Here is a 230,686-nt window from a genome sequence, read left to right as displayed (position 1 = left end):
AAATCCTTGCTCACTATCTACTTTCGCTATTAAACCAGCTACAAATGGGCTTACTGGCAAAATTTCTTCTTTTCCTTCAATAAATACCTTAACCCAAGGATCAACTACGTACACTCTTGAGCTGCCTACACTTTTTCTCCATTTTATTACTTCTTCATCATTGGTATTTGATCCATCTGCTACTATTATTGCTCTTAGCTTTTCTGCTATAGGAATTAAAGCGCTAACCACTGGATTTCCAGCATCTCCAGATAATTGATGAGTAAACTGAGGTGCAATTAGTATTCTTGGCGCAACATGAACTATGCTTTCACTACTGAGGAATGCCTCTATCCCTTGATACTCTCCAGTCTCTTTATCAACACCGCCAATTATATTTTTCAGCGTCTCTTCTTCTTTTAATTTTGGATCGCTGTTTTCACTTTCTTCAACTCTAATTACTACTATTGTTGCACCAATTTGGGAAAATATTCCGTTTATTGCAGAAGGTAAACTGCCACTCTTTCCAAGCTTTGCTGCTTCCTTCAAGCTTCCTGCAATTAACACTGGTTTATTCAGTGGAAATTTTTGCCCATCTGCTTCAGGTGCGGTACCAATTACACCTATCACTGATGATTTAGCTGTACGTACTGTTTTTGCCCCTGAGGTTACCTCTATAACATTTACTCCGTGTAAAAATTCTTCAGCCATTTCTTTGTATCTTTTGTTTAAAATCGTTTAGTAAGTTCTCTAGCTCATTTTTACTTTTGGCTTCTTCAATTTTCCTCTTCGCCATGTCTTCCAACTCCTCGCATTTCACTATTGCTTTTACTGCTTTTTTCACTTTTTCCTCAATTATTCTTGCCATTTCAATAACCGTAATACCACGGACTTTTGCTAATGGTTCTATAATTTCTTTATCCTTTTCATCCTGGTCTGCTAGAATGCTTTTTGCGGCTTTCGCTTGAATCTCATAAGATTTAGCTTTTTGGTGAGAATGACCTGCATATTGGTGAGTATGATTATCATAATAGAAACGCATACTATCAAATGCACAAAGCTTCGCATTATCCAGTAACTCCTTTTGTATATCTTCTTTAGTACGCTGAGCAATTTCTCCTCCTTCTGTTAACTGATAACTCTTTTGCCAGTCGAAATTCTTTGGCGCTTCATACCAATCATTTCCAGTTGGCTTACTTTCAAGCGTTGTTGTTTCTACTTGTTTGTTATGTTCAAATCTAATATAAATTGGCATTGGTTTTCTCCGTTTTCTAGTATCAATTCCAAATTTTATGAGTGGCATCTAATCCTGGGCATTGCCACGCTCTTAGTGTTCTCTCTACATCTATTTCAAGTCCTGTAGTCAGAAAATTGCTGCGAAAGTTATATATTCCCCACTGAATAAATTGACCATAGATTGTGCTATACGTGTGCTCACTTGCAAAGAACTCAGGTGTCTCACCAACTCTTTCACCTTCTGAGTGAAGATTAGATGACGTATAAAGTAACACTGTAACGGTTTTTCCTGCTGGAATGATTATGTTACCTGATGCAATAAATTCAGGACTGCTAATTTCATGCTGGTAAATACGTGTCCAAGTAATTCTCGAAATCTCTGACTTCCTTGTATTAGTTTTATCAGGTGTACCTATAAATAATCCTGCTCCTCCATAATTAACTTCATCTTTATACCACATTGCAGATCCAACAAAGTTTAGAGTTTTACTTATATCTACATTGCTTGTGTTTTTTACGAATATTAGTCCCAATGCAGCATAAGGGTATTTCAGCATATTGAATTGCTCCGAAAATCCATCATACATGAATCTTGGGTATGATTCTCCATAGATAAATGTACCTTTGCTTCCCTCTAAAAAACTGAGTTGTCTTGGCCGATAAAAACTAACATAGCTTGTATCATATGTGTGAGTACCTGCTAGTAGTTGTAGCATATAGTCTGTTTTTGTTACATCACTACTCCACTGACCAAGCTCAGTTGTAAAAGTTCCGTGGCCAAAGTAATTATTTTTTCTACTTAGTACACCAAATAAAAAAGGTAATGCTCCAGGTTCAATCATATGACGATTTCTTACTTCTTTCATGATTGATGAGCCACTTGGTACATCATTAACAGTACGGAAGTTATTCACTAAACCTTTAAGACCATCTTTATGATCATTGCCAACACTGTTTATTGCTGCAATATTGGCATTCTTTCTCGTATCAAGTAGTGATATATGCGAATCTGATGATGCTTTTAAAGTGTTTAAGGAATTATTCCTAAGCTTGTTAATTTCATTGACAGACTCTGTTTTTGCTGCAGTTATGGACGATATTGAATTTTCCTTATTGGTATTTATGTCATTCAAATGTGATCTTGCAGCGTTTAGAAGTTCTTTCAACTTTCCATCTGTCATTTGCACAATTTCAGAAACCGAACTTTTATCGACTATTGATTCCAATGCTTTAGCAAGATATGCAAGTTGATCTGGTGTACTATTTGCTGCTAAATCCTTAAGCCTTCCTTGCAGTGCATCAATTATTTCTTTTACTTTAGTCATTTGCGCAATATCAGAAATAGCTTTTTTATCTGCTATCAATTCCAGCGATTTTGCAAGATATGCCAGTTGATCAGGTGTACTGTTTGCTGCTAAATCCTTTATCCTTTGGTATATTGCTTCTTTCATTCCCAAAAATTCAAAAAAGTTTCAAATCTAAATCGTTTAAAATTATTTTTTAGTTGATTATGCTCATCTTCTCTTTCGGTAATATCTTCATCTATTTTTTCTATAGCTCTTCGAATACGTACCACATCTTGAACTGCAATATTTTCTGGATGAGGCAGTGGATATCCTCGTTTGGCTTGGTCAACAGTCATTATGTGACAATCACTCTGAGATTTTTTACCTTAGGGCGATAGACAACCGTACCACTCAAAACTAATTTTACTCTAGTCTCACTAGCATTAAAATTTGATAGCACATGAGTTCTCTCTACCCAATTTTCCCCTATTGGTTTTCCTGATGTTAAATTTACTAATTGCCAATCCACATTTTTTTGCACATATGCTTTTACATCTGCAGTGCCAGGTATTAGCGCATCATATGTTATGGTGATCTTGGTGTTAGCTCCTGCTGTAATGCTTCTCGTTACATAATCTCCGGACTCTGAAAGATTACCTAGAACTAGCTGTAACCCAGGATATAGCACTGGACTTTTTTCTCGCCCTCCTTTTAGGCTTGCTTTTACCGTTAGCTCTCCTGATAATCTTTCACGCAGTGCGAGCGGCAAATTATCAGACAAAAAGTTCTCTTTTCCCTCTTCATTTGTTAAGATAAATTCCACATTGGTATCAAATGCTACTTTTTCGACGTTCATCAAAACAATTAAATCTGAAGTATTGTTTGCAGTAACTTTACCAAGATCAATAACGTGAGAATTTTCAGTAAACTTCGCTGCTAAAAGCCTAAAAGTTAGATCTAAATTTTGATGTGGTGTCCAAGTACTTGCGTTGCTAGATGAAAGTAATACTCCTACTTGATATGGCTGACTTGTTACCCAACGGCTATTTACTGCATCATATTTGCCAAGCTCTGCTATTTTTACTGCAGTATCTGCATCATCAGTGAGTAGAACTATTGCATACTCTTGTCCTGCATGGCAAAACACTGGTAACCAAGTAATACGTGTTGCTGTGCCATCTATCTTTATATCTTTTGGCTCAATATAGCTTTCAGCAATGACAGTCTGCGATGGCATTCCCACTGCTGTTTCTCTAATCTGCACAACAACACGTTTTTTGCCGCTATTTATAAACCATAAGTCTAGACCTCCTATGTGCCTACTCTCATTTAAAGTAAATGTTTGTGCTAAAGGATCAATTCTTCTTGCTGCAATAACTCTTCTTCTTTCTTCTATGGTAATTGTTTTTTTACCAGTATAAGTTGCTTCTCCATAGCTTCCTTTATCACCATAAAACTGTACTAATTTAGTACCTGCTGGAATATTTGCCGGTATCTTCACCTTTCCCTTTAATTTTCCTTGGTTGTTAGCTGTTAGCATATTTTTCACCTCTTATGCCATAGGCTGAATGACAACACCATCGAACTTTATCTCCTTAAGCTTTTCACTGGGCTCAAAACCTTCAATTTCAAAATTCTGTATTGCTTCTCTCATAAATTCAGTTTCGTATGAAGTACTTGACAGCAGCTCTGTCGTTTCTTTAACATTAAATACTCTTGTTACTGGACTTTTCCAATTTGTTTTTACCTCCGTCCAGTGATCAATATTTTTATTTAGAGTAATTTGCGCCGGAACTGGATCAAAAGCTTGATATGGATTGATCTTTTCTCCTTTGGTCTGTGAAAGCTGCTCCAGTACCGGTTCAAGTTCATACGGCAACAAATAAGTTTTTTCTCCTCCATCAATATCAGCAATAGTTACATCTATTGGTAAAATTAGTTCCTTGTTTACTATCGCTGCAGACTGCGAAATTCCTTGATCACGCATATCATCATCAAAGAATGAATCAACAAATACTCCTTTTTTGGTGGTAGGTTCTCTTGAATTTGCATCACTGCGTAGACGTTCCTGTGCAACCAGCGCATAAAGATCATTTATTCCTTTTTTCATTGCTTCAAGCTCATTCATCGGTACAGCATGAATAGCATTATTCACTATTTTTACCCCTTCTTTTTCTCCGTTTTTCCATGTTTGGTGAATGTGGCAGAGCAAAAGTTGTCCAGAAGGTGCTTGAGGCATCGATGGTCGCCAAGGGTGAGAAATTCCTTTTATTCTTCTTACCACCCCTTTGCTATCGATAGTAATTAAATCAAAGCGTGGCATCTTCCAGGTGTAATCAATCAGAACCAAGCTGTTATCAACTGCTCCCCTTACTTTACATCCCTCTTCACTTATATCTTCAGGGCTTACATGAGTGCGACAGCGGTAAGTTATTTGATAACTACTTCCAGGAGCTGGTTCTTTGCCAGGTAATGACCAATCAACGTTTCCTGCGTTTAATTTGTAATCTATACTATTTTCATAAATAACATTACCTTGTTTAATTTGAATAATTTCAAGTACTGCAGAATCAGGTATAGGATCAACAGCTCCAGAATATTGTAAGTTAAAAATATGATATAAAGAAGATAAGAGGGAAGATAGTCCTATCTTTATAAGAAAATAGGGCTATCACGGGCGTGTGCGACCGACCAACTATTGGTATTACAACCGTTCGGATCAAGGTACACTAGCCCATCTCTCGATATGTTTGAATAGTTGTGTGGGACATAAATATGCACCCGTTTACAATCTTAAATCAATTAAAACTATCGAGGTTATTATGATTACGTCTTATCAAAATTTTATTGGCATTGACATCGGAAAATTTAAAAATGTTGTTGCAGTTCACAAACAGAAGAGCGCTGTCGAATTTGACAATGATACTGCTGGTTGGCAACGAATGTTTCAAAAATTTTCAGATATCCTACCTAATTCTTTAGTGACTTTAGAAAATACAGGAAAATATGAGCTTGGTTTATCACATTTTCTTATTGACATGAATATTGCTGTACATCGAGCTAATACTCGCAAAGTAAAAAGCTTTGTCCTATCTCATGGAACTTTAGCAAAGTCTGATCAATCAGATGCAAGAGCCCTTGCTCAATATGGGTTTGAACGCTATAGTACTCTATCTCTATTTGTGCCTATGTCAAAAGAACAAACAACCTTAGCTGCACTTTGTCAACGTCGTGATGACATTACAAAAATGAGAGCTCAAGAGAAATGTAGGCTTGCAGCACCTGAAAACGACCATATAAAAGAAAGTTGTCAAAAAACCATTGAATTTTTCAACAGTCAGGTAAATGAACTCAACAATACTATACAAAAAATTATTGATGAGAATCTAGAGTTACAGAAGCGCCAAAAAATTCTTAGAACAGTTCCAGGAATAGGTCCAAAATTATCTCAAGATTTTCTATGTCTAATGCCGGAACTTGGCTACTTAGGTAGAGGAGAAGTTGCAAGTCTTGCTGGAGTTGCACCTCATCCAAAAGAAAGTGGAAAAACTATTGGTTACCGAAGAATAACAGGTGGTAGAAGCAACGTTCGTGAAAAGCTTTTTACAGCTGCAATGGCTGCTTCAAGGTCTAAGTCTGCGCTTGGTACCTTCTATTCCAAGCTTGTTGGTAAAGGTAAAAAGAAGATGGTGGCTATGACAGCTCTAATGCGTAAAATCATAGTGATTGCTAATGCGAGACTGAAAGAAGCAATGAGCCTACATACTATTTGAATCTACAGTGAATATGTGCGTCCACACAAATTTAAAGCACATATTCACTAACCACAAAATCTAAGCAGGAATTGCTGTGATGGCTGTTTGATATAAAATTCTTTTTCTATAATGAATAGGTTTTTAATTACCAAAATACCCCTCATGATTGAGTAGAATTGTAGAATTACAATAAAAAGTTGTAATAAAACAAAATTGAAGAAATTTTAAAAAACATAGTTGATGAACCGTGAGTAATGGTAATAGTTTTTTGAATAGTGATATCTACTTTTTTGATTTCACTTATTGGAAAATCATTAACTTTAAGTTCCATTACCCTTTGGCTATTTGGCTGAAAAGTATGTGGTTCTGATTCAACTGATTTTATATCTGGATCTTCATCAAAAGAAATGCGAATACTGTGAGGTAACTCAATCTCATAGCCATCAACATGAGCTTTGCCCTCATTAATCACGAATATTTCTTTTTTACCTTCTTTGTGGAGAAACATCACTTCTAGCCCATTTACGACGTAGGAACCATTTGCTTCTTTGTCATAACGAGCAAGAGCAGTAGTTACTATATTTGCTTGTGGTGGAGGTGAATGTTCTATTAATACTCCATTTTCAATGTTATAAATTGGGTAAAATTCCCCATTTGTAGAGTTAACAGTAACACTTTCTACTTGGTATCCCCAAATGGTGGAAACTTTAAGCCTTGCAGCTCCAATTTCCTGATAGTTTCTTGTACCAACAGCAGGATCACGAAGATTTTCATCCTCAAGCTCTGTAATGGTAGACTCTAGATAATAAACACCTATACGCACTGTGGTACTCAGTGGAATAATAAATTCTTCTTTTTCGACTTTTCTCACTGCTCCATGAAGATAGATTTTTCCTGATTCAAGCGTAACTTTACCAGTTTCTCTATCTATAATACAATTGCTTCCCGTTATAACATCACCATCACGAAATATTGCATCACCTATGCCTTTAAGCTTAGAAAGAGCATACTCCTGAGTCTCGTTTAATTCTGCAGATTGCAAACCTCTTCCAGCAAGAAACAAGCTTTTTTCGTATTCTTTGTCAGGATTAAAGTGGTTATAATAACTATTTAAGGTCATTTTGTTTCAAAAAGTTACAACGAATGAAAAAGTTTCCCGAGTTGCTGCAGTTCTAATAAGTGGTACTGTATGTTCTAAAACTAATAAGATTCCCGGATCTTCTATATCTTGTGGTTCAAAATACCTTTGTCCAGGAGGCAATTTTTCTTTTACCCTTGTACCAACCATAACTCCTAATTCCCGTATCACTTGATTTGCTGCGTCCGTGAAATCGAAAGTGAATTTGAGAAAAAGATTATTAGTTGGTACATTTGAGGGCCTAAATCTTCCAGAAGGAGTTATAAGTTCGCCGTTTTCATCACCTGTGCAGAATAGCACTTCATCTGCAGTACGTCTGCCAAGTTCATTCAAGAGCTTTATAGAATTTATAGATTCAGGTGGTGTGCTTTGAGTATATTCTACAGTAACTGCACTATTTGCCGTGATAGAGCTATTTTCCGTACGTTTTATTACACCAGTACTGCTATCAACTGTATAGTCTATACTTGGCTGATAAATTATTTGTCCTGTAAAAACCCTTACATCTTTAATAGTGTGGTGATCTAGAGCTATTTCACCCTCAACAAAAACTTTTTCTACCTGATGGCTACTTTCCCAATTTGAGTCACCACTGCCCCAAGCAAGGTGTAGAGATTGCTCTTTTATACTTGCTGCTATTGCTGCTCTTCCTGATTGTGTGAGTATTGACATTTTTTCCCCTCTTACTATATATATACCGGATTTCTCACATGTTTTTCCGGAAAAAATGAAAATTTTTTTGAAGTGCATTTTTATGCTTAAACATTCTTTTATCTTAAAAAACCAGAACTACTTTTTTCTTTCAAGAATATCGAAACAATGCTTTTTGATATATTGAAAATCAAAGCTCACAGACAGTTTCAAAAGATTCAGCATTTTATTGCTTCTTCTTTCAGCTTTACATTTTTTCCTATTGCATCTTTCATAGCGCTCTCAATGATCATAGCTTTTCTTCGTCGTATCTCAAAATGGAACCCAATCAGATTTAACGCTATTGTTTTGTTCTGGAGTAATAACAGTAGTAATCTTGTTTTTTTCTCCATATCGATCAGCTTCAATACCAACTTTTGCAGTAAACTCTAACCCATTAAAATCAGCTATAGAGTTGACTTTTCTAGCAATAACTGCTTTTTCTGAAGTGTCATGTGCATGAATATTTCGTGCTGACTCCAAAATACTTCTAAGCATAGAACGTCCAGATTCTGCCCAAACATCTTCTCCTTCAACGCCTGCTTTGCCACTTTTAATGCCAATTACTTGAAAAATCTTGCGTTTTGCATATGGACCTTCAGTGACAGTAAATTCAGCGTTTAAATAGATGCTACCAGTAGTGTAGCTTTTCGTGAACCAATTCTCATAACCTCCAGGCTTTATTGCCATTTTTACCTTGACTATTGTACCTTTCGGTATTAAACTGCTTTGCAGTTTTGCGTTATTAAAATCAGTTAAAAAATCTGCTAGCATATTGTCTCCTATAAATTAAGTAAAAATCAGTTACTCCATTGGTCTACAGCCTTCCAACGGCCATTTATCTTATCGACAAGCTTACTTGCCACACGTTCACCATTACGCAGTTCAAATACTATTTGACGGGTAGTGCTTTCCTCATCATGAGCAAACATTACCATCCCAGTACTGTAGAAACCTCTTAAAGATCCAGCTCCGCTCAAACCCTGAAATGGATCTTCTTCTAACATTTTTTTGGATAGTTTTTTTGTATGGTGGGTGAGTATTATGCCTGAATCTGGATTAATAATATTTCTCAATCTCTCAAGTGTTTTTTGCAAGAAGAATAACATAGCGCTATTGTCGTTTTCATTGCCATATTCACTTGAGTTAAAAATGTTACGAAGAGGATCAATCGCAATAATATCAGGTTTAAAACGCTCTTTGACAACATTTTTGATTTCATCTATTTCTTCACTGCTAAATGATAATTGCACTCTTGGCGTGATAATTAAGTTATTGGCAGCTATGTCCAAAAGCTCTTTATTCAGTTGAAGTTGTTGCAACCGTTCTTTCATATATTCATATTCAATTTCAGTTTGCATGTAGAAAATTTTCAAAGGTTTATTTGGTGTCATACCGAGAAATGATCTACCAGCAGCCATGTGGACGAGCCAAGAGATCAAAAAGTCACTCTTGCCAATTTTAGGTGGACCACCCAGTACTAACAAACCTCTTTTAGTTAGAATCCTTGGTGAGATTATATCCTCTGGTATTGGCGATTGATCACTTAAATATTCCTTTACGCTATAAAAAGGGACTTTTTGACCGATATTGAAAAAGCTTTGTTCCATATTACTCCTTTTAAAATTAAATTTAGGCAACAGAAGCCAAGGTTTTGGCTTTAATTTTCGCAAGTAATTTACCTAAATGCGGTTCTTCAACCATATTCAGGCAGCCACTGCGATCTTTAGCTGGATATCCCCAAGTATTAATAGTCTGACAGACAAATGAACGTTTCTCCGTTCCATCATCTTTCTTGATTCCAACCATACTGATTACTTCATCAACTATCCCAGGAATTTCACTGGCAGTTTTAGCCCCTTCACATTGAGGTAGCCAAGTTGGACGATTGCAGTCATCAAGATATTGACCTAATGTACCAACTATGATGATGTCTTTGTCTCTGATGTGTTGAAACTGATTGAGCCAAGCCATCATTTCTTGAGCAAGTAACCCATAGGCAGCTCTTTTATCTTCTCTTCCTGATCTATCTGAAAAAGCTTCAGGTTGCATCCTTGCCCATAATAGACATAAACGTGAAGCAACGGTTATGCTATCTACAAAAATGCATCGGTACTTAGAAAACTCAGAGGAAAAATCTTTGTACTTACTAGATACATGCTCATAGTGTCTTTGGCTGTATGCTTGATCAGATTTTAGCGCAGGATTAGGCCCACCAATAAGACAAGCAATATCTCTGGCTTCATTCCAAGTGCGAATCTCAGTTGAATCTCCTTTCCAATCCTGAACAGCTAGAAGTCCTGCTTCAAAATCAAGGCAAAGTGTTGTTGATTCATCGAGGGTTTTGAGCAGACTGGTTTTGCCGATCCCATAAGGTCCAAAGATTACTACCTTCACACCTGTGATCAGTTTTGCTCTTTCTTTGCTGTTTATTATTTTCATGCTTTTACCTTAATTTGCCACTATATATAAATTCACCAAATTTCAAAAAACTGTTCAATTTTTCTTATGCTTTTTTCTGCAAACAGGTGCAAATTTAGATCGCATTTTCTTGAGTATGTTATACAAAGTAGTCCGTGATATATTGTTCATATCTGCAACTTCAGCAATGCTGTGGTGTTTTAATTGTTCACATAAAACTTGCCACTTCTTTGGTAATTTTGAAATAATTTGCTCAACATCAATACGTAGTATCGCTTCATCTTCAAAACAGTAACTTTCCTGTTGCACATTATTTTCAAGTTTAGGAGTAGTACGTGAGTGTTTACGGACTAGATTATTAATACGATTTTTAACAACTTGCTTAGCAAAAGTTGAAAGACTGCCCTTAGTTTTATCATACTGATCTATGCATGAAAGAAACTCACAGAAGAGGTCTTGTTCTATGTCTTCAATATCTTGATCAGTAAGCGATTTATAATATTTTGCGTAAAATTTTATTAAATTAACAACTTTAGGATCAATACCTGAATAAGAGTTTCGAGATTTCATAAGATGTGTCCTTAAATGAAAGACTTAAGGATGAAACTTTCTTAGTAAATATTGTAGGACATGAAAAAAATACCTCAGACAATCGTGAGTTTTTTACCCTCTGAAAACCTGGAATCTTTTTTCAAACCTCAGACACTCAAAACTTTGATCAGACAATGCACCTACGAACTGAACAGTTTTTGTAAATCCGGTGAATATATAGAACAAGACTTTCAACTTACAGATAATTTCATGAGTGATTCATACAATGTTCAAGAACTTAAAGCACAACTTCTATTAAACTTAAGATCTTGTCTTTTGTACTTGCTACCTAACGGAACTTTTCACAAAAATGAGTTTCAAGTAGGTGATATATGGGGTAATAAAGGAAAAAGTTTAAGAGTAGAACTAAGTGGCAGTAGAGCCGGGTTATGGAATGATTTTGCAACTGGAGAAGGTGGTGACATTATCGACCTTTGGGCAGCTGTACATAGAAAGAATGCAAGGACAGAGTTTCCTGAGGTAATAGCTTCAATAAGTGAATGGCTCGGAAATAATAAAAAATACAGAGAGAAACAATATGTTGATGAAGACTTTGAGAAATTCATTACCCAAAGTTGGAATTATTATGATGAAAATGGTCAGGTGATTGTAAAAGTTTACCGTTCTGATCCTCCCGGAAAGAAAAAAGTATACAAGCCTTTTGATGTTAAGCGAGGCAGATATGGTTCACCAGGAATAAGGCCAATCTACAACATTCCAGGAATCTTAAAGTCTGATAAAATTGTTCTGGTGGAAGGGGAAAAATGTGCAGAAGTGCTGATAGAGAAAGGAATAACTGCAACAACAGCGATGTCTGGAGCAAATGCACCTATTGAGAAAACTGATTGGACTCCGCTAAAAGGTAAACACATTATTATATGGCCAGATAATGATGAAGCAGGTAAGAAATATGCTAAAAATGCTGAAAAAAAGCTTTTAGAAATCGGAGTTGAATCACTTGTTGTTCTTAATATTCCACAAAATAAAACAAAAGGCTGGGATGCTGCTGATTGTGTAGAGGAAGGAATAAATGTTAAAGAATTTTTAGCTTCAACTGCACTTACTACTAATACTCTAAGTACAAAAAGTTTGATTTCATTTTCTGCAAGGCAATACTTTAACGATAAATCACCGATGCCAGAAGATATAGTTGCTCCTCGAATTTTAACTCCAAGTGGACTTTTAGTGTTTGCTGGAGCACCTAAAGTAGGAAAAAGTGACTTTTTAATTTCTTGGCTAATTTACATGGCAGCAGGAGTTCAATTTCTTGATATGGTACCTAAAAGGCCTTTGAGGATCTTTTATCTTCAAACTGAAATTGGCTATCACTATATGCGTGAACGTCTACAGCAACTAAAAATCAATGAAGAACTGCTTGAGATTGCTTTGGATAACTTAGTCATTACACCTCAAACAAAGCTACTCTTAAATGATGATAGTATAGATGAAGTTCTTGGTGAAATAAAGAAATCATTTGGTTCAAATATCGTTGATGTTATAGCTATTGATCCACTACGTAACGTTTTTGATGCTGGCGAGAACAGTAGTGAAAATGATAACAATGCTATGCTATTTTTCCTGCAAGAAAGAGTTGAAAAATTGAGAGCGTTAGTTAATCCGAATGCAGGAGTCATTTTAGTACATCACACGAAGAAGATGCAAAAGAAATCATTAGAAGAAGATCCTTTTCAGAGTTTCAGTGGTGCTGGTTCGTTAAGAAGCTTTTATACTACAGGAATGATAATGTTTAAGCCAGATGAACGGCAAAGTAGTCGTCAACTGATGTTTGAATTACGTAATGGTCATGCTATTCCATCAAAATGTGTTGATAAAATCGATAACTGCTGGCAAATACTTGATTATGAGTCACAGAGACTGATACATAAAGATTATGGACAAAAATTAGATGCAGAGCGTTCTCGTAGATATGATATTATACTGCAATTAATTTACGACGAGGCGAGAAATAGAGGGAAAGTATATACAATCAATACATTCTGTGAGGTATTTGAAAATAAAGCAGGTCTTGGTAGTAAAAACTCCATTCGTGAACGCATTGATGTTCTTGCTGCAAAAGGTTACATTAAGTTTAACAGGAATGATAAAAATGCTGAAAGAAGTAAGTATGGGATACTTTGTGTTGAAGATATGGAAAAGAAAGTTACAAACCAACTAAATAAGGATATTACAGTATATGAGAAGATTTTACCAACCGATTATAAATCGCCAGAATATGGCAGTATTATGCCAGTTGAAGATTCAAACATTTGGCTTTACTATAATTAGATCTCTTCTATATCATTTACAGTAATAAGGTTACTTACGAAGTATATTGATTATCTCAGAGCCTGTCTTCAAACTAAGTAGAAAGGAGATAAGAAGTGTGTTATAAGATATATTTAAAATGTATCCAAGCGATATAAGTGACAAAGAATGGAAGATAATAGAGCCATATTTTGAACCTAAAAAGACCGTTAGAGCAAGAAAACATAATATTAGAACAATTATTAACGCAATCCGCTATGTGATGAGAACAGGATGTCAATGGAGACAACTACCTAAAGATTTTCCACCATGGAAAGCCTTGTATAGTTGTGATTCGCGCTTGAAAAAAAGTGGAATATGGCAAGAAATTCACGATTTTCTAGTTAAAAAAGTAAGAAAAATAATTGGTAAGAAAGAAACTCCATCGGTAGGAATAATTGACAGTCAATCAGTAAAAACTACTCAAAAAGGGGATTCAGAGGGTATGATGCTGGCAAAAAAATAAAGGGCAGGAAACGCCATATTATTGTAGACACTGCAGGTCTTGTAATTACTGCTGAAGTACACAGAGCAAGCATTCAAGATCGTGATGGTGCTCTAAATCTTTTTGCTCAAGCTAAGTGCAAATCTACGTAAGTTTTTTGCTGATCAAGGATATATGGGTAAATTACAAAACCGCTGTTTATTGGAAACTGGATGTTTGTTAACGATTACCAAGAAAGTAGTTGATACAGGATTTCAAGTTATTCCTAAGCGTTGGATTGTTGAAAGAACTTTTGCCTGAATTTTAGACGCATGAGCAAAGATTACGAGCATTCTCCTCTTACCTCAAAAAACAATATTTTCTTTAATATGATCACTATTATGCTTCACAAATTAGCCTATTCTTGAGTTTGAAGACAGGCTCTCAGACTCCAGAACTCTTCAGTCTTGGCAGAATCTGGTGCAGTTTATGAGATCTGGTACTTTCTGGTAGTAAAAAAATGCTAGATTTTCAATGGTTTAATGGTTGACAGATTTCTGAGCTGTAATCTGGTTTAGGTGGCAAAAAGCTTAGGAGTATTGAGGAGTTTTGACCAGTCTCCAGTTTCCAAAATTTCCTATTATTATATAATAATAATATAGTAGTATGACTTTAAAACATACTACTCTGTTCGGTTACTAACCAGTCTACAATAATAAGCTATGGATACGTATAAAGCTCTCTTTCAAAATTATCTGATAAAACAAATGAACCGTAATTGGATTTTAAAGCGATTCTACAACCTCAGGGTACAATTATACCACCAAGACCTAAGTTACTCACGTAGGGTAGCTTAAAACTCGATTATGAGGCATTTCTAAATTATTTCTTGCTTTAAAGTTTTACTTGTTATAAAAAAACCCTTATTGTACCCTATCACGCTTTTTATTCGTTGTAAAACATTTTTTTCAAAAAAGTGAAAAGTTTTTGTAATTTAGGTGAAACAAGAGCTGGTTTTGGAGGTCTTATTGAGATATAACGACTTTTATCTAAAATTCTTAAGTTGAGTCTTTAGGTAATCTCTATAAATAATTTGTAGATGAAGCTAAAGGAAAAAAGTTGCTGCCATAAACATAAGCTACAAAACCCTCTCAATAGTTCAAGATGGAGACAAAGATCTAAATTTATTTATTTACGTCTCCAGTTTTATCTAGTATAACGGAGACAAAGATTTATATTTCGTATTTTATGTCTCCATTATTTATTGGTAGGAAAACTGAGTTAAAGCAATTACTGGAGCTTACAGAAAAAAATACTGCATCTTTTGTAGTAGTCAAAGGAAGGCGTCGTATAGGAAAAAGTCGTTTAATTCAAGAGTTTGGTAAGTATTTTGAACAATATTACTCCTTTATAGGTTTGCCACCAGAAAAGCATACTACAATGTCCTACCAACTTAATGAATTTTCTAGACAAGTTGCTAGACAATTTAATACATCTTTTGCTAGGTATGATGACTGGAGCGATTTACTATGGGCAGTTGGTGAACGTCTACTATCAGGAAAAACATTATTGCTGTTTGATGAAATTTCTTGGATGGGCTCAAAAGATCCAACCTTTTTAGGCAAAATAAAAAATTTTTGGGATACGCAGCTAAAAAATAATAACAAGCTAATTTTCGTTGTTTGTGGATCAGCTTCATCATGGATCGAGAAAAATATACTTAGTAGTACTGGCTTCGTAGGAAGAATATCGTTAACTTTAACACTCGGAGAATTATCACTTTCTGATTGCAACGAATTTTGGCCAAAAAATATTTCAGCATATGAAAAGTTCAAGGTGCTTGCAGTAACTGGCGGAATTCCAAAGTATTTAGAGGAGGTAAATTTTAAACATAGCGCTGAAGAAAATATTAAAAGGCTTTGTTTTACAAAAGGTGGGTTTTTAGTTGAAGAATTTAATCAAATATTCTCAGATTTATTCATGCGAAAAACGGCTTTTTATAAGCAAATAGTCAGAGCTCTTTCTACTGGAGCTAAAGAACAAGAAGAAATTTGTGCTACTTTAAATATCGTAAGACATGGACGCATTTCTGAGTATCTACATGAGCTTGAGCTTGCTGGTTTTATTGCAAAAGATCATACTTGGAGTATAAAAACTGGTACTGATTCACGACTCAGGAGATACAGACTTCAAGATAATTATTTAAGGTTTTATTTAAAATATATTGAAAAAGATCTAGGGAAAATTAATCGTGACACCTATTCTATAGGGTTCTTACCAGAGTGGTATACAATTATTGGGCTTCAATTTGAAAATTTGGTGCTGAACAATAGAAAGAGTATACATAATATCTTAGGAATTGATGGAATAATAAGCGAGAATCCATTTTTTCAGAAGAGAACGCGTAATAGTGCAGGTTGTCAAATTGATTATATGATTCAAACGAAGTTTAACACTCTCTACATTTGCGAAATCAAATTTTCAAAAGATAAAATTGGTCATTCAATAATACAAGAGGTACAAAAGAAAATAGATACACTAAATCGTCCAAAAGGCTTTTCATGTCGTCCAGTCCTTATCCACGTTAATGATGTAAGTGATGATGTTATAGATAGTGGTTACTTTTCACACATAATTGATTTTGGAAAATTATTAAATTGTAAGTAATGGTTTTTCTGACTTAAAAATAGTGTCTTTTAGTTTTTATGTTTATTCTTAACTTATAGAGGTTGCCTATGACTGATACTTTAACTTTAAAAGAGGGAGATATTGAAACTACTGCTTTTGATAATAGCAATTTTACTAGAGTATTACACGATGGAGAATGGTGGTACGTAATAACAGAAGTAATAGCTTTTCTGACAGGTAGTAAGAACCCATCTGACTATCTAAAAAAGATAAAAAGCAGAGATATAGGGCTTTCTGAAGGATGGGGACACCCCCCTTGAAATTAAAAAATAAAGTTTTACATAGCCCATTTCAATTGTCTCCATTGTAGCACCATTCTTAAAAACGTTTTAGAGGGCTATTATAGCGTTATCTAGATAGGGGTTGTAAATCAAAAGCTCGTGTAATCTCCTCTCAACTCAAATAGCAAAGAAGCTGCTGTAAAAGATATAGCTGGTCTTCAAAGCTCTTTAATTCCTTAGCTGTCTTAAAATTATTTTAACTTTTTTTCAAAAAATCCCGGAAAAAGTAGTAAGAAATCCGGTATATATTAGTATAGGGGCATTGAGTGTAGATGTGCTTCAAACAGAAAAGTTGGAAAACAGAAAGCAAAAGAAATCTAGGCTTTTACGTAATTGAGAATTTATATTTTTTTAATAAGGCAAAAACTGTGTTTTAAAGCTAGATGTGACTTTAGGGAAAAAACTATCACTGCTCACCAAAGAACGTCTATAATAGCCTTTAAACTCAAATAAAAGCTATCCTTAGTAATTCTACTGTTATAAAACAAACCTGCAGACAAGTTTAACAAGGTTTTTATCCTTTGCAAAAAAAAGTGAACAGTTTTCGTAATTTTGGTGAATATATATAACAAGAAAACAACTTTCTGCAGTAGCACATAATTCTCGTTGTTGGCCTACAAAAACCTATGAATTTCTAGTGTATTTTGCAGAAACCAGACGATATTTTGGAGTAAGTGCTACTTGTAATTTTAATAATAGCAAATGTCAACCCTAACACTAGATCTAGGCAAACAAACAGGATGGTCTATTCTTCACAACGGAGTAATTCAAAGTGGAAGTGAGAGTTTTCATACTAGTCGGTTTAGTGGTGGTGGAATGCACTTCTTAAATTTTCGTAGCTGGCTAAATGAAATGAAGGAAAAATTTCCAAGTATTGAAACAGTTTATTTTGAGGAAGTTAGAAGACACTTAGGAACTGATGCTGCTCATTGCTACGGAGGTTTCTTGGCACATTTGTCTGCTTGGTGTGAAGAGAATCATATTCCCTATCAGAGCGTTCCTGTTAAGACTATAAAACGCTTTATCACAGGCAAAGGCAATGCAAGTAAGAGTGAAGTTATTGAAGCTGTAAAGGAAAAAGGTTTTTTACCTAGAGATGGTAATGAGGGGGATGCTTTGGCGTTAATGTTCTACGTTATGAATTTCAGTAAAGATTTTAATGTATTAAAAATACCATAAAAAGTGGGTCCTTTCGGCCATACTGGCGGGTTTGGTGGGTTCGACCCCAGGCCTTCTTTAGCGTCAGACATATTTTAAATATTAACTTTTTAACTATCAAGATATGAATTTAGCAATCCACTATTATCCTACTCAAAATCTCATCGAATATGAGCGTAATCCACGTAAAAATGACGATGTAGTAAATAGAATGTGTGCTTCAATCAGGGAATTCGGCTTTCGTATACCAATAGTTGCAAAAAGTGATGGTACTGTGGTTGATGGTCATTTAAGACTTAAAGCAGCAAGAAAACTTGGTATGGAAAGTATACCAGTGGTCTTAAGTGATAATTTAAATGAACCACAAACTAAAGCTTTTCGACTACTTGCTAATCAATCAGCTAACTGGGCAAAGTGGGATGATGATCTTTTGAGAGTGGAAATTCAAGAGCTAGAAGATTTGCAGTTTGACTTAAAAATGACAGGATTTGAATTAGAAAAAGTTCAACGGTTTCTCGATGATTTTGACGGTGAAAAAGAAGATCTTTCTGACTTAGCTATTGATGATAAAAAAGTAACAAAACCAGGTGATCTTTGGATTTTAGGAAATCATAGAATCTATTGTGGTGATAGCTCTGTAGTTGAATCATATAAAGCGCTGTTAGATGATAAAATGGCAGATATTACTGTGTGTGATCCTCCGTATAACGTAGCATATGGTAACAGTCAAGAGAGAGAAGACAAAAAGATATTAAACGATAATCAAGGTGAAAAGTACGAACTTTTTCTCTACTACATCTGTTCCAATATTTTAGCATATACGAAAGGTGCAATTTACATCTGCACATCATCATCAGAGTTTTCGACGTTGCAAAAAGCATTTGAGGAAGCAGGTGGTCGTTGGTCAACATTTATCATTTGGGCAAAGAATCACTTTACGCTAGGAAGATCAGATTATCAAAGACAATACGAAGCAATGCTTTATGGATGGAAAAGTGGCAATAAACGTGAGTGGTATGGAGGTAGAAATCAAAGTGACCTCTGGTTTTATGATAAGCCAACACATAATACACTACATCCAACGATGAAGCCAGTAGAGCTAATGGAGAGAGCGATAGTAAACAGCAGCAGATCTGGAGACATAGTACTTGATCCATTTAGCGGTTCTGGCAGCACACTGATTGCATGTGAGAGAACAGGAAGAATTTGTAGAACAATAGAGCTAGATTCAAAGTTTGTAGATGTAACGATAAAACGTTGGCAAGTGTATACAGGCAGGGAGGCAATTCTTTCTGGTGCTGGTAAAACTTTTCAAGAGATTCAAGAAGAAAAAAAGGAGCAAAAAAAGTGAAATTAATAACACAAACAGAATGGGCAAGAGAACAAGGATTTTCAAAGCAATATGTCTGTTATTTAGTAAAAAAAGGAATAGTTGAGTTGGAGAATGGTTTGATCAATAGAGAACAGGCAAATGAAGCGGTGGCAGCAATAAGAGATCCAAGTCAACCATTGAGAAGAAAAAACTATTCAGAAAACGGAGAAAAACTTTCCACAATGTTGCTAAAAACGCGAATAAAAAATGAAATGGAACGAGGTAAACTGCTTGAGGCGAAAGCTAAGGCTGAAATAGGAGAGCTTGTAGCAGTAGAGGAAGTGAAAAACGAAGCATTTAATGTAGCAAGAGTTGTACGTAATAATCTGCTTAATATTCCAAATAGAGTTTCAGCGCTGCTTGCATCACTGAGTGACACTGAAAAGATTCATATGGCGCTAACTGAAGAAATTACAAACTCGCTTGAAGAATTATCTAACACTAAATTTTAAATATAAAATGTCTGCTCACTTAAGTTTAGAATTAATAAAGTGCCTCATTAATCAACCTGGATTAGATGTTAATGTTAGAGGATTAAATGGCAAGACACCACTACATTGCGCTATAGAATTTGACGAATTAAGCATGGTGGATCTGCTACTTACGAAGAAGAACATTAATCCTTTTGTAGAAGATAATGACGGCAAAACATCTCTTGATTACGCTAAAGAAGGAAAAAAAGCAGAAATATTAAAAGCGCTAATTAATAATAAATACGGGTCAGAACAAGATAGCTTACTTCATTTAGCTGCAATGGTGGGTGAGGTAAATGCTGTAAGGTACCTAATAAATAGAGGCATCGATGTTAATTCGCGTAATGCAATATTTCATACACCATTACATTTGGCAGCTGGTATTGGACATGTAGAAGTTGTAAAGATTTTAGTCAGAGAAGGAAATGCTGAAATCGAGGTTTTTGATGCACGAAATCAGACACCGATGCACTATGCAGTTAACAACAAAAAATTAGAGATAGTAAAGTTATTACTGGAGCTAGGAGCAGATGTAAATAGCGCACGTGTAGGACAAAATTCAATGAAATTATCACCTATTCATATAGCTGTAAGTAATACTAATTACGATGAAAGAGATTTGTGTCTCGATATTCTCAAATGCTTAATAAAGGAGCCTAATGCTCAAGTAAATTTGCAAGACTACGAAAATAAAACGCCACTACATTACGCTGAAAGACTTAAAACAATAGAGGTTTTACTAACGCGAGAAGATATAGATCCTCTGGTAAAAGACGATAGTGGCAAGACACCATTTGATTACGCTAAACCTGAGATAAAGAAGGCTTTGATAAGTAATAAATACGGTTCTGAAAAGAATAGTCTACTCCATTTAGCTGCACAAAGAGGAGAAATTGAGCTTGTAGAGTCTATCTTAAAAGAAGAAATTGATATTGATATTTCAAATAATAAGAGTCTATCACCGATCTATCTTGCTGCGGAAAAAGGGCATTTACATGTAGTAAAGTTATTGCTGAAAAAAGGAGCAAATTATACACCTGTTTTACATTTAGCAATCAAATCAAACAATTTAGAGTTACTAAAAACTTTATTTAAAGAAAAGAGCATCAAATTACCAGATGAGATAGGCAGATCTGTACCAATTTATTATAGGTGTATGGAGCATAGAGATGCAAAAGTAAGAAAATACAATAGCAGTTGTGTTAAAAGTCAATAGAGAAATGAAAAATACTGAAAAATAATTTTTACTTGGTGGGCTATAAAGCCAAAGATGCTTTTAACATATTTTACGTAATTTCGGAGGATTTATTGATGCAGGCAGCCAAGGCACGACAAAATATATAAACCTACAAAGCTAAAGCTATTCCGCGGACTATAGCAACTACAAATTCAGCGGAAAAAACAAAATTAATAACTTTATCAGCCAAAATTTCCAGGAGAAAAACATGTCTTGTATAACTGAACCAAATAATCTTGGTGACCTCTTAAAATATGAGGCATCAAATCTATACTCACGTGACCAAATTACTGTTGCTAAGGGACAAAACCTAAAGCTTGAAGCAGTGGTTAGCAAAAAGACAGATGATGGGGGCTTTATAAGAGCTCTAAATCCGCTAGGCACAGATGGTACTCAAACAGCAATAGGTGTGATTATAAACGATGTAAATAGTAAAGATGCAGATATTAAAGCAGTAATCATTACTCGCGTAGCTTTACTTGCTGATCATGCAATTGTCTGGCCAGCAAATATAACTGAAGAGCAAGAAACAGCAGCAATAAAACAACTTGAAGAGAGGGGTATTATTGTCCGTAAAGGAATCTGAATTTTATATTAATTTTTAATAGGAGCTAAACATTATGCAAAATCCACTTTCAAATCCAGCATTCAATATGATAGCATTAACTGGAGCTATTAATATTTTACCAATTAGTTTTGGTCGAACTGAAAGTTTAAAACTTTTTCCGAGTAAATCAGTAAGGTTTCGCCATATTGCCATTGAAGAACAAAACGGTTTTTTAGCACTACTTCCAACTCAAGTTCCAGGAGCACCAGCAACTGTTGGAAAAATAAGTTGTAATATTTGATTTAAATTCTTTTAAAAAGTGTGGATGTGGATAAGTGCTTTCAGTCTGTGTAAGCGCACTTATCCACATCCACACTAATCTGCTAGTGTTGGATCTAAGCAGACTTAGGGCTGTATTCCTCAGTAAAAACCCTGTCATCTCTTACTAAAGAGTTAGCAAGTAAAAGTAACTTTCTCATAGCAGCAGTGGAAGCAACTTTATATGGTTTTTTATATTGATTATGTAACCTATCAAAAAAAGTTTTTATGAAAGAATTCCATTTCCGCGCACTAAGAATACACATATACAAGACTGTTCTAATTTGTGACCTACCGCCTTGAATGCACCTTTTTCCTTTATTAAAACCACTGTCTCGATTAAAAGGTGCAACTCCGGCAATGCTAGATATTTGCTTTCTTTGAAGAGTTCCTAATTCTGGCAGATAACAAATAATAGTAATAGCTGTGATTTTACTTACACCTGGTATACTAGTTATTGATATGTATTTTTTTTTAAGCTCTTGACTTTGTTCAATCAACTCAATCATCTCATCTTCTAAAACTTGAATTTGATTCTGTAATATGACAAGTAGCTCTTCCATTTGTTTGATTATGGATATATCAGTTACTTGATGAGCTTGAGTTTTTTGTATTTTTGCCATTTCTACTAGTTGATTTCTACGAGATAGCTTTTGCCTCAAGAAGTCAACATTACTAACTTTTAAAGGAGTAACGCGCATATCTGTATTATTAATATAACGTGAGATAATGCTGCAGTCTATTTTATCAGTTTTAGTAGCAATACCAAGGCTTTTTGCATAGTCTCTCACCCATCTAGGTTGAATTACATATACTTCGAAACCATGGCTTAGTAAAGTATAAGCACATAATTTTTCGTACCCACCAGTTGCTTCAAGTCCAACTTTGATTACATTATGTAAATGCAGAAAGTCGAGTATTTGATCAATAGCTTGAACGTTATTTTCAAATACTTTATAATGTCCAAGTGGATGAATGTGGATATCTAGTTTATTTTTGCTAACATCAATGCCAGCAATGATATTTGATAAATTCATAATTCCTCCATAGAATAACATGTAATACTGCATTTTCCACCCTTATATACGAGCCTAAAAGCTCAATCAGTTGTTCGGAACTTTTCAGTAAATAATCAGGGAAGAGAACCTTGCTAAATTACGGTCCTTTATGACCAAGGCGATCTACGGTTCCTCTTCTCTGCATGTTCTTAATATTACCACTTTGTAATATTTATGAACTTGTTTTTAACATATAAGTGCGATCTGTGTTTTTACCTCAGTAAGTGCAGTAGCAATAGCGGTATATATAGGGTTAACAGCAACAACAATAAGCAGTGCAATCATTTTTGCAACAACAACAGGGATATTTGCGATTATTATAGCACTAATGATAAGTGAGATGAGCAGAAGATATATAGAAAACAAATTTCAGAAAAAGATGTTTATGGAGATGGAGAAGTGTAGTTCTATTGTTGAGGAGTGTAGTTCTATTGTTAATGATGTCGAGATAGAACCAGTTATGAGTAGATGCATACAATGATATACGCCACATCTTTTTCTGAAGGTTTGAAACCAGATCCAGAGCTTAAGGTGTCAGAGTGGGCAAATGAGTATCGAGTTTTAGCAGCAACTGCAGCATCAGAGCCAGGAAAATGGAGAACAGAGAGAACACCATACCTTAAAGAAATCATGGATTCACTATCTCCGTCCTCGCCAGTAGAAAAAGTGGTATTCATGAAAGGAGCACAAATTGGAGGAACAGAGGCTGGAAATAACTGGATTGGCTATATTATCGATCAAACACCAGGGCCAATGCTAGTAGTACAGCCAACAGTTGAAATGGGAAAGCGTTGGTCAAAAGGAAGATTTGCGCCACTTATTGAAAGTACACCATGTTTAAAAAGTAAAGTAAAAGACCCAAGATCAAGAGATTCAGGAAATACTGTACAAAGTAAGGAATTTCCAGGTGGAATAGTAGTAATAACTGGAGCAAATAGCAGTGTAGGACTTCGCTCTATGCCAGTAAAATACCTCTTTCTTGATGAAATAGATGCATATCCAGGAGACTCAGGAGGAGAAGGAGATCCAGTACTGCTCAGCATAGCTCGTACCAATACATTTGCACGGCGAAAGATTTTTTTAGTATCAACACCAACGATTCATGGAATAAGCAGAATTGAGAAAGAATTTGAAGCAACAGATAAGAGATATTTTTTTGTTCCCTGTCCGCATTGTAATTACTATCAAGTTCTAAAATGGTCACAAATAAAGTGGGAGAACAATGATGCAAAAACAGCACATTATGTCTGCACTGAATGTAGTGGCAAAATAGAAAATCATCAAAAGACAGAAATGCTTGAACGTGGAGAATGGAGAGCTACAAATCAAACCTCAAGTAACAAAATAGCAGGTTTTCATCTATCAAGTCTTTATAGTCCTGTTGGCTGGTATAGTTGGAATCAAGCAGTAGAGGATTTTCTGCATAGTAAAGAAAGTGAGCAATTGTTAAAGGTTTGGATAAATACAACGCTTGGAGAAACTTGGGTAGATAAAGGAGAAGTACCAGATTGGAAGCAATTATTTAACAGGAGAGAATCTTATCAAATTGGCACAGTACCAAAGGGTGAAGTAGTTCTCACAGCAGGAGTAGATGTACAAAAAGATCGGTTAGAAGTAGAAGTTGTAGCATGGGGAAAAAGCCGCGAAAGTTGGTCAATAGACTACCGAGTATTTGAAGGTGATACTGGAAGAGTAGAAGTATGGGGAAAGCTTTCGGAGCTTCTAAGTCATCATTTTATCGGTGAAAATGGGCTTGAGTATATGATAAGTATGATGGCAGTAGATGCTGGATATGCAACACAAGAAGTATACAATTGGGTAAGAGGCCATCAAGGCTCTGGAAGAGTAATGGCAGTCAAAGGTGTAAATAAAGCACTAGTACCACTTAGCAGCCCAAGTAGAGTAGATATAACAGTTGGAGGGCAAAAGCTGAAAAGAGGAATAAAGCTCTGGCCAGCAGGAGTATCGATATTAAAGTCAGAGCTTTTTCAATTACTTAATGTTTTAAAAGAAGGTGAAGAAGCTCCAGCAGGATACTGTCATTTTCCTGAGTATGCACCTGAATATTTTAAGCAGCTAACAGCAGAGCAATTAGTCAGCAAAGTGGTAAAAGGATATACCAAACAAGAGTGGCAAAAGGTAAGAGAAAGAAATGAAGTACTAGATTGCCGAATTTATGCGAGAGCTGCATCTATTGCGCTTGGAATCGATCGATGGCCAGAGAGTAAATGGAATAGTTTGAGTGGGAAAATGGAAAGTAAAAAACCTAAAAAAGTAAGACAGAGTAAGTGGTTGAAAAATGTATAACGAAGAGTATTTGTTTCAAGTTGAACAAGCAATAAAGAAGCTGCAAAGCGGAGAGCGAGTAGTATCAATTGCATATGGTGACCATGTTGTGAGATATGCTGAAGTGCAAATAAACGATCTTTTAAACTTAAGACAAAGAATCAAGGCTGAGCTCAAGGTTGAAGGTCAAAAACCAAAAAGAAAGATTGTTATTTCAACGAATAAAGGAGTGGTATGAGAAGTTGCATGATAGAAAATGGATACCCAGATTTTCTAGAGCATTTGAGGTATATGATAGCTACCGCTACACCAGGTATGCTTATAAATGCAGTAATAGATTTGTCGCACTGGAATCAGGAGATAGATTTTAGATTAACAAAAGAAGATGGCATAGTAGGCATAATTCACAAAGCCACCCAGGGGGTAAAGTACGTAGATCCTGAATATACAAAAAGGAAAAAAGCCGCTGAAAAAGAGGAATTGCTTTGGGGTGCATACCATTTTGGTGTCGGGGAAAAAAGCGGCAAAGACCAAGCTGAGCATTTTCTCGAAACAATTGGTGATAGTTCAAATATATTGTTAGCCCTTGACATTGAGGAAAACAAAGATGGAAAAAGCATAATGCCAAAACAAGCAGAGGACTTTGTAAATAGGGTCTATTTAGTAACCGGACGTTTGCCGTTAATTTATGGAAGCCCTAGTTTTCTCAAGGATTTTGCCACCCCAACTTTAACAGAATGTCCACTATGGTTAGCAAAATGGGGAACAAAACTGACATTACCAATAGGATGGAGGAACTGGACTCTATGGCAATATACCGACGGTCAAACAGGAGCAAAGCCGCATGAAGTAGAAGGAATCGGAAAATGTGACAGAAACAAATTTAACGGAACTTTGAAAGAATTAAGAGAATTTTGGTTATCAGGATGTTAAAAACCTTCAAACAATTATTTGGCAAGCCAAAAATCAAAAGTTCTGCATGGGATGCAGCAGGCTCAGGAAGAAGGGTAATGTATTGGCAAGGAGAAGCAGGAAGCATAAATAATTTGCTTTCTCAAAGCCTTGAGCACTTGCGTAGCCGCTCTCGTGATATGGTAAGAAAAAATCCATATGCAGCAAATATTATTGATACAATAGTAAGTAACTCTATTGGAACAGGAATAAAACCACAATCAAAAGCAAGGAATGCAGAATTTCGAAAGAAAGTACAAGAATTATGGCTACGTTGGACAGACGAAGCAGATAGCTGTGGAATAAGTGATTTTTATGGATTACAAGCTCTAGTATGCAGAAGTATGATAGAGGGAGGAGAATGTTTTGTACGTTTAAGAACGAGAAGGCTGGAAGATAGATTTTCTGTGCCATTACAACTGCAAGTGCTTGAGTCTGAACATTTAGATAATAAAACAAATCAAACTTTAGGAAATGGTAATGTAATAAGAAGCGGGATTGAGTTTAATAGGCTTGGGCAAAGAGAAGCATATTATTTATTTAGAGAGCACCCAGGAGAAGGCTCATTTGGAGAGTCAGTTAGAGTACCGGCAAATGATGTTTTACATATTTATAGACCATTAAGACCTGGACAAATTAGAGGGGAGCCTTGGCTTTCTAACGTGCTTTTGAAGCTTTACGAACTTGACCAGTACGATGATGCAGAATTAGTACGAAAAAAGACTGCAGCAATGTTTGCAGGGTTTATTACGAGACTTGATCCAGAAGCAAATATTTTAGGAGAAGGTGAAAGTAATGAGCAAGGAGTAGCACTATCAGGTTTAGAGCCAGGAACTATGCAGCTTTTAGACCCAGGAGAAGACATAAAATTTTCAGAGCCGTCTGATGTTGGAGGAAGTTATGAAGCATTCATGAGACAGCAACTGAGGGCAATAGCAATAGGCACAGGGATAACATATGAGCAACTAACAGGAGATTTAACGGGTGTTAATTATTCATCAATCAGAGCAGGACTGATAGAGTTTCGTCGTAGATGCGCTATGCTGCAACACAACATTATGGTATTTCAATTTTGCAGACCAGTATGGAATAGATGGCTAGAGTTAGCAGTACTGTGTGGAGAACTCTGTATAGATGAAAAAGTGGCAAAAGCAGCGAAAGAAGAAGTAAAATGGATACCACAGGGATTTGATTGGGTGGATCCACTGAAAGACCAGCAAGCACAGCAAATGGCAGTAAGGAATGGATTTAAGAGTCGATCGGAAGTAGTATCAGAAATGGGTTACGATGTAGAAGAAATTGACCAAGAAATAGCAGAAGATCAAAAGCGTTCTGATTCTTTCAACCTTTTCTTTGATTCTGATGTCAGGACACAAACAAAATAAATCTCGTTTACTTTATGGAAATTTTACAAACCAACTGGCTATGTAGGCCGATGATGATAGAGCAAAAAAGCTTTGACCTGTTGTCGCTATATAACGGAAAACAACCTATCTTTAAAAACGTAAAACACTATGTAAAGAACAATATAGAAAAGACAGCAATAATACCAATACATGGAATTTTAACCAAAAAACCAGGAGCTTTTGATGATTTTCTAGGCATGACATCGTATGAGAAAATTCAAGAAGAAGTAGAAGAAGCATTATCAAACAAAGATATAGAAACTATTCTGCTTGATATAGATAGTTCAGGCGGAGAAGTAAACGGTTTATTCGACTTGGCTGATTTTATTTACGAATCAAGAGCAAAAAAGAGAATTGTGGCAATAGCAAATGATGATGCGTACTCTGCTGCATATGCTATAGCTTCAAGCGCTGAAAAGGTATTTGTGAGCAGAACTTCTGGTGTTGGCAGTATAGGAGTAATAGCAAGTCATATAGATCAAAGTAGGTTTGATGAAAAGCAAGGTATTAAGTACACCACAATCTTTGCTGGTAGTCGAAAGAATGATTTAAACCCACATGAGCCAATAACGTCTGAAAGTCTGGAAAGCTTACAAAAAGAAGTAGACCGACTATATGAAATGTTTGTGCAGCTAATAGCAAGAAATAGAGGTCTTTCAATTGAAAAGATTCGATCAACAGAAGCAGGTCTATATTTTGGTGAGAAAGCAGTGGAAATAGGTCTTGCAGATGGAGTTACAACATTTTTTGAATTTATTAACAAAGGAGAAAATACTATGAATAAACAAATTACAACTGACCTAGAAATTGATGACCTAGAAACTGATAATTTAACTAAGTATCGTACTGAAATTGTTGAATTAATACGTTTATGTAACTTATCACGAATGCCAGAGAAAATAGGAGAATTTATTGAGCAGGGTGTAAGTATTGAGCAAGCAAGGGAAGTTTTAATGGAATTACTTGCAGAGAGAACGAAGAAGACAGAGATACTGAGTGCAATACCACAGAATTTAGGAGAAGATTTGATGATGCAAGTAGCAAGAAGTCGTGCGCAATCAGGTATTTAAAATATTCGCAGTATAATAAAAGTAGAAAGTAAAGGAGAAAATTTTATGAATTGTATAACTGAAACAAATAATTTAGGAGATCTTCTAAAATATGAAGCATCAAATTTATATTCACGAGATCAAATAATTGTTGCCAAAGGACAGAATCTCAATCTTGGTGCAGTAGTTGCTAAAAAGACTGAAGATGGTTTTATTAGGGTCTTGAATCCAACAGCAACCGATGGCACACAAACCGCAATAGGTGTTATTGCAAGTGATGTAAACGCAAAGGAAAATGCTAAAGGAGTAATTATTGCTCGCGGTGCAATGCTAGCAGATCATGCAGTTGTATGGCCAGCAAATATAACTGAAGAGCAGAAAACTGCAGCAATAAAGCAACTTGAAGGACGAGGGATCATTATCCGCAAGGGAGCTTAAAAAAACTATTAAAAACACAAAAGGGGGAAAAATGCAAAATCCATTTACAAATACAGCATTTAGCATGACGGCACTAACAAATGCGATAAATATATTGCCGATAAATTATGGACGAGTTGAAAATTTAAATTTATTTCCAAGTAGGTCAGTAAGATTTAGACATATTACCATAGAAGAGCGAAACGGAGTATTAAGTTTACTACCAACACAAGTTCCAGGAGCACCAGCAACAGTAGGAAAACGCGGCAAAAGAAAGGTAAGAACATTTACGGTTCCGCATATTCCACATGATGATGTAGTGTTACCAGAGGAAGTACAGGGAATAAGGGCATTTGGATCAGAAAGTGAACTGAAAGCGCTGGCAGACGTAATAACTGACCATTTACAGCTAATGAGAAACAAACACGCAATAACATTAGAGCATTTACGAATGGGAGCGCTGAAGGGAATTATTCTTGATGCTGACGGGTCAGAATTACTAAATCTGTACAACGAATTTGAAATAACACCAAAAATAGTAAATTTTGCCCTTGGAACAGCAACAACAGATGTCAAGCGTAAGTGTCTGGAAGTACTCCGGCATATAGAAGATAATCTAAGTGGTGAATATATGACCGGAATTCATGCCTTGGTAAGTCCTGAGTTTTTTGATGCACTAACTTCTCATGCTAAAGTAAAAGAAGCATATGAGAGATGGCAAGAAGGAGCAGCGCTAAGGAACGATATGAGGTCAGGATTTACGTTTTGTGGAATTACATTTGAGGAATATAGAGGGCAAGCAACTGATCCTGAAGGAACCGTAAGAAGATTTATAGAAAGAGATACGGGACACTGTTTTCCACTAGGAACAGCAAGCACATTTACAACATATTTTGCACCAGCAGATTTTAATGAAACAGTAAATACTCTTGGACAGCCACTATATGCAAAACAAGAACCAAGGAGATTTGATAGAGGAACTGATTTACATACGCAGTCGAATCCATTGCCAATGTGCCACCGTCCGTCCGTTTTGGTAAAAATAGTAACAACATAGTAGAGCCCTCACGTAGAAAACTCTACTTATGGTTTTAATATGTGTTGAGTATGCTAAAAAAATATAAGGATGCAATATATTTTTAGAAGCCTTTAGAAGTGAATTTGAATGAATAGAAAATGGTATGCAGGAAAATGTAAAGAGGTTATTGAAAGATTGTCTTATCCATTTAGGGGAGATAGCTTTATATGAGTCAAAGGATAAGTCATATATGGTACAAGTATTAAAGCAACAGCCAGATAAATTATACGAGATTGGTGAAGGACAATTTGTGGAAGAAACTTTAGCGTTAGAAGTAAGTGCGTTTGATGTGTTAAGGCCAATAGTAGGAGATGTTTTTGTTATAGGTGACCGTAAATATAAAGTATATTCTCCACCGCTGCAAGATAATTCAGGAATGATATGGAAAATTCGAGCGTCAGGAGTATAAATGCGTACCGGTAGTATTATACAAAGTATAGATGCTGAAAGGAAAAAAGTGGAAAAAGCAATGGTGAGTGCATTAAACAAAACAGCAATATGGCTAAAATCAAAAGCAGCTAAGGAAATCAGTGAGGAAAAGAGAATAAACTTAGGTTTGATAAGAAAGAGATTAAGAATTTTTAAGGCGAAAACTAGCAGATTAGAAGTGTTAATTAGAGCAAATCTCTATGACATTAGAGCATCGACAATTGGCAAAATACAAAAAACAAGAAGAGGATCGAAAGTAGGAAAGCATGAGTTTATAGGAGGATTTGCAGCAGTTATGCCAAAAGGAAATAGCGGTATTTTTAAACGTGAAGGAAGAACAGCCCTGCCAATAAAGGAAATTAAGTTGCTACTAGAACCTGAGGCTTCAAGGATAATAGAGAATCTTGTTAATTATGAAGTTGAAAAGGTATTTGAAAAATTCTTCCACCGCGAATTAAGTTACATTACACCTATATGAATTGGCAAGATTTACATCAAGCAATCTGCACTAAGTTAAAAGAAGAAATATCAGCAATACAGACGTGTGAAATTTATCCAGCAATAAGAAAAGAATTAGTAGCGCCAGCGGTGTTTGTGGAACTAGCAAGTTTAGAACCAGGTAAAGATCCAGGTACTGAACAATTAGCTCTAAAAGCAAGATTTGAAGCTAGAATAGTAGTTGATAGCACAATAGAAAATGCTCCTCTCATTGTCAGATCATTAGCTGCTGAGGTTGCAAGAGTAGTGAACAAGAATACCTGGGAAAAGAATGTATCTCCGGCTGAATTTCTTTCTGCAGAGCCTGATGGATTTAGACCCGAATTAGATGCATATTTGGTGTGGATGGTTGATTGGAGTCATCAGCTTCATTTAGGTAAATCAGTATGGGAAGAAGGAAAAATTAAGCCACATACCATAAACGTAGGAAATATAAATGTTGGATCATAGTTTTGCGATTTCAGAGCTGAATAGGAAGCTAGCAAACATTGTACGAATAGGGCTTGTAAAAGAGGTAGATTATGACAAAGCAAAAGTAAGAGTAAAAATAGGAGAACTTTTAACAGATTATTTACCTTGGATAACGAGCAAAGCAGGAAAAGATAGAGATTGGTCTCCGCCAGATATCGATGAACAAGTAATGGTATTTTCTCCTCTTGGTGAACTATCATTAGGAGTAGTGTTAGCAGGAATATATCAGGAAAAATACCCTGCACCAGAGAATAAAAAAGAAATAAATAGTGTAAAATTTCAAGATGGGACAAGATTATTATATGATAAAGAGAAGCATAATTTAGAGATTGAAGTAGTAGACAAAATAACACTTAAGGCTGGGGGATCAAGTATAGAAATGACAAAAAGTGGAATAAAACTGAAAGCAGAAAGGATCGACTTAAATTGAACAAAGGAATAGTGAGGTTAGGAGACTACTGTGGAGAAGCTATACCACATTTCTGCATTAGCGGCAGTAACAATGTTTTTGTAAATGGTAAGCAAATTTGCAGGCAAGGAGATAGTTTTAGTGAAGGAAAAATATTAATAGAAGGATCTAAAACAGTATTTGCCAATGGGTTTGGTATAGGAAGAGTAGGAGATATAGTTTCATGTGGGTTTAAAGTAATTAGAGGGAGTTCTGATGTTTTTACAGAGCCAGTATGAAGGGAATGAGCAAAGAAACAGGTAAAGAACTAGAGGGTTTAGAACACTTAAAGCAATCAATAATTGATATACTGACCACTCCTATTAAGAGTAGAATAATGAGAAGAGATTATGGATCAAGATTATTTGAGTTAGTAGATAAGCCAATAAATAGGGATTTAACTTTGGAAATTTACGCAGCAACTGCAGAAGCTTTGGAAAAATGGGAAAAAAGATTTAAGTTAGAAAAAGTAAAAATAACAGAAGTGAAAGAAGGAAAAGTAACGCTTGACCTAGAAGGATTGTACTTACCAAGTGGAAAAAATATTCGCTTTGATGGAGTTGTGGTATAAAGATGGAGCAGCCTAACATTATTGAGCCACTGAACTTCGAAGAAATTCTGTCTCGGATGAGGGAAGAGTTGGTGAAGCGTGACGCAAGTTTTACAGCATTAGTTGAAAGTGATCCAGCGATAAAGATTCTGGAGGTAGCAGCATGGAGAGAACTTTTGCTCAGACAAAGGATAAACGAAGCTGTAAAGGGTAATTTACTTAAATTTGCGATAGGAGAAGATCTTGATAATTTGGCTGAATTTTATGGAGTAGAGAGAGAAAAAGAAGAAGATGACGAACGATTTAGAAAGAGGGTAAAAGCAAAAGTAAAAGGCTGGAGCACATGTGGGAGCAAGGAGTATTATAGGTATTATGCACTGTCAGCAGATAGTAGAGTAAAAGATGCACTAGTGGAATCACCTATACCAGGGAAAGTACAAATTTCAATCTTATCAACAAAATTATCCATAACTGGCATAGTGTCAGAAGAGCTACTAGAAATTGTAAAAAAGCAGGTTACTAGAGATGATATAAGGGTTTTAACCGATACAGTAACAGTGATAGGTTGCAATATTACGGAAGTAGATATCCACAGCAGAATGAGCATAAGTCCTTTAATATCAGAGGAAGAAATCAAGAAGCAGTTTATTGAGAAGTTTGAATTAGCAAAAAGATTAGGATGGAATGTAACAAGATCTTGGATAATAGCAAACCTATTTGTAGAGGGTGTAGAGAATGTAGAATTAATCGAGCCAAAAGAAGATGTTGTGGTGCTAGGTAATGAGTGTGCTGCTTTAAGAAACTTAGAGATTGAGTTGAATTAATGTTATTGCCACCAAATGCAACAAAACAGGAAAAAGCGCTAGTAGATGCAACGGATTATAAAGTTGATCCAAGTTGCATCAGAGGGTTTAAGTTTAGTCTTAAAGAAGAAACATTGCCGTGGTTGATTGAGGAATATGAATTGGGGGAGATACTACGCTGGGTAAAAGATAAAAGAAGAGCGATAGTAGAAGGAGTAAAGTTTCAAAGACTGAGAGGAACCCCAGAATCACTCAAAATAGCACTAAAATGGGCAAATATAGAAGATATTACAATTATCGAAGAACCACCTGGAAAACATTTTTTTGAGCTGCAAATTGGAATAAAGGATGTGCCAAATGACTTTTTTGTAGATGCAGTTGTAGAATTGGCAAAGCTGTCATTACCAGCAAGATCAAGGCTAATGAGGATTTTCAATGACCACTACAACATTGATAGGTTTATTTTAGATGAAAGCTTTTTTGGAAGTTTGTTATCGGATTACTCGGGGATAAAAATTGAAAAAGATGGACCAGTACTGTCATTCGGTAGAAAGAACACATTTGAGCTAAAAAGCTTAAATCCAAATTTTAAGTTTAGCACTTTTCGGATTCATTATGAGCAAGCATTTAGTAATGACATATATCGGTTGAATGTAGCAGTGCTTGGGGAAACAGAGCCTCACACAAAGGATTACAAAGGCATTTATGAAAGAAGTCATCAGTGGTATAACTTAAAAGCCCTGTATCCTCTAACTCAAAGCTTATTACCGTCGATTAAATTTGCAAAAGCGCAGATTGTACTGTCAGATAGCTGGAAATTAGGAGAAATAAATAGCTGTTTTCCGGTTGGTAGAATAGAAGAAGAAGGAAATAAATTTGTATTGGGAAACGATAAACTTTCAGGGCAACGTTGGAATTTAAAACACAAGCCAATTTTAGAAAGGTTTAGCGTTACTCACCACTACAAAATAGAAAATTATACAGATCAGAAGGTCAGAAAATATGTTTTAGCAGAACACAACATTTACTATAAAAACGACTTATATTCAGAGCAAAAAGACTCAATACACGAATTAGAAAAGCACATTTTAGTGTTTTACCCGGGAGTACTGAAATGGCACGAACATCGACATTTGCACAGAAGTTGGAAAAATAGTCAAGCAATATGTGTAATAAGTTAAATACTTATATTTAGATCCTCATATATTATATTAATAATAGTTTAAAGTGTATGAAATAAAAAGAAAAGGACTTGCTTTCTCATGCTAAAACGGACATGACTTGAATAGCAGCAGGTAAATATAAGAAATTTATCTAACGCTAGAAAAGCTAATTTTGTGAGGTATGAAATGAGTTTTAGCAAGAGTAAGTTTTTTAAAGAAGTATCAAGTAACGATATTAATAAAAGAAATGAAGAAGGAGAGACGATATTACACCAAGCAGTAGAAATCTCTGATTACAAAACAGTGAGGTTATTAATAAAAAAAGGGGCAGAGGTAAATGCAAGAGATAAGAATGGTTATACACCACTACACTGTGCAGTATTCGCAAAAAGTTTAGAAAATGTAAAAGTGCTGCTAAGAGAAGGAGCAGAAGTAAATGCTACTCAATATGTTACTGGATGTACGCCACTGCACTCTGCGTGCAAAATAGGAGGAGCAGGAGTTGAAATAATAAAAGAGCTGGTAAAGGCTGGAGCTGAAGTTAATCAACTGAATAAGTACGGTGCAACACCAATGTATTACATCTGGGAAAGTGAAAAGTATCGTCTATGTGATAGCAAAGAGAGTGAAAAGGCAAGTAAATTTTTGAGAGAAAAAGGAGGAGTAACAAAAAGTAGAGAACTGACGTGCTATGGAATAGAGGGGCTAGTGGGAGAAATAGCAGACATGTTGAATGGAAGCTACATGCCGGAGCTAAAAATAATAGAGATAGAAGAAATAAGAAAGAGAGACAAATCACTAATAAAGGAAGAATGTGAAAATTTAGCAAGCAAAATAATAAGCCAGATAAATGAAATGATAGATGAGGTGGTGAGAAGGAAAGCTTAAAAAAAAGGTCAAAGAAAAGGTGAGGTAAATTATGTTAAAGTTTGGCAAATTTAATAAGTCAGCAGAAGAATTATTAGAGAACTCACATGAAAATATTTATGCAAGAGACGAGAAGGAACTGCATTATGCGGTAGACGCAAAAACAGTGAAGTTATTAGTCGAAAAAGGAGCGAATGTGAATGCTAAAGATATAGAAGGACACACAGCACTGCACCTAGCGGTAACGGAGAAACGTCTAGAAATCGTGAGGGAATTGATAAAATCAGGAGCAGACGTAAATGCTGAGGAATATGGAAATAAATGCATACCTCTACACCTTGCGTGCATGGTAGGTGAAAAAGAAATAGTGGAGGAGCTAGTGAAAGCTGGAGGAGAAATAGAGCAAGCGGATAAATTTGGAATGACAGCGATGGATTATGCGAAAAATAGCAAAAAGATAACCGAGGTATTAAAGAAAGAAACAGACAGAATTGAGAAGCTATTTATGAAGGGCTAAAAATATGGAGAAAGAAATAGAAAAGAAAGTAATGAATTTAGAGAAAAAACCTTTGAATGAGCTGAGAAAAATATGGAAGAAGGTATTTGTGGAAGAAGCACCTAGATACTCAAAGAAATATCTGATACCAAGATTAGCTTATAGAATGCAGGAAAAAGCGTATGGAGAAATGTCAAGAAAGGGGACAAAAAGACTAGAGTATCTGGCAGATCGGCTAGAGAAGGGAAAAAGAATAAGTAGCGATAAATTACCAGTAGAAGGAACAGAATTAATACTAGAGAGAGGAGAAGAGACGCATGCGGTAATGGTGACAGATAAGGGTTTAATCTACCGAGAAGAATTTTTCACGTCATTGTCAGCAGTAGCAGGAAAAATAATGGGAATGAGCTACAATGGGCCGCTTCTATTTGGAATGAGAGATAAGGAGAAAGAATGCTGAAAGAGGTAAGATGTGCGATATATACAAGAAAATCAAATGAGGATGGTCTCGAGCAGAAGTTTAATAGCCTTGATGCCCAGCGAGTAGCATGTGAAAAGTATATAAAGAGCAAAGAAGGCTGGGTAGCATTGGCAAAAAAGTACGATGATGGAGGATATTCAGGAAAAAATTTAGAAAGACCAGCGATAAAGGAATTATTTGAAGATGTCAGAGGAGGAGAGATAGACTGTGTAGTAGTATATACACTAGATAGGTTATCAAGAGAAACAAAAGACAGCATAGAAGTAACGTCATTTTTTAGAAGGCACCGAGTAAATTTTGTAGCAGTAACACAGATATTTGACAATAATACGCCAATGGGAAAATTCGTACAGACAGTATTATCAGGAGCAGCACAACTAGAAAGAGAGATGATAGTAGAGAGAGTAAAAAATAAAATAGCAACATCAAAAGAACAAGGTTTATGGATGGGAGGAACTTTACCGCTTGGGTATGATGTAAAAGATAAGGAATTAATAATAAATGAAAAAGAAGCAAAAACAGTGCAGCATATATTTGAAAGATATTTGGAGCTGAAGTCAATGGCAGAGTTGGCAAGAGAGTTAAACAGGGAAGGATACCGAACAAAAGCAAAAACGGATATCTTTAAAAAAGCAACGGTGAGAAGAATAATAACAAATCCAATATATGTGGGAAAGATAAGACATTATGACAAACAGTATGAGGGAAAGCATGAAGCAATAATAGAAGAGGAAAAGTGGAAAAAAGCACAAGAATTGATAAGTAATCAACCGTATCGAGGAGTAAAATATGAGGAAGCGCTACTAAAGGGAATAATTAAATGTAAGAGCTGTGATGTAAATATGACGCTGACATACTCAAAAAAAGAGAATAAGAGATATCGATATTACGTATGCAACAATCATTTAAGGGGAAAGGGTTGTGAATCAGGAAGCCGAAATGTAATAGCAGGAGAAGTAGAAAAAGAAGTAATGAAGAGAGCAGAAGATTTATATGAAAAATGGGAAGAAAAAGCGGAAGAGTGGAAAAATTTAAGTTTTGGAAAGCAAAAAGAAGTAGTGAAAAAGTTAATAAAAGCAGTATTTGTGAGAGAAGATGGAATAGAGGTGCATTCTGAATCAGAGGAAAAATTTATACCAATAAAAAAGAAAGGGAACAAATGCACAGTAGTAGAACCAGAAGGAAAAACAAATAATGCGCTACTGAAAGCAGTGGTAAGAGCCTACCTGTGGAAACGGCAACTGGAGGAAGGAAAATACGAAAGTGTGAAAGAGCTGAGTGCCAAAATTAATATAGGTACAAGACGTATACAGCAAATTTTGAGGTTGAACTATTTAGCACCAAAGATTAAAGAAGACATAGTAAATGGGAGACAGCCAAGAGATTTGAAATTAGTTGATTTGAGAGAAATACCGATGCTGTGGAGTGAGCAAAGGGAGAAATTTTACGGCTCAGCGTCGTAACGTTTATAAAAACAACAATATGAAAAAACATCGAAAAAAGTATGTGCCAGAAAATTAAAAAAGGTTATTGCAAAAGGAGCTACTACAAAGGGCCACACAAAAAGATGTTGAAATTGATATAGAAGAGCAAATAAATGTTACAAAATCAATTATGTAGAAAATCAATATAAGTGATGAAGATTTTAGCATATTAGGTGCAACAATGGTAGAAAATGATCCAATTTTAGCTGCATATTTTAATAGTAGACCTGGAGTGTAAAAGGCAGCCCAGCCAATTGTATGTTCCATATCCTCATTTTGTAGCCAGCTTAAAAACAACATAAAAGAGTATTCTTAGAAGACATTGGTACGAACTCCTTAACCTATAAATTATAGTAGTTTATATTTAAATAATAATCTTCAACTTTTTTAGCAAATCAATCTACCTAGAAACTTCTCTCCTAGGATCAGAAGTCCTTCTTAACTCTTCACGTTCTGTCCATTTGTTTTTAGACTCGCTTATTACTTCAGGATGCATTAATTTTCCAGACCTTTCAAAATATCCCTGTTCAATAGCATAGTAGACATCATAATCACCAAGTGCACAATCCTCGCCTAATTCTTCTTCATGACCTTTGAATTTTTCCAATACTTCCTCTCTATTACTCACTTCTACTATAATTTTGCTTTTATCTTGTACGTCAGGATACAGTCTAACGTCTATATTTCCCAAACTGGTATAGAAAGTTAATACTATATCGCTGCCTTCTGTAAGATCTGTGTAATTCCTTATGCCATCTTGGGTTATAATTTCTACCTCACTTTTGCCAATTTTTATTACACTCCTTCCATATCCTTTTTCTCCTTGAGGTATTCCTAAATTCCTTGTTCTATCTGTGATTTTTGCAACATCTATTATACTATCCTCTGAGTATTCTAAGTAAGATACACTGTTATCGATTTTTCCATCACACAGTTGACCACTGGTAGCATCCCTTGCAACTCTAAAAAATTCTTCAGCATAATTAATGTACTCTACATGAGCCTTGATTACATTAGCTTTATGATCTTTAAACTCTCGTTCTATTGTATCAATGACTTTTAAACTATCTGAGTTTTTTAACTTTGCTCCTCTCGATATTAATGCACATACTATATCACTGGCAATTCCATAGCTTCCTTCTAACTTAGCAATTTTTTCTAGTACGTGATCTGCAAAGTAATAATCTTTGTCTTTAGCAAAATTTAATCTCATTCCAGAAGCTATAATCTCATTTACAACTTCCTGTAGTTCAATCATGCTTTTAGCTTTTACTACCTTACTCAAAAACTTATTTAGCTTAGCAAGTTGATTTGTTTGATACATCTCTGACAAGAGACTATCACATTTTTCACAATTATCTTGCTTATTACCTACAAAGTCAGTTGCTCCTGCTTTTAAGAGTAAAGCTTTTACATCAGGAAATTGACAAAACGGCCAAATTGAACTATCACCCTTAACATTTAAAACTATCTTTACATCTTGGTTATTTTTATGTTTATCTAAAAATTTTTTCAGATCTTCAACACCTGGACCATAAGGATTATCCCAATCTTCATCAGAATCTGTAGCTTTAACCATTTTACGTAGTTGGTCTCTTAACTTTTTTTGGTTGTCAGTTAAAAAACACTCCATAATATTGTTGCTATCAATTGCAATTTGCAGTGGGGTTTTTCCATTGTTATTTTTTATGTTTAAATCAGCTCCTTTGCTTATGAGTAAATCCATAACCTTTCTGCTATAATCATTACAATTAGCAGCATAATAGTGTAAAGGTGTATTACCTTTTTTATCTTGTATATTTGGATCAGTTTTTGCATCTAAGAGATACTTTAGACCTTCATACTCACTGGAATAAATAGCAGTATCATGCAAAAGTGTTTTACCTTTATTATCCTGCATATTTAAATCAGCACCAGCTTTGAGAAGAGGATGAATGGCTTCATCGTGTGCGACAAACACATTCAATACTGTTGTTCCTAGATGTCCTCTTTTTAGATTAAGAACGTACTTCAGGTCTTTATTTTTCTCGTTACTTTCTAAAAACTGCTTAAGATTTGAAAATGAGTCATAATTCCCCATATTAAAATCTTTTATAATACTATTGAGTAATTTTTGATTTAACTTTTTTTGACTCTCTTCCAGTTTTAAGTTAGGTGCATGAATAAGCCACTCATCTATTAAATCCTCTAAGTATTTTTTATCATCTATCAAACTTCTATCAGCCCAAAATAAATCTCGCTTAATGAATTCATAATAACTATCTACTGGTAATTCAGTTGCTTCTGTTTTTGGGCTACCTATTTCTGAACACTCTTGTCCAGCACTTAGGTCACACTTCAGTTTTTGCTCATCAGTGTGTTTGCTTTGTTCACTGATAGGTTCTGCAATATATTTTACTGGCCCTGTACCCATATTACCTGCTAGCTCTAGATATAGGATATATTATATAGAATGTGTAGTATGTGTCAAGCTAATTTCAACATAATCTTTTTACTACTCATATTTTTGTTAAGTTTTTATGGTGAGTACTGCTAGGTTAAAAGTTGTTTATTACTGGAAGTTTTAGCCAATTTTACTATAGATCAACAAAATTGAGAACACCAGCTATATTTAATATATAGGAATATGATGCTTTAAAGGAGTACGGAAACTGCTGAAGTTTTTACAGCAAACCTGTATAGAGCAACTTCAGCAGAATAAACAAATATATGCCAATATTAGTAGAGAACTATTTACAGGTCAACTAACTTTTTCAAAACATATTTTAGTGAAAGTACCATGCTAGTTAGTGTTATAAAAAATTCAATTGTTTACTCCTTCAAAAAAGGGCGTATCTTTGTGAGAACAAGCAGCTTAAAAATAAGGTTATAAAAATAGAAGTTTGAAATCTTTGCAATAAAGTTAGGCAAAATAGTTCGTATGTAGATGTGGGTGAAATGGGCTAATGTGGTTAGTTTTAGCGTATAATAAAATTACCGTATAAAAAAGTTCGTACGGTACACATGGTAGACCACGCGATTCCAAGAAAAAATCTTCTCACGCTAGCTGATTTTTGTTGCTGGAAATGGTTGCATCATTTAAATTTATTAATGTTATACACTACCAAATTAATAGTTGCTCATTTAAGAACCTCCTTCAACTTTACCCAACTCGACACATATACTTTTTGAAACATTGCTGCAAGTAGAAAAAAACAGGTTACCCACCTTAACTTCTTTAAATTTGCTCACAATCTTTACTTGATGCATAAGGTTTTTGTTACACTCCTTTCATCTACCGATTACCTCTACTTACCGCCTTTACCTTTGCTAAGGTCAGAAACACGACTAGCTTCAGGACCTTCTAAACTCGACTGTGGCAGGTCACCAAAATTACTGGAATCACTAACACCAAGCGATATAGGTGCTTCTACTAATCCATACCCTCCTCCTACTCTGTGATATCCTAATTCTAGATAAGTACGTAGTAATGGATCAATTTGTTCTCTATTTTGAATGTATGCTTGCAATTGCACATCTTGAAATCCCGGATCATTCCTGAATAATTGTGAAATGCCCACTCTTATGTTCTGAAAGTAATTTCTATCTCTGTTTGGGTGGCCTCTTCCAAGAAAATCGCGTATTATATTTATGATATTCTGCACTTGCCCAACAGGATTTTCGTTTAGAACTCGATTAATATCACTAGCATTTTCTAATGCCCATAAACCACAATTCCAACCATCTGTTTGCTGACTAACAGAAACATTATTAATCCTGATATTATTTCCTAAGTTATTTTGAATGATATCAGTAATACCACCTGGAACAGCAGTAGCAGTTGAATCAGCATAGTACCCAACATAGTTCCCATTTTGACGTTCAATCACTAGTGTAACCCAATGAGTATTATTTAAAGTAATGATTAAAGTTAAACGCTGTTGTTCTTCATTTTCCCTAAATTGATTTAATACTCTAACAATGTGCTCGTTACCGTCATTCCTTGCCAAATTAGCTACTTCAAAAGTGTGATTACCTTCAGTACGAAGCTGATATCGCAATCTTCCAGCGTGAGCTATATCAATTTGTTGAAGCCAGTAATCATAATGTTCATTTCTCGTCGCAAATTCTAGTGTAAGTAGATCATTTACTTCTATCCCTTGATTTCCAAGAATATCTCTTATTTGTCTTCTTATCTCTTGTGCTGTAGGAATGGAATTATCACCTCCCCTTATTCTTGACTTTAATGTTTCTATTACCTGTGCTCTAGTACCTTGCAAGTAACTAAATGGAACGTGCAGATTATCATCTATATCAAGCAAAAAAATAGAGTTCTGTCCTGGTTTTCTTTCCGTGTAAAAGCGCCTGAAATTTTCACGAGTCTGATCTGATAATAGACCCTCTGGTGGATTTTCATCAATAACACTTTCAGGTCCCACTAATCCTCTAGTACTGCGGTCAAGCCTATGTATATATAGTTCTTGTGGAATAGATATAAGATCTTCTACTCTCTGTGCACCTGCATTAAATACAGCAGAAGATAAAACCACCTCATTTCCAGGAGTAATAGGCAAATATCCCCTTTGCTTGTTCATAAGTTCTTTTATTCGATCTTTTGCGTTATTCTCCTTTTGTGCTACTTCTTCTGCATTATCAGCAAATCCTAATACATATACAATCGGGTGAGTATCTGGAGCATTCTCCGTAGATTGTCTTAATAATAAAAGGTCTAATCTCTGTTCTGTAATTCTTGTGAGCATTACCCTTTCTCCTTCTTCTTCCTGCCTCCTTTTCAAACTATATGTTTGACCAATTTTATACATAGCAAGCACTTTATCAGGATCGTCACTAGCATAAAATGTACCATGTAGTATAGAACGAAACTTATCCTCACTATTAACATTTATTGCATCCCTAAGTGGCATCAATGCTCCAGAGATCTCTTGAAATAATCCTCTATGCTGACCTACATTTTTCCAGCCATCATTCATAACCCTTTCTGAAATACCATGTACATTTTCAGCATTAGGTACTTGTACAAGATCACCATCAAGAAAATTATTTGCATTATTATTTTGGTAATCGTGATATAAACCAAGGTCATTTGGTTGATCAATATCTAGCTCAAATTGGTCATTAAGTGTGCATGAAACTTCCCATACATGAACATTATTTCCATTAATATTAAGATTTTCTAAATTGATTGCTCCTTGTTGTTGTGCATCGTGAGCTCTAATATGGAGTATAACTATATCAGAACCTTCAGCATGAAAGACCATAGTCAATGCGCGCTTTCTTAAATTGGGGTCACCATGTATAAATGTGTGCTTTATTATATGTACTTCATCTTCCTCTACACCTTCTAGTTGTAAAGGGTGTATATCAAAAGCACTACTTCCAAAAGTAAAACCAGTTATACAATCAAATACTCTGTTATAATTATCTGCATTTCTTGGTATTTCACCAGGAAGATGTTGAAGCAAGAAATCTCTAATATTCTCTCCAACCTCTTCATCTTCTATATACTCAAACAATCTTTGTACTAAAGGAAATCTATCCTGTTGAAGCCCTACTGTATCAACACTAAAAGGATCTAGATTTAAATTAAAATTTAATCCAACACAAACAGTATGCTCTGATGTGGTATGAATAGGTATAAATGAAGAATTGTGTAACCTTCCAGCGTAGCCTATGGCACAGTTTAATGCAACATCTGACGGTGTGTCAAATATAGCAAGATTAATAACAATAGGAATATTTTCTCTTTCTGCTTGATGACGTACAAGAAAAGCAACATGTGAGTTTCTAGGAGATAAGTCAAGATCGATGCCTATTGTGTAGCGATGACTAAAATTTGCTAAAAAACCTAATAAAAACCCGTGACTCTCAAATTTTTGACTGCGATTTTCAATATTATTTTCTAGCGCTTGTCTGCAATTATCATAGATGTCAGTGATGTATGGCAAAACTTCCCTGTGCATTCTACGTTCTACATTTTGTCTTTGGTTATTTGCTAGTATTCCCATAAAGTTGTCAATCCTTTGTTGACCTTGTGCTACCTGTGCAAACTTGACTGATCTATCAAGTTGTCTGAGCTGATTGTAATTGAGTTGTCTTCCTTTTATTTCCTGAATTGTCAATCCGTGATCTCCTAAGAGTTGTCTAAGAAGACTAATCTCAGATGCTGAATACTTGGCAAATTTATCTCTATCTCTAAAATCCTTTTCACGAATCACCTCGAATACTGTTGCAATTGCCTCTCCCTGACTCTTGCCCTTTCCATGCATGCATACTTTGTATTGCTCAAAATTTAAGTCTTCTTCCCTTAAATTTGGATTTTGCCGTCTAATCTCTCGCACTAGAGCATTTCTCTCCCTTGTACTGAACCTCAACCCATCACTATTAGGACGATCAGAAATACTGTAGCATCTGACAACTTGCTGTCCGTCACGATAAACAGCGACTTTTAGATTTCCTGTATTTCTATTTCTACCACCTGTATCAATACCATGATTATCAAAACGAAAATACACTCTCTCATTTTCATTTAAGATATTAGCATCATGTGCAGTAGAAAACATACTAAAAAAGAATACAGGAAGGAAACGACCTGCACTCACATGATACAAGAAAGATGGACATTGATCTAAAAAAGATTCAAATCCTTGTCTGAATCCTTCAAGATCTCCATCCACCAAACTCCTAATAAATCCATCACCATTACTCATACAAAATACCCCTTATTTACTACGACCAGAAACACCAAGAGTTCATAAGTGGATTACTTATTACCACTAAGCGTAAAGACGCTTTTTTTCTTATAAGAAGAAACACCACTTACACTAGGAGTTCCAAGCTCAGACTGTGGACCATCATCAACTGGCAAAGTTGTTCTCTTACTACCATGAGCTTTAGATCGTGACCGTAAATTATTCCAAGGACCATCACCTACAGGTGGTAAAATTGTTTTCTCTAACTCAGAGAATAATTCTTCCGCAAACAGACCGTAATCTACATTTACTCTTTTACCTTCTCTACCACATAATCTAAGACTTTTTATTATCCTTCCCTTAAAGAACTCAAATCTTTCAGGAAAGCTATTTTTAGCAAATAACATCATATCTAGTATTTCTTTTTTCTCTATTTCTTTTTCCTCATCAGACTTATAAATGTCTTCTCGTTTCCAGTTAATTATTAACCCTGCAAGCATGTCCTGTATAGGAACTATACAATTAGAAATATTAACAGAAATCTTTCTGTATTCAATAAAGCAGTCACATTTCCAAATCTTCATAATAAGAGATCTAGCTTGAACATTTGATTCAGGATTTTTCAACATTACATTTGAAAGTGAGTAAAGAAGGAGGTCATACTCATCCTGTGAGAGTATTTCCTTTGAATGATCACCTCGTGCTGAAGCTTCCTCATAACACCAGCACTGTACCAAATCATGAACCGTATCAAAAAAACATGACTCTATTAATTCAGCAAGAAGAGCATATACTCCCTTATCTTTCTGCAATAATTTCTGTAAAAGAGTATCTTTATCGACTATCTTATTTACACAAAAATCTAAAATAGGAGCATCTTTCTCAACAGATTGAACGCGGGACAGAGCAATAATAGCTTCTGTAAGTTTCTTTTCCTTATCTTCTTCTTTTAAATGATTATAAAAATACTCTACTCCTTCACTCCACTTAAGTTTTACAGCACTGTCAAAGCCTTCTACTGCATCATACTTCTTTAATTCCCCAGATTCTCTATCGATCCAGAAGTTGAACACATCACCTTTTCTCTTCATGCTATTTAATAGGGAGTTTCGTATGTATTTATCAGTTATAGGATTACCGCTACCATCAAGTGTGCCAGGAGGAAAACTGTTCTTGTAAAATTCAAATCTTTTTTGAAAGAATGGATGAATTTTATCCACTACACAGTAACTACAAGCCATCTCATATTTGCGAAGTGGATTATCTATTCCACCTATTTTCTCTTCAGTAAACCTTTGACCTAAAGCAGCATTATCCAACCTTACACCTGACCAGCAACCTTCATCTTGGAATACATTGTGCAAAAACTTCAACTTATCACCCTTAAAGTATTTTATGTGCTCCATAAAGTTATCTTGAAGGACTCCCACCCATCTCTTGATAGCTGACTTCCTCCCGGCAGCAACTGTTGGATCTGGATGTTTAATAGCTTCCTGTAATTTTTTGGACATCGTAGCCCGAAGCTCTTTCTGTGTTGGCATTAACCCCTCCTATTAAGTATTTATATAAAAAAGGCATTGTACAGACATTAGAATGGATTGCAATATTAAAATTACTAGAATAGAGGGTTTAATAAAAAAAACGTTATGGCTAAAACTTCTTTTCTTGAATTTTCTCAATATAATCAACAGAAAACCCTGTTATTTCAGCAATAACATCAATAGAAACACCCGCCTTGAGTGAATTTTTAGCCACAGCTATTTTAGCCTGTTTTTCGCCCTCTTCCCTGCTTTTTTCATGTCCGATTTGGATGGCTTCTTTATTTATGAGCTATATTAGCTGTGGTATTGTGTAGCAGATTATCCAACCTGGTGCTTCTCTACCTTTTTCCCACTTAGCAAACCTCATCTTTTCTTTTAGGTAATATTCTCTATAGGCTTCTATTGGATTACTACATTTATATCGATCAGGTAACGCTTGTGTAAAAATTTGTATATCAGCTGATTGAAAAATTAGCAAATCCTTATTATTATCACACCAATCTATAACTTCTTCGGATTTATGCGTTCTTTTGTATCGCAAGCTATACTCTATGCACAATTCTTTTCCATGCTTTATCAACCAATTAAAGTTTCCTTTTGAGTGTCTAGCCCATAGAGAACAAGGGTGGTTTTTGTGAGTAAGTTTATATGGAACTTCTATATTCTGGTCTGTGATGCTGACTAAAGGATTTGGCACTTTTAATGCTATTGAAAAAACATTACTTAATAACTGAGCAGTTTCTAATGGCATTTTTACTATATGCTTATCACATAACATTTGTGCCGCAATTGCTGGGTTTTCATCTAGTACAAAGATGTTCATCTAGACACCCAAAGATAGAATTAGCTTAAGTCTTTGACTTCGTTAACTGTAAGACCAGTAGTTTGAGCTATTATATCGATAGAAACCCCTGCTTTAAGTAGGTTTTTTGCGACTTCAATTTCCCTTTCTTTTCTGCCTTTTTCATGACCGATTTGGATGCCTTCTTCTCTGCCTTCTTCTCTGCCTTTTTCAGTAGCATCATCAAGTTTTTGAGCGAGGACAGCCTGTTCATCAAGAATACGTTTTATTTCCTGTTCATAGGCAATAAATTCTTTTTCTGACCAGTTAAATCTATTTAGCTCTTCATAGGCCTTTTTAATTATTACATCACTACCTATTATTTTTTCCAGCTCTTCTTCACTAGTCTCATCTGCATATCGAAAAAAATAAACCCATTTTTCAACTATATTTTCCAACTGATCTTCCTTATTCTTTGGAAATTTTGGCAACTCAATAAATATAAAATAGAAATCTTTTAGATCATGCTCATTAGTGTCTTCATCTCGAATAGTATGCTTTGATTTGTACTCAGATTTATTAGGAAACAGTACACAATCTGCTATAGCAATGAAGATAATTTCCTTAAGGTTATGATACTGGTCACCTTTATCAGCTTGCCTTGAGTAAGCTTTAGCAGCATAGTATTGAGCACGTTTTTCAAATCCTTTAGTTTTAGCGACCTGCATCTCGCAAATGTATTGAGCACCTGTAGAATCTCTACAGAGAACATCAACAATACTTTGCTTTTTAGCGGCGATATCAGGGTCTTGAATAGTACTTAAAAACTCTATATCATTTATTTCATTTTTACCAGTAAAGCCAAGAATATCATTGAGGAAGTGAATAAGGATATCTTTATTTTTTTCAGTACCGAAGATACGCTTAAACGATACATCATTTTTGGGATCAAGAAACTTAGAAAAAGCCATGAGACATTAACCTAAAAAGCATTAATAATTATACACAATTCTGAAGAAATGTTCAAGTTTTTTATTTTTTTAAGTTTTGAATGCGTTGATGAAAAAAAATGTCTCCCATAGATGGCTTTAGAATGCTACTACGCACCTTAGAGGTTGTTTGGGGTAGATCTTTTTATAACCCACTCATAAAGCGCCTAAAAACCCCGGCAAATGAATTCATGAGCTATAAAGAGCTTTAAAAACACTTATTTTTGGTGCAAGGGCCTAACAAAAGTGCGAACGTAAGCCTACCATTAGCTCTCACACCTTTCATAATAAAGAGCTTGAAGTCAACATTTTCATGGTAAATTTATGCTCACCTGTGTAATAATGTGTAGTTTATTTCTGTTAGCGGCATGGCAAAACGTACTACTATCTCCATAAGATACGAAATAGCGCAGAATGTAAGAAGCTGGATATTAAAGCGAAAATATACCCAAAAAGATTTAGCAAATAAAACAGGTATAGAATACTATACGCTGCTAAGGTATGTAAAAGGAAAATATGGCATTCCAACTGAAAAGTTAAAACGTATAGCAAAGGCATTGTCAGTTCCTATTAGTAATCTACTTCCTCCACCAAGAGAAGACAGTTGTTTTGATAAAGATAAGGCGCAAGAGACGTACGATTTCATGGGAAAATACATGAAAACAAAGGGGAGAGGACCGCGCAAGGCAATTAATGCATTAACCAAATTTATTCGAGCTCAAGAGGAAAGTGATGTAAAAGCAGCAAGAATAAGAATGGCAAAAAATATGCTCGAGTTAGAATTTGATGCTGATATTATCTACCAAGCAACAGGCTTATCAATAGATGAATATGATAACAAAGAGCTAGTTGTCTGTAAGCGTCACAAGGAAGGACAAGAGATGAAGAAATGGAGGATAATAAGGGAATATACTCAAGAGGAATTGGCAAAAGAGCTAGGTGTAGCAAGTTCACAAATACATAACTATGAACAAGGGAAGAGTACCTTTTTGAGCGAGGTGGCATGTAAAGCAGCAGAAATATTATCAGTAGATGCTGAAGATCTAATAACGGAAGAAGATTACTATGAAAGTGAAGACGAGGAAGTAGAAAATGAGCTATTAAGTTCGACGAGAGAATTCAAAAGAATTGATAATCAGGAATCAAGAGATGAACTGAACATACTAATAGAATTTTTATCCCAAAGAAGGCAAATTTACAAAGAAAAGATCGACAAAGCAGAGGGGATCAAAGTTGCAAATAATCTGCTTATATTGGGCATTCCCATCGATATTATCCCCGAGATAACTGGCTTAACTGTAGAGGAACTTGAAACCAAATAGGCATCCATAGCAAGAATTTCATATAGAGCTTATGGTTTCAAAAAAAGCTAACAATAACACAAAGTGTGCTACAAGGTATGAAATAGCACAAAAAGTAAGAAGCTGTAGGTTAAAGCGAGGATATACCCAAAAGGACCTAGCAAATAAAATCGGACTATTATTTGTGCCGAGGAAATGACGCAGTAGATACAAGAATTGATCGAGAAGGGTTTATTCTTCTCCCAAGATTAATTTATTAAATTTTTCCTCAGTTAAAATTTTAACACCTAGTTCTAAAGCTTTGTGATACTTTGACCCTGGATCTTTACCTACAACCACAAAATCCGTATTTTTGGACACACTAGAGCTAACTTTTACACCTAAAGATTCGGCTTTTGCTTGCGCTTCCTTTCTCTCCCTTGACAGCTTGCCAGTAAATACCCCTGCAACAATGTTGCAACAAACATAAAACTAAAAAAAATAATTTCCCGGCAGCTTCTACTCAAAGAACGAGGAGTTGTTTTCACTTATAGAACCAACGATCAACTGACCATCTGTTTCGATGAGTGATATATGAACATATTTATATATTTTCAAGGAAAGCTCATGGGAAAAAAGAAACTGACTGTTCGTGTTAGCTATAGTTATGAACCTAATCGGTTAGCAGAATTGTACTTATTAGATGCATATAAAAAACTAGCATTAAATAAACAAGTAAATGGGAGCCAAAAGGAGAAAATTTTTGAATGTAACAATAGAATCAATTTAAGGGGGAGCAATGATAACTGTTAGTCTGTACGCGAGAGTTTCTTCAGGAAAACAAGTGCAAGGAGATACAATAGCAAGCCAAATTACTGCTATAGAGAATAAGATTAGTGCTGATGGACATAAATTACTAAGTGAATATAAATTTATTGATAATGGTTATAGTGGCTCTGATATAATACGTCCTAGTTTAGAAAAATTAAGAGATCAAATAGCAGAAGGTAATATTAATAAGGTTTATATTCATTCTCCTGATCGTTTGGCTCGCAAATATGTACATCAAATGTTATTAGTTGATGAATTTAAGAAATTGGGTGTAGAAACAGTTTTCTTGAATTGTCAAATTGACGATAATCCAGAATCTCAATTACTATTACAAATACAGGGTATGATAGCAGAATATGAACGTGCAAAAATTATGGAACGAAGTCGTAGAGGCAAGATTCACGCAGCCAATAAAGGCAGTATAAATGTAATGAGTGGAGCTCCTTATGGCTATCGTTATATAAATAAGCATATAGGAGGAGGACAAGCCTTTTTTGAAATTAATGAAGAGGAAGCTGAAGTCATTCGTAAAATGTTTTTTTGGGTGGGAAGGGGAAGAGTAAGCATTGGAGAAGTATGTCATAGATTAAGAGCTATGTCCATCGTAACACGAACAGGAAAAAGGTATTGGGATAGGAGTGTAGTCTGTCGTCTATTACAAAATCCTGCTTATAAAGGACAAGCAGCATTCGGTAAAAAAAAGCTAGGAGTAAAATTAAAACACGTAAGACCACAGAAACGCTCTTGTGAGCAACCGAAAGACAATTATTCTACTTTTCGTACTGATAAAGAAAATTGGATTTATATTCCTGTACCTAATATTATAAACGAAGATTTATTTGATATAGTTCAAGAACAGCTAACTGAAAATAAAAGAATAGCTAGGAGAAGACGAATGGGAGCAAATTACTTGTTGCAAGGTTTAACAGTATGTCAGCTTTGTCATTATGGATATCATGGTATTAGCACTTGCTCTAGCGCTCGTCGAACATATTATCGTTGTACTGGTACGGAGCGAGGTCACTTTGGTGGCAATAAAATGTGTAATAATAGAATGATTCGTACAGATGTATTAGACGTGGCTGTATGGGAAGAGGTAAAATACCTATTGAAAAATCCTACTCGGATATTAGAAGAATACAAGCGTAGACTTTCAGAGATTAAAAAATCACCATTAGATCAAAAAAGTGACTTTCTTGAGAAAAAAGAAGATCAATTAAACTGTGGCATTGCAAGGCTTATTGATGGCTATACTCAAGGATACATCAATGAAGAAGAGTTTAAACCAAGAATTAAAGCAATGAAACAAACCTTACAAATGATCGGAGAGCAAAAGAAAAAGATATTTGATCAAAAAAGACTTGAACAAGACTTAACTCTAGTGGTGACTACTTTAGAAGAGTTTTCTTCTAGCGTTAACTCAAGTCTTGATAACGCAGATTGGCTAACTAGACGTGATATCATTAGAACATTAGTTAAGCGAATTGAGATTAACCATGAAGACGTGCATATCGTGTTTCGAGTAAAAGAGCTGCCAGACTCTTTCACACACAGTGGAAAAGCGGACCAAAGTTTATTGCAACATTGTTGCAGGAGTCAATGCTCCATCTCTTCCTGTCAACGGTCTTCCTTCTCGTATAGACAACAGGATATTTGTTTCTAATTCTTTATAATCTACCAAACCGGTAGTTCTGTTTACTACTTTCTGACTCATTGTCAAACCTCCATTTTTTTATATCAATTTATTACTTTTTTTTCGGTTTGACACAGTTTATTTAACACTCCCTAAGTAAAAAAAGTCGAATATGTAAAATAGGATCTGAGCGTATTCGCAAAGCTCTTTATATGCCAGCTATAGTAGCCAAGAATCATAATTCTCACTTTCAAAAGTTTTGCCAACGTTTAGAAAGTAGAGGAAAATGCCCAATGGTTATAATTGTTGCGCTGATGAGAAAACTAATGCATGTATTTTTTGGTATTCTTAAAAACAATCAACCATTCAATGGTGGTTTAGTTAAGTGACTCATTGACATGAGAAAGTTGCTTACCTTTTCTAACTCTTTGACCAGAGATAGTAGAGTTTTTACTGAGAAATGTAACAAATAGGTCAGCTTCCCTAAATTAGTGTAGCTGTGCGTTCGCACAAACTTAAAGCACAGCTACACTAATCAATGGAATTTAAATTCGGTTTAAAAAGTTTTTTAAAATTACTATTGACATGAAAGACAGTATCTGGAGAAGTTTTATGATCTTAATTTATAAAAACAATAGGAGAAAAACATTATGAGAACACCGAAAAAAATATGGAAAAGTATTGCTAAAAAATTCAAAAATAGCGCTGCCGCAAAAGAACAAGAGCCAAGTGTTTCTAGCAGCACAGAAAAGAGAAGAAGGCAAAAAATTTTAGAAGATATTCCTAGCATAAAAACGACCATAGAACAGCAAACCACACCTACAACCAAAACTACTACAGCTAAAGATGAAAATAGTAAGGAAGTGCGTGAAGTATGTAAATATGGTGTAACAAATAAAGATACTACTCACGTAATTGATAAAGCTACAGAAACTGACACAAAATTATGTAATATAAATAGTGAAGATCTTCAACCTATAAGTGAAAGCAGCGAAAAAGCGCAAATAGAAACTACTGTAGAGCCAACTTCCGAACCATGTTTTGATAGTAGATTTAGCAATTCTGTAGACGAAAAAAACAAACCGTTAACGCAACAAAGGCAAGCAATCCTGGCTGGTGTTGTTGGTGCGGTGTTATTGGTAAGTTGTGTTGCATCTTATCTACTGATTGAATATTCCAAAGTACACGTTATAGCGGTAGTTGGAGGGATTGTTGGGTTGGTTTGTATGGGTTTTGCGTTGTGTATAATGCTCTAAAGCCTGGCACAAAGCTAGAAAAAGTGGAAGACATAGAACAACTGGATCTACAGAATCTTAAAGCTAGTGGTATGATTGAAAGACCATAAATGTCAAGTAATTTTTCAAACAAGATAATTTCTTTAGAAAAACTCCTAAGCTATTAATTTAATATCACCATAGGGATCTCCACCCTATAAATGGCCTACTGTTTGACTTGAAGCTTCCTTCTTTTTCGGCGAGTCTAAACTACCAATCGGACTCACAAGAGTAGACGGAACGCCTGATTCTTTCACTACACAATCTGATTGTTTAATAGTTTCAGCTAACTCTATAGGTATACCACCGTTTCTTTCAAAACCTCCATCTTTTACAGCTTGTAGAACACTTTTCCCTCCTAAAAAGCAGCTTTCTCCTAAACTTAATTGATCTTTTAATTTATCAAACTTTCCCTGGCTCTTTTCATCGAGCTCTACTTTTATTCTATTACTACCTTCATCCCTAGAACTTAGATAAATACTAATCTTTCCTACCTCAGTAGTAAAAGACATCTCGACGCTGCCTTCTAAGACATCTGTGTAATTTCTTTTTCCTCCTACATTTTCAACTCTTATTATACTTTCTCCAATCTGTAAAATGCCACTTTCTATATTGAAATTTTCATTCACCTTACTATTTATAACCTTTGCAACTTCAACAATACTGTTTTGTGGCCACCTAAAAAAAACAAGATTGTTATCCGCTTCTACTGTTAGATCATCATCTTGAGCTTGTTCATTCTTGTTTACTAAACCTTTATATGCTATACTTTTTAGTTCTTTCTCAATTTTTCCGCATTCTGCAAAAATAGGTTCATCATTTCCCCACATAACTTCACTTACCATACTATGATCATAAAAATCAGACTCTATTTTTGCACCTGCTGATAATATCTTATTGACAATATTGAATAAAGGTTCTTCACCCTCTGTCCACTCATCTATTGCCTCTTCCTCTTCCTTATAATCTTTATACCGTGATCTAGTAGTAGGCGTTATACGCATAACACTATCAGCATTAGCAATATCAATTATTTTTTTGAACACAAAGTTCGCTACAGTGTACTCATAGCCATCACAGCGTAAATTTAGCTTTATTTTCTTTTTCAAATATTCATCTGTTAAATGTTCCATCAACTATGTTTTTTAAATTTTTTATTTGTATAATTTTGCAACTTTACCCAACCATATAGATAATAAAAACCCGTTTGTCATAGAAACAGAATTCTATATCAAACAGCTGCTGCAACAATTTCCGTTTAAGCTATTGTGAATAAGCACTTTAAGTTTGTGCGGACGTGCTTGTTCACAATATTCATTTCAATTACTGCTATGTAAATTTTAAATATTCAAATTAATTGCTTCTTTAAGCCTTGCGTTAGCAATTACTATAATTTTACGCATTAGAGCTGTTATAGCTACCATCTTCTTCTTACCACTTTCAACAAGCTTAGAATAAAAGGCACCAAGTACAGATTTGGACTTTGCAGCAGCCATGGCAGATGTAAAAAGTTTTGCACGAACATTGCTTCTACCACCTGTTATTCTTCGGTATCCAATAGTTTTACCACTTTCTTTTGGATAAGGTGCAACCCCAGCAAGGCTTGCAACTTCTCTCCTGCTTAAGTAACCAAGCTCTGGCATTAAACAGAGAAAATCTTGAGATAACTTTGGACCTATTCCAGGAACTGTTTTTAGGATTTTTTGACGTTGTTGTAACTCACGGCTTTCATCAATAATTTTTTGTATAGTATTATTGAGTTCATCTATTTGAATATTAAAGAATTCGATAGTTTTTTGACAACTTTCTTTTATATGGTCATTTTCAGGTGCTGCCAGTCTACATTTTTCCTGAGCTCTCATTTGCGTAATGTCATCACGACGTTGACAAAGTGCAACCAAGGTTGATTGATTTTCAAAAGTGGGTACAAATAGAGAGATAGTGCTGTGGCGTTCAAATCCATATTGAGCAAGAGCTCTTGCATCTGATTTATCAGACTTTGCTAAAGTTCCGTGAGACAAGATAAAGCTTTTTACTTTACGGGTATTAGCTCGATGTGTGGCAATATTTTTGTCAACAAGAAAATGTAATAAACCAAGCTCATACTTTCCTGTATTTTCTAAAGTTACTAAAGAATTAGGTAGGATATCTGAAAACTTTTGAAACAATTGTTGCCAGCCAGAAGTATTATTGTCAAATCCTACAGTATTCTTCTGTTCGTGAACTGCAACAACATTTTTAAATTTCCCGATATCAATGCCAATAAAATTTTGATAAGATGTAATCATTATAACCTCGATAGTTTAATTAATTTAAGATTGTAAACGGGTGCATATACATGTCCCACACAACTATTCAAACGTATCGAGAGATGGGCTAGTGTACCTTGATGGACACGGTTGTAATACCAATATTCTGCCGGTCGCACACGCCCGTGATAACCCTATCCCTATAGTGAGTAGGGTTATCTTTCCCTCTTATTTCCTTTATATCATATTTTTGACTTACAATATTCTCCAGGGTAACCTTTGTAGAATTTCTGTGTTCACCTTGGCGAGGCATTTCTACCTTTGCTCTTACTATATTTTCCATCTTTCTATAAAATTCATCAATCAAAACTTTTTCGCTTTCAGTTAACAGCTTTCCTAACCCCATTAAAACTGAGTTTGCTGAAATAAGAGAATTTTCAACAACAGTATTTTTATCTGCAATACCGGACTCATCCCAGTAATCAGAATCATCACTTTGTTCTTGACTTGACGATACTGTACCACTTTCAAGAGTTTGCCGATCAAAATGTTCTGCATACAGTTCTTCAGTAACTGACCCACTAGGTGATTCTTCTGTCTCACTTATTTTGAGATTTATTTTTGCATTAGAAACCTGCTCAGGTTCAAAAATACCTTCAGTCATACACCCCCTCGATAAAGATATTATGTATAATATACATAGCACGGATAAAAGCTAATGCAAGAATAATTTTTCTAACTTTAGTATTCTTGACTTCCACAAACTTCACTGACATTGATGTGCACACCTCTGATCCTGCTATGCTTCTGCTTGTTAATTAGCTATGCCTGCCAGATTAACGACATTACGATCTGCTGATTACTTCAATATCACTATCGTCAGAATGCAACGAGCTTAGTAACTGAACATGCCGGCACTGATTGCGCTTCACTTAACCTGCTACTTAGATCTGGCTGATCATTAGTTTGATTTGCAGGGCTAGTAGTTGCTTGCTGTGAATCTCTTGCAGCTCTAAATTCCATAAGCTGAGCTCTTATTTCTTCTATTTCTCTTGCCGTGTTTTGCCTTTCTTCTTTTAACTTTTCTATTTCTCTTGCCATATCTTGTCTTTCTTTTCTCAATCTCGTTATTTCGGTTTGGTGCATCTCTTCCATTTCTCTTAATCTATATGCTGTTATTTCAATTTGATATCTCTCTTCTAATTCTCTCACCCTATTTTGACTTTCTTCCATTTCTCTTAATCTTGTTGTTTCAGCTTCACGTCTTTCTTTCAGTTTAGCTAATGCTCCTGCACCATCATCACCAATACTGTTATTATATAAATTAAGTTTAGTAAGATTTGTAAGATTACCGTTAGCTAAGGCCTTTGCACCTTTTTTACCAATATTGTTAGACTGTAAGTTAAGTGAAGTAAGATTTGAAAGCTTACCTTTAGCTAAGGTCTCTGCACCTTTTTCACCTATACTATTACCCCTTAAACCAAGTGAAGTAAGATTTGCAAGATTACCGTTAGCTAAGGCCTTTGCACCTTTTTCACCAATATTGTTAGACTGTAAGTTAAGTGAAGTAAGATTTGTAAGATTACCGTTAGCTAAGGCTTTTGCACCTTTTTCACCAATATTGTTAGACTGTAAGTTAAGTGAAGTAAGATTTGAAAGCTTACCTTTAGCTAAGGTCTCTGCACCTTTTTCACCTATACTATTACCCCATAAATTAAGTGAAGTAAGATGTGAAAGATTCCCATTAGCTAAGACCTCTGCACCTTTTTCATCAATATCGCAAAACGGTAAAAAAAGTTTTGTAATGTGTATTTTACTTTGTAAAAAGCCTACCAATTCGCTTATATTTATTGTGGCGTTATATGATACTAAAGCGTCATCTTTGACATATTGAGAAAAGTTCATTTTACCCTCTATATTAATGCTATCATGTAACATACAAGCATACATAACAAATATACCTATACTAACGCTATCGTTAAGATATCCAAACTATAAGTCAACCACTTTTTCACAAAATATTTTAACAAAGATACCATGTCAATTAGTGTCATAACAAATTTGTTTATTTACTTTCCCCAAAAACACGAAAAGGTACGTATATTTGTGAGAACAATTCAAATAAAAGCGGCGTTGTGAAAATAGGCTAATTTTGAACTAAAACTGCAACGTTTTAGAATACCCAGTAGCAAATGCACCAAAAAGCACACTCTTAACAGCAGCACATGTACTTATATCAGAATTCTCTCGTTTCTCTTCACTAACTTTTTCACAAAACTTGCTAATACCATAACCCACCAGTGCGCCAATCACTGCAGCTACAAGCAACACTGCAATAACAGTAGCAACAGAGGTTAAAGCAGCAGCTCCTGCAAGGTATGCTATAGCTACTCCAATAATCATACCACACCCTATTTCTATAGCATAGGCTTTACTGCTTGTTGATTTGAATTTTGTTTGTGTACTACCACTTAAACCATTACATACAGATTGTACTCCTATTCGTTGTTCATCATTTTTCTCTTGTATTTGATTTCTAATATCATCTGAAGAAGCAATAGAGCTTTGTGTTAATGGTTGTGATCGATCGTTACTTTCTTCTTCTATTTGTATGCTTGTTGTTTTATTCGATTGCTCTGTAACCTGGTCATTGTCTACACTTTTACCTTGTACAAAATCTTGCATTGCCTTAACTTTACATAACTCATTGATGATAATTACATACTCGTCCACTTTTGGTATACTTCTATCATAATTGGGCAGGAATTCCTGGATACTTGCAGTAAATTCTTGATTGATTTTTGCTAAAACCTTTTGCTGTCCAAGTGAAATTTTCTTAGGTTCTTCGTAATGTACTCCACTCATCATAAAATCGTCTACCAAATTTTCTCCAAATTCTGGATGGCTTTGTTGCATCGCTACTTATGAAAGGCTAACTATAGCTAGGATTATAAGCAACCTATTGAAAATCTTGTTTTTTTGCAATCAATCTGATCAAATTTAAGAATAGTAATTTATTATTTATATTAATAAACTTAATTCTATTGAAAATAGCTAAAGCATTGAAATTCTTGAATTTTAGCCGGATTAGTGAGTGGTAGTGAAATTTCTTTTACTCAAATTTAGGTATTCACTGACCGTTCTTGTTATAAATACCAGAATAATAAGCTACTGATATTCTCCATCTTTTTTATCTTTAATCCATCATAGCTAGCGATGCAACAAAGCCATTCTGGATTGTCTTTAGCATATTGAATTAATTTGCCAGCTAAATTTTCTACAAATGGTGTAATATTCTCCTCAGTGATAGAGTTTTGTTGCTTTTCCAGTTTTCTCTCCTTTTCTAAATATTGATCGCACTGCTCCCTTAAGTTTAAATCAATTTGACTTACACTGTTAATAATGTGACTCCATGTACCTTGAATACAGGCATTAATGTTTTCACCAGTGTTTCTACTAATATATGTTGTTGCCGCCTCATATATTTCTTGTAGAAGAACAAATTCTTTCTGCTCTTTCCACGTTTCTTCTATGTTAAAGCCACTAATTTCCTCAAACAGTTTGTTTACTTTATCAGCATCCACATCATTTAATAACTTATGAAACTCTGCTCTATTAGTTATTTGCTTTTGAGAAACATTATCATTCCCAAGCTCTGATTTTATTCTAGATAACTTTTGTTGCACCAGCTCTGGATTCTGGTTCACAAGAGTAACGAGCAATTCTTTTCTTGCCATCAATGGAATAGTGAATCTATCAATTAGCAATTTAATATAACCTATAGATTCAGGTATGGTAACTTTTGCATTATCCCTCGTGTAATCATATTGTAGTTTTCCCCTAGACATTTCTTCAATATATTCACCTTCTTGATCTTTGCTTAAGTATTTTTGCTTCAACACTTCCTCGACTTTTTTAAAGGTTATTTCAATAAATTCTTTATCATCTGGTACAGCTGCATTTTTACGTAATACTTGTTCCATTACAAGTCTTTTTCCATCTTTGGTCAGGCCAAGTAACTTTACTTTCATCTGGTCGTTTTGATATTGCTTAAGTGGTTTAGGCACGTTTTCCATATAAGAAGTTGCAGCTTGTTTTAATTCATTCTCATTAGCATTTATAGATTTTACTAACTTTGCAGTGAAAAAACACGTTTCCTTATTTGCTGCTCTTGCATGGACAGACTGTCTATTTCGTAAAATACCCTGTAACTCAGCATCCCTTTCTAGTTCTGGTTCTTTTTCAGGAATTAAACCATGTTTAAATAAAAATTCTTGCATTTCAGGAGAGTGGGTATAGAAATGAGATAATGTATGCCCTTGTTCATCTTGTGAGTTGATCAAAAAATGGTATTTGTTAGGTTGTGTGAGGATATGCTTAACTATCTTGCCACTATTATCATGTTGGGCTACATTAAAAATCATCTTTTTTACGCCCTTTTTATATGTAACTTGATTGTGAGGACGTGGTTTCAACAGGAAATCACAAAAGATTCTATGTGATATTTCTTTCAAAGAATGAATTAATTTAACTCCGGAATTTTTAATTTCAGCTAGACTTTCTATACCTTCAATACCAATTTCAATTTCACCAAGGCGAAGTTTTTTAAGGTTCTTCAGGCATGAAGACTTAGTTAAAGCATTTAAACCTTTATCATCAATCCTGTTACCCGATAAATTAAGTGAAGTAAGATTTGTAAATTTAGCTAATTCTTTTACACCCCTAACACTAATAAGGCAAGATATTAGAGAAAGTGAAGTAAGATTTGCAAGTTTAGCTAATTCTTTTACACCTTTATCACTAACCTTGTCACTTGATAAATTAAGTGAAGTAAGATTTTTAAGTTGAGCTAATTCTCCTATATCTTTATAACCAATACCGCAATCCACTAGAGAAAGTGAAGTAAGATTTGCAAGTTTAGTTAATTCTTTTACACCTTTACTACCAATCTTGTTACCCGATAAGTTAAGTGAAGTAAGATTTTTAAGTTTAGTTAATTCTTTTACACCTTTATCATCAATCCTGTTACCCGATAAGTTAAGTGAAGTAAGATTTTTAAGTTGAGCTAATTCTTTTACACCTTCATAATCAATCTTGTTACTAGATAAATCAAGTGAAGTAAGATTTTTAAGTTGAGCTAGTTTTTTTACAGCCTTGGTACTAACAGTATATCTGTTATCAACATATCCAGACATTAGAGATGATGGTGTATAAAGCTCAAGTTTAGCTAATCCTCTTGTAACTCCATCACCAATCTTATTGCACAATAAATTAAGCGTTGTAGGCTCAGTTAATTCTTCTACAACTTCACTACCAACATTGCAATTCTTTAAAGAAAGCCTTATAATGTGCGTATTACTTTGTAAAAAGCTTAGCAATCTCCCTATGTCTACCGCAGTAGCGTCCTTTATTATTAAAGAATCATCTTTAACGTATCGATCAAAACTCATTTTACTCTGCTGTTTAATGCTATCATGCAAACATGATATCAGACATGATATCAGATATTTCAGTAACTTTCAACTATGTTAAAAAATTACGTAAAAGTTTATGAAAATGCTGCTTTCTATAGCGTCACCAAAAATTTTATTATTTACTTTCTTCAAAAAATATAAAAATAGTACGTACCTTTGTGAGAACAATTTAAACAAAAGCGGCGTTGCGAAAATAAAAACGCAAAATTGCTGCAACAAAGTTAGGCAAATCAGTTCGTACCTAAATGTGGCAAAAGTAGGCTAATGTGGCTGGTTTTGCGGTATAGTGGAATTATTATATAGAAAAGTTCGAACGTATTGTTTGGTAGACCAACCCATCCCAAAACAAACTCTTCTCTCACTAGCTGGTTTTGGACACTGGAAATGGCTATATCATTTAAGTTTTTAGTAATATATACTATCAGATTAGTACTTATGGCCTTTGAAGACTATTGTGATACAGAGATTTTAATAGCTGGTTCAAGTAATTTCTTGCACCAATCTAGACAAACGGTAATTTTGGATAATGCAACTTTTCATAAGTCTAAAAAGGTTGTTGAATTTGCCAAAAGTGTTGGTGCAGACATTCTGTATCTGCCTCCATACTCTCCGGATTTCAATAAAATTGAGCATCATTGGTTTGCTATAAAAAACAGAGCCAGGAAAAACATTCCTCTATTCACATCTTTTCGTCATGCTGTTGATTCTTCCTTCTTATGACCTTTTTGGACCATTATGAGAAGGGCTATACTAACTTAGTATCACTATTCAGTCTACTAACCTACAATTAGATCAAGCTCCTAACATCAAACCCTTTTTCCTTATACAGAGTGACGGCGTTGTAACTTTCTATGCGATATTGGTTGTATTTCACTTAACTCACTACTTGGATCTGGTTGATCATCATTGGCAGCTTGAATGTTTATTTCTTGTTGCTTACCAGAATGAGTGGACTGTAAGTTACTAGGTGCTTTTACTGATCCACCACTACCTCCTGCACCTATGTGATACCCTAATTGTAAATACTGACGTAGCAACTCATAAACTTGATTCCGGCTTTGATCAGGTACCTGCCTTTGCAGACCTTCAGGTTCCGGATTATCACTACGTAATACTTCTGAAATCTCTTCTCTCCTAGCTTGCAAGTCTACTTGAACATTTAGACAACCATTTACATTTCTATTTTCTACTAAAGCTTGATTGATAGCTCTTGCATTTTCTAATGCCCAGATACCACAATTATAATCATCTCCTTGTTGTTGAATGGAAACATCATGGATAACATTAATATTATGATTGTTTAAAGCTTCTCTAATATTTTCTGGAATATTATTACGATCTAAATCAGCACGATGTAGTGAATCAGCATAATACCCAACATAACTTCTATTTTGATGATCAATGACTAATGTAACCCAATGAGAATTACCTAGAGTAATAATTAAAGTTAATCTACGTTGTTCTGCACCGTCATTTTGTATACCTCGTATAAACTCATCTAATGTGTTATCTATGCGATCATGACCTGTGCCATCATGACCTCGAACTACTACTCCTACAGAAGTTACTGTAAATCTCTGGTTATTATCATTATTAAGATCATATTGTGGTGCAGCGCGAAGTATATCATTATCTTGAAGCCAGTAATCATAATGTCCATTTCTCGTCGCAAATTCTAGTGTAAGTAGATCATTTACTTCTATCCTTTGATTTCTAAGAATACCTCTTATTTGTCTTCTTATTCCTTGTGCTGTAGGAATGGCATTATCACCTTCTCTTGTTCTTGATCTTAGTATTTCCATTGCCTGTATTCTAGTACCTTGTAAGTAACTAAACGGAACATGTAGATTGTCGTCTATATCAAGCAAAAAAATCGAATTTTGTCCTGGTGCTTTTTCTTCGTAAAAACGCCTAAAGTTTTCACGAGTCTGATCTGATAATAGACCCTCTGGTGGATTTTCATCAATAATACTGCGAGGTTCTACTAGTCCTCTTGGTCTTGAGTCGCGACTACGACGATCAAATCTATGTACATAAAGTTGTTGAGTAGATATAAGATCTTCTGCTCTCTGTGTACCTCTGTTAAATATAACATAAGATAAAACCACCTCATTTCCAGAAGTAATAGGCAAATATCCTCTATGTTTGTCCATAAGTCTTGTTATTTGCTGTTTTGCATTACGTTGTTCTCGTGCTAATGCTCGTCCATTATCAGCAAATCCTAATACATATCCAATTGGGTGAGTGTCTGAATCATTTTCTGTAGGTTGCCTTAATAATAGGAGATCTAATCTATGCTCTGCAACTCTTGTATTTGCTCGCTCCACTATTTCTCCTACCATTCTTATATCGGAACTATATGTTTGACCTACCTTGTACCCAGCAATCACTTTATCAGGATTGTCACAAGTATAAAATACACCATGCAATATAGACTGAAACTTGTCCTCGCTATCTACATCTATTATTGCATTACCATTCATATTTTCTGGCATTAATACTCTGGAAATAGCCGTAAATAGTTCTCCGTGCTGAGCACCATCTTGCCAGTCATCATTCATAACTCCCTCTAAAATACCATGTACATTTTCAGCATTGGGAATTTCTACAAGCTGACCACCAAGCAAATTACCCCCATTCCCCAGTAGGTAATCTCCTGGTGTATTAAATCTAACTGCATTAGAATTTATTCCAGATCGATCATTAAGTGTGTATGTCACTACACCCACAGCAGCAATACTACCTTGTGGTAAAGGGATTGCCTCTAGTTGTATATCATTGCTGGCTCTAATATGAAGTATAACTACATCAGAATCTTGAGCATGCAAGACCATAGTTAAAACGCTTCTTCTTAAATTCTGATTATTGTATCTAAATATGTATTTTGTTACATATGCTTCATCATCTTCTTCTAGTCGTACAGGGTGTATATCAAAAGCACTACTCCCAAAAGCAAAACCAGTCATATAATCAAATCTCCTATCGCGATTACCTTCATCTGTTGGTATTTCGCGTGGAAGATGATGTAGTAAAAAATTTCTAGTTTCCTCTTGAATTTGTCTGTCTTGTCTATTTCGCACACGCTCAAATAATTTTTGTACAAAAGGAAGTCTATCCTGTTGAAGTCCTACTGTCTCAACACTAAAATGTTCTAAATTAAAATTTAATCCAACACAAACAGCATATCCTGATTCAGTATGAACAGGTATAAATGAAGAAGTATGTAATCTCTTAGCGTTACCTCTAGCGTGATTTAATGCAGTACCAGAAGGCGTCCTCCATCTAGTAACATTAATAACGATAGGAATGTTTTCTCTCTCTTCTTGACGATGTACAAGGAAAACAACACATAAATTTTCAGTAGACAAGTCAAGGTCAATATCTATCGTGTGGAGATGACTAAAATTTGCTAAAAACCCTAATAAAAATCCGTGACCCTCAAATTCTTGATTGCGATTTCGAATATCACTTTCTAGTCTGTCTGCGTAACGACGATAGATTCGAGTTATGTATGGCAAAATTTCTTCGTACATTCTATCTCTTACATCTTGTCTTTCGTTTCCTGCTATCATCTCTATAAAATTGTCAATTCCTTGTTGACCTGGTGCTACTTGTGCAAAAGTAATGATTCTATCAAGTCCTTGCCTTATTCTGGCGCGTCTAAGTCCTGCCGCAACTCTGTCATGTCTATCAAGTCTTCTTATTTCTCGTCTTAAGTGACGAATGTTCACTCTATGATCATGTAAAATTTCTCGTCTAATATAATTAACCTCAGATGCTGAATATTCGCCAAATTCACTTCTACCTTCATGATCTTCTTCACGAATCACTTCAAATACTGTTGAAATTCCCTCTCCCTGACCCTTGCCCTTTCCATGCATGCATACTTTGTATTGCTCAAAGCTTAGGTCTTCTTCCCTTAAATTTGGATTTTGCCGTCTAATCTCTCGCACTAGAGCATTTCTTTCCCTTGTACTGAACCTTAACCCATCACTATTAGGGACGTCAGAAATGCTGTAACATCTGACAACCTGCTGTCCGTCAAGATTACGAGTCAAAACAGCAACTTTTAGGTTTCCTGTATTTCTATTTCTACCTGTACGCGGATTAACACCATGATTATCAAAACGAAAATAGACTTTTTCATCTGCTCTTAAAATTCCAGCATCGTGCGCAGTGGCAAACATACTAAAAAAGAATACAGGAAGAAAACGACCTATCCCAACACAACCCACGAAAGATGGACATCGATCTAAAAAAGATTCAAATTCTGTTCTGAAACCTTCAAGATTTCCATCTACTAAACTTCTCACTAAAGACAGAAAATACCTCTCTATTTACTAAGACCAGAAAAACCACTTAAATTGATGAGTGGACTACTCATTACCACTCAGCATAAAGATGCTTCTTTTCTTATGAGAACCAGAAACACCACTCACACTAGGGGCTTCAAACTCGGACTTCGGGCCATCACTAGAACCATCATGTCTTATGGAAGAACGAGAAAAACTGGGATCTTCAGCTTCTACTATTACTCTGGAACCATCATTCCTAGCAGATAAGGGTTCTTTCTCTAACTTAGAAAACAATAACTTTTCTGCTAACTCGCCGTAGTCCATACCTTCCTTCTTTCCTTCTCTGCCACATAATCTAAGATTTTCTATCATGACTTCTTTAAAAAGTGAAAACTTTTCAGGAAAGGAATCTCGAGCAAATAAGATTATATTTTTTATTTCTTCTTTCTCTATTTCTTCTTTCCCATCAGGCTTACAAACATCTTCTCGTTTCCAATTGACTATTAATCCTGCAAGCATACCACTTATGTGAACTGTATAATTAGAAGTATTAACAGCAGCCTTTTTGTATTCACTCAGTCTATCACACTCCCAAATCTTCATAATAAGAGATCTTCCTTGAACACTTGACTCAGGATTTTTCAAAATTACATTTGAAATTGATGAAAGAAGAACTTCATATTCTCGCTGTGAGAATATCTTGTCCGAATGATCTCCTTGTTCCAAAAGTCCTCTATAACACCAGCACTGCACCAAATCATGAACTGTATCAAAAAAACATGAGTCTATTAATTCAGCAAGAAGAGCATACACTCCCTTATCTTTTCGTAGCAATCTTTGTAAAAGAACGCCTTTATCAGTTATGTTATTTACACAAAAATCTAAAATAGGAGCGTCTTTCTCAACAGATTTAGGACGAGAAAAAGCAATAATTGTTTCTGTAAGCTTCTTCGCCTTATCTTTTTCCTCCAACTGATTGTAAAAATACTCTACCCCTTCACTCCACTTGAGCTTTACAGCGCTGTCAAAACCCTCTACTGCATTACTAGGTTGTTTTAATTCTCCAGACTCTTTATCGATCCAGAAGTTAAATACATCACCATTTCTCTTCATGCTACCCAATAGGGATTTTCGTACGTATTCGTTAATTTCAGTTTCAGTTTTGCCTTTCAATGCACCAGAAGGAACCCTTTTTTTATAAGCTTTAAATCTTTCTTCAAAGAGCTGATGGATTTTATCTACCACACAGTAACTACAAGCCATCTCGTACCTGCGAAGTGGATTATCTATTCTTATACGAAGCGAATTATCTCTTTCATCTACTTTTTCTATTTTTTCTTCAGCAATCCTTTCACGCAAAAAAGTATTATTTAACCTTGTACCTGGCTTGTCTTTATCTAACTTTACCCAGCAACCTTCATCTTTGAATATGAGGCACAAAAACTCCAGCTTATCATCAAAGTATTTTATGTGCTCTACATAGGTCTCGACCCACCTTTTAATAGCTAACTTTCTTCCAGCCGCAATATCAGAATTTTCATGTTTTATCACATCTTGTAGTTTTTTAAGTACCGCAGCGTGACGCTCTGTTTGTATTGGCATTCGAACCTCCATATATCATGAAAACAACTTTACAATACTAAATTTGTAAATAGGTTGCAATACCTAATTACTCCAAAAAGACCTATTTTATATACAAATAGGCCTGGAGAAATATGTCTCGAATTATTGGGTATCTTCTGGAAATCTTGATTTGACAGCTGCCAATAAGTTTTTTTGGAGACCATAGGTGATGCACTTTTTGATATTGCGCTATTTATATTCCCAAGAATAAAGTCAGCAGATATGTTGTTTTCCAGAAGAATACTGGTACAATTAACCGGAGAAGTGCTGGTGGCTTTAACTAAGTGGGTTTTAACCTCGCTCTTAAGTTCTGTTCAGCAGTATCTGCTCTGTTACGTTAGTGTTAGGTAAGGTTATGGTTGTAAATACAAAATCCGATCAGCAGAGTGGTGAAGAAGATCTATATACTGTTTTGGGGTTTAAAGGAAAAGGAGATTTTCAAGACAAGATGAACAATATATTTAGTAATGATAATAAGGAACTTAAAAAACTACGGGACAAACTCTTTGGTGAATTAAAAAAGAAAATAATGACTGATGAAAAGAACAACCAGGCAGCTAAGAACGTTAATGATCAAATCAAAAAGTCTAAAACTACTGAAAGTAAATTAAGTAATTTACTGGAATTTAAAAAACAGCTAGAAGCTTTCCTGAAGGATCAAGATAATCGCGGTATTGTGTTGAATGAGATTGACTCTACAAGTGTTGCCCCAGTTGTTGAAGTTAATGGTATAAATCCAAAATGGAGTAAGATTAAAAAGTTAAAAAAAGCTCAACCTCTCACCTCTAACAGGCAAGACTTTGAAAACGCTCTACGGTACATAGAATCACAAGAAGAAGTTATGGGGATTACATTAGAGGAACTTATGGAATACAAGCAACACTCTGTTAAGATTTTTCTACTGAACCATGTTAATTCATGCAAGAATAAGAGTTCTCAATTGCGTCCTGGGGTAGAAGAAGCTATAGCAATACTATCAAGTAATGAGCTGAAGGCTTTTTATGATGAAGAAGTAAAGAAGAAGACGCTACAACCAATATTATCCTACGAAAAGTGTAAACAATTATATGACAAAATCAACTACAAAAAAAACGAATCTCATATTACAATTGAAAGAGGAGAACTTGTGGAGAATGTTAGAACAGTAATGGGAGTGAAGTGCTTTATGAGTGCAAGCAGTAGAGAAGATCAGAAAGATTATGCTGGTCTAACAGAGACTGCTGTGGACCAGAGACAAGATCCGAAAGCTTTCGGTAATAGTGAATTAATCGAAAATAGTGGCATATCTTCACCGAATAGCTCAATTAATGTTTTAAGTGATATGAACGTACTTTTTGGCTTTGATAGAAATTTGATTAATTCGAGTACTCCGATTAAACAGGTCAATCAATCTAATCCAACTCCCACGAGTGAAGACCTGATTAATGAAGCAGATCTTAGTGGCAAGATGAATTTAAGTGGTGCAAGTAGAATGGTTGAACCTATGAAACTAATTGTAGATAGGTTGGACAAAATGGAGAAAATGATAAAACAACAAAATTTTACGTCATTAAGTAGAGAGTTAACAGAGCTGAAGATGTCTTTGCAAGATTTTTTCAATGTCGTAGAAGAACTTATCAGTGAACGTGGCAAACAATTCCTACAAAATGAGCCCGGAGGCAATTTCGAAAATTCATCTGAGGGTTTTTTACAACAAATTTACAGACTTAAATTAAAATTGGAAATACAAGAAAAAATGAGTTGTTCTCTAGATCAAAGAAATCAGTTATTGATCGAAGAAAAACTCAAGCTTGTAGATCTTCTCAAAAGAAACAATTCAATAAATGATTCTCTACTCAAAGAAAGAGATGGGCTGTATCCCTATATAAAAGAAATAGAGGAGGATAAAAATAGGTTGATTGTAGAAAATAAACAATTCAAACAGAAAAACGATGAGTTAAACGAGTGTTACAAATACATTTTAAGAGCAACCGAAACAAAAAGTATTGCTGTACAAACAGAGGACATAAGCAAATCTGGAGAAATTACCCAATCAGATGGTAAGTATCCCGTAGGGGTAGAGATAGAACGACAAGAGTTGATGGAAGAGATAGATGTAATGAAGAAACAAATTGAGGAACTCCTGTCAGAAAGGATTATATTATTGAGCAGTGTAGAACGATTAAAGTCAGAGAATAAACGATTAGAGGACATTGGAAACTTGAGCACCTGGATCTCACATTTTTGCTCTGGAGAAAATGTGTATAATGAGCTTGCAGCTATTGAACAGAGGAAAAAGCTCGGTGAGTCAACCGAAACTGAAATGGAGTCCGAGGTTGGCCCTGAGGCCATGGCATCTACAAAGAACGGGGATCTAATTAATGTAACACAAGGTTATGGTAAAAAGGCTAGCAACCTATCTCAAGTTCCTGAAAAAAGTTCAGCAGTAAGATCTCAATTCTCAGCAGCAAGCACTCATGGTAGAAAGCAAATAATTTATGCCTCTGCTTCTCTTATATTATCTGGAGTATTTGCTGTTGGCACAAGTTTAACAATGTCTCATTTAGGAATATCTATTTCACTTGCTTTGACTGCATTAACTTTCCTTGCATTGGGATGTTATTGTTCATATAAGGCAAGTACAACGCTTAGGAATATTGAACTTGATCAAACTTTTAAAATGGCTGATCATGAAGCTGTTTTTATGGTTCCCAGCTTATAACTATGTGGAAAAATATATTGTTTTACTCACCCCAAGAAAAGAGATAAGGGGAAAGATAAAAAGGTCTATCAGTTCTCGGTGCGGCAGATTAATTTCTGACGGTGGTATAGAACATTGCTTATTTCTCTAGAGAATAGGGAATTGGTGAATAAATTCTAGGTGTAGAAGGAGATATAGATGAAGAAAAGACCAATTTTAGTAGAAAAATTAGCAGGGTTTCTTTGTAGATGATAGTAAGAACCCCAGTCATGGATCAGAAATATGGTGAGTATAACATCAAAAAGAAGCTAAAATCAGTAAGTTATACGATCGATAATCCATATATAACAGAGAGTAACAGCTTTGCTAAATTACCAATCGCAGGTTAAAAAGCGCTGAATATCAGTAGTTTACAAAACATCTGAAGTGAAAGTAATTTTATGTTATTACAATTAGTGCAGAAAACAGAATCTCAGGACTTTACATCAAGCTAATCCATAACTGGGGTATAAAGAACTATGAGTAAGTCTATATGGAACTCCTATATCCTTATCTATAACACTAACAAAAGGATTTCACACTTTTAATGCTGTTGAAAAAAACATTACTCAATAATTGAGCGGTCTCTAATGGCATTTTTACTATATGCTTATCACATAACATTTGTGCTGCATTCATAGGATTTTCTTCTAATACAAAGATATTTACTTAAGCATCCAGAGATAGTAGGACTTTAACTTCATCAGCAGTAAGACCGGTAGTTTCAGTTATGATATCAATACAAACCCCTGCTTTAAGTAGATTCTTTGCAACTGCTATTTTAGCTTGCTTTTCTCCCTCTTTTCTGCCTTTTTCATGTCCGATTTGGATGGCTTCTCTATTTATGAGCTGTATTAGCTATGGTATTACGTAGCAGATTATCCAATCCGGTGCTTTTCTGCCCTTTTCCCACTTGGCAAATCTCATCTTTTCATGTAGATAATATTCTCTATAAGCTTTTACAGGATTAGTACATTTATACCGATCAGGCAGTGCTTGTATAAAAGCTTGCATACTTGTTGATTGAAAAATGAGTAAATCCTTATTACTATCACACAAATTTATTACTTCCTCTGATTTATGTTTTCTTTTATATCGCCAAGTGTACTCTTTACATAATTCTTTTCCGTACCCTATCAACCAATAAAAGTTCCCTTTGGATTGTCTAGCCCATAAAGAGCAAGGATGGTTTTTGTGAGTAAGTTTATATGGAACTTCTATATTTTGGTTTGTGATACTGACAAAAGGGTTTGGTGCTTTTAATGCCATTGAAAAAACACTACTAAGTAATTGAGCAGTTTCTAATGGCATTTTTACTATATGCTTATCACATAACATTTGTGCCGCAATTACTGGGTTTTCATCTAGTATAAAGATGTTCATCTAGACGTCCAAAGAGCTTAAGTCTTTCACTTCGTCGGATGTAAGACCAGTAGTTTGAGCTATGATATCAATAGAAACTCCTGCTTTAAGTAGATTCTTTGCAACTGTCATCTTAGCTTGTTTTTCACCCTTCTCCACGCCAATTTGAATACCTTCCTCCTTGCCTTCAGCTCTGCCTTTTTCATGTCCGATTTGTATGCCTTCATGAAGTTTTTCTTCAAGGGTAGATAAATAATCATCGGTACGTTTCTTAGCTTGATCATAAGCGAGACGTTCTTCTTTACTCCAATTATATTGGTTTAACTCATCATAAGCCCTACCAATAATTACATCACTACCTATTATTTTTTTTAGATCCTCTTCGCTCGTTTCATCTGCGTGCTTAAAAAAATAGATCCACTTTTCAACAATATTTTCTAATTGATCTTCTTTTGTTTTATTAAACTTTGGTAGCTCTATAAAAGTGAAACTGAAGTCTTTGAGATCATGTTCAAAGGTCATCTTATCAAAAGTAACGTGATCAGACTTATAAGCCAGCTTATTAGGAAATAAGATGAAATCAGCAATAGCAATAAAGATAACCCCTTTAAGATCATGATACTGGTCACCTACATCAGCTTGACTTGAATAAGCTTTAGCAGCGTAGTATTGGGCACGTTTCTCAAAGCCTCTTGTTTTAGCGACTTGCATCTCAATTATTGTTTTTATCCCTGTAGAATCAACACAGAGAACATCAACAATGCTTTGCTTTTGAGAGGCAATGACAGGGTCTTGAATGGGACTGAGAAAGGAGACATCTTTAATCTTATTGTCATCGGTAAGGCCTAGTATATCATTAAGAAAGTGAATAAGAATATCTTTATTTTTTTCGGTACCAAAGATACGGCGAAAAGCAATATCATTGCGAGCATCAAGAAACTTCGAAAGAGCCATAACGAACTAACCTAAAAAGCATTAATAATTATACACAATTCTGAAGAAATATTCAACTAAAATGCAAACATAGAAGTTTTTGTATATCTTTTATTTGGTAGTATTAGCCTATATAATATCTATTTCTGTATGGCAAAGCATACTACTGTTTCCATAAGGTACCAAATAGCGCAAAAAGTAAGGAGCTGGAGATTAAAACAAAAATATACTCTGAAAAACTTAGCAGACAAGGCAGGCATAAACTATCATACACTGATAAGATACGAGCAAGGAACATGTGGCATTCCAACTGAAAGGCTAAAAGTGATAGCGGACGCATTATCAATTTCTATTAAAAATCTTTTTCCAAGACAAAAAGTACTAAAAGAAAATAGTTGTTTTGACAAAGCTAAGACCCGGGAAATGTATAATTTCATAGAAAAATACAAAAAAATGGGGGGAAACAAAGCAATTTATGCATTAGCCAAATCTGTTCGAGCTGAAGAAGAAAGTAATATAAAAGCAGCAAGAATAAGAATTGCAAGGAATCTAGTTAAGGCAGGGTTTGATACTGACATTATCTATCGAGCAACGGGCTTATCAATTGAAGAATATGCTGATAGGGAAAGTATCGGTTATACGAGCCAAAATGGAGGACAAGAGATCAAGAAGTGGAGAATAATAAGAGGATATACACAAGAAGAATTAGCAAAAAAGCTAGATGTAGGTCCCTCACAGATACATCACTATGAACAAGGTAACGTTACTCTTTTAAGTGAAAGGTTGTGGGAGATAGCAAGAGAATTGTCAGTAGATGCTGAAAATCTAATAAATGAATACAAAGAAAATGATTGCGAAGGAGAAAATGAATTATTAAGTTTGGCAAGAGAATATAGAAAAATTGATAATCAAGAATCACGAGATGAACTGAATATATGGGTAGAATTTTTATTGCAAAGAAAGCAAATTTACAAAGAAAAGATTTACAAAACAGAGGAAATGAAAGTTGCAAATAATTTACTTCAGTTAGGTTTTTCTACTGATGTTATTTCTAAAATAGTAACAACTTCTTTTACATAAAGGATTAATTTTCAATTAGATAAAATAAGCATCTGTTAATATCTTAATTTTTTGATGAAAAAATAAGTAAAAAAGATTGAAAAATTGATTTGACTTCATTCGAAAGCTATGGCTTTATGCCAATGCTGATAAAAAACAGCAGTAAATAATTAAAAACAATTTGTTATTAACGAGGAGTATATTTTATGAATAATAGTAAAAAACTTACAGAAGAAATAGAGAGAGTACTACAAAGCGGAGGAGGAAGTGCTCTATTTGATCGTGAAATAGTGGCAGTGCTTCTAGGAGCAGTTCATGACAGGAAGCAAGCACAAGATGTTACTAAAACTTTAATGGATAATTGCCCAGGAATAGGAGAAATTTTGGGACGAGAAATCGATGATCTGAAAATGATAGAAGGAATGACTGAACATGCAGCTGCAGCAATTGAATGTGTTAAAGAAGCTTATAAAAGAGCACTCAGAGAAGGATTAAAGAGAGGCCCTGTAATGGATAGCCAAGAAAAGCTGATAGAGTATGTAAGGGTAAACATAGGCTTTTCAGCAAAAGAAGCTGTCCTGATAATATACTTGGATAAACAGAACCGTCTGATAAGAGATGAAGTGTATTTTGGTACAATAGATGAAGTACACCTATCTGAAAGGAAAGTGGTAAAAAAGGCGTTATCAATGGAAGCAGCGTCAATAATATTAGCTCATAACCATCCAGGAGGGAGTTTAGAACCATCAGAAGATGATAAAGTAATGACTAGAGAATTAGTGTCAGCGTGTCAAGGAGTGGGAATTGAATTAGAAGATCACATTATTATGACAGACAAAGGATACTGCAGTTTTAAGGAAAGAGAGCTGTTATAAACCAAATTTTTCAGGTTTGGGAAGTTTACTGCTAGTGGCAAACAATACGAAATATGAATATAAGTGCTTTAAGAAAAGCGTATTTCTATAGCTGAGATTTGGAAAAAGACATAACAAAAGTTGTAAAGCATACAAGATCTTTGTATAACTTGCATGTTAAGTTATAATAAACGAATAAAAGCCCAAAAAGCTCTATTCTATTGTTATAAATAGTTGCAAATTATACAAGATCTTTCTAATATTTGTATATTAAGTTAATAGTAAAGCTATAAATTGCGCTATAGACTTAGATAATATGCTTAATATAGGAGGCTTATATGGCTAGTAAAAAAATTACAATGGTTCGAAAAGACCCAAATAAAAAGAATCGTAAGTTCAATATTAATCGCAAGTTATTGGGCAAAATATTTAGTGCTCTTGAGGGTATTGATATACAACCGTTTAACTTTGTGAGCAAAATTAATAACCAGAATCCTGGAGGTACAATGCCTTCCCCTAGTAGAGATGGTCGCGAAAACCAAATAAACTTCGAAGAAGGACTTGACCGTATTTATGGTACAAAACCAGCAAGTAATCAAGAAGATTATCCAGAAAATTTAAATCCATTTACCTCAGGCTTGCAAAAAATAAAGCTAAGTGCAAGGGAAAGTAAAGAGTTGAGCCGATTAAAAAGTGCAATTGTAACAGCAAAAAATCCAAGTGAGCTGAACAAAGTTGTAGATGAGACAATAGCTGCTGGAATGAGGATGAATGGGTGTGATGAGGGAGGCCGGAGCTTTGCTGAGTATGTGATATTAGGTATGCATTTTCACAAGTTCAAAAAAGGTGATCAGAAAAAGATAATGAGTAAATTAATGCTAAGAGGAGCAGAGTTTCATGACAATCTGTTGCAGAATAAACTGTTAGGTGAAATTTATAAAGAACTGCAACCGGAAGTGCAGCCACAGATAGATAAGCGACTTGAAGAACTAAGGAAAGTCGGTGAAAGTGCTGTTCAAAGAGGAGCCGTAATAGACGTGGAAATGGACAACAAAACATTTTTTATGGAATTCTCTGAAGATAGTAAAATAGAGGTTGCCAAGGTACTAGAAGGCACAAGAGATTTAGGTCTAGACAAAGGGTTAGGAAGTAACATTATAAAAATGGGCAATAGTGAAATTGAAGTCAGAACTGAGAAAGGAGGTGAGAGAAACTACATTGATGTATCAGAGAGTAGCTCAGTCGTGTTAGAATTTCCTACAAGTGTTGGCAAGCTAAATATTATATTGTACCATGATGTAAAAAACTGCTATCAAGTACAGGTAAGAGTGGGAAACCAAGAAATGTGGGCTGAACTACAAAAAAGAGGCGAAGTAATAGGAAAAGGTTGCCTCTTTGGGGGAACGACAGTCAAAGAAGCTGTAGAAAGAGGAAATTTCACAAGAAGTGGCATGTGGAGTAAAGAGCAGGCCAAAGAGGAGATAAGGGCGGATCACTCAAGTGAAACACTGTCGTGGGTAAATAGGGCATGTGGAGGTAGCCAAGAAGCATTTAGGAAACGTTAAACAAAGGACTTCCTTCTCAAATTGGACTGCATAAAAGCTTTATATAAATCGCAGTCCAAGCCGAGCTCTTCCAATAAACATAAGCTAAATTTAATCTTTTGACAAAGTAGCAAAAAGCCTATTAGCAGGGTATACATGTTTATTTCCGTAAAACCGTTGTGGCATGGCAAATATCTCTATAAGATACAAAATAGCGCAAAAAGTAAGAAGCTGGAGATTAAAAAGAAAATATACCATAAAAGACTTAGCAGGCAAAACAGGTATAAACTATCATACGCTGCGAAGATATGAACTAGGGGTATGTGGCATTCCAGATGAAGAGTTACAAACAATAGCAGACGCATTATCAGTTAGTTTGAGTGATCTACTTCCTAGACAAAAAGTACTCAAAGAAAATCGTTGTTGTGATAAGACTCAATGGATGTCCAATTTCATAGAAAAAACAAGGGGACGCAAGGCAATCTACGCATTAACCAAATCTATCCGAGCTGAGGAAGAAAGTGCTATAAAAGCAGCAAGAATAAGAATGGCAAAAAATATGCTCAAGTTAGAATTTGATGCTGATATTATCTACCGAGCAACAGGCTTATCAGTTGATGAATATGAAAATAAAGAAGAAAAAAGTTCTAAGCGTTCCAACAAAAGGGATGGAATGAAAAAGTGGAGGATAATACGGGGATATACTCAAGAGGAATTAGCGAAGGAGCTTGGTATAGGAGGTCCACAGATACATTACTATGAACAAGGAAGCACCATGTTCGGTGAGAGGTTATGGGAAATAGCAAGAAAATTATCAGTGAATGCTGAAGATCTGGTAACGGAAGAAAACTGTTGTGAAGACGAAGATACAGATAGTGAAGGAGAGCTATTAAGCTGGGCGAGAGAGTTAAAAAAAATTAACACTCAAGAATCACAAGATGAACTGGATATATGGGTAGAATTTTTATTGCAAAGAAAGCGAATTTACAAAGAAAAGATTGATAAAATAGAGGGAATCAAAGTAGCAAATAAGGGAATGTTCAAAAAAGTGTGTCAAGCCGCATTTTTAGTTCAACTCAATTTTCAATCTGTTGGGAAAGAAGATGTCAAGTTGAGACATAGTTAAAGCCCAATTAGGCAAAGCCATAATCCATTTCTGCTCTACCTTTTTTATAGCACAATATACCTGTTTATACAAGGCATTTGTACTAGTAAATGAACCCTTAGTTTTAGTAAATTTTCTGATTTGTCTATGCAACCCCTCAATTGGATTGGTGGTATAAATTAGCCTTCTAACAGGGCCAGAATACTTAAAATAACCAGACAAATTTTCCCAATTGTTTTGCCACGATTTTATGACCAAAGGATATTTTTCACCCCATTTTTCTTCCAGCTCAAGCAAATAATTTTCAGCGATTTCTTTACTTGAAGCACGATATATTTTTTTCAAATCATTCATGAAAATTTTCACATCTTTGCTGGATACATATTTCAATGAATTTCTTATCTGATGCACTATACATAGTTGTACTTCTGCTTTGGGAAATACACTATTTATAGCCGCAGGAAAACTTTTTAGACCATCAAACACATGCAATCAGAATATCCTCTACCCCTCTCTCTTTTAGGTCATTTAACACTCCTAACCAGAAGTTAGCTCCCTCACTTTCGGCTAAATAAAAGCCTAGTACTTCTTTTCTGCCATTTTGCTAATATATTATACATGCATTTACTTACGCAATGCCCGTCCTCCTTGACTTTGAAAAACATGCCATCCATGAATACTATTGGATATACAGATTGCAGTGGACGACTGCGCCATTCATTGATTAACGGCAGTAATTTGTCGGTGATATTGGATATTTCTGCTGCAGATATTTTGTGGTCATACATCTCCTCTACATGCGATGCTATGTCCCTATATCCCATGCCACTAGCGTATGTGCTTAAAACCTTTGCTTCAAGTTCCGGATGTAAGCTTGTTTGCCTTTTTTTCACTATTTGTGGTTCAAAACTTCCTTCTCTGTCTCTTGGCGTCAATAGTTCAAATGAACCTGCGCTTGTCTTCAAAGTCTTGCCATTCCTCCCGTTTCTACGATTGTTTTCTTCACTTCCAGCAGATAAATGATGTTCTATTTCACCCTCTAGACTAGCTTCAAGCAGCCTTTTTATAAATGGCGTTAATGCACCATCTCTTCCCATCAGTGGCCTACCTTCTCGTATAGACGACAGTATATTTGTTTCCAACTCTTTATAATCTACCAATCCGTTAGTTCTGTTTACTATTTTCTGACTCATTTTCAAACCTCCATTTTTTTATATCAATTTATTACTTTTTTTCGATTTGACACACTTTTTTGAACATTCCCGCAAATAATCTACTTATACTAGGTGTTTCTGCTGATGCTATTTCTTCAATAACTAGCTTGACTGTTGAGGAAATTGTGCAACTTACGCTCCCAACGGAATTAAAACTATGATAATTTATATAATATAGCTCTTCTTACAATAGTCCGAACGGGGGGTGAAAACATCTTTATAGCTGTTGTAAGCCAGGAGGCCAGCATTGTATTATTATGATCTGTTCGGAATATTATGAGAAAAGCTATATATTATGATATAGATGAAGATAGTTAATCTATTTAAGATTTCTCTGAAGTTTTGCTTGCGGCTTTTTCTTTTACCGGTTCAACCGATACATCTTGAATTTCTTCTTTCGGCTTTCCTGCTTCAGCTATAGCTTCTTCTTGAATTGCTACTTCTTTAGATTCTGCTGCTAATTTGCGTTGTTTGATAAATTTCTTTAACGTTTTGACTGCAATAAAATTAATACTGAAAACACATGCAGAAGTTATGGCTAAGGCTGGAAAAGGGGCCAAATTAAACATCGGCAAAATTGCCACAATCGTACCAGATGTCAGTAAAAATGCTAACTTCTTGCTTCCGATTATCTTGTTTTTCTTGGACTTTATGGGGTTTAATTTTTTTATTTTCCCTTTTAGCTTTTTGAAGCCTTTTTTGAACACGTTGCCTCTTTTTAGCTCTTTTTCTACGGGTTTCGTTTTTAAGCTTTTTATTTTTTCTTTTATTCCTTTTTTATCTTTTTTTGCTTTAAAGGTTACTTTCGAGTATAGGTTAGGTTTCACCACAATTTCAGAGAGCGGTTTTGGCTTATTATTTGAAATTTTAGCTTCTTGCCCCTCAGTGTGTTTTTTGGGGGAAACTATGTTTTTTAAACCTTTCTTTGCTTTGTGGTATAATTTCTTTAGTTTGCTTGGCATTTCAAAAATTTATCCATCAGTTCCTGATTATCCTCTATCATTACATTTGCCTCTTGCTGAAGAGATTTGATATTTTTTGATGTAATGTTATCCATGTCAGCCGACGCTAGCTTCAATTGCGATTGTATTCTTACGTATCTATTGCCTATTACTTGATTCATCTGATAATTTACGCAGTCCAGTCCAGAGGCAAACATCACATTTAACAAAGGTTTTATCCAGCCTATCTTTCCAAATCTCCTTGAATTGGCATACTCTATGCTTCTGTCTGTTCTTCCAGTACCTATCGATAACAGTAGAATATCATCATTTGGAAATAACCTCTTACCACTTGCATATGCACAAGCCGCTGGATTATTGGCAAATACCCCGCCATCCACTAATACCATTTCCTTTTGGTTGATTTTAAGATATTTAGGTGCAAAGTAAGTAGGTGCTGCAGTTGTAGATCGTAATGCATCTTTCAATTTGATAAAATTTCTATCTTCTCTCCAGCTTTTAAAGAAGAAGGGATAATTGTTCTTAATATCGTAGCTTGTAAGCATTAAATTATTTGTTGCATCTGCAAGAGTAGAATCACCAAAATATCTATTCAGAACGCATTCAATATTTTTGCATGAATACTGTGCACAATTTAGCCAGGAAAATATTGATCTTCTGAAAAATGAAGACTTAAAGATATGTGGCCCGTCTTTCTGATAGAGATCAACTAAGTCGAGAGCAGAGTATTGTTTATTACATAATCCGGCAACGATAATACCACCTGTAGAAGTTCCGACCATTAAGTCAAACATTTGAGAGATTGGCTTTTTTGTTCTATACTCTATTTCAGCTAGAACAATAGCAGGTATAATACCTCTTATGCCTCCACCGTCGACTGAAAGAATATATTTGGCCATGTTTAGATATTTATTGATTTTTTTAACTTGTTTGCTTTTATCAGGTTGTGTTTCTTGTCCAAGTACTACTGTATGTTTCACTCCTAGAGAAAATTGCACCAACCTAATAATTGATTCCGTGGATCATGCTAAAAAATCCGTGTTGGTTCAGGCATACCAATTTACCTCAAAGCCTATTGCTGAATCCTTAGTTCAAGCTAAAAAGCGTGGAGTTGATGTCATGGTTATTCTCGACGAATCGCAAGTTAGCTCAAAGTATAGTGTTATTAATGAACTGTTTCATCAAAAAATCCCAATATACATAGACTATAAACCTTGTATCTTGAAAAAAGCATCTAATGTTTTAAGCTTAAGCATTAGTTGGAGAAGGGAGGAACTCTGATATAAACCTTAGATATAAAATCTGTTTTGCAGATAAGAGCTCCCTCTCAAAAGTATAGGCTGGACGGCGTCTTAGAAAGACCTAAATGGTTCTAATTCTGTATTAACAAGGTTAGCCTTACTTTTCATTTTTAATGGTAACGTATGGGGTTATATATGATCAACAACTTTCTTGGCATAGATGTATCAAAAGATCGCTTTGATGTTTTTCTCTCATTTATAAGTAAAAAAGGAAAACGTGAAACTAGGAAAAGGAGCTTTAAGAACGATGATCATGGTTTTCAAGGTTTACTGAGCTTTCTACAAAAACATAATATAGAACAAGTAAAAGCCTGCATGGAAGCTACCGGTTGTTATAGTGAAGCTTTGGCTGAATTTCTACACAATACTGGACATTTTGTTAGTGTTGTAAATCCTTATTGCATAAAATCCTACGCAAGAAGTAAGCTTACACGGCAAAAAAATGATCAGACTGATGCAGAAATTATTGCTGATTGTTGCCAAAGACAGGAACCTACTCGTTGGATACCACCTTCTCCTGAACTGAAAAAATTAAAACATCTTTATCGTTGCTCGGTTGCGTTAAAAGATGAATTGATATTAGTAAATAACCACTTAGAAAAAAAAGAGAGACTGCCCAAAGAAGTTACAAATGCTTGGGAAGACCTTGCAATGAATATAGCTCAAAAAATAGAAACAATAAAAAACTCCGTACGTGAACTATTAAAGCAACACAAAGAGTTGTTGGAAAATTTTCAACTTCTACTGACTATTCCAGGCATAGGAGAGGAATCAGCAGTAGCTATTTTAGCTGAGGTTCCTGACATAGAAGTTTTTAGAAATGCCAGAGAATTGGCAGCATATGCAGGAGTTATACCGAGAAATATAACATCAGGTTCATCTGTATATGCCAAACCCAGATTAAGTAAATCCGGTTCACAACCATTACGTAAGGCACTTTTCTTTCCTGCCATAGTAGCTAAGAATCACAATCCTATTATTATGAGCTTTTGCCAGAGATTAAAGGAAAAGGGTAAGCATAATATGGCCATAGTTGGGTCTGCAATGCGTAAGTTACTTCATATTGTTTTTGGTATTTTAAGATCAAAAAAGGCTTTTGATCCTGACCATATCAAAAACTACAGGGCTAGGAGGTTAACTGAAGGTTTAGTACTTTAAAATCAAAAAATGCCTCCATTCTATCTTATGTAAAATGGCATCTTACACAAATTCATTGAATGTAATTGGTATGTTGATAAGTAAATTAGTTTTATATATACAAGACAGCAGAAATTTACTTATCAACATAACTATAATCTGTATCCGCTATACAGGATGTGAGTTGGAAGTATTTTTTAGTTTTACAATACAGCCTAGGCAATGAGACAATTTTTATAATTTTTTTGTTGACTGATAAGACGGCGTCTGCAATTTCACACAGTAAAATTATGATTATTGATGAGCAAAAAATCATAACTGGATCTTTCAATTTCTCTGACGCCGCGCAGAAAAAAAACGCTGAGAATCTACTGATTATAACAGGAGACCCTACATTAGTTGAGCAATACATCGAAAACTGGAAGGATCGTCAATCTCAATCTGATCCTTATACACCAAAAGTAGAAGAATAATTACTTTAAATCAGCTTTAAGTTCATCCAATTCCTCAGAAAGATTTTTTACCCTTTCCTCAAGTACTAATACTTTTTCCATTAAACCATATTCAATAAGTTTATCGTGAAATTGTACCCTTGAGTCTAGCTTGGATAACCACCATATGAATGCTACTGTTTGTATTAATAACGTGATAATTACTGTAATTGGGATTTTTTGATTTTGCATGTGAAGGTATTAATCTATTATGGATAGTTTTAGAAGTTTATATACAGATTATAGAAAACTTACAGCTTTAGTGATTACTTTTTGTTGATTCGTATCGGTCCTCTGCTTCTGCAAGTAGCTTAATGATTTCCCTGTAAGGTTTATCTTTATTGTGTCTTGATTCCACTACAGCCATATTTCTAGGTCTTCTTCCATCTTTAGCTGTAGCAGTGGGATCTGCACCTTTGTCTAATAAAAGCTTAACAACCTCTAAATGGCCTTTATCTGCAGCATGATGCAAGGCTGTCCATCCCATATATCCACCTGTGGCACTTATATCAGCTCCTTCCTCTACAAGAAACTTTACAACTTGCAGACACCCTGAACTAGATGAATAATGCAAAGCTCTCATCATAGGAATTTGTGTGTTAATATCTAATAGGTTTTTTACTGAAAATTCTGTAACTGCCAAACTGCAGTTCTTAGAGGCAATTTGTAGTATTGCTTTATAATTACCCACAGCTTTACTCTTTGTATAGCAGCATGTAATAACAACACATATAATTGTTATCATCAGCCATAGAAAATTTATCTTATTCTTTATGTTCTTACTTATTTTGTTCATGTCTAACATTTTTTTAGAATTAAATGACCATTTGCTTAAGTTTCACTTAAACAGCTTTGCTCACTGTTGCCTCTACTATAGTTTGATATCCTCTATTATTTAGAATATGTTCTGCCTTGCTAATTACCCATTCACCTTCAATTTCCTGACAAAATCCTGAAAGGCTGATCTTAGCTTCTGCAAATAATTCTGGATTACCAGGAACAGTTACATTTAAACTTGATGTACTACGTTTTAGTTGTTTTAACTTGGCTGCTGCTGCACTAATTGCTGATTCTGCGGTAGAGTAAAGCGTTTGCAAGGTATAACTTGGGCCCTCATTTCCCACTTTCTCTTCTATAGTTTCTCCCTTTTCATAACTATGCCATTTTGCAATAACAGATCCATATTTGTTACGCACATTAAAATTTACCTCCCAATTTATAATATCTTTAGGTGTAAGTACTGTTGTACCTAACATCTTTCCAGTCGCTGATCTTGCTTCTCCCTTCGGAATAAAAATTATATATCCTCCTGCTGGTTTTACTAGTGCATCATATTTTTTGCCTAATCCTTCCAAAAAACTCATGTCGCTTTCTTCTGCTTGGATGATATGTGGTATAAATATATTTTCAAATCTTTCAGCGACTTTACCTTCATACCCATGTTCTTGTGCTATTTCTTTAATCAAATCTCCCAAGGTAATGTCTTTCCATTCCTTTGATTTTCTTTCCTTTAATGATCCTCTTAAACTTGCAGCGTCACATTTTATTCTTAAAGTTTGTGGTGGACTTTGTATTGTAATTTGATTTGCCTTATATACCCCCATAGGTAATAAACCTGTTTCTTTATATCCTAGAAAAACCTGTAAATTACCCTTAAGTTCTAAAGCGCTAGAGCTATAATTAATACATATCTCAGCTTCGTCACTTGTAGTACCTGATCCATCAGTGACACGTAGTAATATTAAACTCTTTTTTAAAACCTCTGTTACTGGGTTATTTTTTGCTACTATATCAAAATCTGGTGTCATTCATCTAAAATGTTTATAACAGATTCTTTCGGTATTTTTTGAATTTTAGGAAGCTTAATTCTTAATCCAGCGGGCAAAAAACTTCCATCAACTATGTTTTTTAAATTTTTTATTTGTATAATTTTGCAACTTTACCCAACCATATAGATAATAAAAACCCGTTTGTCATAGAAACAGAATTCTATATCAAACAGCTGCTGCAACAATTTCCGTTTAAGCTATTGTGAATAAGCACTTTAAGTTTGTGCGGACGTGCTTGTTCACAATATTCATTTCAATTACTGCTATGTAAATTTTAAATATTCAAATTAATTGCTTCTTTAAGCCTTGCGTTAGCAATTACTATAATTTTACGCATTAGAGCTGTTATAGCTACCATCTTCTTCTTACCACTTTCAACAAGCTTAGAATAAAAGGCACCAAGTACAGATTTGGACTTTGCAGCAGCCATGGCAGATGTAAAAAGTTTTGCACGAACATTGCTTCTACCACCTGTTATTCTTCGGTATCCAATAGTTTTACCACTTTCTTTTGGATAAGGTGCAACCCCAGCAAGGCTTGCAACTTCTCTCCTGCTTAAGTAACCAAGCTCTGGCATTAAACAGAGAAAATCTTGAGATAACTTTGGACCTATTCCAGGAACTGTTTTTAGGATTTTTTGACGTTGTTGTAACTCACGGCTTTCATCAATAATTTTTTGTATAGTATTATTGAGTTCATCTATTTGAATATTAAAGAATTCGATAGTTTTTTGACAACTTTCTTTTATATGGTCATTTTCAGGTGCTGCCAGTCTACATTTTTCCTGAGCTCTCATTTGCGTAATGTCATCACGACGTTGACAAAGTGCAACCAAGGTTGATTGATTTTCAAAAGTGGGTACAAATAGAGAGATAGTGCTGTGGCGTTCAAATCCATATTGAGCAAGAGCTCTTGCATCTGATTTATCAGACTTTGCTAAAGTTCCGTGAGACAAGATAAAGCTTTTTACTTTACGGGTATTAGCTCGATGTGTGGCAATATTTTTGTCAACAAGAAAATGTAATAAACCAAGCTCATACTTTCCTGTATTTTCTAAAGTTACTAAAGAATTAGGTAGGATATCTGAAAACTTTTGAAACAATTGTTGCCAGCCAGAAGTATTATTGTCAAATCCTACAGTATTCTTCTGTTCGTGAACTGCAACAACATTTTTAAATTTCCCGATATCAATGCCAATAAAATTTTGATAAGATGTAATCATTATAACCTCGATAGTTTAATTAATTTAAGATTGTAAACGGGTGCATATACATGTCCCACACAACTATTCAAACGTATCGAGAGATGGGCTAGTGTACCTTGATGGACACGGTTGTAATACCAATATTCTGCCGGTCGCACACGCCCGTGATAACCCTATCCCTATAGTGAGTAGGGTTATCTTTCCCTCTTATTTCCTTTATATCATATTTTTGACTTACAATGTTCTGCAAGGCCTGGATTTTCAAGCAATACTTCCTCCACTGCTCCACTACTGTATCCATAATGTTTCCAGCAAATTTCATCTAATATTTCGTTTTCTTTAGTGTAATAATAAATCACTTGCTGTAACTTTTTAACTTCAAAATAAACTCAACTTTTCTTGGTTTTCCATCAGGAAAAAATAATATCTGTTTTTCTTCTACACTAATAATAACAAAATTCCCAAGTATATTTCCTGAATTATCAACCAGAACGTGTGGTTCTTGAGTATCACGTATATTTTTTAGCTGTTCTAAGCCATTACTCTGATAATGTGGATAAATCACTCCTGTCAGATCAATACATTCAATTCCTGAGCCAATGTTTTGTAGCAACGTTTTTTCAATACATTCAATTGTATACCACCTTTTTTCTTTACTGTATCTTAGGCTTATTGGTTCAAGCTTACATTTTCCAAGCAACATCAATGTAACTCTTCAACTATATCAAAAAGTGCCCCACGTGCTTGTTCTCTAAATCGTTCTATTACTGCATCAGCAACGCTGCGCACATCTTCAGATTTAATGTTGATATTAAACGTTTGATAGAATGCTTGGTTATATACTTTCGATTCACTATTTTCACATCTACTTTTCTTGAATGCTTTCTCAACTTCTTCTTGTTCTATAGCTCTTTTTTCTTCTATAACACCTTTAACTTTAAAACTCTCAAAATTGCCTTTACTATTTTCTGAAAATTGTTTAATAGCACTATTACTTGTCAATGGGTTTCCGTTACTGAAAATGCTATTTTTAGAAAGCTTATTAACAAAATTTCCATTATTTTCAAATTTTCTAATCGGGCTATTCTCAGCAAATATGCTACTAACTGTATTTCCCATCTATGAAAAAGCTTTTCCTATAGGTTCAATGAGTGATTTCCAAAAGCTAGAGAAAAAGTCTTTCACTTTTTGCCAGTTAGTTAGAACATAAGCTGCACCAGCAACAAGACTCGCTATTAAAAGTCCAATTGGGTTAGTCATTACAGCGAGTGTTATTGCTCTTAGTCCTGTTACTACTGCAGGAAAAACTATAGCTGATAAAAATGAAAATGTTGCCAATATCGTTGCTTTAAGACCAAAAATTGTACTTCCTAATAAAGTAATTCCGTAGCCTACTCCCACTACTAAGACTTTCAAACTTATCAAAGCTGCTAAAGTACTCATGATTGCCGTAGTTAAAGTTGGATATTTTTCTGCAAAAGAAGCTATACGCTCTGTTATTGCTTTCAAACTTCCAGCTACATAATTTAAAGTAGGCAACATTACTGACCCTAGATTCATACCAGCTTCAAATACTGCATTTTTAAGTAATTGTAATTTATTAGCTGTAGTATTTGCCCGATTGTTAAATTCGTCCTGCATTGAAGCGTTATATTTTTCTTTATCAGCTAAATGTTCAATAGCTTTCTTGTAAATGTCTAAGCTTCCTACTAAAAGAGCAATGTCATCTTGAAACCCAGCACCAAATAGATTCATAAGAATACCGGCACGCTCTTGATCGTCTATTCTTTTTAAAGTTTCAAGGAATTGCAATATTGCCTCTTGAGGATTTTTTTTAATAGTTTGTTCGAGCTCTTCTATACTTGTTCCCATCTCATCTAATGCATCGTGAAATTCAGGACTTTGCTCTCTTGCGGTCTGTAATTTACTAAGAAAGTTATTTATAGCAGTTGCTGCTTTTTCAGGTTGTTTACCTAAACTTATGAATGCACTTGCTAAGCTACTTGCTTGATCAATTTCTAAACCAAACTGTTTAGCATTACCACCAATTCTATTCAGTGTAAAAACCATTTCCTTAGCTTTGGCAGCAGTATTATCTGAAAGATGGTTTATTATGTTACCCACATTTTCCATTTTATCAACCCCAATTCCGTAGACATTAGAGATCTTTGCTATAGCGTTACCAGCTTCTTCTGCCGACATATCAAACGCTGTGGTCATTTTGGCAACTACTGTTGTAAACTTCATAAGATCATTTTTGTCAATACCAAGTTGACCACCACTTGCAGCTATTTGTGCTAACTCTGCTGCCGATAATGGTATAGTACGTGACATCTCCTTTAGTTTCTGCGCAAATTTGTCAACTTCTCTTGTTTCATCGTCAAACTTTACTACTTTTTTAATATCAGCCATAGCACTTTCAAAGTCAATCGCAACTTTAACTGGAGCTGCAAGCGTTAGCCCTAGCCCAATAGTCTCTATAATTTGTGACTTAAAATGTGCTTTGCTTGCTAAAAAACTTTGGTGACTACGTATTGCAGACCCAAGCTTACCATACTTACCTTTTAGCACTTCAATAGAAGAACCAAGTTTATATTGATCACTTACTAATGACTTAATATTTCTTCCACTTTTTCTTACTTCTTCATTAAATGAATGCAAAGCATCTCTCTTTTTTAAGTATGCTTCTTTTGCTTTTGTTGCAGAAAACTTAGCTTTATCAAACTCAGCTTTTAAAGTTTTGCTTGGTTTCTCTACCGCTTTCATTTGTTTAGCTAAAGATTTTACTTGATCTTCAAAGCCTTTCCATGACCTCTTGCTAGTCAAAACATCATGACCTAACTGCTTAAACTTTGATACTGATTTTAAAGATGAGTCAAGCTTTCTTATATTCTCACCAAGATGAGTAAGTTGACTGCTACTTCCTTTTATTACAGTACTGAAACTGCCATCTAAAACTGCTCCGATTTTTATAGATAATGTTGACATTGTACCTTCCTCGCTGCTTTATGCCATAAGATAAATTCATTAATCTCCATATCAAGTATTTGTTCAACCCCGCCTCCTACAACAGAGCTGAACATTAATACTTCTAATCTCAAGTTTTTTGGATAATCGGTGAAAAAAAATCCTTTAATACCTCTTGAATTTTCACATAATCAGCAATATCTAACTCTTCAATTGCTTCTTTTGCAACTGATGTCAAATTGGCAGTCAAAGTTACTTCTTTACTAAGGTCACTACCATTTAAGCGTTCAATTGCAAGATAGTCTCTAACTTTTGGACGTCTAACAGTAAGTTCTGAGACAGAAATTCCATCAACTGTTATTGGGTTATTAAGTGTTATAGCTTGCATGTTCCTCCTTAAAAAGTTAATTAAATAAAAGTCTATATCGGCTTTTACATAACTAATTTCTTTGTATGGTGCTATAAATAGGATTAGCTTTGATAAGAATCTTTTCTGTGTTCAATTGAAGTAATAACTACTGTATGTTCTGGTACATCTATATAATAAAGTATACGATAGGTACTCACCCGTAGACTACGTTGTCCACTTAAGTTATGCTTTAATGGCTTTCCAAGTCCAATTGGATCAACTGTTAGACGCTCCATTATTGCCTTCTTAATCATTAACTTTACTTTTGCTGGAAGAGCCGGAATGTCTTTCTTTATAACAGATTCTGAATAGTCTATATTGTAAGGCTTAATCCCAGAAGGCATCTTGATGTTTAACCCTCTTTTCTTTATAGCGTTCGTCAGCAATCTTAGATAATTCCATATCTTCAATTTCTTCTTCCATTAATTCAGTTAATAACTTTAAAACGGACTTGTCTTGAGATTGTGCTACACTAACAAGTAAACCAGTTAGCTGCTCTATGGAATTTGTATGAGCTTTAGAATCCATATTAACTATATACCTACAACTTCTTATATTTTAACATTTTTATGTAATTTTGTCAACCATATTAGATCCCTAGAATCGTTTGTAGCAAGGCCATTTGATCAACGCCATTTATCTTTCTAATCATATTTTCAGCATCGATCTCTATTAATTCATTACCACCTATAGTAAGTTTATAATAATGGGCAGCTACAGTACACTTCAGCGTTGCTTTCTCAGCAGGTTTCCAGTTGCCAAAGTCAAACTCTTTAAAAATGCCTCTTAAATTGATTATTACTGCTTCAATATCATTACCTTGCATTCCTCCACGGAGCGTTAAAGATACTGAGTTTCCATCTATCAAGCCAAAAAGTCTAAATAGTTCTGAATCATACTCAGCAAAAGTAAAGTCTGCTTCAAGCTTTTCCATGCCCATGTCAATATTTATTGGAATATCCATACCACCAGCTCTGTACTCTTCGGTTTTTATGGTAAGCTTCGGCAAGGTTATTTCATCTATTTTTCCTGCATAACCACGACCATCTACAAATACGTTAAAATTTCTCAGTATTTTCGGTAACACTTTGCTTTCTCCTAACTTATTACACTATTATTTACGAGATGAGATTTGAATGTTATTTGCTCAGCCGGATATGGTAGTGTAAATTCGAAATCAAAATATACTTTCCCGCTTGCAATATTTGTTGGTGTATTGAGCTCTGGAGTTGCATAACATTTTCCGCTAATAATCGCTCCTTGTACTTTTAAATTGGCCAAATAAGAATTCACCCCCTCAATCACATCATCTATATAAGTTTTGGTGATATTGCGATCAACTGCCCATAAATGAGCTCGAAGTAGACTATCATTGATTAAATCTGCAGTCCTTCTCACTGACAGAAAAGCCCATTTTGAGTCATTTGAACATGTTCTATTTCCCCAAAGCCTATAGCCGTTTTGATGAATTATCGTTGTTACTTCATTTTCATTTAAGTGGTTTGCTCTGCAATTTGCATAACCTAAGCTAAAATCAATAGGCCTGCTTGTGCCAACAATACCATTTATCTCTTTATTTGAAGGTGAATGCCAGAAGCCTTGTTTGCTGTCTATTTTAGCTATTAAACCTGCTACAAAAGAACTTGCTGGCAAGATTTCTTCTTTTCCTTCAATAAGTACCTTCACCCATGGATCAACTACGTAAATTCTTGAGCTGCCAACACTTTTACGCAACTTGATTGCTTCTTCATCATTGGTATTTGGACCATCTGCTACTATTATGCTTCTCAGCTTTTCTGCTATAGGAATTAATGCTGCAACCACTGCATCTTCTGGTAGTTGGTAAGTAAACTGAGGTGCAATTAATATTCTTGGGGCAACATGAACTATACTTTCACTACTGAGGAATGCCTCTATCCCTTGATACTCTCCAGTCTCTTTATCAACTCCTCCAATTATATTCTTCAGCGTCTCTTCTTCTTTTAATTTTGGATCGCTGTTTTCACTTTCTTCAACTCGAATAACTACTACTGTTGCACCGATTTGGGAAAATATTCCATTTACTGCAGAAGGTAAACTGCCACTCTTTCCGAGCTTTGCTGCTTCCTTTAAGCTTCCTGCAACTAACACTGGTTTATTTAGCGGAAATTTTTGCTCATCAGCTTCAGGTGCAGTACCGATTACACCTATCACTGATGATTTAGCTGTACGTACTGTCTTTGCTCCTGAGGTTACCTCAATAACATTTACTCCGTGTAAAAATTCTTCAGCCATTTCTTTGTATCTTTTGTTTAAAATCGTTTAGTAAGTTCTCTAGCTCATTTTTACTTTTGGCTTCTGCAATTTTCTTCTTGGTAATGTCTTCCAACTCTTCACATTTAATTATTTCTTTTACTGCTTTTTTTGCTTTTTCTTCAATTATTCTTGCCATTTCAATAACTGTAATACCACGGACTTTTGCTAATGGTTCTATAATTTCTGTATCCTTTTTACTTATAGACTCTGGTGCTGCTAGAATGCTTTTTGCGGCTTTTTCTTGTATTTGATACGATTTAGCTTTTTGGTGAGAATTTCCAGCGTATTCGTTAGTATAGTTATTAAAATAAAAACGAAGTGCAGAAAGCTTTGCATTATCCAGTAACTCCAACTCAATATCTTCTTGATTTCGCTGAGCAATTTTTCCTCCTTCTGTTAAACAATAACTTTTTTGCCAATCAAAATTCTTTGGCGCTTCATACCAATCATTTCCTGTTGGCTTGTTTTCAAGTATTGTTGTTTCAATCTGCTTGTGGTTTTCAAAACGTATATAAATAGTCACAAATTCCTCCTCATTGCCATATTTGATCAGTTCGTTCTAACCCTGGACATTGCCAACCCCTGAGCGTCCTTTCCACATCTACCTCAAGCCCTGTGGTGAGAAAATTGCTACGTATGTTATAAATCCCCCACTGAATAAATTGACCATAGTTGTGTACATAATTTGATGCAAGCATACCTTGACTAACTTGTGTTCTGGAATACAGGTAAGATGATGTGTAAAGTAATATTGCAACTGTTTTTCCTGCTGGAATCTCCACATTACCAGATCCAGCTAATTTGCTATCAGAACTCGTGTATTGGTAAACATTTTTCCATATTATTCTTGAAATTCTTGATTTATTAGAATTGGTATTATCTGGTGTTCCCACAAATAATCCTGCACCTCCATACTCCGTACTCGAATACGATGATCCAACAAATTCTATTGCTTTATTTATGTTCACATTGGTTGTATTTTTTACAAATACTACTCCAAGTGCAGCATATGGGTAATAGTATATCTCATCATAACTACCCGAAAAGCTTTTTGTGCATAACTCTCCGTAAATAAATGTTCCTTTACTTCCCTCTATAAAACTTAGTTGTCTTGGCCGATAAAAACTAACGTAATCTGTATTGTACATATGGCTACCTGCTAGTAGTTGTAACATATAGTCAGTTTTTGTTATATCACTACTCCACTTTCCAAGCTCTGTCGTAAAAGTTCCGTGGCCAAAATAATTATTTTTTCTGCCAAGTACACCAAATAAGAAAGGTAATGACCCTGGTTCAACCATGTTGCGCTTTCTTATTTCATTTATAAGAGACGCTTTTAACTGTTCATCCCGAGTTTTTACCTCATTTATCAGGGATGTTTTTAATTGGTTATCACGAGTTTCTATTTCCCCAATAATTGATGAGCCAGATGGTACATTATTAACAGCACGAAAATCTTCTACTAAACCTTTAAGACCATCTTTATGACTATTACTAATGCTATTTATTGCTGCAATATTGGCATTCTTTCTCGTATCAAGTAGCGATAAATTTGTTGTTCCTTTTTCATCAATTCTCTTTAATAACTGCTTCTCTGATTCAGAGATCACTGCTAAAGAACTAGCTTTTTTATTATCCAGATCAGTTAAGTGTTTTTTTGCACTATCAAGAAGTTCTTTTAGCTTACCATCTGTCATCTGTACAATTTCAGAAACTGCACTTTTGTCGATTATTGATTCCAATGCTTTAGCAAGATATGCTAATTGATCTGGTGTACTGTTTGCTGCTAAATCCTTAAGCCTCTTTTGTAGTGCATCAATTATCTCTTTTACCTCAGTCATCTGCACAATGTCAGCAATAGCTTTTTTATCTGCTATCAATTCCAGCGATTTTGCAAGATATGCCAGTTGATCAGGTGTGCTGTTTGCTGCTAAATCCTTTATCCTTTGGTATATTGCTTCTTTCATTTCCAAAAATTTAAAAAAGTCTCAAAATTAAACCGCTCAAAATTACTCTTAAGTTGATTATGCTCATCTTCTCTTTCGGTAATATCTTCATCTATTTTCTTAATTGTGGTACGGATACGAACAACATCTTGCACAGCAATGTTTTCTGGATGAGGCAAAGAGTATCCTCTACTTGTTTTATCATCTGACATTCTGCTAAGTGATAATGATTCGTAGATTTTTGACTTTTGGACGATAGACAACCGTTCCACTTAAAACCAATTTTATCCTTGTATCATTACCATTAAAATTTGATAGCACATGAGTTCTCTCTACCAAATTTTCTCCAATTGGTTTTCCTGATGTTAAATTTACTAATTGCCAATCCACGTTTTTTTGTACATATGCTTTAACATCTGCAGTGCCAGGTATCAGCGCATCATATGTTATGGTAATCTTAGTGTTAGCTCCTGCTGTAATGCTTCTTGTAACATAATCTCCGAACTCTGAAAGATTACCCAGAACTAGCTGTAACCCAGGATAGAGAACAGGACTTTTTTCTCGCCCTCCTTTTAGGCTTGCTTTTACCGTTAATTCCCCATTTATTCTTTCACGCAGCGCGAGCGGCAAATTATCAGACAAAAAGTTTTCTCTTCCCTCTTCATCTGTCAGAATAAATTCTACATTGGTATCAAATGCTACTTTTTCGACGTTCGTCAAAACAATTTAATCTGATACATTATTTACAGTAACTTTGCCCAGGTCAACAACATAAGAAACTTCACTAAATTTTGCAGCTAGTAGTCGAAACGTTAAATCTAAATTTTGATGTGGAGTCCAGGTGCTTGCATTGCTAGATGACAGTAATACTCCTACTTGATATGGTTGACTTGTTACCCAACGGCTATTTACTGCATCATACTTGCCAAGCTCTGCTATTTTTACTGCAGTATCTGCATCATCAGTAAGTAGTACTATCGCATACTCCTCTCCTGCATGGCAAAACACTGGTGACCACTCTATACGTGTTGCTGTGCCATCTATCTTTATATCTTTTGGCTCAATACAACTTTCAGCAATGACAGTCTGCGAGGGCATTCCCACTGCTGTTTCTCTAATCTGCACAACAACACGTTTTTTGCCGCTATTTGTGAACCATAAATCTAGACCCCCTATGTGTCTGCTCTCATTTAAAGTAAATGTTTGTGCTAAAGGATCAACTCTTCTTGCTGTGATAACTCTTCTTCTTTCCTCTATGGTAATTGTTTTTTTACCAGTATAAGTTGCTTCTCCATAACTTCCTTTATCCCCGTAAAATTGCACTAATTTAGTACCGGCTGGAATATTTGCTGGTACTTTCACCTTTCCCTTTAATTTTCCCTGATTGTTAGCTGTTAACATTTGGTTTTCCAGTTTTAAGTTATAGGTTGAATGTTTATTCCGTCAAATTTTATCTCTTTAAGCTTCTCACTTAGCTCAAAACCTTCAATTTCAAAATTCTGTACTGCTTCTCTCATAAATTCAGCTTCGTATGAAGTACTTGACAGCAGCTCTGTCGTTTCTTTAACATTAAATACTCTGGTTACTGGACTTTTCCAATTTGTTTTTACCTCCGTCCAGTGATCAATGTTTTTATTTAGAGTAATTTGTGCCGGGACTGGATCAAAAGCTTGATATGGATTGATCTTTTCTCCTTTAGTCTGTAAAAGCTGCTCCAGTACCGGTTCAAGTTTATAAGGCAAAAGATATCTTTCCCCACCTTTTTCAATATCTGCAACTTCTACATCTATTGGCAGAACTAGCTCTCTATTTACTATTGCTGCAGACTGCGAAATTCCTTGATCACGCATATCATCATCAAAGAATGGGTCAACAAATACTCCTTTTTTGGTGGTAGGTTCTCTTGAATTTGCATCACTGCGTAGACGTTCCTGTGCAACCAGCGCATAAAGATCATTTATTCCTTTTTTCATTGCTTCAAGCTCATTCATCGGTACAGCATGAATAGCATTATTCACTATTTTTACCCCTTCGCCTTTTTTCCACGTCTGATGAATGTAGCAGAGCAAAAGTTGTCCGCTAGGCGCTTTTGGCATCGATGGTTTCCAAGAGTGGGAAATTCCTTTTATTCTCCTTACCACTCCTTTGCTATCGATAGTAATTAAATCAAAGCGGGACATTTTCCAGGTGTAATCAATTAGAACCAGACTATTATCAACTGCTCCCCTTACTTTACATCCCTCTTCATTTATATCTTCAGGACTTATATGAGTGCGACAGCGGTAAGTTATTTGATAACTACTTCCAGGAGCTGGCTCTTTACCAGGTAATGACCAATCAACGTTTCCTGCGTTTAATTTGTAATCTATACTATTTTCATAAATAACATTGCCTTGTTTAACTTGAATAATCTCAAGTACTGCAGAGTCAGGTATCGGATCAATAGCTCCAGAGTATGAACCATGAGTAACAGTAATGGTTTTCTGAACAGTTATATCTACTTTTTTAATTTCACTTATTGGAAAATCATTAACCTTCAGTTCCATTACTCTTTGGCTATTTGGCTGAAAAGTATGTGGTTCTGATTCAACTGATTTTATATCCGGATCTTCATCAAAAGAAACACGAATACTGTGAGGAAGTTCAATCTCATAGCCATCAACATGAGCTTTGCCCTCATTAATCACAAATATTTTTTTTCCTCCTTCTCCCTCTTCCTTTTGCAGGAACATTACTTCAAGACCATTTACGACGTAGGAACCATTGGCTTCTTTGTCATAACGAGCAAGAGCAGTAGTTACTATATTTGCTTGTGGTGGCGGTGAATGTTCTATCAATACTCCATTTTCAATGTTATAAATTGGATAAAATTCGCCATTTACAGAAAAAGTGGAAGAAACACCTTCTGCTTGATAACCCCAAATGGTGGAAACTTTAAGTCTTGCAGCTCCTACTTCTTGATAATTACGTGTACCAACAGCAGGATCACGAAGATTTTCGTCCTCAAGTTCTGTAATCGTAGATTCTAGATAATAAACACCGATACGCACTGTGGTACTCAGTGGAATAACAAACTCTTTTGCTTCTACTTTTCTAACTGCTCCACGAAGATAGATTTTTCCTGACTCAAGTGTAACTTTACCAGTTTCCCCATCTATAATACAATTGCTTCCTGTTATAACATCGCCATCACGAAATATTGCATCGCCTATGCCTTTAAGCTTAGAGAGAGCATACTCCTGAGTCTCGTTTAATTCTGCAGACTGTAGACCTCTTCCTGCAAGAAACAAGCTTTTTTCGTATTCTTTGTCAGGATTAAAGCGGTTATAATAGGCGTTTAAAGTCATTTTATGCTAGAAAAATTCAAAAAGTTACAACAAATGAAAAAGTTTCCCGAGTTGCAGATGTTCTGATAAGTGGTACAGTATGTTCTAAAACTAATAAGATCCCTGGGTCTTCTATATCTTGTGGTTCAAAATATCTCTGTCCAGGAGGCAACTTTTCTTTTACCTTTGTACCAACCATAACTCCTAATTCCCGTATCACTTGATTTGCTGCGTCCGTGAAATCGAAAGTGAATTTGAGAAAAAGATTATTAGTTGGTACATTTGAGGGCCTAAACCTTCCAGAAGGAGTTATAAGTTCGCCGTTTTCATCACCTGTGCAGAATAGCACTTCATCTGCAGTACGTCTGCCAAGCTCATTGAGCAGTTTTTGAGATGTAATGGACTCTGGTGGTGTGTCTTGAATGTATTCTATAGTTACTGTACTATTCTCTACAATAGAGCTGTTTTTCGTACGTTTTATTATACCACTACTGCTCTCAACTATATAGTCAATACTGGATTGATACACTGTTTGTCCTGTAAAAACCCTTACATCTTTAATAGTGTGGTGATCTAGAGCTATTTCACCCTCAATAAAAACTTTTTCGACCTGATGGCTACTTTCCCAGCTCGTATCACCTGTTCCCCAAGCAAGGTGGATAGACTGCTCTTTTATACTTGCTGCTATTGCTGCTCTTCCTGATTGTGTGAGTATTGACATTTTTAATTAAGCCCCCTATATTATATATGTACGGTGAGTTCAAAATTCGTCCGCAAAAATCAAAATATTTTTTTATATCAGAAAAATTTTTTAGGAGAATAGCTCAGCTCCACAGCTAAACTTTCCAACGCCGCGAGCAAATGGTCCGCTAGGAATGTCAAGCCATTTATCTTCTTTTGAACCAGTAGCCATTCCCTTAACCAGCTTCCGTGTTTGTAACAGCTCTTGAACTATACGCTCCATTCTATCTCTTCCTATACTGTGAAACTCCTCAGGTAGTCTATGCCGCTGTTTATACACTCCTGTACTTCCTGTATGGGTAAATGGATGTCCAGAAATTGCTGCTCGTGTAATTGCAGTTATAAGATGCTGCTTTGAATCTTTTTCGTTCATATTTTTTATTCTTAATCTTTCAGTTATGTCCTCTAACAATCCTGTTTCTTCATTTCTTAAATAAGTGCGTAAAGTGCGATCAGCCAAACCGTTTGCTTTAACAATTGCTCCATAAAATAATGCGTTCTGTCTTACAGATTCTCCTATTGATTTAAAAATTGTCGGTTTAGCTGCATCTTCCACAGACCAAAAAGCGTATGAACACCTAACACCATTAACAAGAGCAGATGTACCTCTAATGGCATCACGTGCTTGCTCAACAGTCGATATAGGTTTTTCACTTTTTGGCTTTCTCATATGATGGGCAGTAATTATTGATGCTCCAGTGCTACCTGCTAAATCAGATAATAAAGACATCAAATAATCGCCTACGGCTGGGTCAGTATTTAAATCAGCATGCACAAATGATGCAAGTGGATCAAATACGATTAATTTTAAGTCTTTTATTTTATTAAGTTGTTTTGTTATAGATTCAAATTCAGGAGAAGTCTCTATAACTTTACCTGAAACACTCTTTATGATTGTAAGTGATCCACTAACATTTGGTAATGGTACAATAAAGAGCCTATCTTTATATTTTAATCTTTCGCATTGCGAATCAAGACGCTCTAAACGACGATGTATTTCACTCATATCATCTTCTGCTGAGAAAATTACCACAGATCCATGTTCAGTAACTAAAGGACCAAAACCACATGGCTGATCTTTTCTACTCGCAACTTTCAGTGCTAAATCAAGCAGAAGCATACCTTTGCCAGTATCTCCCATCGCAGCTAGAATAGATGTTACTCCTAAAGGAAATAACCCTTCAACAAGAAACTTTTGCTCTGGTACTGGACCTATAAAACGTTCTACGCTCCATTCTTGAATATTAAGCAATTGCTTAACGATGATTTTTTTCGAGTTATTTTCAATGAATTCAGGAATATTCATCTTTTCTTCTATACCATCAGCTGAATCCCATCCTTTTGGTTTATTGTCAGGTATTTCAAGAAGAGTAAGTGATAAAACACCAAGAAAAGTAAGCTTTTTCACAACTTTCTCAGCATATTGTTTACCTGGTTCATCATTGTCTGGCCAAATAATAACATGCTTACCCTTAAGTGGTGACCAGTCTGTTTTTTCTATTTGTGCATTTGCTCCTAACATTGCAGTTGTGGCAGTTATACCTTGCTCTATCAGAGCATCTGCACACTTTTCACCTTCAACTAAAATCACCTTATCAGATTTCATAATACCTGAAATATTATATAAAGGCCTGATCTGTGGTGGAGTAAAACTAGACCTTTTTACATCAAAAGGAAGATATCTTTTTCCTGAATCAGTGTTATAACGATAAACTGTAGCAATCACTTGATCACTTTCATCGTAATAGTTCCATGATGCCGTTGGTTGCCCCAGAGTGTTATTTTTTCCCGAATAACCAATCCACTTAGCAATATCTTCTATCGTATCAGTAAATTGATTTTTTCCAGTAACAGCAGCCCAAAGATCAAAAATATCTCCTCCTTCTCCGGTAGAAAAATCATGCCATAATCCGGCTTTACTGCCAGTTAACTCCACTATCATACTTTTTCCTTGATTGCCTTTTAGATCACCTACATAGAACTTATCACCACGAAAAGTTCCTCTTGGCAGTAAATAAGAAAGACATGACCTTATATTTGATAGGAGTTGAGTTCTTAACTGTTCTTTCTTCCCTAATAATTTATAATGTCCATTTCTTTGTGAACAATAAATATCCATACCTACCTGAAGAATTTTTATGTTCTAGCTATAACGTTAGCAGTTTTCCAACATCCATTAATCTTATTGATGAATTTTGTTGGTATAGATCTACCGTTTCTAAGTTCATATACTACTTGCAAGATATTTGTACGTTTATTGGGTTGAAATATTACTATTCCAGATGTATAAAAACTTCTTAAAGCGTTAGCACCAACGAGAGCTTGAAATGGATTCTTTTCCAATATAGAGGTAGGTACTTTTTTGGTGTGATTTGTGATGATTATTCCAGCCATAGGATTAATCTTGGAACGTAGTTTTTCTATTGCATGCCGCAGACCATAGTTAACGGAATTATAAGGAGAATCAATCACAACTAAATCAAACTTTTCCTCTACCATATTTTTTATTTTTTCTATACCTTCTTCATTTAAGGTCAAATTCATCTTGTTCGTCACAATTAAGTTTTCTGTTGCTAAATGAGGAAGTTTGTTGAGTTGTTGTATACGTTCTCTAATGTAATCATATTCCATTTCGTTTTGTAGATAGAATATTTTTAGCGGTCTTGTAGGCTTCATGCCAAGAAATGATCTTCCTGCTGCCAGATGTACTAATAGAGAAAGAAGAAAATGACTTTTGCCAATCTTTGGAGTACCACCTATGACCAAAAGACCACCTGGTGTCAAAATTCTTGGGCCTATTATATCTTGTGGCATTGGTGATTTGTCATTTAAGTAATGGTTTACAGAAAATGCTTTTTCTTCGTTTTGTTTTTCTTGTAATATGGAACTTCTTTCATCTTTACCGTTCAACCATGTTTCAGCAGAATCTATATTACCTTTAACTAAAGTCCAAAGGTCTATTATATTTCCTTTCTTTTCTTCGATCAGGTTGTACCAATTTCCTGCATTGACTCCTGCAACAATGTTGCAATAAACTTTGGTCCGCTTTTCCACTGTGTGTGAAAGAGTCTGGCAGCTCTTTTACTCGAAACACGATATGCACGTCTTCATGGTTAATCTCAATTCGCTTAACTAATGTTCTAATGATATCACGTCTAGTTAGCCAATCTGCGTTATCAAGACTTGAGTTAACGCTAGAAGAAAACTCTTCTAAAGTAGTCACCACTAGAGTTAAGTCTTGTTCAAGTCTTTTTTGATCAAATATCTTTTTCTTTTGCTCTCCGATCATTTGTAAGGTTTGTTTCATTGCTTTAATTCTTGGTTTAAACTCTTCTTCATTGATGTATCCTTGAGTATAGCCATCAATAAGCCTTGCAATGCCACAGTTTAATTGATCTTCTTTTTTCTCAAGAAAGTCACTTTTTTGATCTAATGGTGATTTTTTAATCTCTGAAAGTCTACGCTTGTATTCTTCTAATATCCGAGTAGGATTTTTCAATAGGTATTTTACCTCTTCCCATACAGCCACGTCTAATACATCTGTACGAATCATTCTATTATTACACATTTTATTGCCACCAAAGTGACCTCGCTCCGTACCAGTACAACGATAATATGTTCGACGAGCGCTAGAGCAAGTGCTAATACCATGATATCCATAATGACAAAGCTGACATACTGTTAAACCTTGCAACAAGTAATTTGCTCCCATTCGTCTTCTCCTAGCTATTCTTTTATTTTCAGTTAGCTGTTCTTGAACTATATCAAATAAATCTTCGTTTATAATATTAGGTACAGGAATATAAATCCAATTTTCTTTATCAGTACGAAAAGTAGAATAATTGTCTTTCGGTTGCTCACAAGAGCGTTTCTGTGGTCTTACGTGTTTTAATTTTACTCCTAGCTTTTTTTTACCGAATGCTGCTTGTCCTTTATAAGCAGGATTTTGTAATAGACGACAGACTACACTCCTATCCCAATACCTTTTTCCTGTTCGTGTTACGATGGACATAGCTCTTAATCTATGACATACTTCTCCAATGCTTACTCTTCCCCTTCCCACCCAAAAAAACATTTTACGAATGACTTCAGCTTCCTCTTCATTAATTTCAAAAAAGGCTTGTCCTCCTCCTATATGCTTATTTATATAACGATAGCCATAAGGAGCTCCACTCATTACATTTATACTGCCTTTATTGGCTGCGTGAATCTTGCCTCTACGACTTCGTTCCATAATTTTTGCACGTTCATATTCTGCTATCATACCCTGTATTTGTAATAGTAATTGAGATTCTGGATTATCGTCAATTTGACAATTCAAGAAAACTGTTTCTACACCCAATTTCTTAAATTCATCAACTAATAACATTTGATGTACATATTTGCGAGCCAAACGATCAGGAGAATGAATATAAACCTTATTAATATTACCTTCTGCTATTTGATCTCTTAATTTTTCTAAACTAGGACGTATTATATCAGAGCCACTATAACCATTATCAATAAATTTATATTCACTTAGTAATTTATGTCCATCAGCACTAATCTTATTCTCTATAGCAGTAATTTGGCTTGCTATTGTATCTCCTTGCACTTGTTTTCCTGAAGAAACTCTCGCGTACAGACTAACAGTTATCATTGCTCCCCCTTAAATTGATTCTATTGTTACATTCAAAAATTTTCTCCTTTTGGCTCCCATTTACTTGTTTATTTAATGCTAGTTTTTTATATGCATCTAATAAGTACAATTCTGCTAACCGATTAGGTTCATAACTATAGCTAACACGAACAGTCAGTTTCTTTTTTCCCATGAGCTTTCCTTGAAAATATATAAATATGTTCATATATCACTCATCGAAACAGATGGTCAGTTGATCGTTGGTTCTATAAGTGAAAACAACTCCTCGTTCTTTGAGTAGAAGCTGCCGGGAAATTATTTTTTTTAGTTTTATGTTTGTTGCAACATTGTTGCAGGGGTATTTTCTCCTTCCATTTCAACTATTATCTTATTTCCATTTCTACTTCCAATATAGAATTTATCTTGGTAAGATTTGCCTTCAGGTAACAAATAAGATAAACAATCTTTGATATTATTAATTAATAATGATTTTATTTTTAAAGCATTTTTAGATGAAAAATCCATAAAATTCTCCTTGTTTATTCCAAATTTGTTCAACATATTTTTTAGACGTTTAAAGTCAAGATTAGCCAGCTCACAAACAGTTTCAAAAGATCGTGAGCGAATCCATTGACAAGCCTCTTTTTTAAGTTTAGGGTTTTTTCCTGCTGCATCCTGAATAGCTCTAGTAATAACAGCAGCCCACAACTTTCCTTCGTCATACTTCAAAATGGCAACCAATCATCTTGAAAACTTTTTTGTAATTCTGGAGTAATAACTGTAGTAATCCTATTTCTATCTCCGTATGTATTATTAGTTTCAACGCCTACTTTCGCTGTAAACTCTAAATCGTTGAAATCAGCTATAGAGTTGATTTTTCTAGCAGTAACTGCTTTCTCTGAAGTGTCATTTGCATGAATATTTCTGGATGATTCCAAAATACTACGCAGCATAGAACGTCCAGATTCTCCCCAGATGTCTTCTTCACCTTCTGCTTTGCCATTTTTGATACCTATAATCTGAAAAATCTTGCGTTTTGCATATGGACCTTCAGTGACAGTAAATTCAGTGTTTAAATAGATGCTGCCAGTAGTGTAGTTTTTAGTGAACCAATTTTCATAACCTCCAGGCTTTATTGCCATTTTTACCTTGACTATTGTACCTTTCGGTATTAAACTGCTTTGCAGTTTTGCATTATTAAAATCAGTTAAAAAATCTTGTAGCATACGCTCTCCTATAAGTTGACTTTAAAGTGAAAGTTAGCTATTCCATTAGCTGCCAATGACCATTTATCTTATCGACAAGTTTGTTTGGCACGCGTTCACCATTGCGAAGCTCAAATACTATCTGGCGTGCACTGCTTTCTTCATCATGAGCAAACATCACCATACCAGTACTGTAAAATCCACGTAAAGATCCAGCACCACTTAGGCCTTGAAATGGATCTTCTTCGAGCATCTTTTTCGATAATTTTTTTGTATGATGAGTAAGTACAATACAAGCATCTGGATTGACAGCACTGCGTAGCTTTTCAAGAGTCTTTTGCAGAAAAAACAGCATAGCACTATTGTCATTTTCATTTCCATATTCACTGCTAAAGATGTTACGTAATGGATCTATGGCCAAAACATCAGGTTTAAAGCGTTCATTTACAATCTCCTTAATTTCACTTATTTCATCATGATTAAATGATAAGTGCACTTTTGGCGTAATGATTAAGTTGTTAGCAGCTACATTCAAAAGTTCATTATCAAGTTGTTGCAAACGTTCTTTCATATATTCATATTCAATTTCAGTTTGCATGTAGAAAATTTTTAAAGGTCTATTTGAAACCATACCAAGAAAAGAAACACCTGCAGCCATATGAACGAGCCATGAAATCAAAAAGTCACTTTTGCCGATTTTAGGTGGGCCACCCAGTACCAATAAGCCTCTTTTTGTTAAAATTCTTGGTGAGATTATATCCTCTGGTATTGGCGATCGATCGTTCAAGTATTCTTTCACACTGAAAAAAGGAATTTTTTGACCAATAGTTAAAAAGTTTTGTAGCATATAATAACCTCCTATATGTTGGGCGTAACAGGTTGAATTGCAAAAGCTTTAGTTTTAATTTTTGTAAGAAGTTTTCCTAGATGCGGTTCTTCAACCATATTAAGGCAACCACTTCGATCTTTAGCAGGATATCCCCAAGAATTAATCGTCTGACAGACAAATGAACGAACCTCTGTACCATCATCTTTCTTGATTCCAACCATGCTAATTACTTCATCAACAATGCCAGGAATTTCACTTGCAGTTTTAGCACCTTCACATTGAGGTAGCCAAGTCGAGCGATTGAAATCATCAAGGTATTGCCCAAGAGTTCCAACTATAATGATGTCTTTATTTGGAATATGTTGAAACTGATTGAGCCAAGCCATCATCTCTTGAGCAAGTAACCCGTAAGCAGCTCTCATATCTTGTTTTCCTGATCTTTCAGAAAAAGCTTCAGGTTGCATTTTTGCCCACAATAGACATAAACGCGAGGCTACTGTAATACTATCGATAAAAATACATCGATACTTGAGAAACTCTGAAGCAAGCTCTTTGTATTTACTGGATACATGCTCATAGTGTTTTTGGCTATATGCTGAGTCAGATTTTAACGCAGGATTAGGACCACCTATGAGACATGCAATATCTCTTGCCTCATTCCAAGTACGAATACTTACAGAATCCCCTTGCCAATCTTGAACAGCAAGTAAACCTGCCTCAAAATCAAGACAAAGTGTTGGTTCATTTATGGTCTTTAAGAGACTAGTTTTACCTATACCATAAGGACCAAAGATGACCATTTTTATACCTGTTTGAACTTTTAGCCGTTCATTGCTGTTCATTATTTTCATTTTTCTCCCAGTACCTAAATATATATGTACGATGACCTAGGCAATTCGTCCGCAATTTGCAAAAAAAAAATTTTGAGCAAATATAATCGAGAGCTTATAACTTCTCTAAAACTGAGAATTTATCGCGTATTCGTTCTAGTGTGCGATAGATAGTTGTCTTTGGTATTTTGGTTATTACAGAAACTTCAGTAATAGTAAATACCTTAAGTAATTGACATAAATTACTATCTTTTTCAGACAAAGTTGAAATTATATTATTTATATCAGTGCGAATTATCGCTTCGATTTCCGAGTTCCTATGATCTGGAATATCGTCGTTTATATCATCAAAAGTTATATTACGTTTTAGACACAACTGATTGCGTAACATATTGCGAGCACAATAATTAGCTAATCTAGCAACGAAAGTACTAAAACTACTTCTTTTCTCATCGTGCTGGTTCAGATATTGCCAAACCTGACAAAAAAGCTCTTGTTCTATATCTTCGAGACTTTCGTTAATAAAACAGCTTTTGGATTTAAGGCGCGAAGCTTGAAATCTCACATGTTTAACAATTGTAGAATCGATTCCTTGATAAGAATTCTTCATAAAAACTCCAAAAGTTTCATGAATAGAGATTTTTACCAAGACTTTGTATGACTAATTTATTATAAAAAAGTAGTAATAATTTTTTTATCTAAAAGAATAAAATCTTTAAAAATTAAAATAAGATTTAAACGTTTTGATACACTACTGAAGCTACTTTTTCATAGGTAAAAAACTACCAATTTCGTACCTAATTTCTGAGTTACTAATTAGTATTTCAGAAAGCAGTGATCGTTAAGTTATTGATAATATTGTCTTTTTTATGTTCTATTCCTAAAAGCCGTTTCTAAAGTTAAGTGGCTAAAATCGGCCAGTGAAGAGGATTTACGGATTACTGAAGTCTTATATATATTATATATATATTTAAATAAAGGTAAAATATAATATATGATAATATAATAATATAAATATTGACGTAATATAAATTATGTGAAATAGCTATTGAGATAAGTAAAAACTTAAATGGTAGGAAAAGGAATATGAAAATTTTTTTTAATTTTTTTTCAAAATTGCGGACGAATTTGCGAGTCATCGTACATATATATTATACAGGGCATTGAACTTTAATTACACAAAGGAGTTTTTGTACGTCGATTTTAACATTAGATCTTGGCAAACAAACGGGCTGGGCAATTCTAACAGATGGAGTAATTGAAAGTGGAAGCAAAAGCTTTCATGGTAGCCGTTTCAGTGGAGGTGGAATGTGTTTTTTAAGTTTTCACAATTGGCTTAATTCTTTGAAACATGAGTTCACTGCAGTGTATTTTGAGGAAGTAAGAAGACATCTAGGAACTGATGCAGCGCATTGCTACGGTGGTTTTCTTGCCGTTCTATCTGCTTGGTGTGAAGAGAACAATATTCCCTACCAAGGTGTTAATGTTAAAACTATAAAACGCTTTATAGCAGGCAAAGGTAATGCAAGTAAGAGTGAAGTTATTGAAGCGATACGTGAAAAAGGTTTTTCACCTAGAGATGATAATCAAGCAGATGCTTTGGCATTAATGTTCTACGTTATGAATCTTAGTAAAGATTTTAACACATTAAAAATACCGTAAAAGTGGGTCCTTTCGGCCATAATGGCGGGTTTGGTGGGTTCGACCTCAGGCCTTCTTTAGCGTCAGAGATATTTTAAATATTAACTTTTTAATTATCAAGGATTTAAATTATATGAATTTAGCAATCCACTATTATCCTACTCGAAATCTAGTCGAATATGAGCGTAATCCACGTAAAAATGACGATGTAGTCAACAGAATGTGTGCTTCTATTCGGGAATTTGGCTTTCGTATACCAATAGTTGCAAAAAGCGATGGAACTGTGGTTGATGGTCATTTAAGACTTAAAGCAGCAAGAAAACTTGGTATGGAAAGTATTCCAGTGGTCTTAAGTGATAATCTAAATGAACCACAAACCAAAGCTTTTCGATTACTGGCAAATCAATCAGCTAACTGGGCAAAGTGGGATAATGAGCTTTTGAAAGTAGAAATTCAAGAATTAGAAGATTTACAGTTTGATCTTAAAATGACTGGATTTGAGCTAGAAAAAGTTCAAAACTTTCTTGATGATTTAGATGGTGAAGAAGAAGATCTTTCTGACTTAGTTGTTGATGACAAAAAAGTAGAAATAACAAAACCAGGTGATCTTTGGATTTTAGGTGATCATCGAATCTATTGTGGTGATAGCTCTGTAGTTGAATCATATAAAGCGCTGTTAGATAAAATGGCAGATATTACTGTTTGTGATCCTCCATATAACGTTGACTATGGTAGCAGTCAAGACAAAAAGATATTAAACGATAATCAAGGTGAAAAGTACGAACTTTTTCTCTATGACATCTGTTCCCATATTTTAGCATATACGAAAGGAGCAATTTACATCTGCGTATCATCATCAGAGTTTTCAACGTTGCAAAAAGCATTTGAGGAAGCAGGAGGGAAATGGTCAACATTTATCATTTGGGCAAAGAATCACTTTACGCTAGGCAGATCTGATTATCAGAGACAATACGAAGCAATGCTCTACGGTTGGAAAAATGGCAATAAACGTGATTGGCATGGAGGTAGAAATCAAAGTGATCTATGGTTTTATGATAAGCCAATACATAACTCACTGCACCCAACAATGAAGCCAGTAGAGCTAATGGAGAAAGCAATAGTTAATAGCAGCAGACCTGGGGATACTGTACTTGATCCATTTAGCGGTTCTGGCAGCACACTGATTGCATGTAAGAGAACAGGAAGAATTTGTAGAACAATAGAGCTAGATTCAAAATTTGTAGATGTAACTATAAAACGTTGGCAAATATATACCGGAAGAGATGCCATTTTAGCCGGTACTGGCAAAACCTTTTCAGAGATTCAAGAAGAAAATTTGTAAAAAAGAAGCAAAAAAAGTGGAAAAGATCACACAAACGGAATGGGCAAGAGAGATAGGAGTATCAAAGCAATATGTCTGTTATTTAGTAAAGAAAGGAATAGTTGAGTTGGAGGATGGTTTGATCAGTAGAGAACAAGCAAATGAAGCGGTGGCAGCAATAAGAGATCCAAGTCAGCCACTTAGGAGGAAAAATCCAGAAAACGAAAATACAAATAACCTTTCTACAATGTTGCTAAAAACGCGAATAAAAAATGAGATGGAACGTGGTAAACTGCTTGAGGCAAAGGCAAAAGCTGAGATTGGTGAACTTGTGTCAGTAGAGGAGGTAAAAACCGAAGCATTTAATGTAGCAAGAGTTGTCCGTAATAATTTACTTAATATTCCAAATAGAGTTTCAGCACTACTTGCATCACTGAGTGACACTGAAAAGATTCATATGGCGCTAACTGAAGAGATTACAAACTCATTACAAGAATTATCTAATACTAAATTTCAAATATAAAAAAGATTTTGAATATAAAATGGCTGATAACTTAAGTTTGGAGTTAATAAAGTGTCTCATTAATCAACCTGGATTAGATGTTAATGTCAGAGGATTAAATGGAAAGACACCACTACATTGTGCTATAGAATTTGATGAATTAAGCATGGTAGATTTGTTACTCACGAAGAAGAATATTAATCCTTTTGTTGAGGACAATGAAGGCAAAACCTCCTTAGATTATGCCAAAGAAGGGAAAAAAGCAGAAATATTACAAGCGCTAATTAATAACAAATACGGATAAGAGGAAGATAGCTTACTGCACTTAGCTGCGATGATAGGTGAAGTTAATGCAGTTAGATATTTGATAAGAAAAGGTGTTGACGTTAATGTACGAAATGCTTTGCACCATACTCCATTACATCTAGCAGCAGGTATAGGACATGAGAATATTGTCAAAATTTTAGTGGAAGAAGGAAAAGCTGAAATCGAGGTTTTTGATGCACGAAATCAGACACCGATGCACTATGCAGTTAATAATAAAAAGTTGGAGATAGTAAAGTTACTGCTGAAGCTTGGAGCAGATGTAAATAGCGCGCGCATAGGACAAAACTCAATGAAATTGTCACCTGTTCATATAGCTGTAAGTAATACTAATTACGATGAAAGAGACTTATGTCTTGATATTCTCAAATGCTTAATAAAGGAGCCTAATGCTCAAGTCAATTTGCAAGACTACGAAAATAAAACACCACTACATTACGCTGAAAGACTTAAAACAATAGAAGTTTTACTAACGCGAGAAGATATAGACCCTCTGGTAAAAGACGATAGCGGCAAGACACCATTTGATTACGCTAAATCTGAGATAAAGAAGGCTTTGGTGAGTAATAAATACGGTTCTGAAAAGAATAGTCTACTCCATTTAGCTGCACAAAGAGGAGAAATTGAGATTGTAGATGCAATTTTAAAAGAAGAAATCAATATTGATATTGTAAATAATAAAGGTCTATCACCGATTTACCTTGCTGCGGAAAAAGGGCATTTACATGTAGTAAAGTTATTGCTGAAAAAAGGAGCAAATTATACACCTGTTTTGCACTTAGCAATCAAATCAAACAATTTAGAGTTACTTAAAGTTTTGTTTACTGAAAAAAATGGGTCTTTGCTCTGAAGAGATACCGTTGTTCATTTTCCAACCCTTCATAATAAATATATAGCACAGAGAGAAATAGCAGATAAAAGGACGAAAAAACATAATAATATTATCTGCATCTATACTACAGTCAGCGCAACAGCAGTAGCAGTATATATAGGGTTGATAACAACAACAATAAGCAGTGCAATCATTTTTGCAACAATAACAGGGATATTTGCGCTTGTTATAGCAATAATGATAAGTGAGGTGAGCAAAAGATATATAGAAAACGAATTTCAGAAAAAGGTGTTTATGGAATTGGAGGAGTGTGGAAGAATAAACTCTACTGTTAACAATATTGAGATAGAACCAATTATGAGTAGATGCAGACAATGATATACGCTAGAGCTTTTTCTGAAGGTTTAAGACCAGATTCGTCGCTTAAAGTATCAGAGTGGGCAAATGAGTATCGAGTTTTAGCAGCAACTGCAGCATCAGAGCCAGGTAAATGGAGAACGGAAAGAACTCCTTATTTAAAAGAAATCATGGATTCACTTTCTCCGTCCTCACCAACAGAAAAAGTAGTATTCATGAAAGGAGCGCAGATTGGGGGAACAGAAGCTGGTAACAATTGGATTGGCTACATCATAGATCAGACTCCTGGTCCAATGCTGGTAGTACAGCCAACAGTTGAAATGGGAAAACGTTGGTCAAAAGGAAGATTTGCGCCGTTAATAGAGAGTACGCCATGTTTAAAGAGTAAAGTAAAAGACCCAAGGTCAAGAGACTCAGGCAATACTTTACAAAGTAAGGAATTTCCAGGTGGAATAGTAGTAATAACCGGAGCAAATAGCAGTGTAGCACTGAGATCTATGCCAGTAAAATATCTCTTTCTTGATGAAATAGATGCCTACCCAGGAGATTCAGGAGGAGAAGGAGATCCAGTACTGCTTAGTATTGCTCGAACTAATACATTTGCACGGCGAAAGATTTTTTTAGTATCAACACCAACGATTCATGGAATAAGCAGAATTGAGAAAGAATTTGAAGCAACAGATAAGAGATATTTTTTTGTATCATGTCCGCATTGTAATTACTATCAAGTTCTAAAATGGGCACAAATAAAATGGGAGAATAACGACTCAAGAACAGCACATTATGTCTGCACTGAATGTAGCGGCAAAATAGAAAATCATCAAAAAACAGAGATGCTTGAGCATGGAGAATGGAGACCTACTAATAGAGTAAAAGGTGAGAAAAAAGGATTTCATCTTTCAAGTCTTTATAGCCCAGTTGGCTGGTATAGTTGGACTCAAGCAGTAGAAGATTTTCTGCATGCAAAAGAGAGTGAGCAATTACTGAAAGTTTGGATAAATACTACGCTTGGAGAAACTTGGGTAGACAAAGGAGAAGTACCAGACTGGAAGCAATTATTTAACAGGAGAGAATTTTTTCCCATAGGCACAGTACCAAAAGGCGAAGTAATCCTCACAGCAGGAGTAGATGTCCAAAAAGATCGTTTAGAAGTAGAAGTTGTCGCATGGGGAAAAAGCCGTGAAAATTGGTCAATAGACTACCAAGTATTTGAAGGAGATACAGGAGGTGGGGAAGTATGGGGAAAACTCTCCGAGCTCTTAAATCATCATTTTATCGGTGAAAATGGGCTTGAATATATGATAAGTATGATGGCAGTAGATGCTGGATATGCAACGCAAGAAGTATACAATTGGGTAAGAGGTCATCAGGGCTCTGGAAGAGTAATGGCAGTCAAAGGTGTAAACAAAGCGCTAGTACCACTTAGCAGCCCAAGTAGAGTAGATATAACAGTTGGTGGTCAAAAGCTGAAAAGAGGAATAAAGCTATGGCCAGTAGGAGTATCGATATTAAAGTCAGAGCTTTTTCAATTACTTAATATTTTAAAAGAAGAGGAAGGAAAAGCTCTACCTGGATATTGTCATTTTCCCGAGTATGCACCTGAATATTTTAAGCAGCTAACGGCAGAGCAATTAGTCAGCAAGGTAGTAAAAGGATACACCAAACAAGAGTGGCAAAAGGTAAGAGAAAGAAATGAAGTACTGGATTGCCGAATTTATGCGAGAGCAGCATCTATTGCACTTGGAATTGATCGTTGGCCAGAGAGTAAATGGAATAGTTTGAGTGGAAAAATGGAAAGCAAAAAGCCCAAAAAATTAAGACAGAGTAAATGGCTTAGTAGTCAAAATGTACAGTGAAGAATATTTAACTCAAGTTGAGAAAGCAATTCAAAAACTGCAAAGCGGAGAAAGAGTTGTCTCAATTGCATATGGTGATCATGTTGTGCGGTACGGGGAAGTTCAAATAAAGGATTTATTGAATTTAAGACAACGAATTAAGGCTGAGTTAAAAGTTGCAGGTATGAACCCAAAGAGGAAAATTGTTTTTTCAACGAGTAAAGGAATTTTATAAATGCTGCTCAAAACCTTCAAGCAATTGTTTAACAAACCAAAAATCAAAAGTTCTGCTTGGGATGCAGCAGGCTCAGGAAGAAGATTTTTTCACTTTCAACCAGAGTTAGGAAGTATAAACAATTTGCTGTCTCAAAACCTTGAAACTTTACGTAGTAGATCACGTGATATGGTGAGAAAAAATCCATATGCAGCAAATATAATTGATACGATAGTGAGTAATTCTATTGGAACAGGAATAAAGCCGCAATCAAAAGCAAGAGATGGAGAATTTCGAAAGAAGGTGCAAGAATTATGGCTAAGATGGACAGATGAAGCAGATAGTAACGGAGTAAGTGATTTTTATGGATTACAAGCTCTGGTATGTAGGAGTATGATAGAGGGAGGAGAATGTTTTGTACGCCTCCGAAATCGTAAACTCGAAGATGGATTTTCTGTACCATTACAACTGCAAGTACTAGAATCAGAGCATTTGGACAATAAAACAAATCTAACTTTAGCAAATGGTAACATAATTCGTAATGGTATTGAGTTTAACAGGCTTGGTCAAAGAGAAGCTTATTACTTATTTAAAGAACACCCTGGTGAAAATACCTTTGGAGAGTCAGTAAGAGTGCCAGCAAACGATGTTTTACATATTTATAGACCATTAAGACCTGGGCAAATTAGAGGAGAGCCATGGCTTTCGAGTATACTTCTGAAACTTTATGAGCTTGATCAATATGATGATGCAGAATTAGTACGAAAAAAGACTGCTGCGATGTTTGCGGGGTTTATTACAAGGCTCGACCCAGAAGCAAATATTTTAGGAGAAGGCGAAGCGAATGAGCAAGGAGTAGCACTATCAGGCCTAGAACCTGGAACTATGCAACTTTTAGACCCAGGTGAGGACATAAAATTTTCAGAACCATCAGATGTTGGAGGAAGCTATGAAGCATTCATGAGACAGCAACTGAGGGCAATAGCGATAGGCACAGGAATAACATACGAGCAGCTAACAGGAGATTTAACAGGTGTTAATTATTCATCCATTCGAGCAGGGCTGATAGAGTTTCGCAGAAGGTGTGCAATGTTACAGCATAACATGATAGTGTTCCAGTTTTGTAGACCTATTTGGAATAGATGGCTAGAATTAGCAGTACTTTCTGGAGAACTTCGTATAGATGAAAAAGTAGTAAAAGCAGCGAAAGAAGAAGTAAAATGGATACCACAGGGATTTGATTGGGTGGATCCTCTTAAAGATCAGCAAGCACAGCAAATGGCGGTAAGAAATGGCTTCAAGAGTCGCTCAGAAGTAGTTTCAGAAATGGGTTACGATGTAGAAGAAATTGACCAAGAAATAGCAGAAGATAATAAACGCGCCAATAGTCTCAATTTAATATTTGATTCTGATGTCGGGGGAAACAATGTTTCTAAGTAAACCATTAATGCTTGAACCAAAAAGTTTTGAACTACTATCGCTTTACAATCAAAAACATCCCATGTTTAAAAACATAAAGCACTCTATAAAAAGTAACGTAGAAAGAACTGCAATTATACCAATTCATGGAATTCTGACTAAAAAACCAGGAGCTTTTGACGATTTTCTGGGAATGACATCATATGAGAAAATTCAAGAAGAAATAGAAGAAGCATTATCAAACAAAGATATAGAAACTATTCTGCTTGATATAGATAGTCCAGGAGGAGAGGTAAACGGTGTATTTGATTTAGCTGACTTTATTTATGAATCAAGAGCAAAAAAGAGGATAATAGCGATAGCAAATGATGATGCATATTCTGCTGCGTACGCTATAGCCTCTAGCGCTGAAAAGGTATTTGTGAGCAGAACCTCAGGAGTAGGAAGCATAGGGGTAATTGCAAGTCATATAGATCAAAGTGGGTTTGACGAAAAACAGGGAGTAAAATATACAACAGTATTTGCAGGAAGTAGAAAAAATGATTTAAATCCACATGAGCCAATGACGTCTGAAAGTCTGGAAAGCTTACAAAAAGAAGTAGACCGACTATATGAAATGTTTGTGCAGCTAATAGCAAGGAACAGAGGTCTTTCAATTGAAAAGATTCGATCAACAGAGGCAGGGCTATATTTTGGGGAGAAAGCAGTAGAAATAGGCCTTGCAGACGGAATGACAATTCTTTCATCTATTAATAAAAACAGGAGTATTACTATGAATGAACAAACTACAACTGACCTAGAAACTGATAATTTAACTAATAAAATCAAGAATGACAGTTATCATGCTGAAGTTCTTGAATTAATACGTTTATGCAACTTATCACGAATGCCAGAGAAAATAGGAGAATTTATAGAGCAGAATGTTAGCAGCAAACAAGCACAAGAAATATTAATGTCGATACTTGCAGAACGAACAATGAAGACTGAAATTTTAAGCACATTACCACAGAATTCGTCAGAAGATTTAATGATGCAGGTAGCAAGAAGTCGTGCACAATCTGGCATTTAGAATATTCGTAGTATAACAAAAGTAGAAAATAAAGGAGAAAAGCAAAATGAGTACTATAACAGAACAAAATAACCTTGGGGATCTTCTGAAATACGAAGTTTCAAATCTATATTCAAGAGACCAAATAACAGTAGCTAAAGGTCAAAATCTTAAGCTTGGTGCAGTAGTTGCCAAAAAGACGGAAGATGGTTTTATTAGAGTACTTAATCCCACTGGAACAGACGGCACACAAACAGCAATAGGTGCAATAGTAAGTGATGTAAATGCAATAGAAAATACTAGAGCGGTAATTATTACTCGTGTTGCAATGTTAGCAGATCATGCAGTTGTGTGGCCAGCAAATATCACTGAAGAACAGAAAGCTGCAGCAATAAAGCAACTTGAAGGACGAGGGATCATTATCCGTAAAGCGGTGTAAAGCTATATTAAACAATAAAAAACACAAAGGGGGAAAATAAAAAATGCAAAATCCATTTACAAATACAGCATTTAGTATGACGGCACTAACAAATGCGATGAATATATTGCCGATAAATTATGGACGAGTTGAAAATCTAAATTTGTTTCCAAGTAGGTCAGTAAGATTTAGACATATTACCATAGAAGAACACAACGGAGTTTTAAGTCTATTGCCAACACAAGTTCCAGGAGCACCAGCAACAGTAGGAAAAAGAGGAAAAAGAAAGGTAAGAACATTTACGATTCCACATATTCCGCATGATGATGTAGTGTTACCAGAGGAAGTACAGGGAATAAGGGCATTTGGATCAGAAAGTGAACTGAAAGCGCTGGCAGATGTAATAACTGACCATTTACAGCTAATGAGAAACAAACACGCAATAACATTAGAGCATTTACGAATGGGAGCGCTGAAAGGAATAATTTTAGATGCTGACGGGTCAGAATTATTAAATCTGTACAACGAATTTGAAATTACACCAAAAGTAGTAAATTTTGCCCTTGGAACAGCAACAACAGATGTAAAACGTAAGTGTCTGGAAGTATTGCGGCATATAGAAGATAACCTAAGTGGTGAATATATGACAGGAGTACATGCCTTGGTAAGCCCTGAATTTTTTGATGCATTAACTTCGCATAGTAAAGTGAAAGAAGCATACGAGAGATGGCAAGAAGGAGCAGCGCTTCGAAATGATATGAGGTCAGGGTTTACGTTTTGTGGTATAACATTTGAGGAATATAGAGGGCAAGCAACTGACCCTGAAGGAACGGTTAGAAGATTTATTGAGAAAGATACAGGGCACTGTTTTCCACTAGGAACAGCAAGTACATTTACAACATATTTTGCACCAGCAGACTTTAATGAAACAGTAAATACTCTTGGACAGCCACTCTATGCAAAACAAGAGCCAAGGAGGTTTGATAGAGGAACTGATTTACATACACAGTCAAATCCTCTGCCAATGTGCCATCGTCCGGCAGTTTTGGTAAAAATTAGTTCTAGTTGATGAATATAGGGAGATTATTAGAAGATTGTTTTGAGCATTTAGGAGTGGAAGCCACATACTGTAATAAAAATAAGGAGGGTATTCGTAAAATAAAAGTGCTAATTAAACGTCCTGAGACTACGTACTCTTTAGGTGTAGATGGAGCATTAACTCAGCAAATTGCCTCAATAGAGATACGCAGTGAGGACGTTACTTCCTTTAGCATAGGTGATTATATCAAGATTGAAAAAAGATTCTATAAGATTTTTGAACCGCCGTTAAAAGATTCTTCAAGTGAAATATGGAAGATTCAAGCCGTAGGAGAAGGAAGTGTTTCATAATATAAATCAGGTAATAAGTGATATCAGAGGAAAAGAAGCTCAAATCAAATTAGTAGTAGCAAAAGCACTGAATAAAACAGCACTATGGCTAAAATCCCAAGCTGCTAAGGAAATTAGCGAAGAAAAGAGAATAAAATCGATGTTAGTGAGAAAAAGGCTACGAATCTTTAAAGCAAAGACAAGCAGGTTGAACGTATTAATTAGAGCGAATCTGTATGACGTCAGAACTTCATTAATTGGTAAAGTGAGACAAACAAGAAGAGGTACGAAAGTAGGAAAACATGAGTTTATTGGAGCGTTTACTGCAACAATGCCAAGAGATTATAAAGGAGCTTTTAAACGTGAAGGGAGAGCAGCATTACCGATAAAGGAAATAAAACTACCATTGGAACCTGAGGCTTCAAGGATAATAGGGAATCTTGTTAATTATGAGGTTGAGGAAGTGTTTGAAAAGTTCTTTGAACGTGATATTACAAGAAATATATGAATTTTAAAGATTTGCATAACGCAATCTGCACTACGCTGAAGAAAGAAATACCAGCAATTCAAACTTGTGAAATTTATCCATCGATAAGGAAAGAATTATTAGCGCCAGCGGTGTTTGTGGAACTAGCAAGTTTAGAACCAGGTAAAGATCCAGGTACTGAACAATTAGCTCTAAAAGCAAGATTTGAAGCTAGAATAGTAGTTGATAGCACAATAGAAAATGCTCCTCTCATTGTCAGATCATTAGCTGCTGAGGTTGCAAGAGTAGTGAACAAGAATACCTGGGAAAAGAATGTATCTCCGGCTGAATTTCTTTCTGCAGAGCCTGATGGATTTAGACCCGAATTAGATGCATATTTGGTGTGGATGGTTGATTGGAGTCATCAGCTTCATTTAGGTAAATCAGTATGGGAAGAAGGAAAAATTAAGCCACATACCATAAACGTAGGAAATATAAATGTTGGATCATAGTTTTGCGATTTCAGAGCTGAATAGGAAGCTAGCAAACATTGTACGAATAGGGCTTGTAAAAGAGGTAGATTATGACAAAGCAAAAGTAAGAGTAAAAATAGGAGAACTTTTAACAGATTATTTACCTTGGATAACGAGCAAAGCAGGAAAAGATAGAGATTGGTCTCCGCCAGATATTGATGGACAGGTTATGGTATTTTCTCCTCTTGGTGAACTATCATTAGGAGTGGTGTTAGCAGGAATATATCAGGAAAAATACCCTGCACCAGAGAATAAAAAAGAAATAAATAGTATAAAATTTCAAGATGGGACGAAGTTTACATATGATAAGGAAAAGCATCATTTAGAGATTGAAGTAGTAGACAAAATAACACTGAAAGCTGGGGGATCGAGAATAGAAATGACAAAAAGTGGAATAAAATTGAAGGCAGATAAAATAAACCTTAATTAAATGAATAAATCGGTTGTGCGAGTAGGAGATTATTGTGCAGAAGTAACACCGCATTTTTGCATTAGTGGGAGTAACAATGTTTTTGTAAATGGTAAGCCAATTTGCCGAAAAGGAGATAATTTTACAGAAAGTAGAGTATTAACTGAAGGATCAAAAACAGTGTTTGCAAATGGCTATAGTATAGGAAGAGTAGGAGATATAGTTTCATGTGGGTTTAAAGTAATAAAAGGCAGTGAAGACGTGTTTGCAGACTAAAAATGAAAGGAATGGATACTAAAACAGGAAAAGCGTTAGAAGGAATAGAGCACTTAAAGCAATCAATAATTGATATACTGACCACTCCTGTTAACAGTAGGATCATGAGAAGGGATTATGGGTCGAGATTATTTGAGTTAGTGGATAAGCCAATAAATAGAGATTTAACACTTGAGATATATGCAGCAACTGCAGAAGCTTTGGAAAAATGGGAAAAGAGGTTTAAGTTAGAAAAAGTAAAAGTTGAAGGAGTAAAAGAAGGGAGAGTAACATTGAATTTAGAAGGTGTCTATCTTTCAGAAGGTAAGTTCATAAATATTAATGGAGTAGTTGTTTAAAAATGCAGCAGCCAAATATTATCGAACCACTGAACTTTGAAGAGATTTTTTCTCGGATGAAGGAAGAGTTAGTGAAGCGTGATGCAAGCTTTACAGGATTGGTGGAAAGTGATCCAGCAATGAAGATATTAGAAGTAGCAGCATGGAGAGAACTTTTGCTCAGAGAAAGAATAAATGAAGCAGTAGAGAGTAATTTACTTAAATTTGCGACAGGAGAAGATCTTGATAACTTAGCTGAGTTTTATGGAGTGGAAAGACAAAAAGAAGAAGAGGATGAAAGATTTAGAAAGAGGGTAAAAGCAAAAATAGCAGGTTGGTCAACAGGAGGAAGTAAGGAATATTATAAATATCATGCACTGTCAGCAGATAGTAGAGTAAAAGATGCACTAGTAGAATCACCTATACCAGGAAAAGTACAAATTTCAATCTTATCAACAAAATTATCCACAACTGGCATAGTGTTAGAAGAGCTACTTGAAATTGTAAGAAAGCAAGTTACTAGAGATGATATAAGGGTTTTAACCGATACAGTAACAGTAATTGGTTGCAATATTACGGAAATAGATATTCACAGCAGAATGAGCATAAGTCCTGTAATATCGAAGGAGGAAATCAAGAAGCAGTTCATTAAGAAGTTTGAAGCAAATAGAAGGCTGGGATGGAATGTTACAAAATCATGGATAATAGCGAATCTATTTGTAGATGGTGTAGAAAATGTGGAATTGATCGAGCCAAGAGAGGATGTTGTGGTTCTGGGAAATGAATCTGCAAATTTGAAAAATTTAAAGATTGAGTTGAATTAATGTTATTGCCACCAAATGCAACAAAACAGGAAAAAGCGCTAGTAGATGCGATAGATTATAAGGTTGATCTGAGCTGTATCAGAGGATTTAAGTTTAGTCTTAAAGAAGAAATATTGCCGTGGATAATAGAAGAATATGGTTTAGAAGAGATACTGCGTTGGGTAAAAGATAGAAGAAAAGCCGTAGTAGAAGGAGTAAAATTTCAAAGACTGAGAGGAACTCCAGCATCACTAAAAATAGCATTAAAATGGGCAAATATAGAAGATATTACAATTATTGAAGAGCCACCCGGTAAACACTTTTTTGAGTTGCAAGTAGGGATAAAAGAGGTACAAAATGACTTCTTCGTAGATGCAGTAGTAGAGCTGGCAAAACTATCACTGCCTGTAAGATCCAGATTGATGAGGATTTTTAACGATTATTATAATGTGCAGAGATTTATATTGGATGAGAGTTTATTTGGAGATCTTCTGTCTGATTATTCAGGGGTAAAAATAGAAAAAGATGGACCAGTGTTATCATTTGGAAGAGTAAATTTTTTCAGGTCTAGTGGTCCAGTTATTAGGATTATAGAAAACTATCTACGCGATCATTATGAACGAGCTTTAAGCAATGATATATATCGCCTAGATGTAGCAATCCTTGGAGAAACCGAGCCTCACACAAAGAATTATAACGGTATTTATGAAAGAAATCATTTGTGGTACAATTTAAAAGCACTATATCCATTACCACAAAGTTTATTACCAGAAATAAAGTTTGCGAAAGCGCAAGTTATATTATCGGACAGTTGGAATTTAGGAGAAATAAACGCATGTTTTCCAGTTGGTAGTGTAGAGGAAAGAGGGAATAAATTTGTATTGGGAAATGATAAACTTTCAGGGCAATGTTGGAATGTAAAATATAAACCAATTTTAGAAAGGTTTAGTGTTACTCATAACTACAAAGTAGAAAATTATACTGATCAAAAGATTACAAAATATGTTTTAGCAGAACACAACGTTTACTATAAAAACGATTTAAATTCAGAGCAAAAAGACTCAATACACAAATTAGAAAATTACATTTTAGTATTTTACCCGGGAGTACTGAAATGGCACGAACATCGACATTTGCACAGAAGTTGGAAAAATAGTCAAGCAATATGTGTAATAAGTTAAATACTTATATTTAGATCCTCATATATTATATTAATAATAGTTTAAAGTGTATGAAATAAAAAGAAAAGGACTTGCTTTCTCATGCTAAAACGGACATGACTTGAATAGCAGCAGGTAAATATAAGAAATTTATCTAACGCTAGAAAAGCTAATTTTGTGAGGTATGAAATGAGTTTTAGCAAGAGTAAGTTTTTTAAAGAAGTATCAAGTAACGATATTAATAAAAGAAATGAAGAAGGAGAGACGATATTACACCAAGCAGTAGAAATCTCTGATTACAAAACAGTGAGGTTATTAATAAAAAAAGGGGCAGAGGTAAATGCAAGAGATAAGAATGGTTATACACCACTACACTGTGCAGTATTCGCAAAAAGTTTAGAAAATGTAAAAGTGCTGCTAAGAGAAGGAGCAGAAGTAAATGCTACTCAATATGTTACTGGATGTACGCCACTGCACTCTGCGTGCAAAATAGGAGGAGCAGGAGTTGAAATAATAAAAGAGCTGGTAAAGGCTGGAGCTGAAGTTAATCAACTGAATAAGTACGGTGCAACACCAATGTATTACATCTGGGAAAGTGAAAAGTATCGTCTATGTGATAGCAAAGAGAGTGAAAAGGCAAGTAAATTTTTGAGAGAAAAAGGAGGAGTAACAAAAAGTAGAGAACTGACGTGCTATGGAATAGAGGGGCTAGTGGGAGAAATAGCAGACATGTTGAATGGAAGCTACATGCCGGAGTTAAAAATAATAGAGATAGAAGAAATAAGGAAGAGAGACAAATCACTGATAAAGGAAGAATGTAAAAATTTAGCAAGCAAAATAATGAGCCAAGTGAACGAAATGATAGATGAGGTAGCGAAAAGGAAGGTTTAAAAGAGGGATTTAAATTTAAAGAAAAGGTGAGGTGGATTATGTTAAAGCTTGGCAAATTTAATAAGTCAGCAAAAGAATTATTAGAGAACTCATATGAAAATATTTATGAAAGAGACGAGAAGGAAAGAACAGCTCTACATTATGCAGTAGAGGTAAAAACAGTGGAGTTATTAGTCGAAAAAGGAGCGAATGTGAATGCTAAAGATGTAGAAGGATATACAGCACTGCACCTAGCGGTAACGGAAAAACGCCTAGAAACCGTGAGAGAGTTGATAAAGTCAGGAGCAGACGTAAATGCTGAAGAGTATGGCAGTAAATGCACACCGCTGCACCTTGCATGTATGGTAGGTGAAAAAGAAATAGTGGAGGAGCTAGTAAAAGCAGGGGCTGAAATAGAGCAAGCAGATAAATTTGGAATGACAGCAATGGATTATGCGAAAAATAGCAAAGAGATAACCGAGATATTGAAGAAAGAAACGGACAGAATTGAAAAGTTATTTGAACAAATAGAACCTTCTATGAGAGGCTGAAAATATGGAAAGAGAAACAGAAAAGAAAGTAATGAATTTAGAGAGAAAACCTTTAGGTGAGCTGAGAAAAACGTGGAAGAAGGTATTTGGGGAAGAGGCACCTAAACACTCAAAGAAATATCTGATACCTAGATTAGCGTATAGAATGCAGGAGGAAGCTTATGGAAAAATGTCAAGAAAAGGAGCAAAAAGACTAGAGTATCTAGCAGATCAACTAGAGAAGGGAAAAAGAATAAGTAGTGACAAACTTCCAGTAGCAGGAACAGAGCTAATATTAGAGAGAGGAGAAGAGATGCATGCGGTAATGGTAACAGATAAGGGTTTAATCTACAGAGAAGAATTTTTTACGTCATTGTCAGCAGTAGCCGGAAAAATAATGGGAATGAGTTACAACGGCCCTTTATTATTTGGAATGCGTGAAAAAAATGGAAGTTGAAAATGCTAAAAGAAGTAAGATGTGCAATATATACGAGAAAGTCAAATGAGGATGGACTAGAACAAAAGTTTAACAGTCTTGATGCGCAACGAGTAGCATGTGAAAAGTATATAAAGAGCAAAGAAGGCTGGGTAGCATTGGCAAAAAAGTACGATGATGGAGGATATTCAGGAAAAAATTTAGAAAGACCAGCGATAAAGGAATTATTTGAAGATGTCAGAGGAGGAGAGATAGACTGTGTAGTAGTATATACACTAGATAGGTTATCAAGAGAAACAAAAGACAGCATAGAAGTAACGTCATTTTTTAGAAGGCACCGAGTAAATTTTGTAGCAGTAACACAGATATTTGACAATAATACGCCAATGGGAAAATTCGTACAGACAGTATTATCAGGAGCAGCACAACTAGAAAGAGAGATGATAGTAGAGAGAGTAAAAAATAAAATAGCAACATCAAAAGAACAAGGTTTATGGATGGGAGGAACTTTACCGCTTGGGTATGATGTAAAAGATAAGGAATTAATAATAAATGAAAAAGAAGCAAAAACAGTGCAGCATATATTTGAAAGATATTTGGAGCTGAAGTCAATGGCAGAGTTGGCAAGAGAGTTAAACAGGGAAGGATACCGAACAAAAGCAAAAACGGATATCTTTAAAAAAGCAACGGTGAGAAGAATAATAACAAATCCAATATATGTGGGAAAGATAAGACATTATGACAAACAGTATGAGGGAAAGCATGAAGCAATAATAGAAGAGGAAAAGTGGAAAAAAGCACAAGAATTGATAAGTAATCAACCGTATCGAGGAGTAAAATATGAGGAAGCGCTACTAAAGGGAATAATTAAATGTAAGAGCTGTGATGTAAATATGACGCTGACATACTCAAAAAAAGAGAATAAGAGATATCGATATTACGTATGCAACAATCATTTAAGGGGAAAGGGTTGTGAATCAGGAAGCCGAAATGTAATAGCAGGAGAAGTAGAAAAAGAAGTAATGAAGAGAGCAGAAGATTTATATGAAAAATGGGAAGAAAAAGCGGAAGAGTGGAAAAATTTAAGTTTTGGAAAGCAAAAAGAAGTAGTGAAAAAGTTAATAAAAGCAGTATTTGTGAGAGAAGATGGAATAGAGGTGCATTCTGAATCAGAGGAAAAATTTATACCAATAAAAAAGAAAGGGAACAAATGCACAGTAGTAGAACCAGAAGGAAAAACAAATAATGCGCTACTGAAAGCAGTGGTAAGAGCCTACCTGTGGAAACGGCAACTGGAGGAAGGAAAATACGAAAGTGTGAAAGAGCTGAGTGCCAAAATTAATATAGGTACAAGACGTATACAGCAAATTTTGAGGTTGAACTATTTAGCACCAAAGATTAAAGAAGACATAGTAAATGGGAGACAGCCAAGAGATTTGAAATTAGTTGATTTGAGAGAAATACCGATGCTGTGGAGTGAGCAAAGGGAGAAATTTTACGGCTCAGCGTCGTAACGTTTATAAAAACAACAATATGAAAAAACATCGAAAAAAGTATGTGCCAGAAAATTAAAAAAGGTTATTGCAAAAGGAGCTACTACAAAGGGCCACACAAAAAGATGTTGAAATTGATATAGAAGAGCAAATAAATGTTACAAAATCAATTATGTAGAAAATCAATATAAGTGATGAAGATTTTAGCATATTAGGTGCAACAATGGTAGAAGATGTATCCAATTTTAGCTGCATATTTTAATAGTAGATTTAGAGGAAAATTCTTTAAACATCAAAAAAGGCAATACTCTAAACTTCAGCACACAACTCTAGGAAATAGTACATGTCGAGCAATCTATAGCCCCTTTTGAATCTGAGAGTGTACTTGAAAATCCATAAACATTAAGTAAACTTTTTAAATAAAATAGTTTCTTTTTCAACTTACTAAATAAACTTCTCCCATCATTGCTGTGTAACAAATCATATACAAAGCTATGGTCTACTTACAAGCAGTGCCTTCTGTTGATGAGATGCTTTTTCTATCTTTAACTCATCCATACTACAGCTTGGCAAGCTTGAATAGCATAAGGAATCTTTTTGTTCTTGCGTTTGTTTTGCCAAGGCCTTATTTCTATAAAGTAGGGGTTGAAAATGATCATGGCCTCCATTTACCATATGTAAGACACTATTGTGACTATAATCTATCTTACCTGCTTTTGATCCTGAGCTATCTATTAACTGATGCAAGAACGGATCTTGTTGCTTATCAATAGTGTGCAATGGGTTACTTTCTGCAACATGCAATTTCACACCATACTTATCACAAAGTATTCTGCCCTCGATATCGGAACGTCCCCAAAATTCATTCTTTCCAATGCTATTGATATATTGGTTACACGTAATTCCACGATTTACGAACTCACCTTCAACCTCATCAAAGTCATTGCCAATTTTACTTATAAACCACTCTGGAGGATTGTCTTGCGCAAATCTCTTACACTCATTCCTTAACTGCTCTACAGTAACTTTGATTCCCTTCTGTTGTTCCAGACTTTGCCTGAATGAATCAAAAAAACAGCTTCCATTATTGATTGCGTGCCCTAAATAGAAGTCATCAGGTATGTTTGATTTTTGCTCTTTATCACCTTGTTTTTCTGCCTTTTCAATAATTTCTTCCTCTAAACCAAAAATCTTATTCCAGTTGTATTTACCTTCTAACCCCAATTTTTTACTTTCCTTTTCTGCTGCTTTAGCTAAGTCTGTTTTAGAAATATCCCCTTTTTCTTCATAGAACCTAGATAAAATTTTAAAGATATCTATCAGGTAAGTTTTTACGTCAAAATTCTTCTCCTTTTTTACAATATTAGACTCAATATTGCGTAAATCTTGTAATAACTTATGCCTTCTAGCAATTTCCTCCATAGAATCCCTTCTTAACTCTTCACGTTCTGTCCATTTGTTTTTAGACTCGCTTATTACTTCAGGATGCATTAATTTTCCAGACCTTTCAAAATATCCCTGTTCAATAGCATAGTAGACATCATAATCACCAAGTGCACAATCCTCGCCTAATTCTTCTTCATGACCTTTGAATTTTTCCAATACTTCCTCTCTATTACTCACTTCTACTATAATTTTGCTTTTATCTTGTACGTCAGGATACAGTCTAACGTCTATATTTCCCAAACTGGTATAGAAAGTTAATACTATATCGCTGCCTTCTGTAAGATCTGTGTAATTCCTTATGCCATCTTGGGTTATAATTTCTACCTCACTTTTGCCAATTTTTATTACACTCCTTCCATATCCTTTTTCTCCTTGAGGTATTCCTAAATTCCTTGTTCTATCTGTGATTTTTGCAACATCTATTATACTATCCTCTGAGTATTCTAAGTAAGATACACTGTTATCGATTTTTCCATCACACAGTTGACCACTGGTAGCATCCCTTGCAACTCTAAAAAATTCTTCAGCATAATTAATGTACTCTACATGAGCCTTGATTACATTAGCTTTATGATCTTTAAACTCTCGTTCTATTGTATCAATGACTTTTAAACTATCTGAGTTTTTTAACTTTGCTCCTCTCGATATTAATGCACATACTATATCACTGGCAATTCCATAGCTTCCTTCTAACTTAGCAATTTTTTCTAGTACGTGATCTGCAAAGTAATAATCTTTGTCTTTAGCAAAATTTAATCTCATTCCAGAAGCTATAATCTCATTTACAACTTCCTGTAGTTCAATCATGCTTTTAGCTTTTACTACCTTACTCAAAAACTTATTTAGCTTAGCAAGTTGATTTGTTTGATACATCTCTGACAAGAGACTATCACATTTTTCACAATTATCTTGCTTATTACCTACAAAGTCAGTTGCTCCTGCTTTTAAGAGTAAAGCTTTTACATCAGGAAATTGACAAAACGGCCAAATTGAACTATCACCCTTAACATTTAAAACTATCTTTACATCTTGGTTATTTTTATGTTTATCTAAAAATTTTTTCAGATCTTCAACACCTGGACCATAAGGATTATCCCAATCTTCATCAGAATCTGTAGCTTTAACCATTTTACGTAGTTGGTCTCTTAACTTTTTTTGGTTGTCAGTTAAAAAACACTCCATAATATTGTTGCTATCAATTGCAATTTGCAGTGGGGTTTTTCCATTGTTATTTTTTATGTTTAAATCAGCTCCTTTGCTTATGAGTAAATCCATAACCTTTCTGCTATAATCATTACAATTAGCAGCATAATAGTGTAAAGGTGTATTACCTTTTTTATCTTGTATATTTGGATCAGTTTTTGCATCTAAGAGATACTTTAGACCTTCATACTCACTGGAATAAATAGCAGTATCATGCAAAAGTGTTTTACCTTTATTATCCTGCATATTTAAATCAGCACCAGCTTTGAGAAGAGGATGAATGGCTTCATCGTGTGCGACAAACACATTCAATACTGTTGTTCCTAGATGTCCTCTTTTTAGATTAAGAACGTACTTCAGGTCTTTATTTTTCTCGTTACTTTCTAAAAACTGCTTAAGATTTGAAAATGAGTCATAATTCCCCATATTAAAATCTTTTATAATACTATTGAGTAATTTTTGATTTAACTTTTTTTGACTCTCTTCCAGTTTTAAGTTAGGTGCATGAATAAGCCACTCATCTATTAAATCCTCTAAGTATTTTTTATCATCTATCAAACTTCTATCAGCCCAAAATAAATCTCGCTTAATGAATTCATAATAACTATCTACTGGTAATTCAGTTGCTTCTGTTTTTGGGCTACCTATTTCTGAACACTCTTGTCCAGCACTTAGGTCACACTTCAGTTTTTGCTCATCAGTGTGTTTGCTTTGTTCACTGATAGGTTCTGCAATATATTTTACTGGCCCTGTACCCATATTACCTGCTAGCTCTAGATATAGGATATATTATATAGAATGTGTAGTATGTGTCAAGCTAATTTCAACATAATCTTTTTACTACTCATATTTTTGTTAAGTTTTTATGGTGAGTACTGCTAGGTTAAAAGTTGTTTATTACTGGAAGTTTTAGCCAATTTTACTATAGATCAACAAAATTGAGAACACCAGCTATATTTAATATATAGGAATATGATGCTTTAAAGGAGTACAAAAACTGCTGAAGCTTATACAGTAACCTGCGGAGTCACTTCGGCAGAATAAACAAACATATGCTAGTATTAGTAGAGAATTATTTATAAGTCAACTAACTTTTTCAAAAAATACTTTAGTAAAAGTACCATGCTAGCTAGTGTTATAAGGGATTGAATTATTGACTCTTCCTAAGATTGCAAAAAAGGTCGTATATTTGTGAGAACAAGCAGCTTAAAAATAAGGTTATAAAAATAGAAGTTTGAAATCTTTGCAATAAAGTTAGGCAAAATAGTTCGTATGTAGATGTGGGTGAAATGGGCTAATGTGGTTAGTTTTAGCGTATAATAAAATTACCGTATAAAAAAGTTCGTACGGTACACATGGTAGACCAATACATTCCAAAACGAACGGTTCTCACCGGCAGCGATTTTGGTTGCTGGAAGTGGTTGTGTTTTTTAAGTTTTTAGCAATATTTATTCCTAGATTAATAACAGATTTATCTAAGAATGCAGAAGAATTAAGGTAAATTTATAGCAAAGATATAATAAAATAAACATAATCTTGCTTGTCAGCACTAGTTTCAACTTTAAAAACATAAGCCTAGTGACTCAATTAAAGCTTGCATTTCAAAAAACGTAAAACAAATTTATAGCTTATTAATGTGATGCTAATAGGCTGTTAATAGAATAAAATTATCGGATTATACTGACTGCTAATTTGTAGCTATTATTGCGATCTCTTGAATATTATATCTAATACTCTGGACTCATACATTGAGTCATAAAATTTAACTTGCTTATTTTTGAATACCGTCAATAATTAAGACAGTGATAATGGAAACAAGGAGTGTTTTTTATGTTAGGCAAAGAGCGTTCGAAACGATTACGAGATGCTAGAACTACCCCATCAGAACAAAGTAGTGATTCAAGGAGTTCAGCCAAGGAAAGTCCTGAAGCTGGTTCTAGCTCTGGAAAACGGAGGCGTTGTGTTGACGTAGTATCGAAGAGGCTGCACAATGAGGGAACTAAATTTGCTAAAAGTGTGATTGGTAGAGATGGAACACCTGAATTTGATCAGTTCTTAGATTTTTTAATTAGAGAAAAAAGACTAGAAGTTCTGAAAAGAAATGGAATAAACCCAGCTAATATGTCCAGTATTTTACATAGAGCACGAGCTAATGCTGCAAAAGCTTTTAAAGAGTTATATGATCTTTGGTTTGATGCAGAAGGAAATAAAACTCAATACTTAAAAACTCTAGAAGTAAACCGAATAAATCTATCTAGTATCTCCAGTATTTTAAGTAAGGCAGGAGCTAATGCTGTAAAAGCTTTTAAAGAATTATACGATCTTTGGTTTGATCAGAACGGAAAAAAAACACGATACTTAATAAAACTAGAAGAAAGTGGAGTAGATCTAGTTCGTATGTCTAGTATTTTGCATGGAGCAGGAGCTAATGCTACAAAAGCTTTTAAAGAATTATACGATCTTTGGTTTGATCAGAACGGAAAAAAAACACGATACTTAATAAAACTAGAAGAAAGTGGAGTAGATCTAGTTCGTATGTCTAGTATCTTAAGTGGAGTAGGAGCTAATGCTACAAAAGCTTTTAAAGAATTATATGACCTTTGGTTTGATACAGAAGGAAATAAAACTCAATATTTAAAAACTCTAGAAAAAGAAGGAGTAAATCTATCTAATGTATCAAGTATTTTAGGTAAAGCAGGAGCTAATGCTCCTAGAGCTTTTAAAGAATTATATGACCTTTGGTTTGATCAGAACGGAAAAAAAACACGATACTTAATAAAACTAGAAGAAAGTGGAGTAGATCTAGTTCGTATGTCTAGTATCTTAAGTGGAGTAGGAGCTAATGCTACAAAAGCTTTTAAAGAATTATATGACCTTTGGTTTGATGCAGAAGGAAATAAAACTCAATATTTAAAAACTCTAGAAGAAAACGGAATGAGTTTAGCTAATATGTCCAGTATTTTACATAGAGCACGAGCTAATGCTGCAAAAGCTTTTAAAGAATTATATGATCTTTGGTTTGATCAGAACGGAAAAAAGACACGATATTTAAAAACTCTAGGAAAAGAAGGAATAAATCTATCTAATATATCGAGTATTTTAGGTGGAGCGGGGGCTAATGCTGCAAAAGCTTTTAAAGAATTATATGATCTTTGGCTTGATGCAGAAGGAAATAAAACTCAATATTTAGAGCACTTTATTAAGAACAAAGATGGGGAAGAAGGTTTTACGCTACATAACTTATCTGGTATGTTAAGTAGAGCAGGAGTTAATGCTAAGGATGCTTTTAAAAAATTGCATGATCTGTGTTTTAATGAAAAAGGGGAAAGAACAGAACTTTTAGATGATTTCTATAGGGAAGGTTTTAAGCCAAGCAACTTATCCTGTATGTTATGTGGATCAGGGGTTCATACTTCTTCTAATTTAAAAAAGTTGCATAGTGTTTGTTTTAATGAGAAAAGGGAAAAAACAAAGCTTTTAGATGATTTCTATAAGGGAGGTTTTAGGCCATGTGATTTATGTAGTATAGTGAGTGGATCAGCTGATAGTCTTAAAAAATTTCATAATTTTTGTTTTATAGGAGAGACAAAAAAGTATTTATACCATTTTTTAAATAAAGAAGGGGGTTTTACAGCAAGTAATTTATCTGGGATATTACACGGAGCAAAATCTAATATTTGTTCTGCTTTAAAAAATTTTCATGATGTTTGTTTTGATGAGACAGGAAACGCAACACAGCTTTTAGATGATTTTTATAAGGAAGGTTTTAGGCCGAATTATTTATCAAATGTATTATCCATGGCAGGAAATAATGCCTCTTCTATTTTAAGAAATTTTCACACATCATGTTTTAAAGAAAATTATTTAAATCACTTCTTCGCCGAGAAAAAACTTTTTACGCCGAAAAATTTATCAAATAAGATATTATATGGAGTAGGGATTAATGTTTGTCACATTTTTGAAAAGTTACATGATCTTTGTTTTGATAAGGCAGGAAATAAAACAGAATATTTAAACAATCTTATCAAAGATAATCGGCGTGAGGTATTTAGTATACTATATGAAAAAGTTAGAGGAGTTCCTTTTACTCCCTTGGATGATATATCGCTTCAACAACAGAATATTAGTGGAATAGGGAAAAGCAAATAAGAAGATGTCAATGATCTTGCGCGGTAGACCATGCCATCCCAAGAAAAACACTTCTCACCGACTTTGATTTTGAACGCTGGAAGTGGTTATTTTACTTGAGATCTTAATAATATATTTTGCTAAATTAATACTAGTTTATTTTAGAATAATCACTAAGGTAGACTTATAAAAAACAGAATTAAAAAATGAACAAAAGATCGTATATTAAGACTATTAAGAGCCTTTTACTGAAAACCACTTTAGGTTAGAAAATTTTTCTAAAATAGTAATTGACAGAGTTTTAAAGGTAGAGCAATATTCCTAAAATATATTAAATCTTGTTAAGGGGTAAGTATGGATTACGAAGATGTACAAAAGATATTACTAACGTCTATTAAAGAAGATGATCCTCATAAAGGGCTTAAAGAGTTAGAGATTAAAAGATGGTGTATTGCATATCAGACATTGCTGAATAAATGGGGTAGAACAATAATACCACCCCTTTTTAAGAAAGTTTTAGAAGATGAAACTTGTTGGAAGATAGAAGATGCTTCAGGACAAATTAGACTCAATAGGTATACTTTCGGGGAAAAATTGTTAGCCTTGAAAACTTTGGATGGGCAAAGAAGTCTTATTAGACCCTTTGATCGCTACAAAATAGCCTGCTGGTGTTGTTTTGAGGACGAGATAAGAGCTATTTTTGAAGAATTTAAATTAACATTAGGTGGTAAACCAGTAGAGAGTTTAGTTAAGGGATGTGATAAAGGGGCTTTAATGATCTATTGGTCACATGCTATGAATAACCAAGAACATCAGTTAGAATTAAATAATGAGCATCCATACGTTTACGCTTTTAAATGTGCAATGCTGGAAAAGCATGTTGAAGCTTTGGAATTCTTCTGGAATAAGTTACAGTCAATTGGTTCTGTATCCCCAAAAAGGAAAGAAGATTTATTGATGGAGGTAGCATATAATAAAGGGCGTTTTTCCACTGACGATGTTGGTATGGTTGATTTCTGTCTACGTTACCTTCATGAAGATAAGTATCATGAGTTATTGAAAAGGGATTTTAAACAACATGGGTGTTATTATACTTTAAGTATATTAAGAAGAAACCATTCTTTCGAAAATGCTAGAAAGCTATTTGAACATTTAAAGCCAGAAGATTTATCTCCTGAAGCTTACAGTACATCAATGTTTTCAGCATTAAACTCGCTTGTTTCTGCACCAGATGATAATTGTGTTAAATCTGGCAGTGACATGCTCACCTCTATGTGGAATTGTCCTGGCTTTGAGTCTCATAGACAACACTTTTTGCATGAGTTAAGTGGACAGTACTCACCGTCCAGATATAGAGTTGGTTGTTTAATTGAAAGGAATATGGCTATTGAGATATTGTCAGAAATTATCAATTCACTTAGTCAAGAGCAAATACAATATATTATGGATAAAGATAAGTCAAGGTATGAGGTATTTGCCAAGGTTAGAAATAAGCAACTAGTTGGTGGAGGTGGTGATCAGTTGCCAAGTTCATCATTAGATGTAGAAACTATACAGCAGAAGGTAAGTGGTGTTAGAGGCGAAGTGTAGAGTTTCTCTTTTTAAAAATTCAGTTACTTAGACTTAAACGAAAGCATGCAAAGAGCTTAGTGAGGATAAAATTTGTAAAGGGTTAAAATCGGGGGCTAGTTATGGTTAATAACGATCAACAGCAAGAAAAACCACAAGATTTCGAGCTAATGGAGTTACTTTTTGGGAAAGTAGATTCTTCAACTTCTGATTCACTGGATAAATCTTTTGAAGCAAGATATCAGTCGTTGGTTGATCGAATACAATCTTATTTACATTCTAGTGAAAAGCCTGGCTTTTTTCCTCATCGATTTTTAGGTTCTTTTTCCAGTGTATTAGATACTAAACTTAATGACAAGTTAGGCATAAAGAAATTGCACTTTCGTTTTGAGGGGGCGAGAACTTTAAAAGTTGTAGCAGAAACAGAATCCAAAATACATGTTTTTATTTTCACTGAAGATATAGAAGCTCAACATTCTAAACAAACAAATACTAAGAATTTCGAATTCACCACAGGTGAGTGGAAGAATGTGATGGGTAGAGATTATACTAAATCAGATGCGCATAAGCTTCAAATTGATGTAATAAAAATTTTAAAAGATAAGTATGAGTTAGTAAAAAGCAGATCGAAGTCAGATAAAGATGTTAAATCGAAGAAGTTATATTTATACTTGAGGAATAACGTATTGAAGTGTAAAGCTAAGGATGTATATGGAAATACTCAAACGATACAAATTGGTCCTGATGAATTAAAAGGTAATAATGCATTTAAAAATAAATTTTTTGATGAAATCAAGCAGTTTTTAGATAAGTCAGGTAAAGATCTTAGTGATGATGTTAGAAAGGAGTTATCAAGAATCACGTCAGCAAAGGGATATACCTTAAAGAGTGATGGAGAAGATGAAAAAATAAACATTAAGGTAGAAAGTAAAAAGAAGATTGTAGATCAACCCATCGAGCCTACAGTAAAGTTTCAAGAAGTGACAAAAAAGTTAGATAAATCTGTCTATCTGGAAAGTTATATTGAAAAGCTTGCTAACCCAGATGCAGAAATAGATCAAGTTCAGGATAATCTTGAAAAAATTCTAACTTACATAAAAGAAGTTCATACCAATTTAGATTTACAGGGTAATGTTTATGGTATTAAAGCTCGCGAAGCTGCTCAACATGGCTTTGTAGCAGGAATATTCGATAATTTTCGATATCGTGATAATACCAAACTCTATTTGGAACAATTTGCTGGTGGAGGTTACGCTGATATTGTTTTGCTTGTTCGTGGGCCTAATCGTGCTATTGATTCAGTTCCAATTCTTATTGAACTCAAGGCTGGAACTGAAGGACAAGTTGATCCAAGTGATGCACTTGAGCAAGCTAAAGATTATATAAAAGGTTTTAGACCAAATAAGATGAGGATTTTAACCAATGCAGATAATGCCATTGCTGTTGGGTTAAATTTAGATGACGCGGAACCGTTTAAAACCGAAGTACAACCTATTAAACAACCACCAGCTCCTTTGATGGAGGAATTTATCGAACTAGTTGGCGAGTGGGATAATCAACAAATTTCTGAGGAAGATTTTAAGCAAGAAATAACGGATTTGTTATCAAGTGAATACCATACTTTTCCAGCAAATAAAGAAACAAAAGATCATTACTATTTCAGTCGAGACATATTAGGTCAATCAATTTTAATCAACAAGATTGGTCAAGATCAAAGTAACATTAAAAAATATATATACTCATATGGTGAGTACCCTCTGGATTGGTCTGGAGGAACGGAGTACACTTTGTCCAAAAGCCCGGTTATGACATTAATATTTGTTCAAGGTAATGAAGGGCAAGAAAACACAGCATTCATTTTTCATATACGAGAGTCCAATACAAAAGAATTCTATGCTGATAAAAAAATTCCAGTGCTGAACATACCTGAAATAGGAAGAGTAGGCAATGTTATAGAAATTAAAATGAGTCTCAAAAAATATGAAACAGGGTTATCTTTTGAAGACCTTTTTGAAATAGAACAGATAAGTAAATATGAATCAAGTGGTAATGATCAACAATTTACAGATGGCAAGTTTATTGAGATACCTAATTCTGATGAATTAAAGGCAAAATTTGATCAAGCAATCACTTCTCAACATGCTTCCGACGGTGAGGTTTCATTGCAAGCCTATAAAGTGTTGCTTACTGAAGTAGCAGATACGATTTACCCTATCAAAGATTTGATTACTAATGAAGCAAGATTACAAGCCATTCTTAATGGTTTATTTAGTAGTTACAGTGATTTAAAGCTACAGGAGACTTCTGCGAAGACTGTAATTATACCTGAATTTCAAGTAGGAGCAGGTGGTCGTGTCGATATGGTAATTCAAGGTATTGGTCCTTCACCTCAGGGTGCTAAAGAATACACTCCTATAGCACTGGAATTTAAGCTTATAGGTAAAAACTTAAATCAAGATCAGCTAAAACAGGAAGTTGATAAATTAACAAAAGAACAAAACATTAGATATGCTAAAGGTGCGGCACTGAAAGCAATTACAGATAGTGATAAAATGTTTTTCATGGGTGTAGTTGTTAATGTGAAGGCTAAGGATAAAAATTCTTTAATATTAACGAGTGATAAGTTTGTTCCTGCTCTAGTAGTTCATAGTTCTATTGACATAGCTAAGAGAAAACATTTAGAAGGAATACAAGAAGTAACCCAGAGACTCAAAGATATGGGTATACAAGAAGAGAACCTAAGTACATTAGAGTCTGCAACAGCAGAAAAGGATTATCATTACTGGCTTCAACAACACGATATAGCTGATATTGCAAGAATAGAATATGGCTATGGTACTGATGGGGCTAACACATTGTTTGAAGTAGTGGGATCACCGAAGCATATAGCTAATCAATTACAACAGTTTCAGAATAGCGTAGCAACAAGAGGTGAAAAACGGCCATTAACTTTAATTGTTAATTTAGATAATAATCACTGGGTTACGTTAGTCATTTCCCATCAAAATGGGCAATATAATGGATACTATGTAGACTCGTTGGGTATGATATTCCAGGTAATATTCGTCAAGTTCTAGAACGTGCTCGAATTACCGTTAATGACGTTTCTATTGCTCAACAAACAGATGGTCACAATTGCGGCTTATGGGCATTAGAAAATGCTCACTCCCTAAACCAAATGATAGCAAATGGCTATGATTCCGATTGGGTTAGAGATCTGTTACTATTTAATCGAAATGAAGCATATTTTCAAGAACAAAGAGAAAATATTTCAGATAGATTAAGTATAGATCCACAACGTATAGCTAACTTAGATGAAGCTATACTTGCTGAAACACAAGCAAATAGGAAGAAATTCAACCTAAACAGTTGTGTAAGGTCTGGTGGTAGAAGCAAAAGAAGTGTCAATCCTTGTTTATTTTCAAAGAGTGATGTAGAAAAGTTTAGTAAAGGAAAGGTAGATGAAAATAATGTAGACAAAACTATAATTGATAGTGAAAAGTTCCTAACTTATGTTAAAAATAGTCAAGATGAAGCAAAAAACGCTCAACTAGTAGAGTTTGTTGGAGATAAAAGTATTGAAGGTGATCGTAAGTATTTACTTGATAAGGTTGTTGGAGATCAAGGGTATGAACGCTATGTTCAGAATGAACGTGTTAAGAATTTGCATGGAGATATCTCACAGCAAGCTAGCAGTGCAACAAAAGGCTCAAAATTAAAAGGCAGGTTAATGAATGCTGCTGGTGGGATACAATTAATAAGAGGGATCCATGGTGCTATCGTATCTTGCAAGGAAGGGACAGCTACAGATTGTGGATTAAATCTAGGCGGAATAGGATGGTCTTTTGCATCTCAACCGATTGAAAATGTAATGGTTAAAATTACTCCAAAAGTTGTAGCATCAGCTGAAAAGGTTGTGGGAAAAATTATACCAGGTACTTTAGGTAAACAGACAAAATTTGCTATTCGAGTTGTGGGAGTAAAATTTGGAAGTACAATAGCAAGAGGTACAGCAGGAGCTGTAACTGGTGTCTTTGATATTGTTGATATAGGCATGTCAGTAAACAATCTTGTTGATTGTAAAAAAAGAGAGAATAGTGATAATCCATGTGGAGAGAAAGAAATAAGAGATAATATAGCAACTATATCTTTTTCCACTATATCGTTTGTGTCTGGTGTTGCTCTTACAGCACTTGGTATGCCTGGAATCGGCATTGCAGTTGGAGTTGCATTGATGGTAGCTTCCGGAGTTTATAGTGGTGTTAGCAATATCGTGGAGTACGAGAAAAAGTATGATACAACCCATGATGAAAATTGGCGTATTTTTTGGCATACATTTGCTTTTCAACCTGTACCACAAGATGTACAACATCTTGCAGCAAGAAAGGAAATGGTTAATAGTCTAGCTAAAGGAGTTTGGAAAGCTTTAAATAATGACCCTAGTAATGTTGTTGCTTATAGTATTGGTCTTGGAAAAATAAACGGTAATACTCTTCGTCCAGATTATGCAACGATTATGATGAATAGAACAAATGCCAATACAAAAAATCTTTCACGTGTTGTACCTGATTATATCAAAGGTGCTGACAGGATTTGTTTACCACAGATTACTAATCAAGATTATGAAAAAGGTATTAAAAGCTCAGTTAAGTCGGCTGTATACTACTGTGAAAATGCAATGATTATTGACCACGGTGGTAGAGTAAAGATGAAACAGAAAGACAAGACGATTGTTTACGATTTACAAAATGTGGACAGAGGTACCATTGCTGGAAGTAATGTGTGGAACAATAATTTTCTAATTTACTCAGGTACAGCAGGAATAACTGGTGGCAATAATGTAGCAAACAGATTTGTTCTTGTAAATAACCCTAGCTTTTCAGGTAAAATTATTGGTGGAAGCAACTCTACTAATATACTTGATTTAAGCCAGTTAACAAAAGAGAAAGTTATAGGAGTAAATGTTGACTATCGTTTTAAGCCTAGTGCATATGGAAGATTAAAGGTAAAAATAAATAGTCGTTTGTTGATTGATGATTATGTTAGTAATAACCTCTTTAATTACCATTATGTTGGAAGGAAGGACAAGGTAGATAAGATCTTGTGCATGGGTTATTCTGAACACTTTACAGGAACCGATGATCGTGACGTTATCATAGATAGTGGTGGTGGCTCTAACAACAATGAGAAAGATGTAGTTGAAAGTTGCAAAAAAGTAATTATTTCGCCGTATACTAGAGTCAAAGGTAGAAAAAGCAATTATACTTTTTACGTAAAAACTGCAGACTATAAGGGTAGGGGGTTATATTCAGAAATTGACGTAGATGGAACAGGAACTGTAAGTTTTCCTGAATTTGATTTATTAAGTGATTGTGATCAAATAACTTACTCTAAAAACAGTAATACTTTATCTTTGAAAATAAATTTTGGTCAAAATAATCAATTTACTCTCGATATAAAAAATTACGTTGAGCGAAGCAGTAATAAGCCTTACTTTGTACTAATAGATAAAAATGGTAGTAATATTGTTCCTAAGATTGAAAGATCAGATTCATCAACTATAAAAATCACCTCATTTGAATTACATTCAGAACATTCTCTAAAGGGTTTTAGAGCTGTAGAAAATCATTACAAGAAAATTCTAAATAATCATAAGGGTTATAAAGTCTTGAGCGTTGTTAGAGGTAAAACACAAAGTCAAAATAATAGTGTAGTTTCACACATGGTTTTTGGTTCTTCAGGAGATGATATAATTAACTTCGATCAAGGAACTATGTTTGCTAGGGGAGGAGGAGGAAGTGATGTGTATTTTATTAGCAATGATATAAATAGTAGAGAAGTAAAAATTGATAATAACTCAAGTGATAAAAAACTAGATACACTATTTATGTCGGCAGTTGAGAAAGATTTTTCAATCCAGCAATGTGATCTGTATTTAAAATACAATAATAGTAACATTCGAGTGAAAAACTACTTTCAAGATCCTAATTATAGGCATCTTATAATTATGAACAAAAAAGGAGAAACTTTTATCCCCAATATACAATCAATGTCTTGTTCTCCCTTTTCTTCGGGAAAGGATAAATTAGTTCCTTTTTTACAGGCTACACAAACTCAGAATATGTTTTTATTGCCTAAAGATTTTGAAGATGATCATGTAGTGATAGATTCCCGTCTTGAAGATATTGAGAAATATAAAGATAAGGATGATCTCTTATTAATAAGAGAAAGTGAAAATCCTTTTATCATTAGAATAGAAGGATTCTATACTGATCGAAGTAAATGGGAAAATATTTCTTATTCTTTATGGAATAATAATGACCTTTTCCTATCTTCTGGCTTATTAGAAAATGTTGATAATGTAGTGGAGTATAAGGATAAACTTAGAGGTGATTATGAAAGAATTGTAAAAGAATATATTGAAGACTTTAGTGATTCTACTAGTATCATTCAGCACAATCAAAAATTAGAAAAAAATATCTCTACTTCTGTAGGACAAGATGAGGAACGAATAGGAGTAATGGTACTAAAAAATATTACTCCGGATCAGGTTGAAGTTTCTAGTAGTGGTACAGATCTGATATTTCGTGATAAGAAGTCTAATCATACGATCAACATAAACAATTGGAATAATTCTGAATCTTATAGAATTTCCACATTGGAATTCGATCTGGGTTTAGAACCAATAACAATCCGTAAGTTAGATAGGTTTAGTTTGCCTGAGGTAAGAAAAATACAAGCTTTAATTGATAAAGCTTCAGAAAATTATCAAAATAGAAGTAAATATACCCCTAAAGTAGAAAATGACTTTAAATGTTTAATATCAGTTGACGATTTTGAAAGAGAAAATAGAGATCCAGTACATCAATGTCTTGGTTTTCCTTCACTGCAAGACCGGGTTAGCTTTACAGAAAGTTCCTGTAGTTTAGAACAAATTGAGGAATTAAAAAATAAAACGCCAAGTAGTAATCAGATTTTAACATTGCTTGAAAAGTTAGAAAACAACCTTTTGCTGAATGGCTATGATTCAAACATAATAGATCAGTGCAATAAGTGGATGATCACTTCAGGATTGGGAGTATTGAAACCTTTGGTAAGCACAGCAATTTATGAAGGTAAATGGGATGAAGTTAAAACTCTTCTTGATAAAACTGCTAGAAAAAGTAAAGCTGATGTTGAGTATAAAAACCAGTGTTCAAAGAACTGGACGACTTTGAATCATGCTGTTTATAACGGTAATGTGAAATTAAGCGAAAGTATATTTAAATCATTTTTAGAGAAGAAAGGTGACATTAATGCCTTAACTAGTTGTAACAATGATAATTGGGCACTTTTACACTATGCTGTTCATTACAGCAACTTTGATATGGTTAGTTTTCTTGTAGATAAAGGTGCTAACATTGAAATTAGAAGTAAGGAGGGTCAGACACCCCTGCATTTGGCTGTTGAAGAAGCCAAGCAAAATATAATTAATCTTCTTCTTGATAGAGGTGCTGATATCGAGGCTAAAAACAACGATGGTAGAACACCTCTGTACTTAGCTGCTTACAATAATGACTCAGGTGTAATTGAACTTCTTTGTAACAGGATCAAGACTAAAAGTAATGACGCATCTAAAATGATAAAACAGGTTGGATTTTTAAAGAAGGAAGTTGTTAACCAAGCAAATATTCCATCTAATGCAAAAAGATTGGTAGAGTCTTGTATAAGTAGTTTAAGAGATTCAATAAAAAGTGCAGCCAAAAAGGTGCTAAAGGAGGGTATACTGCATAGTCGTAGTGCTTCGACTATTGAACTCATAGATAAGGTTTATAATTTCGATGAAAGGTTGTTTAATGAAGCAATTAAGGAAGCTGTAAATGACACATACGCGGGTGTAGGTATAGAAGGAATATTAAGGTTTATACGCAGTCACCATTATATTGGTCAGTTTATTCCAGGTTATATAGCTGCGTTTGACAAAATACCAAAGAATGATGGTGCAATGTTCAAATTAGCTTACTCTATTAGAGAGACCATGAAAATGCCTAGGGTCAATTCAGAAGAGAAATCTGATCTTGAAAGGCTAAAAAATAAATTACCAGAATCAGTGAGAAATGCAGTATTTTCATCAGAAGTATGTATTAAAAATGTTGAGTATGGAAGGTACTTGTACTCACCTAATAATGATTGTATGTACCACTTAAACAATTGTGACAGGGATAGGCGGTATGTGTTCACTTGGCCTTCAAATGGAAATGGTGATCAATTTAAGTGGAAGGTTGAGCTCAATGGCGATAATGTGTATCTAAAGAATGTTGAGTATGGAAGGTACTTGTATTCACCTAATGATGATTGTATGTACCACTTAAACAATTGTGACAGGGATAGGCGGTATGTATTTACCTGGCCTTCAAAGCTAGGAAACAATGGCAAGTGGAAAGTTGAGCTTGATGGTGGTAATGTGTATCTAAAAAATGTTGAGTATGGAAGGTACTTGTACTCACCTAATAATGATTGTATGTACCACTTAAACAATTGTGACAGGGATAGGCGGTATGTGTTCACTTGGCCTTCAAATAGAAATAATGATCAATTTAAGTGGAAAATTGAAGATTGTGGATCTACTCGCAAGAGACGTAGCATACAAGAATTAAATGGTTATAATCAAACTGTAGTAGACTATCAGTCAATATTGACTGAAGAAAATAGTCAGCAAATAGCAAGTAGAATATCTGCTATAGTTGAAGATGTTGAAAGGCACACCTTTTTAAATCAGTCAAAAAATAAGTTAGATTTAGATATTTATTTAAATAATAGAGGGAGAAGCAATGCTGCGGATTCTATGAGGAGAGATGTATGTAGTGAACTCAATGCAAGTGGGAGAAGAAATATTGTTCTAAGCGGAAACGATGTATGTGCAATTACTTCAGGTTATGAAACACTTGATATTGAAAACTTCCCTATTCAAGAAGTAGTGATTAATGATGATGTCAATGGAAAGAAAAGTTTAAGAAGTACATTAGATTTACATCAGTTGGTGCAACAAGTAGATAGGGATTTGAGTATAAAACCGATACCAACAGTTATTAAAGACAAAAGTGATTTATTAATTAAGTTATCTATATCAGCTACCGGCTTGCAGCAAGATGTAGTAACAGTTAGGCTAAAAGATGCCCTTGTAAATAAGTGGTATAAAAAATTACAAATTATTCTTGATAATGCACCGATGGAAATAGATGATAGTTTAGGTTTAAAGTCTTCGTTCTTTATTTCTGATGAAAAAATTATTGTAGTAACACCTCAAGACATAGAAGAAAAGAATAAATTAGTAATATCTAAAAAAGCAGGGCAGTATACCTATCTTCATGATAAGTACGACTTGATAGTTACCAATGCCTTTAATGCTGATATAGAGGCAAGTGAGTTATGTATTATACGGTTTAAGGATTTCTATAAAGAATCTAAAATGAAAACATTAACTATAAAATTTACTGACAAAGAGATATTATTAAGTAACGAAATGGATAAAATAAATAATTCAGACAGTATTGATAAATTAAATAATGTGAGTTCTATTGTTAATTCACAAGAGAGTTCTATACATTCAGAGGTTCCAAACAGTGGAGACATAAATGCTCAAGGTAAACTTGACAGAACACTGTTGCATCTTGCTTCCGAGGCGGGTGAATTTGATAAGGTGAAACTTCTTCTTGATAGAGGTGCTAATATTGAAGTTCAAGATAAATTTGGGTACACACCAATATTTCTCGCTACTCAGTCAGGTAGGTGGAGTGTAGTAGAACTTCTTCTTAATAGAGGAGCTAATGTTGATGTTCAAGATAAGGAAGGTAAAACACTTTTACACTTTGCTACTCAAAAGGATAATTTGGACATGGTTGAGTTCCTTATTGATAGAAGTGCTAATATTGAAATTAAAGATAATATTGCTTGGACACCGATACTTTATGCTGCTCAGTTAGGTAAATGGGGTGCAGTAAAGCTTCTTATTGGTAACGGTGCTAAATTTAATAATGAAATAACGATTCAAGGAACGCCTTTACATTTTGCTGTGCAAGAGGGTAATTTAGATATGGTCAGATTTCTTCTTGATGAAGGTGTTGATACCGAATCTCAAGACAAAGATAATAAAAAGCCTTTGCATCTTGCTGTTGATGCGAACAGGTTGAGTGTAGTCAAACTCCTTCTTGATAGAGGTGCTAGTGTCAACGTTACGGACATGAATAGCCAAACGCCTTTAGGTTTAGCTACTAAAGGAAATATGATAGAAATTTTGAAGAAGGCGGAGTTGGATCAAGGGTTATTAATTAATGCAAGGGGTGGTAATCTTGATAAAGTAAAAGATCTTATCGCTCAAGGTGCAAATTTAGAGACTAAAGATAATACTCCTCTACATAATGCTTGTAATAATGATCGCTTAAAAGTAGTAGAATATCTTATAGAAAAAGGAGCTAGTTTAAAGGCTAAAAATAAAGATGGTAAAATACCTTTAGAGTTGGCTGAGCAAAAGGGTTACACAGATATAGTAGAAATTTTAAAACAAACACAATTAAATCTGGATAGAGAGTTATTGATTGCTGTAGAAAAAGAAGATCTTGGCAAAGTTAAAGACAATATCAGACGAGGTGCTAATGTTAATGCTCAAAGTAGGCTGGGTTGGGCCTCTGTGTTCTGGGCAATTCAAAAGAATAATTTAAATATAGTTAAACTTCTCGTAAATAACGGTGCTGATATTAATGCCAAAGATAATGAAAGTTGGATGCCTCTTCATTGGGCTGTTCAATTGGGTTCATTAGATGTAGTTAAGTATCTTGTTGAGAGAGGCGCTAATATTAATGCTTTAACTGCTGACGGTAGAACATCTTTAGAATTAGCTGCTCAAAAGAATCGCGTAAATGTAATAGAATTTTTGAAAAAAGCACAGTTAGATTTGGATAAAGAATTATTGACTGCAGTGCAAGATGGAGATCTCAATAAAGTTGAAGGCCTTGCAAATCAAGGTGCTGGATTGAATACTAAAGGTAGTAATGATTGGACACTTTTACACTTTGCTGTTTTTAGCAACAAGTTCGACATAGTTAAGTTTCTTCTTGATAAGAACGCTAATATTAAAGCTAAAGATGTGTATGGTAATACACCTTTACATGTGGCTGCTCAGTATGATAGTAAGCTTGAAATAGTTGAATTTCTTTTAGATAGAAATGCTAGTGGCATTAATGATGTAAATAATAACGGTTCAACACCTTTACATTTAGCTATACAAGGAAATAAACCAAGTACAGTCAAACTTCTTCTCAATAAAGGTGCTAATATTAACGCTAAAGACAAGGATGGTAAAACACCTTTGGATTTGGCTGTGCAAGAAGGTTATACAGATATAATACAAATAATAGAACAAGTACAGTCAGATTTAGATAAAGAATTGCTGACTGCAGTACAAAATGGCGATCTCAATAAAGTGAAGAGTCTTATTAGTCGAAATGCTAATGTTAATACTAGAGATAAGTACAGTTGGACACCACTACATTGGGCTGCATACAAAGGTCATTTAGAAGTTGCAGAGTTTTTGGTAAAGAAAGGCGCTGATATTAATGCTGCAGATAAAGGCCCTTATGGTAAAAAGTCTATACATGTTGCTGCTGAGAATAATAGTAAAGATATCATAGAGTTTTTTCTTAGCAAGGGAGTAAGTATTAATGATACTGATAAACAAGGTTACACACCACTGCACTATGCTGCATGGAGAGGACGTTTAGAGGTTGCAAAGTTTTTGATAAAAGAATACGCTGATTCAATATTTAAATACAATAATGGTAGCACTCTTCCATGTAATGCTTCTTTAGGTAATCATTTAGATATAATTAAATGTTCTATAGGTGAGAAAAATATTTTAGAAATCAGAGATAATAGTGGCAGAGTTCCCCTGCACTGTGCTGCTTCCAACGGTAAATTAGATATAGTAAAATATTTTATAGATGAAGAGAAAGTCGATGTTAATATAATAGATAATGGTTACTGGACACCACTACATTGGGCTTCTTGGGGTGGGTATCTAAATATAACAAAGTATCTTGTAGATAAAAGGGCTAATATTAATGCCAAAGACAAGGGTAGTAAAACACCGTTAAATGTTGCTATCGATCAAAAACATAATAATGTTGTAAAATATCTAGAACAAGCACAATTAGATTTGAATAAAGAATTGTTAATCGCAGCAAAAGGTGGTAATCTTAATAAAGTTATAGATCTGATAAGCAAGGGAGCTAATGTTAATGTTAAAGATAACAATGATGATACTCCTCTGCACCTTGCTGTTGGTTATTTAGATGTAGTAAAATACCTTATAAGTAAGGGAGCCAACATTAATGCTAAGTGCAAGGCTGGTAAAACACCGCTAGATATTGCTGCCTATCAAAAACTTAGTGATGTTGTAGAATATTTGAAGCAAACGCAATTAGACTTAGATAAAAAATTGTTGATCGCAGCAAAAGGTGGTGATCTTAATAAGGCTATAGATCTGATAAGCAAGGGAGCTAACGTTAATGATACTGATACACAAGGTCATACACCACTGCACTGGGCTTCTTGGAGTAGTCATTTGGATGTAGTAGAGTACCTTATAGTTAAGGGGGCCAACATTAATGCTAAATGTAATGCTGATGGAACACCGCTAGATATTGCTAGAAGCGAAGGACACAATGATATTGTGGAATATTTAAAAGAAAAACTCAAGGAAGAAAGAGAAAAACCTGTGCAACGCAGACGTCGTCATCACCATGGAGATCATGCTCGTCATCATATTTCAAGAAAACCACTTGCTATAAATCAACCTGAGATAGCAGCAAGTAGTGGCACAAGACCATCTTCATGGATAAATGTATTTGGTTGGATAAGAAGCTCTGTGAGTGGGTTATTAGGTTCTAGAGCTGCTTTACCTGAGAAAACATTCACTCAAAGTTCAATCTCACAAATTAGTCCACCAATCGATGTAAATGGTACAATAATGTTACTTGATTTATTAATTAGAAAAGTTACAGGTCAAAAGTATATTTCTACAGTAGGTCAGTCTATATCCCCACTAGAAGCACAGGGCTATGCATTAAATATTACAAAGGAATTTGAGAAAGTAGTAGAGCAAGCTGGATTAAAAAGTGGTGTATCAATGCATCGATTGAATATTGATTTTGTGGGAATGCACAAAGAGATTACTGGAAAAATCATGGGTGGTAAATTCAATGAAATTTCAGGGATTTTAAAATCGTATGTAGAGAAAGCATGTCCTGATGAAGAAGCTGGTAAATTAAATCCGAAGAAATTTGACAAGTTTATAGCTCAATTTAATAAGGGTCTGCTAAATCAATCAATAGAGCAGATATTACACAACAGAGATGGTAGATTAGAAGTTGATGATGCAAAGCAAATGAGTTTAGAGCCTCAAAGTTATTTAAGTAATGCTTCAGTTCAAGGCCATTTGACTAGGAATAAGGTTAAATTAATTTCTTAATCTCATCTAAAGAAAGGCCCGTAGTTTGTGATACAACGTCAATAGAGATGCCAGCTTTAAGTAAATTTTTTGCAACTTCAATTTTACCTTCAATTTTACCTTTTTGATGGCCGATTTGGATACCTTCTTGTCTACCTTCATGTTTAGCATCATCGAGTTTTTGTTCCAAGATAGCAGCTTCTTTCTGTAAATCCATGACCCTTTCTTCATAAGCTACGAGATCTTTCTCATTCCAATGAAACTTGTCTAATTCATCATATGCTAGCTTTATTATCGGTGACTTTTCTGCTATTTTCCTTAAATCTTCATCAGTTGTTTCTTCTGCATATTTGAAGAAAAATAGCCAACGATCTACTACATTTTCTAGCTGTTCTTCTCTACTCTTAGGAAACTTTGGTAACTCAATGAAAATAAATTGAAAATCTTTTAAGTCATGCTCGTTAGTTTTTTCATCTCTTATGGTATGGCTAGATATATAATCAGGCTTATCAGGAAATAAATTACAATTGGAAATAGCAATAAAGAAAACCTTCTTTAAATCAATGTACTTACCACCTTTATCAGCCTGCCTTGAGTAAGCCTTAGCAGCATATAATTGAGCACGTTTTTCAAAGCCTTTATCACGAGCGAGTTGCATCTCAATCACGTATCTGGCCCCAGTGGAATCTCTGCACAGAACATCAACAATACTCTGCTTATCAGAGGCAATTTCAGGGTCCATAATGGTGCTGAGGAACTCAACATCTTGAATAGCATTGACTCCAGTAAAGCCTAAGATATCATTCAAAAAGTGAATAAGGATATTCTTATTTTTTTCAGTACCGAATATTTTTTTAAATGTTAAGTCTAATTTTGGATCGAGAAACTTCGAAAGAGCCATAGCGCGAGTACCTAAAAAGCATTAATAATTATACACAATTGTGAAGAAATATTCAACGTTTTTATGCCAAAGTCTATTAAAGTTAGCTAAATTTCAAGAGTTGGTAAAAAACTACCTTCATAGATGACCCTAGTACGCACCTTGGACGTCCTTTTATAGATCTTTTTATCAACTCTTCTATAAGGTACATTAAAAGGCCAACAAATGGATTCGTGATTTAGCAGCCTCAAAGATACCTATTTAAAGTGTGAACTTCTTAGCTTGTCACAGCATAGAAGTTTAATATACTACTCTTCAATAAAGATAACAATATGCTAGCAAAACTTCTATATAAAATTTCTAAAATGGCAGGTTACGAAAAAGAATGACCGCTAGCGACCTTGAATCTTTAGATTACAAACTAGGACAGAAAGTAAGAAGTTGTAGGTTAGCAAAAGGATATACTCAAAAAGATTTAGCGGGAAAAATCGGAACAACATATCAGGTAATACTGCAATATGAAAAAGGAACACGCAGAATTTCAATTAAGAAGTTATATGAATTAGCAGAAGCATTATCAACAACTGCTAGAGATCTAGCTTGCGGACAAGAAGTATCAAATAAGCAAAGGTATGAGGGAGAAGAGATAGTAAATCTAGTAAGAAGACATAAAGAGATTAAGGATCAAGAATTACGCGAAACGTTTTATTTATTAACTAAATTCATCTGTATTAGTGAGGAAGAGAGTGGAAAGGCAGTAAAAGTAGAGGTGGCAAAGGGTTTAGTTAAGGAAGGAGTTTCTGCTCATGTTATCTCTCAAACGACCAGTTTATCTATTGATGAATATGATAATGATGAGAAAAAAATTTCCATTCCGTATAAAGTAGGTCAAAGAATAAAAGAATGGAGGTTGAGAAGAGGATACACTCAGGAAGATTTAGCAAGTAAAGTGGGTATAATAAATCAAAGAATATATGAATATGAACAAGGACGAGCTGCTGTTTCACTTGAAATGTTAGATGAAATAGCAAAGGTACTACTAATTAATATTACAGATCTGCTTCCAGAAACAACAGAAAATGAGAATAGTGAAGCAGAGCTATCAAGGTTAATAGAAGAATACAAAAAGATTAAAAGCCAAGAACTACGTTATGTACTAATAAAGTCTCTGCTTGAAATCATACAAGTTTGCAAAGAGAAAGTAAAGAAAATAGAAAAGATAAAAATTGCAAAGAACTTAGTTAAGGAAGGAATTTCTATCAATATTATTTTAAAAACAGTGGGCATCTCTTTAGACGAAATTCAACAAATTTAAAATAAAAAAATCAGTATCTATTAATATCTTTACTTTTTGATGAAAAAATAAGTAAAAAAGATTGAAAAATTGATTTGACTTCACTCGAAAGCTATGGCTCTATGCCAATGCTGACAAAAAAACAGCAGTAAATATATAAAAACATTTTGTTATTAGTGAAGGGTAATTTTTATGAATAATAAGAAAGATCGTAGAGAAGAAATAGAATTCAGAGCATTAGAAAGCAACGGTAAAGCACTACTTGATCGTGAAGTAATAGAAACGTTTCTAAGTGCAGTGCATGACAGGGAAGAAGCTCGAATTATTGCTAGAAAGCTAATAGATAGTTTTGGAATAGGAGGAGTTTTAGGCCAGGAAATAGATGACTTGAAAACTATAGAAGGGATAACTGACTCTACAGTAGCAGTAATTTTATGCCTAAAGGAAGCTGCAAAGAGAGTACCAAGAGAAGAGTTAAAGAAAGGACCTGTAATGGATAACTTGGAAACCATAGTAAAATATTTAAGGGTGAGTATTGGCTATTCAGAGGAGGAAAAGATGAAAATAATATATTTTGATCAAAAGTGCCGTTTAAAGGGGGAAGAAGTGTTTACTGGTACAGTAGATAAGGTACCTTTTTACATAAGAGAAGTAACAAGAAAGGCATTAATAAGAAAAGCGACGTCAATAATAATATCGCATAACCACCCAGAAGGAAGGTTAAAGCCATCTGATGAGGATGAAGCTGTAACTAAAGACTTGGCTAAAGCTTGTCAGACTATAGGGATTAGGTTACTGGATCATATTATCATCACAAGTGTTGGGTATTTTAGCTTTAAAGAGCAAGGACTGTTATAAAGGAGATGTTTGAAGATTTTCATGAGCTGTTTAACTACTTGAATGAAGAAAGTATTTGTAAATGCATTAATTATTGCTTATAATTAATGAAAAAGTATATATTAAGTTAATAATAAAGTAATAAAGTCGGTTGTAGACTTAGTAAAGTATATTTAATAGCGGAGGCTAATATGGTTAATAAAATAATTGTACCTTTTGATGATCAAGAAGGAGGTGTTTACGAATTAAATGTTGATCTTGATAGATTATCAAAGGGTGAAATATCAAATGCGATTATAGGAATTGGTCGTACTAAGGAGCAATCCACCTTTGTAGGCAAAATTAATAAGGCTAAAAAACCTGGAGAAGTGCCCTCCTCTAATAGAGACGTTCAAATCAACTATGGAAAAGGGCTTGATTATATATATGGTACAAAACCTTTAAACGATCAAGCAGAATATTTAAATCCATTTACTTCAGCTTTGAAAAAAATAAAGCCAAGTGCAAGCGAAAGTGAAAAGTTAAGCTGGTTTAAGAGTTCTGTAGTAGAGGCAAAAAGCGTAAATGAATTGCATAAAGCCATAGACCAAGTATTAGCATCTGGAGAAAGGCTAAATGCATGTAATGATGGGGAATGGAGCTTTGCTGAGTATGTAATATTGGGTACACATTTTCATAAATTTGATAAGGCTGATCGTAAAAAGCTAATACGTAAACTAATGCTAAACGGTGCAGAGTTTCATGATACTTTATTGGAGAATAAATTGATAGGTGAAATCTATAATGAGCTACAACCAGAAGTTCAGCCACAGATAGATGAGAGACTAGAAGAACTAGAGAAAGCTGGAGAAAGTGCTGTGCAAGAAGGAGAATTAATAGATGTTGAAATAGATAATACAACATCGTATATAGAATTTTCTGGGGATAGCAAGGTAGAGGTAGCCAAAATACTGAGAGAGTTAGGAAGTAATATTTTAAAAATTGGCAATGATGCAGTTGAGGTTAAAAGTGAGAAGGGAGGTATAAGAAACTATATCGATATGTCAGATGGAAGCTCTATTATATTAGAATTTCCTACAAGCATTGGTAAGCTAGATATTATATTGTACCACGATGTAAAAAAATATGATCAAGTACAAGTCAGAGTAGAAAATAAGGAAATGTGGTCTAAATTACAAGAAAGAGGCGAAGAAATAGGAAAAAATTGTCTTTTTGCTGGAGTAAAACTTAAAGAAGCAGTAGAAAAGGGAAGTTTTATGAGATGTGGCATATGGAATAGCAAGCAGCTTATGAAGGAGGTTGATAGCCCAAGTGAAAAATTGTCTTCATGGGTAGATAAAGTACGTGAAAATAGTAAAGAAACTTTTAGGGGGCTTTAATTCATTTATTTTAAGGTTCCAGAGTCTACCATTATATCTGGAGCCTTTGAGCTATAGTAGAAAATATTATATGTATGGTTCTTTGTATGGAAAAAAGTCTAGACTGTGAGGTAGGGCAAAAAGTAAAAAATTGGAGGTTAGAGAGAGGGTATACTCAGAAGGATTTAGCGGAGAAGGTTGGTGTAAAGTACTGGGCAATACTGCAATATGAAAAAGGGAGTCGTAAAATTCCAATTAAGAAATTATATGCTATAGCAGAAGCATTATCAGTAAATGTTAAAGGTCTAGTTTGTGGAGAGACGCTACCAAATGAAAAAAGATATTTTGAAGATGAAGAAATATTAAATTTAGTAAAGGGTTATAAAGATAAAGAATTAAGCGAGGTATTTTATTTATTAACCAAATTTATTCGTTTGAGTGAGGAAAGAAGCAGAAAAGCGGTAAAAATAGAAGTAGCAAGGGGTTTGATGAAAGTAGGAGTTTCTGCTCATGTTATCTCTCGAACAACTAACTTATCTATTGGTGAGTGTGAGGAGAACAAAATTCCCATTCCATACAAAGTAGGGCAAAGGATAAAAGAGTGGAGATTGATACGAGGATATACACAAAAAGATTTAGCGAATAAAGTTGGCATAACAAATCAAGGAATATACGAGTATGAACAAGGGAGAGCTGCTGTCTCACTTGAAATGTTAGATGAAATAGCAAAGGTATTATCAATCAGTATCATAGATCTACTTCCCGAATCAGATGAGGATAGTGAAGCGGAAGAAAAGCTATCAAAGTTGATAGAAGAATACAAAAAGATTGAGAGTCGGGAATTACGCGATATGCTAATCAAGTCTTTATTTGAAGGTATACATGTTTGTAGAGAAAAGGTCAGAGAGGAAAAGAAGATTGAAGTTGCAAGGAATTTAGTGAAAGAAGGAATTTCTGTTGATATTATCTTGCAAACGACAGGCTTATCAAATTATATGATTGAGGAATTTTTGTGATTTCATAAAAACTTAGCCAATAGTGGATTTTTTTGTGATAGAATATATGTTTGCTTCTGTAGGAAAAACAGCTTTTAGAGGATTTATCTATGATAATTCAGAGCATATTGAGCTACGAGCTAGGGAAAAAAATAGAAGGTTGTAGGATAGTACAAGGGTATACTCAGGCAAAATTAGCAAGCAAAATTGGTTTAACATATAAGGAAATACATAACTTTGAACTAGGGTGCAAGGCTATTACAATCAAAGAATCGTATATAATAGCAGGAGCATTATCAGTTAATGTTATAGATCTACTTCCAGTACCAACAGTACTAAGAGAAAACAGTTGGTATGAAGATGAGGATAAAGAAATAGTCTATCTAACAAAAATACATAGAGAAATTAAGGATCAGGAATTACGCAAGAAGCTGTATCCATTAGTAAGGTTTGTATATATTAGCGAGAAAATTAGCCAAGAAGAAGCGAAAATAGAAGTAGCAAAGAATCTAGTGAAAGAAGGAGTTTCAGTTGATATTATTTCCCAAGTGACTCGCTTATCTACTTATGAATATGATGATATAGAGAAAGAAATTTGTACTGATTCTATACTCTACAAAGTGGGGAAAAGGATAAAAGAGCAGAGATTAATACGGGAATACACTCAGGAGGACTTGGCAAATAAAATAGGTTCAACACCTAAAGAAATACACAACTATGAACGAGGATATACAGACATTCCAATTGAAATATTATATAAGATAGCAAAGACATTATCAGTTAACATTAAAGCTCTTGGACTAACAGAATATGAAAATGAGCCAGTTTTGAGGTTTGTAGGTAAATGCGAAAAAATTGAGGATCAAGAATTACTGGATACGGTAGCCAGATCTTTATCTGAAGGAATGCAAACTGGTAAAGAAAAGGTTAAAAAAGCAGAGAAAATCAAGATTGCAAAAGATCTAGTTAAGGAAGGTGTTGCTATTGATATTATTGTGCGAGCAAGTGGCCTAACTGCTGATGAGTTGGGTGAGTGTGAAAATTGAATGTGTTTAAGATATAAGTAAAGTTAGTTAATGATTTAACCAGTAGAATTTGCTAACCAACTTTTTTGGCTCAGTTGAATTTTGCTTGGTATAAATTAAGATATGAAATCGCAAAGTTTATCTATTAATTTCTGGTTGTCCTTTATCATTGCATTTGCCTCTTGCTGAAGAGATTTGATATTTTTGAGTGTAATATTGTCCATCTCAGTCGATGCTACTTTCAATTGCGATTGTATTCTTATGTATTTATCATCTATTACTTGTTCTAGTTGATAATCAACGCAATCCAATCCAGAAGCAAACATCACATTCAGTAGTGGCTTGATCCACCCTATTTTGCCAAATCTCCTTGAGTTAGCATACTTTATACTTCTATTTGTTCCACCAGTACCTATTGATAGCAGTATAATCTCATCATTTGGAAATAACCTTTTACCACTTGCATATGCACAAGCCGCTGGATTATTGGCAAACACTCCGCCATCTATCAACACTCTCTCTGTTTGGCTAATTTTCAGACGTTTTGGTGTGAAGTACGTTGGAGCAGCTGTTGTAGCTCTGAGTGCATCTTTTAACTTAATGTTTTCTTCTTTCCAACTTTTGAAGAAAAATTCACAACTATTGTGAATGTCATAACTGGTGAGTAGTAGATTACTCGCAACATCGGCCATAGTACTTTCACCAAAGTATTTGTTGAGAATAAATTCCATATTTCTATATGAGTACTGAGAACCACTCAGCCAAGAAGCAATTGATTTTCTCCAAAATGATGATTGAAAGATATATGCTCCATACTCTTGGTAAAGTTCAACCAAATCATTGGCAGAGTATTGAAGTTTATTGCTTTTACAAAGTCCAGCAACAATAATCCCACCGGTTGAGGTTCCTGCCATTAAATCAAAAATCTGGGAAATTGGCTTTTTTGTCCTAGATTCAATTTCTGCTAGAATAATGGCAGGTATTATCCCTCTAATGCCACCTCCATCTACAGATAAAATGTACTTTGTCACTGAAAATTTAGTTCTTATTTGTGTTTGTGAATAGCTTCAAGTTCATTGACTTCTTCAGTGAGGTTTTTCACTCTCTCTTCAAGTCGATAAACTGTTTCCATTAGTTCGTGATTTCGTTCTATAAATTGATCATGAATTTGTACTTTTAAATCAAGCTTAGCGAGCCACCAAATTGTTGCTATGGTCTGTATTACCATCGTTACTATTACTGTGATTGGGATTTTTTGCTTTTTCATGTGAAAATATTAACTTGTTATAGATAGTTTTAGAAGTTTATATACAGATTATAGAAAACTTACAGCTTTAGTGATTTCTTTCTATTGATTTGTATCGATCCTCTGCTTCTGCAAGTAGCTTTATTATTTCTCTGTAAGGTTTATCTTTGTTGTGCCTTGATGCCATTACAGCTATTCTTCTAGGGCTTTTTCCATTGCTATCCTTTATGTTAGGATTCGCTCCTTTTTCTAATAGAAACTCAACGATTTCTAAATAGCCTTGATCTGCAGCAGAATGTAGCGCTGTCCATTTAAATTTATTAGTAGCATTAATATCAATACCATCTTCTACTAAAAACCTTACGATTTCTAAACATCCTTCTCCTGCAACATAACGTAATGATTTTTCACCAATACTTATATTATCTTTTATCAAGGATTTCACAGTTTCCAAGTCACAGTTCTTAGCTGCGATTTCTAATGTGGCGCTGTAACTCTCATCTCCTTTTTTAAACAAGGAAAAATATATAACCACAATACACACCGTTAGCACTATAAGAAAAATTAATCCATCAAATTCTCCTTGACGTATAATTGAATTTTTATGAAAAAGCCTTCTTACATTTCTGCTCATGTAGTACTGCAATAATTATACCCATCTAGAATTAAATAATCATTTGCTTAAGTTTCACTTAAACAGCTTTGCTCACTGTTGCCTCTACTATAGTTTGATATCCCCTATTATTGAGAATATGTTCTGCCTTGCTAATTATCCATTCACCTTCAATTTCCTGACAAAATCCTGAAAGGCTGATCTTAGCTTCTGCAAATAATTCTGGATTACCAGGAACAGTTACATTTAAGTTTGATGTACTACGTTTTAGTTGTCTTAACTTAGCTGCTGCTGCACTAATTGCTGATTCTGCGGTAGAGTAAAGCGTTTGCAGGGTATAACTTGGACCCTCATTTCCCACTTTCTCTTCTATAGTTTCTCCCTTTTCATAACTGTGCCATTTTGCAATAACAGATCCATATTTGTTACGCACATTAAAATTTACCTCCCAATTTATAACATCTTTAGGTGTAAGTACTGTTGTGCCTAACATCTTTCCAGTTGCTGATCTTGCTTCTCCCTTTGGAATAAAAATTATATATCCTCCTGCTGGTTTTACTAGTGCATCATATTTTTTCCCTAACCCTTCCAAAAAACTCATGTCGCTTTCATCTGCTTGAATGATATGTGGTATAAATATATTTTCAAATCTTTCAGCGACTTTACCTTCATACCCATGCTTTTGTGCTATTTCTTTAATTAAATCTCCTAAGGTAATGTCCTTCCATTCCTTTGATTTTCTTTCCTTTAATGATCCTCTTAAACTTGCAGCATCACATTTTATTCTTAAAGTTTGCGGTGGACTTTGTATTGTAATTTGATTTGCCTTATATACTCCCATAGGCAATAAACCTGTTTCTTTGTATCCGAGAAAAATTTGTAAATTACCCTTAAGTTCTAAAGCGCTAGAGTTATAACTAATATATATCTCAGCTTCGTCACTTGTAGTACCGGATCCATCAGTAACACGTAATAATATTAAACTCTTTTTTAAAACCTCTGTTACTGGGTTATTTTTTGCTACTATATCAAAGTCTGGCGTCATTCATCTAAAATATTTATGACAGATTCTTTCGATATTTTCTGGATTTTAGGAAGCTTAATTCTTAATCCAGCGGGCAAAAAGCTTGCGTATTCTGCAAGGCCTGGATTTTCAAGCAATACTTCCTCCACTGCTCCACTACTGTATCCATAATGTTTCCAGCAAATGTAATCCAACATTTCGTTTTCTTTCGTGTAATAATAAATCACTTACTGTAACTTTTTAACTTCAAAATAAACTCAACTTTTCTCGGTTTTCCATCAGGAAAAAATAATATCTGCTTTTCTTCTACATTAGTAATGACAAAATTTCCAAATACACTTCCTGAATTATCAACTAGAACGTGTGGTTCTTGAGTGTTACGTATATTTTTTAGCTGTTCTAAGCCATTACTCTGATAACGTGAATAAATCACTCCTGTTAAATCAATACATTCAATTCCTGAACCAATGTTTTGTAGCGACGTTTTTTCAATACATTCAATTGTATACCACCTTTCTTCTTTACTGTATCTTAGGCTTGTTGGTTCAAGCTTACATTTTCCAAACAACATTAATGCAACTCTTCAACTATATCAAAAAGTGCTCCACGTGCTTGTTCTCTAAATCTTTCTATTACTGCATCAGCAACGCTGCGCACATCTTCAGACTTAATATTGATATTAAACGTTTGATAGAATGCTTGGTTATATACTTTCGATTCCCTATTTTCACATCTACTTTTCTTGAATGCTTTCTCAACTTCTTCTTGCTCCATAGCTCTTTTTTCTTCTATAACACTTTTAACTTTAAAACTTTCAAAATTGCTTTTGCTATTTTCTGAAAATTGTTTAATAGCACTATTATTTGTCAATGGGTTTCCATTACTGAAAATACTATTTTTAGAAAGCTTATTAACAGAATTTCTATTATTTTCAAATTTTCTAATCGGGCTATTCTCAGCAAATATGCTACTAACTGTATTTCCCATCCATGAAAAGGTTTCTCCTATAGGTTTAATGAGTGATTTCCAAAAGCTAGAGAAAAAGTCTTTCACTTTTTGCCAGTTAGTGATAACAAGAGCTGCACCAGTGACAAGACTTGCTACTAAAAGTCCAATCGGGTTACTCATTACAGCAAACGTTATTGCTCTTAGTCCTGTTACTACTGCAGGAAAAACTGTAGCTGATAAAAATGAAAATACTCCAAGTAGGTTTGCTTTCAGACCAAAAATCGTACTTCCTAGCAATGTAAATCCGTATCCTAGTCCTACTGCTGCAATTTTTAAACTTATCAAAGCTGCTAAAGTACTCATGATTGCCGTAGTTAAAGTTGGATGTTTTTCTGCAAAAGAAGCTATACGCTCTGTTATTGTTTTCAAACTTCCAGCTACATAATTTAAAGTAGGTAACATTACTGACCCTAGATTCATTCCAGCTTCAAATACTGCATTTTTAAGTAATTGACCTTACCCATAAAAAGTAGACAGAAAGTTAAGACGTTTTTGAAGTAAAATAAAACGTTTTTTCAAAGAGGTGTGGTATGACAAAAAGAAAAGAATATACAGCAGAATTCAAAATTGAAGCTATAAGACTAGTAAAAGAAACAGGTCAATCATCAGCAAAAATAGCAAGAGATTTGGGTATTAGCAGTGATTCATTAAGCAGATGGGTAAAAACATACAATGATAGAATGTCTGGAGTAGATGCGTTTCCAGGAAAAGGGAAAGTAGCTCATTGTGACAAAGAAAAGTTTGATTTAAAGAAAGAGCTGGCAAGAGTAACGAGGGAAAGAGACATTTTAAAAAAAGCCCTGGGATATTTTGCAAACCAAAAAGAGTAAAATATTCTTTTATAAAAGAGCATGAAAACTGCTGTAAAATAAGAGAGCTATGCAGGTTTTTGAACGTATCTGCTTGTGGTTATTATAAATGGATTTCTAAGGAAAAAAGTAATAAAAAATCAACAAGAGAAGAGCTCATAAAAGATATTCAAAAGATATATCAAGCGTCACAATGCAGATACGGAGCTCCCAAAATCCACGCTGAATTAAAGGTTTTAGGTAAAAATTATAACATCAAAACAGTGCAAAATGTTATGCAGGAAAATGGCATTCAAGCCCAACTTAGACGAAGGTTTAAGACTAAGAAACTTCAAACAGACAATAGAGTTATAACTCCTAACATATTGGATCAGAATTTCACCACTGATCAGCCAAACAAGATATGGGTAACTGATATTACACACATAAACACCAACGAAGGATGGCTATATTTGACAGCAATAATAGATTTATATTCACGCATGGTAGTTGGTTGGTCAATGAGTAATTCAATAAATAAGCAATTAGTTATAGATGCTTTATTGATGGCTGTTGATAGGCGCAAACCCGTTAAAAATCTACTATTTCATAGCGATCAAGGATCGCAATACACCTCTAAAAATTATCAATTTTTACTAAGTACAAAAAATATTACTTCTAGTATGAGTCACAAAGGTTGTTGTTATGATAATGCTGTTTCAGAGAGCTTTTTTAGTTCACTTAAGAGAGAGTTACTCATTGATACTTCACAACACTCTGCACAACAAGCTAAAACCGCAATATTTGAATATATAGAAATTTTTTATAATAAACAGCGTAGACATTCTACTATTAACTATTGCATTCCTGAAAAATTTGATTCATCATTTTCATGAAAAAAACGTCTTAACTACCTGTCTACTTTTTCTGGGTAAGGTCAATCTACTAAACCTTTAAGACCATCTTTATGACTGTTACTAATGCTATTTATTGCTGCAATATTGGCATTCTTTCTCGTATCAAGTAGCGATATGTGTGAATCTGATGATGCTTTTAAAGTGTTTAAGGAATTATCCCTAAGCTTGTTAATTGCATTGACAGAATCTGTTTTCGCTTCAGTTATTGCAGATATTGAATTTTCCTTATTGCTGTTTATGTCGCTTAAGTGCGTCCTTGCAGCGCTTAAAAGTTCATTTAACTTACCATCTGTCATCTGTACAATTTCAGAAACTGAACTTTTACCGATTATTGATTCCAGTGCTTTAGCAAGATATGCTAGTTGATCTGGCGTACTGTTTGCTGCTAAATCCTTAAGCCTTCTCTGTAGTGCATCAATTATTTCTTTTACTTCAGTCATTTGCACAACGTTGGCAATAGCTTTTTTATCTGCTATCAATTCCAGAGATTTTGCAAGATATGCCAGTTGATCAGGTGTGCTAATTACTGCTAAATCCTTTATCCTTTGGTATATCGCTTCTTTCATTCCCAAAAATTCAAAAAAGTTTCAAATCTAAATCGTTCAAAATTACTTTTAAGTTCATTTTCTCTCTCACTCATATCTTCATCTATTTTTTCTATAGCTCTTCGAATACGTACTACATCTTCCACTGCAATATTCTCTGGATGAGGCAGTGGATACCCTCTGCTTGTTTTATCATCTGACATTCTGCTAAGTGATAATGATTCGTAGATTTTTGACTTTAGGACGATAGACAACCGTTCCACTTAAAACTAATTTTACTCTTGTTTCATTGCCATTAAAGTTTGTTAGTACATGAGTTCTCTCTACCCAATTTTCCCCTATTGGTTTTCCCGAGGTTAAATTTACTAGCTGCCATTCTTCGACGCTTTTCTGCACATATGCTTTTACATCTGCAGTGCCAGGTATTAGCGCATCATACGTTATGGTGATTTTAGTGTTAGCTCCTGCTGTAATACTTCTTGTAACATAATCTCCTTTTTCCCCTATATTACCCATAACTAGCTGTAACCCAGGATATAGCACTGGACTTTTTTCTTTTGACCCTTTTAAATTTGCCTTTACTGTTAGCTCTCCAGATAATCTTTCACGCAGCGCGAGCGGCAAATTATCAGACAAAAAGTTCTCTTTTCCCTCTTCATCTGTTAAGATAAATTCCACATTGGTATCAAATGCTACTTTTTCGACGTTCGTCAAAACAATTAAATCTGAAGTATTGGTTGCTGTAACTTTTCCCAGATCAATAACGTGAGAATTTTCGCTAAATTTTGCAGCTAGTAGTCGAAACGTTAAATCTAAATTTTGATGTGATGTCCAGGTGCTTGCATTGCTTGATGACAGTAATACTCCTACTTGATATGGCTGGCTTGTTACCCAACGGCTATTTACTGCATCATATTTGCCAAGTTCTGCTATCTTTACTGCAGTACTAGGATCATCAGTAAGCAGTACTATTGCATACTCCTCTCCTGCATGGCAAAACACTGGTGACCAAGTTATACGTGTTGCTGTGCCATCTATCTTTATATCTTTTGGCTCAATATAACTTTCAGCAATGACAGTTTGCGAGGGCATTCCCACTGCTGTTTCTCTAATCTGCACAGCAACACGTTTTTTGCCTCTATTTATAAACCATAACTCTAGACCTCCTATGTGTCTGCTCTCATTTAAAGTAAATGTTTGCGCTAAAGGATCAACTCTTCTTGCTGCGATCACTCTTCTTCTTTCCTCTATGGTAATTGTTTTTTTACCAGTATAAGTTGCTTCTCCATAACTGCCTTTATCACCGAAGAACTGCACTAACTTAGTCCCAGCAGGAATGTTTCTTGGTACAGTAAATCTTCCTTTTATTTTTCCTCTGTTATCAGCAATAAATGTTGCGATCATGTTTTTCTTTCAAATATTTTCTATGCTTGAGGTTGAATAAAAATTCCATCAAACTTTAATTCCTTAAGCTTTTCACCAGTTGCAAAACCTTCAATCTCAAAATTTTGAGTTGCTTCTCGCATAAATTCAGTTTCGTATGAGGTACTTGACAGCAGCTCTGTTGTTTCTTTAACATTAAATACTCTGGTTACTGGACTTTTCCAATTAGTGGTAACCTCTGTCCAGTGGTCAATGTTTTTATTTAGAGTAATTTGTGCCGGGACTGGATCAAAAGCTTGATATGGATTGATCTTTTCTCCTTTGGTCTGTAAAAGCTGCTCCAGTACCGGTTCAAGTTCATACGGCAAAAGATATCTTTCCCCACCTTTTTCAATATCTGCAACTTCTACATCTATTGGCAGAACTAGCTCTCTATTTACTATTGCTGCAGACTGCGAAATTCCTTGATCACGCATATCATCATCAAAGAATGGGTCAACAAATACTCCTTTTTTGGTAGTAGGTTCTCTTGAATTTGCATCATTGCGTAGACGTTCCTGTGCAACAAGAGCATAAAGATCATTTATTCCTTTTTTCATTGCTTCAAGCTCATTCATCGGTACAGCATGAATAGCATTATTCACTATTTTTACCCCTTCTTTTTCTCCGCTTTTCCATGTCTGATGAATGTAGCAGAGCAAAAGTTGTCCAGAGGGTGCTTTAGGCATCGATGGTCGCCAAGGGTGAGCTATGCCTTTTATTCTTCTTACTACTCCTTTGCTATCGATAGTAATTAAATCAAAGCGTGGCATTTTCCAGGTGTAATCAATCAGAACCAAGCTGTTATCAACTGCTCCTTTTACTTTACACCCCTCTTCATTTATATCTTCAGGGCTTACATGAGTGCGGCAGCGGTAAGTTATTTGATAACTACTTCCAGGAGCTGGTTCTTTACCTGGTAATGACCAATCAACATTTCCTGCATTTAACTTATAGTCTATACTATTTTCATAAATAACATTACCTTGTTTAACTTGAATAATCTCAAGTACTGCAGAGTCAGGTATTGGATCAACAGCTCCTGAGTATGAACCGTGAGTAACGGTAATGGTTTTTTGAACAGTTATATCTACTTTTTTAATTTCACTTATTGGAAAATCATTAACTTTAAGTTCCATTACTCTTTGGCTATTTGGCTGAAAAGTATGTGGTTCTGATTCAACTGATTTTATATCTGGATCTTCATCAAAAGAAACACGAATACTATGAGGTAACTCAATCTCATAACCATCAACATGAGCTTTACCCTCATTAATCACAAATATTTCTTTTTTACCTTTTTTTACCCCTTCTTCTCCCTTTTCTTCTTTGTGGAGGAACATCACTTCAAGGCCATTTACAACGTAGGAACCATTTGCTTCTTTATCATAACGAGCAAGAGCTGTAGTTACTATGTTTGCTTGTGGTGGCGGTGAATGTTCTATCAATACTCCATTTTCAATGTTATAAATTGGATAAAATTCTCCTTCAGAAAAACGTGGAGAAAGACCTTCTGCTTGATAACCCCAAATGGTGGAAACTTTAAGCCTTGCAGCTCCTACTTCTTGATAATTACGTGTACCAACAGCAGGATCACGAAGGTTTTCATCCTCAAGTTCTGTAATCGTAGATTCTAGATAATAAACACCTATGCGAACTGTGGTACTCAGTGAAATAACAAATTCTTCTTTTTCAACTTTTCTCACTGCTCCACGAAGATAGATTTTTCCTCTTTCAAGTGTAACTTTACCAGTTTCTCTATCTATAATACAATTGCTTCCTGTTATAACATCACCATCACGAAATATTGCATCACCTATACCTTTAAGCTTAGAGAGAGCATACTCCTGAGTCTCGTTTAGTTCTGCAGACTGTAGACCTCTTCCAGCAAGAAATAAGCTTTTCTCATATTCTTTGTCAGGATTAAAGCGGTTATAATAGGCGTTTAAAGTCATTTTGTTTCAAAAAGTTACAACAAATGAAAAAGTTTCCCGAGTTGCAGATGTTCTGATAAGTGGTACGGTATGTTCCAAAACCAACAAAATCCCATGTTCTTCTATATCTTGAGGTTCAAAATATCTCTGTCCTTCAGGTAATTCTTTTTTTACTTTAGTACCAACCATAACCCCTAATTCCCGTATAACTTGATTTGCTGCGTCCGTGAAATCGAAAGTAAATTTAAGGTAGAGATTGTTGGTTGGTACAGCGGAAGATTTAAACCTTCCAGAAGGAGTTATAAGTTCGCCGTTTTCATCACCTTTGCAGAAGAGAACTTCGTCTGCAGTACGTCTGCCAAGTTCATTGAGTAGTTTTTGAGAAGTAATAGGCTCCGGTGGTGTGCTTTGAACGTACTCTATAGTAACTGTACTATTCTCTACAATAGAGCTATTTTCTGTGCGCTGAATAACACCAGTACTACTATCAACTGTATAGTCAACACTTGGCTGATAAGTTGTTTGTCCTGTAAAAACCCTTACATCTTTAATAGTGTGGTGATCTAGAGCTATTTCATCCTCAACAAAAACTTTTTCGACTTGATGACTACTTTCCCAGCTTGCATCACCACTGCCCCAGGCAAGATGTAGAGATTGCTCTTTTATGCTTGCGGCTATTGCTGCTCTTCCTGATTGTGTGAGTATTGACATTTGAAAATTTGACTCCTGTATATATATTCACCAAAATTACAAAAACTGTTCAGTTTTTTTTAGGAAAATTCTTCTTTTTTTTCATAATAAATTTTTGTTGACTAATCTTTAATCTATTTTAGACATAATATATTTACTTTTAGATATATGATAGCTAGTGAGGAGTTTTGGGAAAGCAGTTTAGAAATGCCAATATCCTTTTTGCTTAAGGACTTTCAAAATCCAAGTTTACGTGAAAGTTGGCTTAATTCTCTTTCTGGTAGACAATTAAGTGTGATTTTTAACCACTATTTTCAGAATAAACAAAATAGGCAATTATTTAAAGACCACGAAAAATGCGATGATATTTCAACTCAGCAAAAGCGAAAAATGCTTACTAAAATTTCTGAATCTCTGTTTGATTATTACTTAGTCAATCGTTTTAGTCGTGCAAAATCAGAAACAACTATAGCTGAAGTAGCACAGTCTGTATTAAGCCAAGATCTTCTGAAATCATTTCTGTTGCAAAATAACAAATATGACAAAAAGTCCTTGTTGTTTACTCTCTTTATAATTAATCATAACTTACTGAAACAAATTTTCTGCTTTAATCAAGTGCAGAAAAAAGGTTTTTTACCTTTCGTATTAAAAAATCCTCCAAGACAAAAGTCCACTTCATTTAAGGATTTTTTATCAAAAAGTACGATACAGGAAATATTAAAACAGCATGATCTATCTGAAAATGATAGTTTTGAAAGTCAGTTTCAAGAACTCTTTTACTACCAAAATAGTATTTACTTATTTATACGACGTGCTAGTAAAGATGAAGATTTGGTAATGAGTTCAAATAAGGTAATACACGGTTATAAACCTAGTAGAATTATTATTGACTTTGCTTTAAACGCTAACCAAGTAAACTTATCTATTCAAAGTTTTGATCAAGGATTAAAAATAGCAAATAGAATAGTAAGCTGTTATTTTCAGCGAGAATGTTCATTTACTAACATGCGCCACCAAAATACAACAGCACAAGTGAGGACTTTTTTGAATGACTGTGTAAAACAACATGTACCTGATATTCACCTATTTGAATTGAAATTTGGTCCATCTAAATCTAAAACTAATCTTACGTTAAACACAGATAATATTGAAGAGTGGTTACAGAAAATAGAGCCTTCGGTTGGTAGTGTACTGCATGATGTTTCGCTTGTTCAGCATATCAAAGTATTGTTCAAAAGTAAAAAAGTTACTTTATCCTTTCAGACAGACACGCAATACGCAAATTATATAGAAATTGATTACTCAGAATATGTTCTCAATAGAAAAGAACGAGATGATTTTAAGTCTTTAATTAGAGATAGCTATGGAATTACCGTTTTGTCGAAAACACTCTCAAGATATTGATACTATGTTAGTAAATAGGTCCTGGGTAAATCCTAACGAGAACTATATAAAGGCTGCAGAGCATCTCAGTCAGCTTGATTTTGTTAAACTTGAGAAGTATTATTTTGTTATTTGTGCTAATGATTTAGATCTTGATTTTCCAAATATACAAAATCCTTATTGCAAAAATGAGGTTATCATTTCTCATGATTTTGATGAAGATTGTGATGATCTAGCTTGCGAGGATTGTGGTCGTGATATTTTTCCTGATACTTACAAAAAACAGCGTTATCTTGTGCTTTCAATTAAACTTAATACAGAAAAAATTATAAGTTGGTTTGAAAAACTATTAATAGGACTCATATGGGAAAAGGCGGCAAATGGGATATATCATATAAGCTTTAAAAGTAAAATAGTAAGCGTTATTATACCAACTTTATGTACTGATAAGTCATATTTAACTGTAGATAGGTTAAGAGCTAATGTTGCTGTTCTTATAACTTTTGGAAAGGAAGACTTAAAAATATTGTTAAGCCTATACACTGTTTCCATGGCTGATTTAATTTGTGAATATCAAACTCTAAATCAAATACTAAGCGAAGCAGTTGAAAAAGGAGTACCAGAGCTATTACCTAACGTTTCCTTTCAAGCATTCCCTTATGTTCCACTGCAAGAAACAACTCTTCCAGAAAAAAAGATACTGCGATTAAAAGTTGAAGGTAATATTATTTATGTTAATGACGTTGAAATTATAGGCAAACAAGCAACTTCAAGCATCCGCATCTTTAGAGTATTACTTAAACAATTTTTGCGTGACTTGGAAGCAGTTAAAGAATATAAATTTCTTAGTATCATTCAAATAGCAGATAGTTTAGGTATTGAAGACCCAGAACAGCAAGTGCGCAGACCTCTTAATAGAATGCAAAAAACAATAGCAGAAAAGCTAGCTAGCACCTTGGGACTAAATATAAAACGCGATGATGTGATACAAGCATGTAACTGGTCAGGCTATCGGCTTAATCCATCTACCATTAACTTAAGTGCTAGCTAAGCTAATGTTGGACAGAAAACGCAGAAGGATACTTCTCTAAAATATACCGGTTCAGCGCTTACCTGCAATGAAAGTAAAAAATTCAACTACGTCTCCTTTAATTTTGGCTACAATCTCCTGCTCTTTCTCCTGTTGTCTCAACTATTATTTTATCTCCACGTGAATCTCCAATGTAAAACTCACCGCCAGGTAGTAAATAGAGTAGGTATTCTTCAATTCTATCAATTACTAACGCTTTTATTTCTTCTAGAGATCTATTCATAAAAGGTGCCCTTCAATAATTTATGATAAAAATATGGTTCTTTATTCGCTTAGAAAGGTATCCAGTCATCCCTCTGAGGTTCATCAGGAGTAATGATCGTATCAATTCTATTCCTGTTTCCATACCTATTATCAGCTTCAATACCAACTTTTGCAGTAAACTCTAACCCATTAAAATCAGCTATAGAGTTGACTTTTCTAGCAATAACTGCTTTTTCTGAAGTGTCATGTGCATGAATATTTCGTGCTGACTCCAAAATACTTCTAAGCATAGAACGTCCAGATTCTGCCCAAACATCTTCTCCTTCAACGCCTGCTTTGCCACTTTTAATGCCAATTACTTGAAAAATCTTGCGTTTTGCATATGGACCTTCAGTGACAGTAAATTCAGCGTTTAAATAGATGCTACCAGTAGTGTAGCTTTTCGTGAACCAATTCTCATAACCTCCAGGCTTTATTGCCATTTTTACCTTGACTATTGTACCTTTCGGTATTAAACTGCTTTGCAGTTTTGCGTTATTAAAATCAGTTAAAAAATCTGCTAGCATATTGTCTCCTATAAATTAAGTAAAAATCAGTTACTCCATTGGTCTACAGCCTTCCAACGGCCATTTATCTTATCGACAAGCTTACTTGCCACACGTTCACCATTACGCAGTTCAAATACTATTTGACGGGTAGTGCTTTCCTCATCATGAGCAAACATTACCATCCCAGTACTGTAGAAACCTCTTAAAGATCCAGCTCCGCTCAAACCCTGAAATGGATCTTCTTCTAACATTTTTTTGGATAGTTTTTTTGTATGGTGGGTGAGTATTATGCCTGAATCTGGATTAATAATATTTCTCAATCTCTCAAGTGTTTTTTGCAAGAAGAATAACATAGCGCTATTGTCGTTTTCATTGCCATATTCACTTGAGTTAAAAATGTTACGAAGAGGATCAATCGCAATAATATCAGGTTTAAAACGCTCTTTGACAACATTTTTGATTTCATCTATTTCTTCACTGCTAAATGATAATTGCACTCTTGGCGTGATAATTAAGTTATTGGCAGCTATGTCCAAAAGCTCTTTATTCAGTTGAAGTTGTTGCAACCGTTCTTTCATATATTCATATTCAATTTCAGTTTGCATGTAGAAAATTTTCAAAGGTTTATTTGGTGTCATACCGAGAAATGATCTACCAGCAGCCATGTGGACGAGCCAAGAGATCAAAAAGTCACTCTTGCCAATTTTAGGTGGACCACCCAGTACTAACAAACCTCTTTTAGTTAGAATCCTTGGTGAGATTATATCCTCTGGTATTGGCGATTGATCACTTAAATATTCCTTTACGCTATAAAAAGGGACTTTTTGACCGATATTGAAAAAGCTTTGTTCCATATTACTCCTTTTAAAATTAAATTTAGGCAACAGAAGCCAAGGTTTTGGCTTTAATTTTCGCAAGTAATTTACCTAAATGCGGTTCTTCAACCATATTCAGGCAGCCACTGCGATCTTTAGCTGGATATCCCCAAGTATTAATAGTCTGACAGACAAATGAACGTTTCTCCGTTCCATCATCTTTCTTGATTCCAACCATACTGATTACTTCATCAACTATCCCAGGAATTTCACTGGCAGTTTTAGCCCCTTCACATTGAGGTAGCCAAGTTGGACGATTGCAGTCATCAAGATATTGACCTAATGTACCAACTATGATGATGTCTTTGTCTCTGATGTGTTGAAACTGATTGAGCCAAGCCATCATTTCTTGAGCAAGTAACCCATAGGCAGCTCTTTTATCTTCTCTTCCTGATCTATCTGAAAAAGCTTCAGGTTGCATCCTTGCCCATAATAGACATAAACGTGAAGCAACGGTTATGCTATCTACAAAAATGCATCGGTACTTAGAAAACTCAGAGGAAAAATCTTTGTACTTACTAGATACATGCTCATAGTGTCTTTGGCTGTATGCTTGATCAGATTTTAGCGCAGGATTAGGCCCACCAATAAGACAAGCAATATCTCTGGCTTCATTCCAAGTGCGAATCTCAGTTGAATCTCCTTTCCAATCCTGAACAGCTAGAAGTCCTGCTTCAAAATCAAGGCAAAGTGTTGTTGATTCATCGAGGGTTTTGAGCAGACTGGTTTTGCCGATCCCATAAGGTCCAAAGATTACTACCTTCACACCTGTGATCAGTTTTGCTCTTTCTTTGCTGTTTATTATTTTCATGCTTTTACCTTAATTTGCCACTATATATAAATTCACCAAATTTCAAAAAACTGTTCAATTTTTCTTATGCTTTTTTCTGCAAACAGGTGCAAATTTAGATCGCATTTTCTTGAGTATGTTATACAAAGTAGTCCGTGATATATTGTTCATATCTGCAACTTCAGCAATGCTGTGGTGTTTTAATTGTTCACATAAAACTTGCCACTTCTTTGGTAATTTTGAAATAATTTGCTCAACATCAATACGTAGTATCGCTTCATCTTCAAAACAGTAACTTTCCTGTTGCACATTATTTTCAAGTTTAGGAGTAGTACGTGAGTGTTTACGGACTAGATTATTAATACGATTTTTAACAACTTGCTTAGCAAAAGTTGAAAGACTGCCCTTAGTTTTATCATACTGATCTATGCATGAAAGAAACTCACAGAAGAGGTCTTGTTCTATGTCTTCAATATCTTGATCAGTAAGCGATTTATAATATTTTGCGTAAAATTTTATTAAATTAACAACTTTAGGATCAATACCTGAATAAGAGTTTCGAGATTTCATAAGATGTGTCCTTAAATGAAAGACTTAAGGATGAAACTTTCTTAGTAAATATTGTAGGACATGAAAAAAATACCTCAGACAATCGTGAGTTTTTTACCCTCTGAAAACCTGGAATCTTTTTTCAAACCTCAGACACTCAAAACTTTGATCAGACAATGCACCTACGAACTGAACAGTTTTTGTAAATCCGGTGAATATATAGAACAAGACTTTCAACTTACAGATAATTTCATGAGTGATTCATACAATGTTCAAGAACTTAAAGCACAACTTCTATTAAACTTAAGATCTTGTCTTTTGTACTTGCTACCTAACGGAACTTTTCACAAAAATGAGTTTCAAGTAGGTGATATATGGGGTAATAAAGGAAAAAGTTTAAGAGTAGAACTAAGTGGCAGTAGAGCCGGGTTATGGAATGATTTTGCAACTGGAGAAGGTGGTGACATTATCGACCTTTGGGCAGCTGTACATAGAAAGAATGCAAGGACAGAGTTTCCTGAGGTAATAGCTTCAATAAGTGAATGGCTCGGAAATAATAAAAAATACAGAGAGAAACAATATGTTGATGAAGACTTTGAGAAATTCATTACCCAAAGTTGGAATTATTATGATGAAAATGGTCAGGTGATTGTAAAAGTTTACCGTTCTGATCCTCCCGGAAAGAAAAAAGTATACAAGCCTTTTGATGTTAAGCGAGGCAGATATGGTTCACCAGGAATAAGGCCAATCTACAACATTCCAGGAATCTTAAAGTCTGATAAAATTGTTCTGGTGGAAGGGGAAAAATGTGCAGAAGTGCTGATAGAGAAAGGAATAACTGCAACAACAGCGATGTCTGGAGCAAATGCACCTATTGAGAAAACTGATTGGACTCCGCTAAAAGGTAAACACATTATTATATGGCCAGATAATGATGAAGCAGGTAAGAAATATGCTAAAAATGCTGAAAAAAAGCTTTTAGAAATCGGAGTTGAATCACTTGTTGTTCTTAATATTCCACAAAATAAAACAAAAGGCTGGGATGCTGCTGATTGTGTAGAGGAAGGAATAAATGTTAAAGAATTTTTAGCTTCAACTGCACTTACTACTAATACTCTAAGTACAAAAAGTTTGATTTCATTTTCTGCAAGGCAATACTTTAACGATAAATCACCGATGCCAGAAGATATAGTTGCTCCTCGAATTTTAACTCCAAGTGGACTTTTAGTGTTTGCTGGAGCACCTAAAGTAGGAAAAAGTGACTTTTTAATTTCTTGGCTAATTTACATGGCAGCAGGAGTTCAATTTCTTGATATGGTACCTAAAAGGCCTTTGAGGATCTTTTATCTTCAAACTGAAATTGGCTATCACTATATGCGTGAACGTCTACAGCAACTAAAAATCAATGAAGAACTGCTTGAGATTGCTTTGGATAACTTAGTCATTACACCTCAAACAAAGCTACTCTTAAATGATGATAGTATAGATGAAGTTCTTGGTGAAATAAAGAAATCATTTGGTTCAAATATCGTTGATGTTATAGCTATTGATCCACTACGTAACGTTTTTGATGCTGGCGAGAACAGTAGTGAAAATGATAACAATGCTATGCTATTTTTCCTGCAAGAAAGAGTTGAAAAATTGAGAGCGTTAGTTAATCCGAATGCAGGAGTCATTTTAGTACATCACACGAAGAAGATGCAAAAGAAATCATTAGAAGAAGATCCTTTTCAGAGTTTCAGTGGTGCTGGTTCGTTAAGAAGCTTTTATACTACAGGAATGATAATGTTTAAGCCAGATGAACGGCAAAGTAGTCGTCAACTGATGTTTGAATTACGTAATGGTCATGCTATTCCATCAAAATGTGTTGATAAAATCGATAACTGCTGGCAAATACTTGATTATGAGTCACAGAGACTGATACATAAAGATTATGGACAAAAATTAGATGCAGAGCGTTCTCGTAGATATGATATTATACTGCAATTAATTTACGACGAGGCGAGAAATAGAGGGAAAGTATATACAATCAATACATTCTGTGAGGTATTTGAAAATAAAGCAGGTCTTGGTAGTAAAAACTCCATTCGTGAACGCATTGATGTTCTTGCTGCAAAAGGTTACATTAAGTTTAACAGGAATGATAAAAATGCTGAAAGAAGTAAGTATGGGATACTTTGTGTTGAAGATATGGAAAAGAAAGTTACAAACCAACTAAATAAGGATATTACAGTATATGAGAAGATTTTACCAACCGATTATAAATCGCCAGAATATGGCAGTATTATGCCAGTTGAAGATTCAAACATTTGGCTTTACTATAATTAGATCTCTTCTATATCATTTACAGTAATAAGGTTACTTACGAAGTATATTGATTATCTCAGAGCCTGTCTTCAAACTAAGTAGAAAGGAGATAAGAAGTGTGTTATAAGATATATTTAAAATGTATCCAAGCGATATAAGTGACAAAGAATGGAAGATAATAGAGCCATATTTTGAACCTAAAAAGACCGTTAGAGCAAGAAAACATAATATTAGAACAATTATTAACGCAATCCGCTATGTGATGAGAACAGGATGTCAATGGAGACAACTACCTAAAGATTTTCCACCATGGAAAGCCTTGTATAGTTGTGATTCGCGCTTGAAAAAAAGTGGAATATGGCAAGAAATTCACGATTTTCTAGTTAAAAAAGTAAGAAAAATAATTGGTAAGAAAGAAACTCCATCGGTAGGAATAATTGACAGTCAATCAGTAAAAACTACTCAAAAAGGGGATTCAGAGGGTATGATGCTGGCAAAAAAATAAAGGGCAGGAAACGCCATATTATTGTAGACACTGCAGGTCTTGTAATTACTGCTGAAGTACACAGAGCAAGCATTCAAGATCGTGATGGTGCTCTAAATCTTTTTGCTCAAGCTAAGTGCAAATCTACGTAAGTTTTTTGCTGATCAAGGATATATGGGTAAATTACAAAACCGCTGTTTATTGGAAACTGGATGTTTGTTAACGATTACCAAGAAAGTAGTTGATACAGGATTTCAAGTTATTCCTAAGCGTTGGATTGTTGAAAGAACTTTTGCCTGAATTTTAGACGCATGAGCAAAGATTACGAGCATTCTCCTCTTACCTCAAAAAACAATATTTTCTTTAATATGATCACTATTATGCTTCACAAATTAGCCTATTCTTGAGTTTGAAGACAGGCTCTCAGACTCCAGAACTCTTCAGTCTTGGCAGAATCTGGTGCAGTTTATGAGATCTGGTACTTTCTGGTAGTAAAAAAATGCTAGATTTTCAATGGTTTAATGGTTGACAGATTTCTGAGCTGTAATCTGGTTTAGGTGGCAAAAAGCTTAGGAGTATTGAGGAGTTTTGACCAGTCTCCAGTTTCCAAAATTTCCTATTATTATATAATAATAATATAGTAGTATGACTTTAAAACATACTACTCTGTTCGGTTACTAACCAGTCTACAATAATAAGCTATGGATACGTATAAAGCTCTCTTTCAAAATTATCTGATAAAACAAATGAACCGTAATTGGATTTTAAAGCGATTCTACAACCTCAGGGTACAATTATACCACCAAGACCTAAGTTACTCACGTAGGGTAGCTTAAAACTCGATTATGAGGCATTTCTAAATTATTTCTTGCTTTAAAGTTTTACTTGTTATAAAAAAACCCTTATTGTACCCTATCACGCTTTTTATTCGTTGTAAAACATTTTTTTCAAAAAAGTGAAAAGTTTTTGTAATTTAGGTGAAACAAGAGCTGGTTTTGGAGGTCTTATTGAGATATAACGACTTTTATCTAAAATTCTTAAGTTGAGTCTTTAGGTAATCTCTATAAATAATTTGTAGATGAAGCTAAAGGAAAAAAGTTGCTGCCATAAACATAAGCTACAAAACCCTCTCAATAGTTCAAGATGGAGACAAAGATCTAAATTTATTTATTTACGTCTCCAGTTTTATCTAGTATAACGGAGACAAAGATTTATATTTCGTATTTTATGTCTCCATTATTTATTGGTAGGAAAACTGAGTTAAAGCAATTACTGGAGCTTACAGAAAAAAATACTGCATCTTTTGTAGTAGTCAAAGGAAGGCGTCGTATAGGAAAAAGTCGTTTAATTCAAGAGTTTGGTAAGTATTTTGAACAATATTACTCCTTTATAGGTTTGCCACCAGAAAAGCATACTACAATGTCCTACCAACTTAATGAATTTTCTAGACAAGTTGCTAGACAATTTAATACATCTTTTGCTAGGTATGATGACTGGAGCGATTTACTATGGGCAGTTGGTGAACGTCTACTATCAGGAAAAACATTATTGCTGTTTGATGAAATTTCTTGGATGGGCTCAAAAGATCCAACCTTTTTAGGCAAAATAAAAAATTTTTGGGATACGCAGCTAAAAAATAATAACAAGCTAATTTTCGTTGTTTGTGGATCAGCTTCATCATGGATCGAGAAAAATATACTTAGTAGTACTGGCTTCGTAGGAAGAATATCGTTAACTTTAACACTCGGAGAATTATCACTTTCTGATTGCAACGAATTTTGGCCAAAAAATATTTCAGCATATGAAAAGTTCAAGGTGCTTGCAGTAACTGGCGGAATTCCAAAGTATTTAGAGGAGGTAAATTTTAAACATAGCGCTGAAGAAAATATTAAAAGGCTTTGTTTTACAAAAGGTGGGTTTTTAGTTGAAGAATTTAATCAAATATTCTCAGATTTATTCATGCGAAAAACGGCTTTTTATAAGCAAATAGTCAGAGCTCTTTCTACTGGAGCTAAAGAACAAGAAGAAATTTGTGCTACTTTAAATATCGTAAGACATGGACGCATTTCTGAGTATCTACATGAGCTTGAGCTTGCTGGTTTTATTGCAAAAGATCATACTTGGAGTATAAAAACTGGTACTGATTCACGACTCAGGAGATACAGACTTCAAGATAATTATTTAAGGTTTTATTTAAAATATATTGAAAAAGATCTAGGGAAAATTAATCGTGACACCTATTCTATAGGGTTCTTACCAGAGTGGTATACAATTATTGGGCTTCAATTTGAAAATTTGGTGCTGAACAATAGAAAGAGTATACATAATATCTTAGGAATTGATGGAATAATAAGCGAGAATCCATTTTTTCAGAAGAGAACGCGTAATAGTGCAGGTTGTCAAATTGATTATATGATTCAAACGAAGTTTAACACTCTCTACATTTGCGAAATCAAATTTTCAAAAGATAAAATTGGTCATTCAATAATACAAGAGGTACAAAAGAAAATAGATACACTAAATCGTCCAAAAGGCTTTTCATGTCGTCCAGTCCTTATCCACGTTAATGATGTAAGTGATGATGTTATAGATAGTGGTTACTTTTCACACATAATTGATTTTGGAAAATTATTAAATTGTAAGTAATGGTTTTTCTGACTTAAAAATAGTGTCTTTTAGTTTTTATGTTTATTCTTAACTTATAGAGGTTGCCTATGACTGATACTTTAACTTTAAAAGAGGGAGATATTGAAACTACTGCTTTTGATAATAGCAATTTTACTAGAGTATTACACGATGGAGAATGGTGGTACGTAATAACAGAAGTAATAGCTTTTCTGACAGGTAGTAAGAACCCATCTGACTATCTAAAAAAGATAAAAAGCAGAGATATAGGGCTTTCTGAAGGATGGGGACACCCCCCTTGAAATTAAAAAATAAAGTTTTACATAGCCCATTTCAATTGTCTCCATTGTAGCACCATTCTTAAAAACGTTTTAGAGGGCTATTATAGCGTTATCTAGATAGGGGTTGTAAATCAAAAGCTCGTGTAATCTCCTCTCAACTCAAATAGCAAAGAAGCTGCTGTAAAAGATATAGCTGGTCTTCAAAGCTCTTTAATTCCTTAGCTGTCTTAAAATTATTTTAACTTTTTTTCAAAAAATCCCGGAAAAAGTAGTAAGAAATCCGGTATATATTAGTATAGGGGCATTGAGTGTAGATGTGCTTCAAACAGAAAAGTTGGAAAACAGAAAGCAAAAGAAATCTAGGCTTTTACGTAATTGAGAATTTATATTTTTTTAATAAGGCAAAAACTGTGTTTTAAAGCTAGATGTGACTTTAGGGAAAAAACTATCACTGCTCACCAAAGAACGTCTATAATAGCCTTTAAACTCAAATAAAAGCTATCCTTAGTAATTCTACTGTTATAAAACAAACCTGCAGACAAGTTTAACAAGGTTTTTATCCTTTGCAAAAAAAAGTGAACAGTTTTCGTAATTTTGGTGAATATATATAACAAGAAAACAACTTTCTGCAGTAGCACATAATTCTCGTTGTTGGCCTACAAAAACCTATGAATTTCTAGTGTATTTTGCAGAAACCAGACGATATTTTGGAGTAAGTGCTACTTGTAATTTTAATAATAGCAAATGTCAACCCTAACACTAGATCTAGGCAAACAAACAGGATGGTCTATTCTTCACAACGGAGTAATTCAAAGTGGAAGTGAGAGTTTTCATACTAGTCGGTTTAGTGGTGGTGGAATGCACTTCTTAAATTTTCGTAGCTGGCTAAATGAAATGAAGGAAAAATTTCCAAGTATTGAAACAGTTTATTTTGAGGAAGTTAGAAGACACTTAGGAACTGATGCTGCTCATTGCTACGGAGGTTTCTTGGCACATTTGTCTGCTTGGTGTGAAGAGAATCATATTCCCTATCAGAGCGTTCCTGTTAAGACTATAAAACGCTTTATCACAGGCAAAGGCAATGCAAGTAAGAGTGAAGTTATTGAAGCTGTAAAGGAAAAAGGTTTTTTACCTAGAGATGGTAATGAGGGGGATGCTTTGGCGTTAATGTTCTACGTTATGAATTTCAGTAAAGATTTTAATGTATTAAAAATACCATAAAAAGTGGGTCCTTTCGGCCATACTGGCGGGTTTGGTGGGTTCGACCCCAGGCCTTCTTTAGCGTCAGACATATTTTAAATATTAACTTTTTAACTATCAAGATATGAATTTAGCAATCCACTATTATCCTACTCAAAATCTCATCGAATATGAGCGTAATCCACGTAAAAATGACGATGTAGTAAATAGAATGTGTGCTTCAATCAGGGAATTCGGCTTTCGTATACCAATAGTTGCAAAAAGTGATGGTACTGTGGTTGATGGTCATTTAAGACTTAAAGCAGCAAGAAAACTTGGTATGGAAAGTATACCAGTGGTCTTAAGTGATAATTTAAATGAACCACAAACTAAAGCTTTTCGACTACTTGCTAATCAATCAGCTAACTGGGCAAAGTGGGATGATGATCTTTTGAGAGTGGAAATTCAAGAGCTAGAAGATTTGCAGTTTGACTTAAAAATGACAGGATTTGAATTAGAAAAAGTTCAACGGTTTCTCGATGATTTTGACGGTGAAAAAGAAGATCTTTCTGACTTAGCTATTGATGATAAAAAAGTAACAAAACCAGGTGATCTTTGGATTTTAGGAAATCATAGAATCTATTGTGGTGATAGCTCTGTAGTTGAATCATATAAAGCGCTGTTAGATGATAAAATGGCAGATATTACTGTGTGTGATCCTCCGTATAACGTAGCATATGGTAACAGTCAAGAGAGAGAAGACAAAAAGATATTAAACGATAATCAAGGTGAAAAGTACGAACTTTTTCTCTACTACATCTGTTCCAATATTTTAGCATATACGAAAGGTGCAATTTACATCTGCACATCATCATCAGAGTTTTCGACGTTGCAAAAAGCATTTGAGGAAGCAGGTGGTCGTTGGTCAACATTTATCATTTGGGCAAAGAATCACTTTACGCTAGGAAGATCAGATTATCAAAGACAATACGAAGCAATGCTTTATGGATGGAAAAGTGGCAATAAACGTGAGTGGTATGGAGGTAGAAATCAAAGTGACCTCTGGTTTTATGATAAGCCAACACATAATACACTACATCCAACGATGAAGCCAGTAGAGCTAATGGAGAGAGCGATAGTAAACAGCAGCAGATCTGGAGACATAGTACTTGATCCATTTAGCGGTTCTGGCAGCACACTGATTGCATGTGAGAGAACAGGAAGAATTTGTAGAACAATAGAGCTAGATTCAAAGTTTGTAGATGTAACGATAAAACGTTGGCAAGTGTATACAGGCAGGGAGGCAATTCTTTCTGGTGCTGGTAAAACTTTTCAAGAGATTCAAGAAGAAAAAAAGGAGCAAAAAAAGTGAAATTAATAACACAAACAGAATGGGCAAGAGAACAAGGATTTTCAAAGCAATATGTCTGTTATTTAGTAAAAAAAGGAATAGTTGAGTTGGAGAATGGTTTGATCAATAGAGAACAGGCAAATGAAGCGGTGGCAGCAATAAGAGATCCAAGTCAACCATTGAGAAGAAAAAACTATTCAGAAAACGGAGAAAAACTTTCCACAATGTTGCTAAAAACGCGAATAAAAAATGAAATGGAACGAGGTAAACTGCTTGAGGCGAAAGCTAAGGCTGAAATAGGAGAGCTTGTAGCAGTAGAGGAAGTGAAAAACGAAGCATTTAATGTAGCAAGAGTTGTACGTAATAATCTGCTTAATATTCCAAATAGAGTTTCAGCGCTGCTTGCATCACTGAGTGACACTGAAAAGATTCATATGGCGCTAACTGAAGAAATTACAAACTCGCTTGAAGAATTATCTAACACTAAATTTTAAATATAAAATGTCTGCTCACTTAAGTTTAGAATTAATAAAGTGCCTCATTAATCAACCTGGATTAGATGTTAATGTTAGAGGATTAAATGGCAAGACACCACTACATTGCGCTATAGAATTTGACGAATTAAGCATGGTGGATCTGCTACTTACGAAGAAGAACATTAATCCTTTTGTAGAAGATAATGACGGCAAAACATCTCTTGATTACGCTAAAGAAGGAAAAAAAGCAGAAATATTAAAAGCGCTAATTAATAATAAATACGGGTCAGAACAAGATAGCTTACTTCATTTAGCTGCAATGGTGGGTGAGGTAAATGCTGTAAGGTACCTAATAAATAGAGGCATCGATGTTAATTCGCGTAATGCAATATTTCATACACCATTACATTTGGCAGCTGGTATTGGACATGTAGAAGTTGTAAAGATTTTAGTCAGAGAAGGAAATGCTGAAATCGAGGTTTTTGATGCACGAAATCAGACACCGATGCACTATGCAGTTAACAACAAAAAATTAGAGATAGTAAAGTTATTACTGGAGCTAGGAGCAGATGTAAATAGCGCACGTGTAGGACAAAATTCAATGAAATTATCACCTATTCATATAGCTGTAAGTAATACTAATTACGATGAAAGAGATTTGTGTCTCGATATTCTCAAATGCTTAATAAAGGAGCCTAATGCTCAAGTAAATTTGCAAGACTACGAAAATAAAACGCCACTACATTACGCTGAAAGACTTAAAACAATAGAGGTTTTACTAACGCGAGAAGATATAGATCCTCTGGTAAAAGACGATAGTGGCAAGACACCATTTGATTACGCTAAACCTGAGATAAAGAAGGCTTTGATAAGTAATAAATACGGTTCTGAAAAGAATAGTCTACTCCATTTAGCTGCACAAAGAGGAGAAATTGAGCTTGTAGAGTCTATCTTAAAAGAAGAAATTGATATTGATATTTCAAATAATAAGAGTCTATCACCGATCTATCTTGCTGCGGAAAAAGGGCATTTACATGTAGTAAAGTTATTGCTGAAAAAAGGAGCAAATTATACACCTGTTTTACATTTAGCAATCAAATCAAACAATTTAGAGTTACTAAAAACTTTATTTAAAGAAAAGAGCATCAAATTACCAGATGAGATAGGCAGATCTGTACCAATTTATTATAGGTGTATGGAGCATAGAGATGCAAAAGTAAGAAAATACAATAGCAGTTGTGTTAAAAGTCAATAGAGAAATGAAAAATACTGAAAAATAATTTTTACTTGGTGGGCTATAAAGCCAAAGATGCTTTTAACATATTTTACGTAATTTCGGAGGATTTATTGATGCAGGCAGCCAAGGCACGACAAAATATATAAACCTACAAAGCTAAAGCTATTCCGCGGACTATAGCAACTACAAATTCAGCGGAAAAAACAAAATTAATAACTTTATCAGCCAAAATTTCCAGGAGAAAAACATGTCTTGTATAACTGAACCAAATAATCTTGGTGACCTCTTAAAATATGAGGCATCAAATCTATACTCACGTGACCAAATTACTGTTGCTAAGGGACAAAACCTAAAGCTTGAAGCAGTGGTTAGCAAAAAGACAGATGATGGGGGCTTTATAAGAGCTCTAAATCCGCTAGGCACAGATGGTACTCAAACAGCAATAGGTGTGATTATAAACGATGTAAATAGTAAAGATGCAGATATTAAAGCAGTAATCATTACTCGCGTAGCTTTACTTGCTGATCATGCAATTGTCTGGCCAGCAAATATAACTGAAGAGCAAGAAACAGCAGCAATAAAACAACTTGAAGAGAGGGGTATTATTGTCCGTAAAGGAATCTGAATTTTATATTAATTTTTAATAGGAGCTAAACATTATGCAAAATCCACTTTCAAATCCAGCATTCAATATGATAGCATTAACTGGAGCTATTAATATTTTACCAATTAGTTTTGGTCGAACTGAAAGTTTAAAACTTTTTCCGAGTAAATCAGTAAGGTTTCGCCATATTGCCATTGAAGAACAAAACGGTTTTTTAGCACTACTTCCAACTCAAGTTCCAGGAGCACCAGCAACTGTTGGAAAAATAAGTTGTAATATTTGATTTAAATTCTTTTAAAAAGTGTGGATGTGGATAAGTGCTTTCAGTCTGTGTAAGCGCACTTATCCACATCCACACTAATCTGCTAGTGTTGGATCTAAGCAGACTTAGGGCTGTATTCCTCAGTAAAAACCCTGTCATCTCTTACTAAAGAGTTAGCAAGTAAAAGTAACTTTCTCATAGCAGCAGTGGAAGCAACTTTATATGGTTTTTTATATTGATTATGTAACCTATCAAAAAAAGTTTTTATGAAAGAATTCCATTTCCGCGCACTAAGAATACACATATACAAGACTGTTCTAATTTGTGACCTACCGCCTTGAATGCACCTTTTTCCTTTATTAAAACCACTGTCTCGATTAAAAGGTGCAACTCCGGCAATGCTAGATATTTGCTTTCTTTGAAGAGTTCCTAATTCTGGCAGATAACAAATAATAGTAATAGCTGTGATTTTACTTACACCTGGTATACTAGTTATTGATATGTATTTTTTTTTAAGCTCTTGACTTTGTTCAATCAACTCAATCATCTCATCTTCTAAAACTTGAATTTGATTCTGTAATATGACAAGTAGCTCTTCCATTTGTTTGATTATGGATATATCAGTTACTTGATGAGCTTGAGTTTTTTGTATTTTTGCCATTTCTACTAGTTGATTTCTACGAGATAGCTTTTGCCTCAAGAAGTCAACATTACTAACTTTTAAAGGAGTAACGCGCATATCTGTATTATTAATATAACGTGAGATAATGCTGCAGTCTATTTTATCAGTTTTAGTAGCAATACCAAGGCTTTTTGCATAGTCTCTCACCCATCTAGGTTGAATTACATATACTTCGAAACCATGGCTTAGTAAAGTATAAGCACATAATTTTTCGTACCCACCAGTTGCTTCAAGTCCAACTTTGATTACATTATGTAAATGCAGAAAGTCGAGTATTTGATCAATAGCTTGAACGTTATTTTCAAATACTTTATAATGTCCAAGTGGATGAATGTGGATATCTAGTTTATTTTTGCTAACATCAATGCCAGCAATGATATTTGATAAATTCATAATTCCTCCATAGAATAACATGTAATACTGCATTTTCCACCCTTATATACGAGCCTAAAAGCTCAATCAGTTGTTCGGAACTTTTCAGTAAATAATCAGGGAAGAGAACCTTGCTAAATTACGGTCCTTTATGACCAAGGCGATCTACGGTTCCTCTTCTCTGCATGTTCTTAATATTACCACTTTGTAATATTTATGAACTTGTTTTTAACATATAAGTGCGATCTGTGTTTTTACCTCAGTAAGTGCAGTAGCAATAGCGGTATATATAGGGTTAACAGCAACAACAATAAGCAGTGCAATCATTTTTGCAACAACAACAGGGATATTTGCGATTATTATAGCACTAATGATAAGTGAGATGAGCAGAAGATATATAGAAAACAAATTTCAGAAAAAGATGTTTATGGAGATGGAGAAGTGTAGTTCTATTGTTGAGGAGTGTAGTTCTATTGTTAATGATGTCGAGATAGAACCAGTTATGAGTAGATGCATACAATGATATACGCCACATCTTTTTCTGAAGGTTTGAAACCAGATCCAGAGCTTAAGGTGTCAGAGTGGGCAAATGAGTATCGAGTTTTAGCAGCAACTGCAGCATCAGAGCCAGGAAAATGGAGAACAGAGAGAACACCATACCTTAAAGAAATCATGGATTCACTATCTCCGTCCTCGCCAGTAGAAAAAGTGGTATTCATGAAAGGAGCACAAATTGGAGGAACAGAGGCTGGAAATAACTGGATTGGCTATATTATCGATCAAACACCAGGGCCAATGCTAGTAGTACAGCCAACAGTTGAAATGGGAAAGCGTTGGTCAAAAGGAAGATTTGCGCCACTTATTGAAAGTACACCATGTTTAAAAAGTAAAGTAAAAGACCCAAGATCAAGAGATTCAGGAAATACTGTACAAAGTAAGGAATTTCCAGGTGGAATAGTAGTAATAACTGGAGCAAATAGCAGTGTAGGACTTCGCTCTATGCCAGTAAAATACCTCTTTCTTGATGAAATAGATGCATATCCAGGAGACTCAGGAGGAGAAGGAGATCCAGTACTGCTCAGCATAGCTCGTACCAATACATTTGCACGGCGAAAGATTTTTTTAGTATCAACACCAACGATTCATGGAATAAGCAGAATTGAGAAAGAATTTGAAGCAACAGATAAGAGATATTTTTTTGTTCCCTGTCCGCATTGTAATTACTATCAAGTTCTAAAATGGTCACAAATAAAGTGGGAGAACAATGATGCAAAAACAGCACATTATGTCTGCACTGAATGTAGTGGCAAAATAGAAAATCATCAAAAGACAGAAATGCTTGAACGTGGAGAATGGAGAGCTACAAATCAAACCTCAAGTAACAAAATAGCAGGTTTTCATCTATCAAGTCTTTATAGTCCTGTTGGCTGGTATAGTTGGAATCAAGCAGTAGAGGATTTTCTGCATAGTAAAGAAAGTGAGCAATTGTTAAAGGTTTGGATAAATACAACGCTTGGAGAAACTTGGGTAGATAAAGGAGAAGTACCAGATTGGAAGCAATTATTTAACAGGAGAGAATCTTATCAAATTGGCACAGTACCAAAGGGTGAAGTAGTTCTCACAGCAGGAGTAGATGTACAAAAAGATCGGTTAGAAGTAGAAGTTGTAGCATGGGGAAAAAGCCGCGAAAGTTGGTCAATAGACTACCGAGTATTTGAAGGTGATACTGGAAGAGTAGAAGTATGGGGAAAGCTTTCGGAGCTTCTAAGTCATCATTTTATCGGTGAAAATGGGCTTGAGTATATGATAAGTATGATGGCAGTAGATGCTGGATATGCAACACAAGAAGTATACAATTGGGTAAGAGGCCATCAAGGCTCTGGAAGAGTAATGGCAGTCAAAGGTGTAAATAAAGCACTAGTACCACTTAGCAGCCCAAGTAGAGTAGATATAACAGTTGGAGGGCAAAAGCTGAAAAGAGGAATAAAGCTCTGGCCAGCAGGAGTATCGATATTAAAGTCAGAGCTTTTTCAATTACTTAATGTTTTAAAAGAAGGTGAAGAAGCTCCAGCAGGATACTGTCATTTTCCTGAGTATGCACCTGAATATTTTAAGCAGCTAACAGCAGAGCAATTAGTCAGCAAAGTGGTAAAAGGATATACCAAACAAGAGTGGCAAAAGGTAAGAGAAAGAAATGAAGTACTAGATTGCCGAATTTATGCGAGAGCTGCATCTATTGCGCTTGGAATCGATCGATGGCCAGAGAGTAAATGGAATAGTTTGAGTGGGAAAATGGAAAGTAAAAAACCTAAAAAAGTAAGACAGAGTAAGTGGTTGAAAAATGTATAACGAAGAGTATTTGTTTCAAGTTGAACAAGCAATAAAGAAGCTGCAAAGCGGAGAGCGAGTAGTATCAATTGCATATGGTGACCATGTTGTGAGATATGCTGAAGTGCAAATAAACGATCTTTTAAACTTAAGACAAAGAATCAAGGCTGAGCTCAAGGTTGAAGGTCAAAAACCAAAAAGAAAGATTGTTATTTCAACGAATAAAGGAGTGGTATGAGAAGTTGCATGATAGAAAATGGATACCCAGATTTTCTAGAGCATTTGAGGTATATGATAGCTACCGCTACACCAGGTATGCTTATAAATGCAGTAATAGATTTGTCGCACTGGAATCAGGAGATAGATTTTAGATTAACAAAAGAAGATGGCATAGTAGGCATAATTCACAAAGCCACCCAGGGGGTAAAGTACGTAGATCCTGAATATACAAAAAGGAAAAAAGCCGCTGAAAAAGAGGAATTGCTTTGGGGTGCATACCATTTTGGTGTCGGGGAAAAAAGCGGCAAAGACCAAGCTGAGCATTTTCTCGAAACAATTGGTGATAGTTCAAATATATTGTTAGCCCTTGACATTGAGGAAAACAAAGATGGAAAAAGCATAATGCCAAAACAAGCAGAGGACTTTGTAAATAGGGTCTATTTAGTAACCGGACGTTTGCCGTTAATTTATGGAAGCCCTAGTTTTCTCAAGGATTTTGCCACCCCAACTTTAACAGAATGTCCACTATGGTTAGCAAAATGGGGAACAAAACTGACATTACCAATAGGATGGAGGAACTGGACTCTATGGCAATATACCGACGGTCAAACAGGAGCAAAGCCGCATGAAGTAGAAGGAATCGGAAAATGTGACAGAAACAAATTTAACGGAACTTTGAAAGAATTAAGAGAATTTTGGTTATCAGGATGTTAAAAACCTTCAAACAATTATTTGGCAAGCCAAAAATCAAAAGTTCTGCATGGGATGCAGCAGGCTCAGGAAGAAGGGTAATGTATTGGCAAGGAGAAGCAGGAAGCATAAATAATTTGCTTTCTCAAAGCCTTGAGCACTTGCGTAGCCGCTCTCGTGATATGGTAAGAAAAAATCCATATGCAGCAAATATTATTGATACAATAGTAAGTAACTCTATTGGAACAGGAATAAAACCACAATCAAAAGCAAGGAATGCAGAATTTCGAAAGAAAGTACAAGAATTATGGCTACGTTGGACAGACGAAGCAGATAGCTGTGGAATAAGTGATTTTTATGGATTACAAGCTCTAGTATGCAGAAGTATGATAGAGGGAGGAGAATGTTTTGTACGTTTAAGAACGAGAAGGCTGGAAGATAGATTTTCTGTGCCATTACAACTGCAAGTGCTTGAGTCTGAACATTTAGATAATAAAACAAATCAAACTTTAGGAAATGGTAATGTAATAAGAAGCGGGATTGAGTTTAATAGGCTTGGGCAAAGAGAAGCATATTATTTATTTAGAGAGCACCCAGGAGAAGGCTCATTTGGAGAGTCAGTTAGAGTACCGGCAAATGATGTTTTACATATTTATAGACCATTAAGACCTGGACAAATTAGAGGGGAGCCTTGGCTTTCTAACGTGCTTTTGAAGCTTTACGAACTTGACCAGTACGATGATGCAGAATTAGTACGAAAAAAGACTGCAGCAATGTTTGCAGGGTTTATTACGAGACTTGATCCAGAAGCAAATATTTTAGGAGAAGGTGAAAGTAATGAGCAAGGAGTAGCACTATCAGGTTTAGAGCCAGGAACTATGCAGCTTTTAGACCCAGGAGAAGACATAAAATTTTCAGAGCCGTCTGATGTTGGAGGAAGTTATGAAGCATTCATGAGACAGCAACTGAGGGCAATAGCAATAGGCACAGGGATAACATATGAGCAACTAACAGGAGATTTAACGGGTGTTAATTATTCATCAATCAGAGCAGGACTGATAGAGTTTCGTCGTAGATGCGCTATGCTGCAACACAACATTATGGTATTTCAATTTTGCAGACCAGTATGGAATAGATGGCTAGAGTTAGCAGTACTGTGTGGAGAACTCTGTATAGATGAAAAAGTGGCAAAAGCAGCGAAAGAAGAAGTAAAATGGATACCACAGGGATTTGATTGGGTGGATCCACTGAAAGACCAGCAAGCACAGCAAATGGCAGTAAGGAATGGATTTAAGAGTCGATCGGAAGTAGTATCAGAAATGGGTTACGATGTAGAAGAAATTGACCAAGAAATAGCAGAAGATCAAAAGCGTTCTGATTCTTTCAACCTTTTCTTTGATTCTGATGTCAGGACACAAACAAAATAAATCTCGTTTACTTTATGGAAATTTTACAAACCAACTGGCTATGTAGGCCGATGATGATAGAGCAAAAAAGCTTTGACCTGTTGTCGCTATATAACGGAAAACAACCTATCTTTAAAAACGTAAAACACTATGTAAAGAACAATATAGAAAAGACAGCAATAATACCAATACATGGAATTTTAACCAAAAAACCAGGAGCTTTTGATGATTTTCTAGGCATGACATCGTATGAGAAAATTCAAGAAGAAGTAGAAGAAGCATTATCAAACAAAGATATAGAAACTATTCTGCTTGATATAGATAGTTCAGGCGGAGAAGTAAACGGTTTATTCGACTTGGCTGATTTTATTTACGAATCAAGAGCAAAAAAGAGAATTGTGGCAATAGCAAATGATGATGCGTACTCTGCTGCATATGCTATAGCTTCAAGCGCTGAAAAGGTATTTGTGAGCAGAACTTCTGGTGTTGGCAGTATAGGAGTAATAGCAAGTCATATAGATCAAAGTAGGTTTGATGAAAAGCAAGGTATTAAGTACACCACAATCTTTGCTGGTAGTCGAAAGAATGATTTAAACCCACATGAGCCAATAACGTCTGAAAGTCTGGAAAGCTTACAAAAAGAAGTAGACCGACTATATGAAATGTTTGTGCAGCTAATAGCAAGAAATAGAGGTCTTTCAATTGAAAAGATTCGATCAACAGAAGCAGGTCTATATTTTGGTGAGAAAGCAGTGGAAATAGGTCTTGCAGATGGAGTTACAACATTTTTTGAATTTATTAACAAAGGAGAAAATACTATGAATAAACAAATTACAACTGACCTAGAAATTGATGACCTAGAAACTGATAATTTAACTAAGTATCGTACTGAAATTGTTGAATTAATACGTTTATGTAACTTATCACGAATGCCAGAGAAAATAGGAGAATTTATTGAGCAGGGTGTAAGTATTGAGCAAGCAAGGGAAGTTTTAATGGAATTACTTGCAGAGAGAACGAAGAAGACAGAGATACTGAGTGCAATACCACAGAATTTAGGAGAAGATTTGATGATGCAAGTAGCAAGAAGTCGTGCGCAATCAGGTATTTAAAATATTCGCAGTATAATAAAAGTAGAAAGTAAAGGAGAAAATTTTATGAATTGTATAACTGAAACAAATAATTTAGGAGATCTTCTAAAATATGAAGCATCAAATTTATATTCACGAGATCAAATAATTGTTGCCAAAGGACAGAATCTCAATCTTGGTGCAGTAGTTGCTAAAAAGACTGAAGATGGTTTTATTAGGGTCTTGAATCCAACAGCAACCGATGGCACACAAACCGCAATAGGTGTTATTGCAAGTGATGTAAACGCAAAGGAAAATGCTAAAGGAGTAATTATTGCTCGCGGTGCAATGCTAGCAGATCATGCAGTTGTATGGCCAGCAAATATAACTGAAGAGCAGAAAACTGCAGCAATAAAGCAACTTGAAGGACGAGGGATCATTATCCGCAAGGGAGCTTAAAAAAACTATTAAAAACACAAAAGGGGGAAAAATGCAAAATCCATTTACAAATACAGCATTTAGCATGACGGCACTAACAAATGCGATAAATATATTGCCGATAAATTATGGACGAGTTGAAAATTTAAATTTATTTCCAAGTAGGTCAGTAAGATTTAGACATATTACCATAGAAGAGCGAAACGGAGTATTAAGTTTACTACCAACACAAGTTCCAGGAGCACCAGCAACAGTAGGAAAACGCGGCAAAAGAAAGGTAAGAACATTTACGGTTCCGCATATTCCACATGATGATGTAGTGTTACCAGAGGAAGTACAGGGAATAAGGGCATTTGGATCAGAAAGTGAACTGAAAGCGCTGGCAGACGTAATAACTGACCATTTACAGCTAATGAGAAACAAACACGCAATAACATTAGAGCATTTACGAATGGGAGCGCTGAAGGGAATTATTCTTGATGCTGACGGGTCAGAATTACTAAATCTGTACAACGAATTTGAAATAACACCAAAAATAGTAAATTTTGCCCTTGGAACAGCAACAACAGATGTCAAGCGTAAGTGTCTGGAAGTACTCCGGCATATAGAAGATAATCTAAGTGGTGAATATATGACCGGAATTCATGCCTTGGTAAGTCCTGAGTTTTTTGATGCACTAACTTCTCATGCTAAAGTAAAAGAAGCATATGAGAGATGGCAAGAAGGAGCAGCGCTAAGGAACGATATGAGGTCAGGATTTACGTTTTGTGGAATTACATTTGAGGAATATAGAGGGCAAGCAACTGATCCTGAAGGAACCGTAAGAAGATTTATAGAAAGAGATACGGGACACTGTTTTCCACTAGGAACAGCAAGCACATTTACAACATATTTTGCACCAGCAGATTTTAATGAAACAGTAAATACTCTTGGACAGCCACTATATGCAAAACAAGAACCAAGGAGATTTGATAGAGGAACTGATTTACATACGCAGTCGAATCCATTGCCAATGTGCCACCGTCCGTCCGTTTTGGTAAAAATAGTAACAACATAGTAGAGCCCTCACGTAGAAAACTCTACTTATGGTTTTAATATGTGTTGAGTATGCTAAAAAAATATAAGGATGCAATATATTTTTAGAAGCCTTTAGAAGTGAATTTGAATGAATAGAAAATGGTATGCAGGAAAATGTAAAGAGGTTATTGAAAGATTGTCTTATCCATTTAGGGGAGATAGCTTTATATGAGTCAAAGGATAAGTCATATATGGTACAAGTATTAAAGCAACAGCCAGATAAATTATACGAGATTGGTGAAGGACAATTTGTGGAAGAAACTTTAGCGTTAGAAGTAAGTGCGTTTGATGTGTTAAGGCCAATAGTAGGAGATGTTTTTGTTATAGGTGACCGTAAATATAAAGTATATTCTCCACCGCTGCAAGATAATTCAGGAATGATATGGAAAATTCGAGCGTCAGGAGTATAAATGCGTACCGGTAGTATTATACAAAGTATAGATGCTGAAAGGAAAAAAGTGGAAAAAGCAATGGTGAGTGCATTAAACAAAACAGCAATATGGCTAAAATCAAAAGCAGCTAAGGAAATCAGTGAGGAAAAGAGAATAAACTTAGGTTTGATAAGAAAGAGATTAAGAATTTTTAAGGCGAAAACTAGCAGATTAGAAGTGTTAATTAGAGCAAATCTCTATGACATTAGAGCATCGACAATTGGCAAAATACAAAAAACAAGAAGAGGATCGAAAGTAGGAAAGCATGAGTTTATAGGAGGATTTGCAGCAGTTATGCCAAAAGGAAATAGCGGTATTTTTAAACGTGAAGGAAGAACAGCCCTGCCAATAAAGGAAATTAAGTTGCTACTAGAACCTGAGGCTTCAAGGATAATAGAGAATCTTGTTAATTATGAAGTTGAAAAGGTATTTGAAAAATTCTTCCACCGCGAATTAAGTTACATTACACCTATATGAATTGGCAAGATTTACATCAAGCAATCTGCACTAAGTTAAAAGAAGAAATATCAGCAATACAGACGTGTGAAATTTATCCAGCAATAAGAAAAGAATTAGTAGCGCCAGCGGTGTTTGTGGAACTAGCAAGTTTAGAACCAGGTAAAGATCCAGGTACTGAACAATTAGCTCTAAAAGCAAGATTTGAAGCTAGAATAGTAGTTGATAGCACAATAGAAAATGCTCCTCTCATTGTCAGATCATTAGCTGCTGAGGTTGCAAGAGTAGTGAACAAGAATACCTGGGAAAAGAATGTATCTCCGGCTGAATTTCTTTCTGCAGAGCCTGATGGATTTAGACCCGAATTAGATGCATATTTGGTGTGGATGGTTGATTGGAGTCATCAGCTTCATTTAGGTAAATCAGTATGGGAAGAAGGAAAAATTAAGCCACATACCATAAACGTAGGAAATATAAATGTTGGATCATAGTTTTGCGATTTCAGAGCTGAATAGGAAGCTAGCAAACATTGTACGAATAGGGCTTGTAAAAGAGGTAGATTATGACAAAGCAAAAGTAAGAGTAAAAATAGGAGAACTTTTAACAGATTATTTACCTTGGATAACGAGCAAAGCAGGAAAAGATAGAGATTGGTCTCCGCCAGATATCGATGAACAAGTAATGGTATTTTCTCCTCTTGGTGAACTATCATTAGGAGTAGTGTTAGCAGGAATATATCAGGAAAAATACCCTGCACCAGAGAATAAAAAAGAAATAAATAGTGTAAAATTTCAAGATGGGACAAGATTATTATATGATAAAGAGAAGCATAATTTAGAGATTGAAGTAGTAGACAAAATAACACTTAAGGCTGGGGGATCAAGTATAGAAATGACAAAAAGTGGAATAAAACTGAAAGCAGAAAGGATCGACTTAAATTGAACAAAGGAATAGTGAGGTTAGGAGACTACTGTGGAGAAGCTATACCACATTTCTGCATTAGCGGCAGTAACAATGTTTTTGTAAATGGTAAGCAAATTTGCAGGCAAGGAGATAGTTTTAGTGAAGGAAAAATATTAATAGAAGGATCTAAAACAGTATTTGCCAATGGGTTTGGTATAGGAAGAGTAGGAGATATAGTTTCATGTGGGTTTAAAGTAATTAGAGGGAGTTCTGATGTTTTTACAGAGCCAGTATGAAGGGAATGAGCAAAGAAACAGGTAAAGAACTAGAGGGTTTAGAACACTTAAAGCAATCAATAATTGATATACTGACCACTCCTATTAAGAGTAGAATAATGAGAAGAGATTATGGATCAAGATTATTTGAGTTAGTAGATAAGCCAATAAATAGGGATTTAACTTTGGAAATTTACGCAGCAACTGCAGAAGCTTTGGAAAAATGGGAAAAAAGATTTAAGTTAGAAAAAGTAAAAATAACAGAAGTGAAAGAAGGAAAAGTAACGCTTGACCTAGAAGGATTGTACTTACCAAGTGGAAAAAATATTCGCTTTGATGGAGTTGTGGTATAAAGATGGAGCAGCCTAACATTATTGAGCCACTGAACTTCGAAGAAATTCTGTCTCGGATGAGGGAAGAGTTGGTGAAGCGTGACGCAAGTTTTACAGCATTAGTTGAAAGTGATCCAGCGATAAAGATTCTGGAGGTAGCAGCATGGAGAGAACTTTTGCTCAGACAAAGGATAAACGAAGCTGTAAAGGGTAATTTACTTAAATTTGCGATAGGAGAAGATCTTGATAATTTGGCTGAATTTTATGGAGTAGAGAGAGAAAAAGAAGAAGATGACGAACGATTTAGAAAGAGGGTAAAAGCAAAAGTAAAAGGCTGGAGCACATGTGGGAGCAAGGAGTATTATAGGTATTATGCACTGTCAGCAGATAGTAGAGTAAAAGATGCACTAGTGGAATCACCTATACCAGGGAAAGTACAAATTTCAATCTTATCAACAAAATTATCCATAACTGGCATAGTGTCAGAAGAGCTACTAGAAATTGTAAAAAAGCAGGTTACTAGAGATGATATAAGGGTTTTAACCGATACAGTAACAGTGATAGGTTGCAATATTACGGAAGTAGATATCCACAGCAGAATGAGCATAAGTCCTTTAATATCAGAGGAAGAAATCAAGAAGCAGTTTATTGAGAAGTTTGAATTAGCAAAAAGATTAGGATGGAATGTAACAAGATCTTGGATAATAGCAAACCTATTTGTAGAGGGTGTAGAGAATGTAGAATTAATCGAGCCAAAAGAAGATGTTGTGGTGCTAGGTAATGAGTGTGCTGCTTTAAGAAACTTAGAGATTGAGTTGAATTAATGTTATTGCCACCAAATGCAACAAAACAGGAAAAAGCGCTAGTAGATGCAACGGATTATAAAGTTGATCCAAGTTGCATCAGAGGGTTTAAGTTTAGTCTTAAAGAAGAAACATTGCCGTGGTTGATTGAGGAATATGAATTGGGGGAGATACTACGCTGGGTAAAAGATAAAAGAAGAGCGATAGTAGAAGGAGTAAAGTTTCAAAGACTGAGAGGAACCCCAGAATCACTCAAAATAGCACTAAAATGGGCAAATATAGAAGATATTACAATTATCGAAGAACCACCTGGAAAACATTTTTTTGAGCTGCAAATTGGAATAAAGGATGTGCCAAATGACTTTTTTGTAGATGCAGTTGTAGAATTGGCAAAGCTGTCATTACCAGCAAGATCAAGGCTAATGAGGATTTTCAATGACCACTACAACATTGATAGGTTTATTTTAGATGAAAGCTTTTTTGGAAGTTTGTTATCGGATTACTCGGGGATAAAAATTGAAAAAGATGGACCAGTACTGTCATTCGGTAGAAAGAACACATTTGAGCTAAAAAGCTTAAATCCAAATTTTAAGTTTAGCACTTTTCGGATTCATTATGAGCAAGCATTTAGTAATGACATATATCGGTTGAATGTAGCAGTGCTTGGGGAAACAGAGCCTCACACAAAGGATTACAAAGGCATTTATGAAAGAAGTCATCAGTGGTATAACTTAAAAGCCCTGTATCCTCTAACTCAAAGCTTATTACCGTCGATTAAATTTGCAAAAGCGCAGATTGTACTGTCAGATAGCTGGAAATTAGGAGAAATAAATAGCTGTTTTCCGGTTGGTAGAATAGAAGAAGAAGGAAATAAATTTGTATTGGGAAACGATAAACTTTCAGGGCAACGTTGGAATTTAAAACACAAGCCAATTTTAGAAAGGTTTAGCGTTACTCACCACTACAAAATAGAAAATTATACAGATCAGAAGGTCAGAAAATATGTTTTAGCAGAACACAACATTTACTATAAAAACGACTTATATTCAGAGCAAAAAGACTCAATACACGAATTAGAAAAGCACATTTTAGTGTTTTACCCGGGAGTACTGAAATGGCACGAACATCGACATTTGCACAGAAGTTGGAAAAATAGTCAAGCAATATGTGTAATAAGTTAAATACTTATATTTAGATCCTCATATATTATATTAATAATAGTTTAAAGTGTATGAAATAAAAAGAAAAGGACTTGCTTTCTCATGCTAAAACGGACATGACTTGAATAGCAGCAGGTAAATATAAGAAATTTATCTAACGCTAGAAAAGCTAATTTTGTGAGGTATGAAATGAGTTTTAGCAAGAGTAAGTTTTTTAAAGAAGTATCAAGTAACGATATTAATAAAAGAAATGAAGAAGGAGAGACGATATTACACCAAGCAGTAGAAATCTCTGATTACAAAACAGTGAGGTTATTAATAAAAAAAGGGGCAGAGGTAAATGCAAGAGATAAGAATGGTTATACACCACTACACTGTGCAGTATTCGCAAAAAGTTTAGAAAATGTAAAAGTGCTGCTAAGAGAAGGAGCAGAAGTAAATGCTACTCAATATGTTACTGGATGTACGCCACTGCACTCTGCGTGCAAAATAGGAGGAGCAGGAGTTGAAATAATAAAAGAGCTGGTAAAGGCTGGAGCTGAAGTTAATCAACTGAATAAGTACGGTGCAACACCAATGTATTACATCTGGGAAAGTGAAAAGTATCGTCTATGTGATAGCAAAGAGAGTGAAAAGGCAAGTAAATTTTTGAGAGAAAAAGGAGGAGTAACAAAAAGTAGAGAACTGACGTGCTATGGAATAGAGGGGCTAGTGGGAGAAATAGCAGACATGTTGAATGGAAGCTACATGCCGGAGCTAAAAATAATAGAGATAGAAGAAATAAGAAAGAGAGACAAATCACTAATAAAGGAAGAATGTGAAAATTTAGCAAGCAAAATAATAAGCCAGATAAATGAAATGATAGATGAGGTGGTGAGAAGGAAAGCTTAAAAAAAAGGTCAAAGAAAAGGTGAGGTAAATTATGTTAAAGTTTGGCAAATTTAATAAGTCAGCAGAAGAATTATTAGAGAACTCACATGAAAATATTTATGCAAGAGACGAGAAGGAACTGCATTATGCGGTAGACGCAAAAACAGTGAAGTTATTAGTCGAAAAAGGAGCGAATGTGAATGCTAAAGATATAGAAGGACACACAGCACTGCACCTAGCGGTAACGGAGAAACGTCTAGAAATCGTGAGGGAATTGATAAAATCAGGAGCAGACGTAAATGCTGAGGAATATGGAAATAAATGCATACCTCTACACCTTGCGTGCATGGTAGGTGAAAAAGAAATAGTGGAGGAGCTAGTGAAAGCTGGAGGAGAAATAGAGCAAGCGGATAAATTTGGAATGACAGCGATGGATTATGCGAAAAATAGCAAAAAGATAACCGAGGTATTAAAGAAAGAAACAGACAGAATTGAGAAGCTATTTATGAAGGGCTAAAAATATGGAGAAAGAAATAGAAAAGAAAGTAATGAATTTAGAGAAAAAACCTTTGAATGAGCTGAGAAAAATATGGAAGAAGGTATTTGTGGAAGAAGCACCTAGATACTCAAAGAAATATCTGATACCAAGATTAGCTTATAGAATGCAGGAAAAAGCGTATGGAGAAATGTCAAGAAAGGGGACAAAAAGACTAGAGTATCTGGCAGATCGGCTAGAGAAGGGAAAAAGAATAAGTAGCGATAAATTACCAGTAGAAGGAACAGAATTAATACTAGAGAGAGGAGAAGAGACGCATGCGGTAATGGTGACAGATAAGGGTTTAATCTACCGAGAAGAATTTTTCACGTCATTGTCAGCAGTAGCAGGAAAAATAATGGGAATGAGCTACAATGGGCCGCTTCTATTTGGAATGAGAGATAAGGAGAAAGAATGCTGAAAGAGGTAAGATGTGCGATATATACAAGAAAATCAAATGAGGATGGTCTCGAGCAGAAGTTTAATAGCCTTGATGCCCAGCGAGTAGCATGTGAAAAGTATATAAAGAGCAAAGAAGGCTGGGTAGCATTGGCAAAAAAGTACGATGATGGAGGATATTCAGGAAAAAATTTAGAAAGACCAGCGATAAAGGAATTATTTGAAGATGTCAGAGGAGGAGAGATAGACTGTGTAGTAGTATATACACTAGATAGGTTATCAAGAGAAACAAAAGACAGCATAGAAGTAACGTCATTTTTTAGAAGGCACCGAGTAAATTTTGTAGCAGTAACACAGATATTTGACAATAATACGCCAATGGGAAAATTCGTACAGACAGTATTATCAGGAGCAGCACAACTAGAAAGAGAGATGATAGTAGAGAGAGTAAAAAATAAAATAGCAACATCAAAAGAACAAGGTTTATGGATGGGAGGAACTTTACCGCTTGGGTATGATGTAAAAGATAAGGAATTAATAATAAATGAAAAAGAAGCAAAAACAGTGCAGCATATATTTGAAAGATATTTGGAGCTGAAGTCAATGGCAGAGTTGGCAAGAGAGTTAAACAGGGAAGGATACCGAACAAAAGCAAAAACGGATATCTTTAAAAAAGCAACGGTGAGAAGAATAATAACAAATCCAATATATGTGGGAAAGATAAGACATTATGACAAACAGTATGAGGGAAAGCATGAAGCAATAATAGAAGAGGAAAAGTGGAAAAAAGCACAAGAATTGATAAGTAATCAACCGTATCGAGGAGTAAAATATGAGGAAGCGCTACTAAAGGGAATAATTAAATGTAAGAGCTGTGATGTAAATATGACGCTGACATACTCAAAAAAAGAGAATAAGAGATATCGATATTACGTATGCAACAATCATTTAAGGGGAAAGGGTTGTGAATCAGGAAGCCGAAATGTAATAGCAGGAGAAGTAGAAAAAGAAGTAATGAAGAGAGCAGAAGATTTATATGAAAAATGGGAAGAAAAAGCGGAAGAGTGGAAAAATTTAAGTTTTGGAAAGCAAAAAGAAGTAGTGAAAAAGTTAATAAAAGCAGTATTTGTGAGAGAAGATGGAATAGAGGTGCATTCTGAATCAGAGGAAAAATTTATACCAATAAAAAAGAAAGGGAACAAATGCACAGTAGTAGAACCAGAAGGAAAAACAAATAATGCGCTACTGAAAGCAGTGGTAAGAGCCTACCTGTGGAAACGGCAACTGGAGGAAGGAAAATACGAAAGTGTGAAAGAGCTGAGTGCCAAAATTAATATAGGTACAAGACGTATACAGCAAATTTTGAGGTTGAACTATTTAGCACCAAAGATTAAAGAAGACATAGTAAATGGGAGACAGCCAAGAGATTTGAAATTAGTTGATTTGAGAGAAATACCGATGCTGTGGAGTGAGCAAAGGGAGAAATTTTACGGCTCAGCGTCGTAACGTTTATAAAAACAACAATATGAAAAAACATCGAAAAAAGTATGTGCCAGAAAATTAAAAAAGGTTATTGCAAAAGGAGCTACTACAAAGGGCCACACAAAAAGATGTTGAAATTGATATAGAAGAGCAAATAAATGTTACAAAATCAATTATGTAGAAAATCAATATAAGTGATGAAGATTTTAGCATATTAGGTGCAACAATGGTAGAAAATGATCCAATTTTAGCTGCATATTTTAATAGTAGACCTGGAGTGTAAAAGGCAGCCCAGCCAATTGTATGTTCCATATCCTCATTTTGTAGCCAGCTTAAAAACAACATAAAAGAGTATTCTTAGAAGACATTGGTACGAACTCCTTAACCTATAAATTATAGTAGTTTATATTTAAATAATAATCTTCAACTTTTTTAGCAAATCAATCTACCTAGAAACTTCTCTCCTAGGATCAGAAGTCCTTCTTAACTCTTCACGTTCTGTCCATTTGTTTTTAGACTCGCTTATTACTTCAGGATGCATTAATTTTCCAGACCTTTCAAAATATCCCTGTTCAATAGCATAGTAGACATCATAATCACCAAGTGCACAATCCTCGCCTAATTCTTCTTCATGACCTTTGAATTTTTCCAATACTTCCTCTCTATTACTCACTTCTACTATAATTTTGCTTTTATCTTGTACGTCAGGATACAGTCTAACGTCTATATTTCCCAAACTGGTATAGAAAGTTAATACTATATCGCTGCCTTCTGTAAGATCTGTGTAATTCCTTATGCCATCTTGGGTTATAATTTCTACCTCACTTTTGCCAATTTTTATTACACTCCTTCCATATCCTTTTTCTCCTTGAGGTATTCCTAAATTCCTTGTTCTATCTGTGATTTTTGCAACATCTATTATACTATCCTCTGAGTATTCTAAGTAAGATACACTGTTATCGATTTTTCCATCACACAGTTGACCACTGGTAGCATCCCTTGCAACTCTAAAAAATTCTTCAGCATAATTAATGTACTCTACATGAGCCTTGATTACATTAGCTTTATGATCTTTAAACTCTCGTTCTATTGTATCAATGACTTTTAAACTATCTGAGTTTTTTAACTTTGCTCCTCTCGATATTAATGCACATACTATATCACTGGCAATTCCATAGCTTCCTTCTAACTTAGCAATTTTTTCTAGTACGTGATCTGCAAAGTAATAATCTTTGTCTTTAGCAAAATTTAATCTCATTCCAGAAGCTATAATCTCATTTACAACTTCCTGTAGTTCAATCATGCTTTTAGCTTTTACTACCTTACTCAAAAACTTATTTAGCTTAGCAAGTTGATTTGTTTGATACATCTCTGACAAGAGACTATCACATTTTTCACAATTATCTTGCTTATTACCTACAAAGTCAGTTGCTCCTGCTTTTAAGAGTAAAGCTTTTACATCAGGAAATTGACAAAACGGCCAAATTGAACTATCACCCTTAACATTTAAAACTATCTTTACATCTTGGTTATTTTTATGTTTATCTAAAAATTTTTTCAGATCTTCAACACCTGGACCATAAGGATTATCCCAATCTTCATCAGAATCTGTAGCTTTAACCATTTTACGTAGTTGGTCTCTTAACTTTTTTTGGTTGTCAGTTAAAAAACACTCCATAATATTGTTGCTATCAATTGCAATTTGCAGTGGGGTTTTTCCATTGTTATTTTTTATGTTTAAATCAGCTCCTTTGCTTATGAGTAAATCCATAACCTTTCTGCTATAATCATTACAATTAGCAGCATAATAGTGTAAAGGTGTATTACCTTTTTTATCTTGTATATTTGGATCAGTTTTTGCATCTAAGAGATACTTTAGACCTTCATACTCACTGGAATAAATAGCAGTATCATGCAAAAGTGTTTTACCTTTATTATCCTGCATATTTAAATCAGCACCAGCTTTGAGAAGAGGATGAATGGCTTCATCGTGTGCGACAAACACATTCAATACTGTTGTTCCTAGATGTCCTCTTTTTAGATTAAGAACGTACTTCAGGTCTTTATTTTTCTCGTTACTTTCTAAAAACTGCTTAAGATTTGAAAATGAGTCATAATTCCCCATATTAAAATCTTTTATAATACTATTGAGTAATTTTTGATTTAACTTTTTTTGACTCTCTTCCAGTTTTAAGTTAGGTGCATGAATAAGCCACTCATCTATTAAATCCTCTAAGTATTTTTTATCATCTATCAAACTTCTATCAGCCCAAAATAAATCTCGCTTAATGAATTCATAATAACTATCTACTGGTAATTCAGTTGCTTCTGTTTTTGGGCTACCTATTTCTGAACACTCTTGTCCAGCACTTAGGTCACACTTCAGTTTTTGCTCATCAGTGTGTTTGCTTTGTTCACTGATAGGTTCTGCAATATATTTTACTGGCCCTGTACCCATATTACCTGCTAGCTCTAGATATAGGATATATTATATAGAATGTGTAGTATGTGTCAAGCTAATTTCAACATAATCTTTTTACTACTCATATTTTTGTTAAGTTTTTATGGTGAGTACTGCTAGGTTAAAAGTTGTTTATTACTGGAAGTTTTAGCCAATTTTACTATAGATCAACAAAATTGAGAACACCAGCTATATTTAATATATAGGAATATGATGCTTTAAAGGAGTACGGAAACTGCTGAAGTTTTTACAGCAAACCTGTATAGAGCAACTTCAGCAGAATAAACAAATATATGCCAATATTAGTAGAGAACTATTTACAGGTCAACTAACTTTTTCAAAACATATTTTAGTGAAAGTACCATGCTAGTTAGTGTTATAAAAAATTCAATTGTTTACTCCTTCAAAAAAGGGCGTATCTTTGTGAGAACAAGCAGCTTAAAAATAAGGTTATAAAAATAGAAGTTTGAAATCTTTGCAATAAAGTTAGGCAAAATAGTTCGTATGTAGATGTGGGTGAAATGGGCTAATGTGGTTAGTTTTAGCGTATAATAAAATTACCGTATAAAAAAGTTCGTATGTATTACGTGGTAGTCCAAGCCATCCCAAGAAAAACAGTTCTCACGTTCCTTGATTTTAACCACTGGAAATAGTTATTTTATTTAGATTTTTAATAAAATATATTACTAGATTAATATTAATTCATTTGATATGAGAAAGAAAAACTGAGGTAAGTCTATAGTGAAATAGATACCTGTTCAAATTTTCAGCTTTTTGCATAAAATACTAAAAATTAGATAAATTATATTTAATCTATCTTAGCCTTACGACCTTGCCTATGTAATCATTTTCTACCACGTCACTAATAGATACTAAATTAGGCAAATCTTTCTTGTCAGTAAATTTATTTGACTTGACAAGGCTGGCTTTAGCTTAAGAAGATGTTAAAATAAACCCTCTTCTTCAAGAATCTTATCTTTCTTCCTTCAACCTTACTTACACTCTCTGGACTAAATATGTATGTTTCACTACAAGTACACCCAAATCATGAGCACTTCCATTGGTAAAGATTATCTATAAAACTGTCCTAAGTTATCTCGTACGTTAAGAATATCCTTAACCGATATTAGAGTATCTGGTCCTCGCGCACCGTTATTGAGTACAGCATACGATAAAACCATTTGATCTCCATCAGTAATACGTTCGCATCCTCCACATTGTGTATATCGTTGTAATTGTCGATTCGCTTCTGCACTTCTTTGTTGTACCTGCCCTGCAGTTCTGGCAAATTTTAGCTCTATCCCAATTGGATGAGTATCATCTCTTTCCACAAATCTTGACAACACTAGATCTATTCTTCCCCCTCTTTCTAATTGAAACTCAATAATTACTCTAGCAGGATTGCCAAGAGTATAAAATAACCCATGTAATACAGCTTGAAATTCAGCTTCACTTGTTACCAATCCTTGCCTTAATGGAAACAACACATTAGAAATTTCCTGAAATAATTGCGTATACCTATTGACATCTTGCCAGCCAGTATTCATCATTACACTTGCGGTTCTGTGTACTTGTCCAACACCACCTATTCGTAAAAGATCACCTTGGAAATGCCCAAGATAATTTCCTGAATAATCATCAGGTGACTGAAATGGTGTTAAAATAACGTTTACTTGAGGATTACCATCAACCATTTCACACAATACTTCACGCACTCTAGCACCTTGCCAATGTGGACGTAATAGATCTAAGGCCATTACTGGAAATTGGTGACGCAATATTCGACGGATGTTAAGCACAACTAGTGAATTAATACTTAGTGCAAATAGAACCATGGTTAAAGCTCTCTCTCGAACATTTATTCTTGTAATTCTTTGTCCTTGCTGGCCTAGCATTCTACCATCATTATGGTAATTGAACAGATATTTTGTTACTCTTACCAAATTTCCACCTATTCGAACAGTACCTTCTTCAAATGCAATACTTGCAAATGCAAACCTAGATGTATAGGAAAATGGATTAGAACCAGGTACCGCACGTGTGCAAGAGGCTGGATATAATAAATAATTTTCTACATCTCTTGCAACTTCTCCCTCAGTAGGATTAAGTAGTCTTCTTATCAAAGAAGGTTCTTGCTCTAGAAAGTGTTCTGTATCAAGCTGCAGACGTTGAACGTTATGGTTAAAGTTTAGCCCTACACAAACAGCATTTCTTGACGAGGTATGAACAGATACAGATGAAATGGGACAGTTTCTAACATAATCCCTAGCTTGTTCCAACGCTTGTACAGCGTGTTCTTGACCTGCTTTGAGTTCAATTATAATGGGAACTGAATTATTTAATTTTTCCTGACCACGCACAAGCAAAGTAATATCTGCATATCCTCTACCTATAAGTAATTCTAGGTAGATATCAGCCATAGCGCGGTACCTAAAATTTACTAAAAATCCGGATAAAAAACCATGATCGTCAGACTCACTATCAAAATTCAATTCTTGGCGATATTCATCGTAGACACTGATAATATATCGTAAAACTTGTTCAATATCCCTTCTTACATCACCTTCATTATCATTTGCCAATCCATTTACCAGATCTAATAAATTACCTTGCTGTATGATTGGAGCAATTTCTCTAAAATCATCGATTGGAGATACATGATTTCCATCAAAATCCCTTCCTTGAGGAAAAAATACACACTCCTCTCCCCGCTGAAATATTTTATACTCTTTCCAAGCCAAATCCTCCTGTAAGTTCTGTAGCTGATTCTCTTCTATCCATAGCCTTTCTTCTTCACTGAATCTTGATCCAGGACTGTTCTCATTATCAGCAATAGTGTAGCATCTTACTATTCTCGTGCCATCTTCATCTACGTCATTGGTTAGAACAGCAATTTTTAGATTTCCTTTCCCATTATCATAATTATCAAAACGAAAGTAAATTCTTTCACCATTTGCAATATCAGGGTCAAAATCTATAATACCAGAATCAAATGCAGTAGCAAACATGCCGAAGAAGAATGCAGGAAAAAAACGACTCCTACCAACCGAGTGTAAAAAAGATGGGCACTGGTCTAAAAAAAGTCCAACTTTTCTATTTAGCTCATCACAATCTCCATTTAACAAATCTTGAATTAATTCAGTATCTTCATCATTATTTCGCATAAACACTCCTAATTATAACTACGACTAGACACACCACTAACACCAGCACTTTCTAACACGGTCTGTGGATCGCTGAAACCACTACCTTCAGGAGACAAATGCGCAGACTTCACTTGAGAAAATAGCTCTTCTGCCAAGCTACCATAATCAATATTATCTCTCATACCAGTCCTACTAACTATCCTTAAGTTGCTAACTACCTGCTTTTTAAATTCTGTAAAATTATTGGCTGAATAATGATCTTTTACAAATCCTAAAATATCTAATATTGTGTCCTTTTTAGTAATATTTTGATTATCATCATTACGCTTCCAATCTACAATCAACATTGCAAGTGTCTGCTCCATACGGCCTAAGGTACGCATATCTTTAGAAGTATCAAAAACAGTTTGTCTATGTTCAATAAAACGATTGCATCTCCAAAGATCTATAATAATCTCTCTTGCCTTGATTCGGATATCTATATCTGAATTTTCTAACATCAAATTTGAAAGCGAAGAAAGCAAAGAAGCGTAATCAAAATGTGAAAGTATTTTCTTCTCCTCAGACACTAAAACTTTTTCCTGAGACAAGTGCTTTACTATATATTGAACTGTATCAACGAAACTACACTGTATTAATGTGCTAAGAGGCTTATACATAACTCCTTTGCCTTTATCTGATAACTTAAGTAATAATTTATGCTTTATTGGATCAGTGATTATTTCGTGCAGAAGAAAATCTAAAACGGTAGCAACATTATGTTTAGCTTGAATAGCAGATAAATTAGCAACAGCTTTAACCATCAGGTTATCAATCTTTTTCTTTCCTTCCTGATTTATACGACGATAGAAGTATTCTACTCCTTCACTCCATTTGAATTCCACAGCTTTATTAAAACCCTCTACTGCATTATCATGCTTTTTAAATTCTCCAGATTTTTTATCAATCCAAAAGCTAAGTACAGGATCTTCACTATTCATAGCATTTAACAATTCATTTCTAACATATTTGCGGTTGTTAGTTGCAGGCCTGCCATCATCATCTACTTCTTCAGAAGAGAAGCCACTTTTGTAAGACTCAAGTTGTTCCTGAAAAAGCTGAGGAATCTTATCTGTCACACAATACCTGCATGCCATATTATATCTACAAAGTGGATTATTTATTTCACCTATTTTTTCTTCAGTTAACATTCTTCCTAGAGTAGCAGTGTTTAACCTTGTACCTGACCAACAATTCTCATCACGAAATACGTTGTATAAGAATTGTAGTTCATCATCTTTAAGATATTCTACTTCTCCAGTATAGGTTTTTACCCATTTTTCGATAGCTAAACGCCTTCCGGCAGCAATATTAGAATCTGGATATTTAATGATATCCTGTAATTTCTTAAGTATTGTAGCATGGCGATCTGTCCATCTTGGCATTGTACCCCCTATATAAAAATATTTACTGCATTATGCAAAAGTTAGAATCAAATAGCAACACTAAAATTATCAAGGACAAGAAAAATTTTATGAAAAACATTTTTTATATTTAAATATCATCTATTTTGCACTTAACTGATGCGTAGAATTGGTGAGAAAATCAAATAGGCCATAGCAAGAATAGCGGAAGAGTTAGATGTAGGCTTTAATATATTAGACTAATGGATAAAGAAGTATAATAAGTTGAAAAGCGCTCTAAGGGAGCTACAGTACTTAAGCTTTTTCCTTGAGCTGTGAAATATCAGCTTGAGAAAGGCCTGTAGATTCAGCTATTAAGTCAACAGACACGCCAGCCTTAAGTAGGTTTTTGGCCACAGCTATTTTAGCTTGTTTTTCGCCCTCTTCCCTACCTTTTTCTGCACCAATTTTAATACCTTCCGCTTTACCTTTTTCCTGGCCGATTTGGATGCCTTCTTGTCTACCTTCTAGTTTAGCATCATCGAGTTTTTGAGCAAGGATAGCCTTCTCTTTCTGTACACTCAATATTCTTTCCTCATATGCGATCAAATCCTTTTCATTCCAGCGAAACCTGTCTAATTCATCATATGCTAGCTTTATTATCGGAGCTTCTACTGCTATCTTTTTCAGATCTTCTTCAGTTGTTTCTTCTGCGTATTTAAAAAAGAAACACCACCTCTCTTTAGTATTCTCTAACTGCTCTACTCTATTTTTTGTAAATTTAGGCAACTCAATAAAGACAAATTGCAGATCTTTCAAGTAATGACCATTGGTTTTGATATCCCGTATATTATGAGTAGAAATATAGTCAACTTCTTCAGGCAGAAGGTTACAATTGGAAATAGCAATAAAGAAAACTTTCTGAAGATCAATGTAATTGCCAGATTTATCTAATTGTCTTGAGTAAGCCTTAGCAGCATAAAGTTGAGCACGTTTTTCAAAGCCTTTATCACGAGCGAGCTGCATTTCGATGACAAATCTATTACCAATAGAGTCCTTGCAAAGAACATCAACAATGCTTTGCTTGTCAGAGGCAATTTCAGGGTCCATAATAGTGCTGAGGAATTCAATTTCTATTATTTGATCAGAAGTAGAAAAGTCCAAGATATCGTTGAGGAAGTGAATAAGGATATTTTTATTCTTTTCAGAGCCAAAGATTTTCTTAAAACTAAGGTCATTTTTTGGATCAAGAAATTTAGAAAAAGCCATAGCAAGAGTACGTGAAAAGCATTAATAATTATACACAATTCTGAAGAAGTATTCAACTAAAATTGAAACGTAGAAGTTTTTGTATATCTTTATTTGGTAGTATTAACTTGTATAATATCTATTTCTGTATGTCAAACATCTCCATAAGGTACAAAATAGCACAAAAAGTAAGGAGCTGGAGGCTAAAGCGAGGATATACTCAAAAAGATTTAGCGGGAAAAATCGGTGTAACATATCAAATAGTACTACAATATGAAAAAGGAATACGTAAAATTTCGATTGAAAAGTTATATGCTATAGCAAAGGTATTATCGGTTGATATTATAGACCTAATTCCTGTATCAAATGAGAAAGCCTGCTTTAAAAATGAGGAACTAAATCTAATAAGAGAATATAAAAAGATTAACGATCATGAGTTACGTAGGATGTTTTGTTTATTAACCAAATTTGTTCAAGTTAGTGAGAAAAGTAGTAAAAAAACAGAGAGAATAAAAATTGCAAAAGGTCTGGTTAAAGCAGGAGTTTCTGTTGATACTGTTTCAAAAACAATTGGTCTGTCTGCTGATGAATGTGTTGAAGAAAAAACGGGTTCTATCTACTACCAAATAGGAAAAAAGATAAAAGAATGTAGGCTAGTGAGAGAGTATACTCAAAAAGATTTAGCAGAGAAAATGAGTACAACACGTCACGAAATAAGCAACTATGAACAAGGAAGGACTGCTGTTCCACTTGATAAATTATATGAAATGGTAGAAGCGTTATCGATTAATATTACAGATCTACTAATAGAGAAAGATGAAGGTAGTACAGTGGAAAATGAGCTGCTTGATTTGATTAAAGAATACAAAGAAATTGAGAACCAAGAACTACGTAATGCACTAATAAAATCTCTGTTTGAGGGAATACGTATTTGTGAGGAGAAAGTGAGAGAGATAGAAAGGATTAAAGTTGCAAAGGATCTAGTAAAAGGGGGAATTTCTATTGATATTATTTTGCAAGCGGTAGGTTTACCTGTTGATGTAGTTTTAGATGGATAGCTCGTAAAAAAATTATAGCAATAAAGTTTTTTTCTTAAATGGAGGTATATGTGTTTGTTTCTGCAAGCAATGTTAGCTATGGAATAGGGCAAAGAATAGAAAATTGTAGGTTAATGCGAGGTCATACTCAAATAGGATTAGCAGGTCAAGTAGGTTTAACATACCAAGAAGTGAACAGCTATGAGAATGGTTATACTCCTATTCCAATTGGAGTACTATATGTAATAGCAAGAGTATTATCAGTTAATGCTGTAGATCTATTACCTAAACCAATAACAGTAAGAGAGTATGAAGATGAAGACGAAGAAATATTCTATCTAACGAAAATATATGAGAATCAAAAGTTAGGCAAAATAGTACCTTCATTAGTCAGGTTTGTTCATATTAGCGAAAAAATTAATCAAGAAGAGGCGAGGTTGGAAATAGCAAAAATCTAGTAAAAGAAGGAGTTTCTACTGATGTTATTTCCCATGCAACGGGCTTATCTATTTACGAGTATGATAATACAGAGAGAGAAATCTGCACTGATTCTATATATTACAGAATAGGACAAAGAATAAGAGAATGGAGATTGATAAGGAGATACACTCAAAAAGATTTGGCTGATAAAGTTGGTTTAACACTCAAGGAAATACACGAATATGAAAGAGGGTATACTGCTATAACATTTGATAAATTATATGAAATATCAGATGCATTATCAGTGAATATTAAAGTTCTGCTACCTAAAACAAGAGAAAGCAAAAAGCTATTGAGTTTAATGGATGAGTACGGAGAACAAGAATCATTAGATGCGTTAGTCAAATCTCTATCTGAAGATATGAAAAGCGGCAAGGAAAAAGTTAAAAAAGCAGAGAAAATCAAGGTTGCAAAAAATCTAGCAAAGGCAGGTGTTGCTAGTGATATTATTGTGCGAGCAAGTGGCCTAACTGCTGATGAGTTGAGTGATTGTGAAAATTGAATTGTATTTAAGATATAAGTAAGAATAGTTAATATATTATCTATTCTAAACCCTTGTTTAGCTCTGCAGAATTTGCTAACCAACTTTTTTGGCTCAGTTGAATTTTGCTTGGTATAAATCAAGATATGAAATCGCAAAGTTTATCTATTAATTTCTGGTTATCCTCTATCATTGCCTTTGCCTCTTGCTGAAGAGATTTGATATTTTTTGATGTAATATTATCCATGTCGGGTGATGCTATTTTTAATTGCGATTGTATACGTATATATTTATCAGCTATAACTTGATTAAGTTGATAGTTTACTGCATCTAAACTTGAAGCAAACATCACATGTAGTAGTGGCTTGATCCAGCCTATTTTTCCAAATCTCCTTGAATTAGCATACTCTATGCTTCTATCTGTTCTTCCAGTACCTATCGATAACAGTAGAATATCATCATTTGGAAATAACCTCTTACCACTTGCATATGCACAAGCCGCTGGATTATTGGCAAATACCCCGCCATCCACTAATACCATTTCCTTGTGGTTAATTTTAAGATATTTAGGTGCAAAGTAAGTAGGTGCTGCAGTTGCTGCTCTTAATACATCCCTTAATTTAATAAAATTTCTATCCTCTTTCCAGCTTTTGAAGAAAAATGGGCAGTTATTGTGAATATCGTAACTCGTAATCAACACATTACTTAAAGTGTTTTTAAGGATATCATCGCCAAAATATTTATCCAGTACAAATTCAATATTTTTATGTGGGTATTGTGCGCAATTAAGCCAAGAAAATATTGATCTTCTCAAAAATGAAGATTTAAAAATATATGACCCGTATTCTTGGTAAAACTCAACTAAATCATTGGCTGAATATTGAGGTTTATCTTTTTTACATAATCCTGCCACAACAATCCCACCGGTTGAAGTACCAGCCATTAGATCAAAGATTTCAGCTACTCTCTTTCTTGTTCTTTTTTCTATTTCTGCTAGAATGATGGCTGGTATTATGCCCCTTATGCCTCCGCCATCAACTGAAAGGATGTATTTTTTCATGATTAGATATTTATTAGTTCTATTAACTTGCTCACTTTTATCAGGTTGTGTTTCTTGTCCAAGTACTACTGTATGTTTCACTCCTAGAGAAAATTGCACCAATCTAATAATTGATTCTGTGGGTCATGCTAAAAAATCCGTGTTGGTTCAGGCATACCAATTTACCTCGAAGCCTATTGCTGAATCCTTGGTTCAAGCTAAAAAGCGTGGAGTTGATGTCATGGTTATTCTCAACGAATCGCAAGTTAGCTCAAAGTATAGTGTTATCAATGAGCTGTTTGAGCAAAAAATCCCAATTTGGGTAGACTTTAAACCAGCGATTGCTCATAGTAAAATAATGATTATTGATGATAACAAAATAATAACTGGCTCTTTTAATTTCACCTATGCAGCTGAATCAAGAAATGCTGAGAATCTACTGATTATAACAGGGGATCCTCAATTAGTTGAGCAATACATCGAAAACTGGAAGGATCGTCAATCTCAATCTGATCCTTATACACCAAAAGTAGAAGAATAATTACTTTAAATCAGCTTTAAGCTCATCCAATTCCTCAGAAAGATTTTTTACCCTTTCCTCAAGTACTAATACTTTTTCCATTAAACCATATTCAATAAGTTTATCGTGAAATTGTACCCTTGAGTCTAGCTTGGATAACCACCATATCAATGCTACGGTTTGGATTAATATGGTAATAATTACTGTAATTGGGATTTTTTTTAGCATATTTTTTACTGGTTATAAAATAATTGCAAATTACTGATAAAAGAAGAAATATGTTCAGTTTCTATATTTTGCTGTGGTAGTCACTATTTGAATTCGTATTACTCTTCTGCAGATCCTTATGACTCCAATATATCTTTGATATTATTTGCTATTTTTGAGCGAGCCTTCTGCATTGGAAAGTAGTTTTATTACTTCTCTGTATTGCTTGTTTTTATCTTTATTACGTTCTTCTGATATTACAGCCATGCTTCTAGGTGTTCTTCCATCTTTAGCTACAGCACTAGGATCTGCTCCTTTGTCTAATAAAAATTTAACAATTTCCAAACGTCCTTGATCTGCAGCATAATGCAGCGGTGTCCATCGCTCGTATCCGTCAGAAGCACTTACATCAGCTCCTTTTTGTACTAGAAACTTCACGACTTCTAAACAATCTACCTCTGAAGCATAATGTAATGCTGTTAATTTAGGAACCTGCACATTAACATCTAATAGATTTTCTACCAAAAATTTTACAACCTCTAAGTTACAATTTTCAGAAGCAATTTGTAGTACTGTTTTATAATTACTCACAGCTTTACTCTTTGTATAACAACATGTAACGACAACACATATAACTGTTATCATCAGCCATAGAAAATTTATCTTATTCTTTATGTTCTTACTTATTTTGTTCATGTCTAACATTTTTTTAGAATTAAATGACCATTTGCTTAAGTTTCACTTAAACAGCTTTGCTCACTGTTGCCTCTACTATAGTTTGATATCCTCTATTATTTAGAATATGTTCTGCCTTGCTAATTACCCATTCACCTTCAATTTCCTGACAAAATCCTGAAAGGCTGATCTTAGCTTCTGCAAATAATTCTGGATGGCTTTGTTGCATAGCACTGATAGGCATGTAAATCACAGTGAATTTACGCAGCTAATTTAAATTTAGCCATACCTATATCAGTAAATTTGTTCAATAAGTAGCACTTAATTAACAGCTCTTTTTCACGATTTACCTCTGATTTATTTTTCAAGCCAAACCCAAATATTTGCTTCAACCTATAGAAAAAGACTTCAATATAAGACCGTGCTTCATACTTAACTTTTTTCTTCCATTCATTAATACCATCTTCATAATTCTCATATGACCTAATTCTACTAATATACTTGTTTCTTTCTGATAAGTAGTCAGCTAAACAAATTTTAGTATCCTTCCTAGGGCGAATAATAGGCACAATATTGTATTTTCTGCATTCTTTATACACACTTTTTATATCATAAGCCGCATCTGCTCGAATAGAACAAATGTTATATTTATCACTGACTTCTTCTAACATATCGCAGACCGGCAAATAGTCTACAGCAACACCACTAGTGTAGTTCATGCTTATTGCTTTCTTATCATTTATGTTTAAAACAACATGTAATTTTCTTACTTGACCATAACCACTGTATTTTCTTTTTCGAATATTAAGCTTACTATGCCCACCGTTCTTATTGTAGATACTAACTCTAGTGCTATCTACGGCAATTTCAACATTTTCCAGATCATCTTTATTGCTTCTATGGTCATCAATCTTCAAATTAAGCTTTTTAAATCTTCTGGAAGCTTGTGTATAGCTGATAATCTTAAGTTTTTTGCCTATTTGTACCATATAACCTTTTACAAAACCTACAGCTTGTCTCAAGCCAATTCTAAAAAGATGAACTATTATGTGTATTAAAATTACAACTTTATCACTATAAGTGTTATTGCCACCTGCAACTTTTGGACTATTTTCATACCAATTTTCTATGGCTTGATTAACAAAATGAAAAACATTTCCTCTTTTTTTGAGAAACTCGTTATATTCTCTTTGGTTACTTACTCTCATTTTTTGTGGCATAAGTTGTACTTGTTTGAAAAATGCCTATTTTACAACAAAATGCGTTAGTAGCCATATATTAAAAAGCTTTTCTTCTTACAATAACCTCAACCAACACTAGCTATGCAACAAAGCCATTCTGGATTACCAGGAACAGTTACATTTAAATTTGATGTACTACGTTTTAGTTGTTTTAACTTGGCTGCTGCTGCACTAATTGCTGATTCTGCGGTAGAGTAAAGCGTTTGCAGGGTATAACTTGGACCCTCATTTCCCACTTTCTCTTCTATAGTTTCTCCCTTTTCATAACTGTGCCATTTTGCAATAACAGATCCATATTTGTTACGCACATTAAAATTTACCTCCCAATTTATAATATCTTTAGGTGTAAGTACTGTTGTACCTAACTGTACAGTCCCAGAGTGTGATGGTATGATAAAATATGAGAAAAAAATACCATCAAAGGAGGAGTTATGGGACAAATATTACATGGGTGCGCCAAAACAACACAGACGATTCGTAGAGCAATACAAAATAGAAAAGAGAGCATAGCAAAACTCTCCAAGCATTATAACCTTAATCCAAAAACTATTATTAAGTGGAGAAAACGTTCATTTACGAAAGATGCTGATATGGGTCCAAAGCGTCCAAGATCGACTGTTTTAACGCTAGAAGAGGAAGCTATAATAGTTACATTTCGCAAGTATACACTACTGCCACTAGATGATTGCCTTTACGCTCTGCAGTCTACAATTCCGCATTTGACTCGCTCTAGCTTGCATCGTTGTTTACAAAGACACAACATTAGCAGATTACCAACTGTTGATGGAGAAGTTAAGTCAAAAAAGAAATTCAAACAATATCCTATCGGTTACTTTCATATTGATATTGCTGAAGTTAGAACTGAGGAGGGCAAATTACATTTGTTTGTTGCTATTGATAGGACATCCAAATTTACCTATGTTGAGTTGCGTAACAGTGCTACAAAACCCATAGCTGCTGAGTTCTTACGTAATTTGATTAGAATTTTACCGTATAAAATCCATACTATTTTGACAGATAACGGTATACAATTTACAAACCAGAAGCGTCATAAGTATGCTTTCCAACACATATTTAATAGAGTTTGCGAAGAGAATGTTATTGAACATCGTTTGACAAAAGTTAGCCATCCTTGGACAAATGGGCAAGTTGAGCGTATGAATAAAACTTTAAAGGATGCTACAGTTAAGAAGTATTACTATCAATCGCACCAGCAACTTAAAGAACACCTTTATAACTTTGTTATGGCTTATAATTATGCAAAGAGACTCAAAACTCTTAAGGGTCTTACTCCTTATGAATTTATATGTTATCAGTGGACACAGTCTCCAGAATTATTTATACTAAATCCACACCATCACACTCTGGGACCATACACCTAACATCTTTCCAGTCGCTGATCTTGCTTCTCCCTTCGGAATAAAAATTATATATCCTCCTGCTGGTTTTACTAGTGCATCATATTTTTTGCCTAATCCTTCCAAAAAACTCATGTCGCTTTCTTCTGCTTGGATGATATGTGGTATAAATATATTTTCAAATCTTTCAGCGACTTTACCTTCATACCCATGTTCTTGTGCTATTTCTTTAATCAAATCTCCCAAGGTAATGTCTTTCCATTCCTTTGATTTTCTTTCCTTTAATGATCCTCTTAAACTTGCAGCGTCACATTTTATTCTTAAAGTTTGTGGTGGACTTTGTATTGTAATTTGATTCGCCTTATATACCCCCATAGGTAATAAACCTGTTTCTTTATATCCTAGAAAAACCTGTAAATTACCCTTAAGTTCTAAAGCGCTAGAGCTATAATTAATACATATCTCAGCTTCGTCACTTGTAGTACCGTATCCATCAGTAACACGTAATAATATTAAACTCTTTTTTAAAACCTCTGTTACTGGGTTATTTTTTGCTACTATATCAAAATCTGGTGTCATTCATCTAAAATATTTATAACAGATTCTTTCAGTATTTTTTGAATTTTAGGAAGCTTAATTCTTAATCCAGCGGGCAAAAAACTTCCATGTTCTGCAAGGCCTGGATTTTCAAGCAATACTTCCTCCACTGCTCCACTACTGTATCCATAATGTTTCCAGCAAATCAAATCTAACATTTCGTTTTCTTTCGTGTAATAATAAATCACTTACTGTAACCTTTTAACTTCAAAATAAACTCAACTTTTCTCGGTTTTCCATCAGGAAAAAATAATATCTGTTTTTCTTCTACATTAGTAATGACAAAATTTCCAAGTATATTTCCTGAATTATCAACCAGAACGTGCGGTTCTTGAGTATCGCGTATATTTTTTAGCTGTTCTAAGCCATTACTCTGATAACGTGGATAAATCACTCCTGTCAGATCAATACATTCAATTCCTGAGCCAATGTTTTGTAGCAACGTTTTTTCAATACATTCAATTGTATACCACCTTTTTTCTTTACTGTATCTTAGGCTTATTGGTTCAAGCTTACATTTTCCAAGCAACATCAATGTAACTCTTCAACTATATCAAAAAGTGCCCCACGTGCTTGTTCTCTAAATCGTTCTATTACTGCATCAGCAACGCTGCGGACATCTTCAGACTTAATGTTGATATTAAACGTTTGATAGAATGCTTGGTTATATACTTTAGATTCCCTATTTTCATATCTACTTTTCTTGAATGCTTTCTCAACTTCTTCTTGTTCTATAGCTCTTTTTTCTTCTATAACACCTTTAACTTTAAAACTCTCAAAATTGCCTTTACTATTTTCTGAAAATTGTTTAATAGCGCTATTACTTGTCAATGGGTTTCCGTTACTGAAAATGCTATTTTTAGAAAGCCTATTAACAACATTTCCATTATTTTCAAATTTTCTAATCGGACTATTCTCAGCAAATATGCTACTAACTTTATTTCCTATCCATGAAAAAGTTTCTCCTATGGGTTTAATGAGTGATTTTATATATTCCCAAAAGTTAGAGAAAAAGTCTTTTACCTTTTGCCAGTTAGTGATAACAAGAGCTGCACCAGAAACAAGACTCGCTATTAAAAGTCCAATTGGGTTAGTCATTACAGCTAGTGTTATTGCTCTTAGCCCTGTTATTACTGCAGGAAAAACTATACTTGATAAAGATGAAAATGTTGTCAGTATTGTTGCTTTAAGACCAAAAATTGTACTTCCTAATAAAGTAATTCCATAGCCTAATCCCACTACTAAGACTTTCAAACTTATCAAAGCTGCTAAAGTACTCATGATTGCCGTAGTTAAAGTTGGATATTTTTCTGCAAAAGAAGCTATACGCTCTGTTATTGCTTTCAAACTTCCAGCTACATAATTTAAAGTAGGCAACATTACTGACCCTAGATTCATACCAGCTTCAAATACTGCATTTTTAAGTAATTGTAATTTATTAGCTGTAGTATTTGCCCGATTGTTAAATTCGTCCTGCATTGAAGCGTTATATTTTTCTTTATCAGCTAAATGTTCAATAGCTTTCTTGTAAATGTCTAAGCTTCCTACTAAAAGAGCAATGTCATCTTGAAACCCAGCACCAAATAGATTCATAAGAATACCGGCACGCTCTTGATCGTCTATTCTTTTTAAAGTTTCAAGGAATTGCAATATTGCCTCTTGAGGATTTTTTTTAATAGTTTGTTCGAGCTCTTCTATACTTGTTCCCATCTCATCTAATGCATCGTGAAATTCAGGACTTTGCTCTCTTGCGGTCTGTAATTTACTAAGAAAGTTATTTATAGCAGTTGCTGCTTTTTCAGGTTGTTTACCTAAACTTATGAATGCACTTGCTAAGCTACTTGCTTGATCAATTTCTAAACCAAACTGTTTAGCATTACCACCAATTCTATTCAGTGTAAAAACCATTTCCTTAGCTTTGGCAGCAGTATTATCTGAAAGATGGTTTATTATGTTACCTACATTTTCCATACCATCAACTTTAATTCCATATACATTGGATATTTTTGCAATAGCATTACCAGCTTCTTCTGCCGACATATCAAACGCTGTGGTCATTTTAGCAACTATTGTTGTAAATTCCAGAAGATCCTCTTTTTCAATACCAAGTTGACCACCACTTGCAGCTATTTGTGCTAATTCTGCAGCTGACAAGGGTATTTCACGAGACAACTTTTTGAGCTCTTGAGCAAATTTATTAGCTTCATCTTTTTTACTATCAAACCTTACTACTTTCTTTACATCAGCCATAGCCGATTCAAAATCAACAGCAACTTTAATTGGCGCTGCAAGCGTTAGCCCTAGCCCAATAGTCTCTATAATTTGTGACTTAAAATGTGCTTTGCTTGCTAAAAAACTTTGGTGACTACGTATTGCAGACCCAAGCTTACCATACTTACCTTTTAGCACTTCAATAGAAGAACCAAGTTTATATTGATCACTTACTAATGACTTAATATTTCTTCCACTTTTTCTTACTTCTTCATTAAATGAATGTAAAGCATCTCTCTTTTTCAAATATGCTTCTTTTGCTTTTGTTGCAGAAAACTTAGCTTTATCAAACTCAGCTTTTAAAGTTTTGCTTGGTTTCTCTACCGCTTTCATTTGTTTAGCTAAAGATTTTACTTGATCTTCAAAGCCCTTCCATGATCTCCTGCTAGTTAAAACATCACTACCCAATTGCTTAAACTTTGATACTGATTTTAAAGATGAATCAAGCTTTCTTATATTCTCACCAAGATTAGAGAGTTGACTACTACTGCCCTTTATTACAGTATTAAAACTGCCATCAAGTACTGCACCTATTTTTATCGATAATACTGACATTTGAACTCCCTAGCTAATTTGCTCCATAAAATAAACTCACTAATCTCCATATCAAGAATGTGCTCAACTCCACCACCTATGATAGAGCCAAGCACTAGTATTTCTAATCTCAAGTTTTTTGGATAATCGGTGAAAAAAAATCCTTTAATACCTCTTGAATTTTCACATAATCAGCAATATCTAACTCTTCAATTGCTTCTTTTGCAACTGATGTCAAATTGGCAGTCAAAGTTACTTCCTTACTTAGATCACTACCATTAAGTCTCTCAATAGCTAGATAATCTCTCACTTTTGGACGTCTAATGGTAAGCTCTGAGATAGAAATACCATCAACTGTTATTGGATTATCAAGTTTTACTGTTGTCATACTTTCTCCTAAAAAATAAAATTCTAAAATCTTTTTAAAACTAAACCTAAATACCTAAAACCGTTTGCAGCAAGGCCATTTGATCAACACCATTTATCTTTCTAATCATATTTTCAGCATCGATTTCTATTAATTCATTACCACCTATAGTAAGTTTATAGTAATGAGCAGCTACAGTACACTTCAGCGTTGCTTTTTCAGCAGGTTTCCAGCTACCAAAATCAAATTCTTTAAATATGCCCCTAAGGTTGATTATTACTCCTTCAATATCGTTACTACCACTCCCTTGCATTCCACCTCTGAGTGTCAAAGCTACTGAATTTCCATTTATCAACCCAAATAGCCGAAAGAGTTCTGTGTCGTATTCAGCAAAAGTAAAGTCTGCTTCAAGCTTTTCCATGCCCATATCAATATTTATTGGAATATCCATACCACCAGCACGATACTCCTCTGTTTTTATGGTAAGTTTTGGTAGCGTAATTTCATCTATTTTTCCTGCATAACCACGACCATCAACGAATACGTTAAAATTTCTCAGTATTTTCGGTAACACTTTACTTTCTCCTAACTTATTACACTATTATTTACAAGATGAGACCTGAATATTATTTGCTCAGCCGGATATGGTGGTGTAAATTCGAAATCAAAATATACTTTCCCGCTTGCAATATTTGTTGGTGTATTGAGCTCTGGAGTTGCATAACATTTTCCGCTAATAATCGCTCCTTGTACTTTTAAATTGGCCAAATAAGAATTCACCCCCTCAATCACATCATCTATATAAGTTTTGGTGATATTGCGATCAACTGCCCATAAATGAGCTCGAAGTAAACTATCATTGATTAAATCTGCAGTCCTTCTCACTGACAAAAAAGCCCATTTTGAGTCATTTGAACATGTTCTATTTCCCCAAAGCCTATAGCCATTTTGATGAATTATCGTTGTTACTTCATTTTCATTTAAATGGTTTGCTCTACAATTTGTATTACCGAGCGTAAAATCAATAGGCCTGCTTGTGCCAATAATACCGTTTATTTCTTTATTTGAAGGTGAGTGCCAGAAGCCTTGCTCGCTATCTACTTTCGCTATTAAACCTGCTACAAATGGGCTAGATGGTAAAATTTCTTCTTTTCCTTCAATAAATACCTTAACCCATGGATCAACAATATAAATTCTTGAGCTGCCTACACTTTTTCTCCACTTGATTGCTTCTTCATCATTAGTATTTGGTCCATCTGCAACTATTATAGCTCTTAATTTTTCTGCTATAGAAATTAATGCACCAACCACTGCATCTTCTGGTAGTTGGTGAGTAAATTGAGGTGCAATTAATATTCTTGGAGCAACATGAACTATACTTTCACTGCTGAGAAATGCCTCTATCCCTTGATATTCTCCAGTCTCTTTATCAACTCCACCGATTATACTTTGAATAGTTTCACTTTCTTTGAGCTTTGGATCGCTGTTTTCACTTTCTTTAACTCGAATAACTACTACTGTTGCACCAATCTGGGAAAATATTCCATTTATTGCAGAAGGTAAACTGCCACTCTTTCCGAGCTTTGCTGCTTCCTTTAAGCTTCCTGCAACTAACACTGGTTTATTTAGCGGAAATTTTTGCTCATCTGCTTCAGGTGCAGTACCAATTACACCTATCACTGATGATTTAGCTGTACGTACTGTCTTTGCTCCTGAGGTTACCTCAATAACATTTACGCCATGTAAAAATTCTTCAGCCATTTCTTTGTATTTTTTTCCTGAAATCATCTAGCAAAGTCTGTAGCTCATTTTCACTTTTGGCTTCTTCAATCTTTCTTTTGGCTAAATCTTCAAGCTCTTCACATTTAATTATTGCTTTTACTGCTTTTTTCACTTTTTCCTCAATTATTCTTGCCATTTCAATAACCGTAATACCACGGACTTTTGCTAAAGGTTCTATAATTTCTGTATCCTTTTCATCTATAGATTCTGGTGCTGCTAGAATGCTTTTTGCGGCTTCCGCTTGAATCTCATAAGATTTAGCTTTTTGGTGAGAATGACCTGCATATTGGTGAGTATGATTATCATAATAGAAACGCATACTATCAAATGCACAAAGCTTCGCATTATCCAGTAACTCCTTTTGTATATCTTCTTTAGTACGCTGAGCAATTTTTCCTCCTTCTGTTAAACAATAGCTTTTTTGCCAATCAAAATCTTCTGGTGCTTCATACCAATCATTTTCAGTTGGCTTGCTTTCAAGTGTTGTTGTTTCTACTTGTTTATCATTTTCAAATCTAATGTAGATAGACATTGTTTGTTACCTCCAAATCTCATACGTGTTAGATAATCCTGGACATTGCCAAGCTTTTAGCGTTCTCTCCACATCTACTTCAAGTCCTGTAGTTAGAACATTGCTACGTATGTTATAAATCCCCCACTGAATAAATTGACCATAGTTGTGTACATAATTTGATGCAAGCATACCTTGACTAACTTGTGTTCTGGAATACAGGTAAGATGATGTGTAAAGTAATATTGCAACTGTTTTTCCTGCTGGAATCTCCACATTACCAGATCCAGCTAATTTGCTATCAGAACTCGTGTATTGGTAAACATTTTTCCATATTATTCTTGAAATTCTTGATTTATTAGAATTGGTATTATCTGGTGTTCCCACAAATAATCCTGCACCTCCATACTCCGTACTCGAATACGATGATCCAACAAATTCTATTGCTTTATTTATGTTCACATTGGTTGTATTTTTTACAAATACTACTCCAAGTGCAGCATATGGGTAATAGTATATCTCATCATAACTACCCGAAAAGCTTTTTGTGCATAACTCTCCGTAAATAAATGTTCCTTTACTTCCCTCTATAAAACTTAGTTGTCTTGGCCGATAAAAACTAACGTAATCTGTATTGTACGTATGGCTACCTGCTAGTAGTTGTAACATATAGTCAGTTTTTGTTATATCACTACTCCACTTTCCAAGCTCTGTCGTAAAAGTTCCGTGGCCAAAATAATTATTTTTTCTGCCAAGTACACCAAATAAGAAAGGTAATGACCCTGGTTCAACCATGTTGCGCTTTCTTATTTCATTTATAAGAGACGCTTTTAACTGTTCATCCCGAGTTTTTACCTCATTCAGGATGTTTTCAATTCGAGTTTCTATTTCCCTAATAATTGATGAGCCACTTGGCACATCATTAACAGTACGGAAGTTATTCACTAAACCTTTAAGACCATCTTTATGACTGTTACTAATGCTATTTATTGCTGCAATATTGGCATTCTTTCTCGTATCAAGTAGTGATATATGCGAATCTGATGATGCTTTTAAAGTGTTTAAGGAATTATCCCTAAGCTTGTTGATTTCATTAACAGACTCTGTTTTTACTGCAGTTATGGACGATATTGAGTTTGTTTTGTTGCTGTTTATGTCACTTAAGTGTTTTTTTGCACTATCAAGAAGTTCTTTTAACTTACCATCAGTCATTTGCACAATTTCAGAAACCGCACTTTTGTCGACTATTGATTCCAATGCCTTAGCAAGATATGCTAGTTGATCTGGAGTGCTATTTGCTGCTAAATCCTTAAGCCTCTTTTGTAGTGCATCAATTATCTCTTTTACCTCAGTCATCTGCACAATGTCAGCAATAGCTTTTTTATCTGCTATCAATTCCAGCGATTTTGCAAGATATGCCAGTTGATCAGGTGTGCTATTTGCTGCTAAATCCTTTATCCTTTGGTATATTGCTTCTTTCATTTCCAAAAATTTAAAAAAGTCTCAAAATTAAACCGCTCAAAATTACTCTTAAGTTGATTATGCTCATCTTCTCTTTCGGTAATATCTTCATCTATTTTCTCAATTGTGGTACGGATACGAACAACATCCTGCACAGCAATATTTTCTGGATGTGGTAGTGTATATCCTCGTTTGCTTTGGTCATTTGGCATTGATTCAAGTAATAATCACTCGCAAATTTTTTACTTTAGGACGATAGACAACTGTTCCACTTAAAACCAATTTTATCCTTGTCTCATTGCCATTAAAGTTTGTCAGTATGTGGACTCTCTCTACCCAATTTTCTCCAATTGGTTTTCCTGATGTTAAATTTACTAATTGCCAATCTACATTTTTTTGCACATATGCTTTTACATCTGCAGTGCCAGGTATTAGCGCATCATATGTTATGGTAATCTTAGTGTTAGCTCCTGCTGTAATGCTCCTAGTTACATAATCTCCTTTTTCCCCTATATTACCCATAACTAACTGTAACCCAGGATGGCTTTGTTGCATAGCTAGTGTTGGTTGAGGTTATTGTAAGAAGAAAAGCTTTTTAATATATGGCTACTAACGCATTTTGTTGTAAAATAGGCATTTTTCAAACAAGTACAACTTATGCCACAAAAAATGAGAGTAAGTAACCAAAGAGAATATAACGAGTTTCTCAAAAAAAGAGGAAATGTTTTTCATTTTGTTAATCAAGCCATAGAAAATTGGTATGAAAATAGTCCAAAAGTTGCAGGTGGCAATAACACTTATAGTGATAAAGTTGTAATTTTAATACACATAATAGTTCATCTTTTTAGAATTGGCTTGAGACAAGCTGTAGGTTTTGTAAAAGGTTATATGGTACAAATAGGCAAAAAACTTAAGATTATCAGCTATACACAAGCTTCCAGAAGATTTAAAAAGCTTAATTTGAAGATTGATGACCATAGAAGCAATAAAGATGATCTGGAAAATGTTGAAATTGCCGTAGATAGCACTAGAGTTAGTATCTACAATAAGAACGGTGGGCATAGTAAGCTTAATATTCGAAAAAGAAAATACAGTGGTTATGGTCAAGTAAGAAAATTACATGTTGTTTTAAACATAAATGATAAGAAAGCAATAAGCATGAACTACACTAGTGGTGTTGCTGTAGACTATTTGCCGGTCTGCGATATGTTAGAAGAAGTCAGTGATAAATATAACATTTGTTCTATTCGAGCAGATGCGGCTTATGATATAAAAAGTGTGTATAAAGAATGCAGAAAATACAATATTGTGCCTATTATTCGCCCTAGGAAGGATACTAAAATTTGTTTAGCTGACTACTTATCAGAAAGAAACAAGTATATTAGTAGAATTAGGTCATATGAGAATTATGAAGATGGTATTAATGAATGGAAGAAAAAAGTTAAGTATGAAGCACGGTCTTATATTGAAGTCTTTTTCTATAGGTTGAAGCAAATATTTGGGTTTGGCTTGAAAAATAAATCAGAGGTAAATCGTGAAAAAGAGCTGTTAATTAAGTGCTACTTATTGAACAAATTTACTGATATAGGTATGGCTAAATTTAAATTAGCTGCGTAAATTCACTGTGATTTACATGCCTATCAGTGCTATGCAACAAAGCCTGTCTGGATATCGTACTATTTTACATAACATGCCATTATGAATATATATTTTTATGATTGCGTTATCATTTATTTAACAAAGTATTAGTATAATCTATCTACTGGATTAAATGGAGAAAGTTGAATGAGTAAATTACCGAACAATGCAAAAATAGGTAAATCCCAGGTTACTCAGTGGGAGGTAATAAAAAATTGTGAATATGCTGATAATTGCTTATCAAAAATAGTAACTTTATACGTTATTAGAATAACTCAGCTATCAGATTTTTATACAAATGACGAACCTGAAATTAACACTGTTTTAGCAAGAATAAGCGTGACAAGTGAAAATGTATTTTTAAACAAGGCTACTACTATTGAAGTTATGGAAGGTATTTTTCCGTATAAATTCAACAGCAAGAAGAGAAATAACATACTAAGGTTAGAAGATTTACATAATTATTTATGTTCTATTGTTAACAATAGCCTTCCAAAAGAGATGCTTGAAAGTCTTGTAAGGGAATATAAGGATGCTGTTAACTTATTTAAAGCAATTACTTAACTGAACGTAGTATTTTTAAGATTTTATTTTCTATTTCAGAAATGCCGCTTTCAAGATCTTTATCTATCAGATACATGGTAGAGAAATATGTTTTCTGCTTACTTTCAACATTGATAGTTAAAGTTCCAGGAGTGATTGTAACCGAATTGGCAAATAACGCAATGCTTTCATCATTATGCCCTTTGCATTTTCTTAGGATAATGATTGGCTCAAGCTTAGATTTGAGTCGTAGCACCTTTTTTGTTACATAAACACTTGATAAAATGATTTGGTACATTAACCATGGTATATAACTTACTAACTTATAAAACGACAGTCTACTCGTACCATTTAAAATCTGGCTAAGAGCTCTTTCAGCGTTTATCAACCTTCTAAAGATAAATAATGTGAATATAGAGGAAAACACTCCACAAAAAATAAAAAATGGCTCAAAATAACCAGACAATACAGTCCATAGAGAAAATAAAATTACAAATGATAGAGAAAAAAACTTGATTTTTTGCCTAAGGTTCATGGTTTGCAGTATAACTTAAATGATTTTTTAAGGAAAGATATATTATGAATTAAGTCAAAAACTCTGTAATATATTGAAGCTTAAAGATATCTTTAGATATGGAAGTTATTGCAGAAAATAGGAAAGCAAGGTTTGAATATTTCATCTTAGAAGAATTTGAAGCGGGTATGGTCTTATTAAGCAGTGAAGTTAAATCGCTAAGAGAAAGAAAAGTAAATATTTCCGACGCCTACGTTATCGAAAAGAATAGCGAAATATGGCTGCACAATATGCATATTGCAGAATATAAAGCTGCAAACCGAAAAAATCATAAACCAAAAAGGGAACGTAAACTGCTTTTACATAAAAAAGAGATAAACAAACTAATTGGTCAAATCAAAACCGCTGGGATAACTGTTGTGCCGCTTTCGATCTATTTTAATGATAAAGGATTTGCAAAAACTAAAATTGCCATTGTAAAAGGAAAAAAACTCTACGATAAGAGAGCAACCATAAAACAGAGAGAGTGGGATCGTGAAAAAAGTAGATTGTCTAAGAATAATTTATAGCAAAATATGTCTTTAAATCCAGTAATTTTCAGCATCGGTCCTGTTTCTATATATTGGTATTCCTTAGCTTACGTTTTGGGTATAGTGTCTGCATATTGGTATTTACACAAGCTAGACGACCAAAAAATATTTACTAAGAATTTTTACGATTCGTTATTAACAGCCACTATTGTAGGCATTATCCTTGGAGGTAGACTTGGCTACGTATTGATATATGATCCAGTTCTTTATATAAGCAACCCTATCGAGATATTGAAGACCTGGGAAGGAGGAATGTCATTTCATGGTGGTGCTATAGGAGTTTTGCTTGCAGTAATAATTTCGTGTAAAAGACATAACATTCCTATATTTTATGCACTGGACCTAGTTTCTTGCGGAGTTCCCATAGGTTTATTTTTAGGTCGCATAGGCAATTTTATAAACGGAGAGTTATTTGGCAGAGTTACAACTATGCCATGGGGTATGGTATTTCCAGAAAGTGGTGATAATTTGCTGCGTCATCCAAGCCAGCTTTATGAGGCACTTTTTGAAGGACTGCTACTTTTTGCAGTTGCAAATTCACTGTTTTTCTTGACTAGAATAAGACTGTATCACGGTGCGTTAACTGGTATTGCAGTTATGTGGTATGGAGTAGCACGTTTTTTCGTTGAGTTTTTTCGCGAACCAGACTATCAAATTGGCTATTTGTGGCTTGATTTAACTATGGGGCAGTTGCTTTCTATACCTATGGTTTTGCTAGGAATGCTTGTATATCTAGGCGCATTAAATTTAAAATTTAATACGAAATCTGTTACATAGAGGAAAGGTGAGTTTAATAGAAAAATGTAGCCAGAAACCCTACATCATGCACAATTGTACGAATTTTCTGCGTTGCAGTAGAATGAATGTGAGATCCGGTGTCATTCCAGCGTGTGACGCTAGGCCATAAAACTTGCTTGACAAATTCCGCCAGCCCCCTTATTATGACAATAAGGGTATTTATGACTCAAAACTTGTTTTTGACCTGCAGGCTCAATGACAAAATTCAGTAAAAAACTCAGGGTATTTTTTGGTGGATTACATAAAATTATAGCGGCTGCATGTCTTTTTTATTTTTTCTACATTCAGCCAAATCGCGCTTATTTTAAGCGTTAGCACATTATTACAGCGCCACTTACAGTAATATAGAGTCAAAACTCGCACCACGGGGCTTCTTTTGCCTTTTTTTTCCATTTAGTAAATTTCTTAATGTTTCTAGCTAAAGCAATTTAAGAGACCGAAAATGGTGTCATTCCAGCGCGTGACGCTGGAATCTAGTCTTTATTATGCAGCCACTTATTTAAAGTTAAGTTTTCTGGATCCAAGTAGTCAAGCTACTCGGATGACACCTTGACGATTTGAAGAATCGTCATCCCGCTACGTGTTAGCGGGATCTATGCTAAGAGATACCGCGAATGAATCGCGGTATGACGGTCTGCGGCGATATGACGGTTCGCGGTGGCATGACGATAACTTCGTCATCCCGCTACGTGTTAGCGGGATCTCTTGTTAGCGGATGAGATACCGCAGCGGTATGACGGTCTGCGGCGGTATGACAATTAAGCAATTCGTCATCCCGCTACTTATTAGCGGGATCTATGCCAAGAGATACCGTGAATAAATCACGGTATGACGTCTCGCTTGCAACCTATAGCCTTGTCATTCCAGTGCTCCTTTTTTTGTCATCCCAGCGTCACGCGCTGGTTTCAACATTATATCATGGACAAAATAAACTTTCTAAAATTCATTGAACTGTGCTTTCAAACGGTGGTACCGGGGTGTGAGTATAATGATTATCAGTATATAAAAGTCATAGCAGACAGACTTGAAGCGGCAAATGTTGGCAAAATGTGTCAAGGAAGTTTTTCGTTTCTATGATCTACTTGGCTCTCTGTTATAATGTTCGTTTGCTTGACCTAAGATCCAGGAGTATTTAAACTGAACCCTATACAGTGCTAAAAATGATAGGAAATCTAAGCGGAATAGTTGATGAAGTGCGCAGTGATCACATAATCCTGAATGTGAATGATGTTGGCTATATGGTGTATCTCTCAGCCAAAACTTTAAATGCATGTTCCATCGGAAGTAGAGTTAAATTACTTATCGAAACCTATGCAAATAACAGAGAAAATGTCGCTCAGCTATATGGTTTTATAAGCAAAGAAGAACAGCAGTGCTTGAGGTTGCTTGTTAAAGTAAGTGGTGTTAGCTATAAAACTGCAATGTCAATTTTGAGTAAATTAACTCCAGAACAGCTGTTTTTGGCAATTATGAATGAAGATAAAGTAGCACTCAAGATGAGTGGACTTGGCATGAAACTCATAAATCGAATCATCACTGAATTAAGTGGCAAAGTGAGTAAATTAGAAATAAATAACAATAATTTTCATCCAATCAATGAAGATGCCCTTTCAGCATTGATCAATCTTGGGTATGAAAAAATGAAAGCTTATGATACGATAAAAAAAATACAAGACGAATCGTCAAATCTGGACACCAAGGATATTATTCGCATGGCGCTTAAAACATTATGAAATCAATATCGTGCGATAAAGAATATACTGAAGATGTGCGCAATATCAACATCAGACCTGAACAACTTGATGATTTTGTCGGGCAAAAAGACTTAATACAAAATTTAAAAGTGTTTATAAATGCTGCACAGACAAGAACTGAAGCCTTAGATCACGTTTTATTGTATGGTCCCCCAGGACTTGGCAAAACAACTTTAGCACAAATTGTTTCTAAAGAATTAAGGGTCAGCTTCCGCGCAACTTCTGGTCCTTTACTTAGTAAAGCTGGGGACTTGGCTGCAGTGCTTACCACTTTAAATGCAAAAGATGTTCTATTTATCGACGAAATCCATAGATTAAATCGCAGCATCGAAGAAGTTTTATATACTGCTATGGAAGATTTTTGCTTGGACATATTAGTAGGTGAAGGTCCATCTACTCGCACTTTAAGGATAGATCTACCACCATTTACGTTAATCGGAGCAACTACACGGCTTGGATTACTTTCTGCGCCACTCAGAGATCGTTTTGGCATTCCCTTGCATCTTGAGTTTTATTCTTTTGAAGAACTGGTTAATATTATAAAAAGAGGCGCAAGAGTTCTTTCTACTGAAATTGAAGAAAATGCAGCACGGGAAATTGCCTGCCGTGCACGTGGCACTCCAAGAATTGCTTTGAGGTTACTCAGAAGAATAAGGGATTTTGTTGAAGTGAAAGATGATAAAAAAATCACTTATGAAGTCGCTGATTCTGTATTGCTAAAATTGGGTGTAGACAAAATGGGACTCAATAAACTTGATATGCATTATCTAAGATTTTTATTCAACACCTCAGGACCTGTTGGAATTGACACCATATCTATTGCGCTATCCGAGGATGTTGGCAATATTGAAGAAACAGTAGAACCTTATTTAATCAAAATTAGTTTTGTAAAGCGCACACCAAGGGGGCGCGTTCTAACTGATCAAGCAAAGGAGTATTTGAGCCTTTAATATTAGAGAGCTTTTTTACCATAATTCAATTATATATTGATTGGCATAATATCATATACTGGCATTTTTGTGTATAAAGGCATATATGTTAAATAGCACTGAAACTGTAGTTCAAATTAAAACTTCTCCATTTCGTATTCGCTAGTTATGCTACTCTAACTAATTAAGCTATGGTTTGTGGTAATAGGAAAAAACTGGATTCCAGCGTCACGCGCTACCCTATGAGTGCTGCTTGCGTATATTCTCTCTTTCACCATCTCAGTGTTTCTTTCTTATTATGCCAGTACCATTTTCTTGTCATTCAAGTAGCTCCCCTTCTTGTCATCCCAGTGCTTGACACTGGGATCCAGAAATTCTTAAACTGAATTCTATATAGAACCTCAGAACAAAAATAAAAAATGGGTAGCACAATACTACCAAGAAATTTCTACGAGCGGCCGACCTTAACTGTAGCTGGAGAGTTATTGGGAAAAGTCCTCAAATTTTCTAACTTTAGTGGAATAATAACCGAAGTTGAAGCCTATATAGGAATGAATGACCCAGCTTGTCACGCGGCAAGAGGCTATACTAACCGAACCTCAGTAATGTTTGGTATGCCGGGGTTTTCATACGTGTATTTTATATATGGAATGTATTACTGTTTAAATATTGTAACAGAAGCAGAAGGGTTCCCAGCAGCAGTGTTAATACGGGGATTAAAGCTCATTGAACCGCTTGAAGCAAACTTAGGCGGACCAGGAATATTGTGCAAAAGATTAAACATTACAAAAGAACACAATAAACTGGACCTTACTATAAGCCACAAATTTTGTGTTTATGAATCTCATCTCAACCCGGATTATGTGTGCACTCCAAGAATCGGAATTAGTAAAGGCCAAGAGAAATTTTGGCGGTTTAAGATTTTCTAAACTTAAGATCTTGCGTAGACTATTTGCCAATCGGATAATCACCAGTGAAACAAGCATCGCAATATTGTGGTGTAGCATTGTTACGCACCTCTCCTTTAACAGCCTGATATAGTCCATCAATACTCAAGAAGGCTAGGCTATCTACTCCTATAACTTCCTTAATTTCCTCTACAGATTTATTTGCAGCAATTAAATCTTTGCACTCTGGCGTATCTATTCCATAAAAACAAGAATGCTTAATTGGTGGGCTTGAAATTTTGAGGTGAATCTCTTTTACTCCTGCATCCTTTAGCATAACTATTATATTTCTGAGCGTACTACCACGCACTATACTATCATCTATTAAAATTATGTTTTTACCTTTCAAAGTGTGCTTATTAGCATTGAATTTTAATTTTATTCTAACTTTACGTACTTCAGCGGTTGGTTGTATAAAAGTTCTTCCTATGTAATGATTACGAATTATCCCCAGTTCCATAGGTAATCCTGAATGCTTTGCATATCCAATAGCTGCAGGTATTCCAGAATCAGGTATTGGTACAACCATATTTACATTGTTTTTTGGTGGGCTCTCTTCTGCAAGTATTCTTCCTATTTCTTTTCTTATATCATATATGGACCTATTCTCCATTATGCTGTCTGGTCTCGAAAAGTAAACGTATTCAAAAATACAAAAACTTGATTTTTGCTGTGGGAAAGGAAACATTGAGGCTAGCTTACTATCCGAACTGATGGTAACTAATTCGCCTGGTTCTATTTCTCTAACAAACTCTGCATTTATTATATCAAGAGCACAAGTTTCAGATGCAAGAACGTAAGAACCGTTTAACTTTCCTAAAACAAGAGGCCTGATTCCAGATGGATCGCGTACTCCAATAACTACTTCTTGATTGATTGCCACAAAAGAATAAGCACCTTGTATTTGCTTTAATGCATATATAAAACTCTCTAAAAAGCTATCTTTTTCACCGCTTGCTGTCAGATGCACTACTACTTCTGTATCAATATCTGACTGAAAAACGCACTCTTGTTTAATTAATTGTTCGCGTATCGGAGAAATATTAATTAAATTACCATTATGTGCTATGGCAAAATCCCCAAATTTGCCACTTTTGCCAAGCATGGGCTGCACTCCAAATTTACTACCACTTGTTGAGTATCGAACGTGACCTATTGCACAATCTCCAGGTAAGGATTTCTTTATTTCATCTATATCATCAAATACGCTGCTCACTTGACCTTGAAAGTGATAAGAGTGCAGCTTATCGTTGTTACTGGTTACTACGCCAAAAGACTCTTGACCTCTATGCTGCAAAGCGTGGAGAGCAAGTATAGAGTTAAATGCAGCATCGTTATTGCAGCTTATACCAAATACTCCACATTCCTCACGCATTTCATCTAGCATAAAAACTATTAAGTAAAGTTTAATTTTACTTTAGCATAGGTGAAATACAAGCATTTTGTTGTTCATCTGCTTTTATTGCCAGCAATAATCCTATGCATATCAAGCTTGCAGCAGTTGTACTTCCTCCATAGGAAAGAAATGGCAGTGGATCGCCTATCACAGGCAAGAGGCCTATTGACATTCCAATGTTTATAAAAAAATGAGCGCCAAAAAAAGCAAAAATCCCGATAGATACTAACTTAGAAAAATAATTTTTCGACCTATAAGCGATAGAGAAAATTATGCCAAGTAATGAGGTATAAAGCAAAATTAAAGCCATGCTACCTAAAAAGCCCCACTCCTCACTCAGCACTGCAAAAGCAAAATCCGTACGTTTCTCCGGCAAAAATCCAAGTTGAGTTTGACTTCCGTTAACAAAGCCCTTACCAAGCAAACCTCCTGAACCAATAGCTATCTGAGATTGCTGCGCATTATAACCTATTCCAAGTGGATCCACTGATGAATCCAAAAACGACAATATCCTTTGCTTGTGATAAGGACGTAAAAAAGGCCAAATAGCCGGTACTGCAAAAATGCCAAGCGTCCCACAAATTACTAAATGAGCTCTTTTTATTACTGCTGTGAATATAATTGATGCTCCTATAAACAACATTATCACAGCTGTGCCTAAATTAGGTTGCTTTAACACCAAGAATACAGGCAAGAAAATAATTATTACCGCCTTAAGCAATCTTTTAAATTCCATCATTTTATACACACTTTGCTTATCAAAATAACGAGCAAGCGCAAGTATTAAGCCTACTTTTGCAAATTCTGATGGTTGCAAACTAATTGACCCAATTCTTATCCACCTCGTCGCACCCATTATGTGCGAGCCAAAAAAATTTACTGCTAATAGCGAAATCGCTGCTGCTATATAAAAAAAGTAGGCGTGCTTCAAATAAAAATCTAGCTCTATGAATGACATAGCTATAGCGAGTAGGAAAAAGAAGGAAAATATGACTATTTGGTGAATTGCAAATGGTACCCACTTTCCTCCAGCAGAAGAGTATTGAACAGCAATGCCAACGCAAAACAGCACTATCACGTTAATGACTAATAACCAATGAATCTTCTTCAGCCTATCCACACTTATAACCTTAAAGTATAGTAAAATATGAAACAAAGATAAAAATCAAAAAACCAACTTCTCAACTACTAACCGAATTGGAGTGCTATATATTCCAGTTACTATTGTTAAAGCTGCCATAAACAATAGACAGAAAAGCATAGGAAATGGCACATCATTAATTTTGCCTAGTGTCATTCCAGCGCTTGATGCTGCACTATTTTCAAAATACATTTTCTCTACCATCTTCCACATGTATATTAGTGCAAGAAAAGAACCGGCAGCAAAAGCTATCAGGGAAATCCACGCGCGAGATTCTATAACTGCTTTCATTATATACCATTTGCTTACAAAGCCATTTGTTAGCGGCACACCGACTAATGCTAAACTAAGTAGAGTAAACGCAAGTGCTGTATAAGGCATTGATTTCTTGAGTCCCGATAAATTCTCTATTTTTGTTGTATCAAATTTGTAAGAAATACATCCTGCAGCCATGAATAAAGATGTTTTTATTATGCTGTGGTTTACTATGTGAAGAATTGCTGCAAATACACCTGTTTTTGAGTTAAAACTCAGTGCTAAAATTATATAACCAATTTGGCTGACACTAGAATTAGCAAGCAGTCTTCTTATATCTTTTGCAGTTATTGCAGATATTGACCCAAATATAACAGCGCAAAGTGCGAGGATAATTATCACGTTGCTTAGTGATGGTTTAAATAAGAAGAAATTCTGATGGAAAACAGTATAGAAGATCCTAATGAAAACATATATCATCACTTTTGTCACTGTGCCTGAAAAGAATATGCTAATGAAACTTGGCGCCTCACTATATGCATTAATCAGCCACCTGCTTAATGGAAACAGTGCCATTTTAATTGAGAGACCAACAAAAATGAACAATGTGCCAAGTTTTATGATGTTGTTATCGTATAATGGAACTATTCTTTCAGCCATGTCAGACATATTGAGCGTTCCTGTCATGGAGTACAAAAGCCCAACACCAAACAAGTAAAACGTTGCCCCTATAGTGCCACTAATTAGATATTCAAATGCTGCAACCAAGGCTTTTTTATCCCTTCCCATTGAAACTAATACATAAGAAGAAAGAGATGAAATTTCCAAAAAAACATAAAGATTGAATATGTCGTTTGTTACTAGAATTCCGAGCAGTCCGCTTAAGCACAGTAGAAATAGAGAGTAAAAACCAGTGATTTTGTTTTTGCTAATTTCTTTTTCGTTAATATAAAAGCTATAAAGCACACTTATCAGCGCTATAAAATTCACCAAAGTTAGAATCAAGGAGTTTAACACGTCGATTCTTAACTCTATGCCGTACGGAGGAGCCCAGTCTCCAAGGTGATAAGTTATAATCTCGCCTTTATATGTTTTAACGAGTAGTATCGATGAAATGATAAGAGTGATTGTTGTTGCAATAAAAGAAATAAACCAAGATACCTTGTGTTTCTTGGTAAGAAAGCAAAACATTGATGCAATTATTGGTATAATAACTTGTAAAATTGATAATTGCATTAAATTGTTGTTAATATATCGTTAAAGTATTAGTATATATAATACTTTTTGTTTTAATACTCTTATGTTATCTAAAATTTGTAACGCAATAAAACGCCTATTACGAAGAGAAGATAAATTTGTAGGAAGAGATGAAAATGGAAATTCTTATTATGAATCAAGTAAAGGAAAAAGGTGGGTTATGTATAGCAGTGTTTCTGAGCCTACAACAGTGTCTTCGGAATGGCATATATGGCTTCACTATACTGATAATGTAGTACCAGTTAATAATAAAAAAAGAAAAGTAAAACATACTCCTAATTTAACGGGTACAAAAGATGCATACTATCCAAACCAAAAAGTGAAAAATTACTATAAAAGCTGGAGTCCTGATAACTAAAGATGCGAAGGTCAAATATACTTGAAATAACCGCTGGATTATTTGTATTAATTTTCACTATTTTTCTGGTTTTCTTTGCTATTGATAAGCTATCTTACATAAAGAAAAACTACAAGGATTGCTATAAAATATATGGTCTTTTTGCTAACGCTAACGGTATAGGAGTTGGTGATAGTGTCAAGATCTCTGGTGTGGACGTTGGAAGCATAACTGGTGTATCACTTGACAAAGCTACCTACGTAGCACGAATCGACATGTGTATAAGCAGAGACATAAAATTGCCAATTGATAGTTCAGCTCTGATCACTAGCAGTGGAGTTGTTGGCAGTAAATTTGTTAATATATCACCTGGATCAGATATTAAACTAATCTTGCACGGTGGTAAAATAGAGTATACTCAAGCTGAAGCAAATATGGGTGGAATAATGGACAGAATTCTTGGTATGTTTACGAAGTGAAAATGGCAGGATTCCAAGTATATCCGTTCAGGTGAAGCCTCCTGTAGTTCTAAAGTATTTAAGGAGTTTGCCTTATTTCTTGCCTTTTCTACCCCTTGCTAACCTATAATTGGGGTTTATAGTACAGCTTAACAGTTGCAGTGCATGTCTATCAATGATAAAATGAAGATTAATTTATTTTGATATTATGATTGGTTTACTGTTTGCCGTACTGTTGTTTTTTTGTGGTAGTGATGCACTTGCAAAACAGGAGCCACGTTCAATAGCTGGAGATAATCACATAAAGGTAATAAATTATAACCCACAAGCTATACATAAGTATACGGGTTTTTATGGTTATCAATCCAGCATATTGTTTGAACCAGGGGAGGTAATACAAAACCTTTCAATGGGTGATTCAACTGGTTGGCAACTCCTTCCTCAAGGTAACAGATTGTTTATTAAGCCTATAGATGATATTGCCGATACTAACGCAACTATAATTACCAATAAAAGAGTTTATTACTTTGAACTTCATGCTGAAGAAGCAACTGGACTAGATGATCCAAAATTAGCATATGAAGTAAGGTTTCTTTATCCATTATTTAGCAGTGATGAGATTTACACAACAAATAACGGCGATATCTTCGAACAAGCTAGTCATACCATTATTCCTGATATAAACGACATTGAAGTTGTAAAGAAGGGCTTAAATTTTAATTATTCCATCTCGCACGTTAAAGGCAGTCAGTCAATAATACCAATTAAGGTTTTTGATGACGGAAAATTTACATATCTACAATTCAATAAAATAAACTCTGATTTCCCGGCAGTTTTTATGGTTGATTCTGCAGGGTATGAGTCTTTAGTAAACTTCCGTACAGCTGACAACTACCTGATAATCGAAAGGGTGAGTTCAGTGTTTACCTTAAGGAATGGATCAAGTACAGTTTGCCTATTTAATGAAAACATGCCTTTCAAAAAAGGTAAGTGATTACTATCTAAAGGCTATAATGCCCGAGATATGGGTGCAAAGTTTTTTCTATGATGTTCTGTAATTCCATAAAGGCCAATAGCGTTAAGGTGCTCTTTTGTCCCATATCCTTTATTTTTATACCAATTATATTCAGGATGCTTATTGTGCAATTCTTGCATAAGCCGATCTCTCGTAACTTTTGCAACGATTGAAGCTGCTGCAATTGATGTACTCAAATTATCACCATTTACTATGGATTTCACTTGCCATTTCACTTCAGGTGGTTGATTACCATCAACTAGCACATAATCTAATTCTAGGTCCAGGTCTATCAACGCACGTTTCATTGAAAGTTTTGTTGCTTGCAAGATATTGTATGAATTTATTTCTTCTACGCTTGCCATTCCTATACCAAATTTTGCAACGGATGTTATTTTTTCATATAGGACTTGCCTACATTGAGGAGTCAACTTTTTCGAGTCGTTGATTCCATCAATAATTGTATTTCTATCAATAAACACTACGGCTGCGGATATTACTGGACCAGCTAGCGGACCTCTTCCAACTTCATCCACTCCTGCTATCACTCCTGATAATTTATTTTCTAATGTAAAGTCTGGGTATTTCATAGGTTTTGATAATAAGAAAGTTATAGTAAAAACTGAACAGATAATAGAAATTATCCAAAATTTCATAACGATTACATTTTCTGACCATCCCTTCTTCTCAAAGTGATGATGTATTGGTGCCATAAGAAAAACTCTTTTTCCTTCTCCATATTTAAACTTTGTATATTTAAAATATGATATCTGAATAATCACAGATAGAGTCTCTATTACAAAGATTATTCCAATAACGGCAAAAAGCATTTCTCTCTTCATTAAAACGCTAGTTAACCCTAAAGCTGCACCAATTGACAGGCTTCCAACATCACCCATAAATATTTTTGCTGGATGTGTGTTAAACCACAAGAAACTTAAAATAGCTCCTATAAATGCAATGCAGAATAAAGTAATATTCATATCTGCTTGAGTTATATATGCAATTAGCCCCAAAAAAGCAAAGGAAGTGATGACTTGAGTTGCAGCAAGGCCATCCAAACCATCTGTGAGATTCACAGCGTTAGCAGAGCCGACAATTACAAACGCAGCAAACGGAACATATAGATAGCCAAAGTCGATTATTACTCCTTTAAATAGAGACGTTTTTGTAAAACCTTCAGCAGAGTATAGCTTAAGTATAGACATACTAACCAGAGTTACAATAAACTGAATAAGTATTTTGGTTTTTGCACTTAAACCTCGATAGTGATTTGTCTTCAATTTTAAATAATCATCAATAAATCCAAGTAGAGCAAAAAATAGAGTTATCAATATCAGCAGCAAAATTTCTAGTGTTAACTGAGCCCAGAGTAAAATTGGTAATAAAGAAGAAATCAGTATTATTATTCCGCCCATAGGTGGTACATTCTTTTTTGTTATTAAATGACTTTCTGGTCCACATGATCTAATTGGTTGCCCATCTTTACTTATTTTTTTTAGAAGCTTTATAAAATAGGGAAAAAGAATAAACCCAAAAACAAATGAGGTAAAAAATACTTTTGTAGCTAAGATCATCTGCTTACTTAAATTGACTAAGTATCATACCACCTATAGCTAATAAAGCCAACTTCTGTCATCCTATAACCTATCCCTCTTTCGCTTCATTCTTCCTTAATTTGGTGCGCATAATTACAATAACTCTGGAATAGTATGAAGAATTATATTGTTATCTTCTGCAAAACAAAATTCGCTATTTTTATCTGTCCATTTATACATTTCTTTTAGATTAATC

General features: G+C 34.8%; 220 protein-coding genes and 16 pseudogenes (2 of these 236 cut by a window edge). 126 read left to right on the top strand and 110 right to left on the bottom strand.

All coding sequences use genetic code 11. The features are described 5' to 3' along the window. From ABWU38_RS07830 to ABWU38_RS07805, 6 genes and pseudogenes are all read right to left on the bottom strand, one after another. Positions 1–690, bottom strand: the 5' portion of a protein-coding gene (locus tag ABWU38_RS07830) for a phage tail sheath subtilisin-like domain-containing protein (RefSeq protein WP_353272797.1). The gene continues 492 nt to the left of window position 1, outside the view; the window shows 690 of its 1,182 coding nt (coding positions 1–690); its start codon is at positions 688–690; the stop codon falls past the left edge of the window. Next, entirely contained in the window at positions 683–1,234 is a 552-nt protein-coding gene (locus tag ABWU38_RS07825; protein WP_353272796.1) for a hypothetical protein, read from the bottom strand. The genes ABWU38_RS07830 and ABWU38_RS07825 overlap by 8 nt, the downstream gene beginning before the upstream one ends. 22 nt (positions 1,235–1,256) lie before the next feature. Further along, positions 1,257–2,666 (bottom strand): hypothetical protein, encoded by a 1,410-nt coding sequence (locus tag ABWU38_RS07820; RefSeq protein ID WP_353272795.1) that lies wholly within the window; start codon positions 2,664–2,666, stop codon positions 1,257–1,259. After that, on the bottom strand, positions 2,663–2,857 hold the full coding sequence (locus ABWU38_RS07815) for a hypothetical protein (RefSeq protein WP_265014487.1): 195 nt from the start codon (positions 2,855–2,857) through the stop codon (positions 2,663–2,665). Before ABWU38_RS07815 ends, ABWU38_RS07820 begins: the two co-directional genes overlap by 4 nt. Continuing rightward, on the bottom strand, positions 2,857–4,041 hold the full coding sequence (locus ABWU38_RS07810) for a hypothetical protein (RefSeq protein WP_353272794.1): 1,185 nt from the start codon (positions 4,039–4,041) through the stop codon (positions 2,857–2,859). The genes ABWU38_RS07815 and ABWU38_RS07810 overlap by 1 nt, the downstream gene beginning before the upstream one ends. A 12-nt stretch (positions 4,042–4,053) precedes the next feature. After that, positions 4,054–5,100: pseudogene (locus ABWU38_RS07805) on the bottom strand (DUF4815 domain-containing protein); the annotation flags it as partial. Positions 5,101–5,323: 223 nt separating this feature from the next. On the opposite strand from ABWU38_RS07805, the gene ABWU38_RS07800 reads away from it, so the two are divergent. Continuing rightward, positions 5,324–6,274 carry an IS110 family transposase gene (locus ABWU38_RS07800; protein WP_151808084.1) on the top strand — a complete coding sequence of 317 codons (951 nt, stop codon included), beginning with the start codon at positions 5,324–5,326 and terminating at the stop codon, positions 6,272–6,274. Positions 6,275–6,497: 223 nt separating this feature from the next. Here the strand turns inward: ABWU38_RS07800 and ABWU38_RS07795 are convergent. From ABWU38_RS07795 to ABWU38_RS07770, 6 genes and pseudogenes are all read right to left on the bottom strand, one after another. Then, positions 6,498–7,376, bottom strand: a pseudogene (locus tag ABWU38_RS07795) (DUF4815 domain-containing protein); the annotation flags it as partial. A 6-nt stretch (positions 7,377–7,382) separates the two neighbouring features. Further along, positions 7,383–8,066, bottom strand: coding sequence for a hypothetical protein (locus ABWU38_RS07790; RefSeq protein ID WP_353272793.1), 684 nt, complete (start codon positions 8,064–8,066; stop codon positions 7,383–7,385). 291 nt (positions 8,067–8,357) lie between these two features. Then, entirely contained in the window at positions 8,358–8,858 is a 501-nt protein-coding gene (locus ABWU38_RS07785; RefSeq protein WP_264374899.1) for a hypothetical protein, read from the bottom strand. Between the two features lie 26 nt (positions 8,859–8,884). Further along, positions 8,885–9,694: an AAA family ATPase gene (locus ABWU38_RS07780; RefSeq protein ID WP_353272736.1), complete on the bottom strand. Its 810-nt coding sequence runs from the start codon at positions 9,692–9,694 to the stop codon at positions 8,885–8,887. Between the two features lie 22 nt (positions 9,695–9,716). After that, positions 9,717–10,526: an ATP-binding protein gene (locus ABWU38_RS07775; RefSeq protein ID WP_353272735.1), complete on the bottom strand. Its 810-nt coding sequence runs from the start codon at positions 10,524–10,526 to the stop codon at positions 9,717–9,719. 54 nt (positions 10,527–10,580) lie between these two features. Continuing rightward, positions 10,581–11,075 carry an RNA polymerase sigma factor gene (locus tag ABWU38_RS07770; protein ID WP_264374896.1) on the bottom strand — a complete coding sequence of 165 codons (495 nt, stop codon included), beginning with the start codon at positions 11,073–11,075 and terminating at the stop codon, positions 10,581–10,583. A 231-nt stretch (positions 11,076–11,306) separates the two neighbouring features. Between ABWU38_RS07770 and ABWU38_RS07765 the strand changes: the two genes are divergently transcribed. From ABWU38_RS07765 to ABWU38_RS07715, 11 genes and pseudogenes are all read left to right on the top strand, one after another. Continuing rightward, on the top strand, positions 11,307–13,382 hold the full coding sequence (locus ABWU38_RS07765; RefSeq protein WP_264374895.1) for an AAA family ATPase: 2,076 nt from the start codon (positions 11,307–11,309) through the stop codon (positions 13,380–13,382). A gap of 118 nt (positions 13,383–13,500) precedes the next feature. Continuing rightward, a complete protein-coding gene (locus tag ABWU38_RS07760) occupies positions 13,501–13,866 on the top strand; it encodes a transposase (protein ID WP_353272734.1) in 366 nt (121 codons plus the stop codon). Beyond that, positions 13,809–13,997 (top strand): transposase, encoded by a 189-nt coding sequence (locus ABWU38_RS07755; RefSeq protein ID WP_353272838.1) that lies wholly within the window; start codon positions 13,809–13,811, stop codon positions 13,995–13,997. The genes ABWU38_RS07760 and ABWU38_RS07755 overlap by 58 nt, the downstream gene beginning before the upstream one ends. A gap of 1,075 nt (positions 13,998–15,072) precedes the next feature. Next, on the top strand, positions 15,073–16,491 hold the full coding sequence (locus ABWU38_RS07750; protein WP_264687023.1) for an AAA family ATPase: 1,419 nt from the start codon (positions 15,073–15,075) through the stop codon (positions 16,489–16,491). A 68-nt stretch (positions 16,492–16,559) separates the two neighbouring features. Beyond that, complete coding sequence (locus ABWU38_RS07745) at positions 16,560–16,772, top strand: hypothetical protein (RefSeq protein ID WP_264376217.1); 213 nt, start codon at positions 16,560–16,562, stop codon at positions 16,770–16,772. Between the two features lie 723 nt (positions 16,773–17,495). After that, positions 17,496–17,972: a Holliday junction resolvase gene (locus ABWU38_RS07740; protein WP_353272733.1), complete on the top strand. Its 477-nt coding sequence runs from the start codon at positions 17,496–17,498 to the stop codon at positions 17,970–17,972. Positions 17,973–18,075: 103 nt separating this feature from the next. Further along, the gene (locus tag ABWU38_RS07735) at positions 18,076–19,302 is read left to right on the top strand and encodes a DNA modification methylase (protein ID WP_264374890.1); all 1,227 of its coding nucleotides are present in this window, start codon (positions 18,076–18,078) and stop codon (positions 19,300–19,302) included. Next, the gene (locus tag ABWU38_RS07730; RefSeq protein WP_264374889.1) at positions 19,299–19,775 is read left to right on the top strand and encodes a hypothetical protein; all 477 of its coding nucleotides are present in this window, start codon (positions 19,299–19,301) and stop codon (positions 19,773–19,775) included. Before ABWU38_RS07735 ends, ABWU38_RS07730 begins: the two co-directional genes overlap by 4 nt. Positions 19,776–19,782: 7 nt before the next feature. After that, complete coding sequence (locus tag ABWU38_RS07725) at positions 19,783–21,012, top strand: ankyrin repeat domain-containing protein (RefSeq protein ID WP_353272732.1); 1,230 nt, start codon at positions 19,783–19,785, stop codon at positions 21,010–21,012. Between the two features lie 229 nt (positions 21,013–21,241). Next, on the top strand, positions 21,242–21,619 hold the full coding sequence (locus tag ABWU38_RS07720; RefSeq protein WP_353272463.1) for a head decoration protein: 378 nt from the start codon (positions 21,242–21,244) through the stop codon (positions 21,617–21,619). Positions 21,620–21,653: 34 nt separating this feature from the next. After that, a pseudogene (locus ABWU38_RS07715) lies at positions 21,654–21,863 on the top strand (major capsid protein); the annotation flags it as partial. Positions 21,864–21,975: 112 nt separating this feature from the next. On the opposite strand, the gene ABWU38_RS07710 reads toward ABWU38_RS07715, so the two are convergent. Then, entirely contained in the window at positions 21,976–22,935 is a 960-nt protein-coding gene (locus ABWU38_RS07710; RefSeq protein ID WP_253308968.1) for an IS110 family transposase, read from the bottom strand. A gap of 349 nt (positions 22,936–23,284) precedes the next feature. Between ABWU38_RS07710 and ABWU38_RS07705 the strand changes: the two genes are divergently transcribed. The 20 genes from ABWU38_RS07705 to ABWU38_RS07610 all read left to right on the top strand — a co-directional run bounded on the left by ABWU38_RS07705 (position 23,285) and on the right by ABWU38_RS07610 (position 37,812). After that, the gene (locus ABWU38_RS07705; RefSeq protein WP_353272731.1) at positions 23,285–23,437 is read left to right on the top strand and encodes a hypothetical protein; all 153 of its coding nucleotides are present in this window, start codon (positions 23,285–23,287) and stop codon (positions 23,435–23,437) included. After that, the gene (locus ABWU38_RS07700) at positions 23,434–25,263 is read left to right on the top strand and encodes a phage terminase large subunit family protein (RefSeq protein ID WP_264686021.1); all 1,830 of its coding nucleotides are present in this window, start codon (positions 23,434–23,436) and stop codon (positions 25,261–25,263) included. Before ABWU38_RS07705 ends, ABWU38_RS07700 begins: the two co-directional genes overlap by 4 nt. Beyond that, positions 25,256–25,480, top strand: a complete 225-nt coding sequence (locus ABWU38_RS07695; RefSeq protein WP_230609214.1) for a gpW family protein — start codon at positions 25,256–25,258, stop codon at positions 25,478–25,480. Before ABWU38_RS07700 ends, ABWU38_RS07695 begins: the two co-directional genes overlap by 8 nt. A gap of 8 nt (positions 25,481–25,488) precedes the next feature. Further along, positions 25,489–26,175, top strand: coding sequence for a glycoside hydrolase family 25 protein (locus ABWU38_RS07690; protein WP_264707985.1), 687 nt, complete (start codon positions 25,489–25,491; stop codon positions 26,173–26,175). Beyond that, positions 26,169–27,578: a phage portal protein gene (locus ABWU38_RS07685; RefSeq protein ID WP_230609218.1), complete on the top strand. Its 1,410-nt coding sequence runs from the start codon at positions 26,169–26,171 to the stop codon at positions 27,576–27,578. The genes ABWU38_RS07690 and ABWU38_RS07685 overlap by 7 nt, the downstream gene beginning before the upstream one ends. A 14-nt stretch (positions 27,579–27,592) precedes the next feature. Next, on the top strand, positions 27,593–28,669 hold the full coding sequence (locus ABWU38_RS07680; RefSeq protein ID WP_264374880.1) for a S49 family peptidase: 1,077 nt from the start codon (positions 27,593–27,595) through the stop codon (positions 28,667–28,669). 45 nt (positions 28,670–28,714) lie between these two features. After that, entirely contained in the window at positions 28,715–29,086 is a 372-nt protein-coding gene (locus tag ABWU38_RS07675; protein ID WP_353272730.1) for a head decoration protein, read from the top strand. Between the two features lie 31 nt (positions 29,087–29,117). Continuing rightward, positions 29,118–30,122, top strand: coding sequence for a major capsid protein (locus ABWU38_RS07670; protein ID WP_264376214.1), 1,005 nt, complete (start codon positions 29,118–29,120; stop codon positions 30,120–30,122). 124 nt (positions 30,123–30,246) lie between these two features. Beyond that, on the top strand, positions 30,247–30,552 hold the full coding sequence (locus ABWU38_RS07665; protein WP_264377128.1) for a hypothetical protein: 306 nt from the start codon (positions 30,247–30,249) through the stop codon (positions 30,550–30,552). Next, positions 30,553–31,050 carry a phage tail protein gene (locus ABWU38_RS07660; protein ID WP_230609226.1) on the top strand — a complete coding sequence of 166 codons (498 nt, stop codon included), beginning with the start codon at positions 30,553–30,555 and terminating at the stop codon, positions 31,048–31,050. Beyond that, positions 31,047–31,520, top strand: a complete 474-nt coding sequence (locus ABWU38_RS07655; protein ID WP_264374883.1) for a hypothetical protein — start codon at positions 31,047–31,049, stop codon at positions 31,518–31,520. The genes ABWU38_RS07660 and ABWU38_RS07655 overlap by 4 nt, the downstream gene beginning before the upstream one ends. Then, the gene (locus ABWU38_RS07650) at positions 31,507–31,971 is read left to right on the top strand and encodes a phage baseplate assembly protein V (protein WP_230609229.1); all 465 of its coding nucleotides are present in this window, start codon (positions 31,507–31,509) and stop codon (positions 31,969–31,971) included. Before ABWU38_RS07655 ends, ABWU38_RS07650 begins: the two co-directional genes overlap by 14 nt. Next, positions 31,968–32,228, top strand: coding sequence for a PAAR domain-containing protein (locus tag ABWU38_RS07645; RefSeq protein WP_172758482.1), 261 nt, complete (start codon positions 31,968–31,970; stop codon positions 32,226–32,228). Before ABWU38_RS07650 ends, ABWU38_RS07645 begins: the two co-directional genes overlap by 4 nt. Further along, a complete protein-coding gene (locus ABWU38_RS07640) occupies positions 32,225–32,560 on the top strand; it encodes a GPW/gp25 family protein (protein WP_019078516.1) in 336 nt (111 codons plus the stop codon). The genes ABWU38_RS07645 and ABWU38_RS07640 overlap by 4 nt, the downstream gene beginning before the upstream one ends. A gap of 2 nt (positions 32,561–32,562) precedes the next feature. Beyond that, a complete protein-coding gene (locus tag ABWU38_RS07635) occupies positions 32,563–33,363 on the top strand; it encodes a baseplate J/gp47 family protein (RefSeq protein ID WP_019078515.1) in 801 nt (266 codons plus the stop codon). Beyond that, positions 33,363–34,523, top strand: coding sequence for a phage tail protein (locus tag ABWU38_RS07630; RefSeq protein WP_230609232.1), 1,161 nt, complete (start codon positions 33,363–33,365; stop codon positions 34,521–34,523). Before ABWU38_RS07635 ends, ABWU38_RS07630 begins: the two co-directional genes overlap by 1 nt. A gap of 168 nt (positions 34,524–34,691) precedes the next feature. Continuing rightward, the gene (locus ABWU38_RS07625; RefSeq protein ID WP_230609234.1) at positions 34,692–35,393 is read left to right on the top strand and encodes an ankyrin repeat domain-containing protein; all 702 of its coding nucleotides are present in this window, start codon (positions 34,692–34,694) and stop codon (positions 35,391–35,393) included. A 31-nt stretch (positions 35,394–35,424) separates the two neighbouring features. Next, positions 35,425–35,889 carry an ankyrin repeat domain-containing protein gene (locus ABWU38_RS07620; RefSeq protein ID WP_264375263.1) on the top strand — a complete coding sequence of 155 codons (465 nt, stop codon included), beginning with the start codon at positions 35,425–35,427 and terminating at the stop codon, positions 35,887–35,889. A gap of 4 nt (positions 35,890–35,893) precedes the next feature. After that, complete coding sequence (locus tag ABWU38_RS07615) at positions 35,894–36,328, top strand: DUF2924 domain-containing protein (RefSeq protein ID WP_230609237.1); 435 nt, start codon at positions 35,894–35,896, stop codon at positions 36,326–36,328. Further along, entirely contained in the window at positions 36,322–37,812 is a 1,491-nt protein-coding gene (locus tag ABWU38_RS07610; RefSeq protein ID WP_353272729.1) for a recombinase family protein, read from the top strand. Before ABWU38_RS07615 ends, ABWU38_RS07610 begins: the two co-directional genes overlap by 7 nt. A 421-nt stretch (positions 37,813–38,233) precedes the next feature. Here ABWU38_RS07610 and ABWU38_RS07605 read toward each other — a convergent pair whose 3' ends face one another. The 5 genes from ABWU38_RS07605 to ABWU38_RS07585 all read right to left on the bottom strand — a co-directional run bounded on the left by ABWU38_RS07605 (position 38,234) and on the right by ABWU38_RS07585 (position 47,815). Next, complete coding sequence (locus tag ABWU38_RS07605) at positions 38,234–40,246, bottom strand: ankyrin repeat domain-containing protein (RefSeq protein WP_264375406.1); 2,013 nt, start codon at positions 40,244–40,246, stop codon at positions 38,234–38,236. Between the two features lie 874 nt (positions 40,247–41,120). Continuing rightward, positions 41,121–44,540 (bottom strand): cytoplasmic incompatibility factor CifB, encoded by a 3,420-nt coding sequence (locus tag ABWU38_RS07600; RefSeq protein ID WP_353272792.1) that lies wholly within the window; start codon positions 44,538–44,540, stop codon positions 41,121–41,123. A 53-nt stretch (positions 44,541–44,593) separates the two neighbouring features. Beyond that, positions 44,594–46,063 carry a cytoplasmic incompatibility factor CifA gene (locus ABWU38_RS07595; protein ID WP_353272791.1) on the bottom strand — a complete coding sequence of 490 codons (1,470 nt, stop codon included), beginning with the start codon at positions 46,061–46,063 and terminating at the stop codon, positions 44,594–44,596. A 289-nt stretch (positions 46,064–46,352) separates the two neighbouring features. Then, positions 46,353–46,886, bottom strand: coding sequence for a pyrimidine dimer DNA glycosylase/endonuclease V (locus ABWU38_RS07590; RefSeq protein ID WP_253307348.1), 534 nt, complete (start codon positions 46,884–46,886; stop codon positions 46,353–46,355). A 20-nt stretch (positions 46,887–46,906) separates the two neighbouring features. Then, on the bottom strand, positions 46,907–47,815 hold the full coding sequence (locus ABWU38_RS07585) for an Rpn family recombination-promoting nuclease/putative transposase (protein ID WP_264688169.1): 909 nt from the start codon (positions 47,813–47,815) through the stop codon (positions 46,907–46,909). Between the two features lie 386 nt (positions 47,816–48,201). Between ABWU38_RS07585 and ABWU38_RS07580 the strand changes: the two genes are divergently transcribed. Then, the gene (locus ABWU38_RS07580; protein ID WP_353272790.1) at positions 48,202–49,155 is read left to right on the top strand and encodes a helix-turn-helix transcriptional regulator; all 954 of its coding nucleotides are present in this window, start codon (positions 48,202–48,204) and stop codon (positions 49,153–49,155) included. Positions 49,156–49,365: 210 nt separating this feature from the next. Here ABWU38_RS07580 and ABWU38_RS07575 read toward each other — a convergent pair whose 3' ends face one another. Continuing rightward, on the bottom strand, positions 49,366–49,587 hold the full coding sequence (locus ABWU38_RS07575) for a BRCT domain-containing protein (protein ID WP_353272840.1): 222 nt from the start codon (positions 49,585–49,587) through the stop codon (positions 49,366–49,368). Between the two features lie 120 nt (positions 49,588–49,707). Between ABWU38_RS07575 and ABWU38_RS07570 the strand changes: the two genes are divergently transcribed. Both ABWU38_RS07570 and ABWU38_RS07565 read left to right on the top strand, forming a co-directional pair. Further along, positions 49,708–49,926, top strand: a complete 219-nt coding sequence (locus ABWU38_RS07570; RefSeq protein ID WP_341819653.1) for a hypothetical protein — start codon at positions 49,708–49,710, stop codon at positions 49,924–49,926. Next, positions 49,913–51,034: pseudogene (locus ABWU38_RS07565) on the top strand (recombinase family protein); the annotation flags it as partial. The gene ABWU38_RS07570 and the pseudogene ABWU38_RS07565, both read left to right, overlap by 14 nt. Before the next feature lie 501 nt (positions 51,035–51,535). On the opposite strand, the pseudogene ABWU38_RS08440 reads toward ABWU38_RS07565, so the two are convergent. Next, positions 51,536–51,658: pseudogene (locus ABWU38_RS08440) on the bottom strand (IS256 family transposase); the annotation flags it as partial. Positions 51,659–51,747: 89 nt separating this feature from the next. Here ABWU38_RS08440 and ABWU38_RS07560 point away from each other — a divergent pair. Further along, positions 51,748–51,966 (top strand): hypothetical protein, encoded by a 219-nt coding sequence (locus tag ABWU38_RS07560; RefSeq protein WP_264688485.1) that lies wholly within the window; start codon positions 51,748–51,750, stop codon positions 51,964–51,966. 261 nt (positions 51,967–52,227) lie between these two features. Further along, positions 52,228–52,833 carry a hypothetical protein gene (locus tag ABWU38_RS07555; RefSeq protein WP_264688155.1) on the top strand — a complete coding sequence of 202 codons (606 nt, stop codon included), beginning with the start codon at positions 52,228–52,230 and terminating at the stop codon, positions 52,831–52,833. Positions 52,834–53,006: 173 nt separating this feature from the next. Here the strand turns inward: ABWU38_RS07555 and ABWU38_RS07550 are convergent, their stop codons facing one another. The 6 genes from ABWU38_RS07550 to ABWU38_RS07525 form a co-directional block, all read right to left on the bottom strand. After that, positions 53,007–53,984 carry a hypothetical protein gene (locus tag ABWU38_RS07550; protein WP_353272789.1) on the bottom strand — a complete coding sequence of 326 codons (978 nt, stop codon included), beginning with the start codon at positions 53,982–53,984 and terminating at the stop codon, positions 53,007–53,009. A 207-nt stretch (positions 53,985–54,191) separates the two neighbouring features. Continuing rightward, the gene (locus ABWU38_RS07545) at positions 54,192–55,139 is read right to left on the bottom strand and encodes an IS110-like element ISWpi12 family transposase (protein ID WP_007302573.1); all 948 of its coding nucleotides are present in this window, start codon (positions 55,137–55,139) and stop codon (positions 54,192–54,194) included. A gap of 88 nt (positions 55,140–55,227) precedes the next feature. After that, positions 55,228–55,764 carry a hypothetical protein gene (locus ABWU38_RS07540; protein WP_353272788.1) on the bottom strand — a complete coding sequence of 179 codons (537 nt, stop codon included), beginning with the start codon at positions 55,762–55,764 and terminating at the stop codon, positions 55,228–55,230. Between the two features lie 215 nt (positions 55,765–55,979). Beyond that, the gene (locus ABWU38_RS07535; RefSeq protein ID WP_353272787.1) at positions 55,980–57,005 is read right to left on the bottom strand and encodes a hypothetical protein; all 1,026 of its coding nucleotides are present in this window, start codon (positions 57,003–57,005) and stop codon (positions 55,980–55,982) included. 252 nt (positions 57,006–57,257) lie between these two features. After that, positions 57,258–58,016, bottom strand: coding sequence for a hypothetical protein (locus ABWU38_RS07530; protein ID WP_353272786.1), 759 nt, complete (start codon positions 58,014–58,016; stop codon positions 57,258–57,260). Between the two features lie 230 nt (positions 58,017–58,246). Beyond that, the gene (locus ABWU38_RS07525; protein ID WP_353272785.1) at positions 58,247–60,550 is read right to left on the bottom strand and encodes a hypothetical protein; all 2,304 of its coding nucleotides are present in this window, start codon (positions 60,548–60,550) and stop codon (positions 58,247–58,249) included. Between the two features lie 408 nt (positions 60,551–60,958). Between ABWU38_RS07525 and ABWU38_RS07520 the strand changes: the two genes are divergently transcribed. Continuing rightward, positions 60,959–61,294 (top strand): transposase, encoded by a 336-nt coding sequence (locus ABWU38_RS07520; RefSeq protein WP_353272784.1) that lies wholly within the window; start codon positions 60,959–60,961, stop codon positions 61,292–61,294. 101 nt (positions 61,295–61,395) lie between these two features. Here ABWU38_RS07520 and ABWU38_RS07515 read toward each other — a convergent pair whose 3' ends face one another. After that, a complete protein-coding gene (locus tag ABWU38_RS07515) occupies positions 61,396–64,887 on the bottom strand; it encodes a Ulp1 family isopeptidase (protein WP_353272783.1) in 3,492 nt (1,163 codons plus the stop codon). 63 nt (positions 64,888–64,950) lie between these two features. Continuing rightward, the gene (locus ABWU38_RS07510) at positions 64,951–66,471 is read right to left on the bottom strand and encodes a cytoplasmic incompatibility factor CifA (protein ID WP_353272782.1); all 1,521 of its coding nucleotides are present in this window, start codon (positions 66,469–66,471) and stop codon (positions 64,951–64,953) included. Between the two features lie 376 nt (positions 66,472–66,847). On the opposite strand from ABWU38_RS07510, the gene ABWU38_RS07505 reads away from it, so the two are divergent. Next, positions 66,848–69,193: a hypothetical protein gene (locus tag ABWU38_RS07505; protein ID WP_353272781.1), complete on the top strand. Its 2,346-nt coding sequence runs from the start codon at positions 66,848–66,850 to the stop codon at positions 69,191–69,193. Between the two features lie 687 nt (positions 69,194–69,880). Here the strand turns inward: ABWU38_RS07505 and ABWU38_RS07500 are convergent. From ABWU38_RS07500 to ABWU38_RS07490, 3 genes and pseudogenes are all read right to left on the bottom strand, one after another. Beyond that, a pseudogene (locus tag ABWU38_RS07500) lies at positions 69,881–70,048 on the bottom strand (transposase); the annotation flags it as partial. 21 nt (positions 70,049–70,069) lie between these two features. Continuing rightward, on the bottom strand, positions 70,070–70,594 hold the full coding sequence (locus tag ABWU38_RS07495; protein ID WP_353272780.1) for a pyrimidine dimer DNA glycosylase/endonuclease V: 525 nt from the start codon (positions 70,592–70,594) through the stop codon (positions 70,070–70,072). Next, positions 70,595–71,527 carry an Rpn family recombination-promoting nuclease/putative transposase gene (locus tag ABWU38_RS07490; protein WP_353272779.1) on the bottom strand — a complete coding sequence of 311 codons (933 nt, stop codon included), beginning with the start codon at positions 71,525–71,527 and terminating at the stop codon, positions 70,595–70,597. 129 nt (positions 71,528–71,656) lie between these two features. On the opposite strand from ABWU38_RS07490, the gene ABWU38_RS07485 reads away from it, so the two are divergent. The 4 genes from ABWU38_RS07485 to ABWU38_RS07470 all read left to right on the top strand — a co-directional run bounded on the left by ABWU38_RS07485 (position 71,657) and on the right by ABWU38_RS07470 (position 76,089). After that, positions 71,657–72,586, top strand: coding sequence for a helix-turn-helix domain-containing protein (locus tag ABWU38_RS07485; protein WP_353272778.1), 930 nt, complete (start codon positions 71,657–71,659; stop codon positions 72,584–72,586). 185 nt (positions 72,587–72,771) lie between these two features. Next, positions 72,772–73,440: a RadC family protein gene (locus ABWU38_RS07480; RefSeq protein WP_353272777.1), complete on the top strand. Its 669-nt coding sequence runs from the start codon at positions 72,772–72,774 to the stop codon at positions 73,438–73,440. A gap of 317 nt (positions 73,441–73,757) precedes the next feature. Continuing rightward, positions 73,758–74,984, top strand: coding sequence for a hypothetical protein (locus ABWU38_RS07475; protein WP_410542159.1), 1,227 nt, complete (start codon positions 73,758–73,760; stop codon positions 74,982–74,984). Positions 74,985–75,147: 163 nt separating this feature from the next. Beyond that, complete coding sequence (locus ABWU38_RS07470) at positions 75,148–76,089, top strand: helix-turn-helix domain-containing protein (protein WP_353272776.1); 942 nt, start codon at positions 75,148–75,150, stop codon at positions 76,087–76,089. Here ABWU38_RS07470 and ABWU38_RS07465 read toward each other — a convergent pair. The 3 genes and pseudogenes from ABWU38_RS07465 to ABWU38_RS07455 all read right to left on the bottom strand — a co-directional run bounded on the left by ABWU38_RS07465 (position 76,030) and on the right by ABWU38_RS07455 (position 79,143). Further along, positions 76,030–77,261 (bottom strand): annotated as a pseudogene (locus tag ABWU38_RS07465) (IS256 family transposase). The gene ABWU38_RS07470 and the pseudogene ABWU38_RS07465 sit on opposite strands and share 60 nt — an antisense overlap. 344 nt (positions 77,262–77,605) lie before the next feature. Continuing rightward, a complete protein-coding gene (locus ABWU38_RS07460; protein ID WP_353272775.1) occupies positions 77,606–78,244 on the bottom strand; it encodes a hypothetical protein in 639 nt (212 codons plus the stop codon). Next, on the bottom strand, positions 78,229–79,143 hold the full coding sequence (locus tag ABWU38_RS07455) for a patatin-like phospholipase family protein (RefSeq protein WP_353272774.1): 915 nt from the start codon (positions 79,141–79,143) through the stop codon (positions 78,229–78,231). Before ABWU38_RS07455 ends, ABWU38_RS07460 begins: the two co-directional genes overlap by 16 nt. On the opposite strand from ABWU38_RS07455, the gene ABWU38_RS07450 reads away from it, so the two are divergent. The 3 genes from ABWU38_RS07450 (at position 79,106) to ABWU38_RS07440 (ending at position 81,155) form a co-directional block, all read left to right on the top strand. Next, entirely contained in the window at positions 79,106–79,525 is a 420-nt protein-coding gene (locus ABWU38_RS07450; protein WP_353272773.1) for a phospholipase D-like domain-containing protein, read from the top strand. The genes ABWU38_RS07455 and ABWU38_RS07450 overlap by 38 nt on opposite strands. 155 nt (positions 79,526–79,680) lie before the next feature. Further along, positions 79,681–80,703, top strand: coding sequence for an IS110 family transposase (locus ABWU38_RS07445; RefSeq protein WP_353272772.1), 1,023 nt, complete (start codon positions 79,681–79,683; stop codon positions 80,701–80,703). A 269-nt stretch (positions 80,704–80,972) separates the two neighbouring features. Beyond that, positions 80,973–81,155 (top strand): phospholipase D-like domain-containing protein, encoded by a 183-nt coding sequence (locus ABWU38_RS07440; protein WP_353272771.1) that lies wholly within the window; start codon positions 80,973–80,975, stop codon positions 81,153–81,155. On the opposite strand, the gene ABWU38_RS07435 is transcribed toward ABWU38_RS07440, so the two are convergent. From ABWU38_RS07435 to ABWU38_RS07300, 28 genes and pseudogenes are all read right to left on the bottom strand, one after another. After that, positions 81,156–81,365, bottom strand: coding sequence for a hypothetical protein (locus ABWU38_RS07435; protein WP_264374857.1), 210 nt, complete (start codon positions 81,363–81,365; stop codon positions 81,156–81,158). 67 nt (positions 81,366–81,432) lie between these two features. Next, positions 81,433–81,978, bottom strand: a complete 546-nt coding sequence (locus ABWU38_RS07430; protein ID WP_309166441.1) for an ankyrin repeat domain-containing protein — start codon at positions 81,976–81,978, stop codon at positions 81,433–81,435. 37 nt (positions 81,979–82,015) lie between these two features. Beyond that, positions 82,016–82,981, bottom strand: coding sequence for a phage late control D family protein (locus tag ABWU38_RS07425; protein WP_264336580.1), 966 nt, complete (start codon positions 82,979–82,981; stop codon positions 82,016–82,018). A gap of 295 nt (positions 82,982–83,276) precedes the next feature. After that, the gene (locus ABWU38_RS07420; protein ID WP_007302573.1) at positions 83,277–84,224 is read right to left on the bottom strand and encodes an IS110-like element ISWpi12 family transposase; all 948 of its coding nucleotides are present in this window, start codon (positions 84,222–84,224) and stop codon (positions 83,277–83,279) included. 221 nt (positions 84,225–84,445) lie between these two features. Continuing rightward, positions 84,446–84,565: pseudogene (locus tag ABWU38_RS07415) on the bottom strand (tail protein X); the annotation flags it as partial. Continuing rightward, entirely contained in the window at positions 84,562–84,909 is a 348-nt protein-coding gene (locus ABWU38_RS07410) for a phage tail protein (protein ID WP_353272770.1), read from the bottom strand. The pseudogene ABWU38_RS07415 and the gene ABWU38_RS07410, both read right to left, overlap by 4 nt. Further along, on the bottom strand, positions 84,909–85,325 hold the full coding sequence (locus tag ABWU38_RS07405) for a hypothetical protein (protein WP_353272769.1): 417 nt from the start codon (positions 85,323–85,325) through the stop codon (positions 84,909–84,911). The genes ABWU38_RS07410 and ABWU38_RS07405 overlap by 1 nt, the downstream gene beginning before the upstream one ends. Further along, positions 85,326–87,194 carry a phage tail tape measure protein gene (locus ABWU38_RS07400; protein ID WP_353272768.1) on the bottom strand — a complete coding sequence of 623 codons (1,869 nt, stop codon included), beginning with the start codon at positions 87,192–87,194 and terminating at the stop codon, positions 85,326–85,328. It abuts the gene before it with no gap. A gap of 109 nt (positions 87,195–87,303) precedes the next feature. Beyond that, the gene (locus tag ABWU38_RS07395) at positions 87,304–87,561 is read right to left on the bottom strand and encodes a phage tail assembly protein (protein WP_010405430.1); all 258 of its coding nucleotides are present in this window, start codon (positions 87,559–87,561) and stop codon (positions 87,304–87,306) included. Positions 87,562–87,644: 83 nt separating this feature from the next. Then, positions 87,645–87,926 carry a type II toxin-antitoxin system RelE family toxin gene (locus tag ABWU38_RS07390; protein ID WP_010082215.1) on the bottom strand — a complete coding sequence of 94 codons (282 nt, stop codon included), beginning with the start codon at positions 87,924–87,926 and terminating at the stop codon, positions 87,645–87,647. Then, positions 87,910–88,110 carry a hypothetical protein gene (locus ABWU38_RS07385; protein WP_007303020.1) on the bottom strand — a complete coding sequence of 67 codons (201 nt, stop codon included), beginning with the start codon at positions 88,108–88,110 and terminating at the stop codon, positions 87,910–87,912. Before ABWU38_RS07385 ends, ABWU38_RS07390 begins: the two co-directional genes overlap by 17 nt. A gap of 61 nt (positions 88,111–88,171) precedes the next feature. Next, positions 88,172–88,669, bottom strand: coding sequence for a phage major tail tube protein (locus tag ABWU38_RS07380; protein WP_010082216.1), 498 nt, complete (start codon positions 88,667–88,669; stop codon positions 88,172–88,174). An 11-nt stretch (positions 88,670–88,680) separates the two neighbouring features. Beyond that, a complete protein-coding gene (locus ABWU38_RS07375) occupies positions 88,681–89,856 on the bottom strand; it encodes a phage tail sheath subtilisin-like domain-containing protein (RefSeq protein WP_353272767.1) in 1,176 nt (391 codons plus the stop codon). Continuing rightward, complete coding sequence (locus ABWU38_RS07370) at positions 89,849–90,400, bottom strand: hypothetical protein (RefSeq protein ID WP_353272766.1); 552 nt, start codon at positions 90,398–90,400, stop codon at positions 89,849–89,851. The genes ABWU38_RS07375 and ABWU38_RS07370 overlap by 8 nt, the downstream gene beginning before the upstream one ends. Before the next feature lie 10 nt (positions 90,401–90,410). Next, positions 90,411–91,844, bottom strand: coding sequence for a hypothetical protein (locus tag ABWU38_RS07365; protein WP_353272765.1), 1,434 nt, complete (start codon positions 91,842–91,844; stop codon positions 90,411–90,413). Next, complete coding sequence (locus ABWU38_RS07360) at positions 91,841–92,035, bottom strand: hypothetical protein (protein ID WP_015589010.1); 195 nt, start codon at positions 92,033–92,035, stop codon at positions 91,841–91,843. Before ABWU38_RS07360 ends, ABWU38_RS07365 begins: the two co-directional genes overlap by 4 nt. Positions 92,036–92,039: 4 nt before the next feature. Next, a pseudogene (locus ABWU38_RS07355) lies at positions 92,040–93,224 on the bottom strand (hypothetical protein). A 14-nt stretch (positions 93,225–93,238) separates the two neighbouring features. Beyond that, positions 93,239–95,170 (bottom strand): DUF4815 domain-containing protein, encoded by a 1,932-nt coding sequence (locus ABWU38_RS07350; RefSeq protein ID WP_353272764.1) that lies wholly within the window; start codon positions 95,168–95,170, stop codon positions 93,239–93,241. A 16-nt stretch (positions 95,171–95,186) separates the two neighbouring features. Then, positions 95,187–95,870 carry a hypothetical protein gene (locus ABWU38_RS07345; RefSeq protein ID WP_353272763.1) on the bottom strand — a complete coding sequence of 228 codons (684 nt, stop codon included), beginning with the start codon at positions 95,868–95,870 and terminating at the stop codon, positions 95,187–95,189. A 90-nt stretch (positions 95,871–95,960) separates the two neighbouring features. After that, complete coding sequence (locus tag ABWU38_RS07340; RefSeq protein ID WP_353272762.1) at positions 95,961–98,009, bottom strand: AAA family ATPase; 2,049 nt, start codon at positions 98,007–98,009, stop codon at positions 95,961–95,963. 17 nt (positions 98,010–98,026) lie between these two features. After that, positions 98,027–98,944, bottom strand: coding sequence for an AAA family ATPase (locus tag ABWU38_RS07335; RefSeq protein ID WP_353272761.1), 918 nt, complete (start codon positions 98,942–98,944; stop codon positions 98,027–98,029). Continuing rightward, positions 98,829–100,529, bottom strand: coding sequence for a recombinase family protein (locus ABWU38_RS07330; protein WP_353272760.1), 1,701 nt, complete (start codon positions 100,527–100,529; stop codon positions 98,829–98,831). Before ABWU38_RS07330 ends, ABWU38_RS07335 begins: the two co-directional genes overlap by 116 nt. Beyond that, positions 100,516–100,734 carry a hypothetical protein gene (locus tag ABWU38_RS07325; protein ID WP_341819653.1) on the bottom strand — a complete coding sequence of 73 codons (219 nt, stop codon included), beginning with the start codon at positions 100,732–100,734 and terminating at the stop codon, positions 100,516–100,518. Before ABWU38_RS07325 ends, ABWU38_RS07330 begins: the two co-directional genes overlap by 14 nt. Before the next feature lie 104 nt (positions 100,735–100,838). Further along, on the bottom strand, positions 100,839–101,237 hold the full coding sequence (locus tag ABWU38_RS07320) for a hypothetical protein (protein WP_353272759.1): 399 nt from the start codon (positions 101,235–101,237) through the stop codon (positions 100,839–100,841). After that, entirely contained in the window at positions 101,234–101,734 is a 501-nt protein-coding gene (locus ABWU38_RS07315) for a hypothetical protein (protein ID WP_182364992.1), read from the bottom strand. The genes ABWU38_RS07320 and ABWU38_RS07315 overlap by 4 nt, the downstream gene beginning before the upstream one ends. A 37-nt stretch (positions 101,735–101,771) precedes the next feature. After that, complete coding sequence (locus ABWU38_RS07310) at positions 101,772–102,560, bottom strand: AAA family ATPase (RefSeq protein WP_264735619.1); 789 nt, start codon at positions 102,558–102,560, stop codon at positions 101,772–101,774. An 11-nt stretch (positions 102,561–102,571) separates the two neighbouring features. Further along, positions 102,572–103,393, bottom strand: a complete 822-nt coding sequence (locus ABWU38_RS07305) for an ATP-binding protein (protein ID WP_264735620.1) — start codon at positions 103,391–103,393, stop codon at positions 102,572–102,574. Positions 103,394–103,487: 94 nt separating this feature from the next. Further along, positions 103,488–103,982 carry a sigma-70 family RNA polymerase sigma factor gene (locus ABWU38_RS07300; RefSeq protein ID WP_019236463.1) on the bottom strand — a complete coding sequence of 165 codons (495 nt, stop codon included), beginning with the start codon at positions 103,980–103,982 and terminating at the stop codon, positions 103,488–103,490. 590 nt (positions 103,983–104,572) lie between these two features. Between ABWU38_RS07300 and ABWU38_RS07295 the strand changes: the two genes are divergently transcribed. From ABWU38_RS07295 to ABWU38_RS07190, 22 genes and pseudogenes are all read left to right on the top strand, one after another. After that, positions 104,573–105,034 (top strand): crossover junction endodeoxyribonuclease RuvC, encoded by a 462-nt coding sequence (locus ABWU38_RS07295; RefSeq protein ID WP_265017690.1) that lies wholly within the window; start codon positions 104,573–104,575, stop codon positions 105,032–105,034. A 112-nt stretch (positions 105,035–105,146) separates the two neighbouring features. Beyond that, positions 105,147–106,355, top strand: coding sequence for a DNA modification methylase (locus tag ABWU38_RS07290; protein ID WP_353272758.1), 1,209 nt, complete (start codon positions 105,147–105,149; stop codon positions 106,353–106,355). 16 nt (positions 106,356–106,371) lie between these two features. Continuing rightward, a complete protein-coding gene (locus tag ABWU38_RS07285) occupies positions 106,372–106,857 on the top strand; it encodes a hypothetical protein (protein ID WP_264735486.1) in 486 nt (161 codons plus the stop codon). A gap of 19 nt (positions 106,858–106,876) precedes the next feature. After that, positions 106,877–108,370: pseudogene (locus tag ABWU38_RS07280) on the top strand (ankyrin repeat domain-containing protein). After that, complete coding sequence (locus ABWU38_RS07275) at positions 108,367–110,205, top strand: phage terminase large subunit family protein (RefSeq protein WP_353272757.1); 1,839 nt, start codon at positions 108,367–108,369, stop codon at positions 110,203–110,205. The pseudogene ABWU38_RS07280 and the gene ABWU38_RS07275 overlap by 4 nt, the downstream one beginning before the upstream one ends. Next, positions 110,195–110,419 (top strand): gpW family protein, encoded by a 225-nt coding sequence (locus tag ABWU38_RS07270; protein WP_265018066.1) that lies wholly within the window; start codon positions 110,195–110,197, stop codon positions 110,417–110,419. Before ABWU38_RS07275 ends, ABWU38_RS07270 begins: the two co-directional genes overlap by 11 nt. Continuing rightward, entirely contained in the window at positions 110,420–111,838 is a 1,419-nt protein-coding gene (locus ABWU38_RS07265; RefSeq protein WP_353272756.1) for a phage portal protein, read from the top strand. Beyond that, positions 111,825–112,886, top strand: a complete 1,062-nt coding sequence (locus ABWU38_RS07260; protein ID WP_353272755.1) for a S49 family peptidase — start codon at positions 111,825–111,827, stop codon at positions 112,884–112,886. The genes ABWU38_RS07265 and ABWU38_RS07260 overlap by 14 nt, the downstream gene beginning before the upstream one ends. 46 nt (positions 112,887–112,932) lie before the next feature. Beyond that, complete coding sequence (locus tag ABWU38_RS07255; RefSeq protein ID WP_353272754.1) at positions 112,933–113,304, top strand: head decoration protein; 372 nt, start codon at positions 112,933–112,935, stop codon at positions 113,302–113,304. Positions 113,305–113,347: 43 nt separating this feature from the next. After that, on the top strand, positions 113,348–114,352 hold the full coding sequence (locus tag ABWU38_RS07250; protein WP_353272753.1) for a major capsid protein: 1,005 nt from the start codon (positions 113,348–113,350) through the stop codon (positions 114,350–114,352). Next, positions 114,352–114,672, top strand: coding sequence for a hypothetical protein (locus tag ABWU38_RS07245; protein WP_353272752.1), 321 nt, complete (start codon positions 114,352–114,354; stop codon positions 114,670–114,672). Before ABWU38_RS07250 ends, ABWU38_RS07245 begins: the two co-directional genes overlap by 1 nt. 1 nt (position 114,673) lies before the next feature. Next, complete coding sequence (locus tag ABWU38_RS07240; RefSeq protein ID WP_410542164.1) at positions 114,674–115,159, top strand: phage tail protein; 486 nt, start codon at positions 114,674–114,676, stop codon at positions 115,157–115,159. Next, positions 115,156–115,629 carry a hypothetical protein gene (locus ABWU38_RS07235; protein WP_353272751.1) on the top strand — a complete coding sequence of 158 codons (474 nt, stop codon included), beginning with the start codon at positions 115,156–115,158 and terminating at the stop codon, positions 115,627–115,629. Before ABWU38_RS07240 ends, ABWU38_RS07235 begins: the two co-directional genes overlap by 4 nt. Further along, positions 115,616–116,080 carry a phage baseplate assembly protein V gene (locus tag ABWU38_RS07230; protein ID WP_353272750.1) on the top strand — a complete coding sequence of 155 codons (465 nt, stop codon included), beginning with the start codon at positions 115,616–115,618 and terminating at the stop codon, positions 116,078–116,080. Before ABWU38_RS07235 ends, ABWU38_RS07230 begins: the two co-directional genes overlap by 14 nt. Beyond that, positions 116,081–116,335, top strand: a complete 255-nt coding sequence (locus tag ABWU38_RS07225) for a PAAR domain-containing protein (RefSeq protein WP_353272749.1) — start codon at positions 116,081–116,083, stop codon at positions 116,333–116,335. Positions 116,336–116,337: 2 nt separating this feature from the next. Continuing rightward, a complete protein-coding gene (locus tag ABWU38_RS07220; RefSeq protein ID WP_064124755.1) occupies positions 116,338–116,673 on the top strand; it encodes a GPW/gp25 family protein in 336 nt (111 codons plus the stop codon). A 2-nt stretch (positions 116,674–116,675) separates the two neighbouring features. Next, on the top strand, positions 116,676–117,476 hold the full coding sequence (locus ABWU38_RS07215; protein ID WP_353272748.1) for a baseplate J/gp47 family protein: 801 nt from the start codon (positions 116,676–116,678) through the stop codon (positions 117,474–117,476). Then, entirely contained in the window at positions 117,476–118,636 is a 1,161-nt protein-coding gene (locus ABWU38_RS07210; protein ID WP_353272747.1) for a phage tail protein, read from the top strand. The genes ABWU38_RS07215 and ABWU38_RS07210 overlap by 1 nt, the downstream gene beginning before the upstream one ends. A 168-nt stretch (positions 118,637–118,804) precedes the next feature. Next, positions 118,805–119,506, top strand: a complete 702-nt coding sequence (locus tag ABWU38_RS07205; RefSeq protein WP_353272746.1) for an ankyrin repeat domain-containing protein — start codon at positions 118,805–118,807, stop codon at positions 119,504–119,506. 38 nt (positions 119,507–119,544) lie between these two features. Then, on the top strand, positions 119,545–120,036 hold the full coding sequence (locus ABWU38_RS07200) for an ankyrin repeat domain-containing protein (RefSeq protein ID WP_353272745.1): 492 nt from the start codon (positions 119,545–119,547) through the stop codon (positions 120,034–120,036). 4 nt (positions 120,037–120,040) lie between these two features. Beyond that, positions 120,041–120,472: a DUF2924 domain-containing protein gene (locus ABWU38_RS07195; RefSeq protein ID WP_065095080.1), complete on the top strand. Its 432-nt coding sequence runs from the start codon at positions 120,041–120,043 to the stop codon at positions 120,470–120,472. A 2-nt stretch (positions 120,473–120,474) separates the two neighbouring features. Further along, entirely contained in the window at positions 120,475–121,965 is a 1,491-nt protein-coding gene (locus tag ABWU38_RS07190) for a recombinase family protein (RefSeq protein WP_353272729.1), read from the top strand. Between the two features lie 471 nt (positions 121,966–122,436). Here the strand turns inward: ABWU38_RS07190 and ABWU38_RS07185 are convergent, their stop codons facing one another. Then, positions 122,437–125,352 (bottom strand): ankyrin repeat domain-containing protein, encoded by a 2,916-nt coding sequence (locus tag ABWU38_RS07185; RefSeq protein WP_353272744.1) that lies wholly within the window; start codon positions 125,350–125,352, stop codon positions 122,437–122,439. A 1,071-nt stretch (positions 125,353–126,423) separates the two neighbouring features. Here ABWU38_RS07185 and ABWU38_RS07180 point away from each other — a divergent pair. From ABWU38_RS07180 to ABWU38_RS07165, 4 genes are all read left to right on the top strand, one after another. Then, positions 126,424–128,742: a hypothetical protein gene (locus ABWU38_RS07180; protein WP_353272743.1), complete on the top strand. Its 2,319-nt coding sequence runs from the start codon at positions 126,424–126,426 to the stop codon at positions 128,740–128,742. A 333-nt stretch (positions 128,743–129,075) separates the two neighbouring features. After that, positions 129,076–130,311: a hypothetical protein gene (locus ABWU38_RS07175; RefSeq protein WP_264685382.1), complete on the top strand. Its 1,236-nt coding sequence runs from the start codon at positions 129,076–129,078 to the stop codon at positions 130,309–130,311. 101 nt (positions 130,312–130,412) lie between these two features. Then, positions 130,413–133,367 carry a hypothetical protein gene (locus ABWU38_RS07170; RefSeq protein WP_353272742.1) on the top strand — a complete coding sequence of 985 codons (2,955 nt, stop codon included), beginning with the start codon at positions 130,413–130,415 and terminating at the stop codon, positions 133,365–133,367. Positions 133,368–133,468: 101 nt separating this feature from the next. Beyond that, positions 133,469–143,794 (top strand): ankyrin repeat domain-containing protein, encoded by a 10,326-nt coding sequence (locus tag ABWU38_RS07165; RefSeq protein WP_353272741.1) that lies wholly within the window; start codon positions 133,469–133,471, stop codon positions 143,792–143,794. On the opposite strand, the gene ABWU38_RS07160 is transcribed toward ABWU38_RS07165, so the two are convergent. Continuing rightward, positions 143,778–144,674, bottom strand: a complete 897-nt coding sequence (locus ABWU38_RS07160; protein ID WP_264376226.1) for an Rpn family recombination-promoting nuclease/putative transposase — start codon at positions 144,672–144,674, stop codon at positions 143,778–143,780. The genes ABWU38_RS07165 and ABWU38_RS07160 overlap by 17 nt on opposite strands. A 364-nt stretch (positions 144,675–145,038) precedes the next feature. On the opposite strand from ABWU38_RS07160, the gene ABWU38_RS07155 reads away from it, so the two are divergent. The 5 genes from ABWU38_RS07155 (at position 145,039) to ABWU38_RS07135 (ending at position 150,183) form a co-directional block, all read left to right on the top strand. Continuing rightward, entirely contained in the window at positions 145,039–145,968 is a 930-nt protein-coding gene (locus ABWU38_RS07155; protein WP_264377138.1) for a helix-turn-helix domain-containing protein, read from the top strand. A 171-nt stretch (positions 145,969–146,139) separates the two neighbouring features. Next, complete coding sequence (locus ABWU38_RS07150; protein ID WP_262986252.1) at positions 146,140–146,805, top strand: RadC family protein; 666 nt, start codon at positions 146,140–146,142, stop codon at positions 146,803–146,805. A gap of 170 nt (positions 146,806–146,975) precedes the next feature. After that, positions 146,976–148,163, top strand: coding sequence for a hypothetical protein (locus ABWU38_RS07145; protein WP_264376223.1), 1,188 nt, complete (start codon positions 146,976–146,978; stop codon positions 148,161–148,163). Between the two features lie 86 nt (positions 148,164–148,249). Then, positions 148,250–149,158: a helix-turn-helix domain-containing protein gene (locus ABWU38_RS07140; protein WP_264374906.1), complete on the top strand. Its 909-nt coding sequence runs from the start codon at positions 148,250–148,252 to the stop codon at positions 149,156–149,158. An 89-nt stretch (positions 149,159–149,247) separates the two neighbouring features. Beyond that, the gene (locus tag ABWU38_RS07135) at positions 149,248–150,183 is read left to right on the top strand and encodes a helix-turn-helix domain-containing protein (protein ID WP_264374905.1); all 936 of its coding nucleotides are present in this window, start codon (positions 149,248–149,250) and stop codon (positions 150,181–150,183) included. 95 nt (positions 150,184–150,278) lie between these two features. On the opposite strand, the gene ABWU38_RS07130 is transcribed toward ABWU38_RS07135, so the two are convergent. The 7 genes and pseudogenes from ABWU38_RS07130 to ABWU38_RS07100 form a co-directional block, all read right to left on the bottom strand. Next, positions 150,279–151,193 (bottom strand): patatin-like phospholipase family protein, encoded by a 915-nt coding sequence (locus ABWU38_RS07130; protein WP_264376222.1) that lies wholly within the window; start codon positions 151,191–151,193, stop codon positions 150,279–150,281. Between the two features lie 14 nt (positions 151,194–151,207). Continuing rightward, on the bottom strand, positions 151,208–151,429 hold the full coding sequence (locus ABWU38_RS07125) for a hypothetical protein (RefSeq protein ID WP_214303297.1): 222 nt from the start codon (positions 151,427–151,429) through the stop codon (positions 151,208–151,210). Positions 151,430–151,496: 67 nt separating this feature from the next. Further along, on the bottom strand, positions 151,497–152,042 hold the full coding sequence (locus ABWU38_RS07120) for an ankyrin repeat domain-containing protein (protein ID WP_214303457.1): 546 nt from the start codon (positions 152,040–152,042) through the stop codon (positions 151,497–151,499). 58 nt (positions 152,043–152,100) lie between these two features. After that, positions 152,101–153,066 carry a phage late control D family protein gene (locus ABWU38_RS07115; RefSeq protein ID WP_264339203.1) on the bottom strand — a complete coding sequence of 322 codons (966 nt, stop codon included), beginning with the start codon at positions 153,064–153,066 and terminating at the stop codon, positions 152,101–152,103. Then, complete coding sequence (locus ABWU38_RS07110) at positions 153,063–153,272, bottom strand: tail protein X (protein WP_343327296.1); 210 nt, start codon at positions 153,270–153,272, stop codon at positions 153,063–153,065. The genes ABWU38_RS07115 and ABWU38_RS07110 overlap by 4 nt, the downstream gene beginning before the upstream one ends. Continuing rightward, positions 153,269–153,616, bottom strand: coding sequence for a phage tail protein (locus ABWU38_RS07105; protein ID WP_214303300.1), 348 nt, complete (start codon positions 153,614–153,616; stop codon positions 153,269–153,271). Before ABWU38_RS07105 ends, ABWU38_RS07110 begins: the two co-directional genes overlap by 4 nt. Beyond that, positions 153,616–154,491: pseudogene (locus ABWU38_RS07100) on the bottom strand (phage tail tape measure protein); the annotation flags it as partial. The gene ABWU38_RS07105 and the pseudogene ABWU38_RS07100, both read right to left, overlap by 1 nt. A 92-nt stretch (positions 154,492–154,583) precedes the next feature. Between ABWU38_RS07100 and ABWU38_RS07095 the strand changes: the two are divergent. Both ABWU38_RS07095 and ABWU38_RS07090 read left to right on the top strand, forming a co-directional pair. Further along, entirely contained in the window at positions 154,584–154,883 is a 300-nt protein-coding gene (locus tag ABWU38_RS07095) for a transposase (protein WP_264374494.1), read from the top strand. Beyond that, the gene (locus ABWU38_RS07090) at positions 154,859–155,737 is read left to right on the top strand and encodes an IS3 family transposase (protein ID WP_264374805.1); all 879 of its coding nucleotides are present in this window, start codon (positions 154,859–154,861) and stop codon (positions 155,735–155,737) included. Before ABWU38_RS07095 ends, ABWU38_RS07090 begins: the two co-directional genes overlap by 25 nt. A gap of 44 nt (positions 155,738–155,781) precedes the next feature. Here ABWU38_RS07090 and ABWU38_RS07085 read toward each other — a convergent pair. The 5 genes and pseudogenes from ABWU38_RS07085 to ABWU38_RS07065 all read right to left on the bottom strand — a co-directional run. Then, positions 155,782–156,324: pseudogene (locus ABWU38_RS07085) on the bottom strand (hypothetical protein); the annotation flags it as partial. Beyond that, positions 156,321–156,506, bottom strand: coding sequence for a hypothetical protein (locus tag ABWU38_RS07080; protein ID WP_214303306.1), 186 nt, complete (start codon positions 156,504–156,506; stop codon positions 156,321–156,323). The gene ABWU38_RS07080 and the pseudogene ABWU38_RS07085, both read right to left, overlap by 4 nt. A 4-nt stretch (positions 156,507–156,510) precedes the next feature. Continuing rightward, a complete protein-coding gene (locus ABWU38_RS07075) occupies positions 156,511–157,707 on the bottom strand; it encodes a hypothetical protein (RefSeq protein ID WP_353272740.1) in 1,197 nt (398 codons plus the stop codon). 20 nt (positions 157,708–157,727) lie between these two features. After that, the gene (locus ABWU38_RS07070) at positions 157,728–159,680 is read right to left on the bottom strand and encodes a DUF4815 domain-containing protein (protein WP_353272739.1); all 1,953 of its coding nucleotides are present in this window, start codon (positions 159,678–159,680) and stop codon (positions 157,728–157,730) included. A 6-nt stretch (positions 159,681–159,686) separates the two neighbouring features. Further along, the gene (locus ABWU38_RS07065) at positions 159,687–160,370 is read right to left on the bottom strand and encodes a hypothetical protein (RefSeq protein ID WP_353272738.1); all 684 of its coding nucleotides are present in this window, start codon (positions 160,368–160,370) and stop codon (positions 159,687–159,689) included. Between the two features lie 147 nt (positions 160,371–160,517). Between ABWU38_RS07065 and ABWU38_RS07060 the strand changes: the two genes are divergently transcribed. Together ABWU38_RS07060 and ABWU38_RS07055 are read left to right on the top strand one after the other, a co-directional pair. Further along, the gene (locus ABWU38_RS07060) at positions 160,518–161,753 is read left to right on the top strand and encodes a hypothetical protein (RefSeq protein WP_265034133.1); all 1,236 of its coding nucleotides are present in this window, start codon (positions 160,518–160,520) and stop codon (positions 161,751–161,753) included. Beyond that, positions 161,713–162,783 carry a hypothetical protein gene (locus ABWU38_RS07055; protein ID WP_265034134.1) on the top strand — a complete coding sequence of 357 codons (1,071 nt, stop codon included), beginning with the start codon at positions 161,713–161,715 and terminating at the stop codon, positions 162,781–162,783. Before ABWU38_RS07060 ends, ABWU38_RS07055 begins: the two co-directional genes overlap by 41 nt. A 97-nt stretch (positions 162,784–162,880) precedes the next feature. On the opposite strand, the gene ABWU38_RS07050 is transcribed toward ABWU38_RS07055, so the two are convergent. From ABWU38_RS07050 to ABWU38_RS07030, 5 genes are read right to left on the bottom strand one after another with little or no spacing between them, the layout of a single operon-like run. Then, positions 162,881–163,045 carry a hypothetical protein gene (locus tag ABWU38_RS07050; protein WP_265016887.1) on the bottom strand — a complete coding sequence of 55 codons (165 nt, stop codon included), beginning with the start codon at positions 163,043–163,045 and terminating at the stop codon, positions 162,881–162,883. A 49-nt stretch (positions 163,046–163,094) separates the two neighbouring features. Then, positions 163,095–163,592 (bottom strand): hypothetical protein, encoded by a 498-nt coding sequence (locus tag ABWU38_RS07045; RefSeq protein ID WP_353272737.1) that lies wholly within the window; start codon positions 163,590–163,592, stop codon positions 163,095–163,097. 26 nt (positions 163,593–163,618) lie between these two features. Then, entirely contained in the window at positions 163,619–164,428 is an 810-nt protein-coding gene (locus ABWU38_RS07040) for an AAA family ATPase (protein ID WP_353272736.1), read from the bottom strand. Between the two features lie 22 nt (positions 164,429–164,450). After that, positions 164,451–165,260 carry an ATP-binding protein gene (locus tag ABWU38_RS07035; RefSeq protein ID WP_353272735.1) on the bottom strand — a complete coding sequence of 270 codons (810 nt, stop codon included), beginning with the start codon at positions 165,258–165,260 and terminating at the stop codon, positions 164,451–164,453. Between the two features lie 54 nt (positions 165,261–165,314). Then, positions 165,315–165,809: an RNA polymerase sigma factor gene (locus ABWU38_RS07030; protein ID WP_264374896.1), complete on the bottom strand. Its 495-nt coding sequence runs from the start codon at positions 165,807–165,809 to the stop codon at positions 165,315–165,317. 231 nt (positions 165,810–166,040) lie between these two features. On the opposite strand from ABWU38_RS07030, the gene ABWU38_RS07025 reads away from it, so the two are divergent. The 11 genes and pseudogenes from ABWU38_RS07025 to ABWU38_RS06975 form a co-directional block, all read left to right on the top strand. Further along, on the top strand, positions 166,041–168,116 hold the full coding sequence (locus ABWU38_RS07025; protein WP_264374895.1) for an AAA family ATPase: 2,076 nt from the start codon (positions 166,041–166,043) through the stop codon (positions 168,114–168,116). Between the two features lie 118 nt (positions 168,117–168,234). Further along, complete coding sequence (locus ABWU38_RS07020; RefSeq protein WP_353272734.1) at positions 168,235–168,600, top strand: transposase; 366 nt, start codon at positions 168,235–168,237, stop codon at positions 168,598–168,600. Further along, the gene (locus ABWU38_RS07015) at positions 168,543–168,731 is read left to right on the top strand and encodes a transposase (protein ID WP_353272838.1); all 189 of its coding nucleotides are present in this window, start codon (positions 168,543–168,545) and stop codon (positions 168,729–168,731) included. The genes ABWU38_RS07020 and ABWU38_RS07015 overlap by 58 nt, the downstream gene beginning before the upstream one ends. 1,075 nt (positions 168,732–169,806) lie before the next feature. Further along, complete coding sequence (locus ABWU38_RS07010) at positions 169,807–171,225, top strand: AAA family ATPase (protein WP_264687023.1); 1,419 nt, start codon at positions 169,807–169,809, stop codon at positions 171,223–171,225. A 68-nt stretch (positions 171,226–171,293) separates the two neighbouring features. After that, complete coding sequence (locus tag ABWU38_RS07005) at positions 171,294–171,506, top strand: hypothetical protein (protein ID WP_264376217.1); 213 nt, start codon at positions 171,294–171,296, stop codon at positions 171,504–171,506. Between the two features lie 723 nt (positions 171,507–172,229). Then, positions 172,230–172,706, top strand: coding sequence for a Holliday junction resolvase (locus tag ABWU38_RS07000; RefSeq protein WP_353272733.1), 477 nt, complete (start codon positions 172,230–172,232; stop codon positions 172,704–172,706). 103 nt (positions 172,707–172,809) lie between these two features. Next, positions 172,810–174,036, top strand: coding sequence for a DNA modification methylase (locus ABWU38_RS06995; RefSeq protein WP_264374890.1), 1,227 nt, complete (start codon positions 172,810–172,812; stop codon positions 174,034–174,036). After that, complete coding sequence (locus tag ABWU38_RS06990; protein WP_264374889.1) at positions 174,033–174,509, top strand: hypothetical protein; 477 nt, start codon at positions 174,033–174,035, stop codon at positions 174,507–174,509. Before ABWU38_RS06995 ends, ABWU38_RS06990 begins: the two co-directional genes overlap by 4 nt. Before the next feature lie 7 nt (positions 174,510–174,516). Then, entirely contained in the window at positions 174,517–175,746 is a 1,230-nt protein-coding gene (locus tag ABWU38_RS06985) for an ankyrin repeat domain-containing protein (RefSeq protein WP_353272732.1), read from the top strand. A gap of 229 nt (positions 175,747–175,975) precedes the next feature. After that, complete coding sequence (locus ABWU38_RS06980) at positions 175,976–176,353, top strand: head decoration protein (protein ID WP_353272463.1); 378 nt, start codon at positions 175,976–175,978, stop codon at positions 176,351–176,353. 34 nt (positions 176,354–176,387) lie between these two features. Further along, positions 176,388–176,597, top strand: a pseudogene (locus tag ABWU38_RS06975) (major capsid protein); the annotation flags it as partial. A gap of 112 nt (positions 176,598–176,709) precedes the next feature. Here ABWU38_RS06975 and ABWU38_RS06970 read toward each other — a convergent pair. Beyond that, positions 176,710–177,669: an IS110 family transposase gene (locus ABWU38_RS06970; protein ID WP_253308968.1), complete on the bottom strand. Its 960-nt coding sequence runs from the start codon at positions 177,667–177,669 to the stop codon at positions 176,710–176,712. A gap of 349 nt (positions 177,670–178,018) precedes the next feature. Between ABWU38_RS06970 and ABWU38_RS06965 the strand changes: the two genes are divergently transcribed. The 20 genes from ABWU38_RS06965 (at position 178,019) to ABWU38_RS06870 (ending at position 192,546) form a co-directional block, all read left to right on the top strand. Beyond that, complete coding sequence (locus tag ABWU38_RS06965; RefSeq protein ID WP_353272731.1) at positions 178,019–178,171, top strand: hypothetical protein; 153 nt, start codon at positions 178,019–178,021, stop codon at positions 178,169–178,171. Continuing rightward, positions 178,168–179,997, top strand: a complete 1,830-nt coding sequence (locus ABWU38_RS06960) for a phage terminase large subunit family protein (protein ID WP_264686021.1) — start codon at positions 178,168–178,170, stop codon at positions 179,995–179,997. The genes ABWU38_RS06965 and ABWU38_RS06960 overlap by 4 nt, the downstream gene beginning before the upstream one ends. Continuing rightward, positions 179,990–180,214, top strand: a complete 225-nt coding sequence (locus ABWU38_RS06955) for a gpW family protein (RefSeq protein WP_230609214.1) — start codon at positions 179,990–179,992, stop codon at positions 180,212–180,214. Before ABWU38_RS06960 ends, ABWU38_RS06955 begins: the two co-directional genes overlap by 8 nt. Before the next feature lie 8 nt (positions 180,215–180,222). Continuing rightward, positions 180,223–180,909, top strand: a complete 687-nt coding sequence (locus ABWU38_RS06950) for a glycoside hydrolase family 25 protein (protein WP_264707985.1) — start codon at positions 180,223–180,225, stop codon at positions 180,907–180,909. Further along, entirely contained in the window at positions 180,903–182,312 is a 1,410-nt protein-coding gene (locus ABWU38_RS06945; protein ID WP_230609218.1) for a phage portal protein, read from the top strand. Before ABWU38_RS06950 ends, ABWU38_RS06945 begins: the two co-directional genes overlap by 7 nt. Positions 182,313–182,326: 14 nt before the next feature. Further along, entirely contained in the window at positions 182,327–183,403 is a 1,077-nt protein-coding gene (locus ABWU38_RS06940) for a S49 family peptidase (protein WP_264374880.1), read from the top strand. A gap of 45 nt (positions 183,404–183,448) precedes the next feature. Continuing rightward, positions 183,449–183,820 (top strand): head decoration protein, encoded by a 372-nt coding sequence (locus ABWU38_RS06935; RefSeq protein ID WP_353272730.1) that lies wholly within the window; start codon positions 183,449–183,451, stop codon positions 183,818–183,820. Positions 183,821–183,851: 31 nt separating this feature from the next. After that, a complete protein-coding gene (locus tag ABWU38_RS06930; protein ID WP_264376214.1) occupies positions 183,852–184,856 on the top strand; it encodes a major capsid protein in 1,005 nt (334 codons plus the stop codon). 124 nt (positions 184,857–184,980) lie between these two features. Further along, positions 184,981–185,286 (top strand): hypothetical protein, encoded by a 306-nt coding sequence (locus ABWU38_RS06925; RefSeq protein ID WP_264377128.1) that lies wholly within the window; start codon positions 184,981–184,983, stop codon positions 185,284–185,286. Further along, a complete protein-coding gene (locus ABWU38_RS06920) occupies positions 185,287–185,784 on the top strand; it encodes a phage tail protein (protein ID WP_230609226.1) in 498 nt (165 codons plus the stop codon). It begins immediately after the preceding gene. Next, the gene (locus tag ABWU38_RS06915) at positions 185,781–186,254 is read left to right on the top strand and encodes a hypothetical protein (RefSeq protein WP_264374883.1); all 474 of its coding nucleotides are present in this window, start codon (positions 185,781–185,783) and stop codon (positions 186,252–186,254) included. Before ABWU38_RS06920 ends, ABWU38_RS06915 begins: the two co-directional genes overlap by 4 nt. Beyond that, the gene (locus tag ABWU38_RS06910) at positions 186,241–186,705 is read left to right on the top strand and encodes a phage baseplate assembly protein V (RefSeq protein ID WP_230609229.1); all 465 of its coding nucleotides are present in this window, start codon (positions 186,241–186,243) and stop codon (positions 186,703–186,705) included. Before ABWU38_RS06915 ends, ABWU38_RS06910 begins: the two co-directional genes overlap by 14 nt. Further along, complete coding sequence (locus tag ABWU38_RS06905; RefSeq protein ID WP_172758482.1) at positions 186,702–186,962, top strand: PAAR domain-containing protein; 261 nt, start codon at positions 186,702–186,704, stop codon at positions 186,960–186,962. The genes ABWU38_RS06910 and ABWU38_RS06905 overlap by 4 nt, the downstream gene beginning before the upstream one ends. Beyond that, positions 186,959–187,294 (top strand): GPW/gp25 family protein, encoded by a 336-nt coding sequence (locus tag ABWU38_RS06900; RefSeq protein WP_019078516.1) that lies wholly within the window; start codon positions 186,959–186,961, stop codon positions 187,292–187,294. The genes ABWU38_RS06905 and ABWU38_RS06900 overlap by 4 nt, the downstream gene beginning before the upstream one ends. A gap of 2 nt (positions 187,295–187,296) precedes the next feature. Beyond that, the gene (locus ABWU38_RS06895) at positions 187,297–188,097 is read left to right on the top strand and encodes a baseplate J/gp47 family protein (protein ID WP_019078515.1); all 801 of its coding nucleotides are present in this window, start codon (positions 187,297–187,299) and stop codon (positions 188,095–188,097) included. Then, a complete protein-coding gene (locus tag ABWU38_RS06890) occupies positions 188,097–189,257 on the top strand; it encodes a phage tail protein (RefSeq protein WP_230609232.1) in 1,161 nt (386 codons plus the stop codon). The genes ABWU38_RS06895 and ABWU38_RS06890 overlap by 1 nt, the downstream gene beginning before the upstream one ends. A gap of 168 nt (positions 189,258–189,425) precedes the next feature. Beyond that, complete coding sequence (locus tag ABWU38_RS06885) at positions 189,426–190,127, top strand: ankyrin repeat domain-containing protein (RefSeq protein ID WP_230609234.1); 702 nt, start codon at positions 189,426–189,428, stop codon at positions 190,125–190,127. A 31-nt stretch (positions 190,128–190,158) separates the two neighbouring features. After that, entirely contained in the window at positions 190,159–190,623 is a 465-nt protein-coding gene (locus ABWU38_RS06880) for an ankyrin repeat domain-containing protein (protein WP_264375263.1), read from the top strand. A 4-nt stretch (positions 190,624–190,627) separates the two neighbouring features. Continuing rightward, a complete protein-coding gene (locus tag ABWU38_RS06875) occupies positions 190,628–191,062 on the top strand; it encodes a DUF2924 domain-containing protein (RefSeq protein ID WP_230609237.1) in 435 nt (144 codons plus the stop codon). Then, complete coding sequence (locus tag ABWU38_RS06870; RefSeq protein ID WP_353272729.1) at positions 191,056–192,546, top strand: recombinase family protein; 1,491 nt, start codon at positions 191,056–191,058, stop codon at positions 192,544–192,546. Before ABWU38_RS06875 ends, ABWU38_RS06870 begins: the two co-directional genes overlap by 7 nt. 421 nt (positions 192,547–192,967) lie before the next feature. Here ABWU38_RS06870 and ABWU38_RS06865 read toward each other — a convergent pair whose 3' ends face one another. The 4 genes from ABWU38_RS06865 to ABWU38_RS06850 all read right to left on the bottom strand — a co-directional run bounded on the left by ABWU38_RS06865 (position 192,968) and on the right by ABWU38_RS06850 (position 200,780). Next, a complete protein-coding gene (locus ABWU38_RS06865) occupies positions 192,968–194,980 on the bottom strand; it encodes an ankyrin repeat domain-containing protein (RefSeq protein WP_264375406.1) in 2,013 nt (670 codons plus the stop codon). A 1,073-nt stretch (positions 194,981–196,053) separates the two neighbouring features. Further along, positions 196,054–198,147 (bottom strand): hypothetical protein, encoded by a 2,094-nt coding sequence (locus ABWU38_RS06860; protein ID WP_353272728.1) that lies wholly within the window; start codon positions 198,145–198,147, stop codon positions 196,054–196,056. Between the two features lie 8 nt (positions 198,148–198,155). Then, a complete protein-coding gene (locus ABWU38_RS06855) occupies positions 198,156–199,553 on the bottom strand; it encodes a hypothetical protein (protein WP_353272727.1) in 1,398 nt (465 codons plus the stop codon). 273 nt (positions 199,554–199,826) lie between these two features. Continuing rightward, a complete protein-coding gene (locus ABWU38_RS06850; protein WP_353272726.1) occupies positions 199,827–200,780 on the bottom strand; it encodes an Rpn family recombination-promoting nuclease/putative transposase in 954 nt (317 codons plus the stop codon). A gap of 128 nt (positions 200,781–200,908) precedes the next feature. Here ABWU38_RS06850 and ABWU38_RS06845 point away from each other — a divergent pair, with 128 nt between their 5' ends. Both ABWU38_RS06845 and ABWU38_RS08435 read left to right on the top strand, forming a co-directional pair. Next, positions 200,909–201,817: a helix-turn-helix domain-containing protein gene (locus ABWU38_RS06845; RefSeq protein ID WP_353272725.1), complete on the top strand. Its 909-nt coding sequence runs from the start codon at positions 200,909–200,911 to the stop codon at positions 201,815–201,817. Between the two features lie 38 nt (positions 201,818–201,855). After that, a pseudogene (locus ABWU38_RS08435) lies at positions 201,856–202,778 on the top strand (helix-turn-helix domain-containing protein). 118 nt (positions 202,779–202,896) lie between these two features. On the opposite strand, the gene ABWU38_RS06830 reads toward ABWU38_RS08435, so the two are convergent. After that, positions 202,897–203,817, bottom strand: coding sequence for a patatin-like phospholipase family protein (locus ABWU38_RS06830; protein ID WP_353272722.1), 921 nt, complete (start codon positions 203,815–203,817; stop codon positions 202,897–202,899). On the opposite strand from ABWU38_RS06830, the gene ABWU38_RS06825 reads away from it, so the two are divergent. Continuing rightward, on the top strand, positions 203,804–204,337 hold the full coding sequence (locus ABWU38_RS06825; RefSeq protein ID WP_410542158.1) for a phospholipase D family protein: 534 nt from the start codon (positions 203,804–203,806) through the stop codon (positions 204,335–204,337). The two genes, ABWU38_RS06830 and ABWU38_RS06825, sit on opposite strands and share 14 nt — an antisense overlap. On the opposite strand, the gene ABWU38_RS06820 is transcribed toward ABWU38_RS06825, so the two are convergent. The 5 genes from ABWU38_RS06820 to ABWU38_RS06800 all read right to left on the bottom strand — a co-directional run bounded on the left by ABWU38_RS06820 (position 204,338) and on the right by ABWU38_RS06800 (position 206,747). Continuing rightward, a complete protein-coding gene (locus ABWU38_RS06820; protein ID WP_114517864.1) occupies positions 204,338–204,544 on the bottom strand; it encodes a hypothetical protein in 207 nt (68 codons plus the stop codon). Between the two features lie 141 nt (positions 204,545–204,685). Further along, positions 204,686–205,228 carry an ankyrin repeat domain-containing protein gene (locus ABWU38_RS06815; protein WP_353272720.1) on the bottom strand — a complete coding sequence of 181 codons (543 nt, stop codon included), beginning with the start codon at positions 205,226–205,228 and terminating at the stop codon, positions 204,686–204,688. A 37-nt stretch (positions 205,229–205,265) separates the two neighbouring features. Next, positions 205,266–205,427 (bottom strand): hypothetical protein, encoded by a 162-nt coding sequence (locus ABWU38_RS06810; protein ID WP_265022937.1) that lies wholly within the window; start codon positions 205,425–205,427, stop codon positions 205,266–205,268. A 31-nt stretch (positions 205,428–205,458) separates the two neighbouring features. After that, positions 205,459–206,418, bottom strand: coding sequence for an IS5 family transposase (locus ABWU38_RS06805; protein ID WP_353272644.1), 960 nt, complete (start codon positions 206,416–206,418; stop codon positions 205,459–205,461). Between the two features lie 86 nt (positions 206,419–206,504). After that, the gene (locus tag ABWU38_RS06800; RefSeq protein ID WP_353272719.1) at positions 206,505–206,747 is read right to left on the bottom strand and encodes a hypothetical protein; all 243 of its coding nucleotides are present in this window, start codon (positions 206,745–206,747) and stop codon (positions 206,505–206,507) included. A 123-nt stretch (positions 206,748–206,870) separates the two neighbouring features. On the opposite strand from ABWU38_RS06800, the gene ABWU38_RS06795 reads away from it, so the two are divergent. Beyond that, positions 206,871–207,821: an IS481 family transposase gene (locus ABWU38_RS06795; protein ID WP_353272457.1), complete on the top strand. Its 951-nt coding sequence runs from the start codon at positions 206,871–206,873 to the stop codon at positions 207,819–207,821. Here ABWU38_RS06795 and ABWU38_RS06790 read toward each other — a convergent pair. From ABWU38_RS06790 to ABWU38_RS06740, 11 genes and pseudogenes are all read right to left on the bottom strand, one after another. Next, the gene (locus tag ABWU38_RS06790) at positions 207,783–208,376 is read right to left on the bottom strand and encodes a hypothetical protein (protein ID WP_353272718.1); all 594 of its coding nucleotides are present in this window, start codon (positions 208,374–208,376) and stop codon (positions 207,783–207,785) included. The two genes, ABWU38_RS06795 and ABWU38_RS06790, sit on opposite strands and share 39 nt — an antisense overlap. Beyond that, a complete protein-coding gene (locus tag ABWU38_RS06785; RefSeq protein WP_353272717.1) occupies positions 208,373–208,582 on the bottom strand; it encodes a tail protein X in 210 nt (69 codons plus the stop codon). The genes ABWU38_RS06790 and ABWU38_RS06785 overlap by 4 nt, the downstream gene beginning before the upstream one ends. Then, entirely contained in the window at positions 208,579–208,926 is a 348-nt protein-coding gene (locus tag ABWU38_RS06780; RefSeq protein WP_341817562.1) for a phage tail protein, read from the bottom strand. Before ABWU38_RS06780 ends, ABWU38_RS06785 begins: the two co-directional genes overlap by 4 nt. Further along, positions 208,926–211,220, bottom strand: a complete 2,295-nt coding sequence (locus ABWU38_RS06775; RefSeq protein WP_353272716.1) for a phage tail tape measure protein — start codon at positions 211,218–211,220, stop codon at positions 208,926–208,928. Before ABWU38_RS06775 ends, ABWU38_RS06780 begins: the two co-directional genes overlap by 1 nt. A 109-nt stretch (positions 211,221–211,329) precedes the next feature. Beyond that, complete coding sequence (locus tag ABWU38_RS06770; RefSeq protein ID WP_353272715.1) at positions 211,330–211,587, bottom strand: phage tail assembly protein; 258 nt, start codon at positions 211,585–211,587, stop codon at positions 211,330–211,332. Positions 211,588–211,633: 46 nt separating this feature from the next. Then, on the bottom strand, positions 211,634–212,140 hold the full coding sequence (locus ABWU38_RS06765) for a phage major tail tube protein (protein ID WP_353272714.1): 507 nt from the start codon (positions 212,138–212,140) through the stop codon (positions 211,634–211,636). Positions 212,141–212,151: 11 nt separating this feature from the next. Further along, a complete protein-coding gene (locus tag ABWU38_RS06760) occupies positions 212,152–213,327 on the bottom strand; it encodes a phage tail sheath subtilisin-like domain-containing protein (protein WP_353272713.1) in 1,176 nt (391 codons plus the stop codon). Then, entirely contained in the window at positions 213,320–213,880 is a 561-nt protein-coding gene (locus tag ABWU38_RS06755) for a hypothetical protein (RefSeq protein WP_353272712.1), read from the bottom strand. The genes ABWU38_RS06760 and ABWU38_RS06755 overlap by 8 nt, the downstream gene beginning before the upstream one ends. Positions 213,881–213,886: 6 nt before the next feature. After that, positions 213,887–215,341, bottom strand: coding sequence for a hypothetical protein (locus ABWU38_RS06750; RefSeq protein WP_353272711.1), 1,455 nt, complete (start codon positions 215,339–215,341; stop codon positions 213,887–213,889). Next, positions 215,338–215,532: a hypothetical protein gene (locus ABWU38_RS06745; RefSeq protein WP_065094988.1), complete on the bottom strand. Its 195-nt coding sequence runs from the start codon at positions 215,530–215,532 to the stop codon at positions 215,338–215,340. The genes ABWU38_RS06750 and ABWU38_RS06745 overlap by 4 nt, the downstream gene beginning before the upstream one ends. 4 nt (positions 215,533–215,536) lie before the next feature. Beyond that, positions 215,537–215,863: pseudogene (locus tag ABWU38_RS06740) on the bottom strand (hypothetical protein); the annotation flags it as partial. 114 nt (positions 215,864–215,977) lie between these two features. On the opposite strand from ABWU38_RS06740, the gene ABWU38_RS06735 reads away from it, so the two are divergent. Both ABWU38_RS06735 and ABWU38_RS06730 read left to right on the top strand, forming a co-directional pair. After that, positions 215,978–216,937, top strand: a complete 960-nt coding sequence (locus tag ABWU38_RS06735; RefSeq protein ID WP_353272644.1) for an IS5 family transposase — start codon at positions 215,978–215,980, stop codon at positions 216,935–216,937. Between the two features lie 168 nt (positions 216,938–217,105). After that, positions 217,106–217,522, top strand: a complete 417-nt coding sequence (locus ABWU38_RS06730) for a hypothetical protein (RefSeq protein ID WP_253309572.1) — start codon at positions 217,106–217,108, stop codon at positions 217,520–217,522. Here the strand turns inward: ABWU38_RS06730 and ABWU38_RS06725 are convergent. Then, on the bottom strand, positions 217,515–218,036 hold the full coding sequence (locus ABWU38_RS06725) for a Na+/H+ antiporter subunit E (protein ID WP_253302098.1): 522 nt from the start codon (positions 218,034–218,036) through the stop codon (positions 217,515–217,517). The genes ABWU38_RS06730 and ABWU38_RS06725 overlap by 8 nt on opposite strands. A gap of 98 nt (positions 218,037–218,134) precedes the next feature. On the opposite strand from ABWU38_RS06725, the gene smpB reads away from it, so the two are divergent. The 5 genes from smpB (at position 218,135) to ABWU38_RS06700 (ending at position 223,015) form a co-directional block, all read left to right on the top strand. Further along, the gene (gene smpB, locus ABWU38_RS06720) at positions 218,135–218,584 is read left to right on the top strand and encodes an SsrA-binding protein SmpB (protein WP_253309571.1); all 450 of its coding nucleotides are present in this window, start codon (positions 218,135–218,137) and stop codon (positions 218,582–218,584) included. 6 nt (positions 218,585–218,590) lie between these two features. After that, positions 218,591–219,382: a prolipoprotein diacylglyceryl transferase gene (gene lgt, locus ABWU38_RS06715; RefSeq protein WP_253309570.1), complete on the top strand. Its 792-nt coding sequence runs from the start codon at positions 218,591–218,593 to the stop codon at positions 219,380–219,382. A gap of 1,181 nt (positions 219,383–220,563) precedes the next feature. Continuing rightward, a complete protein-coding gene (ruvA, locus tag ABWU38_RS06710; protein ID WP_253309569.1) occupies positions 220,564–221,136 on the top strand; it encodes a Holliday junction branch migration protein RuvA in 573 nt (190 codons plus the stop codon). Beyond that, positions 221,133–222,107 (top strand): Holliday junction branch migration DNA helicase RuvB, encoded by a 975-nt coding sequence (gene ruvB, locus ABWU38_RS06705; protein ID WP_250296119.1) that lies wholly within the window; start codon positions 221,133–221,135, stop codon positions 222,105–222,107. The genes ruvA and ruvB overlap by 4 nt, the downstream gene beginning before the upstream one ends. A gap of 398 nt (positions 222,108–222,505) precedes the next feature. Beyond that, the gene (locus tag ABWU38_RS06700) at positions 222,506–223,015 is read left to right on the top strand and encodes a DNA-3-methyladenine glycosylase (protein ID WP_253309568.1); all 510 of its coding nucleotides are present in this window, start codon (positions 222,506–222,508) and stop codon (positions 223,013–223,015) included. A 19-nt stretch (positions 223,016–223,034) separates the two neighbouring features. On the opposite strand, the gene purF is transcribed toward ABWU38_RS06700, so the two are convergent. The 3 genes from purF to ABWU38_RS06685 are packed head-to-tail and all read right to left on the bottom strand — an operon-like array spanning position 223,035 to position 227,061. After that, positions 223,035–224,420, bottom strand: a complete 1,386-nt coding sequence (gene purF, locus ABWU38_RS06695) for an amidophosphoribosyltransferase (RefSeq protein WP_265016499.1) — start codon at positions 224,418–224,420, stop codon at positions 223,035–223,037. A 25-nt stretch (positions 224,421–224,445) separates the two neighbouring features. Continuing rightward, positions 224,446–225,549: a rod shape-determining protein RodA gene (rodA, locus tag ABWU38_RS06690; RefSeq protein WP_253309566.1), complete on the bottom strand. Its 1,104-nt coding sequence runs from the start codon at positions 225,547–225,549 to the stop codon at positions 224,446–224,448. A gap of 45 nt (positions 225,550–225,594) precedes the next feature. Then, on the bottom strand, positions 225,595–227,061 hold the full coding sequence (locus ABWU38_RS06685) for a proton-conducting transporter membrane subunit (RefSeq protein WP_353272710.1): 1,467 nt from the start codon (positions 227,059–227,061) through the stop codon (positions 225,595–225,597). 64 nt (positions 227,062–227,125) lie between these two features. Between ABWU38_RS06685 and ABWU38_RS06680 the strand changes: the two genes are divergently transcribed. From ABWU38_RS06680 to virB9, 3 genes are all read left to right on the top strand, one after another. Next, on the top strand, positions 227,126–227,440 hold the full coding sequence (locus tag ABWU38_RS06680) for an NADH-ubiquinone oxidoreductase subunit NDUFA12 family protein (RefSeq protein WP_353272709.1): 315 nt from the start codon (positions 227,126–227,128) through the stop codon (positions 227,438–227,440). A 2-nt stretch (positions 227,441–227,442) separates the two neighbouring features. Beyond that, positions 227,443–227,898, top strand: a complete 456-nt coding sequence (gene mlaD / locus ABWU38_RS06675; RefSeq protein ID WP_264688362.1) for an outer membrane lipid asymmetry maintenance protein MlaD — start codon at positions 227,443–227,445, stop codon at positions 227,896–227,898. A gap of 187 nt (positions 227,899–228,085) precedes the next feature. After that, on the top strand, positions 228,086–228,871 hold the full coding sequence (virB9, locus tag ABWU38_RS06670; RefSeq protein WP_253309562.1) for a P-type conjugative transfer protein VirB9: 786 nt from the start codon (positions 228,086–228,088) through the stop codon (positions 228,869–228,871). Positions 228,872–228,885: 14 nt separating this feature from the next. Here the strand turns inward: virB9 and ABWU38_RS06665 are convergent, their stop codons facing one another. From ABWU38_RS06665 to ABWU38_RS06655, 3 genes and pseudogenes are all read right to left on the bottom strand, one after another. Beyond that, entirely contained in the window at positions 228,886–229,482 is a 597-nt protein-coding gene (locus ABWU38_RS06665; RefSeq protein ID WP_010082329.1) for a ribonuclease HII, read from the bottom strand. Positions 229,483–229,491: 9 nt separating this feature from the next. Beyond that, positions 229,492–230,469, bottom strand: a pseudogene (gene mraY, locus ABWU38_RS06660) (phospho-N-acetylmuramoyl-pentapeptide-transferase); the annotation flags it as partial. Between the two features lie 114 nt (positions 230,470–230,583). After that, positions 230,584–230,686 carry the 3' end of a hypothetical protein gene (locus ABWU38_RS06655; protein ID WP_253309560.1) on the bottom strand. It continues 1,226 nt past the right edge of the window, so the window shows 103 of its 1,329 coding nt (coding positions 1,227–1,329); the start codon falls outside the window, past its right edge; it ends in the stop codon at positions 230,584–230,586.

It is taken from the genome of Wolbachia endosymbiont (group A) of Urophora cardui (assembly GCF_964028435.1).
Lineage (GTDB): Bacteria > Pseudomonadota > Alphaproteobacteria > Rickettsiales > Anaplasmataceae > Wolbachia.
Note: the sequence above shows the minus strand (reverse complement) of the source record. Positions and strands in the feature narration are given on the sequence as shown.

What these genes read in the sequence shown, in the direction of transcription:
- ABWU38_RS07065 (WP_353272738.1), bottom strand. Translation starts at nt 160,370, where the DNA reads ATGTCAATACTCACACAATCAGGAAGAGCAGCAATAGCCGCAAGCATA.
- ABWU38_RS07460 (WP_353272775.1), bottom strand. Translation starts at nt 78,244, where the DNA reads ATGCCAAGCAAACTAAAGAAATTATACCACAAAGCAAAGAAAGGTTTA.
- ABWU38_RS07535 (WP_353272787.1), bottom strand. Translation starts at nt 57,005, where the DNA reads ATGAACTTTTCTCAATATGTCAAAGATGACGCTTTAGTATCATATAAC.
- ABWU38_RS06895 (WP_019078515.1), top strand. Translation starts at nt 187,297, where the DNA reads ATGGAGCAGCCTAACATTATTGAGCCACTGAACTTCGAAGAAATTCTG.
- ABWU38_RS07425 (WP_264336580.1), bottom strand. Translation starts at nt 82,981, where the DNA reads ATGACACCAGATTTTGATATAGTAGCAAAAAATAACCCAGTAACAGAG.
- ABWU38_RS07095 (WP_264374494.1), top strand. Translation starts at nt 154,584, where the DNA reads ATGACAAAAAGAAAAGAATATACAGCAGAATTCAAAATTGAAGCTATA.
- ABWU38_RS06860 (WP_353272728.1), bottom strand. Translation starts at nt 198,147, where the DNA reads ATGCGAAATAATGATGAAGATACTGAATTAATTCAAGATTTGTTAAAT.
- ABWU38_RS07345 (WP_353272763.1), bottom strand. Translation starts at nt 95,870, where the DNA reads ATGTCAATACTCACACAATCAGGAAGAGCAGCAATAGCAGCAAGTATA.
- ABWU38_RS06700 (WP_253309568.1), top strand. Translation starts at nt 222,506, where the DNA reads ATGGGTAGCACAATACTACCAAGAAATTTCTACGAGCGGCCGACCTTA.
- ABWU38_RS07525 (WP_353272785.1), bottom strand. Translation starts at nt 60,550, where the DNA reads ATGAGTTTTGATCGATACGTTAAAGATGATTCTTTAATAATAAAGGAC.
- ABWU38_RS07030 (WP_264374896.1), bottom strand. Translation starts at nt 165,809, where the DNA reads ATGAAATCTCGAAACTCTTATTCAGGTATTGATCCTAAAGTTGTTAAT.
- ABWU38_RS07045 (WP_353272737.1), bottom strand. Translation starts at nt 163,592, where the DNA reads ATGCTAGCAGATTTTTTAACTGATTTTAATAACGCAAAACTGCAAAGC.
- ABWU38_RS07215 (WP_353272748.1), top strand. Translation starts at nt 116,676, where the DNA reads ATGCAGCAGCCAAATATTATCGAACCACTGAACTTTGAAGAGATTTTT.
- ABWU38_RS06875 (WP_230609237.1), top strand. Translation starts at nt 190,628, where the DNA reads ATGGAGAAAGAAATAGAAAAGAAAGTAATGAATTTAGAGAAAAAACCT.
- ABWU38_RS06915 (WP_264374883.1), top strand. Translation starts at nt 185,781, where the DNA reads ATGAATTGGCAAGATTTACATCAAGCAATCTGCACTAAGTTAAAAGAA.
- ABWU38_RS07435 (WP_264374857.1), bottom strand. Translation starts at nt 81,365, where the DNA reads ATGCAAAATCAAAAAATCCCAATTACAGTAATTATCACGTTATTAATA.
- ABWU38_RS07815 (WP_265014487.1), bottom strand. Translation starts at nt 2,857, where the DNA reads ATGACTGTTGACCAAGCCAAACGAGGATATCCACTGCCTCATCCAGAA.
- ABWU38_RS07225 (WP_353272749.1), top strand. Translation starts at nt 116,081, where the DNA reads ATGAATAAATCGGTTGTGCGAGTAGGAGATTATTGTGCAGAAGTAACA.
- ABWU38_RS07580 (WP_353272790.1), top strand. Translation starts at nt 48,202, where the DNA reads ATGGCAAAACGTACTACTATCTCCATAAGATACGAAATAGCGCAGAAT.
- ABWU38_RS07640 (WP_019078516.1), top strand. Translation starts at nt 32,225, where the DNA reads ATGAAGGGAATGAGCAAAGAAACAGGTAAAGAACTAGAGGGTTTAGAA.
- ABWU38_RS07040 (WP_353272736.1), bottom strand. Translation starts at nt 164,428, where the DNA reads ATGGAACAAAGCTTTTTCAATATCGGTCAAAAAGTCCCTTTTTATAGC.
- ABWU38_RS07710 (WP_253308968.1), bottom strand. Translation starts at nt 22,935, where the DNA reads ATGAATTTATCAAATATCATTGCTGGCATTGATGTTAGCAAAAATAAA.
- ABWU38_RS07220 (WP_064124755.1), top strand. Translation starts at nt 116,338, where the DNA reads ATGAAAGGAATGGATACTAAAACAGGAAAAGCGTTAGAAGGAATAGAG.
- ABWU38_RS06775 (WP_353272716.1), bottom strand. Translation starts at nt 211,220, where the DNA reads ATGTCAGTATTATCGATAAAAATAGGTGCAGTACTTGATGGCAGTTTT.
- ABWU38_RS07315 (WP_182364992.1), bottom strand. Translation starts at nt 101,734, where the DNA reads ATGCTACAAGATTTTTTAACTGATTTTAATAATGCAAAACTGCAAAGC.
- ABWU38_RS06965 (WP_353272731.1), top strand. Translation starts at nt 178,019, where the DNA reads ATGATAAGTGAGATGAGCAGAAGATATATAGAAAACAAATTTCAGAAA.
- ABWU38_RS07585 (WP_264688169.1), bottom strand. Translation starts at nt 47,815, where the DNA reads ATGGCTTTTTCTAAGTTTCTTGATCCCAAAAATGATGTATCGTTTAAG.
- ABWU38_RS07150 (WP_262986252.1), top strand. Translation starts at nt 146,140, where the DNA reads ATGAATAATAAGAAAGATCGTAGAGAAGAAATAGAATTCAGAGCATTA.
- ABWU38_RS07400 (WP_353272768.1), bottom strand. Translation starts at nt 87,194, where the DNA reads ATGTCAACATTATCTATAAAAATCGGAGCAGTTTTAGATGGCAGTTTC.
- ABWU38_RS07195 (WP_065095080.1), top strand. Translation starts at nt 120,041, where the DNA reads ATGGAAAGAGAAACAGAAAAGAAAGTAATGAATTTAGAGAGAAAACCT.
- ABWU38_RS07785 (WP_264374899.1), bottom strand. Translation starts at nt 8,858, where the DNA reads ATGCTAGCAGATTTTTTAACTGATTTTAATAACGCAAAACTGCAAAGC.
- ABWU38_RS07630 (WP_230609232.1), top strand. Translation starts at nt 33,363, where the DNA reads ATGTTATTGCCACCAAATGCAACAAAACAGGAAAAAGCGCTAGTAGAT.
- ABWU38_RS07720 (WP_353272463.1), top strand. Translation starts at nt 21,242, where the DNA reads ATGTCTTGTATAACTGAACCAAATAATCTTGGTGACCTCTTAAAATAT.
- ABWU38_RS07635 (WP_019078515.1), top strand. Translation starts at nt 32,563, where the DNA reads ATGGAGCAGCCTAACATTATTGAGCCACTGAACTTCGAAGAAATTCTG.
- ABWU38_RS07685 (WP_230609218.1), top strand. Translation starts at nt 26,169, where the DNA reads ATGTTAAAAACCTTCAAACAATTATTTGGCAAGCCAAAAATCAAAAGT.
- ABWU38_RS07185 (WP_353272744.1), bottom strand. Translation starts at nt 125,352, where the DNA reads ATGGGTACAGGGCCAGTAAAATATATTGCAGAACCTATCAGTGAACAA.
- ABWU38_RS07595 (WP_353272791.1), bottom strand. Translation starts at nt 46,063, where the DNA reads ATGCCAACACAGAAAGAGCTTCGGGCTACGATGTCCAAAAAATTACAG.
- ABWU38_RS07570 (WP_341819653.1), top strand. Translation starts at nt 49,708, where the DNA reads ATGAACATATTTATATATTTTCAAGGAAAGCTCATGGGAAAAAAGAAA.
- ABWU38_RS06805 (WP_353272644.1), bottom strand. Translation starts at nt 206,418, where the DNA reads ATGCCACAAAAAATGAGAGTAAGTAACCAAAGAGAATATAACGAGTTT.
- ABWU38_RS06910 (WP_230609229.1), top strand. Translation starts at nt 186,241, where the DNA reads ATGTTGGATCATAGTTTTGCGATTTCAGAGCTGAATAGGAAGCTAGCA.
- ABWU38_RS07190 (WP_353272729.1), top strand. Translation starts at nt 120,475, where the DNA reads ATGCTAAAAGAAGTAAGATGTGCAATATATACGAGAAAGTCAAATGAG.
- ABWU38_RS07520 (WP_353272784.1), top strand. Translation starts at nt 60,959, where the DNA reads ATGGCTATATCATTTAAGTTTTTAGTAATATATACTATCAGATTAGTA.
- ABWU38_RS07740 (WP_353272733.1), top strand. Translation starts at nt 17,496, where the DNA reads ATGTCAACCCTAACACTAGATCTAGGCAAACAAACAGGATGGTCTATT.
- ABWU38_RS07700 (WP_264686021.1), top strand. Translation starts at nt 23,434, where the DNA reads ATGATATACGCCACATCTTTTTCTGAAGGTTTGAAACCAGATCCAGAG.
- ABWU38_RS07230 (WP_353272750.1), top strand. Translation starts at nt 115,616, where the DNA reads ATGTTGGATCATAGTTTTGCGATTTCAGAGCTGAATAGGAAGCTAGCA.
- ABWU38_RS07005 (WP_264376217.1), top strand. Translation starts at nt 171,294, where the DNA reads ATGACTGATACTTTAACTTTAAAAGAGGGAGATATTGAAACTACTGCT.
- ABWU38_RS06780 (WP_341817562.1), bottom strand. Translation starts at nt 208,926, where the DNA reads ATGTTGCTTGGAAAATGTAAGCTTGAACCAATAAGCCTAAGATACAGT.
- ABWU38_RS07020 (WP_353272734.1), top strand. Translation starts at nt 168,235, where the DNA reads ATGTATCCAAGCGATATAAGTGACAAAGAATGGAAGATAATAGAGCCA.
- ABWU38_RS07120 (WP_214303457.1), bottom strand. Translation starts at nt 152,042, where the DNA reads ATGAGCAGAAATGTAAGAAGGCTTTTTCATAAAAATTCAATTATACGT.
- ABWU38_RS07745 (WP_264376217.1), top strand. Translation starts at nt 16,560, where the DNA reads ATGACTGATACTTTAACTTTAAAAGAGGGAGATATTGAAACTACTGCT.
- ABWU38_RS07325 (WP_341819653.1), bottom strand. Translation starts at nt 100,734, where the DNA reads ATGAACATATTTATATATTTTCAAGGAAAGCTCATGGGAAAAAAGAAA.
- ABWU38_RS07105 (WP_214303300.1), bottom strand. Translation starts at nt 153,616, where the DNA reads ATGTTGTTTGGAAAATGTAAGCTTGAACCAACAAGCCTAAGATACAGT.
- ABWU38_RS07290 (WP_353272758.1), top strand. Translation starts at nt 105,147, where the DNA reads ATGAATTTAGCAATCCACTATTATCCTACTCGAAATCTAGTCGAATAT.
- ABWU38_RS07430 (WP_309166441.1), bottom strand. Translation starts at nt 81,978, where the DNA reads ATGTTAGACATGAACAAAATAAGTAAGAACATAAAGAATAAGATAAAT.
- ABWU38_RS06880 (WP_264375263.1), top strand. Translation starts at nt 190,159, where the DNA reads ATGTTAAAGTTTGGCAAATTTAATAAGTCAGCAGAAGAATTATTAGAG.
- ABWU38_RS06920 (WP_230609226.1), top strand. Translation starts at nt 185,287, where the DNA reads ATGCGTACCGGTAGTATTATACAAAGTATAGATGCTGAAAGGAAAAAA.
- ABWU38_RS06855 (WP_353272727.1), bottom strand. Translation starts at nt 199,553, where the DNA reads ATGCCAAGATGGACAGATCGCCATGCTACAATACTTAAGAAATTACAG.
- ABWU38_RS07205 (WP_353272746.1), top strand. Translation starts at nt 118,805, where the DNA reads ATGAGTTTTAGCAAGAGTAAGTTTTTTAAAGAAGTATCAAGTAACGAT.
- ABWU38_RS06745 (WP_065094988.1), bottom strand. Translation starts at nt 215,532, where the DNA reads ATGCCAAATGACCAAAGCAAACGAGGATATACACTACCACATCCAGAA.
- ABWU38_RS07810 (WP_353272794.1), bottom strand. Translation starts at nt 4,041, where the DNA reads ATGCTAACAGCTAACAACCAAGGAAAATTAAAGGGAAAGGTGAAGATA.
- ABWU38_RS06890 (WP_230609232.1), top strand. Translation starts at nt 188,097, where the DNA reads ATGTTATTGCCACCAAATGCAACAAAACAGGAAAAAGCGCTAGTAGAT.
- ABWU38_RS07035 (WP_353272735.1), bottom strand. Translation starts at nt 165,260, where the DNA reads ATGAAAATAATAAACAGCAAAGAAAGAGCAAAACTGATCACAGGTGTG.
- ABWU38_RS07300 (WP_019236463.1), bottom strand. Translation starts at nt 103,982, where the DNA reads ATGAAGAATTCTTATCAAGGAATCGATTCTACAATTGTTAAACATGTG.
- ABWU38_RS07360 (WP_015589010.1), bottom strand. Translation starts at nt 92,035, where the DNA reads ATGTCAGATGATAAAACAAGTAGAGGATACTCTTTGCCTCATCCAGAA.
- ruvA (WP_253309569.1), top strand. Translation starts at nt 220,564, where the DNA reads ATGATAGGAAATCTAAGCGGAATAGTTGATGAAGTGCGCAGTGATCAC.
- ABWU38_RS07365 (WP_353272765.1), bottom strand. Translation starts at nt 91,844, where the DNA reads ATGAAAGAAGCAATATACCAAAGGATAAAGGATTTAGCAGCAAACAGC.
- ABWU38_RS07375 (WP_353272767.1), bottom strand. Translation starts at nt 89,856, where the DNA reads ATGGCTGAAGAATTTTTACACGGAGTAAATGTTATTGAGGTAACCTCA.
- ABWU38_RS07790 (WP_353272793.1), bottom strand. Translation starts at nt 8,066, where the DNA reads ATGTCAATACTCACACAATCAGGAAGAGCAGCAATAGCAGCAAGTATA.
- ABWU38_RS06870 (WP_353272729.1), top strand. Translation starts at nt 191,056, where the DNA reads ATGCTGAAAGAGGTAAGATGTGCGATATATACAAGAAAATCAAATGAG.
- ABWU38_RS07800 (WP_151808084.1), top strand. Translation starts at nt 5,324, where the DNA reads ATGATTACGTCTTATCAAAATTTTATTGGCATTGACATCGGAAAATTT.
- ABWU38_RS07165 (WP_353272741.1), top strand. Translation starts at nt 133,469, where the DNA reads ATGATAGCAAATGGCTATGATTCCGATTGGGTTAGAGATCTGTTACTA.
- ABWU38_RS07395 (WP_010405430.1), bottom strand. Translation starts at nt 87,561, where the DNA reads ATGCAAGCTATAACACTTAATAACCCAATAACAGTTGATGGAATTTCT.
- smpB (WP_253309571.1), top strand. Translation starts at nt 218,135, where the DNA reads ATGGAAGTTATTGCAGAAAATAGGAAAGCAAGGTTTGAATATTTCATC.
- ABWU38_RS07260 (WP_353272755.1), top strand. Translation starts at nt 111,825, where the DNA reads ATGTTTCTAAGTAAACCATTAATGCTTGAACCAAAAAGTTTTGAACTA.
- ABWU38_RS07350 (WP_353272764.1), bottom strand. Translation starts at nt 95,170, where the DNA reads ATGACTTTAAACGCCTATTATAACCGCTTTAATCCTGACAAAGAATAC.
- ABWU38_RS07590 (WP_253307348.1), bottom strand. Translation starts at nt 46,886, where the DNA reads ATGAACATCTTTGTACTAGATGAAAACCCAGCAATTGCGGCACAAATG.
- ABWU38_RS07735 (WP_264374890.1), top strand. Translation starts at nt 18,076, where the DNA reads ATGAATTTAGCAATCCACTATTATCCTACTCAAAATCTCATCGAATAT.
- ABWU38_RS07450 (WP_353272773.1), top strand. Translation starts at nt 79,106, where the DNA reads ATGCCTCCACCGTCGACTGAAAGAATATATTTGGCCATGTTTAGATAT.
- ABWU38_RS07420 (WP_007302573.1), bottom strand. Translation starts at nt 84,224, where the DNA reads ATGATTACATCTTATCAAAATTTTATTGGCATTGATATCGGGAAATTT.
- ABWU38_RS06755 (WP_353272712.1), bottom strand. Translation starts at nt 213,880, where the DNA reads ATGTCTATCTACATTAGATTTGAAAATGATAAACAAGTAGAAACAACA.
- ABWU38_RS07145 (WP_264376223.1), top strand. Translation starts at nt 146,976, where the DNA reads ATGGTTAATAAAATAATTGTACCTTTTGATGATCAAGAAGGAGGTGTT.
- ABWU38_RS07770 (WP_264374896.1), bottom strand. Translation starts at nt 11,075, where the DNA reads ATGAAATCTCGAAACTCTTATTCAGGTATTGATCCTAAAGTTGTTAAT.
- ABWU38_RS07115 (WP_264339203.1), bottom strand. Translation starts at nt 153,066, where the DNA reads ATGACGCCAGACTTTGATATAGTAGCAAAAAATAACCCAGTAACAGAG.
- ABWU38_RS07180 (WP_353272743.1), top strand. Translation starts at nt 126,424, where the DNA reads ATGTTAGGCAAAGAGCGTTCGAAACGATTACGAGATGCTAGAACTACC.
- ABWU38_RS07670 (WP_264376214.1), top strand. Translation starts at nt 29,118, where the DNA reads ATGCAAAATCCATTTACAAATACAGCATTTAGCATGACGGCACTAACA.
- ABWU38_RS07075 (WP_353272740.1), bottom strand. Translation starts at nt 157,707, where the DNA reads ATGATCGCAACATTTATTGCTGATAACAGAGGAAAAATAAAAGGAAGA.
- ABWU38_RS07170 (WP_353272742.1), top strand. Translation starts at nt 130,413, where the DNA reads ATGGTTAATAACGATCAACAGCAAGAAAAACCACAAGATTTCGAGCTA.
- ABWU38_RS07405 (WP_353272769.1), bottom strand. Translation starts at nt 85,325, where the DNA reads ATGGGAAATACAGTTAGTAGCATATTTGCTGAGAATAGCCCGATTAGA.
- ABWU38_RS06960 (WP_264686021.1), top strand. Translation starts at nt 178,168, where the DNA reads ATGATATACGCCACATCTTTTTCTGAAGGTTTGAAACCAGATCCAGAG.
- ABWU38_RS07540 (WP_353272788.1), bottom strand. Translation starts at nt 55,764, where the DNA reads ATGACTGAAGGTATTTTTGAACCTGAGCAGGTTTCTAATGCAAAAATA.
- ABWU38_RS07825 (WP_353272796.1), bottom strand. Translation starts at nt 1,234, where the DNA reads ATGCCAATTTATATTAGATTTGAACATAACAAACAAGTAGAAACAACA.
- ABWU38_RS07385 (WP_007303020.1), bottom strand. Translation starts at nt 88,110, where the DNA reads ATGGATTCTAAAGCTCATACAAATTCCATAGAGCAGCTAACTGGTTTA.
- ABWU38_RS07620 (WP_264375263.1), top strand. Translation starts at nt 35,425, where the DNA reads ATGTTAAAGTTTGGCAAATTTAATAAGTCAGCAGAAGAATTATTAGAG.
- ABWU38_RS07660 (WP_230609226.1), top strand. Translation starts at nt 30,553, where the DNA reads ATGCGTACCGGTAGTATTATACAAAGTATAGATGCTGAAAGGAAAAAA.
- ABWU38_RS06955 (WP_230609214.1), top strand. Translation starts at nt 179,990, where the DNA reads ATGTATAACGAAGAGTATTTGTTTCAAGTTGAACAAGCAATAAAGAAG.
- ABWU38_RS07505 (WP_353272781.1), top strand. Translation starts at nt 66,848, where the DNA reads ATGGTTGTAAATACAAAATCCGATCAGCAGAGTGGTGAAGAAGATCTA.
- ABWU38_RS06980 (WP_353272463.1), top strand. Translation starts at nt 175,976, where the DNA reads ATGTCTTGTATAACTGAACCAAATAATCTTGGTGACCTCTTAAAATAT.
- ABWU38_RS06790 (WP_353272718.1), bottom strand. Translation starts at nt 208,376, where the DNA reads ATGACACCAGATTTTGATATAGTAGCAAAAAATAACCCAGTAACAGAG.
- ABWU38_RS07775 (WP_353272735.1), bottom strand. Translation starts at nt 10,526, where the DNA reads ATGAAAATAATAAACAGCAAAGAAAGAGCAAAACTGATCACAGGTGTG.
- ABWU38_RS07060 (WP_265034133.1), top strand. Translation starts at nt 160,518, where the DNA reads ATGATAGCTAGTGAGGAGTTTTGGGAAAGCAGTTTAGAAATGCCAATA.
- ABWU38_RS07200 (WP_353272745.1), top strand. Translation starts at nt 119,545, where the DNA reads ATGTTAAAGCTTGGCAAATTTAATAAGTCAGCAAAAGAATTATTAGAG.
- ABWU38_RS07495 (WP_353272780.1), bottom strand. Translation starts at nt 70,594, where the DNA reads ATGAACATCTTTATACTAGATGAAAACCCAGTAATTGCGGCACAAATG.
- ABWU38_RS06900 (WP_019078516.1), top strand. Translation starts at nt 186,959, where the DNA reads ATGAAGGGAATGAGCAAAGAAACAGGTAAAGAACTAGAGGGTTTAGAA.
- ABWU38_RS06760 (WP_353272713.1), bottom strand. Translation starts at nt 213,327, where the DNA reads ATGGCTGAAGAATTTTTACATGGCGTAAATGTTATTGAGGTAACCTCA.
- ABWU38_RS07025 (WP_264374895.1), top strand. Translation starts at nt 166,041, where the DNA reads ATGAGTGATTCATACAATGTTCAAGAACTTAAAGCACAACTTCTATTA.
- ABWU38_RS07485 (WP_353272778.1), top strand. Translation starts at nt 71,657, where the DNA reads ATGGCAAAGCATACTACTGTTTCCATAAGGTACCAAATAGCGCAAAAA.
- ABWU38_RS07440 (WP_353272771.1), top strand. Translation starts at nt 80,973, where the DNA reads ATGATTATTGATGAGCAAAAAATCATAACTGGATCTTTCAATTTCTCT.
- ABWU38_RS06845 (WP_353272725.1), top strand. Translation starts at nt 200,909, where the DNA reads ATGTCAAACATCTCCATAAGGTACAAAATAGCACAAAAAGTAAGGAGC.
- ABWU38_RS06885 (WP_230609234.1), top strand. Translation starts at nt 189,426, where the DNA reads ATGAGTTTTAGCAAGAGTAAGTTTTTTAAAGAAGTATCAAGTAACGAT.
- ABWU38_RS07270 (WP_265018066.1), top strand. Translation starts at nt 110,195, where the DNA reads ATGTACAGTGAAGAATATTTAACTCAAGTTGAGAAAGCAATTCAAAAA.
- ABWU38_RS07135 (WP_264374905.1), top strand. Translation starts at nt 149,248, where the DNA reads ATGATAATTCAGAGCATATTGAGCTACGAGCTAGGGAAAAAAATAGAA.
- ABWU38_RS07690 (WP_264707985.1), top strand. Translation starts at nt 25,489, where the DNA reads ATGATAGAAAATGGATACCCAGATTTTCTAGAGCATTTGAGGTATATG.
- mlaD (WP_264688362.1), top strand. Translation starts at nt 227,443, where the DNA reads ATGCGAAGGTCAAATATACTTGAAATAACCGCTGGATTATTTGTATTA.
- lgt (WP_253309570.1), top strand. Translation starts at nt 218,591, where the DNA reads ATGTCTTTAAATCCAGTAATTTTCAGCATCGGTCCTGTTTCTATATAT.
- ABWU38_RS07340 (WP_353272762.1), bottom strand. Translation starts at nt 98,009, where the DNA reads ATGGATATTTATTGTTCACAAAGAAATGGACATTATAAATTATTAGGG.
- ABWU38_RS07210 (WP_353272747.1), top strand. Translation starts at nt 117,476, where the DNA reads ATGTTATTGCCACCAAATGCAACAAAACAGGAAAAAGCGCTAGTAGAT.
- ABWU38_RS07650 (WP_230609229.1), top strand. Translation starts at nt 31,507, where the DNA reads ATGTTGGATCATAGTTTTGCGATTTCAGAGCTGAATAGGAAGCTAGCA.
- ABWU38_RS07250 (WP_353272753.1), top strand. Translation starts at nt 113,348, where the DNA reads ATGCAAAATCCATTTACAAATACAGCATTTAGTATGACGGCACTAACA.
- ABWU38_RS06730 (WP_253309572.1), top strand. Translation starts at nt 217,106, where the DNA reads ATGAGTAAATTACCGAACAATGCAAAAATAGGTAAATCCCAGGTTACT.
- ABWU38_RS06970 (WP_253308968.1), bottom strand. Translation starts at nt 177,669, where the DNA reads ATGAATTTATCAAATATCATTGCTGGCATTGATGTTAGCAAAAATAAA.
- ABWU38_RS07455 (WP_353272774.1), bottom strand. Translation starts at nt 79,143, where the DNA reads ATGGCCAAATATATTCTTTCAGTCGACGGTGGAGGCATAAGAGGTATT.
- ABWU38_RS07070 (WP_353272739.1), bottom strand. Translation starts at nt 159,680, where the DNA reads ATGACTTTAAACGCCTATTATAACCGCTTTAATCCTGACAAAGAATAT.
- ABWU38_RS07000 (WP_353272733.1), top strand. Translation starts at nt 172,230, where the DNA reads ATGTCAACCCTAACACTAGATCTAGGCAAACAAACAGGATGGTCTATT.
- ABWU38_RS06825 (WP_410542158.1), top strand. Translation starts at nt 203,804, where the DNA reads ATGTATTTTTTCATGATTAGATATTTATTAGTTCTATTAACTTGCTCA.
- ABWU38_RS07140 (WP_264374906.1), top strand. Translation starts at nt 148,250, where the DNA reads ATGGAAAAAAGTCTAGACTGTGAGGTAGGGCAAAAAGTAAAAAATTGG.
- ABWU38_RS07510 (WP_353272782.1), bottom strand. Translation starts at nt 66,471, where the DNA reads ATGCCAATACAAACAGAGCGTCACGCTGCGGTACTTAAAAAACTACAA.
- ABWU38_RS07750 (WP_264687023.1), top strand. Translation starts at nt 15,073, where the DNA reads ATGTCTCCATTATTTATTGGTAGGAAAACTGAGTTAAAGCAATTACTG.
- ABWU38_RS07780 (WP_353272736.1), bottom strand. Translation starts at nt 9,694, where the DNA reads ATGGAACAAAGCTTTTTCAATATCGGTCAAAAAGTCCCTTTTTATAGC.
- ABWU38_RS07470 (WP_353272776.1), top strand. Translation starts at nt 75,148, where the DNA reads ATGGCAAATATCTCTATAAGATACAAAATAGCGCAAAAAGTAAGAAGC.
- ABWU38_RS07175 (WP_264685382.1), top strand. Translation starts at nt 129,076, where the DNA reads ATGGATTACGAAGATGTACAAAAGATATTACTAACGTCTATTAAAGAA.
- purF (WP_265016499.1), bottom strand. Translation starts at nt 224,420, where the DNA reads ATGCTAGATGAAATGCGTGAGGAATGTGGAGTATTTGGTATAAGCTGC.
- ABWU38_RS06750 (WP_353272711.1), bottom strand. Translation starts at nt 215,341, where the DNA reads ATGAAAGAAGCAATATACCAAAGGATAAAGGATTTAGCAGCAAATAGC.
- ABWU38_RS07555 (WP_264688155.1), top strand. Translation starts at nt 52,228, where the DNA reads ATGAGAACACCGAAAAAAATATGGAAAAGTATTGCTAAAAAATTCAAA.
- ABWU38_RS06735 (WP_353272644.1), top strand. Translation starts at nt 215,978, where the DNA reads ATGCCACAAAAAATGAGAGTAAGTAACCAAAGAGAATATAACGAGTTT.
- ABWU38_RS06995 (WP_264374890.1), top strand. Translation starts at nt 172,810, where the DNA reads ATGAATTTAGCAATCCACTATTATCCTACTCAAAATCTCATCGAATAT.
- ABWU38_RS06850 (WP_353272726.1), bottom strand. Translation starts at nt 200,780, where the DNA reads ATGGCTTTTTCTAAATTTCTTGATCCAAAAAATGACCTTAGTTTTAAG.
- ABWU38_RS06810 (WP_265022937.1), bottom strand. Translation starts at nt 205,427, where the DNA reads ATGCAACAAAGCCATCCAGAATTATTTGCAGAAGCTAAGATCAGCCTT.
- ABWU38_RS07600 (WP_353272792.1), bottom strand. Translation starts at nt 44,540, where the DNA reads ATGAGTAATGGTGATGGATTTATTAGGAGTTTGGTGGATGGAGATCTT.
- ABWU38_RS07765 (WP_264374895.1), top strand. Translation starts at nt 11,307, where the DNA reads ATGAGTGATTCATACAATGTTCAAGAACTTAAAGCACAACTTCTATTA.
- ABWU38_RS07480 (WP_353272777.1), top strand. Translation starts at nt 72,772, where the DNA reads ATGAATAATAGTAAAAAACTTACAGAAGAAATAGAGAGAGTACTACAA.
- ABWU38_RS07245 (WP_353272752.1), top strand. Translation starts at nt 114,352, where the DNA reads ATGAATATAGGGAGATTATTAGAAGATTGTTTTGAGCATTTAGGAGTG.
- ABWU38_RS06925 (WP_264377128.1), top strand. Translation starts at nt 184,981, where the DNA reads ATGCAGGAAAATGTAAAGAGGTTATTGAAAGATTGTCTTATCCATTTA.
- ABWU38_RS06815 (WP_353272720.1), bottom strand. Translation starts at nt 205,228, where the DNA reads ATGTTAGACATGAACAAAATAAGTAAGAACATAAAGAATAAGATAAAT.
- ABWU38_RS07625 (WP_230609234.1), top strand. Translation starts at nt 34,692, where the DNA reads ATGAGTTTTAGCAAGAGTAAGTTTTTTAAAGAAGTATCAAGTAACGAT.
- ABWU38_RS07310 (WP_264735619.1), bottom strand. Translation starts at nt 102,560, where the DNA reads ATGCTACAAAACTTTTTAACTATTGGTCAAAAAATTCCTTTTTTCAGT.
- ABWU38_RS07545 (WP_007302573.1), bottom strand. Translation starts at nt 55,139, where the DNA reads ATGATTACATCTTATCAAAATTTTATTGGCATTGATATCGGGAAATTT.
- ABWU38_RS07160 (WP_264376226.1), bottom strand. Translation starts at nt 144,674, where the DNA reads ATGGCTCTTTCGAAGTTTCTCGATCCAAAATTAGACTTAACATTTAAA.
- ABWU38_RS07235 (WP_353272751.1), top strand. Translation starts at nt 115,156, where the DNA reads ATGAATTTTAAAGATTTGCATAACGCAATCTGCACTACGCTGAAGAAA.
- ABWU38_RS07760 (WP_353272734.1), top strand. Translation starts at nt 13,501, where the DNA reads ATGTATCCAAGCGATATAAGTGACAAAGAATGGAAGATAATAGAGCCA.
- ABWU38_RS07080 (WP_214303306.1), bottom strand. Translation starts at nt 156,506, where the DNA reads ATGTCAGATGATAAAACAAGCAGAGGGTATCCACTGCCTCATCCAGAG.
- ABWU38_RS07820 (WP_353272795.1), bottom strand. Translation starts at nt 2,666, where the DNA reads ATGAAAGAAGCAATATACCAAAGGATAAAGGATTTAGCAGCAAACAGT.
- ABWU38_RS07675 (WP_353272730.1), top strand. Translation starts at nt 28,715, where the DNA reads ATGAATTGTATAACTGAAACAAATAATTTAGGAGATCTTCTAAAATAT.
- ruvB (WP_250296119.1), top strand. Translation starts at nt 221,133, where the DNA reads ATGAAATCAATATCGTGCGATAAAGAATATACTGAAGATGTGCGCAAT.
- ABWU38_RS07125 (WP_214303297.1), bottom strand. Translation starts at nt 151,429, where the DNA reads ATGAAAAAGCAAAAAATCCCAATCACAGTAATAGTAACGATGGTAATA.
- ABWU38_RS07490 (WP_353272779.1), bottom strand. Translation starts at nt 71,527, where the DNA reads ATGGCTCTTTCGAAGTTTCTTGATGCTCGCAATGATATTGCTTTTCGC.
- ABWU38_RS07705 (WP_353272731.1), top strand. Translation starts at nt 23,285, where the DNA reads ATGATAAGTGAGATGAGCAGAAGATATATAGAAAACAAATTTCAGAAA.
- ABWU38_RS06865 (WP_264375406.1), bottom strand. Translation starts at nt 194,980, where the DNA reads ATGGGTACAGGGCCAGTAAAATATATTGCAGAACCTATCAGTGAACAA.
- ABWU38_RS06950 (WP_264707985.1), top strand. Translation starts at nt 180,223, where the DNA reads ATGATAGAAAATGGATACCCAGATTTTCTAGAGCATTTGAGGTATATG.
- ABWU38_RS06945 (WP_230609218.1), top strand. Translation starts at nt 180,903, where the DNA reads ATGTTAAAAACCTTCAAACAATTATTTGGCAAGCCAAAAATCAAAAGT.
- ABWU38_RS06680 (WP_353272709.1), top strand. Translation starts at nt 227,126, where the DNA reads ATGTTATCTAAAATTTGTAACGCAATAAAACGCCTATTACGAAGAGAA.
- ABWU38_RS07390 (WP_010082215.1), bottom strand. Translation starts at nt 87,926, where the DNA reads ATGCCTTCTGGGATTAAGCCTTACAATATAGACTATTCAGAATCTGTT.
- ABWU38_RS07665 (WP_264377128.1), top strand. Translation starts at nt 30,247, where the DNA reads ATGCAGGAAAATGTAAAGAGGTTATTGAAAGATTGTCTTATCCATTTA.
- ABWU38_RS06930 (WP_264376214.1), top strand. Translation starts at nt 183,852, where the DNA reads ATGCAAAATCCATTTACAAATACAGCATTTAGCATGACGGCACTAACA.
- virB9 (WP_253309562.1), top strand. Translation starts at nt 228,086, where the DNA reads ATGATTGGTTTACTGTTTGCCGTACTGTTGTTTTTTTGTGGTAGTGAT.
- ABWU38_RS07680 (WP_264374880.1), top strand. Translation starts at nt 27,593, where the DNA reads ATGGAAATTTTACAAACCAACTGGCTATGTAGGCCGATGATGATAGAG.
- ABWU38_RS07330 (WP_353272760.1), bottom strand. Translation starts at nt 100,529, where the DNA reads ATGATAACTGTTAGTCTGTACGCGAGAGTTTCTTCAGGAAAACAAGTG.
- ABWU38_RS07655 (WP_264374883.1), top strand. Translation starts at nt 31,047, where the DNA reads ATGAATTGGCAAGATTTACATCAAGCAATCTGCACTAAGTTAAAAGAA.
- ABWU38_RS06985 (WP_353272732.1), top strand. Translation starts at nt 174,517, where the DNA reads ATGTCTGCTCACTTAAGTTTAGAATTAATAAAGTGCCTCATTAATCAA.
- ABWU38_RS06685 (WP_353272710.1), bottom strand. Translation starts at nt 227,061, where the DNA reads ATGCAATTATCAATTTTACAAGTTATTATACCAATAATTGCATCAATG.
- ABWU38_RS07010 (WP_264687023.1), top strand. Translation starts at nt 169,807, where the DNA reads ATGTCTCCATTATTTATTGGTAGGAAAACTGAGTTAAAGCAATTACTG.
- ABWU38_RS07610 (WP_353272729.1), top strand. Translation starts at nt 36,322, where the DNA reads ATGCTGAAAGAGGTAAGATGTGCGATATATACAAGAAAATCAAATGAG.
- ABWU38_RS07475 (WP_410542159.1), top strand. Translation starts at nt 73,758, where the DNA reads ATGGCTAGTAAAAAAATTACAATGGTTCGAAAAGACCCAAATAAAAAG.
- ABWU38_RS06665 (WP_010082329.1), bottom strand. Translation starts at nt 229,482, where the DNA reads ATGAAATACCCAGACTTTACATTAGAAAATAAATTATCAGGAGTGATA.
- ABWU38_RS06940 (WP_264374880.1), top strand. Translation starts at nt 182,327, where the DNA reads ATGGAAATTTTACAAACCAACTGGCTATGTAGGCCGATGATGATAGAG.
- ABWU38_RS07305 (WP_264735620.1), bottom strand. Translation starts at nt 103,393, where the DNA reads ATGAAAATAATGAACAGCAATGAACGGCTAAAAGTTCAAACAGGTATA.
- ABWU38_RS07725 (WP_353272732.1), top strand. Translation starts at nt 19,783, where the DNA reads ATGTCTGCTCACTTAAGTTTAGAATTAATAAAGTGCCTCATTAATCAA.
- ABWU38_RS06795 (WP_353272457.1), top strand. Translation starts at nt 206,871, where the DNA reads ATGGGACAAATATTACATGGGTGCGCCAAAACAACACAGACGATTCGT.
- ABWU38_RS06935 (WP_353272730.1), top strand. Translation starts at nt 183,449, where the DNA reads ATGAATTGTATAACTGAAACAAATAATTTAGGAGATCTTCTAAAATAT.
- ABWU38_RS07695 (WP_230609214.1), top strand. Translation starts at nt 25,256, where the DNA reads ATGTATAACGAAGAGTATTTGTTTCAAGTTGAACAAGCAATAAAGAAG.
- ABWU38_RS07530 (WP_353272786.1), bottom strand. Translation starts at nt 58,016, where the DNA reads ATGCAACAAAGCCATCCAGAATTTGGAGAAAATTTGGTAGACGATTTT.
- ABWU38_RS06830 (WP_353272722.1), bottom strand. Translation starts at nt 203,817, where the DNA reads ATGAAAAAATACATCCTTTCAGTTGATGGCGGAGGCATAAGGGGCATA.
- ABWU38_RS07155 (WP_264377138.1), top strand. Translation starts at nt 145,039, where the DNA reads ATGACCGCTAGCGACCTTGAATCTTTAGATTACAAACTAGGACAGAAA.
- ABWU38_RS06725 (WP_253302098.1), bottom strand. Translation starts at nt 218,036, where the DNA reads ATGAACCTTAGGCAAAAAATCAAGTTTTTTTCTCTATCATTTGTAATT.
- ABWU38_RS07055 (WP_265034134.1), top strand. Translation starts at nt 161,713, where the DNA reads ATGGAATTACCGTTTTGTCGAAAACACTCTCAAGATATTGATACTATG.
- ABWU38_RS06770 (WP_353272715.1), bottom strand. Translation starts at nt 211,587, where the DNA reads ATGACAACAGTAAAACTTGATAATCCAATAACAGTTGATGGTATTTCT.
- ABWU38_RS07605 (WP_264375406.1), bottom strand. Translation starts at nt 40,246, where the DNA reads ATGGGTACAGGGCCAGTAAAATATATTGCAGAACCTATCAGTGAACAA.
- ABWU38_RS07410 (WP_353272770.1), bottom strand. Translation starts at nt 84,909, where the DNA reads ATGTTGCTTGGAAAATGTAAGCTTGAACCAATAAGCCTAAGATACAGT.
- ABWU38_RS07050 (WP_265016887.1), bottom strand. Translation starts at nt 163,045, where the DNA reads ATGAATAGATCTCTAGAAGAAATAAAAGCGTTAGTAATTGATAGAATT.
- ABWU38_RS07255 (WP_353272754.1), top strand. Translation starts at nt 112,933, where the DNA reads ATGAGTACTATAACAGAACAAAATAACCTTGGGGATCTTCTGAAATAC.
- ABWU38_RS06820 (WP_114517864.1), bottom strand. Translation starts at nt 204,544, where the DNA reads ATGCTAAAAAAAATCCCAATTACAGTAATTATTACCATATTAATCCAA.
- ABWU38_RS07550 (WP_353272789.1), bottom strand. Translation starts at nt 53,984, where the DNA reads ATGGAACATTTAACAGATGAATATTTGAAAAAGAAAATAAAGCTAAAT.
- ABWU38_RS07265 (WP_353272756.1), top strand. Translation starts at nt 110,420, where the DNA reads ATGCTGCTCAAAACCTTCAAGCAATTGTTTAACAAACCAAAAATCAAA.
- ABWU38_RS07275 (WP_353272757.1), top strand. Translation starts at nt 108,367, where the DNA reads ATGATATACGCTAGAGCTTTTTCTGAAGGTTTAAGACCAGATTCGTCG.
- ABWU38_RS07445 (WP_353272772.1), top strand. Translation starts at nt 79,681, where the DNA reads ATGATCAACAACTTTCTTGGCATAGATGTATCAAAAGATCGCTTTGAT.
- ABWU38_RS07615 (WP_230609237.1), top strand. Translation starts at nt 35,894, where the DNA reads ATGGAGAAAGAAATAGAAAAGAAAGTAATGAATTTAGAGAAAAAACCT.